Genomic DNA, 230,686 nt, shown 5'->3' with positions numbered 1-230,686 from the left:
GATCGGTTCGCGAGGGACCCGGCGAACGCGGTCTCGACGTTCTCCAGCGCGGTCAACGTCGGGATGAGGTTGAAGCTCTGGAAGACGAAGCCGATCTCGGTGGCGCGCAGGTTCGTCAGCGCCCCGTCCCCGAGCTTTGCGACGTCCTGGTCGCCGAGCAGCACGCTCCCGGCACTCGGTCGATCGAGCGCGCCGAGCATCTGCAGCAGCGTCGACTTGCCGCCGCCCGTCGGGCCCTGGACCGCCACGAGCTGCCCCTGCGGGATGGTCAGGTCGACGTTCGTCAACGCCGTGACGGTCCGGTTCTTCTGCTTGTACGTCTTGCTCACGTTCTTCAGGGCGTAGATGGGCCGGGAGGCGCGGCTCGCCTCCGCCGCGGAGGGCGCGGTGTCGATGCTGGTCACGGGTGCTCCTGTCGGTTCCGGTGTCGATGCGGTGCTGTCGGGGCCGGCGACGACGGGGGTCGTGCCGGTGGTCGGTCCGGGCATCAGGCCACGCTCCGCAGCGCCTCGGCGGGACGGAGCCGGCTCGCGCGCCAACCGCCGAGTGCGCCGGCGATGAGGCCGCCGAGGACGGCGAGGCCGATCGCGAGCAGGATCACCTCGACCGTGACCGGGGCGTGCAGGACGACGTCGGTCGTCGAGGCCGTGCTCGCGCCGCCGCCGAACCCACCGGCCGGGGCACCGCCGGTCGTGCCGCTGCCGGCCGCCGCGGTCGCCGCACCGCCGGGCATCCCACCGCCCATGCCGCCGCGGGTGGTCCCGGAGGAGGCGCTCGCCGAGATCGTCGGCGAGATGACGTTCACCACGAGGATGCCGATGAGGCCCACCGCCGCACCGATCACGCCGCCGATGACGCCCTGCACGAGCGACTCGCCCGCGACCTGTCGCGTGATGCGGCCGTTCGACCACCCGATCGCCTTGAGGGTGCCGAACTCCCGGGTGCGGCGGGTGACGCCGGAGATCGTGAAGAGGATCGCGATGAGGAACGCCGCCGCGAGGACGACGATCGAGAGCCAGGTGCCGAGGTTCGAGACGAGGCTCGACGCGGTGCTCAGCGACCCCGAGACGCTCGACGCGAGGTCGGACTCGGTCGACACCGTGGCGCTGGTGAGCTGCTTCTGCAGGGCGGTCTTGATCGTGCCGACGTCGGCGGACGACGTCGCCGAGACGTAGATCGAGGTGACCTTGCCGTCCAGGTCGGCCAGTGCCTGCGCGGTGTCCAGCGGGATGTACGTGTTCGAACCGGTGGTCGACGACGAGCCGGTGGACGACACGATGCCGATGACCGTGAAGTCCTTCCCGCCGATGGAGACGGTGTCGCCGACGGCCTTCGACTCGCTCTTCGCGTAGGTGGCGTCGAGCACGACGACGTCCTTGCCGGCGTCCTTCGCCGTGAACGTGCGGCCCGTCGTGAGCTCCGTGCTCGTGAGCGGCCCGACCGTGTCGCCCGACACCGGGATGCCGGTGACGGTGAACGAGTCGACGCTGAACGAGCCGCCGCCGAAGCCGCCGCCCTCGCCGCCGCTCGGCGGCCCCTGCTGTGCCCCGGTGCCGCTGCTGCTGTCGCTCGAGCTGCTGCTGCTCGAGCTGCTGTCCGACTGCTGCTGCACCTGGCCGGAGAACGTGCTGTTCTCGAGGGTCAGGACACCGGTCGCGGCCTTCACCCCGCTCGTGCTCGTGACGGTCTCGACGTCGGTGGCGCTCAGCGTGCTCGACCCGCGGGACACGGCGAGGCGGGACTGCGAGAGGTCGGTCGATCTGCTGCTGCTGCCGGAGCTGCCCTGGCTGCCGAAGTCGAAGCTCGGGCGGCCCGTGGCGGAGCCGGTCGGGGTCTCGGTCTTCGTCACGGTGATGTCCGTGCCGACGCCGTAGACCGACTGCAGCACGCTCGCCTGCGCGGCCTTCACGCCGCCCGCGATCGAGGACACGATGACCACGAGGGCGATGGCGAGCGCCATGCCGATCGCGATGATGACGGTCTGCTTCTTGCGGTTCGTGAGTTCGCGCCTGAGGTAGGTCAGGAACATGGTTCTCCTCGGTGTTGGGGTCGAGGAGACCGTAGGGAGGCAGTCGATGAGCGGCGCTGCCGGATCCGAAGAACTTCCGATGAAGCCTCAGCCGGCGTCACCGTAGGTGCGGCGCAGGTGCTCGGCGTAGCCGCCGGGCGTCCGGCCGTCGAACCGGCCGCTCGTCACCACGGGGAGCGCCGTCGTCGCCCGGACGTCGAAGCCGAGGGCACGCGCCCGTCCGACCAGCCGGACGTCCTCGTGCTCGGGCACCGGGTCGAAGCCGCCCAGCGTCAGGCAGACGTCGCCGCGGACCCCGAGGTTGGCGCCGTGCACGTGGCCGAGCGTCGACCCCGGCGGGTGCGCGTGCACCCACCGGGCGAGCACCACGGGGTCGAGGTCGACCGGGTCCGGGACGACCGCCCCCACCAGGACGTGCGCGCCGTCGTCGTGGGCGTCGACCTGCTGCACGAGCCACCCCGGGTCGACCCGGGAGTCCGCGTCCGTGTGCGCGGTCCACCGTTCAGCCGGCGGCGGACCGCTCGCGAGGGCCCTGCCGGTCCCGACCGCCCGGGCACGACCGACGCCGACGTGCGCGGTCTCCACGACGTCCAGGGGCACCACCTGCCAGAGCGGGTCCGCGGCGACGGTCGACCGGAGGACCGCCGCCGTGGTGTCCGAACAGCCGTCGAGCACCACGGTGACGGCGACGCCCACCCCGGGGTGCACCCGCCCGAGGACCCGGATCGCGTCGGCGAGGGCCAGGACGCACCCGGCGACCCCGTCCTCCTCGTCGTGGGCGGGGACGACGACGTCGATGCGTCCGGGCAGCGTCACGGCGTCAGGCCCTCGACCGCGGCGACGGAGCGCACCGCGGGTCCGGGGAGGACGCTCAGCACGAAGTCCTCCTCGACGTGCCGGACGAGCGCGGGACGCGGCCACCGCTCGGCGATGCGCGCGTCGACGGCGTCGCCCGAGGTGACCGCGTCGTCGTCCGGGTGCCGCCAGTGGCAGGCGACGAGGACCCCGTCGTCGTCGAGCGACCCGAGGACCCGGTCGATCGTCGCGTCGAGGTCCGCCGGCGACAGGTAGTAGCCGACCTCGGAGACCACGACGAGGTCCCACCGGCCGTCCGGCCACTCCGAGGGCAGCGCAGCCTGGACGAAGCGGGCCGCCGGGGCGCGCAGCCGTGCGCGCGTGAGGGGCGCAGCCGCGATGTCCGTCCCGAGGACGTCGTCCGCACGTTCGGTCAGCGCCGCGGTGAGCACCCCCGTCGCGCACCCGAGCTCGAGCGCCGACCCATAGCGCTCGCGGGGGAGCGCCGCCAGGGTCACGGCACGCTTCCGCCGCTCGTACCAGGAGCCGTCGAAGTCCCACCCCTCGGGCTTCCGGTCGTAGTGGGCGTCGAACGATGCGCGGGAGCGCGAGGCCGGAGCGTCGGTCACGGCGAAGAACCACTCGGTCGACCGGAGGTGGTGCGCGGCGTGCCGGGCGTCGACGACCGCTTCGTCACCCGGTGCCGGCGACAGCGGACGGGTCTGCGACGGGTACGCGTCGAGCGCCGCACGCTTCCGGTCGAGCACGGCCAGGGGGAGCACCAGCGCGCGGGCACGGTCCCACGGCGCCGCGGGGGCGGCCGGGTCGTCCCAGTGCCAAGCCCACACCGGGTACTCGAGCAGGCGTGCTCCGGGTGTTCCCGCGACGACGTCCGCCGCCACCTCGCCGGCGATCCGGTGGTCCCGGTGCCCGTCCCCGCGCCACGGTGCGACGACCAGCACGGGACCGTCGACCGCTGCGAGTCGCTCGGTGAGCGCCGCCCGGAGCACGTCCGGGTGCTCGCGCAGTCCCCCGTCGGGGACGCCCAGGACCGAGGCGCTCGCCGCGGGGTCGAGCAGCCGCACCGCCGCACGGAACTCGGCGTCCCGCACCGTGCGCAGTCGCTCGGGCGAGGTCGTCGAGGAGTGCGGGTGCGATCCCTCGCCCCGGGTCGCGAGGAGCACGTGCACGGGGATGCCGGCGTCCGCCGCGGAGGCGATGAGCCCGCCGGCACCGAGGGTCTCGTCGTCGGGGTGCGGTGCGACGACCACGATCGCGGCGAGGCCGTCGAGCCGGACGGGGAGCGGGTCGACCGACCGCAGGAACGTCGTCCAGTCCTCGGGGTCGGTGCCCGGTTCCCGGTGGTCGAACGTCACCACGCGACACCGCCGTCCTCGACCACGATCCGGCCGATGCGGGCGAGGTCCCGGTCGCCGTGGTCCTGCAGGACGTAGAGCTCGAGGTCGGCGACCCGTGCCGCGACCGACGCGTCCGCGGTCAGGGGAGCGGGGCCGAGGGTGCGGACGACCCGTTCCCGGACGGCGTCGACGGAGCGGCGGACGCGGGAGCGCACCACCTGGGCGAGCAGCACCCACTCGCGGTCCGTCGTGGCGTCGGGGCCGGGGGCGTCGATGCGGGCGGCGGCGGCTGCGAGGGCGTCCTCGGCGTCCGCGAGGTCCGCGACGGTCGCACCGAGGGCGGCCTGCAGGAGTTCGGACCCGTGGTGCTCGGCGGCGCGGTCGCGCAGGAGGCGGGCGAGCCCGACGGCACCGCCCCACCAGCACGCGGCGACGCCGATCCCGCCCCACGCGAACCCGGGGCGTGCGGTGTACCACCCGGGCTCGCCGACGGGTGTCGCACGCACCCCGGCGAAGTCGACCGGGCCACTCGGCACGTCCGGCATGCCCCGGGCGACCCAGGCCTCGTCGTGCACGGTGACGCCGTCCTGGCGGAGGTCGACGGCGAACAGCTGCCGGTCCTCGCCGACGTGCGCCGTGACGAGGGCGTGCGAGAGGACGGACGCGAGCGAGCACCACGGCTTCGTCCCGTCGAGCAGGACCGAGCCGGCGCCGACCGGGCCGGTGCCGCCCGCTCCGGCTCCCTCCGCGGTCGCCGTGAGCCGCAGCCCCGGCGCCTCGGCAGCGAAGACGCCCCACGTCGAGTCCTCCGGCGCGGTGGCACCGGCCTGCGCCAGGATCGCGAGGGCGTCGAGGTGCGGTTCCACGGCACGGGCGAGGGCGACGTCGGCCGCCGCGACCGCGGCGAGGGCTGCGAAGGACCCACCGGCCGTGCCCGCGGACAGCAGGGGCGCCGTCGCGGCGACCGTACGCACCGACGCGAGCCGGTCCGACGGGGCCGAGCCGCGCCTCCAGGACCCGGCCGCGACCCGTGCGGAGTCCTCGACCCCGTCGGCGTCGACGGAACGGGCGGAGGCCGGCCAGGCCGAGGATCGGAGCATGACGGCCACGGTACGGAGCGGCCGCCGAGTGCCTGCTCGGGAATCCACAGAGCGCCGAGGGCCGCTCCACAGACGGCTCATAGGAAACTCTCGATACTCGAAGACGTGACCATCTCCCAGCCTGCAGCAGCCCCGCGCCTCACGCGTGCCGACGGAACCCCGTTGCGCATCCTCGTCGTCGACGACGAGGCCAGCCTCACCGACCTGTTGTCCATGGCGCTCCGCTACGAGGGCTGGGACGTCAAGAGCGCCAACGGCGGCCAGGACGCGCTGAGCACGGCGCGCGAGTGGAAGCCGGACGCGATGGTGCTCGACGTGATGATGCCGGACCTCGACGGCCTGCAGGTCCTCAGCCGGCTGCGGCAGAACAACGACGACACCCCGGTGCTGTTCCTCACCGCGAAGGACTCCGTCGAGGACCGCGTCACCGGTCTCACCGCGGGCGGCGACGACTACGTCACGAAGCCGTTCTCGCTGGAGGAGGTCGTGGCACGGCTCCGCGGACTCATCCGCCGCTCGCAGATCTCGATCTCCGAGGCCGGCGACTCGCGCATCGTCGTGGGCGACCTGGTGCTCGACGAGGAGTCGTACGAGGTGTCCCGTGCCGGTCGGCCGATCGAGCTGACCGCCACCGAGTTCGAGCTCCTCCGCTTCCTCATGCGCAACCCCCGCCGCGTGCTGTCCAAGGCGCAGATCCTCGACCGCGTGTGGTCGTACGACTTCGGCGGCAAGTCCTCGGTCGTCGAGATCTACATCTCCTACCTGCGCAAGAAGATCGACGCGGGCGAGACCCCGATGATCCACACCGTGCGCGGCGTCGGGTACGTCATCAAGCCCACCGCGTGAGGTCGGCCGCGTGACGCTCCGTCGACGGCTGGTCCTCAGCATCGTCGCCCTCGTCGTGGCCGTCAGCGCGGTGATCGGCGCGGGCAGCATCATCGCGCTCGCGTCCATCCAGACGGGTGCGATCGACAGCCAGCTCTCGAAGGCGACCGATCGCGCGAGCACCAAGTTCGGCGAGGGGCAGCAGAACCCGAACGGGCAGCGCCCGAACGACGACGCCCTGCAGCCGCTCGGCCAAGCCGCCGGGACCCTCACTGCCTACTACTTCTCCGGGGGCGGTGCCGGCGGCATCGTCCTCACCGACAACAGCTCGCGGCTGCAGCTCTCCGCGACGCAGCTCGACCGCCTGGGCACCGTGAAGGTCGGCGTCGACCCCGCGACGATCGACCTCGGCGGGACCCTCGGGCGCTACCGGGTCGCCGCAGTGCAGGTCGACAACCCGGTGCTCGGCAACGCCGTCCTCGTCGTCGGGCTCCCGATGTCGCCGGTGTACGAGAGCGTCCGGTCGCTGCTCGTCGTCGTGATCATCGTCGTCGTGGCCGCCCTGGTCGCCGCGTCCGTCGTCGCCGCGGTCGTCGTCCGACGGTCCCTGCGGCCGCTCGAGCGGGTGGCGGAGACCGCGTCGACCGTGGCTCGGATGCCGCTCGAGCGGAGCGACGCACTGCAGGACGTCCGCGTCCCCGACACCGATCCACGCACCGAGGTCGGACGCGTCGGCAGCGCCTTCAACCGCATGCTCGGGCACATCGCCGGTGCCATGCAGGCCCGCGAACGCTCGGAGCAGAAGGTCCGGCAGTTCGTCGCCGACGCCTCGCACGAGCTGCGCACCCCGCTCGCCTCGGTGCGCGGGTACGCCGAGCTGACCCGCCGGATGGGCGGCGACCTGCCGAAGGACGTCGTCTACGCGATGGGTCGCATCGAGTCCGAGTCCGTCCGCATGACGAGCATGGTCGAGGACCTGCTGCTCCTCGCCCGGCTCGACGAGGGCCGCGAGATCCAGTTCGACGACGTCGACCTGACCGGGCTCGTGTTCGACGCGGTGAACGACGCGCATGCGGCCTCGCCGGACCACCCGATCGAGGTGGACGTCCCGTCGACCCCGGTGACGGTCGTCGGTGACGCGGCACGCCTGCACCAGGTGATCGTCAACCTCGTCACGAACGCCCGCACCCACACCCCCGACGGCACCCGCATCACGGTCGGGATCGCGCCGTCGACCACGGGCACCGGTGTCGACCTGACCGTGCGGGACACCGGGCAGGGCATCGACCCGGAGTTCCTGCCGAAGCTGTTCGAACGGTTCGCGCGTGCCGACAGCTCGCGGTCCCGCACCGCCGGCTCGACCGGGCTCGGGCTCGCCATCGTCGACGCGGTCGTGCAGGCGCACGGCGGGTCCGTTGACGTGACGAGCGAGCCGGGGGACACCGTCTTCACCGTGCACCTGCCGGCCGAGCGGCCCGCTGGCGCGGACTGGTCGACGACACCCGAGGTGGCGCCGGCGAGCAGCTGACGGACGGGAGGCGCGGGTCGGGCCGGCACCGCGCCTCCTGTCCGGTCCGGGCCGGGTCTCGGTTCCGGTGGTCGGTCCGGGCTGGCCGCCTGGTGCGGTGGTGGGGCCCCGGCGGGTGCGGCGGCCGGGTCCTCCGCCTGGTGCCGTGGTTGGTCGGGGGCGTCTCGCCGTGCTACAGTTCTCGAAGCCAAAGACCGCCGGTTGTCGTGCTGCTCGCAGCGTGACCGAAGGTCCTCACTCGTGAGGCAGCCCGCGCAGGTGTTCCGAACCTCTCCTTCCGTTCGCGGGGGAGCAGCTCCGAGCCTCTGCGCCGGAGCTTTTTTCATGTGGTGGGGCTGTGCTTGCCACAGCCACGGACCTGGGGCTAGCCGGCAAGAACCCCAAGGAGAACCATGGCGAACAAGGAAGCTGCGGTCGCCGAGCTCACGGAGTCCTTCCGTAGCTCGAACGCCGTTCTGCTCACCGAGTACCGCGGTCTCACGGTCGCGCAGCTCAAGGAGCTCCGCAACTCGATCCGTGAGCACGCCACGTACGCCGTGGTGAAGAACACGCTGACCAAGATCGCGGCGAACAACGCCGGCATCTCGTCGTTCGACGACGAACTCGCCGGTCCGTCCGCTCTCGCCTTCGTCCACGGTGACACCGTCGCCGTCGCGAAGTCGCTGCGTGCATTCGCCAAGGCGAACCCTCAGCTCGTGGTGAAGGGTGGTTACTTCGACGGTAACCCGCTCTCCGCGACCGAGGTGGACAAGCTCGCCGACCTCGAGTCCCGTGAAGTCCTGCTCGGCAAGCTCGCCGGCGCCTTCAAGGCCTCGCTGTTCGGTGCTGCGTACCTGTTCCAGGCACCCCTCTCGCAGGCCGTCCGCACCGTGGACGCCCTGCGCGAGAAGCAGGAGTCCGCGGCCTGATCCGGCACGCGTTCCACAACCACACGATCTAGCTAGTAGTAGGAGAAAATCATGGCGAAGCTTTCGCAGGACGAGCTCATCGAGGCCTTCAAGGAGCTCACGCTCATCGAGCTCTCGGACTTCGTGAAGAAGTTCGAAGAGGTCTTCGAGGTCACCGCGGCCGCCCCGGTCGCCGCTGCCGCTCCGGCCGCCGCTGGCGCCCCGGCCGAGGCCGCTGAGGAGAAGTCGGAGTTCGACGTCGTCCTCAAGTCCGCTGGTGACAAGAAGATCCAGGTCATCAAGGAGGTCCGTGGCCTGACGTCGCTCGGCCTCGGTGAGGCCAAGGCGCTCGTCGAGACCGCCGACGCCAAGATCCTCGAGGGTGTCAACAAGGAGACGGCCGACAAGGCGAAGGAGGCCCTCGAGGCCGCCGGCGCCACGATCGAGCTCGCGTAGTCTCGACCGTTCGGTCACGAAGGCCGCTGCCCCTCGGGGCGGCGGCCTTCGTCGCGTGCGGGGCCGGGCGGCGGCCGGTGCGGCTTGGCCGAGTCTCGGCTGGGCGGACAGTTTCGCGCCGGAGTGGCCGCGAAAGTGTCCGCGTGGACGAGTCTCGCGCGGTCACAGGAGCACCCCGTGTGCGCGGAAGAGCGCGCGGAAGCGGTCCGCCTCGAGCAGGTGCCACCACGTCACCCGGATGACCGTCATCACTCCGGGGTGCATGCGGATCCGATCCTCGCGGAGCTTCTCCTGCCACAACGCGTCGTGCGGTGAACGGTTCCCGAGCATCGCGGGATCGCCGTACTTCTGCTTGCCGTCGAACTCGACGACGACTCCGATGTCCGGGAGCCAGAAGTCCACACGGTCGACGCGCGCCCCGGTCCGGAACTCCTGCTGCGCTTCGATCGATCGGACGCCGAGCTGGACGAGCCGGATCGCGGTGAATGACTCGCCGACCGACTCGTGCCGGGGATCCAGCGCCGTCGAGACGAGTCTTGCCCGACGCGATCCGCGACTCGGGCCGTCCGGGAGCGCATCGGTGAACCGGACGACATCGAGCTGACCCGACCGGACTGCGGAGTCGATCGCCACTGCCGCCACGTGCGGCTCCAGCGTGGTCGCGAGGAGCACGGCGGTGGAGACCGCATCGGCGACCGGGACGCCGTCGAAGCGCTCGGGAGCTCGGTCGGGCACCCCAGCCCCGCTCTGTGCGCCGTGTCGAACGACGCCCGCCCGGTGTTCGACACCGTGGAGCGTCCCGTCGATGACGTGCACTCGATCCGTGATGCCACCGATGAGGGGCCAGCCGTGGATCAGCGCGGCGGTCTGGTGCGAGAAGGTGACCGATCCTGACAGCTCCGGAGCGATCGCCCAGGCACGGATGAGGTGGCGGTCTGCGGGCTCCGAAGCCGCCCAGACGTCCGTTGCGACGTAGACCGAAGCGCGAAGGCGCACGAGTTTGCCGGCGGCGTGGAGGCGTCTGAGCCGGCGGCCCTCTGACGGGTCGGCTGCGCGCGCACGGAGGAGTGGTGGGCGAGTTCGGCGGTAATGCATGCCGGGATGCTCGCGCGTTCCGAGAGCCCACCCGCGCGCATCTGCCCTCGCTGTGGACGGCCTGGCGTGTCCAGCGGGTTGTGCGGGAGTGCCGAGACTCGGGCGGGCGGACACTTTCGCGGCCCGCGGGCCGCGAAAGTGTCCGCGGAGCCGAGTCTCGGGCAGCGCCCGACCGCCGCGGGCGCGGGCGCAGCGCGGGCGCTGCGGCGCGCGCCGCGTCAGCGCAGGGTGCTGTGGCGGCGGCCGTAGGCCAGGTAGAGCACAGCACCGGCGATCATCCAGATGCCGAAGGCGATCCACGTACCGACGCCGAGGAACACCGCGAGCAGCACGCAGCAGAGCGCCCCGAGGATCGGCACGACGGGGAACAGCGGGACGCGGTACGACCGCTCGAGCGATGGCTGCGTGCGACGGAGCACGATGACCGACACGTTCACGAGGGCGAACGCCACGAGCGTGCCGATGCTCGTGGCGTCGGCGAGCTCGCCGAGCGGGACCAGCGCGGCGACCACCGTCACGACGAGCCCGATGATGAGCGTGTTCCAGACGGGGGTGCCGGTGCGGTGCGACACCCGGCCGAACACCTTCGGCACGAGTCCGTCGCGGGCCATCGTCAGCAGGATGCGGGTCTGCCCGTAGAGGACGGTGAGCACGACGCTCGCGATCGCGACGACGGCACCGATCGAGAACACGAGCGCGACCCACGGCTGCCCGGTGACGTCGACGACGATGCGGACGAGTGACGCCTCGGTCGACGAGAACGACGTCCACGAGCGGGCGCCGATGGCCGCGATCGCCACGAGGATGTAGAGCGCCGTGATGAGGGCGATCGACCCGATGATGGCGCGGGGGAGGTCGCGGCGGGGGTTCTTCGCCTCTTCCCCGGCGGTCGAGGCGGCGTCGAACCCGATGTACGAGAAGAACAGCCGGGACGCGGCGGCGGTGACCCCGGCCGCACCCATCGGCGCGAGGGGCTCGAAGTTCTGCGACCGGAACGCCGAGAACGCCACGACGACGAAGAACACGAGCAGCGCGATCTTCACGATGACCATGACCGTGTTCACCCAGGCGCTCTCGCGGGCTCCCGGCAGCAGGATCGCCGTGGCGAGCAGCACCAGGACGGCCGCCGGCAGGTTGACCACGCCGCCCTCGCCCGGAGGCGCCGACAGCGCCGCGGGCAGGTGCAGCCCGAACACCCGCAGGGTCTCGTCGACGTACTCGCTCGCACCGACCGCGACGGCGGCGACCGACACCGCGTACTCGAGCACGAGGCACCAGCCGCAGACCCAGGCGATGCCCTCGCCCATCGTCGCGTAGGTGTACGAGTAGCTCGACCCCGACGTCGGCACGGCCCCTGCCATCTCGGCGTAGGACAGCGCCGAGAGCAGCGCGGCGACACCGGCGACCACGAACGAGATCCACACGGCGGGGCCGGCGAGCGGCACCGCGGTCCCGAGGACGACCAGGATGCCCGTCCCGAGCGTCGCACCGACGCTGATCATCGTGAGGTGCCAGACCCCGAGCGACCGGCGGAGCGGCTCGCCGTCCACCCCCGCCGAGGCCTCGGCCTGCAGCTGCTCGATCGGCTTCCGACGTGCGAGCTCTGCGCGGAGGGACGTGGGGCGGGTGGGCGCGGACGTCATGGGACCTCGAGTGGTGCGGGGAAGGGGACGGGAAATGGTCGCATGCACCCTGAACGGGGTCAAATGAGCGACGGGGACGCGATGTCCGACCCCGGGGCTAGGTTTGCAGCATGGACCGAGGCGACGCACCGTGAGCATGCACGGCGGCATGCGCGGTGGCGGCGGACCGCGCGGCGGCGGGCGGATCTCGAGCGGCGACTTCGACGCGCAGAAGGCCGCCAACGCCGAGGCGCCGAAGATCCCGCACCTGCTGCAGCGCATCGCCGGGCTGTTCGTGCCGCACCGGAACGCGATCGTCCTGACCGTCGTGCTGGTGCTCGTCGGCGCCGCGATCTCGGTGATCCCGCCGCTGCTCACCCAGCGGGCGTTCGACGAGGGGCTGTTCCCGAAGGGCGGCGGCGGGCCGGACCTGCCCGTGCTGTACGTCCTCGTCGGTGGCATGGTGGCCCTGTGGATCGCGAGCGCCGGCCTCGGGGTCTGGCAGACCTACCTGACCGCGACGGTCGGCAACAAGGTCATGGGCTCGATGCGCATGCGACTGTTCGGGCACCTCCAGCGGATGGAGCTCGCGTTCTTCACCCGTACGAAGACCGGTGTGATCCAGTCGCGCCTGCAGAACGACGTCGGTGGCGTCGCGAGCGTGCTGAACAACACGATCTCGTCCGTGCTCGGGAACACCGTGACCGTCATCGCCGCGATCGTGGCGATGCTGCTGCTGAGCTGGCAGATGACCCTCGTCGCGGTGGTCCTGCTGCCGCTGCTCGTCATCGCGCAGCGCCGCGTCGGCCAGGTCCGCGCCAAGATCGCCGCGCAGACGCAGGAGTCGCTGTCGGACATGACCGCGATCACGCAGGAGGCGCTGAGCGTCTCGGGCATCCTGCTCGCGAAGAGCTTCAACCAGCAGCGTGCCGAGACGAAGCGCTACGGCGACGAGAACCGCAACCAGATCCGTCTGCAGGTCCGCCAGCAGATGTCCGGCCAGTGGTTCTTCGCGATCGTGTCGATCTTCCTGTCGATCATCCCCGCGATCATCTACGTGGTCGCCGCGTACCTCATCGTCGGCGACGTCCCGATCACGGCCGGCACGATCGTGGCCTTCACGACCGTGCAGTCGCGGTTGCTCTTCCCGACGGTCGGGCTCCTCCGCGTGGTCCTCGACCTCCAGACCAGCGGTGCGCTGTTCGCGCGCATCTTCGAGTACCTCGACCTCACACCGGCGATCACCGACTCGCCGACGGCGAAGCGGGTCGACGAGTCCCGGGTCGGTCACGTCGCGTTCGACGACGTGACCTTCACCTACCCCGACGGCGAAGCGGACAAGCCGACACTCCGCGGGGTCTCGTTCGAACTGCAACCCGGCCAGTTCGCGGCGTTCGTCGGGCCGTCCGGTGCCGGCAAGACGACCGTGTCCTACCTCGTCCCTCGCCTGTACGAGGCGACCGCGGGGTCCGTCCGGTTCGCCGGGCAGGACGTCCGCGACCTCGAGCACGAGGACCTCATGCGGCACGTCGGGATCGTCAGCCAGGAGACCTACCTCTTCCACGCCTCGATCGGCGACAACCTCCGCTACGCCAAGCCGGACGCGACCGACGACGAGATCGAGCGGGCGGCCCGGGCGGCGAACATCCACGAGACGATCGCCTCGTTCCCGGACGGCTACGAGACCATCGTCGGGGAGCGGGGCTACCGGCTGTCCGGCGGCGAGAAGCAGCGGATCGCAATCGCGCGGGTGCTGCTGAAGGACCCGCCGGTGCTGGTCCTCGACGAGGCGACGAGTGCGCTCGACTCGATCTCCGAGCGGGTGGTCCAGGCCGCGCTCGACAACGCCGCCGCCGGTCGCACGACGGTCTCGATCGCGCACCGGCTCTCGACCATCCGGGACGCCGACGTCATCTTCGTGCTCGACCACGGACAGATCGTCGAGCGGGGCACGCACGAGGAACTCCTCGAGCGGGACGGCACCTACGCGATGCTGCACCACCAGCAGAACGCCCCCGCGGACACGGTCGGCAGCTGACAGGTCGACGGCCCTGTCGCCCGGCGTCGCATCCCAGCGGACGACGGTGTCCGCCGCCTAGACTCGGCCGCGTGCGTTACGCGAACTCCGTGGTCGACCTGGTCGGCGACACCCCGCTCGTCAAGCTCAACCGTGTCACCGAGGGGGTACGCGCGACCGTCCTCGTGAAGGTCGAGTACCTGAACCCCGGCGGCTCCTCGAAGGACCGCATCGCCACGAGGATCCTCGACGCGGCCGAGGCCTCCGGCGAGCTGCAGCCCGGCGGCACCATCGTGGAACCCACCTCGGGCAACACCGGGGTGGGCCTCGCGCTCGTCGCCCAGCAGCGCGGGTACCGCTGCGTCTTCGTCCTGCCGGACAAGGTCGGCGAGGACAAGCGGAACGTGCTCACCGCCTACGGTGCCGAGATCGTCGTGACGCCGACGGCCGTCCCGCCGGAGCACCCGGAGTCCTACTACTCGGTGTCCGACCGGCTGGTCCGCGAGATCCCCGGCGCCTACAAGCCGAACCAGTACGCGAACCCGAACGGACCGCGCAGCCACTACGAGACCACCGGGCCGGAGATCTGGCGCGACACCGAGGGGCGCATCACCCACTTCGTGGCGGGTGTCGGCACCGGCGGCACCATCTCGGGCACCGGCCGGTTCCTCAAGGAGGCGTCCGACGGCGGCGTCCGCATCGTCGGCGCCGACCCGGAGGGCTCCGTGTACTCGGGCGGCACGGGGCGCCCGTACCTCGTCGAGGGCGTCGGCGAGGACTTCTGGCCGGCTGCCTACGACGCCGGCGTCCCGGACGAGATCATCGCCGTGTCGGACGCCGAGTCGTTCGCGATGACCCGCCGGCTCGCGCGCGAGGAGGGCCTGCTCGTCGGCGGCTCGAGCGGCATGGCGGTCGTCGCGGCGCTCCGCGCGGCACGCGACCTCACCGAGGACGACGTGGTCGTCGTGCTCCTGCCGGACGGCGGCCGCGGCTACCTCGGCAAGATCTTCAACGACCGGTGGATGCGGTCGTACGGCTTCGCCGAGACCGACGACGAGCGCACCGTCGGGTCGCTCATCGCGGGCAAGGACGGTCGTCTGCCGGACCTGGTGCACGCGCACCCGGCGGACACCGTGCGGGACGTCGTCGACATCATGTCCACGTACGGCGTCTCGCAGATGCCCGTGCTCACCGCCGAGCCGCCCGTCGTCATCGGCGAGGTCGTCGGCGCGGTCGAGGAGAAGGCGCTGCTCGAGCACGTCTTCACCGGGGCCGCGAAGATGTCGGACGCCCTGACCGACTTCGTGGGGGAGCCGCTCCCGCTGATCGGCGTCGGCGAGTCCGTCTCGTCGGCCCGTCGTGCGTTCGGGTCGGCCGACGCCCTGCTCGTCGTCGAGGACGGCAAGCCGGTGACCGTCCTCACGCGCCACGACCTGCTCAGCTACCTGTCCGAGTGACCCCGACGGTGCGCGCGACGTGACACGTGCACCGAGCGCGCCCGGCGCGCCGCGTCCGATCCGACCTGGAGACCAGACCCCATGACCGAGTTCAGCACCCGCGCGATCCACGCCGGCCAGGAGCCCGACGGCCCGACCGGCGCGGTGATCCCGCCGATCCACCTGACGTCCACGTACGTGCAGGACGGCGTCGGTGGCATGCGCAACGGCTACGAGTACTCCCGCTCCGGCAACCCGACGCGCGACGGACTGCAGACGCTGCTCGCCGACCTCGACGGCGGGGTCGCCGCGTACTCGTTCGCGTCCGGCCTGGCCGCCGAGGACGCCCTGCTCCGCGCCACGCTCGCACCCGGTGCCCGCGTGGTGATGGGCAACGACGTGTACGGCGGGACCCACCGCCTGGTCAGCCGACTGCACGTCCCGTGGGGCGTCGAGCTCGTCGTCGTCGACATGAGCGACACCGACCGGGTCCGTGCAGCGCTCGAGGGCGCTCCGGAGCGGACCCTCCTCTGGGTCGAGACCCCGACGAACCCGCTCATGAAGATCGCCGACATCGCGGCCCTCGCCGAGATCGGGCACGCGGCCGGTGCGGTCGTCGTCGTGGACAACACCTTCGCGTCGCCGTACCTGCAGCAGCCGCTGTCGCTCGGCGCCGACGTGGTCGTGTACTCCACCACGAAGTACCTCGGCGGGCACTCGGACGTCGTCGGCGGTGCCGTGGTGCTGGCCGACGAGCGACTCGCCGAGCAGGTGCAGTTCCTGCAGTTCGGCGCCGGGGCGATCTCGTCGCCGTTCGACGCGTTCCTGACCACCCGCGGCATCAAGACCCTCGCGGTCCGGATGGAACGGCACTCCGCCAACGCGCAGGCCGTCGCCGAGGCGCTCGTCGGCGCTCCCGGGGTCGAGCGCGTGTACTACCCGGGTCTCGCCGATCACCCCGGGCACGACGTGGCGGCGCGGCAGATGCGCGGCTTCGGCGGCATGCTCTCCGTCGCCCTCTCCGGTGGCCCCGAGGCGGCCCGGCGGTTCGCGGAGTCGACCGAGGTGTTCGCGCTCGCCGAGTCGCTCGGCGGGGTGGAGTCGCTCATCGGCTACCCCTCCGAGATGACGCACGCGTCGGTGAAGGGCACGGAGCTGGCGGTGCCGGAGAACGTCGTGCGGCTGTCCGTGGGCATCGAGGACGCCGGCGACCTGGTCGCGGACCTGCGGCAGGCGCTCGCGCGCTGACCCGACGGCGGACGGGAGGCGCGGTGCGGGCCCGCACCGCGCCTCCCGTCCGCCTCGTCCCGCCACGGACGTCGGTGGCCGGCCCTACGATGATCGGGTGAGCACCGCGGCGACGAGGACCAGTCTGTTCAGCGGCCCGTACGCCCTCGCCACCATCGGCATGGTCGCGATCGTCGGGGTCGCCGCGTTCCAGAACCTCGCTATGACGACGGTCATGCCGGAGATCAGCCGCGACCTCGACGGCGAGACCCTGTACGCGCTCGCGTTCGCCGCGCCCCTGGCCGCCGGTGTGCCGGGCATGGTCCTCGCCGGCAACTGGACCGACCGCGCGGGCGGACGCATCGTCGCGTGGGTGTCCGCCGCCCTGTTCGCGGTCGGGACCGCCGTGGTCATGCTCGCCCCGACGATGGAGGTGTTCCTCGTCGGCCGACTCGTCGAGGGCTTCGGCGCCGGCGCGATCGACGTGGTGCTCTACGTGCTCGTCGCCCGGATCTTCCCCGAGGAGCTGCACGGCCCGGTGTTCGCCGGGTTCGCCGCGGCGTGGGTGGTGCCGGCGCTCATCGGGCCGGCGCTCGCGGGCATCGTCACCGACGTCTGGAACTGGCACTGGGTCTTCGCCGGCGCGCTCGTCATCGCCCTCGGCGCCTTCTCGCTGCTCGTCCCCACCCTCGGCCGGCTGCACCCGCCGGCACCCGAGCTGCGACCCCCGTGGCAGCGCTCGCGGATCGGCTGGTCGGTCGGGGCCGCCGTGGCGATCCTGCTGCTCAACGTCGCACCGGACCTCGGCGCCTGGGCCCGGGTCGCCGCCGTGGTGATCGGCCTGGTCGGGACGTGGTTCGCCCTCCGCCCGCTGCTGCCCGCCGGGACCTTCCGTGCCGCGCCCGGGCTGCCGTCGGTGATCCTGTTGCGCGGCCTCGTCGCGGCCTCGTTCTTCGGCAGCGAGGCGTACGTGCCGTTCCTGCTGCAGGCGAAGGACGGCCTGTCCGCCTCGGCCGCGGGGCTCGCACTCACGGTCGCGGCGCTCAGCTGGGCCGGGTCGAGCTGGGTGCACGGGCGCCTGGGTGAGGACCGCGCCACCGCCACCAGGACCTTCGCCGTCGGCCTCGCGCTCGTCCTCGTCAGCCTGCTCACCGCGCTGACCGTCGCCACCTTCGGGTTGCCGTGGTGGCTGCTCGTCGTCGGCTGGTTCGTCGGCGGCGCGGGCATGGGGGCGATCTACCCGAGGACCTCGATGCTCACCCTGCGGTTCTCCGGCGAGGGCGACGACGGCTCCGCGAGCTCGGCCCTGACGATCGCGGACGCCTCGGGCAGCGTGATCGGACTCGCCGTCACCGGCCTGCTGTTCATCGGCACGGGCGGTGCGGACGGTGCGGTGTCGTTCCCCCTGGTGTTCGGCGGCATGACCGTCATCGCGGCGCTCGCGGTCGCAGCGGTGCGTCGGCTCGGGCCCGTCCCGGCACCGTCGGCCGTCCCGGTGGGCGGGTAGCGTGGCCCTCGTGCCCCTCCGCTTCGTCACCGCCGCCGTGGTCGTCGGCGTGACCATCGCCCTGGCCGGGTGCCAGGGCACGACGTCGGCGGCGCCCTCGCCGGTGCAGAGCACGGACCTGACGAGCTCCGACGGCGGGTTCGACCGGCACGCGGTCATCGGCGTCGTCCTCGAACCGGGGCAGGACACGCTCGGCGACGACCTCGAGCGCGCGTTGACGGACGCCGGCTTCAGCCCGGACGTCCGCGTCGCCCCCGCCCGTGGGGCCGCCGCCGCACAGCGCACCGCGGTGGACCGGCTGGTCCGGACCGGCGCGAAGGCGCTGCTCGTCCGCCCGGTCGACGCCTCGGCGCTGACCGGGGTCATCCAGACGGCGCACGACGCCGGGGTCGTCGTGGTCTCCCTCGGCGAGCCCCTGCCGACCAGCGGTACCGGCGGCGACGGGGTGTCCGCCGACTACCGGGTGCCGGCGGGCGACGACCAGGCGGACCTCGTCAGCGCGGCGGTCGACGTCGTCGGGTCACTGCAGCGCGGCGAGAAGCCCACGACCGACTGACGGGTCGGGCGGGTTCAGCGCCACCAGGACGGGAACGACAGCACGATGGTGTCGACGAGTGCCTTGCGGGACCGGCGCGGTCCGGCGAGCCACGCCTCGATCGCCCCGACGAACCCCTGGGCGACGAACCCCGCGGCGACGTCGTCGAGCAGCTCCGGTCGGTGCTCGTCGTCGAGCGACCGGATGTGCTGCTCGCTCGACACCGTGAAGTGCTCGACGAGCAGCCGGTGCAGCGAGGCGTCGTTCGGGTCCGGCAGCGCCTTGCCGTAGATGTCACGGTGCGCGACGACGTGCTCGACCACGGCGTTGATGCCGCGCCGGGTGATCATCGCGAGCTCGTCGAGGTCCGCGCCGCGGTTCGCGGCCACGCGCCGGGCGTCGGCGTCGTCCTGGCGGATGCGGTCGAGCTCCGGCGTCAGCACGTCCGCGAGCAGGGACCCGGGGGAGACCGCGTGCGAGTAGAAGGTCGCGCGGTTGATGCCGGCTGCACGGGTGACGTCGGCGACCGTGATCTCGGACACCGGTCGATCGGCGGCGAGGCGCAGGATCGCTTCGCGCAGGGCGGCGGTCGTGTGCAGGATGCGGGCGTCCACCATGACGCCACCCCCTTCTGATCCGGTTCCCCCCGCCGGTGTTCCGACGGAACGTGCGGGACGGCTCGGCCGCGCGGATGAGCGCTGACGAGCAGTCCGACGGTACCGCATGGGCCGCGTCGGAACCGGGCGGCGGCCGTGGCAACACGCGGGCGGACGCGCGGAACTGCTGCGGCAGGGCTCGGGAGGGCCGTAGGATGGTACCGCGGCCGAATCGATTCGATCGATGCCGCGATCACCTCCCACACCCCCTCACCGTCGAAGGACCCCTGCTCGTGACCGCGCCCGCAACCACCGGTTCGCTCCGTGTCGTCCTGCACCCCGGAGACGCGCTCTCCCGCAGCCAGCGACTCGTCTACGTCTTCGTCCTCGGTGCGCTCACCGCGCTCGGGCCGTTCACGATCGACCTCTACCTGCCGGCCTTCCCGTCGCTCAAGGACGAGTTCGGCATCAGCGACGGGGCGGTGCAGCTCACCCTGACGGCCACGACCCTCGGGTTCGCGGCCGGGCAGCTCCTCGTCGGCCCGTGGAGCGACAAGGTCGGTCGTCGCCTCCCGCTCATCATCGCGACGACCGTGCACGTGGGCGCCTCGATCGGGGCCGCGCTCGCGCCGAACGTCGAGGTGCTGGCGGTGTTCCGCGTCCTGCAGGGCATGGGCGCGTCGGCCGGCGGCGTCGTGGCGATGGCGACGGTGCGCGACCTGTTCGGTGGCAAGCCGCTCGTGCGGATGCTGTCCCGGCTGGCGATGGTGAACGGCCTCGCGCCGATCCTCGCCCCGCTCATCGGCTCGCAGATGCTCCGGTTCGTCAGCTGGCGCGGCGTGTTCGTCTTCCTCGCCTGCTACGGCGCCGCGGTGGTCATCGCGTCGATCCTCCTCATCGTCGAGACGCTCCCGCCGGCCCGTCGGCACGAGGCCGGCCACTCCACCATCGGACAGCGGTACCGCGCGCTCTTCTCGGACCGCGTCTTCGTGGGGGTCGCGCTCATCGGGGCGATGGTCTTCAGCGGACTGTTCTCGTACCTCAGCTCGTCGCCGTTCCTGTTCCAGGGGCTGTACGGGCTGGACGCGCAGCAGTACGGCCTGCTGTTCGCCGTGAACTCCGTCGGCGTCGTCGTCGGGGTGCAGGTGTCGGCACGGCTCGCCCAGCGCGTCGGGCCGCAGTGGATCCTCGCGTGCTCGACCGCGACGCTGCTCCTCGCCGCCGTCGCGATCATCGTGCTCGACCAGCTCGGCGCCGGGCTCGTCGGTGTGCTCGTGCCGCTGTGGTTCTTCATCGCCGCGTGCGGGTTCTCGTTCCCGCTCGTCCAGGTGATCGGCCTGGCCGCGCACGGCAAGGAGGCCGGCACCGCCGCGTCCCTCCTCGGCGCGCTGAACTTCGGCGTGGCCGGGATCATCTCGCCCGTGGTCGGGTGGATCGGCATCACCACCGCGACGCCGATGGCCGCCGTGATGGCGTGCACCTCGGCCGTCGCGGTCGTGCTGCTGTGGGCGGTCGTCCGACCGCGGACGGTCCCGGCGCTCACGCACTGAACCGGCCGGTCGGCACCCGGTCCGCGACGGGCCACGCGTCGGTCGACCGGTGCGTCGTCGCGGATGCGGTGGGGCCGGACAGGGGCGGTGCCGCGTCCATATGCTGTGGGCATGAGCGACGTGGTGGCGCAGGCACGGGCAGCGGCAGAGGCGGCGAAGCAGGCAGCCGACGAGGCCCGGCGCCTCGCGGACGAGGCGGTGCAGCGCGCGGAGGAGCTCGCCGCTCGCGTGACCGAGCAGCAACAGGCGGGCCAGGAGGCGCAGCCCGCCTCCGCCACGGAGCCCGCGGTGGTCGACTCCCCGGCCCCGACCCAGACCCCGGCGGTGGACGCGAGCGCCCCGGCGGTGGACGCGACCGCCCCGCACGCCGAGCCGGCGTCGCCGGCCCCAGCCGCGCCTCCCGAGCCGGCCACCGCCGACGGGCCGCTCGGAGCAGCCGCCGTGGACGCGATCCGCACCGGCTACGGGGTCGAGGGCAGCGCCCTGGAACTCGGCGCCCTGGTGAACGGTGCCCCGCAGCCGGACGTCCAGGTCCGGATCCCGCTCGGGATGCTGAACCGGCACGGCCTCGTCGCGGGGGCGACCGGAACGGGCAAGACGCGCACGCTGCAGGTCCTCGCGGAGCAGATCGCCGCGAACGGGGTGCCCGTCTTCGCGGCCGACATCAAGGGCGACCTGTCCGGGCTGGCGGTGGCCGGCACGCCGAACGACAAGCTGCTCGCGCGGACGGCCGGCATCGGGCAGGACTGGCGTGCCGCGGCGAGCGAGGCGGAGTTCTACTCCCTCGGCGGGCAGGGGACCGGCGTCCCGATCCGGGCGACCGTGTCCGGGTTCGGACCACTGCTGCTGTCGAAGGTCCTCGGCCTGAACGACACGCAGGAGTCGTCGCTGGGACTCGTGTTCCACTACGCGGAACAGGCCGGGCTGCCCCTCGTCGACCTGTCGGACCTCCGGAGCGTGCTGACGTTCCTGACGAGCGACGCGGGCAAGGGGGAGCTCGCCGAGCTCGGCGGGCTGTCGAAGCAGACCGTCGGCGTGATCCTCCGCGAGCTGATCACGTTCGCCGACCGGGGCGCCGACCAGTTCTTCGGCGAGACCGAGATCGACACGACCGTGTTCCTCCGCACCGCCGCCGACGGCCGGGGGATCGTCAGCCTGCTCGAGGTGCCCGGCGTGCAGGACCAGCCCGAGGTGTTCTCGACGTTCCTGATGTGGTTGCTCGCCGACCTCTTCAACGAGCTCCCCGAGGTGGGTGACCAGGACAAGCCGAAGCTCGTGTTCTTCTTCGACGAGGCCCACCTGCTGTTCAGCGGCGCGTCGAAGGACTTCCTCGACCAGATCGTCCGTACCGTCCGGCTCATCCGGTCGAAGGGCGTCGGCATCTTCTTCGTCACGCAGACCCCGAAGGACGTCCCGAACGAGGTGCTCGCCCAGCTCGGGTCACGGATCCAGCACCAGCTGCGGGCGCACACCCCGGACGACGCGAAGGCCCTGCGGGCGACGGTGTCGACCTACCCGTCGAGCGACTACGACCTCGGCGAGGTGCTGACCTCGCTCGCCACCGGCGAGGCGATCGTCACCGTGATGAACGAGAAGGGTGCACCGACACCCGTCGCGTGGACCCGACTGCGCGCCCCCGAGGGCTCGATGGACCCGATGCCCGCGCCCGAGATGACCGCGCGCGTGCAGGCGTCCCCGCTCCTGGCGACCTACGGCGCACGGCTCGACCCCGACTCGGCGTACGAGATGCTCGCCCGTCGTATGGAGGCCGCCGCGGCGGACGCGGCAGCTGCCGACGCCGAGAAGGCCGCGGCCACCGCCGCCGCCGAAGCGGAGAAGGAGGCCGCGCGGGCCGCTGCCGCCGCGGCGAAGGAGGCGGCGGCGAAGGACAGGGCCGAGGCACGGGAACGGGCCGCGGCGCAGCAGGAGTACGAGCGGGCGCAGCGCGAGTTCGAGCGGGCCGAGCGCGCGGCCGAGGCGCGTCGGTCGAAGCGGACCTCGTCGCGGACCACCACGTCACGGAAGGCGGAGGACCCGCTGTCGGACCTGCTCGGGTCCGGGCTGGGCAGGACGATCGCGAAGGAGGTCGTGCAGGGGATCTTCTCGACCCTGCGCCGTCGTCGCTGAGCGAGCGCGGCGTGCTCGTGCCGGGTCAGCCGACCAGGTTCGTCGTCTCGAGCACCAGCAGCGTCGCGACGGCGAGCACCGCGACGACGCCGACGACCACGTAGGCCCCTCGCCGCTCGTACCAGGAGCGGCTGGCCGGGTAACGCCGGACGAACGCGCGGATCGACATCGGGCGGGTCTCGTCGGTGACCTGGACGCCCAGGGCTTCCACGACGCTGTCGATGCCGGCGTCGCCCCAGGTGTCGGCACGCAGACGGAACAGGTGGGTGCCGTCGGCGTCGAGCGCGACGAGCTCACGGGTCGTCCGTTCCACCGCGCTGCCGTAGGTCGTGGCGAGGACCAGGCTGTGGACGCGCTCGCGGGGCACCCGACGGTTCGGGGTGAGGACGCCCCGCACCGTGACGGCCACCGGATCGAGACCGATGAACGCGGTGCCGAGACGCACGAAGACGACGGCCACGACGGCCGCGAGCAGGATGATCGCGGTCGCGACGACGGGCCAGAGCGGCATCGGCAGGGAGACCCAGACGAGGGCGACGGCGAGGGGGACGGCGGAGAACACGACGCTCAGGATCGTCGAGCGCACGAGGGACCGTCGCGGCCGGAGGATCACGTCGTACACGGTCGCGCTCCGCCGAGCAGCTGCCGGTGCCGTCAGGTCCCCCACGTGGACTCCTCGTCCCTCGGGTGCCCGGGCAGCGTGCGACGCCCGCCCGGAGAGCGACACCCCTGCCGCTCCGTGCACCGTGGTCGACCCGTCCCGGGGTCGTCCGTCCGAGCAGTCTAGGCGACCGACGGGTACCGAGGACAGCCCGTTCCACCCCTCGGCATCGTTTCGGGGCCAGACCATGGCGAACGGGGTGCAGGGTGGTCCGCCGGGTGGGGGACCGACCCGGCCGTGCAACGAACCGGGTGGGGGACCGACCCGGCCGTGCAACGAACCGGGTGGGGGACCGACCCGGCCCTGCAACGAACAGAGCGCGTGACCCGGGGGGCACGCGCTCTGTTCGGACTGGCGGAGAATGGGGGATTCGAACCCCCGAGGGCTTGCACCCAACACGCTTTCCAAGCGTGCGCCATAGGCCACTAGGCGAATTCTCCTGACGCTGTCTTCCGACGGCGACACCCAATGGTACAGGTTCCCGGGAGTGCTCACGACCGCGTGTCGAGCAGACCGGGATCCTCCCAGATGTCGTGCCGTGTGCGCCGACTACCCTGGACGCGTGTCGACCCGCATCTACATCACGTCAGCAGAAGGACACACGGGCAAGAGCACCGTCGCCCTCGGTGTCCTCGAGACCCTCGCACGCTCGGTGGGACGGGTCGGCGTGTTCCGGCCGGTCGCGCGCTCGGTCGACGTGCCCGACTACGTGCTCGAGCTCCTCCTGCAGCACACCGCGGTCGGCATCTCCTACGACGACGCGGTCGGCGTCACCTACGACGACGTGCACGCCGACCCGGAGGCCGCGCTCGCCACGATCGTCACCCGCTTCGCCCAGGTCGAGCGGCAGTGCGACGCGGTCGTGGTGCTCGGGTCGGACTACACCGACGTGGGGAGCCCCACCGAGCTGTCGTTCAACGCGAAGGTCGCCGCGAACCTCGGCGCCCCGGTGCTGCTCGTCCTCGGCGGCCGCGACGCCGCCGAGCGCGGTGCCCGCACCCCGGAGGACATGGCCCAGGTCGCCGACGTCACGACGAGCGAGCTCCGGGCCGCGCACGCGCAGCTGTTCGGCATCGTCGTCAACCGTGCCGACCCGGACGCGCTGGCCGCGGTCGTGTCGAGCGTCCAGCACGCGGTCGCGGACCACCACCCCGACCTGCCGGTGTGGGCGATCCCGGAGGACCGCGTCCTCGTCGCCCCGACCGTCCGTGCCCTGCTCGAGGCCACCGGCGCGACCCTGGTGCGCGGCGACGAGGCGCTGCTCGACCGCGAGGCGCTCGGCACCGTCGTCGCGGGCATGAGCATGGAGAACGTCCTGCCGCGCCTGATCGAGGGCGGCATCGTCGTCGTCCCCGGTGACCGCAACGACGTCCTCATCGCCACGCTCCTCGCGAACGAGTCCGAGACCTTCCCGAGCCTCGCCGGCGTGATCCTCAACGGCGGGTTCGAGACCGCGCCGCAGATCTCCCGCCTGCTCGAGGGCCTGTCGAGCTCGCTCCCGATCGCGCAGAACGACCTCGGCACCTATGACACCGCGCTCCGGATCACCCAGACCCGGGGCCGTCTCGCCGCCGACTCGCCGCGGAAGGCCGACCTGGCCCTCGCGCTGTTCGAGCAGCACGTCGACGCCGACGCCCTGCGGGACCGGCTGCAGCTCACCCCCTCCGGCGTCGTCACACCGCTCATGTTCGAGCACGGACTGCTCGACCGAGCCCGCGCGTACGGCAAGCGCATCGTCCTGCCGGAGGGCGAGGACGACCGGATCCTCCGCGCGGCCTCGACGCTGCTGCAGCGCCAGGTGTGCGACCTCACGATCCTCGGCGACCCCGCCGCGATCCGCACTCGCGCGACCGAGCTCGGCCTCGACCTCGACGCCGCGCAGCTGGTGTCCCCGTTCGACCCTGAGCTCCGCGAACGCTTCGCCGAGGAGTACACCCGGCTCCGCGCGCACAAGGGGATGTCGATCGAGCTCGCCCGCGACACCGTGACCGACGTCTCGTACTTCGGCACGATGATGGTGCAGCTCGGCCTCGCCGACGGCATGGTCTCCGGTGCGAAGCACACCACGGCGCACACCATCCGCCCGTCGTTCGAGATCATCAAGACCCGCCCGGACACCTCGATCGTGTCGAGCGTCTTCCTGATGGCCCTCGCCGACCGGGTCCTCGTCTACGGCGACTGCGCGGTCATCCCGGACCCCACGAGCGAGCAGCTCGCGGACATCGCGATCTCGTCGGCCGAGACCGCGACGCAGTTCGGCATCGACCCGCGCGTGGCGATGCTCAGCTACTCGACGGGCGACAGCGGCTCGGGAGCGGACGTCGATAAGGTCCGCGCCGGCACCGCGTTCGTCCGTGAGCGCCGACCCGACCTGCTCGTCGAGGGGCCGATCCAGTACGACGCCGCAGCCGACCCGACGGTCGCGTCGACGAAGATGCCCGACTCGCCCGTCGCCGGTCGCGCGACCGTGTTCATCTTCCCCGACCTCAACACGGGCAACAACACGTACAAGGCCGTGCAGCGCTCGGCCGGCGCCGTGGCCATCGGCCCGGTGCTGCAGGGCCTGCGCAAGCCGATCAACGACCTCTCCCGCGGTGCGCTCGTCGGCGACATCGTGAACACCGTCGCGATCACCGCGATCCAGGCCGGCACCGCGTCCGACGCGGCCTGACCCGTGGTGGCCGCACCGCGCCTCCAGTCCGACAAGAAAGTGACCCACCAGTGACCGCAGCGCTCGTCGTGAACTCGGGTTCGAGTTCGTTCAAGTACCAGCTCATCGAGCTCGAGGGGGAGCGGACGCTCGCCTCCGGACTCGTGGAGCGCATCGGCGAGACGACGGGGGCGTGGAAGCACACGAACGCCCTCACCGGCGAGTCGTCGTCCAGCGACTCGGCCGAGGTCCCCGACCACGCCGCCGGGTTCCAGGCCATGATCGACGCCTTCGCGAAGGTCGGGCCGTCGTTCGACGAGCACCCGCCGGCCGTCGTCGGCCACCGCGTCGTGCACGGCGGCACCACCTTCGACCGCGCCACCGTGGTCACCGACGACGTCGAACGACAGATCGAGGAGCTCTCGAGCCTCGCGCCGCTGCACAACCCGGCGAACCTCGAGGGGATCCGGGCCGCGAAGCAGGTCTTCGCCGACGTGCCCCAGGTCGCCGTGTTCGACACCGCGTTCCACCAGACGATGCCGCCGCACGCGTACACGTACGCGATCCCCGCCGACCTCGCGGCGAAGTACGGGATCCGTCGCTACGGCATGCACGGGACGAGCCACAAGTACGTGTCCGAGCAGGCCGCCGAGTTCCTCGGCCGTCCCCTCGCCGAGCTCAAGACGATCGTGCTGCACCTCGGCAACGGGGCGTCCGCCGCGGCGATCGACGGCGGCCGGTCGATCGAGACCTCCATGGGGCTCACCCCGCTCGAGGGCCTCGTGATGGGCACTCGGTCCGGCGACCTCGACCCGGCCGTGCTCATCCACCTCCACCGCGAGGCCGGGCTGTCCTTCGAGGACCTCGACACCATGCTCAACAAGCAGTCCGGACTGCTCGGGCTGACCGGCAACGGCGACATGCGCGACGTGCAGGACGCGGCGCTGCGGGGCGACGAGGAGGCCGAGGCGGCGCTCGCCGTGTACCGGCACCGGATCCGTCGCTACGTCGGGGCCTACACGGCGCAGCTCGGCGGGCTCGACGCGGTCGTGTTCACCGCGGGGGTGGGCGAGAACAACGCGCTGCTGCGTCGGCGCGTGCTGGCCGGGCTCGAGCACCTCGGCATCGAGATCGACGCGGATCGGAACGAGTTGGCCTCGCGCGAGGCGCGGCTCATCTCGACGGACGCGTCGCGGGTCGCGGTGCTCGTGGTGCCGACGAACGAGGAACTGGAGATCGCCCGGCAGTCGGCCGCGGTGGCGCTGTAGGGGGCCGGGCGGCGGCGGGGGCGCGGTCCGCGGGGGGTGTTCGGTCAGCGGGGCGTTGGCGCGGGTGCCGGCGTCCGCGGCTGGGTCCGCACGGTGCGGCTTTCGTCGGCTGGTGCGGGGTTGGTGGCTGGGTGCGCGCTTGCAGCGCGGCACGGTGCCGTCAAGCTCGCACGGGGTGACGAGGCGCGCACGGTGCGGCCGGGTAGGCCCGTCCACGTTCCTCGCACGGGTTGACGAGGTGCGCACGATGCGGACGGGAGGCGCGGGGCGGGCTGGCGCCGCGCCTCCCGTCCGGCGGGTGGTGCCGCGCACTGCACGGTGCGGTGTTCGTCGGCTGGTGGTGGGTTGGTGGCTGCGTGCGCGCTTGCAGCGCGCCACGGTGCGGTCAAAGTCGCACGGGGTGGCGAGGCGTGCACGGTGCGGCCGGGTAGGCCCGTCCGCTTTCCTCGCACGGGGTGGCGAGGGGCGCACGGTGCGGACGGGAGGCGCGGGGCGGGCTGGCGCCGCGCCTCCCGTCCGGCGGGTGGTGCCGCGCGCTGTACGGTGCGGTGTTCGTCGGCTGGTGCGGGGTTGGTGGCTGGGTGAGCGCATGTAGCGCGGCACAGTGCGGTCAAAGTCGCGCGGGGTGACGAGGCGCGCACGGTGCGGCCGGGTTTGGACAGTCCGCTTTCCTCGCACGGGGTGGCGAGGTGGGCACGGTGCGGACGGGAGGCGCGGGGCGGGCTGGCGCCGCGCCTCCCGGCCGCCGGGTGGTGCCGCGCGCTGCACGGTGCGGCTTCCGCCGGCTGGTGTGGGGCTGGTGGCTAGGTGCGCGCTTGCAGCGCGGCACGGTGCGGTCAAAGTCGCACGGAGTGGCGAGGGGCGCACGGTGCGGCCACGGGCCGGGACCCCGCCGCGGCGCTCAGCGGAGCGACGCGACCGCCGCGGGGATCGGGGTGTCGCCGCTCGTGACCTCGAACTGGACCCCGACCGCGGTGTCGTCGACCAGGGCGTGGAGCACGACCGCTGCGACGTCTGCGCGGGGGATCGATCCACGGGGGACCGTGCGGCCGACGTCGACCGTGCCCTGCGGCGGCGTGTCGAGCAGGCCTCCCGGTCGGACGATCGTCCAGCGGAGGCTCCGGGCACGGATGTTCGCGTCGGCCTCGGCCTTGGCGCGCAGGTAGACCTGGAAGACGTCGTCCTCCGATGCGGCCGGGACCACCGCGCGCTGCGGGTCGTACGCGTCCGCACCCATCGCCGAGATCATGACGTAGCGCCGGATCCCAGCCCGCTCGGCGGCATCGGCAAGCAGGATCGCCCCGTCCCGGTCGACCGTCAGCTTCCGCTCCGCCCCGCTGCCCGGGCCGGCGCCGGCGGCGAACACCACCGCGTCGACGCCGCGGAGCCGGAGCCCGAGGTCGTCGTCGTCCATCTGCTCGAGGTCCGCGACGATCGCCCGCGCGCCCTGCTGCTCCACGTCCGTGACGTGGGCGGGGTTGCGGACGATGGCGACGGCGTCGTGGCCGGCGTCGGTGATCTGGCGGGCGAGGAGGAGGGCGATCTGGCCGTGGCCCCCGGCGATGGCGATCTTCATGTGTCCGATCATGCCCGTCGCGTCCGGTAGACTTCTCGGCGGCTCCTCACGTGACGCCATCCAGGCCAACTCCCCCAGGGCGGAAACGCAGCAAGGGTAACCGGGCTCTGGCGGGTGCGTGAGGAGTCTTTTCTGTTTCCTGCCCGGGTGCGTGCGGTGTCGCTTCCGTTCCCGGGCCGGTCGGCCGGACAACGTCCGCACGCCGGGTGTCCGTTTCGTAACGGGCTGCGGACAGCACCCTGATCGTGTGCAAAGATCACCCTCAGGAACTCCCAACCAGGGTTCCTGACCCTCCACCGCCTCACCAGCGGAGGAGTTTTCCGGATCAGGTGGCGAGCATGCTCGCCAGGAAAAGAGACACGCATGCGCAGGCACGTGTCGCTGCGGGGTACCCGTGTACCCACGACGGCGGGCGACTGGACACGACGGATCTTCGGTGCTGGCGGCCGAGCTCGACGACGAGCATCGGACGATCGGCGTCTCCTCCTGCGCGGCGGCGTCGTCGCCACGGTGACGGCGCTCGTCGCCGCCACCGTGGCGATCCAACCCGCGGTGGCTGCACCGACCGACGTCTCCGAGGCCGAAGGGCTGCTCCTCAGCGGGTCCGGCATCGTGAACGTCGACGGCATCGCCCAGCTCGGTGGGGCCTACTCCGCGCGCGGTGCGACCACGGGCGGCGGCACCACGAACCAGCCACTCAACGTCGAGGCCCTGAACACCGTCGGCGTCGACCTCGGGAACGACATCGACCTGCTCGGGTCGAACGGCATCCTCACCCTCGGGGTGAACGGCCAGTACGCGACGACCTCGGCGAACGGCGCCACGGCGTCCTCGGGCCTCCTGACCAACGACGGTGGCATCGGCGTGGGCACCGGGATCGGGACCGGTGCGTCGACGCTGGACCTCGCGCCGCTGTTCAGCCGGGTCGGCGCCGACACATCGGTGCTGTCCAACGCGCGGCTCCGGGTCGGAGCGCTCGCCTCGACCCTGACCGCGACGCGTGGCACGACGGTGAGCACCACGAGCGACTACCGGATCGCCGGGGCCGACCTCACGCTGACGAGTCCGGCCGTGCAGGGACTGACGACGTCGCTCCGTGACCAGCTGCGCACCGTCTCCGGTCAGGTGAACGGGGTCTTCGGTACCGGGGGAGCCCTGCAGGGCACCACCGGGACGGTGACCACCCAGATCCAGACGCTGCTGCGCCAGGCGCTGCTCGGCACGGTGACCGTCAGCGGGACGACGATCACGTCGAACGTGAACCTCAACCTCGACGACACCCTCACCCAGGTCCTCCAGCAACCGCTGACGGACGGCGCCGTGACGATCGTCCCAGCGACCGGGACCATCACGGTCGACCTCGACGAGCTCACGGCGCTCAACGGCCAGCCGGCGAACACCCCGGTGCTGACGACCGCCGCGGTGGACTCGATCAACCAGAGCATCACCACGATCCTCGGTACCCAGCTGCCGACCACGCTGCAGACGGCGGTCGTGAACACGATCAACTCCACCGGCGTCCGGGTGGACATCGCGACGAACGCCACCGTGCTCGGACAGCCGTCCGCTGCGATCGGTCTCCGGATCGACACGACGCTCGGCGCGCTCGCCGGCACCGCGACCGCGACCCCCACGGTCACCACGTCGGGCAGTGTCGCCGGACTGCCGCTGCCCCTCGGCACCGTGCTCGCGCCGGTCGTCAGCGGAACCGTCGTCCCGGCGCTGCAGGGTGCGCTCCGGCCCGTCATCGGCGGGGCGGCCCTCGCACAGCTCGGCACCGCCCTGACGAACACGACCTCGGCCGTAGCGACACTGCTGTCCCCGGTCGTCCTGCTGATCCGTCAGGTGATCGACCTCACCGTCAACGCGCAGGACACCACGACCGGGTTCCGCGACGGCCGCGGCTCCGACCCGGGCGCCCGGAGCGTGCACGCCCTGCGGCTGTCGATCCTCCCCGGGGCGAACGTCGCCACCGTCGACCTCGCCACGTCCACCGTGCGGGCCGCGGCCTTCGTCGCGCCGACGATCACGACCCCGACCGCGAACCAGGTCTTCAGCGTGCCGACGGCGTCCTCCACCCGCACCGTCACCGTGAGCGGCACCGGCGAGCCCGGCGCCACGATCGCGGTGGACCTCGGGAGCGGCCGGACCGCCACCGCGACCGTCGCGGCCAACGGGGCGTGGACCACCTCGGTGGCCAACGTGCCGACCGGCTCCTGGACGGCCACCGCGACGCAGACGGTCGGTGGTGCGGCTGCAGGCTCGGCGACGCAGCAGTTCTCGGTCGTCGCGCAGCAGGCGCTCACGATCACCGCGCCGACGGCGGGGCAGACCTTCACGACCACGGGCACCACCGCGCCGGTGACCCTGACCGGCACCGCCACCGCCAACGCCCGCATCGACATCGACCTCGGCGGCGGCCTCAGCGCCACCGGGACCGCCGCCGCGAGTGGTGCCTGGAGCATCACGGTGCCGGACGTCCCGATCGGCGAGCCGACCGCGAGCGTCACGCAGACCGTCGGGGACAGCACCTCGGCACCGGTGACCCGTGCATTCCGGGTGGTCGCGGCTGCCGGACTGACGGTCGACACCCCGACCGCGGACCAGGACTTCCCGCTCGCCGGGGACGCCCGGGACGTGCCGTTCTCCGGTTCGGCGCAGCCCGGCGCCCGGGTCGACGTCGACCTCGGTGGCGGCCGCACGGCGACGACGACCGCGAACGCCGGTGGGACCTGGTCGACCGCGGTGGCGGACGTCCCGGCGGGGGAGTACTCCGCCCGGGTGACGCAGACCGTCGGTGCGTCCACGAGCACCCCGGTGACGCGTGACTTCACCGTCACGGCGGCGGCTCCGTTGCGCATCACCGCCCCCGAGGACGGCAGCACCATCACCGTCGCCGACCCGACCTCGACGACGCCCGTCACGGTCTCCGGCACCGCCGCGCCGAACGCACAGGTGTCCGTCGGCATCGGCGGGTCCTTCACCGCGACGGTGACCGCGGACGGCGACGGCGACTGGGAGACGACATTCCAGGGCGTCCCGGTCGGCGACCGCACGGCGACCGCTCGGCAGACCGTCGGCGGGACGACCTCGGGTCCGGTGACGTCCGACTTCACCGTGGCCGCCGGCGCTCCGATCGCGATCACCGCGCCGGTACCCGGCGCCACCGTGACCGTGCTCGACGCCGACAGCACCACCGACCTCGTCGTCACCGGCACCGCCCAGCCCGGAGCCGACGTGGCGATCTCGCTCGGCGGCGGGCTGACCGCCACCGCGTCCGCGGACGGCGCCGGGGACTGGACCGCCACGGTCCGGGACGTCCCGGTCGGCCGGTGGACGATCCAGGCGACCCAGACCGTGAACGGCACCACCTCGCCGACGGTCCGTCAGGTCGTGACGGTCGTCGCGGGGGCCGCGCTCGCCGTCACCTCGCCCGCCCAGGGCGGCACGACCGCCGTCGCGACCGAGAGCTCGACGATCGACGTGGCCGTGTCTGGGACCGCGCAGCCGGGAGCCGACGTCGCCGTCGTCCTCGACGGGACGGGCGACCCGGTCACGACCACGGCGGGCACCGACGGGTCGTGGTCGGTGACCCTGCAGGCGGTCGGCACGGGCGACCACACCGCGAGCGTCACGCAGACGGTCGGTGGACAGACGTCCGCGGCCGTCGACCGGGACTTCTCGGTCGCGGTCGGTGACGACCTGGTTATCGAGTCGCCGACGGACGCTCAGCAGGTCCCCGCGGGGACGGGCGGCCAGATCGGCGTCGTCGTGCGCGGCACGGCCGAACCGGGAGCGAGCGTGCGTGTCACGGTCGACGGGGGCGACCCCGTCGCCGTGGTCGCCGACGGCGCCGGCAACTGGTCGACCGACCCGACGGAGCTCGCCATGGGCGACCACACCGTCACCGCCGTGCAGACCGTGAACGGGACGACCGGCCCCACCGTCACCCGCGACTTCACGGTCGTGCCGGGGACCGCCGTCGCGATCGACTCGCCGGCGGTCGGCTCGCGCTTCGTCGTGGTCGACGGGGACGCCACGGCCACCGTGGCGATCTCCGGGACCTCGGAGCCGAACGCGGACATCACCGTCTCGCTCGGCCCGGACACCCGGTTCACCACCACGGCCGACGGCGCCGGGGCGTGGAGCGTCGACGCGACCGGTCTCGCACCCACCGGCACCTACACGGTGAACGCGAGCCAGAGCGTCGAGGGCGTGGTCACCGCTGCGATCCCGACCACCTTCCTGGTCGTCACGGCAGCGCCGCTCGCGATCACGGCGCCGACCACGACACCGATCACGGTCGCGGGCGACGCCGTCCGCCGTGACGTCACCGTGTCGGGTACCGGCCAGCCCGGAGCCACCGTGACCGCCGGTACCGACGGCGAGGACGACCAACAGACGACGGTCGCCCCGGACGGCACCTGGTCGGTGACCTTCGCCGACCTCGGCGTCGGCGAGCACCCGGTCTCGGTGACGCAGACCCTCGCCGGCACGGTCTCCTCCCCGGCGACCTCCGCACCGGTCACGCGCACGGTCACGATCGAGGCCGCCGACGCCGTGCGGGTGACGACGCCGGCCGACGGAGCCGTCCTGCTCGTGCCGGACGCCGGCGCGACGCGCGACGTCACCGTCACCGGGACGGCGGAGCCAAACGCTCTGGTCACCGTGCGACTCGGCGTCGACGCGGTCAGCACCACCGCGGACGGAGACGGCGCGTGGACCGTGACGTTCGGCGGGGTCGGTGTCGGTGACCCGACGCTCACCGCGACCCAGACCGTCGGCGGGACCAGCGCCTCCAGTCCCGCGCAGACCGTCTCCGTGCGCGCCGGGACCGCGCTCACCCTGACGACGCCCACGGACGGCACCGTCCTGACGGTCGCCGACGCGGCCGGTACGGCCGACGTGCTGGCGGCCGGACGGGCACAGGGCGGCGCCACCGTCACGGTGACCCTGTCGACCGGCGACTCCGACGAGGTGACCGCCGCTGCCGACGGCGCCTGGGAGACGACGTTCGCGGACGTCCCGGTCGGCGACCACACGGTCCGCGCGACGCAGGTCGTCGGCGGGCAGACGTCGGCACCCGTCACCGCGGCGGTGTCGGTCCGCGCCGGTGCGCCGCTCACGGTGACGACCCCGGCCGGGGCCGCCTCCGCGACGGTCGCCGACGACGACGCGACGACCGACGTGCGGTTCGCCGGCACCGGCCAGCCCGGAGCGACCGTCACGGTCGACCTCGGTGACGGCGGGACCGCGACGGCACGGGTCGACGACGACGGGGACTGGGCCATGACGGTCGAGGACGTGCCCACCGGTTCGTGGACGGCCGACGTCACGCAGGCCGTGAACGGGACGACGAGCGCGGCGGTCACCCGCCCGGTGTCCGTCGTCGCCGCGGCCGCCCTGACCATCCGCCAGCCCGGTGACGACCCGATCACCGTCGCGGACGCGGACGCCACCACCACGGTGACGATCGCCGGCGACGCCCAGCCGGGCGCCACCGTCACGATCACGGTCGACGACGGCGACCCGGTCGAGGTGACGGCGGGCGGGGACGGCTCGTGGAGCGTCGACGTGCCGGACCTCGGCGTCGGGACGCACGACGTGAGCGTCACGCAGACGGTCGACGGGTCCACGTCCACGACCCCCGTCGAGACGACGTTCGCGATCGTGGCCGGCGCTCCGGTCGGGATCGACGAGCCGACGGCCGGCCAGCAGTACACCGTCGCCGGCGAGGGCGCGACCACCACGGTCGACGTCAGCGGCACGGCGGAGCCCGGTGCGACCGTCGTGGTCGACCTCGGCGGCGGACGCAGCGAGGCCACCACCGCGGACGCGGACGGGAAGTGGAGCGTCTCGGTCCCGGACGTGCCCGCCGGGACCCCGGAGGTCAGCGTCACGCAGCGGATCGGCGACACCGTCTCCGCCCCGGTGGCCGTCGGGATCCGGGTGCTCGTCGCGGACCCCATCACGATCGCCACCCCGGCGGACGGGTCGACCGTCCGCGTCGCGCAGCAGGACTCGGTCGCGACGGTGACGGCGAACGGTGCCGCGGCGCCGCGGTCCACCGTGCGGGTCACGACCGACGGCGGCGACCCGCAGACCGTCACGGCGACCGCCGCCGGCACGTGGTCGCTCGACCTCGAGGGACTCGCCACCGGGCAGCACACGGTCCGGGCGACCCAGACGGTCGACGGGTCGACCTCGGCGCCGGTCGTGACGACCTTCACGATCGCTGCCGGCGCCGCGCTGACGGTCGACACCCCGGCCGACGGCGACACCGTCACCGTGCCGGCCGGCACCACGAGCGCGACCGTCCCGGTCAGCGGTCAGGGGCAGCCGGGCGGGACCGTGCGGATCGTCACCGACGACGGTGACCCCGTCGAGGTCCCGGTGGGCACGGACGGCCGGTGGTCGACCGAGTTGACGGGGTTCGACGCCGGAGACCACACGATCGTCGTCACGCAGGTCGTGAACGGCACCACGTCGTCGCCGGTCCAGCGTGACCTGACGGTCGAGGTCGCCGCGGTCGACGCGATCGTCGTGACCTCGCCGGCGAACGGGACCGCGTTCCGCGTGCTCGGCGGCACCACGGACGTCCGTGTCACCGGCGTCTCGGCGCCGAACGCGGCGGTCTCGGTCCGGATCGACGGCGGCACCCCGGTCACGACGACGGCGAACGGCGACGGCGAGTGGGCCGTGACCGTGCCGTCGGTCGGCACCGGGCCGCACTCGATCGCCGCCTCGCAGACCGTCGGCGGGACGACGACGGACGCGCCCGAGGTCGGGTTCTCCGTCGCCGCAGCGGCTCCGATCAGGGTCACGAGCCCGCAGGACGGCCAGGTCGTCCCGATCACCGGGGCGACGACGTCCATCGTGGTGAGCGGCACCGCGGAGCCGAGGGCCACGGTGACCGTCGGCATCGACGGCCGGACGGCGACGACCACCGCCGGTGGCGACGGCTCCTGGACCGTCACCGTCACCCGGGTCCCGCCGGGCACCCACACCGTGTCGGCCACCGAGACCGTCGGCGGTCGCACCTCCGACCCGGTGACCAGCACCGTGCGGGTCGTGGTCGCGCAGCCGACCGACGTCACCATCACCAGCCCGACACCCGGCCAGCTCCTCCCGGCGACGGGCACCGGCGACACCGCCGCCTTCACGGTGACGGGGCACGCCACGCCGGGCGCGCTCGTCACGGTGCGCCTGTCGAACGGACAGGTGCGCACGACGACCGCCGACGCAGACGGTGACTGGAGCGTCACCTTCGACCGCGTGCCCGAGGGCGCGTGGACCCTGGAGGCGTCGCAGACCGTGAACGGCACGACGACGGTCTCGCAGCCGGTGCCGATCGTGGTGGACGCCGTCGAGCCGCTCGCGGTCACGTCCCCCACGCCGGGTGCGCACCAGACGGCCTCGGCCGTCGGCTCCGTGGACTGGCGCGTCACCGGGACCGCCGAACCGGGGGCCACGGTGACCGTCGTCGCCGACGACGGCACGCCGGTGACGACCACGGCGGACGAGGACGGCGCCTGGTCGGTCGTGCTGCGCCTCGCGGTGGGACCGCACACCATCCGCGTGACCCAGACCGTCGCGGGTGCGACGTCGGCCGCGCAGTCGGTCGCGGTGGTGGTCGACGCGGCCGTGCCGGGCAATCCGGGGACGCCGGGGGACCCCGGGACGCCCGGGACGCCAGGTGTGCCCGGGACCCCCGGAGCCGGGGCGGTCGGGAACGGGAACGGGACCGCCGGTGGGTCCGGGTCCGGTGGGCTCGCGTTCACCGGTGCCGAGGTCGGGCCCCTCGCCGGGGCGGCCGGCGGCCTGGTGGTCCTCGGGTTCCTCCTGCTGGGGCTGTCCCGCCTCGCCCGCGGCATCCGCCGCCGACGCGTCTGACCCCACCCGCACCGTCCGCACCGCGCCTCGCGTTCCGTCGTCCTGACGGACGGGAGGCGCGGTGCGTCACGTGCGCCCTCCCCACTTCCCACAGGTGGTCCGGTCCGACCATCGGGTGTCGGCCGTCCCGGCTACCCTTGGGGCGTGGTCACCGCCCTGTATCGCCGTTACCGGCCCGAGAACTTCGCCGAGCTGATCGGACAGTCGCAGGTCACCGATCCCCTCCGGACGGCCCTGCGCACCAACCGGGTCAACCACGCCTACCTCTTCAGCGGGCCGCGCGGCTGCGGCAAGACGACGTCCGCCCGCATCCTCGCGCGCTGCCTGAACTGTGCAGAAGGTCCGACCGACACCCCGTGCGGCGTCTGCCCGAGCTGCGTCGAACTGGCGCGCGGCGGCGGGGGTTCGCTCGACGTGATCGAGATCGACGCCGCCAGCCACAACGGTGTCGACGACGCGCGGGACCTCCGTGACCGTGCCGTGTTCGCCCCGGCGCGCGACCGCTACAAGATCTTCATCCTCGACGAGGCGCACATGGTGACGCCGCAGGGCTTCAACGCGCTGCTCAAGCTGGTCGAGGAGCCGCCGGAGCACGTGAAGTTCATCTTCGCCACGACCGAGCCCGAGAAGGTCATCGGCACCATCCGGTCGCGCACCCACCACTACCCGTTCCGGCTCGTCCCGCCGGCCGCGATGCTCGAGTACGTCGAGCAGCTCTGCCAGCAGGAGTCGGTCTCGGTCGCACCGGGTGTCCTGCCGCTCGTCGTCCGCGCGGGCGGCGGCTCCGTCCGCGACACCCTGTCGTTGCTCGACCAGCTCATGGCCGGCAGCGAGGACGGGGCGATCGCGTACGAGCGAGCCGTCGCGCTCCTCGGCTACACCGACGCCGCACTGCTCGACGACGTCGTCGACGCGCTCGCCGTGGCCGACCCGGCGTCCGCCTTCGCCGCGATCGACCGCGTGGTCCAGACCGGTCAGGACCCCCGTCGCTTCGTCGAGGACCTGCTCGAGCGCCTCCGCGACCTCATCGTGGTGGCCGCGACCAACGAGAGCGCCGCTGCCGTCCTGCGTGGCGTCTCGCCGGAAGAGCTCGACACGATGACCCGGCAGGCCGGCGTCTTCGGTGCGACCGGGCTGTCGCGCGCGGCGGACATCGCGAACCGGGCGCTGACCGAGATGACCGGTGCGACCTCGCCGCGACTCCACCTCGAGCTGATGACCGCCAGGATGCTCGTGCCCGAGGCCGACGACACCCAGCGCGGTGCGCTCGCCCGGGTCGAGCGACTCGAACGACGCATCGGCGTCGGCGACGCCGGTGGGCACCAGGCCGGACCGGAGTCGCTCCCCGCGGCGGGTTCGACCTCCGCCCAGGCGCCCGGTGCTCCGGCCGCTGCACCCGCTCCCCGCGCGGCACAGGCTCCCGCGACACCCGCTGCGGCGCCCGTCCAGGCTCCGGCCGCGGCGATGCCTGCTCCGGTCGACGCCGGACCGGCCGCGGCTCCTGCCGCCGACCCCGGCGCCACCGCTCGGGACGCGACCGCCTCGTGGGCAGCCGCGGTGCCGAGTGCGCCCGAGGCGCCCGTGGACGAATCCGCACCCGCGCCGGCTGCCGGCGTGACCCCGACCCCCGCCGCAGGGACCGCGAACGCGTCCTCGACGGGTCAGGGCACCGTCGCCGGCGACGAACCGGCCGTGCGTCCCATCGGCGCCGTCGGGTTCCAGCAGCTCCGCGACTCCTGGCCGCAGATCGTCGAGCACGTCCAGCACCAGAAGCGTTCGGCATGGTCCGTCGTCGTCACGGCGCAGGTCACGGCGCTGCGGGACGACGTCCTCACCCTCACGTTCCCGAGTCACCAGGACGTCGCCTCGTTCAAGGAGATGTCCGACCCGAGCACCAGCGTCAGCGAGCTCCTCCGCGCCGCGATCGTCGACGTGCTCGGCCTGCGCGTGAAGTTCGTCGCACGCGGTCCGGGGGGCCCCGGCCAGCAGCGTCCGCCGCAGCAGCCCGGAGCCCAGCCGCCGCAGGGCATCGGGCAGCGGACGACGCCGACCGCCGGTCCGGTGTCCGACGCCGGAGCCACCGCGACCCCCGCGCCGACGTCGAGCCCTGCGCCGTCCAACCCTGCGCCGTCCAGCCCCGCGCCGGAATCCAGCACCGCGCCGACGTCCAGCGCTGCGCCGAGCGGTGACCCGGCACCGATCGCACCCGTCGCACGGTCCGGTGCCGATCGCCAGGACGCCGCGCCCGGCGGCCCGGACGCGACGCCCGCGCCGGCGCCGCACGACGCTGCGGAGGCCCGACCCGACGCAGCGCCGTCCCGGCAGGGCGACCGGTCGACCAGCCCGGAACCGACCTCGGCTCGTCCGGACGCAGCCACCGCGCGACCGGCGCAGGCCCAGGGTCAGACCCCGGCTCCCGTTGCGGCCGAGGCGCCGCGAGACGCCGATCCGCGCCCGACGCAGTCCCGTCCCGCCGCGTCCCCGGAGCCGTCCGGCGCGCCGGTCACCGAGTGGGCCGTCGCCACCATCCCCGCTGCCGACCCGACCGCGGGCGGCGAGCCCTCGTGGTCGGCGCCGTTCGGCACGACCGACACCGGCGAGCCGGTCGCCCCCGTGCAGACCGTGTCCGACCCGCGCGCGGACGCTGCCCTCGCGGCGCAGCTCCGCCCGGCGTCCGCGCTCGGTGCCGCCCCACAGCAGCGCGCCGCACAGCACGACGCCGCACAGCCGAATGCCCCACAGCAGGACGCCGCGACTCAGGACGCGGCACCCCAGGCGGCGGCGACGCCGGACGTGGCTGGGCAGGCTGCGGCGGCACCGGACACCGCGCCTCCCGCGGGCGGCCCGGTCGGCGCCCCGGACGTCCCCGTCGACGACTATCCGCTCGACGACGACCCGTACGGCGACGGCGAGCCCTACCCCGATGCGCCACCGGCCCCGCAGAACGCTCCGCAGCAGCATGCCCCGCAGCAGAGCGCGCCGCGCCAGTCGGCGCCCCAGCGCCCCGCCGCACCGGCACCCCAGGTCCGGCGGACGCCCGTCGCGGGTCGCTACGGCGAGGCCGTCGTCCGTGAGATCCTGAACGCTCAGTTCATCGAGGAGACCTCCCTCCACGAGGAAGGCGCCTGATGTACGACGGCATCGTGCAGGACCTCATCGACGAGTTCGGTCGCCTCCCCGGCATCGGACCGAAGTCGGCGCAGCGCATCGCGTTCCACATCCTCCAGACCGAGTCGTTCGACCCGAGCCGGCTCTCCGAGCTGCTGGCGGACGTCAAGGAGCGGGTCCGCTTCTGCGAGATCTGCGGCAACGTCACCGAGAACGTGCAGTGCAGCATCTGCCGCGACCCGCGTCGGTCCCCGGCCGTCATCTGCGTCGTGGAAGAGGCGAAGGACGTCGCCGCGATCGAGCGCACCCGCGAGTTCCGTGGGCTGTACCACGTGCTCGGCGGCGCCATCAGCCCGATCGACGGCATCGGCCCGGACGACCTGCGGATCCAGCAGCTCATGACGCGACTCGCGGACGGCACCGTCGACGAGGTCATCATCGCCACCGACCCCAACCTCGAGGGCGAGGCCACGGCGACGTACCTCAGCCGGTTGCTCGTGCCGATGGGCATCCGCACGACGCGGCTCGCGTCCGGTCTGCCGGTCGGCGGCGACCTCGAGTACGCCGACGAGGTCACCCTCGGGCGCGCGTTCGAGGGCCGTCGGGTCGTCGGCGGCTGACCGACCGGGCCGGACGGGCGCGCAGGATCGTTGCGTCTGCACCGGCTCCGACGCAACATCCTCGAAACACCGACTACCATCATGAGACCGCGTGACAGTCGCGGAACCGTCGTCCCCGGGAGTACCAACCAGTGGCCTTGATCGTGCAGAAGTTCGGTGGATCGTCCGTCGCGGACGCCGAGAGCATCAAGCGCGTGGCGAAGCGGATCGTCCAGACGAAGAAGGCCGGCAACGACGTCGTCGTGGCCGTCTCCGCGATGGGCGACACCACCGACGAGCTCGTCGACCTCGCGCACTCCGTGACGCCCATCCCCGCCGGCCGTGAGCTCGACATGCTCCTCACCGCGGGGGAGCGCATCTCGATGGCGCTCCTGGCGATGGCGATCAAGAGCCTCGGTGTCGAAGCGTCCTCGTACACGGGCAGCCAGGCGGGCATGCTCACGGACGCCCAGCACGGCAAGGCGCGCATCGTCGACGTCACCCCGAAGCGCGTGCGCGAGGCGCTCGACGCCGGGCACGTCGCGATCGTCGCGGGGTTCCAGGGCTTCAACCGCACGACGGGCGAGATCACGACGCTGGGCCGCGGCGGCTCCGACACGACGGCGGTCGCCCTCGCCGCGGCGCTCGAGGCCGACATCTGCGAGATCTACACCGACGTCGACGGCATCTTCACCGCCGACCCCCGCGTGGTGTCCAAGGCCAAGAAGGTCGACCGCATCACCAGCGAGGAGATGCTCGAGCTCGCGGCGTCCGGCGCCAAGGTCCTCTACATCCGTGCCGTCGAGTACGCCCGTCGGCACGGCGTCACCCTGCACGTCCGCTCCTCCTTCAGCAACGCCGAGGGAACCATCGTCTACAACCCTGCAGAGGGGGAAACCGTGGAAGAACCGATCATCACCGGCATCGCCGGAGACCTCTCCGAGGGCAAGATCACCGTGGTCGGCGTGCCCGACACCCCGGGCAAGGCCGCCGAGATCTTCACGATCGTCGCCCGTGCCGGCGCGAACATCGACATGATCGTGCAGAACGTGTCGGCGTCGAACGGCCGCACCGACATCTCGTTCACGCTCCCGAAGGACCAGGGACAGAGCGTCCTGACCGCCCTGGGCGTGGCGAAGTCCGACATCGGCTTCGAGGGCATCCAGTACGACGACCAGATCGGCAAGCTCGCCTTGGTCGGTGCGGGCATGCGCACGAACGCGGGCGTCTCGGCCGCGCTGTTCCGTGCCCTGCACGAGGCGTCGATCAACATCGAGATGATCTCCACCTCGGAGATCCGCATCTCGGTCGTGACCCGAGCCGACACCCTCAACGAGGCGATGCGCGTGGTGCACAACGCGTTCGGTCTCGACGCCGACTCCGAGGCCGTCGTCTACGCCGGCACCGGCCGCTGACCCGTCAGGAGCACCGCATGAGCACCCTCACCGTCGCCGTCGTCGGCGCCACCGGCCAGGTCGGCGCCGTGATGCGCCGTCTGCTCGAGGAGCGCGCGTTCCCGGCCGACCAGGTCCGGTTCTTCGCGAGCGCCCGGTCCGCCGGCACCACCCTGCCCTTCCGCGGGGGCGAGATCGTCGTCGAGGACTCCGAGACCGCCGACCCGTCGGGCATCGACATCGCGCTGTTCTCGGCCGGTGCGACCGCCTCGCGTGCCCTCGCGCCGAAGTTCGCCGCCGCGGGTGCGCTCGTCGTCGACAACTCCAGCGCCTGGCGCATGGACCCGGACGTCCCGCTCGTCGTGAGCGAGGTGAACCCGCACGCCATCGACGACGCGCCGAAGGGCATCATCGCGAACCCGAACTGCACGACGATGGCGATCATGCCGGTCCTCAAGGTGCTCGACACCGAGGCCGGTCTGCGCCGCCTCGTGGCCACTACCTACCAGGCGGTCTCGGGCTCCGGGCTCGCCGGCGTCGAGGAGCTGCTCGGTCAGGCGCGTGCGGCCCTCGAACAGGACACCGCCGCGCTCACGCACGACGGATCCGCCGTGACGTTCCCCGAGCCGGTCAAGTACGTCCGCCCGATCGCCTTCGACGTCGTCCCGCTCGCGGGCAGCATCGTCGACGACGGGCTGGGTGAGACCGACGAGGAGAAGAAGCTCCGCAACGAGAGCCGCAAGATCCTCGAGCTCCCGGACCTCCTCGTCGCGGGGACCTGCGTGCGCGTGCCGGTCTTCACCGGGCATTCCATCTCGGTCAACGCCGAGTTCGACCGGCCGCTGTCGCCGGAGCGCGCGACGGAGCTCCTCGCCGCCGCACCGGGTGTCGAGCTCGCCGAGGTGCCGACGCCGTTGCAGGCCGCCGGACAGGACCCGTCCTTCGTCGGTCGCATCCGTGCGGACCAGTCCGCCCCCGAGGGCCACGGGCTCGCGCTCTTCGTCAGCAACGACAACCTGCGCAAGGGCGCCGCGCTGAACGCGGTGCAGATCGCCGAGACGATCGTCGCGCGCCGCACGGTCGCCGCGTAACCCGACGCGATCCAGGAGGGACGGTGCCGGACCGGCACCGCGCCTCCCGGCGTTCTCGGCTCGGCTTGTCAGCCGACGCCGGTAGGATCGTCTGGTGGCAGTGAAGCAGGTGGACCCCATCGACGTCGTCCTGGTCGGGGGAGGGATCATGAGCGCCACCCTCGGCGCGATCATCCACCGGCTCGAACCCACCTGGCGGATCCGCGTCTACGAGCGCCTCGGCACCGTCGCGCAGGAGAGCTCGAACCCGTGGAACAACGCCGGGACGGGGCACTCCGCGCTCTGCGAGCTGAACTACACGCCCGAACTCGCCGACGGTCGCGTCGACATCAGCAAGGCCGTGACCGTCAACGAGCAGTTCCAGGTCTCGCGCCAGTTCTGGGCGCACCTCGTCGAGACCGGTGACCTGCCGGAACCGTCGAACTTCATCAACCCCACGCCGCACATCTCGTTCGTCTGGGGCGCCGACAACGTCGAGTACATGCGCAAGCGGTACGAGGCGATGAAGGACCACCCGCTCTTCGCCGGGCTCGAGTTCTCCGACGACCCGCAGCAGATCCGGCAGTGGGCACCGGCGCTCATCCCCGGTCGCAAGAAGGACCAGCCGATCGCGGCGACGTACTCGGCCGCCGGGTCCGACGTCGACTTCGGTTCGCTCACCCGCCAGCTCTTCGACCAGCTCGAGATCGACGGCGTCGAGTTCGAGCCCTCGCACCAGGTCACGAAGCTGACACGTTCGACGGTCAGCGAGGGCTGGGTGCTCGACGTCCGCAACGAGATCGGTCGTTCGACGCAACGGATCGCGGCGAAGTTCGTCTTCGTCGGAGCCGGTGGCGGCGCCCTGCACCTGCTGCAGAAGTCCGGCATCCCCGAGATCCGCGGCTACGGCGGGTTCCCGGTGTCCGGCGAGTTCCTCCGTACGGACGACCCCGAGGTCGTGCAGAAGCACGCGGCGAAGGTCTACGGCAAGGCCAGCGTCGGTGCCCCGCCGATGTCGGTGCCGCACCTCGACACCCGGATCGTGGACGGCAACTCCTCGCTCATGTTCGGGCCCTACGCCGGGTTCAGCCCGAAGTTCCTCAAGCAGGGCTCGCTGTTCGACCTGGTGAAGTCGATCCGTCCGCACAACCTGCGGCCGATGCTGAGCGTGGCCTTCTCGAACTTCGACCTCGTCCGGTACCTCGTCGGGCAGCTGCTCGCCTCGAAGCAGACGAAGTTCGACGCCCTCCGCGACTTCATGCCGAGCGCCGAGCCGGAGAACTGGCACCGGATCACCGCCGGGCAGCGCGTGCAGGTCATCAAGCCGGACAAGGACAAGGGCGGGGTGCTGCAGTTCGGTACCGAGGTGATCACCTCGGCCGACGGCTCGATCGCGGGGCTGCTCGGCGCGAGCCCAGGCGCCTCCACGGCCGTGCCGATCATGCTCGGCATGCTCCGGAAGTGCTTCCCCGACCGCTGGGACCGCTGGGAAGCCGCGGTGCGCGTGATGGTGCCGACCTACGGGCAGGACCTCGGATCCGACCCGGAGCTCGCGGACGCGACGCTCGAGCGCACGGCGAGGGTGCTCGGACTCCACCACTGACGTCCACCGGCTTGCGGGTCGTTCGAACATGTGTTCGAATGGCGACATGCGGTGGAGTGGTCAGGCGATCGATGCCACGCGGAGCGATGCGCTCCCCGGGCTCGAGTCGAACAGTGGGCTCGTCCGGAGTGTGACCACGCCGGAGTTCGCCGGTGTCACCTTCCACGAGGTGCTCGCCAAGAGCGCACTCAACCGCGTCCCCGCGGCGGACGGCAGCGGCACGTACGGCTGGACGATCAACCCCTACCGCGGGTGCAGCCACGCCTGCGTGTACTGCTTCGCCCGCCCGACGCACACCTACCTCGAGTTCGACGGGGGAGCGGACTTCGACCAGCAGATCGTCGTGAAGACGAACGTGGCCGACGTCCTCCGTCGTGAGCTGCGGAAGCCCAGCTGGGACCGCCACCCCGTCGCGCTCGGCACCAACACCGACCCGTACCAGCGCGCCGAGGGCAAGTACCGCCTGATGCCGGGCGTGATCCGCGCCCTCGCCGAGTCCGGCACACCCTTCAGCATCCTGACGAAGGGCACCCTGCTGCGGCGGGACATCCCGCTGCTGGTCGAGGCCGCACGCTCGGTGCCGGTCGACCTCGCGATGTCGATCGCGGTGTACGACGACGAACTCCAGCAGCAGGTCGAGCCCGGCACGCCGACGACGGCCGCGCGTCTGGCGACGGTCCGGGCGATCCGCGACGCCGGCCTGACGTGCTCGGTGTTCCTCATGCCGGTGCTGCCGTACATCACCGACACCCGTGCGCACCTCGACGACGCGATCGGTCGAGCAGCGGCGGCCGGCGCGTCGAGCGTCATGTACTCGGCGCTCCACCTGCGCCCAGGGGTGAAGCCGTGGTGGTCCGCGTGGCTGCAGCGCACCCGGCCGGACCTCGTGGAGCGCTACCGCTCCATGTACCTCGACAACACGTACGCGCCGAAGGACTACCGACGCTGGCTGGCCGACCGGGTGAGGCCGATCCTGCGGGCGCACGGCATGGGGCTCGGCACGGTCGACCCGACGACCGGCTCGATGGGGTTCTCGAACCGGCTGGTCAACGCTGGCGGAGCGCCCACGACACCGGCGGGCGCAGGCTCGGGGGCAGGGCTCGCGACCCCGGCGGGCGCACGTCCGGGGACAGCACCGGCGACGAGGGCGGGCGCGGTCTCCGGACCGTCGCCGTTCGAGGAGCAGTCCCGACCGACCACCTCACCGTTGAAGCGCGCGGACCCGGGCTTCGTCCAGCGCCTCGCACCACGGGTGGAACCGGCGCTGCCGACGCTCTTCTGACCGGGTCGGGTGGCGGGGGCGCGCTTCCGCGTTCGGGGGACACCGGGAACCTCCGTGTGCCGGTATCATCGAGCGGGTCGCCGATCGCTCCGACAATCGGGGTACACGATCGCGCCAACGGTGGTTGGATCGTGGGCGGCGTTCCCCTCGTCCGGAAGGACCCCCACCCGTGCTCGGCATCCCCACGCACCTCGCTCCGCGAGTCAACGCGTGGTCGACCGTGCGCGCCTTCCACGCCGCCGCCGTCGGCTCCCTCGCCGCCGCGGCGATCGCCCTGGTGCTCTACCGTCTGGCCGAGCCGGACGTCCGGGTGGTCAGCGCCGTCCTGGCCCTGGTCCCGATGCTCGGCATGATCGCCGTCCACGTGCAGTTCGGCACCTGGCGCTCGGCGATCGCCTTCCTCGCGGTCGGCGGGGTGTGCGCGTGGTGGTTCGCCGTCGTCGTGCAGCGGGAGGTCCCGACGGGGTGGGTCGCCTCGTACCTGCTGTCCCTGGCGATCATCCCGCTCGTGCTCGTCGGCGGTGCCGGCGCGGTCGCGGGTCGGGTGGCCCTGTGGTCGATCGCCGGGTTCGTCGTCGGTCGGGTCGCGACGTCGATCGCGGTCGCGCAGGCGGGCGGTCCGGCACACCCCCTCGTGCTTGCTTGGGTGACCCTCGCGTTCGTCATCGCCCTCGTGCTCGTCACGAGCCGGAACACCGGCCGGTCCCGACGCGTGCAGCCCGAGCTCCTCCGCTCCGCGCGCGAGGAGCACGTCTCGGCGTACCGCGCCGGGGTCGAGGCCGAGGCGTCGGCCATCCTGCACGACACGGTCCTCAACCACCTCGGCGCCATCGCCCTGGCGCCGGACGGTCCGATGGACCCGAACCTCGCCCGCACGGTCGAGGCGGACGTCGCGATGCTCACCGGCAAGGAGTGGCTCGCCCCGAGCGCACGCCCGGCCCGTCCGGAACCGGGCGCCGCGGTCCGGGCGTTCGAGCAGATGATCGACGAGCACCGTTCACTCGGACTCGACGTGACGGTGACCGGCGATCCGGCAGCGCTCGTGCGCCTCGAGCAGGCCGCGATGACCGCGGTGCTCCGTGCGGTCGGACAGTGCCTGGCGAACGTCCGGAAGCACGCCGGCACCGACGCGGCCGAGGTGAGCGTGTTCGACGACGGCGTCGCGTGCACGCTGATGGTCGTCGACGACGGGCGTGGCTTCGACGAGTCCGCCACCAGCCCGGACCGGATGGGTCTGCGGGGCTCCGTCCGCGAGCGCATCGGTCGTGTCGGTGGCGACGTGCAGGTGTGGTCGTCGCCGGGCTCGGGCACGAGCGTGATGATGTCGGTGCCCTACGGGGTCGTCACGGGGACGACCCCGGTGACGCCGAACGCCGGCACCGAGGTGACCCGATGACGCGCCCGGCACCGGTGCGGGACACCGCCCGCACCGCGCAGCAGCGGGACACCGCCCGCACCGCGCAGCAGTACGACCCGCTCGGCGCCATGGGGTCCCGTCCGCTGGCGATCGTCCTCGGCGCCTCGGGTGTGCTCTGGGCGCTGCTCGCCTCCGTCTTCGACCGTGACGTCGTCGGCAGTCCCACGCTGAGCGCCCTCACCGTGCTGCTGCTCGCGGCCTCCGGCACCGTGGTGTTCGTCGCGTCGAGTCCGTTCCGCGCACCCTTCCCACGGTGGGCGTTCGCGGTGCACGTGCTGCTCCTCGCGGCGGCGACGGTCACGAGCATCGCCGCGCAGTGGGGTCCGGACCGGAACGCCCTGAACGACTTCATGTCCCTGCTCTGCGCGACCGGGATCGTGATGACGGCCCCGTACCGGCCGTGGTCGGACCTGGCCGTCGGCGGGCTCGTCCTCGCGGTCGTGACCGGTGCCTCGTGGGGCGTCGCCGCGTCCGTGTTCCCCGCCGACGTGCCGACCGGCGTCGCCGCGTTCCTGGCTGCGGCGCCGACGCTCGTGCTCACCGCCGCCTCGGTCGCGTTCGCGTGGACGTTCGCGGGGCTCGCCGAGCGGGTGCAGATCCGCGCCGGCTCGTACTCGGTCGAGCGTGCGGAGCGCGACGGCATCGACGCCAGCGTGCAGCAGGACCGCACGACGATCCTCACTCGGGACGTCGCCCCCTTCTTCGCCGAGCTCCGCACGAAGGCGGTCATCACCGATGCCGACCGCGCCCAAGCCCGGGCGATCGCCGACGGCATCCGTCGTGCGATGGTCGCCGACGCGGACCGCACGTGGTTCGAGCAGGCCGTCCGGTCCGAGGGCGGCCCGGATGCCGTCGTCGACGACCCGGACGGACTCATCGCGACCCTCGACGCCGACCAGCGCACCGTCGTCCGGACGTTCCTCCGAGCCGCGCTGCGTGCGGCCACGGTCGACCCGGCGGGCTTCCGGGCGACGATCCGGCGCACGGGGTCGGACGACGCCGGTCCGGACGCTGCCGGGACCCGCGGCGAGGGCCCACCGACGGGCACCACGCACCCGCCGACGGCGGGCACCGTGTCCGTCGCCATCGACCTCGCCGTCGACGATTCGGACGTCGGCATCCACCGCACCTTCGACCCCTACTTCGCGGTCCTCCGCGTGACGTTCCCCGATCTGGACGTCGCGGTCCGACCCTCCGCCCTCGCACTAAGGTTCTCGTATGACCAGCACTGACCCGAGCCGGATCACGGAGGGCACGCCCGCCCTGCCGAACCCGGGGACACGACGCGTGCGGCTGGCGATCCTCGACGACCACGAGGTGCTGTTGGACAGCCTGTCGAGCTGGATCGCGGTGAACGCGTTCGACTTCGACCTCGCGCTGACGGCCCACACGTGGCTCGAGATGGTGCACAGCGAGAACTTCCCGACGGACCTGGTGTTCCTGGACTTCCAGCTCAAGGAGCCCGTTTCGATCGAGGCCCGCGTGCGCACCTGCCGTGCCGCCGGCGCGAAGGTCATCGTCCTGTCCAGCGTCGACAGCCGTGAGTCCCGCGACCGTGCGCTCGCCGCCGGCGCCGCGGCGTTCCTGTCGAAGTCGCTGCCGATGCGCGAGGTCATGGACGTCGCACGCGAGATCATGGGCGTCGCCCGCGACACCCCGCCGCAGCGCGACTGGCGTCCGCTGCCCACCGGTGCGAACGCGCACCAGCGGCCGAAGCTCAGCCACGGCGAAGAGGAAGCCCTGCGCCTGTACGTGTCGGGCTACTCGACGAACGAGGTCGCCGCGCAGATGAACGTGCAGTACGAGACCGCGAAGACGTACCTGCGTCGCGTGCGTGAGAAGTACAGCAAGGTCGGTCGGCCCGCGTCGAAGAAGTCCGACCTCATCCGTCGGGCGGCCGAGGACGGGTTCCTCGCGTAGTGGCGAAGCTCTACTTCCGGTACGGCGCCATGAACAGCGGCAAGAGCACGGGGCTCCTGCAGGCGGCGTACAACTACGAGGAACGCGGTCACCGGGTGCTGCTCGCGAAGCCGTCCGTCGACACCAAGGGCGATCGTGAGATCGTGTCGCGACTCGGGGTGACCCGGACGGTCGACATCGTGTTCTCGCCGGAGGCGGACGTCCGACGGGCCGTCACCGAGGCCGGTGCGACCGATCCCGAGTCCGCCCGGCTCGACGGCATGGTCCGGCCGGTCAGCTGCGTGCTCGTCGACGAGGCGCAGTTCCTCACGCCCCGCCAGGTCGACGACCTGCTGCGCATCGCCGTCCTCGACGAGGTGCCCGTCATCACCTACGGCATCCGCACCGACTTCCGCACCGAGGCGTTCCCCGGCAGCGCTCGCCTGCTCGAGGTGGCGCACTCCCTCGAGGAGCTGAAGACCATCTGCCGCTGCGGCCGCAAGGCGGTCTTCAACGCGCGCAAGGTCGACGGACGCTTCGTCTTCGACGGGTCGCAGGTCGCGATCGACGGCGTCGACGTCACCTACGAGTCCCTGTGCGCCAACTGCTACCTGACCGAGTCCGGTGGGCGCCTGGACGGCGCCTGACGGGTCCGTCCGCGCGGGCCGGTCGCGTGCCGTGGACCGGGCCGTCCGGCGGCCTGGAGGCGCGGTGCGGGCCCGCACCGCGCCTCCAGACCCGCACGTGGTGCGGAATGCGCGTCGCGCCGCCGACGTTGGCGACTGCATGAGCGACGCATCCGTGCACCTGTCCGTCCTCGACCTGGCGACCCGCGAGTACGGCCAGTCCAACACCGAAGCCCTGCAGGGCTCCATCGACATGGCGGTGCGCGCCGAGCAGCTCGGCTACGAGCGCTTCTGGGTCGCCGAGCACCACGGCATGCCGGGCATCACGTCGTCCGCGCCGGCGGTGCTGCTGAGCGCCGTGGGGGCCGCGACCTCCACGATCCGGATCGGCTCCGGCGGCGTGATGCTGCCGAACCACGCGCCCCTCGTCGTCGCCGAGCAGTTCGGCACGCTCCGGGCGCTGTACGGCGACCGGGTCGACCTCGGCCTCGGGCGTGCCCCGGGGACCGACGGCGCGACGGCGATGGCCCTGCGCCGCACCGACCGGCTCGACGTGGACGACTTCCCGGAGCGTCTGGCCGACCTCATCGGCTTCTTCACCGGCATGGACGAGTCGAACCCGCTGTCCCGCATCCGGGCGGTGCCGGGCTACGGCGACGTACCGGAGTTCTGGCTGCTCGGGTCCTCCGGGTACAGCGCGCAGGTCGCGGGGGCCCTGGGTGTCTCGTTCGCCTTCGCACACCACTTCGCGTCGGACAACACCGAGGCAGCGCTCGCGCTGTACCGGGATTCGTTCCGGCCGTCGCGCTTCCGCTCGGAGCCGAACGCCCTGATCGGCGTGCAGGTCGTCACCGACGAGGACCCGGCGGTGATCGAGGAGCAGAGTGCGCCGGGCATGATCTCGTTCATCCGCATGCGGCAGGGCGCGAAGCCCGAGCCGGTGTCGATGGAGGAGGCACGCGCGTACGAGTTCTCCGACCTCGAGCGCCGGTTCATCCAGGCGCGGACCGAGCGACAGGCGTACGGCTCCGCCGACGAGGTCGCGGCGAAGATCAACGCCCTCGTCGCCTCGACCGGGGCGAACGGCGTGATCGTCGCTCCGGGTGCCGCGCAGGCGCGGTACCGGCACCAGGCACTCGAGGTCGTGGCCCGGCTGCACGCGGAGGGGCGACTCGTGGCGGCGGGGGAGCCGGCGGTCACGTCGGCTTAGCGCCGTCGGCACCGCCACGCGTCGTCCCGCGAGGGCTCTGCGCCGGTCGGACGCTGCTCAGTCGACCAGGCCGAGGCGTCGCGCGGCCGTGATCGCGGCGACCCGGGAACCGACCTCGAGCTTCCGGAAGACGTTGTAGATGTGACGCTTGACCGTGCCGACGGCGATGCCGAGGTCCGCCGCGATCTCGGCGTTCGTGTGCGCGCGCATGACGAGCCGGAGGACCTCGAGCTCACGGTCGCTCAGCAGCGGGTCGGTGGGAGGGGTCGGCCGTGCCGAGGACCGTCCGGCCGCCGCGCGGACGATCCGATCGACCAGTTCGCCGCTCGGGGTCGTCTTGGTCACGAAGTCGGCGGCCCCGGCCGCGAGGAGCGTGCGGCGGAGGACCGCGTCACGGTGCATCGTCAGCACCACGATCGCGATGTCCGGACGCGTCCGGCGCAGCGAGGCGATCGTGGTGCGAGCGGGTGGGCCGTCGAGTTCGACGTCGAGCAGGAGCACGTCGACCGCGGCGGCCTCCACCGAGTCGAGGACGTCGGACGGTCGCGCGCCGTGCGTCACGACTCGGATCTGCGGGCGGGCGCCGAGGATCGCGGCGAGTCCCTCGCGGAAGAGGTGGTGGTCGTCGACGAGCGCGACATGCACCACGTCGGTCGCCGTCACAGGGCACCGATCGGGACGGAGAGCTCGACGGTGGTCCCCGCGCCGGGGCGGCTCGTGACGGTGCACCGGGCGCCGATGACCGCGGCGCGCTCGAGCATCGTCCGACGCCCGAGCCGTCCCCTGCGCTCCTCGGTGTCGTCGAAGCCCGGTCCGTCGTCCGAGACGGTGACCGTGAGGGTACGCGGCGACCAGGCGAACGTGACGGTGGCGGTCGAGTCCGGGGCGTGCTTGCGCCAGTTCGTCAGTGCCTCGAGCAGGATCGTCAGGGCCTCCTCGGACTTCCAGCTCGGAATCGGGACCGGCGTCCCTGTGGAGGTGATCGAGACCGCCGCGTCCTCCGGGAACAGGTCGGTCAGGTGGCGGGCCAGTGCGTCGTCGAGCCGGTCGTCGCCCACGCGGGCCCGCAGCGCCACGGCGAGGTCCTGCAGCTCGCCGAGGGCCCCGCGGAGGAGCTTCGCCGCGTCCTCCAGCTGGGCGTGCCGATCGGCCGTGCCGGCGTCCGCGCCGCCGCCGCGGGCTGCCGTGCCATGTGCTGCGCTGGCGTCTGCTGCGGTGGTGTCTGCCGCGGAGCCGGTGGCTGCGCTGGCGTCTGCTGCGGTGTCGGGTGCCGTCTCCGCGAGCAGGGCGAGGTCGACGCGCTGCACGCCGGCGAGGATCGAGTGCGCGATCCGGTCGTGAAGGTCCCGGGCGATCTGCGCCCGTGAGTCCATGTGCGCGCTGCTGGCGCGCTGACGGAGCGCCTCGGTGTACGCGATGGCCCCGGCGGGGAACCGGTTCCAGATCCCGGCGTGGAGCGCGCGGGCAGCGCGGAGGACATCGGGGGTCTCGACCGCCCCGACCTCGTCGACGAACACCGGCAGGTAGGCGTCGAAGAGCATCTCCGCCGCGAGCATCGCACCGGCGGGGTGCAGGGACTGCTCGGCGTGCAGGGCACCCGTGGCGAGGTGGTCGGGGTCGAGGAACGCGTCGCTCACGATGCCGGAACCAGCGCCGACGGCGTAGCGGGCGTGGGCCTCGCCGATCATCGACGTCACGTTGTCCGCGAGACTCTCGGCCATCACCGGGTCTTCGGCCAGCTCCGGGAACTGTGCTCCGAGCTGGTCGACCACGGCGGCGAGCTGGTCCGTCGAGTACTGCATGGCACGACCACGCTACCCGAACGAGGACCGGACACGACGTCGACGGGCATGCCTGGGTGGGACTGCAGCAGCAAAGCAGAAGGCCCTGGTTCCGGAGAACCAGGGCCTTCTTCGTACTGTCTCAACACAGTGTCGGGGTGACAGGATTTGAACCTGCGACCTCCTCGTCCCGAACGAGGCGCGCTACCAAGCTGCGCCACACCCCGTGGTGTGGTCACTCCGTACCGGAGCAACCCGAGAAGTCTATCCGATGATCGGGGGTGGTCGTGACCATCCGGCGAACTCCCGGGCGCGTCGTCCTCAGTCGGTGCGGGCGGTGAGGGTGACGACCACGGCTTCCGGACGGCACGCGAACCGGACGGGCGCGTAGATCGACGTCCCGATGCCGGCGGAGACCTCGAGCCACGACCAGTGCCCACGGTGCTGCCACTTGTGCAGTCCGCTGACGTACCGGCGGGGGAGGTCGGAGTTGGTGACGAGCGCGCCGATGCCCGGCACCTGCACCTGTCCGCCGTGGGTGTGGCCCGCGAAGATCACGTCGGCGCCCTGGGTGACGAACGCGTCCAGCACCCGGCGGTACGGCGCGTGGGTGATGCCGATGGCCACGGGGGAGGGGCCGTCCTCGTCCTCGGACCAGGGCACGTCCCCGCGCATCTCGTCGACGTTCGTCGGCAACAGGTCGAGCCGATCCCAGTCGCGGTGCGCGTCGGAGGTGCCGAACAGCTCGAACCGCGAACCACGCAGTTCGACGGCGTGCGCGTGGTCGTTCACGTCGAGCCACCCGAGCGACTCGAAGAACGCCGTCTGACGATCGATGTCGAGTTCGACCGGTCGGCTGCCGTGGTGGTGGGCGCTCGGCCCGGTGAAGTACTTGAACGGGTTGCGCGGCGTCGGTGCGTAGAAGTCGTTCGAGCCGTACGCGAACGCCCCGGGGACACCGCGGAAGGGCTCGAGCGCGTACTCCACCGCGGCGTTGGCCGTGGCGTGCCCGAGGTTGTCGCCGGTGTTCACGACGAAGTCCGGCTCGACGAGGCTCAGGTCGCGGAGCCACTGCTGCTTGTCGGCCTGCCAGGGCGCCATGTGGATGTCCGACAGGTGCAGGACCGTGACGTCGCGCGAGCCGGCCGGCAGCACCGGGACGGTCTCCCAGCGGATGCCGAACCGCCGTCGCTCGACGAGCGTGCCCCATGCCGCCGAGGCGGCACCGATGGCCGCGCCGGCTGCGGCGATGCCGAGCGCGGCGCGACCGCGGCTCACTTGCAGTCCTTGGGCGCCTTGCCGTTCTTGTCGCCGTACAGGGTCAGCGTCACCGCGGAGTCTTTACTGGCCGCGGCGTGCACACCCGGGTCGACCGTCGCGACACGGCACTCCTTGTCACCGCCGCCCTTGACGTACTCCTTCGAGATCGTCACGTTGGTGAACCCGAGCTGGTTGAGCTTCGACCGGGCCGTGTCGAGCGGTGCACCGGCGATCGCCGGCATCACGATCTGCGAGCCGTCGGACGTGTACACGGTGACGCTCGAGCCGTTCGAGAGCAGCGAGTTGGCCGAGGGCGACGTGGAGGAGACGGTGCCGGCCTTCGCGGAGCCGGGCTGCGCGCCACCGTCCACGTAGGTGAACCCGGCGCCCGTGATCGCGGCCTTGGCCTCGGCAGCGGTCTTGCCGGTCACGTCCGGGACGGCCTTCGCGTTGCCGCGCAGGGCGGACGACGACGGGTCCGTGAAGGGGCCTGCCGGGTACAGGGCGTTCATCGGGGTCTGCGCCTGTCGCCAGACGCCCGCACGGGCACTGGCGTAGGTGCCGTTGACACCGTTGCTGTAGTGACGGAGGTTGTTCTTGCCACCGTCGGTGTTGCCCTGCCAGTAGGCCGTGGCGACCCGCGAGCTCGAACCGACGAGCCAGATCTGGTCGGCGTCGTCGGTGGTGCCCGTCTTGCCGAACAGCTGGGTGCCGTCGTAGGTCTGGGCGCCGACCGCGGTACCGCCGGAGATCGTGCCCTTCATCGCGTAGACGGCCGTCTGTGCGACGGAGGGCTCGAGCACCTGCTTGCAGGTCTTCGGCTGGCCGCCCAGGCTCTTGCCCTCGGCGTTGGTGACGTTGTCGATCGCGATGGGCTCGCAGAAGGTGCCGTTGTTGGCGACGCCGGCGTACGCGGCGGCCATCGTCAGCGGCGCGATGTTGTTCGTGCCGAGGATCGACGACGGGTACGAGTTGAGCTCGGTCTTGTCGTCGCCCGAGTGCACGCCGAGGTCCTCGGCGGTCTGCTTGATGTCGCAGAGGTCGAGCTTGGCAGCCATCGACGCGAACGCCGCGTTCACGGACAGGGCGGTGGCGCGGGCGACCGTGTAGTTGCCGTTCTCGCCCGCCGAGTCGTTCTTCGGGGCCCAGTTGCCGTAGGTGGGCTCACCACAGTGCTGCCACACGGAGGTGTTGTGCGGGGTGCCGTTCACGGTCTCGTTCAGGCCGTGGCCCGCCTTCAACCACTCGAGGAGCGTGAAGAGCTTGTACGTCGAGCCGACCTGGAAGCCGATGCCGCCGCCGTACTTCTTGTCGACGCTGTAGTTGATCGACGTCGACGTCGGCGGGGACTGCAGCGACTGGTCGTAGTCCTTGTTCTGGGCCATCGTCAGGATGCGGCCGGTGTTCACCTCGACCGAGTCGAGTGCGGCGCCGAGCTTGAAGTTCGTCTCGGCCTTGTTGTCGTAGGTGTTGAGCACCTGCTTCTGCTGCGCGTTGGCGTCGATGTCGAGCGTCGTCTGGATCTTGTAGCCGCCGTTGCGCCACGCGGTGTCGCGTTCCTTCTGGGTGGCCCCCAGCTGCGACATCTCCTTGACGACCTGGACCGCGTAGTCGCAGAAGAACTGCGAGCCGTCGCCGACCGAGGCCTTGCAGCCCTGGGACGGCTGCGTCAGGTGGACGTAGTCCTTCGGGTTCGACTTGACGGCCTCGTCGTACTCGGCCTTCGTCAGGTGCTTCTGCGCGTACATCGACTTGAGGATGACGTTGCGGCGCGCGACGTTGGCGTCGTAGTACTTCGGGTTCGACAGGTTGCGCGTGTTCGGGGACTGCACGATCGCGAGGATCGAGGCGGCCTCGGCCGGGGTGAGGTCGGTCGCGCTCTTGTTGTAGTAGTGCTGCGCCGCGGCCTGCACGCCGTAGGTCTGGTCGCCGAAGTACGCGATGTTGAGGTACCCGGTGAGGATCTCCTTGTGGGTGTACTTCTTCGCGAGGCCGATCGCGAGCTTCATCTCCTCCAGCTTGCGGGGGATGGTCTGCTCGACGGCGTCGTTGTAGGCCTTCAGACGCTCTTCCGGCGTGGTGAGCTCGAGCGCCTGGTTCATCTTGATGTTGCGGACGAGCTGCATGGTCAGCGTCGACCCACCGCCCGACTCGCCGAGGCCGCCGGCGAGGGAGCCCACGCCCGCGCGGACGAGCGAGGTCATGTCGACGCCGCCGTGCTCGTAGAAGCGCTTGTCCTCGCCGTCGATGGCCGCGTTCTTCAGCTGGTCGCTGATCTGGTCGAACTGCAGCTCCTGACGGTTCTGGTCGTAGACCGTCGCGAAGTGCACGCTCTTGCCGCCCTGGTACGCGTACAGCTCGTTGCGCTGCGGGAGGTCACCGATCTCGATGTACTCCGGCAGGGACTCGAACACGCCGATCGTCGACGTCGTCGTGACACCGGCGACCGCGATGGCCGGGGTGACGCCGATCGTGACGAGCAGACCGGCGAGCACGCTGAAACCGACGAATCCGACGAAGGCGCCGACTGCTGAGACGGGCTTGGTCCGCGAGGCAGACGTCTTCTGGGCAGACATAGGATGCAGCCTAAACGACACCGCCGACTGAAAGGCTGGCAAGGATCTCCATGACTCGCTGGGAATACCTCACGACCCCGTTGATCATCCACAACACCACCGCCATCCTGAACAACTTCGGCGACGAGGGGTGGGAACTCGTCCAGGTCGTCACCGGCCCCGAAGGCGGCCTCGTCGCGTACCTGAAGCGCCCGAAGGCGGACGCGTGAGCGTCGCGGACCGGCTCGCCGAGCTCGGCCTGACGCTCCCCGCCGTCGCGGCGCCCGTGGCCGCCTACGTCCCCGCGGTCGTCAGCGGTGACCACGTCTACACCGCGGGGCAGCTGCCCTTCGTGGACGGCGCGCTGCCGGTGACCGGCAAGGTCGGTGCGACGGTGGACGCCGAGACCGCGACCGCCCAGGCGCGCGTCGCCGCGCTCAACGCCCTCGCCGCCGTCGAGTCGGTCGCCGGCTCGCTCGACCGGGTCGCCCGTGTCGTGAAGGTCACGGTGTTCGTCGCGTCCGATCCGTCCTTCACCGGGCAGCCGGGCGTCGCGAACGGCGCATCGACCCTCGTCGGCGACGTGTTCGGTGACGCCGGCGTGCACGCGCGGAGCGCGGTGGGCGTCGCGGTCCTCCCGCTGGACGCGCCGGTCGAGGTCGAACTGGTGGTGGAACTGACGTCCTGACGGACCGTCGGCACCACGACGGACGCGAGCCGCGCCTCCTGGCAGACCAGCCTGGAGGCGCGGCTCGCGTCGTTCCCGCTAGATGAGTTCCGCGATGGTCGCCATGATCGTCGGGTCGGCGAGGGTCGTCGTGTCGCCGATGCGGCGACCCTCGGCCGCGTCGCGCAGCAGGCGGCGCATGATCTTGCCGGACCGTGTCTTCGGCAGTTCGGGGACGATGACGACCTGACGCGGCTTCGCGATCGCACCGATCCGCTTGCCGACCCAGTCGCGGAGCTCCTTCGCGGCGGCGTCGCGGTCGACGTCGGCCGCTGCCTCGGCGGTGAGGATGACGTAGGCGACGACGGCCTGCCCGGTGGTCTCGTCGGCGGCACCGACGACGGCCGCCTCGGCGACGCCCTCGTGGCCGACCAGGGCGGACTCGATCTCGGCCGTGGACAGCCGGTGGCCGGAGACGTTCATCACGTCGTCGACGCGTCCCTGGATCCAGATGTCGCCCTGGCCGTCGAGCCGAGCGCCGTCGCCGGCGAAGTAGCGGCCGGGGAACCGCGACCAGTACGTCTCGACGAAGCGGTCCGGGTCGCCCCAGATGCCGCGCGCCATCGACGGCCACGGCTCGGTGATGGTGAGGTAGCCGCTCTCGCCCGGGTCGGCGCGGTGGCCGTCGTCGTCGACGATCTCGGCGATGATGCCGGGCAGCGGCGTCTGGGCGGCACCGGGCTTGAGCTTCGTGACGCCGGGTAGGGCGGAGATCATGATCGCCCCCGTCTCGGTCTGCCACCACGTGTCGACGATGGGCGTGCGGTCGTGGCCGATCACCTGGCGGTACCACTGCCACGCCTCGGGGTTGATCGGCTCGCCGACGCTGCCGAGCAGCCGGAGCGTCTCGAGGCTGCGGGCCTCGGGGACCTGGCGGCCGGCCTTCATCGCCGCGCGCACCGCCGTCGGCGCCGTGTAGAGGACCGTCACGCCGTAGGAGTCGACGAGGTCCCACCAGCGGCCGGGCTTCGGCTCGTCGGGCGTGCCCTCGTAGAGGACCTGCGTGACACCGTTCGCGAGGGGGCCGTAGACGACGTAGGAGTGCCCGGTGATCCATCCGATGTCGGCCGTGCACCAGTAGACGTCCTTCTCGGGGTGCATGTCGAACACGTTCTTGTGCGTGTACGCGGCCTGGGTGAGGTACCCGCCGGAGGTGTGCACGATGCCCTTCGGCTTCCCGGTCGTGCCCGAGGTGTACAGGATGAAGAGGGGCGTCTCGGCCGGGAACGCCTCGGCGGCGTGTTCCGGAGCGGCCTTCGCGACCTCGTCGTGCCACCACAGGTCACGGTCGTTCCAGGCGATCTGGTTTCCGCCGCGCTTGACGACGAGGACGTGCTCCACGCTGTCGGTGCCCTCGCCCTCGAGTGCTTCGTCGACGGCGGGCTTGAGCGGTGAGACCGCACCACGGCGCCAGCCGCCGTCCGCCGTGACGACGAGCTTCGCCCCGGCGTCCTCGATGCGGGCACGGAGGCTCTCGGCGCTGAACCCGCCGAACACCACGGAGTGGACCGCACCGATGCGGGCGACGGCGAGCATCGTGACGACGGCCTCGGGGATGAGCGGGAGGTAGACGACGACCCGGTCGCCCTGCCCGACGCCCAGGTCGGTGAGCATGTTGGCGGCGCGCTGCACCTCGGCGGTGAGCTCCGCGTAGGTGATCCGACGGGTGTCGCCGGGTGCGCCCTCGAAGTGGATGGCGACCCGGTCCCCGTGGCCGGCGCGGACGTGCCGGTCGAGGCAGTTCTCGGCGACGTTGAGCGTGCCGTCGGCGAACCACTTCGCGAACGGCGCGCCGGACCAGTCGAGGGTCTGCGTGAACGGCGTGCGCCAGTCGAGGAGCCCCCGTGCCTGGTCGGCCCAGAACGCTTCGCGGTCGGCTGCGGCTGTCTCGTGCAGGTCCTCGTGCGCGACGGCGTCGGCGACGAACTCCGGCGACGGGGGGAACGTGCCGAGGTCACCGGCGTCGGGGCCGTCGCCGTGGGCTCCGTCGTGGCGGGGGTCGGTCTGGGTCGGAGCGGACATCGAGGTCCTTTCGCGTCGTTGCGGCAGGGGTGCAGTCGGAGACTACCCCGCGTCCAGGGCCCCGGTGAGCGGTCCGTCCCGGCGCGGTTCCGCGGGGCAGAAGGGACGGGACGGGGTCCTCGTGCGTGGTCCCGTGGCCGGTCGTGTCGAGCCGGGCGGTGACGTGTTCGCTCACGGCGTGCAGGCGGCACGCCCGGAAGTCGTCCCGGGTATTGCTCCTGGCGGCCGATCATGGGGTACAGTAGACCCCGCTGGACTCGTTTCCGGCGGCAACGGTTCGGATTCCCCCCAATCCACCGATGTCCAGGCGGCACCTGTTCCCCCCAACCGGTGCCGCCTCTTCTCGTTTCCGGGCGAGTTCGTTCGCCGGACGCTTCGTCCGCCGGCACGCACTCAACGTCGATCCGCACGGGGACGCCGAAGAGTGGACAGACCTGTCCATGCTCTTGCATCGATCCGATCCGGCTCCGTGGGGCGGCCGCTCCGTCGCACCGGGCAGGCTGGGAGCGATCCCGGGCCGTTCGACGGTCGACGGTCCGTCGGGACGCCGACTGGGGTACGGGTTTGCGTACCGGGGGACAAATCGGTCCGTTGCTCGTCACCCGCGCAATCCTCCACAGCGGGGATGGTGGACGCGGACCCGACGGGTGCTGCTCCCTACTGTCTGGTCGCATGCACCGACACCGTGCCGACACCCCGTTCCTGCCCGGCACCACACGACCGCGTCGACGCCGCGACGTCTTCGCGGCCGAGTTCGAGGAGCTCGCCGCCCTCGTCGACGACGCCGGCGTCACCGACGTCCTCGTCGTCGGCGGTCGCGGGACCTGGGTCGACCGTGGCACCGGACTCGGACGGGCCGGACCGGTCCTGCCCGAGGCGCGCGTCCGGGAACTCGCGACCGAGCTCGTGGCACGCGGCGGACGGCACGTCGACGAGACCACGCCGTGCGTCGACGTCCGCCACGGCGACGGGATCCGGGTGCACGTCGTGCTCGCGCCCGTCTCGGTGACCGGCACCGCGATCTCGATCCGACTGCCCGCAGCCGACCGACCGACCCTCGCGTCGCTCGAGGCGCTCGGGGCCTTCCGACGGATCCCGCGGTCGGTCGTCGAGCGTGCGGTCGACGAGCGCCGCAACGTGCTCGTGACCGGGGCGACGGGGAGCGGCAAGACGACCCTGCTCGCGGCGATGCTCTCGGCCGTCCCGCCCGACGAGCGGATCGTCACCGTCGAGGACGTCGCCGAACTCCGGATCGACCACCCGCACGTCGTCGCGCTCGAGGCCAGACAGGCGAACGCCGAGGGGGCCGGCGCCCTCGGGCTCGACCGGCTCGTCCGCGAGGCACTGCGCATGCGTCCCGACCGGGTCGTCGTCGGGGAGTGCCGGGGTGCCGAGGTCCGCGAGCTCCTCGCCGCCCTGAACACCGGCCACGACGGGGGAGCGGGGACGGTGCACGCCAACGGGATCGCCGACGTCGCGGCACGGCTCGAGGCGCTCGGCACGCTGGCCGGGCTCGGGCCGGAAGCGCTCGCTCGGCAGGCGGTGAGCGCGCTCGACCTGGTGCTCCACGTCGAGCGCCACGGCGGGCAGCGTCGGCTGGCGGCCGTCGGAGCGGTCCGGATCGGTCCGGACGGGAGGCTCGATGTGCGTCCCGCGGACCGGTCACGGTGAGCCGCGGGCCGGTGACGGTCCGCCGGTGGGCCGCCGCGCGGTCGGGCAGCCGCGGCGAGCGAGCCGACGGCGCCGCCGCGGCCAGGACCCTCGACCGCGTCGCCACCCTCGTCGCCGCGGGGGTCCCGCCACCCCGCGCGTGGGCGCTGGTGGGCGGGTTCCCGGACGACGGCGGTCCCGGGTGGGAGGACGTGGCCGCCGTCCTCCGGGTCGCCGAACGGACCGGCGCTCCGTCGGCGGGCACCGTCCGCGCGCTCGCCGCGGCCCTCCGGCGCTCGGCGGCGTCCGACCGTGCCGTCCTCGTCGCCCTCGCCGGGCCGCGCGCGAGCGCCCGGGTCGTGCTGGCGCTGCCCCTGCTCGGCCTCGTCCTCGGATCGACGTGGGGGTCCGGCGCCGTCCGGGTGCTCGTCGCGTCCCCGATCGGGTGGACCTGCCTGCTCCTCGCCGCGGTGCTCGTCGCGCTCGGTCGGACCTGGAGCGCACGCCTGGTCCGCGCCGCTACCCCCGACGGACACCTGCCGGGCGTGCTGCTCGACGCGTGGGCGGTCGCCGTGTCCGGCGGCGGCTCGTGGGCGGAGGGCGGTGCGGCCGTCCGGGCCGCGTTCGTCGACCGACCGTGGCGGGCGTCGGACGGTGACCACCTCCGGGACGTCCTCGCGCTGGCCCAGCGCGCCGGGGTGCCCGCGGCGACGCTCCTCCGCGCCGCGGCCGAGGACGTCCGTGACGACGCCGCAGCCGCGGGGCTCGCCGCGGCCGAGCGTCTCGCGGTCCGGCTCGTCCTGCCGCTCGGCGTGTGCGTCCTGCCCGCCTTCGTCCTCGTCGGGGTCGTACCGGTGGTGGCGGGCGTCCTCTCCTCCACCGTCGTCGACGTGGGGTGATCCTCCACAGATCCGGTGGCCGGCCCGGTGTCGAGCCCCGGACGCAGCGAGGCTGACAGCACGGCAACAGGAAGGACGACCCCATGACCGACACACCGACCACCCAGCACCAGCACCAGCCCCGCGGCAGCCGGCTCCGGCGACGGCTCGACGACGATCGTGGGTCCGCCACGGCCGAGTACGCCGTCGTGATCCTCGCGGCGGTGGCGTTCGCCGGCGTGCTCGTCGCGGTGATGCGCTCCGGCGAGGTCCAGAGCCTCCTCACGGAACTCGTCCGTGGTGCGCTCTCCCTCTGACCGCCGTCGGCCGGACGGGGAACGCGGCTCGGTGAGCGTCGAGTTCGCGGTCGTGCTCCCCGTCGTCGCGCTCGTCCTGACCTCGCTCGTCGCGGCCGTGCTCGTCGTGGACGCCGTCGGTCGTCTCGAGGTCGCTGCGGCCACCGCGGCACGGGCGTACGGCCGCGGTGACGACGACGCCGGCCTGGCGGCGGTCGCGCAGCTCGCGCCCGGAGCCGACGTCACGGTGCACCGCGGCGACGGCGTGGTCTGCGTCCGGGCCGAACGGGGAGCGACGGGCCCGTTCGCAGCCGTCCCGCTCGGTGCCACCGGGTGCGCGGCCGAGGCCGGCCGGTGACCGAGCGCGGGTCCGCGACGGTGCTGGTGGCGGTGGTCGTCGGCGTGACGCTCCTCGTGGTGACCGCAGCGCTCGCCGCGGCGGGTCTCCGCGTCGCCGCCGTCCGCGCCCAGGCCGCCGCGGACGCCTCGGCGCTCGCGGCCGCGGCGGCCGTCGTCGGGCTCGTCCCCGGCGAACCGTGCGGGGTCGCAGCACGCGTCGCAGCGCGGAACGAGGCGACGCTCGACACCTGCGTGACCGCCGCTGCCGCCGCCCGCGTCCGCGTCCTGGTCGGCGGCGGACCGTTCGCCGTGGCCGCAGTCGCCGTCGCCGGTCCGGCGGACGACCAGCCCGAACACTATGTGTATGGTGTGCCTGTCGGCCCCCGGTCATCGGTGCCCCGGTCGACCCGGACGCGCTCGTCGTCCAGGGCCGACGCGCACCATCGATCAAGGAGACACGTGCCAGGCACGAAGAAGCTCGTCATCGTCGAGAGCCCCGCGAAGGCCAAGACGATCGCGCAATACCTCGGTGACGGATACGAGGTCCAGGCGTCCGTCGGACACATCCGGGACCTCGTCGAGCCCAAGAACCTCCCGGCCGAGCTCAAGAAGGGCTCGCTCGGCAAGTTCTCGGTGGACGTCGACAACGGCTTCGAGCCCTACTACGTCGTCTCGGACGCCAAGAAGAAGACGGTCTCCGAGCTGAAGCGTGCCCTCAAGGAAGCCGACGAGCTCTACCTCGCAACTGATGAGGACCGCGAGGGCGAGGCCATCGCGTGGCACCTGCTCCAGGTGCTGAAGCCCAAGGTGCCCGTCAAGCGCATGGTGTTCCACGAGATCACGAAGGAGGCGATCCAGCGCGCGCAGGAAGCCACCCGTGAGCTCGACACCGCCCTCGTCGACGCCCAGGAGACCCGTCGCATCCTCGACCGTCTCTACGGCTACGAGGTCTCGCCCGTGCTCTGGCGCAAGATCGGTCCGGGGCTCTCCGCGGGCCGGGTGCAGTCCGCCGCCACGCGTCTCGTCGTGGACCGCGAACGCGAGCGCCTCGCGTTCGTCTCCGCCAACTACTGGGACCTCAGTGCACGCTTCGAGAAGGAGGGCGACGCCGCCTTCACCGCTCGACTCGCCCGTGTCCAGGGGACCCGTGTCGCCTCCGGTCGTGACTTCGACGACCGCGGTGGGCTGAAGGGCGAGGCCGTCCGCCTCGACGAAGCCGCCGCCGCCGCGCTCACGACCGTCATCGAACGCGCCGGTGACGCCACCGTGCGTAGCGTCGAGTCGAAGCCCTACACCCGCCGTCCTGCCGCGCCGTTCACGACGTCGACCATGCAGCAGGAGGCGGCGCGCAAGCTCCGTCTGTCGCCGCGGCAGACCGCTCGTGCCGCGCAGACGCTGTACGAGAACGGGTACATCACCTACATCCGTACCGACTCGGTCAACCTGTCGAAGCAGGCGCTCGACGCCGCGCGCAAGCAGGCTGCCGACCTCTACGGCGCGGCGACCGTGCCGGACAAGCCGCGCGTCTACGCGAGCAAGAGCAAGAACGCGCAGGAAGCGCACGAGGCGATCCGTCCGGCGGGCGACACCTTCCGGACCCCGTCCCAGCTCGAGGGCACCCTGACCGGTGTCGAGTGGCGTCTCTACGACCTCATCTGGAAGCGCACGATCGCTTCGCAGATGGCGGACGCGAAGGGCTCCACGGCGTCGATCGTCCTCGGCATCTCCTCCACCGAGTCGGTCGAGGGCATCCCGTCGACGGCGAACGGCACCGACGCCGAGTTCACGGCGTCCGGCACCGTCATCACCTTCCGCGGGTTCCTCAACGCCTACGAGGAAGGCAAGGACGAGGACCGCCACGAGTCGTCGGACCGCTCGGGCAACGACGTCGCCCTGCCCGACGTCAAGGAAGGCGAGCACCTCACCGTCGACGACGTCCTCGCGAAGGGGCACGACACCACGCCGCCGCCCCGCTACACCGAGGCGAGCCTCATCAAGACCCTCGAGGACCTCGACATCGGTCGTCCGTCGACGTTCCCGACGATCAGCCCGACGATCATCGACCGCGGCTACGTGTCCCTCCGAGGGACCCAGCTCGTGCCGAACTGGATCGCGTTCAGCGTGGTCCGGCTGCTCGAGGACTACTTCGGTGACCTCGTGCAGTACCAGTTCACGGCCGACATGGAAGCCGACCTCGACCGGATCGCGAACGGCGACGCCGACCGCGTCGACTGGCTCAAGGAGTTCTACTTCGGCGGCGGCGACCACCGCGGCCTCCGGACGGTCATCGACAACCTCGGCGAGATCGACGCCCGCGAGATCAACTCGGTCGAGCTCGCACCGGGACTCACCCTGCGCATCGGTCGGTACGGCCCCTACATCGAGGTGCCGGGCGACGACCCCGAGAAGCCCCGTCGCGTCAACGTGCCCGAGGACCTCGCGCCCGACGAGCTCACCGCCGAGAAGGCACGCGAGCTCGTGGACGCGCCGGTGCTCGGCGACCGCGTGGTCGGCATCAACCCCGAGACCGGCAAGGAGGTCCTCGCGAAGGACGGCCGGTTCGGTCCGTACGTGACCGAGCGCACCCCGGAGCCCGAGGCCGCGGTCGACCCCGCGACCGGCGAGGTCCTCGACGCGCAGGCCGCACCGGCCGCCGCCGAGGCGGAGCCGGCGGCGAAGACCACTGCGAAGGGTGCCGCCGCGAAGAAGGCGCCGGCGAAGAAGACCACGAAGAAGGCCGCCGCCCCGAAGGAGCGCACCGCGTCGCTCTTCAAGTCGATGGACCCGCAGACGGTCGACCTCGAGACCGCGCTCAAGCTGCTCGACCTGCCCCGGGTCGTCGGCAAGGACCCGGAGTCCGGCGACGACATCACCGCGCAGAACGGCCGCTACGGCCCCTACCTCAAGAAGGGCACGGACACCCGGACGCTGCCCTCCGAGGACGCGATCTTCGACGTCGACCTCCCCGGCGCGCTCGAGCTCTTCGCACAGCCGAAGTACGGCGGCCGCCGTGCCGCGAGCGCCGCGCTCAAGGAGTTCGACGCCGACCCGGTGTCCGGCAAGCCGATCAAGATGAAGGACGGCCGGTTCGGTCCCTACGTCACCGACGGCGAGACCAACGCGACGATCCCGCGCGGCGAGGACGTCGAGGCGGTCGACCACGCGCGTGCCGTGCAGCTCATCGCCGACAAGCGCGCCAAGGGCCCGGTCAAGAAGAAGGCGCCGGCGCGGAAGCCGGCGGCCAAGAAGAAGTGACCGGCCGGTTCATCACGCTCGAGGGCGGCGACGGTGCGGGCAAGACGACGCAGGCGGAGCTGCTGACCGACTGGCTCGAGGAGCACGGTCGGACCGTGGTGCGAACGCGCGAGCCCGGCGGGACGGACCTCGGCACCCGGATCCGCGAGATCGTCCTGCACGAGCGGGGTCACGTCGCGCCCCGGGCCGAGGCGCTCCTCTACGCGGCCGACCGGGCGCACCACGTCGAGACGCTCGTGCGTCCCGCGATCGCGCGTGGCGACGTCGTGCTGCAGGACCGCTACATCGACTCGTCGGTGGCGTACCAGGGCGTGGCCCGCGGCCTCGGTGCCGAGCACATCCGCTCGGTGTCCGACTGGGCCGCCGGCGGGCTCGCGCCGGACCGCACGATCCTGCTCGACCTCGACGTCTCGCTCGGACGTGCGCGCGTCGCTGCGGCGCGTGGGGACACCTTCGACCGGCTCGAGTCCGAGGCCGAGGCGTTCCACGAGACGGTCCGCCGGGCCTTCCTCGACATGGCCGCCGCCGAGCCCGAGCGCTTCCTCGTCGTCGACGCCGCGCTGCCCGCGGCGGACGTCCAGCGTGCGATCCGAACAGCGGTCGCCCCGCTGGTCGGGATCGTCGAGGGATGACGGTGGCGACTGGCAGGATGATCCCGTGAGCGTGTGGGACGGCCTCACCGGGCAAGAGGAAGCGGTCGCGTCGCTCCGCAACGCGGCCGAGTCGCCCGACGGCACCGGCGGCATGACGCACTCGTGGCTCATCACCGGGCCACCCGGGTCCGGTCGGTCGAACGTGGCGTCCGCCTTCGCCGCCGCCCTGGTCGGCAACGGCCCGGACGACGACCACACCCTCCAGCAGATCACCGCGAAGACCCATCCCGACGTCTCGGTCCTGACCACGCAGCGGGTCATCATCACCATCGACGAGATCCGGCAGCTGGTGACCTCGTCGCACTACTCGCCCTCGGTCGGGCGGTACCGCGTGGTGATCATCGAGGACGCCGACCGCATGACGGAACGCACCTCGAACCTGCTGCTCAAGGCGCTCGAGGAACCGCCGGAGCGCACCGTGTGGATCCTCTGCGCCCCGAGCGAGGCCGACCTCCTGCCCACCATCCGGTCACGCGTGCGCTCGGTCCGCCTGCGCGTGCCGGGCATCGAGTCCGTCGCCGACCTCATCGTCGCCCGCACCGGTGTCGACCGTGCGCTCGCGATGGACGCCGCTCGCCAGGCGCAGAGCCACATCGGGATGGCGCAGCGTCTCGCCACGAGCGAGGACGCCCGCAACCGTCGGCGTCGGACCCTGACGACGGTGCTCGGCGTCCGGACGGTCGGTGACGCCGTGATGGCTGCCGCCGACCTGCTCGCCGTCGCCGACGAGGACGCCAAGGCGATCACACAGCAGCGCGACTCCGAGGAACGCGACGCCGCACTCCGGTCGCTCGGGATCGAGCCGGGCGGCACGATCCCGCCGGCCCTCCGCTCGCAGCTGCGGCTGCTGGAAGAGGACCAGAAGCGCCGTGCCACACGGAGCCTCCGGGACGGCCTGGACCGCATCCTCGTCGACGTCTCGTCGCTGTACCGAGACCTGCTCCTGCTCGGGCTCGGCGCACCCGCGGAACCGGTGAACCTCGCGATGCGGGAACACCTCGACCACGCACTGCAGTCGGTGACGCCGGCCGCTGCGCTCGAGGTGCTCGACGCGATCGCCCTCGCCCGGCAGCGGATCGCCGCGAACGTGGCGGCGTTGCTGGCGCTCGAGGCGCTGCTCGTCACGATCGCCCGCGCGAGCCGCTGACCCACGCCAGCACCTGACCCGCGCGAGCCGCGCGAGCCGCTGACCCACGCCAGTACCTGACCCGCGCCCACCGCGCCCGCCGCGCGAACCGTGCCAACCGCGCGCGCCGCGTCAGCGGGTCGAGCCGCTGAGCGGCGCCACCCGCGGCCCCGCGCCCGCCGCAGGAACCGCCGACCTGCGGGACCCGGCCACCCACCAGGGGCAGGCCGACGCGTGCAGCCGCACCGCGCCTCCAGTCCGTCTCGAACCGCACCCTGTGACGTTCCCCATCCGTCCGCACCTCCCCGCATGGGACAATCACGGCATGTCCGACGCAGAACCCGGTCTGCGCGAGCGGAAGCGCCGCGCCACCCGACTCGCGATCCAGCAGGCCGCGCTCCGCATCGCGATCGAGGACGGCCTCCCCGCGGTGACCGTCGACGAGATCTCGCGCCGCGCCGACGTCTCGCCGCGGACGTTCTTCAACTACTTCCCGAACAAGGAGGGCGCGCTCCTCGGCGACGATCCGACGCTGCCGGACGACGAGACCCTGGCGGACTTCGTGTCCGGCGGGCCGACGGGAGACCTGCTGGCCGACCTCGGCGCGCTGCTCGTGCACTCGACCCGCGAACTCATCGAGGAGCGCGGGCTGATCGAGGAGCGGCAGCAGGTGCTGCGGGCAGCTCCCGAGCTCTTCAGCAGGCGGATGGAGTCCATGAAGGAGTTCCAGGGGGCGATCGAAGGCGCGATCGCGGCGCGGTTCGCGGCGGCGGCAGGCGAGGCGCCTGGTGCCGCGGTGGACGCCGCGGGCACGCCCCCGGAGCGCCGCCGTCGGGCGCGCCTGGCATCCCTCGTGGCGTTGGCCACGCTCCGTCACGCGTGGTGGGAGTGGTCGGACGCTGGGTCGGAGACGCACCTCGTCGACGAGCTCGAACGGTCCTTCGCCGACCTCGACGCGCTCGTTTCGCGTTCGCTCGTCTGAACCTGTATAGTCGTGTCCCGTGCCGCTCCGGCAACGGAGCGTCCGCCGCCTTAGCTCAGTCGGCAGAGCGATTCACTCGTAATGAATAGGTCGTCGGTTCGATTCCGACAGGCGGCTCCGAGAAGCCCCGGTCAGACACTGTCTGACCGGGGCTTTCGGCATCACTGGGTGCGTGTCACGGCAGGTAGTACGTCGGGTTCGGCAGCTTCACGCTCCGGTCCGCCGACCCACCGAGCAGGTCGCTGTACTGGTCACCGAAGTTCGCCACGACGTCGTACCGGCCGCCCGACCGCGACTCGATGTGCGCACGCGTCTGCGACTTGTACTCGACGGTGGTGCACTTGGCCGCGGCGCAGGTGATGTAGGACGGCTGCTGCGAGGCGCCGACGCCGGTCCACTTCGTGTAGTACGTCTGCGTGCCGCGTTGCGTCGCCTGGAACTGCGGGTATCCGACCTTCTGCAGGTTCTCGATCGTGGCGGTCTTCTGGTCGTCGTTACGCCCGGTGAGCCCGATGATCGTGCAGCCGGAGCGCTGGGCGACGGACACGAGCGAGGTCATCGACGGGGTCGCGGGGAAGCGCTCGTCCTGCACCCACTCGTCCTGCAGTGCGGGGTCGAACACGAAGTGCATGTCGGCGACCTCCATGTCGTAGGTCCACAGCGTCGTGTCGTCGGCGTCGAGCACGATGGCCGGGTTGCGGTGGAGCTTCCGGCCGACGGCGCACTGTGCGGCGACGACGGGGGCCTGCTTCGCCACGATGGAGCGCATCTCGCGGATGTAGGGGGAGTCGGTGCGGTTCGCGAGTCCGGTGCCGGGGTCGCCGTAGTACGTCGCGATGGTCTTCTTGACGGAGTCGATGTTCGGGATGCCCTCACCGCTCTGGGTGGCGCCCGAGGAGCCGTCGGCGGCCATCGTGAAGTGCGTGCGGGGCGTCAGACGCGGCTCTGAGACGCCGGGCAGGTCGGCCGAGGGAAGGTAGTAGGTCGGGTTCGGCAGCTTCACGGAGCGGTCGGCGTACCCGCCCTGCAGGTCGCTCCACTGGTCGCCGATGTTCAGGGCGATGTCGTAGCCGAGGTCCTGCTCGATGTGCTTCCGGGTCAGTGCCTTGTACTCGACGGTGGTGCACTTGGCGGTGGCGCAGGTGATGTACGACGGCTGCTGGGACGCGCCGACCCCGGTCCACTTCGTGAAGAAGCGGTCGTTCGTGAAGGCGGTGTAGCCGACCTTCGAAAGGTTCTGGACGGTGGCGGCCTTCTGGTCGTCGTTCCGACCGGTCAGCCCGAAGATCGTGAAGCCGAGCGCCTGTGCCCGGTTCACGAACCCGACCATCGACGGCGTGGCGGGGAAGCGCTCGTCCTGCACCCACTCGTCCTGACGGGCCGGGTCGAACACGAAGTGCATGTCCGCAACCTCCATGTCGTAGGTCCACAGCGTCGTGTCGTCGGCGTCGAGGACGATCGCGGGCTTCTCGCCGCGTCGGACCGCGGCGTCGTGGATGCGCCGCAGCTGAGCGCTCTGGCGGTCCACGATCGAGCGCATCTCGCGGATGTACGGCGAGTCCGTGCGGTTCGCGATCCCGGTGCCGGGGTCGCCGTAGTAGGAGGCGATGGTCTTCTTGACGGAGTCGATGTTCGGGATGCCCTCGCCGCCCTGGGCCCTGCCGGAGGACCCGTCGGCCGCCATCGTGAACTGCGTGCGCGGCTGCAGTCCGGCGTCGGCCGAGTGCCCTGGTGGTGTCCACCCGTGTCCCGGCGACCCCCAGCCGTGTGCGGCTGCCGGCGTGACGCCGACGAGGGTTGAGGTGAGGACGATCGCCGCGCTCGTGGCGACGGCGGACAGGACGGATCGGCGCATGGCGGAGACCTGATCGCTTTCTGCTGGTGGGGCGGTCGTCGGACGCGACCGCTGCACCCCCGTTCGGGGGTGCAGCAGCACGCTAGCTGGCAATCGGCCGTGCGGTCCATACCAATGTGCTGCAGGTGGACAGCGGTGTGCCGACCGGACGCACTGGTAGACAGGTGGCATGACGGTTCGCTGGGGAGTCATCGGTACGGGCGGCATCGCACGGTCCTTCGTGGGCGACTGCACGGCGGCGGGGGTCGAGTTCGTCGCGGTCGGCAGTCGGACGGCCGCGGGTGCCGAGGCATTCGCGGCCGAGTTCGCGATCCCGCGGGCACACGGTTCCTACGAGGACCTCGTCGCGGACGACGAGGTGGACGCCGTCTACGTCGCGACCCCGCACTCGCGGCACGCGGCGGACGCCCTGCTCGCCATCGAGGCCGGCAAGCACGTCCTCGTCGAGAAGGCCTTCACGATCACGGCGGACGAGGCGAGGCGCGTCGTCGACGCCGCCCGGCGCGCCGACGTCGCCGTGATGGAGGCGATGTGGACGCGCTTCCTCCCGCAGATGGCGATGATCCGCGAGCTGGTCTCCGAGGGGCGGATCGGCCGGGTCCGACTCGTCGAGGCCACCCACCATCAGGCGCTGCCGACCGACCCGGCACACCGCCTGAACGACCCGGAGCTCGGCGGCGGGGCCCTGCTCGACCTCGGCATCTACCCGGTGTCGTTCGCCGTGGACGTCCTCGGTGTCCCGACATCGGTCGTCGCTGCCGGCACCCTCAGCGACCAGGGCGTCGACACCCAGATGGGCCTCGTCCTGACGCACGAGGGCGGTACGCAGTCGATGCTCCACTTCGGTCTCGACCTCGCGAGCCCGAACACGGCGTCGATCATCGGCGAGGACGGTCGCATCGACCTCGACTCGACGTGGTTCACCCCGACGACGTGGCGGCTCCGCGACCGCGACGGCCGTGTGGTCGAGGAGTTCGACGGCCGCGAGGAGCTCGCCGGCTACGCGCACGAGGCGCGCGCGTTCGAGTCCATGGTCGAGTCCGGCACCCACGAAGGCGGCCCGATGGACCCCGAGGAGACCATCGCGATCATGGCCCTCATGGACGAGGCGCGCCGCCAGGTCGGCGTCCGGTACCGGGCCGACGGCGCCCGCGCGAGGGCCCGCTGATCGCCGCGGTCCGAGAAGAGGGCCTGGAGGCTCCTGCCGCAGTTCCGTAGGATCGTTCGCGATGTCCGAGCAGCAGCCCTCACCGCGCGGCGTCGCGGATCGCCTCCGCGCCGCGCGCACCGCCGTCCGCGCCTCGTTCGCACGACGCCCGGTCCCGTGGATCGCGGGCGGCCTCGCGACCGTGCTCGTGCTCGGTTCCGGCGGCGCCGTGGCCGTGGCGGCGGCGACCATGCCGACGCCCGAGACCACGACGGCCGCGACGGCGACACCGTCGACGTCGAGCAGCGCCACGCCGACGACGACCGCACCCACCCCGACACCGACGCCGAGCGGCCGGACGGTGCCGGACGACGCCGCCGGTCCGTCCGCACTCCGGACCTGCACCATCACGTCCGCCGCCTCGGCGAGCGGCCTCGGCGCGTTCGAGGGGTACGTGATGAACGCGAAGACGGGCGAGGTGCTGTTCTCCCGGAACGGTGACAAGGCCGCGCAGACGGGCAGCGTCATGAAGACCCTGACCACGGCGACCGCCCTGGCCGTCCTCGGGGGCGACCACCGCATCCCGACCACCGTGACGAGGGAGTCCGGCGGCGCGATCGCCCTCGTCGGCCACGGCGACGCGACCCTGTCCGCCGGCGGTGCCACGGTCTACCCGGGGGCGCCGACGCTCGCGCAGCTCGCCCAGCAGGTCAAGGCGAAGCTCGGCAGCACCCCGGTCACGACGATCGTCGCGGACGGCACCTACTGGAGCGCCGCCGACGCCTGGGACCCGACGTGGCCCGTCAGCGAACGGACGATCGGGTACCAGCCCGAGGTCACCGCGCTCATGGTCGACGGGGACCGGGCGAACCCCGGGGCCCAGACCTCGCCGCGCTCCACGGACCCCATCGGCCGTGCCGGGGCGCTGTTCAAGACGGCCCTCGCGAACGCCGGGGTCGCCGGTGCCGCGAACGCGCAGGTCGTGCAGCGCGCGACGACCAGCTCGGACACGATCGCCACGGTCTCGTCGCAGCCGGTGTCGACGCTCATCGGTCAGATGATCCCGAACTCGGACAACACGCTGGCCGAGATGCTCGCGCGGATCTCGTCGAAGGAGTCCGGCGCGAACGGGTCCGCCGCGTCGCTGACGTCCGTGTACCAGGCGGCGCTGGGGACGTACGGCGTCGACCCGTCCGGCATCGTCATCAAGGACGGCTCGGGGGAGAGCGCCGCGAACGCCGTGTCGCCGAACTTCGTCGCCCACCTCATGGTGCAGGTGGGGGCCGGCGCGAAGGGACTGGGGACGCTCGCGAACGCCCTGCCCGTGTCGGGGCAGTCGGGCACGCTGGCGAGCCGCTTCACCGGCGCGAACGCCGTCGCCCGCGGCAAGGTGCACGCGAAGACCGGCTGGATCGACAGCGCGAACACGCTCGGCGGCTACATCGACGCCGCCGACGGCACCCGTCTGACCTTCGCGTTCTACGCCATCGGGTCGTCACGGGCGGCGGCGCTGCCGGCGCTCGACGCGGTGACCGCGGCGACGTACTCGTGCGGGAGCCGGCTCACCGGGTCCTGAGCCCGCGGGTGTTGGATGGGCACATGTCCAGGGCACTCCTCGTCGTCGACGTCCAGAACGACTTCACCGAGGGCGGTGCGCTCGGGGTGACCGGCGGGGACGACCTCGCGCGGCGCATCACCGCCTTCCTCGGCCGGCACGCCGACGAGTACGACCTCATCGTGGGGTCCCGTGACTGGCACCACGGCGACGACGACAACGGCGGGCACTTCGCCGGTCCCGAGGGCCCGGACTACGAGACGACCTGGCCGGTGCACTGCGTCGCCGGGACGCCGGGGGCCGAGTACCACCCACGGCTCGACACCACGGTGATCGACGTCCACGTCCTCAAGGGGGAGGGGACGCCGGACTACTCGGCGTTCCAGGCGCGCACCGAGGACGGTGTCGGGTTGCCCGAGGTCCTCGCCGAGCACCGGGTCGTCACCGTCGACGTCGTCGGCATCGCCACCGACCACTGCGTCCGGGCGACGGCGCTCGACGCCCGTGCTGCCGGGTTCGACGTCGCGGTGTACGACGACCTGGTCGTCGGTGTGGACGACGACCGGAGCGCCCGGGCGCTCGACGAGGTCCGGGAGGCCGGCGGGCACGTCGACCACAGCGACATGGACGAGGGGCTCGCGAACCCCGGGGGAGCGGTCCTCTGACCACCGGGACCGACCCGCACGCCGCCTGAGCCGCACGACCCCGGCCTCGGTCGCGGCCGCGGCCGCGGCCCAGGCCGCCGCGGACCGACTCAGACGAGCAGCTGGTGCTTGGCGAGGTCGCGGTAGAGCGGCGTGGACTCGACGAGCTCGGAGTGGGTGCCGACGCCGACGACCCGGCCGTGCTCGAGTACGACGATCACGTCGGAGTCGACGACCGTCGACAGCCGGTGCGCGATGACGAGCAGCGTGCGGTCCTCGGCGACGGCGTCGATCGCGAGGCGCATCTTCTGCTCGTTGACGCCGTCGAGCGACGAGGTCGACTCGTCGAGCAGCAGGATCGGGGGAGCGGCGAGGAGCGCCCGGGCGATCGCGAGTCGCTGCCGCTCGCCGCCGGAGAGCATCACGCCGTCCTCGCCGACCTGGGCGTCGAGGCCGCGGGGGTCGCGGTGCAGCACCTCGCCGAGGTTGACCGCCTCGAGCACCCGGACGCAGTCGTCCTCGGTGGCGTCCGGTGAGCCGAGCAGCAGGTTCGCGCGGATCGTGCCGGCGAGCACGGGCGCGTCCTGCTCGACGTACCCGATCTGTGCACGGAGCTCGGCGCGGTCGAGCCCGCGCACGTCGACGCCGCCGAGTCGGATCACGCCGTCGGTCGGGTCGTAGAACCGCTCGATGAGGGCGAGCGTGGTCGACTTTCCGGCGCCGGACGGCCCGACGAGCGCGACGCGCGACCCGCGCGGCACCCGGAAGGACACGTCGTGGAGCACCACGTCGTCGACGGGGCTGTCGTCGGCGGGGCGATCCGCGCCTCCGGGACCGACGGCGGGTGCGGCGCCGTCGGCGCCCGACGCCTGAGCGGCGCGCGCGTACCGGAACGACACGTGTTCGAAGGCGATCGCGTCGTCGCTCTCGACGGCGGCGGCGACGCGCACCGCCTGGTCGTCCTGCGCCTCGGTCGGCAGGTGCAGGATCTCCTCGATGCGACCGAGGGCGCCGAGTGCCTGCGCGACGGCGACGGCCGCGCCCATGGCCTGCCCGAGCGGCATGATCATCATGAACAGCAGCAGGATGAAGGTGATCAGGGTCGCGATCGTGATCGTGCCCGCGGCGACCTGTGCGCCGCCGACGCCGAGGACGGCGATGAACGCCACCTGCATGACGATGCTCGCGACCGGGACGACGAACGCGGACATCTTCGCGATGTCGAGGCCGCGACGGTAGGCCTCGGTCGCGTGGCCGTCGACCTCGTCGACCTCGCGCTCGGTGGCGCCGGCGGCACGGATGGTCCGGACGGCGCCGATGCCGCGCTCGACCGCCGCGGTGAGGTCGCCGACCTTCTCCTGCGCACGCTTCGACGCGATCCGGATGCGACGGCTCAGGCCACCGACGACGACGATCGCGACGAGCACGATGACCACCGTGATGCCGAGGAGCAGGGGGTCGATGATCGCCATCGCGATGATCGCGCCGAGGAACGTCAGCGCCCCGCCGATCGACTCGATGAGCCCCTGCGTGAGCACGGCGCGCAGCAGGGTCGTGTCGCTGCCGACCCGCGAGACGAGGTCGCCGGTCCGCCGGGTGTCGAACTCCGAGATGGGCAGGTTGAGGATGCGCGCGATGAGCTTGCGGCGGGTGGAGAGCACGACGCCCTCGCCCGCGCGCTGGAGCAGGAAGTGCTGCACGCCGTTGAGGAGCCCGGACACGACCACGAGCACGACCAGGAGCCACACGAGGGTGCTGAGCGTGTTGCCGCGCTGCACGGCGGTGACGACCTGGTTGACCAGGAGCGGCTGCGCGAGCGAGGCACCGGCACCGAGCACGCTCAGCACGATGATCACGACCATCGCGGGCTTGTTCTCGAACAGGTAGCTCAGCAGGCGGCCGAAGGTGGCGCGGGGACCGTCGGACTTCTTGGGTCGCGCGAAGGGGAGGCTCATCGTGTTCCTAGTTTCTGCCGTACTTCTTGTGCACTGCCTGTCGGCTGACGCCGAGCAGCGTCGCGATCTCCTGCCACGAGGCGCCGGCGTTCCGGGCTCGTCGGGCAGCGAGTTCCTCGGTCCGGTCGAGCTCACGGCGGAGCTCGCGCACACTGGCCAGGGCCGAGAACGGGTCGTCCCCGGCGGCGCCGGCGGCGAGGCTCGTGATTGTCGGTCGGTCCACGGACGTCAACCTACATTGACGCGCCGACCGTGTCAATCTGGGTTGACGCGCCGGTCGGTGGCGCGGGTCGATGGCGGGCCGACCCGGAACGACATCACCGACGTCGTGCGACGTCGGTGATGTCGTTCCACAGCGCGCACGAGCGTGCGCGTCCGCAACGTGCGACACCGTCGACGTCGTACGACAGCGACATCGTCGCTCCGAGTCCGCGCCCGCCGGGCCGGAGCACAGACGGACGGGAGGCGCGGTGCCAGCTGGCACCGCGCCTCCCGTCTGCGGAGGTGGTCGCGTCAGGCGCGCGCGTCGACCGGTGCCGCGTCCGGTTCGCCCGCGGCGTCCGCCGCGTCGAGCGCCGCGCTCTTCGTCTCACGCACGAACAGGAGGGCGACGAGCGTCACCACCGCGGCGATCGTGAGGTACAGGCCGACGAGGAAAATGTCCCCGTCCGGCTGCCAGAGTGCCAGGGCGATGGTCGGCGCGAGCGACGCGCCGAGGATCGACGCGACGTTGTAGGCGATCGCCGAGCCGGTGTACCGGACGTTCGTCGGGAAGAGCTCCGGCAGCAGGGCGCCCATCGGACCGAACGTCAGGCCCATCAGCGACAGCCCGACGATGAGGAACGTCACCACCGTGATCGGACCGGTGGACGCGGCGAACCAGAGCTGGAACGTCAGGCCGAACAGCGCGATGCCGATCGTCGTCGGGATGAGGGTGCGGCGACGGCCGAACCGGTCGGCGAGGAAGCCGGCGACCGGCGTGAAGATGCCGAAGAACACCACGCCGATCATGAGCAGGGTGAGGAACTCGCCGCGGGAGTAGCCCAGGCCGATCTTCGGGACGAGCGGCCCGGCCTCGGCGCCCGTGGTGCCGTAGGACAGGGTGAAGGTCGTCATGAAGTAGAAGAGGACGTAGGTCGCGACCATGCCGAAGGTGCCGACGATGACCGCGCGCCACGAGGTGCGGAAGACCCGGCCGAGCGGGATCTTCGCGACCGAACCGGACTCCTGGACGCCCCGGAACACCGTCGACTCGACGAGCTTGAACCGCACGTAGAGGCCCACGATGACGAGGACGGCGGAGAGCAGGAACGGGATCCGCCAGCCCCAGGCCTGGAACTCCGGGTTCGGGGTGCCGTCCGCGCCGGCCGGCATCGCCGCGTTGATCGCGATGAACAGGCCGTTGGCGAGCAGGAAGCCGATCGGCGCGCCGAGCTGCGGCATCGAGCCGAACACGCCGCGCTTGCCCTTCGGGGCGTTCTCGGTCGCGAGCAGTGCCGCGCCCGACCACTCGCCACCGAGGCCGACGCCCTGGGCGAAGCGCATCACGGCGAGCAGGACCGGTGCCCAGATGCCGATCGAGGCGAACGTCGGCAGGCAGCCGATCAGGAAGGTGGCGGTGCCCATCACCAGCAGGGAGGCCACGAGGGTCGCCTTGCGGCCGACGCGGTCACCGAAGTGGCCGAAGATGATCGAGCCGATCGGACGGGCGAAGAACGCGAGGGCGAACGTCACGAACGAGGACAGCTGCGAGGCCGTCGGGTCCTCGTTCGGGAAGAAGAGGGTCGGGAAGACGAGGACCGCGGCGGTGGCGTAGACGTAGAAGTCGTAGAACTCGATGGAGGTGCCGACGAGGCTGGCGATCACGACGCGGGAGCGCGGGTTGCCTGCGGTCTTCGGGGCTGCGGGTGCCGGTGCGGCGGACATGGGGTGAGTGGACTCCGAGGATGACGCTCGTGAGGAGCGCAGCGGTGTTCCGGACGGCGGACACCGGTCGGTTCGCGCAGGGTGGCGCGGACACCGATCGGGTGCGTTCGGTTCGAGGTGGTGGGACCGCTTGTGACGGAAGCCCCCATCGTACGACAGATGTCGTGCACCTGCGAATCCACCCAGGAGCACCCGAGTGCGGGCCGGACGCGCCTCAGGCGAGCGGGCTGCCCGCCTCGAGGTGCGCGGGGAGCTGGTGTCCCATGCGGTCGCGCTTCGTGTCGAGGTAGCCGGCGTTCTGCGCGGAGATGCCCACCACGAGCGGCACGAGTCCTTCCACGGTGATCCCGTGCTCCTCGAGCTGGCGGCGCTTCTCGGGGTTGTTCGACAGGAGCCGGACACTCGTGATGCCGAGGTCGGCGAGGATGCCGGCGGCACCGCCGTACGCCCGGGAGTCGGCGGGGAGGCCGAGCGCGAGGTTGGCGTCGAGCGTGTCGAGGCCGTCCTCCTGCAGGCGGTATGCCTTGAGCTTGTTGATGAGCCCGATGCCGCGCCCCTCCTGCCCGCGCAGGTAGATCACGACGCCACCCTCGGCGGCGATCGTGTCGAGTGCGGCGTCGAGCTGCGGGCCGCACTCGCACTTGAGCGAACCGAACGCCTCGCCCGTCAGGCACTCGGAGTGCACGCGCACGAGCGCGCCGTCGACCGGCTTCGCGCCTGCGGGGTCGGTGGCGATGATGGCGACGTGTTCCGCACTGGTCACGAGATCGCGGTAGGCGCGCATCTCGAACGTCCCGTGCGTTGTGGGCACGTTCGTCGAGACCTCGTACTGGACCGGGCTCCCGGGGGTGGGGGAGGTGAGTGCATCGGTCATGGGGTGCTCCGGTCGTTCTGGGGCCCCGCGATCCCGGGCTCGGCCGTCGCCGGGCGGGATGCGCGGTGGGGTCGGGCTCGGACCAGCAGGTCGGGGCCGAGGCTGGTGGTCGATAGTACGTCCAACCTGCGACGCTCGCCGATGCTTCCCACACCGACGTCGTCGAGGGCGACACGCGGGCCGCCGAGCAGCACGGGCGCGAGGTAGACGAGGTACTCGTCGACGAGGCCCGCCGCGATGAGCGCCGACGCGACGGTCGGACCGCCCTCGACGAACACCGAGTGGACCCCGTGCGCGCGGAGGGCGCCGAGCGAGGCGGCGAGGTCGTGGCCGGGCATCGTCACGAGTGCCCGCGGGTGGCGGCGGACGGCGGCATCCGGGGGGACCGGGCGGTCGCCGAACACGACCGGGACCGGCTGGTCGGCGAGCAGTTCGCCCGCGTCGCCCCGGGCGGTCAGGCTCGGGTCGTCGGCGAGGACGGTGCCGGTGCCGACGAGGATCGCGTCGTGCGCTGCCCGCTGTTCGTGGACGTGCTGGCGTGCGGCGGCCCCGGTGATCCAGCGGCTCGTACCGTCGGCCGCGGCGGCCCGGCCGTCGAGGCTCGACGCCCACTTGACGGTCACCCACGGGCGGCCGAGACGCACCGACAGGAGCCAGCGTTCGAGGAACTCCTCGACCTCGGCCGCGAGGACACCGGACAGGACGTCGACGCCGCCGGCACGGAGGCGGTCGGCGCCGCCGCGCGCTGCCGGACCGGGGTCGTCGACGGCGTACACGACGCGGCCGATCCCGGCCTCGAGCAGCGCGACGGCGCAGGGCCCGGTGCGACCGGTGTGGTTGCAGGGTTCGAGGGTCACGACGGCGGTCGCACCGACGAGGTGTGCCGGGTCGACCCTGGACAGTGCGTCCACCTCGGCGTGCGGGGTGCCGGCGCCCTTGTGCCACCCCTCGGCGAGGACGTCGCCCGCGGGCGAGAGGATGACGGCGCCGACGCGGACGTGGTCGCCGACCGCGGGGCCGAGTGCCGCGAGCTCGAGGGCTCGGCGCATGGCACGCACCTCGGCCGGGGACGCCGAGGAGTGCGCCGCCGGGGATGCCGACGGGTCCGGCGGAGCGGGTGTCGCGGTCACGTTCCGAGACTAGCGGCGATCGGTCGGTGACGCGTCATCACACTGTCCCCCGTCCGGGTCGATGGGCCAGGGGAGGTCGGACGCCGGCGTCCCGTCGGCGCGGCGCAGCCCCTTCCACGCCGCGGTCGGCGCGCCCTGGCGTCCGGGCACGAGCGCGTCGCCGGTGCCCGTGTACGAGAACCCCGCGGCGCGGGCGACGGCAGCCGAGGCGGTGTTGCCGACGTAGCACTCCCAGTAGACGTCCGGGGCGCCCTCGGCGAAGGCCCAGTCGACCACGAGGCCGACCGCGTCGTGCATGAGTCCGGTGCCGCGGGCCGACGGTGCGAGCCAGAAGCCGAGGTCGCGTCGGGCGGTGCGGTACCCGATGATCCCCTCGAGCCAGGTGGACCCGGTCCGGCGGATCGCCCACGTGTACTCCCGGTCGGACGCCCACCCCGGGCCGACGAGCGCGTCGACGAAGGTGGCGGCGTCCCGAGCGGTGTACGGCGTCGGGATCGTCGTCCAGCGCACGATGTCCGGGTCCTGACAGGCCTCGGTGATCGCCGCAGCGTCCGCCCGGGTGGGCACGTCGAGGTGCACCCGGGCGGACGACAGCGTGACGGGGCGCACGGTCAGCGCCGGGTGCGCGGCACGAAGCCGATGCGCTCGTAGACCCGCGCGAGGGTCTCGGACGCGATCGACTCAGCGCGGTCCGCCCCGATCGCGAGCAGTCGGTCGAGTTCGGCCGGGTCGTCGAGCAGCTCGAGCGTGCGGGCGCGCACCGGTTCGAGCTCGGCGACGACGGCGTCGGCGACCTCGCCCTTGAGGTCACCGTAGCCCTTGCCCTGGAACGACGTCTCGAGGTCGGCGACCGCGGTGCCGGTGAACGCCGACAGGATCGACAGCAGGTTCGTGACACCGGGCTTCGCCTGCCGGTCGGCCCGGATCTCGCGCTCGGTGTCGGTGACCGCCGAGCGGATCTTCTTCGCGGTGCGCTTCGGGTCGTCGAGCAGTCGGATGAGGCCGTTGTCGGACGCGGCCGACTTGCTCATCTTGCTCGTCGGGTCCTGCAGGTCGTAGATCCGCGCCGTTTCGGTGAGGATCCGGGCCTCCGGCACGACGAACGTGTCGCCGAACCGCGAGTTGAAGCGCCCCGCGAGGTCACGCGTGAGCTCGACGTGCTGTCGCTGGTCGTCGCCGACCGGCACGATCTTCGTGTCGTAGAGCAGGATGTCCGCCGCCATCAGGATCGGGTACGTGAAGAGGCCGACCGACGCGGCCTCGGCACCCTGCCGGGCGGACTTGTCCTTGAACTGGGTCATCCGGCTCGCCTCACCGAAGCCGGTCAGGGTGTTCAGGACCCAGGCGAGCTCGGCGTGCGCCGGCACGTGCGACTGCACGAACAGCGTCGCCTTCGTCGGGTCGATGCCCGAGGCGATGTACTGCGCGGCCGTCGCCCGCGTGTTCGCGCGGAGCTCGGCCGGGTCTTGCGGCGAGGTGATGGCGTGCATGTCGACGACGCAGTAGATCGCGTCGTGGTCGTCGAGCAGCGTCCGCCACTGCATGAGCGCGCCGATGTAGTTGCCGAGGTGGAGGGAGCCGGCCGAGGGCTGGATGCCCGAGAAGATGCGCGTCTTGGTCATGGTGCTGTCCTGTGCTGGAGCGTGTGGGGGAGCGGGTCAGAGTTCGTAGTCGACGACCACGGGGGCGTGGTCGGACCATCGCTGGTCGTACGCGGCAGCGCGGTCGACCGTGTACTGCGTGACCTTCGCGGCGAGCTCCGGGGTCGCCACCTGGTAGTCGATGCGCCAGCCCGTGTCGTTGTCGAAGGCCTGGCCGCGCCACGACCACCACGTGTACGGGCCCTCGACGTCGCCGGCCTGGGCGCGGCCCACGTCGACCCACCCGAGGCCCGGACCGGTCGAGCCGTCGGCACCCTCGACCTCGGCCCCCTGCTCGCCGAAGAACCGCGAGAAGTAGGCACGCTCACGGGGCAGGAAGCCGGCGCGCTTGACGTTGCCCTTCCAGTTCTTGATGTCCCGCTGGTCGTGCCCGACGTTGAGGTCGCCGACGACGACCGCGAGCGGGTTGTGTGCGCGGAGCTCCGGCAGCCGCTCGGTCATCGCGTCGAGGAACTTCCACTTCTCGTCCTGCTTCGGGGTGTCCACCTCGCCCGAGTGGACGTACGTCGACACGACCGTCACCGTGGTGCCGCCGATCTCGTAGTCCGCCTCGAGCCAGCGCCCGGCCGAGTCGAAGTCGTCGGCGCCGAGCGCGACGCGGTGCACGTGGGCGCTGTGGCGCGAGGCGATCGCGACGCCCGCGCGGCCCTTCGCCGTGGCGGGGTCGTGCACGATGTCCCACTCGTCGCCGAGGAGCCCGGCGAGGTCGTCGCTCGACGCACGGACCTCCTGCAGGGCGAGCACGTCGACGTCGCGGGTGGCGAGCCAGTCGCCCATCCCCTTCCGGAACGCGGCACGGATGCCGTTCACGTTGACGGATGCGAGGCGCAGGCGTGTCATGCACAACACCCTATCGGCGGGTGCCGACACGGACGCGCCGGTCGTAGGCTCGCGCCGTGACCGTCGTGATGACCGTGGGCGAGGTGCTCGCCGCGTTCCGACCCGTGGCCGAGCAGATGCTGCGTCCGGACGAGTTCCGCGGAGCCGAGTTCTGGGTCTACACCGACGGGCTCGAACGACTCCGCCGCGTGGTCGAGACAGACGTTGCCGACGAGGGCATGGTCCTCGCGTGGTCGATCGCCGGCGACGACGGCGATTCCTGGCTGTGGCTCCAGGAAGGCGAGCAGGAGATGCTCCTGAAGATCGCCGATGACCTGCAGGACTTCATCGCCGAGAGTGCCTTCGCCTGGGGCGAGCTGCGCCCGATCCCGACACTGGGGCAGTAGGGGCGACCGGACGACGGACGGGAGGCGCGGTGCCAGCCGGCACCGCGCCTCCCGTCCGTCTCGTGGTCGCGTCCGGGACGCGCCCCGCGCGATCAGGCCGCGTCGTGGTCCGTCTTCAGGAACTCGACCAGGCTGTCCGCGGTCGTCTCGGCGTCGTCGCCCGAGACCGTCAGGGTGACCTCGTCGCCGTTCTCGATGCCGAGGCCGAGGAGCGCGAGGATGCTGCCCGCGTTGCCGGACTTGTCGCCCTTCGCGATGGTGACCTGGTGGCCGGACGCGGTCACGGTCTGGACGAAGAGGGAGGCGGGGCGGGCGTGCAGCCCCGACGCGCTGGCGACGGTGACGGTGCGGGTGGCTTCGGACATCGATGTACTCCTGTCGATGGGTGGTTGGCTCATGGTAGCGAGCGCGGGGTGGGCGGTTCCGGTGCGCCTGACCGAGGTCAGTCGCGGCCCGGCCAGAAGACCTCGGTGCCGGCGGCCTCGACCTCGCGGACGAGGTCGGCGTTCACGCCGGGGTCGGTGATGATCGTGTCGATCGCGGCGAGCGGGGCGACACGACCGAACTCCTCGCGGCCGAACTTGGTGTGGTCGGCGAGCAGGATGCTCCGGCGGGCGGACTTGATCATCGCGGACTTCACGGCGGCCTCGGCCATGTTGTGCGTCGTCAGGCCGCGTTCCGGGGTGATGCCGTTGATGCTGATGAACGCGACGTCGACGCTCACCATCCCGATCAGCTGGTGCGTCCAGGTCCCGACGCCGGCGAGCGAGTCGCTCCGGATGTTGCCGCCGAGCAGGTGCAGGTCGATGCCCGGCCGGTTCGCGACGGCCATCGCCACCGGCAGGGAGTGGGTCACGACCGTGAGGCCGCGGTCGTTCGGGAGCAGCTCGGCGAGGCAGATGGTCGAGGTGCCGGCATCGATCATGATCGAGCCGTTCTCGGGCAGCTCCCCGATCGCAGCCTCGGCGATGACCATCTTCTCGGCCTGGTTGATGCCGCCGCGGTCGCCCACGCCCGGGTGCAGGGTGATGCGCTCGACGGGGATCGCGCCGCCGTGCGCGCGACGGACCAGCCCGCGCCGCTCGAGCGAGGTCAGATCGCGGCGGATCGTCTCCGGCGTGACCTCGAGCAGCTCGGCGAGGTCCTTCACGTCGACCCGACCCTGCGCCCGCGCCTGCTCGACGATGCGCTGGTGGCGCTCTGGTGCGTACATCGGGGCCTCGTCGTCTCGGAACGGTGGAGTCGGAACGGAACGGACACGACCGGGCACGTCCTCGGCGACCATGACCGGAACGGTTCAGCCACCAGACGCAAACGGGCATCTGTTTCTGCATTTTTATCCCCGGATGTGTTTGTTTGTCAACGTGGATCGGGGTATGGTGCTGCACAGCCGCACCGGCGGGGTCCCGTCTCCGGTCGTGCGCACCGAACGAACCACCCCACCGCAAGCGCGCGTGAGATGAAGGAGTCTCGAATGTCCGAACTGCTCGGCACCGGCGTCGGCCGCGGCGTCGCCCACGGCCCCGTGCTCCGCATGGCGGACCCGCTCGGCGAACCGTCGAAGGACGCGCTGACGGGTTCCGCGGACGACGCGAAGCAGGCGGTGGCCTCGGCGCTGGCAGCGGTGGCGGACGACCTCAACAAGCGCGGGCAGCTCGCCGGCGGCGACGCTCAGGCCGTGCTCGAGGCGCAGGCGCTCATGGCGCAGGACCCGACGCTCCTCGACGACGTCCACGCCCGCATCGACGGCGGCACCAACGCCGAGCGCGCCGTCTTCGAGGCGTTCGGCCAGTTCCGCGACCTGCTCGTGTCGATGGGCGGCTACATGGGGGAGCGCGCGGCCGACCTCGACGACGTCGCCCAGCGCATCGTCGCCAAGCTCCGCGGCGTCGCCGCACCGGGCGTGCCGGAGTCCGACACCCCCTTCGTGCTCGTCGCCCGCGACCTCGCGCCCGCCGACACCGCGCTCCTCGACCTCGAGAAGGTCCTCGCCCTCGTCACGCGCGACGGCGGCCCGACCTCGCACACCGCGATCCTCGCCCGCGCCAAGGGCATCACCGCCATCGTCGGCGTCACCGGTGCCGACGACCTGGCCGACGGGCTCGAGGTCGTCGTCGACGCCGCGGCCGGCACCGTGGTCACGGACCCCTCCGCCGAGCTCGTGGCCGACGTCGAACAGCGCATCGCCGACCGCCTCGCCGCGGCCGCAGCGCCCCTGACCGCCGGTGCGCTCGCCGACGGACACACCGTCCCGCTGCTCGCGAACCTCGGCAGCCCGGCCGACGCCGCGGGTGCCGTTGCTCTCGGTGCGGAGGGCGTGGGGCTCTTCCGCACCGAGTTCCTCTTCCTCGACTCGCCGAAGGCGCCGACCGTCGACGAGCAGAAGGGCTCCTACAAGCAGCTGCTCGAGGCGTTCCCGGGCAAGAAGGTCGTCGTCCGGGCGCTCGACGCGGGTGCCGACAAGCCGCTGCCGTTCCTCACCGACAAGGACGAGGAGAACCCGGCCCTCGGTCGTCGCGGACTCCGCGCGCTCCGGAACCACCCCGAGGTGCTCCGCGACCAGCTCACCGCCCTCGCCCAGGCCGACGCCGAGACCGAGGCCGACCTCTGGGTGATGGCGCCGATGGTCGCCGACGCCGAGGAGACCGAGTACTTCGTCGACCTGGCTCGCGAGCTCGGCATCCGGACCGCCGGCGTCATGGCCGAGGTCCCCTCGCTCGCGCTCATGGCCGACCAGGTGTTCACCTCCGCCGACTTCGTGTCGATCGGCACGAACGACCTGACCCAGTACACGATGGCCGCCGACCGCATGCTCGGCACCGTCGCGTCCTACCAGGACCCGTGGCACCCCGCCGTCCTCCGACTCGTCGCGCAGCTCGGCACCGCCGGACAGCACGCGGGCAAGGCCGTCGGGATCTGTGGCGAGGCGGCAGCCGACCCGCTGCTCGCCGTCGTGCTCGTCGGACTCGGCGCCACGACCCTCTCCATGACCCCCGCGGCCCTCGCCGACGTGCGTGCCGAACTCGGCAAGTACACCCTCGCCGAGGCCCGCGAGATGGCCCAGGCGGCACTCGCCGCGTCGACGGCGGCGGCTGCGAAGTCCGCCGCGGCCGCGGCGCACGCCGCCTGATCCGACCCCAGCACCACCTTCCCTCCACACGCAGCAGCAGCACCTCACAGAAAGTCACCGCACATGACAACGTCGTCCGTTGCAGCGCCCGACGCTCCCGCGAAGTCGCGGGGCGGCGCACGCGTCGCCGTTCAGAAGTTCGGCACGTTCCTCTCCGGCATGGTCATGCCCAACATCGCGATCTTCATCGCGTGGGGCATCATCACGGCCTTCTTCATCGAGACCGGCTGGACCCCCGTCGGGATCCTCGGTGGCTTCGGTGAGACGAACGGCGTCGCCAACCCCGGCGTCGTCGGCCCGATCCTGACGTACCTCATCCCGCTCGCGATCGCGATCCAGGGTGGCCGGATGGTCTACGAGACCCGCGGCGCCGTCGTCGGTTCGATCTTCGCGATGGGTGTCATCCTCGGCGCCAACGGCACCGTGATGATCCTCGGCGCGATGATCTGCGGCCCGCTCGGCGCGTACATCATCAAGCAGATCGACAAGATCTGGGACGGCAAGATCCGCCCGGGCTTCGAGATGCTCGTGAACAACTACGCGGCCGGCATCCTCGGCTTCGTGCTCGCCATGATCGGGTTCTTCTGGCTCGCGCCGGTCTTCAAGGCCATCGCGAACGGCCTCGGCGCGGCGGTGGAGTTCCTCATCAACCACTCGCTGCTCCCGCTCGCCAGCGTGATCATCGAGCCGGCGAAGGTGTTCTTCCTCAACAACGCCATCAACCACGGTGTGCTCGACCAGCTCGGTGCCGCCCAGGTGAAGGAGTCGGGCAAGAGCATCCTCTTCCTGCTCGAGGCGAACCCCGGCCCCGGTCTCGGCATCCTGCTCGCCTTCACCTTCTTCGGCGTCGGCATCGCCCGCTCGACCGCTCCCGGCGCGATCATCATCCAGTTCCTCGGCGGCATCCACGAGATCTACTTCCCGTACGTGCTGCAGAAGCCGGTGCTGTTCATCGCCGTCATCCTCGGTGGTGCGACCGGTGTCGCGACCAACGTGGCGTTCCACTCCGGCCTCGTCGCCCCGGCGTCCCCCGGGTCGATCTTCGCCGTGATCGGCTCGACCGCGAAGGACAGCTTCGTCGGCGTCATCCTGTCGGTGATCCTCTCGGCAGCGGTGTCCTTCGCCGTGGCCTCGTTCTTCCTGCTGGCCACCCGCAAGCGTGACCTCGCGAACGGCGGCGGCGACATGAGCGCCGCGATGGCGAAGCTCCAGGCCAACAAGGGCCGCGACGTCAACGCCGCGACCTCCGGCCTGCTCGGCAACAACGCCCCCGCCAACGACGAAGAGGCCGAGGCCTCGCTCGGCGGCGTCGGTTCCGCATCGACCGCGACGGCCACCCGCGTGCAGAACGTCGTGTTCGCCTGCGACGCCGGCATGGGCTCGAGCGCGATGGGCGCGAGCGTCCTCCGCAACAAGGTGAAGAAGGCCGGCATCGAGGGCGTCACGGTCGTCAACAAGGCGATCGCGAACCTCGACGGCACGGAGGACCTCATCATCACGCAGGAGGAGCTGACCGACCGCGCGAAGCAGAAGAACCCGGGGGCACAGCACGTGTCCGTCGGCAACTTCATGAACGCGCCGCAGTACGACCAGGTCGTCGACCAGCTCAAGAACCAGTAACGCAGTGCAGTATCGGAGGGGACGGGCCACGGCCCGTCCCCTCCACACGTCCACGACGCCACGTCACGAAGCAAGGAGAACCCCGATGCCCGTCCTGCAGGAGAGCCAGATCCGGATCCACACCGAGGACACCGCACCGACGAAGTCGGAGGCGATGAAGGAGGCGGCCGAGATCCTCGAGGCTGCAGGCGCGGTCACCGCGGACTACTACCCGGCCATGCTCGAGCGCGAGAAGAGCGTCTCGACGTACATGGGGAACTTCCTCGCCATCCCGCACGGCACGAACGACGCGAAGGACGCCATCAAGTCCTCGGCGCTGTCGTTCATCCGCTACGCGACGCCCATCGACTGGGACGGCAACCCCGTCCGCTTCGTCGTCGGCATCGCCGGCGTCAACAACGAGCACCTCGACATCCTGTCCAAGATCGCGATCGTGTTCAGCGACGAGGACGAGGTCCAGAAGCTGACCGACGCGCCGGACACCGCCGCGATCCTGTCGATCCTCGGCGAGGTCAACGAGTGAGCACCCCCACCGCGGTCCACTTCGGCGCGGGCAACATCGGCCGCGGCTTCGTCGGACTGCTGCTGCACGAGGCCGGGTACGAGGTCGTCTTCGCCGACGTCGCCGCGCCGCTCATCGACGCGCTCGCCGCTGCCGACTCGTACACCGTGCACGAGGTCGGCCACGACGCGCGTGACCACGAGGTCACGAACTTCCGCGCGCTGAACAGCGCCCAGGACGAAGCCGGCGTCGTCGCCGAGATCGCCGCCGCCGCGGTCGTCACGTGCGCCGTCGGCCCGAACGTGCTGAAGTTCATCGCCCCGGTCATCGCCCGGGCCCTCGAACAGCGCGACCCCGACGCCGCCCCGATCGCGGTGATGGCGTGCGAGAACGCCCTGAACGCCACCGACCGTCTGCGCGAGTTCATCGTCGAGGCGCTGCCGGCCGACGTGCGCGACCAGGCGCTCGCCAAGGCCGTCTTCGCGAACACCGCCGTCGACCGGATCGTCCCGGCGCAGCCCGACGGTGCCGGCCTCGACGTCACCGTCGAGACCTACTACGAGTGGGCCATCGACCGCACGCCGTTCGGCGGGGACGAGCCCGAGATCCCGGGTGCCCACTACGTGGACGGCCTCGCCGCCTCGATCGAGCGCAAGCTCTTCACCGTCAACACCGGGCACGCCACCGTCGCCTACCACGGCTTCCTCGCGGGGGCGGACAAGATCTCGGACGCGATCGCGATCCCCGCGGTCCGCTCCGAGCTCGAGTCGGTGCTCGCCGAGACGAGCGACCTGCTCGTCCGTCGTCACGAGCTCGACCCAGAGGTGCACCGCGCCTACGTGCAGGCGATCATCGGCCGCTTCGAGAACCCGCACCTGCCCGACACCGTGACCCGGGTCGGCCGGCAGCCGCTTCGGAAGCTCTCGCGGGACGAGCGGTTCGTGTCGCCCGCTGCCGCCCTCGCCGAGGACGGCACGGAGCCGACGGCACTGCTCGACGCGATGGGTGCCGCGCTGCGCTTCGACGTGCCGGACGACGAGCAGAGCGTCGAACTCCAGGCACTGCTGCGTTCGGACCGGAGCGACGCGGACGTCGTGACCGAGATCACCGGGCTCGACCCGCAGCACCCGCTGCACGCCGCGTTCGCGGACCGGGTGCGGTCCGCGCGCGCCTAGCGTCCTCGACGCCCCCGAGAGACGGACGGGAGGCGCGGTGCCGGCTGGCACCGCGCCTCCCGTCCGTCGTGCACCCGCGTCGGACCGCCGCGTCAGGCCGTCCGCAGCACGAGACCGCCGTGCTCGACGCGCAGGCTGGCGGCGGCCACCAGGCCGAACGGATCGCCGTCCAACTGCAGCTGCTCGGGCTCGTCGAGCACGAGGTCGAGTCGCCGCGCCGTCGTGTAGCCGAGGGTCCGCGACCGCGGCAGGAAGCGTGCGAGCAGGCGGCCGAAGCCCGTGCGGTGGAAGAAGCGGTTGAGCGAGAGGCCGTAGCCGATCTTGGTCCACCCGACACGTCCACGCGGTCGGAACGCCACGGCGTCGAGGAGTCCGTCGTCCGGTTCCGCAGCGGGCAGGAGCAGGAGGCCGGCGGTGAGGGTGCCGCAGTTGCCGACGATGACCGTGTGTGCGCGCATGCCGTGCTCCTCGCCGCCGTCGAGGCGGTACCGGAGGTCGATCTGACGGTTGCCCACGACGGACCGGAGGATCGGGTCGGAGTAGGCGAGCCACCCGAAGCGCTTCTTCAGCCCGGCGTTCGTCTCGGCCGCCATCCGGGCATCGAGACCGATGCCCGCCATCACGAGGAACGCGTGCTCGGCGGTGTCCCCGTCCGCTGAGGTCAGCGCGGCGAACGCGACGTCGACGGGACGGTCCGCGCCACGGAACGCCGACCGGACCGCAGCCGTCACGTCACCGATCGGGATACCGAGGTTCCGCGCGTAGAGGTTGCCGGTCCCCGTCGGGAGCAGGGCGATCGGGATCCGGGATCCGTGCAGGACCTCGGCTGCCACCCGGAGCGTGCCGTCGCCACCGACGACCAGCACGACGTCGGGCGCACCGGCTCGCGCCTCCTGCGCGGCGGCGCGGCCGTCGTCGCCGGCAGCGGTCTCGAACCACACCGTGTCGTCCCACCCGAGCGACCCCTGTTCGGTGGCGACCGCCGAACGGAGGGCGGCGAGGTCGACCGCCGAGGGGTTGACGACCACCGCGGCCCGCTGCCGCGCGCTCGGGCGTCGGTCGGGGTCGAGGGCTTCGTGGGGAGAGGGCACCAGACGACGCTACCGTCGGGCGCGGTGCCGGAACGGTCGGTACCGGGCGTGTCCGAACCGCGCGGATCCGGCGAACCTGGCAATCCGGGTCGGTCTGCGCAGGAACACGGGCCAGACTCGCAGCACGGCGAGTGCCGGGCGCCTTCGGCACCTGAGCGGTACCTCTCCTGAACAGGCAGGGGCCGTCATGGCCAGCACGCCCATCGTCCGCTCACTCACCCTCATCGGCACCGGGATCGGACTGGCGGCGGCGCTCGCGCTCGCGTCCTCCGCACCGGCATCGGCCGCGACCGTCATCGACGGTCCGATCAACCTCGGCACCGCAGCGACCTACGGGGTCCTCGGTGCCTCCACCGTCACGAACACCGGGCCGACGACCGTGCAGGGCGACCTCGGCGTCTCGCCGGGCACCTCGATCACCGGCTTCGGCGGCACCGGGAACGGCATCGTGAACGGCACGGTGCACCAGACCGATGCTGCGGCCACCCAGGCGCAGGCCGACACGACGACGGCGTACGGCGTGGCCGCGTCGCTCACCCCGACCCAGACCGGGATCACCGAGCTGAACGGTCTGAGCCTGTCGCCCGGCGTGTACACCGGCGACGCGCTGCGACTCGCCGACACCGGGACACTGACGCTTGCGGGCAGCGCGGACTCCGTCTGGGTGTTCCAGGCCGCGTCCACGCTGACGATCGGGTCGGGTACGCGCATCCTCATCACCGGCGGGGCCAGTTCCTGCAACGTCTTCTGGCAGGTCGGCAGCTCCGCCACCATCGGCAGCGCCGCACAGTTCCAGGGCACCGTCCTCGCGGACCAGTCCGTCACGGCCACCACGGGTGCGACGGTCGTCGGCCGACTCCTCGCACGGAACGCCGCGGTCACGCTCGACACGAACACCATCACGGCGCCGACCGGCTGCCCGGCCCCCGGGACGCCCTCCGAGACGGTCGCGCCGACCATCACCTCGGGCACGCCCACCGCAGCGACCGCCGGGACGCCGTACTCGTTCCCGGTGACCGCGACCGGCAGCCCCGCGCCGACGTACTCCGACGGTGGCACGCTCCCGCCGGGACTCACCATCAACCCCACCACCGGGGTCATCTCCGGCACCCCGACGACACCCGGCACCACGACCGTGACGATCACGGCGGACAACGGCACGGCTCCGGCCGACACCGAGACGTACGTCCTGACCGTCCGCGCACCCGCGGTGGTCCCGTCGCCGTCGGCCACCCCGACGGCTCCGACGTCGAGCGCCCCGGCGGTCCCGGTCGCGGCCGGCTCGGGCGGCGGTGGCTCGGGGACGTCCCCGGCCGAGCTGGCGTTCACCGGCAGCGACCCGACGATCCCGCTCACGATCGCCGGAGCGCTCCTCGTCGCCGGCTCCGCACTCCTCGTGCTGCGGTCCCGTACCCTGCGGACCCGAAGACGTCCGGCACCGCGCGCGTAGCGTCGGGGGCATGACGAAGCACTGGGTTGCACCGCGGTTCGGCGGCAGCGAAGTCCTCGAGTACGTCGACACCGAGGTGCCGGCACCCGGCCCGGGCGAGGTGACGATCGACGTCCGTGCCGCCGGGATGAACCCCGCGGACACCAAGCACACCCGGCAGGGCGACCCGTCGGACCTGCCCGTCCCCGTCGGCTACGAGGTCGCTGGGGTCCTCGTCGCCGTCGGACCGGACACCGAGATCGCCTCGGGTGGGGGAGCGGTCGGCGACGAGGTCCTCGCGTTCCGGGTCGCCGGCGGGTGGGCCGAACGGATCACGGTGCCCGCCGGGGACGTGTTCGCGAAGCCGGCGTCGCTCGGGTTCCCCGAAGCGGCGAACCTGCTGCTCGCCGGCACCACCGCGGCCGACATGCTCCGGGTCACCCGTGCGACCGGCAACGACACCGTCCTCGTGCACGGCGCCGCCGGCGCGGTCGGGGTCAGCCTGCTCCAGCAGCTCCGGCTCCTCGGCGCCCGCGTGATCGGGACGGCGTCCGAGCGGAACGCCGACACCGTCGCGGACTTCGGTGGCGAGTGGATCGCGTACGGGGACGGGCTCGAGGACCGCGTCCGGGCGCTCGTCGGCGACGGCACGGACGACCGTGTCGACGTCGCGCTCGACTGCGTCGGCACCGACGAGGCCGTCGACGTCTCCCTCGCGCTCGTCGCCGACCGCTCGCGCATCGTGACGATCGCCGCGTTCGGCCGGGCGGAGTCGGACGGCATCCGAGCGATCGGCGGTGCCCAGCCGGAGAGCAAGGCGTTCCGCGACTCGGTGCGCCAGCGGTTGATCGACCTCGCCGCCTCGGGGGAACTGGTCGTCCCGGTCGCGCGGACGTTCCCGCTCGCCGAAGCACGGCAGGCCGCCGAGGTGCTCGAGTCGCAGCACCCCGGCGGGAAGCTCGCACTCGTCCCCTGACCCTCTGGTGCCCACGTGCCGCGGGGCGCCGCGGTCCGTTGAGTCGTCCGCAGGGATGACGCGTCGGTGCCCCGGCTCTGCTTGACTCGAGGCGCATCGACACGGCTCTGCACGAGCAGGCCACCGGAAGGAACGAACCGTGAGCGACCAGTACCCGCCGCAGGACCCGTACGGCCGACCGTCCGGTGGGCCGAGCCCGTACGGCCAACAGCCGTCCGGCGGGCCGAGCCCGTACGGGCAGCAGCCGTCCGGTGGGCCGAGCCCGTACGGCCAGGACCCGTACGGGCAGCAGCCGTCCGGTGGGCAGAACCCCTACGGCTCGCCCACGCCGAACGGGCAGCGGCAGGGGCCGCCGCCGCTCTGGGCACCCTGGTACGGGATCCCGTTCCCGCAGGCGTTCCTGCGCTTCTGGAAGAAGTACGTCCGGTTCGACGGACGCGCCAGCAAGAGCGAGTTCTGGTTCTGGGCGCTCTGGTACGTGATCGGCAACGCGGCGATCGGCATCGTGGGCTCCGTCATCAACGCGCTGCCGTACATCTCGAACGCCGACGACCGCCTCGTCCAGCTCTGGGCGCTCGCCACCTTCATCGGGTTCATCGCGCTGACCGTCCGCCGCCTGCACGACGTGAACCTCAGCGGGTACTTCGCCCTGTTCTTCGTCATCCCGCCGATCGGCGTCCTGTTCGCGCTCATCGTGGGCCTGCTCGCCACGGTCCCGCAGGGGCAGCAGTACGACCGACCCGATCGCGGCTGAGCACCCGGAGTCGGCACGGTCCGGGCTCCGAGCGGCGGCGACGAGCGTGCGCGTCCCCTGATCGGGGGTCGTCACGCGGTAACCCGAGGCGCGCTCGATCGATATGGTCGGGAGCGCTGGGCACTGCGCCCGGCAGCGTCCAGCACGTCACACCACCGAGGGGATCCCACATGACCAACGCACAGCCCTACCAGTCCGCCCCCGCTCCGGCCTCCGACCGCTACAGCGTCCTCGCGATCGTCGGGTTCATCCTCGCGTTCGTCGTGAACATCGCGGGGCTCGTCGTCAGCATCATCGCGCTGACCCAGATCAAGAAGACGGGTGAGCGCGGCCGCGGCCTGGCGCTCGCCGGGGTCATCATCTCCGCACTGTCGATCGTCTTCGGCATCATCTCGATCATCGTGTTCGCCTCGGCCGCCGCGAACATGGGCACGACGACCGGGTACTGATCACCGCGCTCCAGCTCGACCCGAGGCGGCCCGCTCCCGAGGAGCGGGCCGCCTCGCCGTCCGACGGGGGCGGACGACGGGGACGGACGACGGGGCGTCGGTCTGGTTGACTCTCTTCCGTACTCGAGCCGACACACAGGGGGACCCATGAGTGACCAGTACCCACCGCAGAACCCGGACGGACACGAGCCGCAGGGCCAGCAGCCCTCCGGCCAGCCCGGCCAGCAGCCGTACGGCCAGCCCGGCCAGCAGCCGTACGCACAGCAGCCCTACCAGCAGCCGTACGCACAGCCCGGCCAGCAGCCGTACGCACAGCAGCCCTACCAGCCGCAGCAGCACGTCCCGGTCGGCCCCGACGGCGTCCCGCCGCTGTGGGCCCCCTGGTACGGCATCGGGTTCCTCGACGCGTTCAAGCGCTTCTTCGCGAAGTACGCCCGGTTCGACGGGCGGGCCAGCCGCAGCGAGTTCTGGTACTGGATCCTCGCCAACGCCATCGTCACGATCGTCCTGTTCGGCGGGTTCTACGCGGTGCTGATCGGCTCCCTCGTGAGCAGCACACGGGTCGACGCCTACGGCAACCCGTCGGGTGACGCCGCGCCGTCCCCGATCGCGTTCGTGTTCCTCGGCCTGTACGGCATCTGGTGGCTGGGCACCCTCGTCCCGAACATCGCGCTCGGCTGGCGCCGGGTCCACGACGCGAACCTCGCCGGCCCGTTCTGGCTGATCGGCATCTTCGTGAACATCGCGGCGATCGTCTTCGGCGTCCTCGAGTCGAACCCCGCGGGTGCGCGGTTCGACCGACCGGACCTCGGGTAGTCCATCCCGCACGACGAAGCGACCCGCACGACGAAGCGGCCCGCACCGGAGGGTGCGGGCCGCTTCGTCGTGCGGCATTCGTGCTGCGGGAGCGGCGCGGCAGTCGTGGATCAGGTGACGCGCATCAGACCACGCGGAGGCGTGAGAGCGAACCGTCCACGACGAGGTCGCGCACCGTCACCGACGGATCCGCCGTCTGGAAGCGCAGCGCGCCTCCGGGCTGGTCGAACCAGGGCTGGACGAACCGGACGGTCACGAGGAACGGCCGTTCGACCAGGTAGCGGTGCGTCTCGGGCGACCCGGCCACGTGCGGCGGGAGCGACCGCTGCGCCAGCGGCGTGTCGAGGGGGTGCAGGAGGTAGCCGTCCGGGCCGCCGATCCGGTCGACCGGCACGCCCGCCGGGATCTGGATGGTCAGCCCCTGCTCGCCCGCCTGCGCGACCTGCTGCGCGAGCTGCGGGTACGTGGACGCCGCCCGGTCGCGCAACCCGTCGAGCTCGTGGCGGGGGATGTCCTTCGGCGCCGGGAACGGACGGTTGAGGAACCGCCGGAGCATCTCGACGGCATCGGCTTCGCCGCGGGCGGTCGCGAGACGCCGGGCGGTGCCGTAGTCCACGACCTCGAGGGCGAAGTCACCGGCACCCTCGACCGGCACGACCCGCAGTGCTCCCTCGACCGGGGGCTCGTGCAGGGTCTCTCCGGGGAGCTGCACGTAGCGGATCGTGTAGCCGAGCTGGTCGAGGATGGGGCGGGTCTCCGCGAACGTCATGGCCGCGAGCCTACCGGGTGCGACCTATGCCTTCCCTCGCATGATCGCCTGCTTGACCTCGGAGATGGCCTTCGTGACCTGGATGCCGCGCGGGCAGGCGTCGGTGCAGTTGAAGGTGGTGCGGCAGCGCCAGACCCCCTCCTTGTCGTTGAGGATGTCGAGCCGGACGTCGGCAGCGTCGTCGCGCGAGTCGAAGATGAACCGGTGCGCGTTGACGATCGCCGCGGGGCCGAAGTACTGGCCGTCGGTCCAGAACACCGGGCAGGACGACGTGCACGCGGCGCAGAGGATGCACTTCGTGGTGTCGTCGAAGCGGGCACGGTCGGCGACGGACTGCACGCGCTCCTTGCCCTTCTCCGGTGCCGAGCTCGCCTGCAGGAAGGGCTGGACCTCGCGGAAGGACTTGAAGAAGGGCTCCATGTCGACGACGAGGTCCTTCTCGAGCGGCAGCCCCTTGATCGCCTCGACGTAGATCGGCTTCGACACGTCGAGGTCCTTGATGAGGGTCTTGCAGGCCAGCCGGTTGCGGCCGTTGATGCGCATCGCGTCGGAACCGCACACACCGTGGGCGCAGGAGCGACGGAAGGTCAGCGAGCCGTCCTGGTCCCACTTGATCTTGTGCAGCGCGTCGAGGATGCGGTCGGTCGGCAGCATCATGACGTCGAAGTCCTGCCAGCGCGGCTCGTCGTCGACGTCCGGGTCGAAGCGCCGGATGATCAGGGTGACCGAGAACGATCCGGGAGGGGCGTCCTGCACGGTGTCGGTGCGGGGTGCGTCGGAGACCAGGGTGTCGGTCATCTCAGTACTTCCTCTCCATCGGCTGGTACCGCGTCACGACGACTGGTTTCCAGTCGAGGGTGATGTGGTCGTCGGCGAGTGACGAGTGCGGATCGCCCGTCAGGTACGCCATGGTGTGCTGCATGTAGTTCTCGTCGTCGCGCTTCGGGTAGTCGTCGCGCATGTGGCCGCCGCGGGACTCCTTGCGGTTGCGGGCCGAGTAGACGACGACCTCGGCGAGGTCGAGCAGGAACCCGAGCTCGACCGCCTCGAGCAGGTCGGTGTTGAAACGCTTGCCCTTGTCCTGCACGGAGACCTGCATGAACCGGTTCCGGAGCGTGTGGATCGTCTCGGTGACGCGGGCCAGGGACTCGTCGGTGCGGAACACCTGCGCGTTCTTGTCCATCTCGTCCTGCAGTTCCTTGCGCAGCACGGCGATGCGCTCGGTGCCGGTCGACGCGCGGAGCTGGTCGAGCATGTCCTTGACGGCCTGCTCCGGGTGCTCGGGCAGCGGCAGGAAGTCGGCGGTCTTGACCCACTCGGCCGCGTTGTTGCCGGAGCGCTTGCCGAAGACGTTGATGTCGAGGAGCGAGTTCGTGCCGAGTCGGTTCGAGCCGTGGACCGAGACGCACGCGCACTCGCCGGCGGCGTAGAGCCCGGGGACGACGGTCGTGTTGTCGTACAGGACCTCGGCCTTGACGTTCGTCGGGATCCCGCCCATCGCGTAGTGCGCGGTCGGCATCACGGGCACCGGCTCGACGACCGGGTCCACACCGAGGTAGGTGCGGGCGAACTCGGTGATGTCCGGGAGCTTCGTCTCGAGCACCTCGGCGCCGAGGTGCGTGCAGTCGAGCAGCACGTAGTCCTTGTTCGGACCTGCGCCGCGGCCCTCTGCGACCTCTTGCACCATGCACCGGGCGACGATGTCGCGGGGTGCGAGGTCCTTGATCGTCGGGGCGTAGCGCTCCATGAACCGCTCACCCGAGGCGTTGCGGAGGATCGCGCCCTCGCCTCGGGCACCCTCGGTCAGGAGGATGCCGAGGCCCGCGAGCCCGGTCGGGTGGAACTGGAAGAACTCCATGTCCTCGAGCGGGAGACCGGTGCGCCACACGATGCCGACGCCGTCGCCGGTGAGGGTGTGCGCGTTCGAGGTCGTCTTGTACATCTTGCCGAAGCCGCCGGTGGCGAAGATCATCGCCTTGGCGTGGAAGACGTGCAGGTCGCCGGTCGCGAGCTCGAAGGCGACGACACCGGCGGGCTGCTTGCGGGTGACGCCGTCGTCGCCCGTGACGTCCACCATGATGAGGTCGAGCGCGTAGAACTCGTTGAAGAAGTTCACGCCGAGCTTCACGCAGTTCTGGAACAGCGTCTGCAGGATCATGTGACCAGTGCGGTCGGCCGCGTAGCAGGCGCGGCGGACGGGGGACTTGCCGTGGTCGCGCGTGTGCCCGCCGAAACGGCGCTGGTCGATCTTGCCCTCGGGCGTGCGGTTGAACGGCAGACCCATGTTCTCGAGGTCGATGACCGCGTCGATGGCCTCCTTCGCGAGGATCTCAGCGGCGTCCTGGTCGACCAGGTAGTCGCCGCCCTTGATCGTGTCGAAGGTGTGCCACTCCCACGAGTCCTCTTCGACGTTCGCGAGCGCCGCGGCCATCCCGCCCTGCGCTGCACCGGTGTGCGAGCGGGTCGGGTACAGCTTCGAGATGACGGCCGTCTTCGCCTTCGGGCCGGCCTCGATGGCGGCACGCATGCCGGCACCGCCCGCGCCGATGATGACGATGTCGAACTGGTGGTGGTGAACGGTGGTCTCGGTCACTGGGGCCTTTCCGGGGTGGTGGCCGCGCCGTCGGGGGAGTGGACGGCGGGCGAGTAGGGGGTCGCGGCTGCGGTCGGCGGGACTACTGCGCGGGGCAGAACGACGGCAGGTCCGCGGCGGCTGCACCGGCGGGGCACGGGTCGAACGTCCAGCAGACGAGCAGGCCGAGCACGATGAGCACGACGCAGGCGATGAGGATCGCGACGAGCAGGGTCTTGCGGATGCCCGGCTTCGACACGTAGTCGTTGACGATCGTGCGCATGCCGTTCGACCCGTGGATCAGCGCGAGGACGAGCATGAGCGAGTCCCACACCTGCCAGAACGGCGACGCCCACTTGCCGGCGACGAACGCGAAGTCGATCTGCTTGACGCCCTCCCCCGCCACCATGTTGACGAAGAGGTGCCCGAAGATCAGCACGACGAGCAGGACGCCCGAGCCGCGCATGTAGATCCAGCCCCACTTCTCCCAGTTGGTGGTGCGACGGGCTGCTGCTGCGGAGCGCGGGGGCTCGATGGTCTGCGTGGTCATCCGGATGCCCCCTAGTTGAAGTCCGCGACGAGGTTCATGAGCTGGCGCGGCAGGAAGCCGGCGATGGCGATCGCCCAGAGGACGAGCACGATCCAGAACATGGCGCGCTGGTACTTCGGGCCCTTCGACCAGAAGTCCACGAGGATGATCCGGAGCCCGTTGAACGCGTGGAAGACGATCGCCATCACGAGGGCGATCTCACCGAGGTTCATGATCGGCGTCTTGTACGTGCCGATGACCGCGTTGTACGCCTCGGGGGACAGCCGCACGAGGGCGGTGTCGAGGATGTGCACCAGCAGGAAGAAGTAGATCGCCACACCGGTGATGCGGTGCAGGACCCAGGACCACATACCGGTCGAGCCCCGGTAGAGGGTCCCTTGCGGTGTCCGAGAAGCGCGCGGCGCATCGATCGTCACCCGGGGTGCGGCGGTCGCCGTACCCCCTCCGGTCTGCTCGGCCATGAGCTCGTCCTCCCATAGGACGGGCTCGCCCGATCGGCGAGCCCTTGCCGTTCGTGTTCGTGTGGAACACGGCCATCCTATGCGCCTGCGCTGACCTTCTCGTGCCAACCGGTCCGGGCACCTCGCGTCGCGGCGGGCGGCGCGCCGATCGTGCGGGCCGTGTCGTGGTGGCCGAGCAGCTGGTCGCCGACCGCCTCCCACGTCGTGCCCTCGACCCGGAGCCGTCCGGCGGAGCCCATCCGTGCGGCCTGGGCGCGGTCGTGGTGCAGGGCGAGCACCGCGCGGCGGAGGGCCTGCGGCTCGTCCGGGTCGTACAGGTCGCCGTCGAGTCCGGGGGCGACCAGGTCGACCGGGCCGCCGGCCGCGGGTGCGATGACCGGCAGGCCGCTCGCGTGGGCCTCCTGCAGGGTCTGCCCGAACGTCTCCGCCGGACCGGTGTGCACGAACAGGTCCAGGGTGGCGTAGGCGTCCGCGAGCGCGTCGCCGCGCAGCGGCCCCGTGAAGGTGACGTCGAGGTGCCGGAGCCGCCGTTCGAGCATCGCCCGCGACGGACCGCCGCCGGCGACGACGATCCGGACCCCCGGGACGCCGCCGAGCTCGGCGAGCCGCTCGACCTCCTTCTCCGGTGCGAGCCGCCCGACGTACCCGACGATCGTCTCGCCGCGCGGTGCGATCCGCCGCCGGAGCGCCCGGACGTGCGCCGAGGAGCGCCGCGCAGGGTGGAACAGGTCGGTGTCGACGCCGCGACCCCAGCGGGCGACCCGCGGGACGCCGTCCTCGGCGAGCATCGCCGCGGTCGCGCTCGACGGCGCGAGCGTCAGCGACGCGCCGGCGTGGATGCGCCCGAGGATCTTCCGCACCAGCGGGACGGTCGCGGTCAGGCCGTTGCGGCGGGCGAACCCGGCCACGTCGGTCTGGAAGACGGCGACGGAGGGGATGCCGAGCCTCCCGGCCGCCGTGATGGCGCGTCCACCCAGCAGGAACGGACTGGCGGCGTGCAGCACGTCGGCGCCGGAGGCGGCGAGGATCGTGTCGAGCACCGGGTGGGGGAGTGCGACCGGGAACTGGCGGTACGCGACCGCCGGGACCCGGTGGACGTCGAACGAGCGGTAGCGCTCCACCTGCGTCCGCGAGCGGAACTGCGCGATGCCGGGGGTGTCCGGCGCGATGACGACCGCGCGGTGACCGCGGCGTTCCAGGTGGTCCAGCACCGCGAGGACGCTGGTGGTGACGCCGTTGAGGGTGGGCAGGAAGCTCTCGGTCACGACGGCGACGGTCCGTTGGGACGTGCCGCGCTCCACGCTGCGTGCGTTCATGGCGATGCCCATGCTCGGCCCCGGGTGTGTCCCGTCGGGGCCGCCGACGTGAACGCCCGGCACGCAGGCGATGAACAGCCGCGCCCGCGGGTGGACGGGAGGCGCGGCGCACGACCGGCGGGACGGCTGCGGCCGGCGCGTGCGGACTCCCGCACCGCGAGCGTGCGGGAAGGGTGCGGGAAGCACCCAGGTCGCGCACGGTGGCACCGGTACGGTGAGCACGTGGCAGACGCACTCGAGGACTTCTACGCGATCATCCCCGCCGGGGGCATCGGATCGCGACTGTGGCCGTTGTCGCGCGCCGACGCGCCCAAGTTCCTGCACGACCTGACCGGGTCCGGCACCTCGCTGCTCCGGCAGACGTGGGACCGCCTCGCGCCGCTCGCCGGCGAGCAGCGGATCATGGTCGTGACGGGCCGGGCGCACCGCGTCGCCGTCGAGTCCCAGCTCCCCGGCGTCGCGGACCACAACGTCGTGCTCGAGAGCGAGCCGAAGGACTCCACCGCCGCCATCGGCCTCGCCGCGGCGATCCTGCGGCGCCGCGAGCCGGACGTCGTCATCGGCTCCTTCGCCGCCGACCACGTCATCGGCGACGCCCGTGGGTTCCGCCGGTCGGTCCGCGAGGCGGTGGTCGCCGCGCGTGCCGGATACATCACCACGATCGGGATCACGCCGACCGAGCCCGCGATCGGCTTCGGCTACATCCACGCGCACGGCGACCCGATCGGCATCGACGGGGCCCCCACCGCCCACGCGGTCCGCTCCTTCGTCGAGAAGCCGGACCTCGACACCGCACGGTCCTACGTCGAGCAGGGCACCTACCTCTGGAACGCCGGCATGTTCATCGCCCGGGCCGACGTGCTGCTCGCCGAGATCGGCCGGACGAAGCCCGCGCTCCTCGCCGGCCTCGAGGAACTCGCCGACGCGTGGGACACCTCGGCACGCGGTGCCGTCGTCGACGCGGTGTGGCCCGAGCTCGAGAAGATCGCGATCGACTACACGGTGGCCGAGCCCGCGGCCGCTGCCGGACGCATGGCGGTCATCCCCGGCGACTTCGACTGGGACGACGTCGGCGACTTCGCCTCGCTCGCGAAGCTGCAGTCCGGCGGCCGCGCCAACAACCTCGCGGTGCTCGGTGACGGCGCCCGCATCCTCGCGGACTCGTCGAGCGGCATCGTCGTCTCGCATAGCCAGCGGCTCATCTCGCTCATCGGCGTCGAGGACATCGTCGTCGTGGACACCCCCGACGCCCTGCTCGTCACCACGAGTGCGAACGCGCAGCGGGTCAAGGGTGTGGTGGATGCACTGAAGATCAGCGGCCGCGGCGACGTCCTGTAGCGCTCCACCACGAAAAGCGTTTGACGTCCCCCGAACTGGGGGTCCCGCCGTGACACCGCGTTACGGGCGCGTTTCCGCGCGGTCGCGATCCCGTAACTGATCCCAGGAGTCCCTCAGGGGCGTTCTGTACCGGCCGGGCGGTCGTGTACTGTCGCCACGATCGCCCGGAACGCACGTGGTCCGGGCACGCTCCCCGGAGGAACCCACCCGTGACATCTCGTACCCGTCAGGTCCTGTTGAGCTCCCTCGCGCTGGCCGGCACCGTCGCCGTCCTCGCCGGCTGCTCGGCCGCCCCGTCCGACACCGCGACCGGCAACAAGACCAGCTTCCGCCCCTGCATGGTCTCCGACGCCGGTGGCTTCGACGACAAGTCGTTCAACCAGCTCGGCTTCGAAGGCATGAAGGACGCCGCCGCGGACCTCGGTGCCACCTACAAGTCGGCCGAGTCCAAGGACGCCACCGTCTACGACTCGAACATCGAGCAGCTCATCGGCCAGAACTGCAACCTCATCGTCACCGTCGGCTTCAACCTCGCCGACGCCACGAAGAAGCAGGCCGCCGCGAACCCCGACACCGACTTCGCGATCATCGACGACAACTCGATCGACGCCAAGAACGTCAAGCCGATCACGTTCGACACCTCGCAGGCGGCGTTCCTCGCCGGCTACGCGGCCGCCTCGTACTCGAAGAGCGGCGTCGTCGGCACCTTCGGCGGCATGCAGATCCCGACCGTCACGATCTTCATGGACGGCTTCGCGGACGGCGTGAAGTACTACAACGAGCAGAAGTCGAAGGACGTCAAGGTCGTCGGCTGGGACGTCGACAGCCAGAAGGGCTCGTTCACGGGCGGCTTCGAGGCCGGCACCCAGGCCAAGGCCGTCGCGCAGACCCTCATCGACCAGGACGCCGACGTGATCCTGCCCGTCGGTGGCCCGATCTACCAGTCCGCTGCCGAGGCGATCAAGGACGCGAACAACGGTTCCGTGCTGATCGGTGCGGACAGCGACCTGTACGAGGCCGATCCGCGCTACAAGGACATCGCGTTCACGTCCGTCGAGAAGGGCATGCGCCCCGCCGTCAAGGACGTCGTCGAGCAGGCTGCGGACAAGAAGTACTCCAACGAGCCGTACGTCGGCACGCTGAAGAACGACGGCGTCGGCATCGCGCCGTTCCACGACTACGCCGACAAGGTCGACAGCGGCCTCGAGAAGGAGCTCGACACCATCAAGTCGGGCATCATCGACGGGTCGATCAAGGTCGAGACCAAGGCGACCGTCAAGTAGTCCGGTGGACGCGGGCGGGGGACCCTCCCTCGCCCGCGTTTCCGTGCGCCGATCACAGAAACAGACTCTGAGAACATGAAGCTCGAACTCCGCGGCATCACGAAGCGGTTCGGCCCCCTCGTCGCCAACGACCACATCTCGCTCACCGTCGAGCCGGGTGAGGTCCACTGTCTCCTCGGGGAGAACGGCGCCGGCAAGTCGACCCTGATGAACGTCCTGTACGGCCTGTACCAGGCGGACGAGGGCGAGATCCTGCTGGACGACGTCGTCCAGGACTTCGACGGCCCCGGTGACGCCATGCGTTCCGGCATCGGCATGGTGCACCAGCACTTCATGCTCGTCCCCGTCTTCACCGTGGCGGAGAACGTCATCCTCGGCCAGGAGCAGACCGCGTTCGGCGGCCGGCTCGACCTCGCCGGCGCCCGCAAGCGCGTCCGCGAGATCTCGGAGCGGTTCGGGTTCGACGTCGACCCGGACGCCAAGGTCGAGGACCTGCCCGTCGGCGTGCAGCAGCGCGTCGAGATCATCAAGGCGCTGTCCCGCGACGCGAAGGTCCTGGTGTTCGACGAGCCGACGGCCGTCCTCACCCCGCAGGAGACCGACGAGCTGATGGGCATCATGCGGCAGCTCCGCGCCGCCGGCACCGCCATCGTCTTCATCACCCACAAGCTCCGCGAGGTCCGCGAGGTCGCCGACCGCATCACCGTGATCCGTCTCGGCAAGGTCGTCGGCGAGGCGTCGCCCACCGCGACCAACAACGAGCTCGCGGCGCTCATGGTCGGCCGCGCCGTCTCCCTCGTCGTCGACAAGGCGCCGGCCACCGAGGGCGAGGACGCGCTCGTCGTCGACGGGCTGACCGTCACCGACCCGTCCGGCATCGTGCTCGTCGACGACGTCTCGTTCACGGTCCGGCGCGGCGAGGTCCTCGCCATCGCCGGGGTCCAGGGCAACGGGCAGACCGAGCTGACCGAGGCGATCCTCGGCCTCGAGCCGGTGCACGCCGGGCACGTCACGCTCGACGGCCGCGAGCTCACCGGCCGCACCGTCAAGCAGATCCTCGACGCGGGCGTCGGCTTCGTTCCGGAGGACCGCAAGGAGGACGGGCTCGTCGGCGAGTTCACCATCGCCGAGAACCTCATGCTCGACCGTGCCGACCACGCCGAGTTCGTCCGCGCCGGCACGATCCGGTCGGCGGAGCGCGACGCGTTCGCCGACGAGAAGATCGCCGAGTTCGACATCCGCACCCCGAGCCGCGCGACCGCCGCCGGCCGGCTGTCCGGCGGCAACCAGCAGAAGATCGTCCTCGCCCGCGAGCTGAGCCGCGAGCTGCGGCTGTTCGTGGCGGCGCAGCCGACGCGCGGCATCGACGTCGGGTCGATCGAGTTCGTGCACAAGCGCATCGTCGCCACCCGCGACACCGGAGTCCCGGTCATCGTCGTCTCCACGGAGCTCGACGAGGTCGTGGCACTCGCCGACCGGATCGCCGTGATGTACCGCGGCGCGATCGTCGGCATCGTCCCCGCGGACACCCCGCGGGACGTCCTCGGCCTGATGATGGCCGGCGAACTCCCAGAAGGAACGGCGCAGGTCGCATGATGGCCGCAGAACTCCACAGCACCCACACGACCGGAACGGAGCTGGCAGCGTGAGCAACACGCCAGACAACACGCAGCCGGACGCTCAGCCGACGGCCGACACGCAGCCGGATGCCCAGCCGACGGCCGACACGCAGCCGGACGCACCGCTGACCGACGATCGCCTGCAGGACGTTGAGGCCACCCCGCACCTCATGACCGACTCCGCCGACGACACCGAGCGTCGCCAGGGCGGCGACCGCTGGCAGGCGGCGCTCCAGGGCATCGTGAACGGGTCCGCCCTCGTGACGGTCCTCGCCGTGGTGCTCGCCCTCGTCGCGTGCGGCATCCTCATCGCCATCACCGACGAGAACGTCCGCGCGGCGGCCGGGTACTTCTTCGCCCGACCGGCGGACACCTTCCGGGCGATCGGCACCGCGGTCGGCGGCGCGTACGCCTCGCTGTTCGAGGGCTCCGTCGTCAACTTCGGTGCGTCGACCTTCCAGCAGGCCATCGTCCCGATCACCCGCTCGGTCGACTACGCCGTCCCGCTCATCGCGGCCGGTCTCGGCATCGCGCTCTCGTTCCGCGCGGGCCTGTTCAACATCGGCGGCCAGGGACAGATCCTGATGGGCGCCGCGGCGGCCGGCTGGGTCGGCTTCTCGTTCGACGGCCCCGCCGCGATCCACATCCCGCTCACGATCGTCGCCGGCATCGTCGGCGGTGCGGTGTGGGCCGGCATCGTGGGCGTGCTCAAGGCGCGGACGGGCGCGAACGAGGTCGTCCTGACGATCATGCTCAACTACGTCGCGCTCTACCTCGTGAGCTACATGCTCCGCACGCCGGGCCTCCTGCAGGCACCGGGCAGCCCGAACCCGATCTCGCCCGCGACGAAGGACAGCGCGGTGCTGCCGCCGCTGTTCGGACCGCGGTACGGCGTGGACCTCGGCTTCGTGGTGGCGATCATCGCGGTCGTCGTCGTGTGGTGGCTCGTCAACAAGTCCTCGCTCGGCTTCCGGTTCCGCACCATCGGTGAGAACCCGCGCGCCGCCCGCGTGGCCGGCATGAGCGTGCCGTCCCTGACCATCTGGGTCCTCGTCATCTCCGGTGCCCTCGTCGGCATCGCGGGCGCGTACCAGGTGCAGGGCGCGGTCACGACGGGCTTCACCTCCGGGATCGACGCCGGCATCGGGTTCGACGCCATCACCGTGGCACTGCTCGGCCGGTCGAAGCCGTGGGGCGTGTTCTGGGCGGCGATCCTGTTCGGTGTGCTGAAGAACGGCGGCTACGCCATGCAGGCCGCGAACGGCATCCCGATCGACATCGTGGGCGTCATCCAGGCCCTCATCGTCCTCTTCATCGCGGCCCCGCCGCTCGTCCGCGCGATCTTCCGGATCCCGCAGCCTGGCGCCCGTCGCCGAACCCGCACCAAGCAGAGCAAGAAGGCGGTCGCCGCGTGAGCACCATGACCCCCACCGCGGTCCCCGCGCTCCCCGCGCAAGGCCGCGACCTCGAGACGACCCGCAGCTGGAAGGCCGCGATCGGGTACGGCGTCTTCACCGTGATCGCGCTGCTGCTCTTCGGCGTCGCACACCGACCGGGTACTGCCACGTTCCGCCTGTCCTCCAAGGGTGACTTCTTCGCCCTGCCGAACCTTCCACTACCGTCCACGGCCACGGGCGTCGTCGTCATCGTGCTCCTCGCACTCGCCACCGTCTACGCCGTCGTCGAGACACGCGCGTTCCGTCGCGTCCGCCTCTGGGTGACCGCGTTGTTCGCAATCGTGTTCGTCGTGGGCTTCCTCGCCTGGGCCGTCGCGGGTGACTCGATCACGATCCCGGGCATGCTCGTGGGTGCGCTCGGTCTGAGCGTCCCGCTCGTGTTCGGCGCACTCGGCGGCGTGATCTCGGAGCGCGTCGGTGTCGTGAACATCGCGATCGAGGGCCAGTTCCTCGCCGGCGCGTTCACCTCCGCGCTCGTCGCGTCGGTCACGGGCACACCGTGGGCCGGCCTCGTCGGTGCCGTCGTCGCCGGGGTCCTGGTGTCGTTCATCCTCGCGGCGTTCAGCATCAAGTACCTCGTCGACCAGGTGATCGTCGGTGTCGTCATCAACGCCTTCATCTCCGGGCTGACCGGGTTCCTGTACTCGCAGGTGCTCTCGCCGAACGCGTCGATGCTCAACAAGGGCCTGCGCTTCCCGAAGCTCGACATCCCGCTGCTGCACCAGATCCCGATCATCGGCCCGATCTTCTTCGAACAGACCATCGTGGTGTACCTGGCGTACGTGGCGGTGGCGGTGGTCACGTTCGGGCTCTTCAAGACCCGGTGGGGCCTGCGCCTCCGCTCCGTGGGCGAGCACCCGCAGGCCGCGGACACGGTCGGCATCAACGTGAACCGCACCAGGTTCTGGAACGTCTCGCTCGCGGGCGCCATCGCCGGTCTCGGCGGTGCGTACTTCACGCTCGACGCAGTCGGCGGCTTCACGAAGGACATGACCGCCGGCGCGGGCTACATCGCGCTCGCCGCCGTGATCTTCGGTCGCTGGGACCCGATCCGCGCGATGCTCGCGGCCCTGCTCTTCGGGTTCGCGTCGAACCTGCAGAACGCGCTCAGCGTCGTCCAGGGTTCGCCCGTCCCGAGCGAGTTCCTGCTCATGCTCCCGTACGTGGTGACGATCCTTGCGGTCGCAGGCCTGGTCGGGCAGGTGCGCGGTCCGGCCGCGGCCGGCAAGCCGTACATCAAGAGCTGACGGCCAGGAGGCACGGCACATGACCGACACGCACGCTGCGGGCGACGACCACGTCGCGTCCACCGACCAGACGGGCTGGGCGGACCCGGCCACGGCCCTGGACGGGCGCGGCGGCCGGACCGCCGCCGACGCGGCGGGGGCCGACCCGCGCCTCCCGTCCGACGTGGACTGGACCGCCCTGCGGACCGCCGCGACGGCCGCGATGGGGCACGCCTACGCGCCGTACTCGTCGTTCCCGGTGGGCGCCGCGGCGCTCACCGACGACGGCCGGATCGTCTCCGGGTGCAACGTCGAGAACGCGAGCTACGGGGTGACGCTCTGCGCGGAGTGCTCGCTCGTCTCGCAGCTGCACATGACGGGCGGCGGCAAGCTCGTGGCGTTCACGTGCGTCGACGGCGACGGGGCGACCCTGATGCCGTGTGGCCGGTGCCGCCAGCTGCTGTTCGAACACTCGGCCGAGGGCATGCTCCTCGAGACCGTCTCCGGCATCCGCACCATCGACGAGGTCCTGCCGGACGCCTTCGGGCCGCGGACCCTCGTCACCTACCAGCAGGAGCACTGATCCCATGGCCGTCGAGCCCTTCGACACCGTCGACCTCATCCGCACCAAGCGCTCCGGCGGCGCCCTCAGCACCGCCGAGGTGGACTGGCTCGTCGACGCCTACACCCGCGGCTACGTCGAGGACCCGCAGATGGCCGCGATGGCGATGGCGATCTTCCTGAACGGCATGGAGCGACGCGAGGTCAAGGACCTGACGCTCGCGATGATCGCGTCGGGGGAGCGGATGTCGTTCTCGTCGCTCGGCAAGACGACGGTCGACAAGCACTCCACGGGCGGGGTCGGCGACAAGATCACGCTGCCGCTGGCGCCGCTGGTGGCGTCGTTCGGCGTCGCGGTGCCGCAGCTGTCCGGCCGCGGGCTCGGCCACACCGGGGGCACGCTCGACAAGCTCGAGTCGATCCCGGGCTGGCAGGCGGCGCTGTCGAACGACCGGATGATGGAGATCCTTTCCGACGTCGGCGCGGTGATCTGCGCCGCGGGCTCCGGCCTGGCCCCCGCCGACAAGAAGCTCTACGCGCTCCGGGACATCACCGGTACCGTCGAGTGCATCCCGCTCATCGCCTCGAGCATCATGTCGAAGAAGATCGCCGAGGGCACCGGTGCGCTCGTGCTCGACGTGAAGTTCGGGTCCGGTGCGTTCATGCCGACGTACGAGGCGTCGCGGGAGCTCGCGCAGACGATGGTCGACCTGGGCAACGACGCCGGGGTGAAGACCTCGGCGCTGCTCACCGACATGGGGATCCCGCTCGGGCTGACGATCGGCAACGCGCTCGAGGTGCGCGAGTCGGTCGAGGTGCTCCAGGGCGGTGGGCCGGCCGACGTCGTGGAGCTGACCGTCGCACTCGCGTCGGAGATGCTCGCGCTGGCCGGACTGCCGGACGCCGACCCCGCCGCCGCGCTGGCCGACGGCCGCGCGATGGACACCTGGCGCCGGATGATCCAGGCGCAGGGCGGGGACCCCGCAGCCGCGTTGCCGATCGCCCGCGAACAGCACGTCGTCACCGCGCCGTCGTCGGGCGTGCTCGCGCAGCAGGACGCCCTGCCGTTCGGCGTCTCGGCCTGGCGCCTGGGTGCCGGTCGTGCCCGCGCGCAGGACCCGGTGCAGGCCGGGGCGGGCATCGAGCTGCACGTCAAGCCCGGTGACACCGTCGCCGCGGGGCAGCCGCTCTGGACGCTCCACACCGACGACGCGTCGCGGATCCCGCGGGCGCTCGAGTCGCTCGAGGGTGCGTGGTCCATCGGCACCGAGGCGCCCGCGCGGGGACCGATCGTGCGCGAGCGCATCACGGGCTGAACCCGGGCGGTGGGACCGGCCACCGGCCAGGCTGCGGCTGCCTGCCCGGCTGTGGAGAGCCTCCAGTGGGTCCCATCGTCTGTTGTGCACAGGTGCCTGCGCTCGGTCGGTGACCACCGATAGCCTGAGTGCATGAGCTCCGACGCCACCACCTACCGCCTGCCCGACGCCGGAGCGGTCATCAACGACCTGCCCAAGGTCTCGCTGCACGACCACCTCGACGGTGGCCTGCGTCCGGCGACGATCGTCGAGCTGGCTGCCGAGGCCGGCGTGGCGCTGCCGACCACCGACGCCGTGGCGCTCGGTGCGTGGTTCGCCGACCAGTCGAACTCGGGCTCGCTCGTCGAGTACCTCAAGACCTTCGACGTCACCACCTCGGTGATGCAGACGGCGCCCCAGCTGCACCGCATCGCGAAGGAGTTCGTCGAGGACCTCGTCGCCGACGGCGTGGTCTACGGCGAGGTCCGCTGGGCACCCGAGCAGCACCTGCGCGGCGGTCTGACGCTCGACGAGACGGTCGAGGCCGTGCAGGCCGGCATCGAGGAAGCCGTCGACGCCGCCGGTGGTCGCGTCCGCGTCGGGCAGCTCGTCACCGCGATGCGGCACGCCGACCGATCGCTCGAGATCGCCGAGCTCGCCGTCCGGCACCGCGACCACGGGGTCGTCGGCTTCGACATCGCCGGGGCCGAGGCCGGGTTCCCCGCCTCGAACCACCGCGCCGCCTTCGACCACCTGGCGTCCGAGCTGTTCCCCGTCACCGTGCACGCGGGTGAGGCCGACGGACTCGCCTCGATCCGGTCCGCGCTCGTCGACGGCCGCGCGCTGCGCCTCGGACACGGCGTCCGCATCTTCGAGGACGTCACCCTGTCCGACGCCGGTGACGGCTCGACGCTCGCCTCCCTCGGCGAGGTCGCCTCGTGGGTGCGCGACCGCGAGATCCCGCTCGAGGTCTCGCCGTCGTCGAACCTGCAGACCGGCGCGATCGCGGCGTGGGGCGACGACCTCGCCGACCACCCGTTCGACGTGCTCTACCAGCTCGGCTTCCGGGTGACCGTGAACACCGACAACCGCCTGATGAGCGACACGACGCTGTCGAAGGAGCTCGCGCTGCTCGCCGGCACGTTCGGCTACGACCTCGACGACCTCGCCGCGTTCCAGATCAACGCGGCGCTCGGCTCGTTCCTGCCGCTCGAGGACCGCGAGGACATCATCGCCACCATCACGGCCGGCCACCAGGAGGCCTGACGCATGCCACTGCCGCCGCTGCCGGACTCCGCCGTCGTGCTCGGGGCGACCGCGTCCTCGTGGCGTGACGCGCTCCGGGCGGCCGGTGGTGCCCTCGTGTCGTCCGGAGCGGCGACCGAGCCCTACACCGACGCGATGATCGCGCTCGTCGAGGAGCACGGGCCGTACATCGTCATCTCACCGGGGCTCGCGTTCGCGCACGCCCGGCCGGGCCCCGCGGTGCTCCGGGACGGGCTGTCCGTGGTGACGCTCGCCGAACCGGTGACGTTCGGGCACCCGCACAACGACCCCGTCCGGGTCGTGCTCGGGCTCGCGGTCGCCGGTGTCGGCACGCACCTCGAGTCGATCGGCGAGATCGCGAACCTGTTCAACGACGCCTCGGTGACCGGTCGGATCGCCGCGGCGACCACGGCGGACGAGGTCCGCGCGATCATGGGGGTGTCCGCGTGAAGATCGTGACCATCTGCGGCGCGGGCATCGGGGCCAGCGCGATCCTCAAGGTGAACGCCGAGAAGGCACTCGTGACCCTCGGGCTGACGGCTTCGGTGGTGGCGGCCGACGTGGCGTCCGTGCAGCGGGTGTCCGACGACGCGAACGTGATCCTCACGAGCGAGGAGTTCGTCGAGGCGATCGGGTCCACCTACGCCGAGGTCATCGTGATCCGGAACCACTTCGACCAGGCCGAGATCACGGCCGCGGTGGACCGGGCGCTCGGCGAACACTGACGCCGTTCCACGACCGCTCGGCGGGTTCGGTGCCCTCTAGAGTTGGGGCATGAGCACGGAGAACCCGCTGAACGACCCCGCCGCAGACCCGTTCGAGGTCGCGCGTGACGCCGCCGAGGTCATCGCCTCGAAGTCCGGCATCGACCGCCACGACATCGCCCTGACCCTCGGCTCCGGCTGGGGCAAGGCCGCAGACCTCATCGGGGAGACGGTGTCCGAGATCCCGGCGTCCGAGGTCCCCGGCTTCAGCGCCTCCGCCGTGCCCGGACACTCCGGTACGGTCCGTTCGATCCGGCTGGCCGACGGTCGCCACGCACTCGTGATCGGTGCGCGCACGCACTACTACGAGGGGCACGGGGTGCGTCGCGTCGTGCACAGCGTCCGGACCGCTGCGGCGACCGGGGCGTCGATCATGGTCCTCACGAACGGTGCCGGTGGCATCAAGGAGCACTGGACGCCCGGGACCCCGGTCCTCATCAGCGACCACATCAACCTCACCGCTGACAGCCCGCTCGAGGGCGCCACGTTCGTCGACCTCACCGACCTGTACTCGTCGCGGCTCCGAGCGGTCGCCCGCGGCGTGGACCCCTCGCTGGACGAGGGCGTCTACACGCAGTTCCGTGGTCCGCACTACGAGACCCCGGCCGAGGTCCAGATGGCGAAGACCATCGGCGGGCACATCGTCGGCATGTCCACCGCGCTCGAGGCCATCGCCGCGCGGCAGGCCGGCATGGAGGTCCTCGGCTTCTCGCTCATCACGAACCTGGCCGCCGGCATCCAGAAGACGCCGCTGTCGCACGCCGAGGTGCTCGAGGCCGGCCGCGAGGCCGAGCCGGTGATCGCCGACCTGCTCGCCCGGGTCGTGACGGCGCTCGGGGACGACCGGTGAAGCTCGACGTCGACGGGGTCGTCGCTGCCGCACGGGACTGGCTCGCGCAGGACCCGGACCCGGTGACCCGTTCCTCGCTCGACGCGGCGATCGACCAGGCGGCGACCGGCGACGGTCCCGCCGTGCAGGACCTCGCCGCGCGGTTCGCCGGGCGCCTGGCGTTCGGCACCGCCGGCCTCCGCGCCGAGCTCGGGTACGGACCGCTCCGGATGAACCGGGTGGTCGTCACGCAGGCCGCGGCCGGACTCGCCCGGTTCCTCATCGACACCGGCCGGCGGCAGAGCGTGGTCATCGGCTACGACGGTCGGGTGAACTCGGACGTCTTCGCGCGCGACTCGGCTGAGGTCATGCGCGGCCTCGGACTCGAGGTCACCCTGCTGCCGTCGGCGCTCCCCACGCCCGTGCTGGCGTTCGCCGTGCGGCACCTCGACGTCGGTGCCGGGGTGATGGTGACGGCGAGCCACAACCCGCCGCGGGACAACGGGTACAAGGTCTACCTCGGCGAGGACGACGAGGGGTCGCAGATCGTGCCGCCCGTCGACGCCGACATCGCGGCCGCGATCGACGCCGTCGCCGCAGGCTCGATCGCCGACCTGCACCGCGCCACCGACTACACCGTCGCCACGTCCGAGCTGCTCGACGCCTACGTGTCCGCGACCGCGGCGACGGTGGCTGCGCCCGGGCTCGCACCGGACGCGCAGCCGAAGGTCGTCTACACGGCCATGCACGGCGTCGGGTGGGAGACCGCCCGCGCGGTGTTCGAGGCGGCCGGGTTCGCCGAGCCGGTGACCGTGCCCGAGCAGATCGAGCCGGACGGGGCGTTCCCGACGGTGTCGTTCCCGAACCCCGAGGAGCCGGGGGCGATGGACCTGTCGATCGCGCGCGGCGTCGCCGTCGGGGCCGACCTCGTCATCGCGAACGACCCGGACGCCGATCGTCTGGCGCTCGCGATCCCGGACGGCAGCGGGTCCTTCCGTCGACTCTCCGGCAACGAGGTCGGGTGGCTGCTCGGGTGGCGTGCTGCCGCCCAGGCGTCCGCTGCCGGGGTGGGCGGGACGCTCGCGGCGTCGATCGTGTCGTCGCCGGCGCTCGCCCGGGTCGCCGCGCGGCACGGGCTGGAGTACCGCGACACCCTCACCGGCTTCAAGTGGGTCTCGCGTGTGCCGGGGCTGCTGTTCGGCTACGAGGAGGCGCTCGGCTACCTCGTCGACCCCGACGTGGTCCGCGACAAGGACGGCATCTCGGCGGCGCTGTCGCTGCTGTCGCTCGCGTCGGAGCTCGCCGCCTCGGGTTCGTCAATCGCCGGGCAGCTCGACGCCTTCGCCGCCGAGTTCGGGGCGTTCGCGTCCGGACAGGTGGCGACCCGGGTGGACGACCTTGCCCGCATCGGGCAGGTCATGGCGTCGCTGCGATCGACGCCGCCGACGACGCTCGGCGGGCTGACGGTGCTGTCGGTGACGGACTACGCCGACGGTGTCGAGGGCTTCCCGCCGTCGGACATCCTGCGCTACGACCTCACGGGCGACGCACGGGTGATCGTCCGCCCGAGCGGCACCGAGCCGAAGGTGAAGGTCTACATCGACACCGTCGCCGCGACCCCGGCCGAGGCGCAGGCGCTCGTCGACGCCCTCGCCGCCGACGTCCGCCCCCTGGTGTCGTAGGCCGGGGCCGCGGCGCTCTGCGGTGCCGGCGTCCGCGCCCGGCGCCTCGCACAACGAAAGTCACGTCGAACCGTGGTCTTCCCCGGCTCGACGTGACCTTCGTTGTGCGGCGGCGAATCGCGTCCTCCTCCACACACCCACCCGAAGGGCGCGCCGTCCACGGAAGCGGCCGCGATGTGCGCTGGTGGGGCAATCCCGGACAACGCTCGTGCGATGGCACGACTCACGATCATCCACGGTGGCACCGCCGATCCGTCCGGCCGCAGGGGGCGAGCCCTCCAGCGCGCGGCGGATGCCGGAGACCTCGTACGCCTCGTCCCCGGTCGCTTCGTCGACGCAGCTGAATGGCGACGAGCCACGCCCGGAGAGCGACACATTGCGCGGATCAAGGCGGTGCACGACCGTCTCGCCTCTCGTCTCGTGGTCTCGCACGCGTCGGCGGCCGCACTGCACGGCCTGCCCTGGACCGGTGAGTTCCCCGACACCGTCGACGTGCTCGATCCTCGACGGACGACGTCGCAGGGACTGGCGCACGTCCGCAAACGGCCAGGCGCCCAACGGACGATCCGGACACAGGCCATGGTGTCGAACGGCCGCCGGCTCACCGACCTCGTGAGCACTGCCGCCGACCTCGCGATCTCGTACGACCTCCGCATGTCCGTGCCGGCACTTGACTCGGCGCTCCGACGCGGACTGGCCCGAGACGACATCCGTGCCGAAGTCGTCGCCCGGAACGCCGTCCACGGGCGGCAGCGAGCGATCACTGCGATCGAGCTCGCCGACGCCGCGAGCGGATCGCCGGGGGAATCCATCGGACGAGTCGCGCTCGACGAGGCCGGCGCCCCTCGTCCCGTACTCCAGCGCGAGTTCTGGGATGCGGACGGCTTCATCGCACGGGTGGACTTCTGGTTCCCCGACGAGGGTGTGGTTCTGGAGTTCGACGGGAAGGCGAAGTACGTCGACCCGGCGCTCCGCGCAGCCGGGACGACCGTTGCCGACGTCGTGGTGTCGGAGAAGCGACGAGAAGACAGGCTGCGCAGGCATCCGGAGGTTCAGGCAGTGGGACGGTTCGGATGGCCGGAAGCACATGATGCCGAGGTGCTCCGGGCGCTCCTTCGAGGACTGGGCGTCCCGACGAGCCGGCGTTCGTTCGCCCGACTGCGCTGATGGCGACTGGCGCTCGAGGTGCTCGCGCACAACCAAAGTCCCTCCGAACCGCGCGATGCCGTGGTTCGAAGGGACTTTGGTTGTGCGAAGCGCGGCGCGCGGCGGCGCGCGCGCCGCCTACGCGAGCTCGAGCAGCACGTGGCCGGACGAGATCGTCTGGCCGACGGGGGCGTTCAGCCCCGTGACGACGCCGTCGCGCGGGGCAGCGACGGGCTGCTCCATCTTCATGGCCTCGAGCACGACGAGCAGGTCGCCCTTCACCACGGTGTCACCCTCGGCGACCGCGAGCTTCACCACGGTGGCCTGCATCGGGGACGTCACCGACCCGGACGAGGCGAGCCCGCCGCGCACGCCGGACGACCGACGCTTCGGGGGAGCCGAGGGCCCGGCCGGACGACGACCCGCAGCGCCACCGACGCCGACGATCGACGGCATGGTGACCTCGATGCGCTTGCCCTGCACCTCGACGACGACGCTCTCGCGGTCGGCCGGCGCGGGGAGCTCCTCGGGGGAGCCGCTCCACGCGGGGATGTCGTTCTGGAAGTCGGTCTCGATCCACTGCGTGTAGACGGAGAACGGCTCGTCGTCCGACGTCGCGAACGCGGGGTCCGACACGACGGCTCGGTGGAAGGGGAGCACGGTCGGCAGGCCGGTGACCTCGAACTCGGCGAGGGCACGGCGCGAGCGCTCCAACGCCTCGGCGCGCGTGGCGCCGGTGACGACGAGCTTCGCGAGCATCGAGTCGAACGAGCCGGACACGACGTCGCCGGACACGACGCCCGAGTCGACGCGGACACCGGGGCCGGACGGCGCGTGGAACGCGTGCACGGGGCCCGGCGCGGGGAAGAAGTTCCGACCGGGGTCCTCGCCGTTGATGCGGAACTCGAACGAGTGGCCGCGTGCCACGGGGTCGGAGTAGTCGAGCACGCCGCCCTCGGCGATGCGGAACTGCTCGCGGACGAGGTCGATGCCGGTGACCTCCTCCGAGACGCAGTGCTCGACCTGCAGGCGCGTGTTGACCTCGAGGAAGGACACGGTGCCGTCGGCGCCGATGAGGAACTCGCACGTGCCGGCACCGACGTAGCCGACCTCACGGAGGATCGCCTTCGACGACTCGTACAGGCGCTCCGTCTGTGCGGCGGTGAGGTACGGCGCGGGCGCTTCCTCGACGAGCTTCTGGTGGCGACGCTGCAGCGAGCAGTCGCGGGTGGAGACGACGACGACGTTGCCGTGCTCGTCGGCGAGGCACTGGGTCTCGACGTGGCGCGGCTTGTCGAGGTACTTCTCGACGAAGCACTCGCCCCGACCGAACGCCGCGATCGCCTCACGCGTCGCCGACTCGAACTGCGACTCGACCTCGTCGCGGGTTCGGGCGACCTTCAGGCCGCGGCCGCCGCCGCCGAACGCCGCCTTGATGGCGACCGGCAGGCCGACCTCGTCCGCGAACGCGATGACCTCGGAGGCGTCCTTGACGGGCTCGATGGTGCCCGGTGCGAGCGGCGCGCCGACCTTCTCGGCCACGTGACGCGCGGACACCTTGTCACCGAGCTGCTCGATGGACGCGGGCGACGGCCCGATCCACGTCAGCCCGGCGTCGATGACGGCACGGGCGAAGTCGGCGTTCTCGGCCAGGAACCCGTAGCCCGGGTGCACGGCGTCGGCGCCGGACCGTCGGGCGACCGAGATGATCTTGTCGATGACGAGGTAGGTGTCGGCGCTCGTGGTGCCGTTCAGCGCGTAGGCCTCGTCGGCGAGGCGTGCGTGGAGGGCGTCACGGTCCTGGTCGGCGTAGACCGCGACCGATGCCTTGCCTGCGTCGCGGGCCGCGCGGATGATGCGGACGGCGATCTCGCCGCGGTTCGCGATGAGGACCTTGCTGATACGGGGCATGGTAAGTCAGCGTATTCGTGCGGGAGGGCCACGAATTGACTGGCACCCACAAAGAACGAGCGCGAAGAAGTGTGGATGTCTACAGTGCCCACAGGTCGTGCCAGGCGATGCCGAAGCCGCGGAGCAGCATCGACCGCAGCACCGGGAGCGACAGCCCGACCACGGCCGACGGTGCGCCGTCGATCCGGGTGATGTAGGCCGCGGCCCGTCCGTCGATCGTGAAGGCGCCGGCCACCTCGAGTGGTTCGCCGGTCGCGACGTACGCGTCGATCTCCTCGGGGGACACGTCGTCGGCGAAGGTGAGGACGGCGCTGTCGACCGCCACCACGTGGTCACCGGCGGCGACCACCGCCGACCCGCCGGGCGCGACGCCCGCGACGAACGCGGCGGCGCCCAGCGGCCCACCGCCCGACGCGTCCACGGTGCGGACGGGAGGCACGGTGCCGGCCCGACCCGCGCCTCCAGGCCCCTGGGCGGGTGCGTCCAGTGCGTCGGGTGCGTCCACGGCCAGGCGCCGGTCCAGGACGCAGTGCCCGCTCCAGAGCGTGCCGCCGCCGGCGGCGAGCATCTGCCGCCACCGCTCCCGGGCGACCTCGGGGTCGTGGGGCTTGCCGTACAGCACGCCGTCGACCTCGAACGCGGAGTCCCCGCCGAACACGAAGCCGTCGACCGGGGAACCGTCGACCGGGGCGTCCGCGACGGCCGAGGCCTTGGCGACCGCGAGCATCGCCACCAGCTCCGGCCCGGTCAGGTCGCGGCCGAGCGACGTGGCGGCCGCGGCGACCGCGGCGTCCTCGTCGACACCCGGCGCGACGAGCACCGGCTCGATCCCGGTCTGGGCGAGCAGGGCACGGCGGGCGGGGGAGGTACTCGCGAGGTACAGACGCATGGGAACATCGAACCATGGGTGAATCCGTCGGAACGCTGCTCGACCTCGACGTCACCGGGATCGCCCACGGCGGCATCTCGGTGGCACGGCACGAGGGGCGGGTGGTGTTCGTGTCGGACGCGATCCCGGGCGAGCGCGTCCGTGCCCGGGTGACCGAGGACCGGAAGAAGTCGTTCTGGCGCGCCGACACCGTGTCGGTCGAGACGCCGAGCGAGCACCGCGTCGACCACGTCTGGCCCGAGGCCGCCCTCGACCGCGACCCCGCGGTCCGTGCCGGCGGCGCCGAGTTCGGGCACATCGCCCTCGGCCACCAGCGCACGCTGAAGCACGACGTCCTGGTCGACTCCTTCGCCCGGTTCGCCCGCACCGACCTCGCCGAGGTCCTCGGGCACGACGTCGTCGTCGAGGCCGCGCCCGGCGACGACGAGACCGGCGGCACCGGGTGGCGCACCCGGGTCCGTCTGCACGTGGACGAGGACGGGACCGCCGGACCCTTCGCCGCTCGGTCGCACACCGTGGTCCCGGTCACGTCCCTGCCGCTCGCGAGCCGCACCGTGCAGGAGAGCGCACCGCTCGGCCGCGGCGCGATGCCCGGTGCCTCGGTCGTCGACGTCCTCGCACCGAGCGGCTCCGAGGGCGCGCGCTTCGTGATCGACGAGCAGAAGCCGACCGTCGTCACCGAGACCGTCGGGGACCGCTCGTTCCAGGTGGACGACAACGGCTTCTGGCAGGTGCACCGCCAGGCGCCCGCCGTGCTGACCGCCGCGGTGCAGGACCTCGTCGACCGCGACCGGCTCGACACCGAGGGGCAGCACCTCGACCTCTACGGCGGTGTCGGGCTGCTCGGCGCCGCACTCGGTGACCTCGTCGGGCCCCGCGCGAAGCTGACGAGCGTCGAGAGCTCCGAGCGCGCCACCGAGCACGCGCAGGAGAACCTCGCCGAGTGGATCGGCGTGCGCGCCGAGACCGCCCGCGTCGACCGCTGGCTGCAGCGGACCGTGTCGTCGCTGACGGCGACCGAGCGGCAGCGCCACCGCGCCGGCACCGTCGTGCTCGACCCGCCGCGCTCCGGCGCCGGTCGCGAGGTCGTCGTGCAGATCGCGGCGCTCCAGCCGGCGCAGGTCGTCTACGTCGCCTGCGACCCGGTGGCCCTCGCGCGCGACGTCGCGACGTTCGCCGACCTCGGGTACCGCCTGGAGGCGCTGCGTGCGTTCGACCTCTTCCCGCACACCCACCACCTCGAGGCCGTGGCGCGGCTGGTGCCCGTCGCCTGACGTCGATCACGGGCCGGGCCGGGCGCGGCGGGCTCGACGCGCCCGGGACGGCTCGGCCCGATGCGGCGACTGCGCGGTGACCCACGGGGCTGGCCGTTCCGCGCGACGCGTGTCGCCCGCGGACACGTCGGCGCGGCGCGATCGCATCGCGCTGCTGCCTGAGTCCGACCTGGGTATCCTTGGGCGGTGATGGCGAACCGGTTTCAGGGGCCGGCGAGCACATCGACGAGAGAGGCCACCGTGGCAACAGACACGACCACCACCGGAACGACCGGACTGGCGACCAAGCCCGTCCGTGTCGCGATCGTCGACGACCACGAGTCCGTGCGGCTCGGGATCCAGGCAGCGTGCCAGAACGAGGGGTTCGAGGTGGTGCTCACCGCCGCGAGCGTGCCCGAGTACATCGAGAACCTCGGTGGGCGCGAGGTCGACGTCGTCGTCCTCGACCTGTCCCTCGGCGACGGCTCGACCGTGACCGCGAACGTGAAGGGTGTGCAGGGCACCGGTTCCGCCGTGCTCGTGCACTCGATCGCCGACCGCGTCGCGAACGTCCGTGAGGCACTGGCCGCAGGGGCGGCCGGCGTCATCCCGAAGTCCTCGGCGACGAAGACCGTGATGGCCGCAGTCGCCACCGTCGCGCGCGGGGACGTGCTGAACAACCTCGAGTGGGCCAGTGCGATCGACGCCGACCGAGACTTCGCGAAGGCGCAGCTCGGACGCCGCGAGCGCGAGATCCTGCACCTGTACGCCTCGGGCCTCCCGCTGAAGCTGGCCGCGCAGCAGCTCGGCATCGGCTACTCCACCGCCCGCGAGTACCTCGACCGCATCCGTGTCAAGTACGTCGAGGTCGGTCGACCCGCCCCGACGAAGGTCGACCTGCTCCGTCGCGCGGTCGAGGACGGCATCCTGCCGGGGCTCGACTCGGGCATCGACCCCGACGGCGACGGCCGCTGAACAGCATGACGGCGGCGGACGCTGCACCCGGCAACGGCGCCGGGGCCGGTCCCGGCACGACGGCCGGTGCCGGAGCCGCGCCCGCCGCAGGGGCCGGGGCCGCCAGGACGGCCGTCGGGGCGATCGAGCCCGCGCCGTTCGGCGCCGATCCCGCACGCAGTGTCCGCGCGTCAATCACCCAGGCGTCGGTCGAGCGTGCCTTCGCGATCCTCATCGCCGTGGCCGCGCTCGGCTTCGGTGCCACGACGGTGCCCGCGGTGCTGTCCCAGCTGCCGTACCTCGACCCGGTGTGGGGGCCGGTGGCCGCCTGCGCGCTCGCCGCGTCGTTCCTGTTCGTGGGGGCGTCGGTGTTCGTGCGGCGCCTGGCCCAGATCGCGCAGATCGTCTGCGCCCTCGTGTTCCTCGTCGTGCTCGTCACCTGGCCGCTGACGGCCCGCGAGCCGATCCCGTCCGACCAGGCACCGTGGCCGTGGTGGCTCTGCACCGTCGGGTCGACGGCCGCCGCCATGGGGTTCGCGCCGTGGCGGGCGTCGGTCTACACCGCACTCGTCCCGGCCGTCTACGTGGCGATCCGGTTCACCCCGGCCGGCGGCGACGCGGGCGCCGGCGCGGTCCTCAACGGCTTCTACACGGCGATCCTCAGCGGTGCCGCCCTCATCATCGTGATCGTGCTGCGCCGTGCCGCTGCGGCGGTCGACGCTGCCCAGGCGACGGCGGTCCGTCGGTACTCGCACGCCATCCGCGAGCACGCGACCGAGGTCGAACGGGTCCAGGTCGACGCGATCGTCCACGACAGCGTCCTGACGACACTGCTCTCCGCCGCGCGCGCGGACACCCGTGACGCCCAGGTGCTCGCCGCGCGCATGGCCCGGAACGCGATCGACCACCTCGAGGCGGCCGCGTCGGACGGTCCGGGGGACGCACCGCCGGTCCCGCTCGTCGACCTGCGGGAGCGGATCGCCGACGCCGTCGGGGCCCTCGCGGCGCCGGTGCGCGTCGACCGCGGGCACCTCGGGACGGCCCGTGTCCCCGCGATCGTGGCGGACGCCGTGGCCTCCGCGGCCGTCCAGGCCGCGGTGAACAGCGTGCAGCACGCCGGCCCGGCCGACGTCGAACGCTGGATCGTCGTCGAGCAGCGCGGTGCCGGCGTGAACGTCGAGGTCGGTGACCGCGGGACGGGCTTCGACACCGCGACGATCCCCGCCGAACGACTCGGCGTCCGCCGCTCGATCCTGGAACGCGTCGTCGCGGTCGGCGGCACCGCCGAGATCGTCACCGCGCCCGGAGCGGGCACGCGGGTGCTCCTCGACTGGCGCCCGACGACGGGGGAGCAGCGGTGAAGGCCTCACTGCCCGCCGGCGTCGCGATCGGGCTCGCCACGCTCTTCTCGGTGTACCACCTGGTCCTCGCCGCCACGACGCTCCCGGGGGAGGCCGAGATCGGCCCGGTCCTCGCGTGCATGGTGCTCTACGCGGCCGCGACCGGGGTCGCGGTGTTCGTGCACGGGCGTTCGCTGCCGGTCTGGGCCGCGTGCTTCGCGCTCGCGACCGCCGTCGTGCTGCCGATCGTCGCGTCGCCGACCGTCGACCTGGCAGCGGGGCCGGGGAACGGCACGTGGTGGATCGCCGCCGTCGGCACGCTCATGGTCGTGCTCGTGGTGCGCGGTCGCGGACCGTTCGCCTGGGTCGGGGTCGGCTTCCTCGCGGTGCACGCCGTCGCCTGGGCCGGGCTCGGAGCACTCGGATCGCTCGGGGTGCTCGGCAGCGTGTCGTGGGTCGCGATCGCCACCGGTCTCGCCGCGGCGACGAGTCGGGCCACGCGCGTCACCCGTGACTTCGTCCGCGCCGAGCAGGAGACGGCGGACTGGCAGGCGGCGCAGGATGCCCACGTCTTCGAGCGCCAGTTCCGCCTGAGCCAGACGACGCGGATGGCGCTGCCGATGCTGCAGCGGATCATCGAGACCGGCGGTGACCTGGACGACGCCGAGCGTGCCGAGTGCCTGCACCTCGAGCAGGCCATCCGTGACGAGATCCGCGGTCGGTCGCTGCTGTCGGACGACGTCCGCGACGAGGTGATGCGGCTCCGCCGTCGCGGCGCCACCGTCCAGCTGCACGACGACGGTGGGCTCGACGACCTCGAGATGCCCGACCTGCGCCGCGTGCACGCCCGGATCGCCGATGCGCTGCGGCAGGCCCGTGAGGCCGACAACGTGATCATCCGGACGGTCCCCGAGGGCTCGGCGTCCGCCGTGACCGTCGTGGGGCTGCGGCTCGACCTCGCTGCGAGCGAGTCGGCTGCCCTCGGCGCGGGCATGGACGACGAGGACGGCGACGAGGACGACTCGGTCGTGGTGTGGCTGGAGATCCCGCGGCACGAGGTCGTCTGACCACAGCCGGCGGACGGCCCCGTCGCACCGGGGTCGCTGGCGGCGGACGCGTCTCGACCTGCCCGGAAACGGGGAACGGGCCGGTCGGAAACCGACCGGCCCGTTCACGACCCGAGTCTGAGCGACAACCCGAATATCGCCCTGACTCGTAGCTGGTGGTGGCGTCGTACCCTAGTCGGCCACCGACCTGCGATGTTCTTCGTTGAAGGACACCGAACACTGACTACTATGCCTGCCGCTGAACGCTCTGTCAGTCGTCATTATGGGGGACAAAATCGCCCATTTCCGACCGCATCGCACCGAGCTGTCCCCCGTCTGAGGGGAGACGAACCGGGAACTCCGCCCACGAGGGGCACGGAGTGCGTCGGGACCCAGGGGTACATGCTCGCTCGCACCGAGCGGTGCGCGCAAGCCCCGGGGCGTCCTAGCGGAGCGAACGGCTCCAGGCGCCGGCCCCGTGCTCGAGCGGTCGACGGAGCCCCCGAGCGGACGCGTCCCACCCGGACCGCGGCGACACGGTGACCTCGGGTCGGCCGAGCGAGGCGGCCTCGTCGGCCTGCCGCTGCAGGACGGCGATGACGGCGGCGAGCTCCTCGGGTGTGGGCTCGCCGGACACGACGCGCACGTCGGCGGCGGCGGAGGCCGCACGCTCGGCGGGGACGGCGGGGACGGCAGCGGCGTGGCGGCCCATCAGCGTGCGCCCGTCACAGCGGGATGTTCCCGTGCTTCTTGGGCGGCAGCGTCGCACGCTTCCCGCGGAGGGCCCGCAGCGCCTTGATGACCGAGACGCGCGTCGCGTGCGGCTGGATGATCCCGTCGAGCTCGCCGCGCTCGGCCGCGAGGTACGGGGAGGCCACGTTGTACGTGTACTCGTTCGCCAGCTTCGCGCGGACGGCGGCGACGTCCTCGCCGGACTCCTCGGCACGCTTGATCTCGGCGCGGTACAGGATGTTGACGGCGCCCTGACCGCCCATGACGGCGATCTCGGCGGTCGGCCACGCGAGGTTGATGTCGGCGCCGAGCTGCTTCGAGCCCATGACGATGTACGCGCCGCCGTAGGCCTTGCGGGTGATCACGGTGACGAGCGGCACAGTGGCCTCGGCGTAGGCGTACAGGAGCTTCGCGCCACGGCGGATGACGCCGGTCCACTCCTGGTCGGTGCCGGGCAGGTAGCCGGGCACGTCGACGAGGGTGAGGATCGGGATGCCGAAGGCGTCGCAGAACCGGACGAAGCGCGCGGCCTTCTCGCCGGCGTCGATGTTCAGCGTGCCGGCCATGGCCTGCGGCTGGTTCGCGATGATGCCGACCGTGCGGCCCTCGACCCGACCGAAGCCGATCAGGATGTTCGGCGCGAAGAGCGGCTGCACCTCGAGGAACTCACCGTCGTCGACGACGTGCTCGATGATCGTGGTGACGTCGTAGGGCTGGTTCGTCGAGTCCGGGATGACGACGTCGAGCTCGCGGTCGGCGTCCGTGGTCTCGAGTTCCGGGGCCACGTCGTACGCCGGCGCGTCGGACAGGTTGTTGTCCGGCAGGAAGCCGATGAGCGAGCGGGCGTAGTCGAGCGCGTCGGTCTCGTCCTCGGCGAGGTAGTGCGCGACGCCGGAGACGGCGTTGTGCGTCTGCGCGCCGCCGAGCTCCTCGAAGCCGACGTCCTCGCCGGTGACCGTCTTGATGACGTCCGGGCCGGTGACGAACATGTGGCTGGTCTTGTCGACCATGATCACGAAGTCGGTGAGGGCGGGGGAGTAGACCGCGCCGCCGGCCGCCGGGCCCATCACGATCGAGATCTGCGGGATGACACCGGACGCCTGCGTGTTGAGGCGGAAGATCTCGCCGTACTTGCCGAGCGCGACCACGCCCTCCTGGATGCGGGCGCCGCCCGAGTCCAGGATGCCGATGATCGGCACGCCGGTCTTCAGCGCGTGCTCCATCACCTTGATGATCTTCTCGCCGGCGACCTCGCCGAGCGAGCCGCCGAAGACGGTGAAGTCCTGCGCGTAGACGGCGACGTTCCGGCCGTGGATCGTCCCGACGCCGGTGACGACCGCGTCACCGTAGGGGCGCTTGGACTCCATGCCGAAGGCGTGGGTGCGGTGCCGGACGAACTCGTCGAACTCGACGAACGAGTTCTCGTCCAGCAGCTGCTCGATGCGTTCGCGCGCGGTGCCCTTGCCCTTGGCGTGCTGCTTGGCGATGGCGGCCTCGCCCGCGGCGGTCACGGCTTCGTGGTACCGCTCGCGGAGGTCGGCGAGCCGTCCGGCCGTCGTCGAGAGATCGGGGGTGTCTCCTGAAGTCACCCGCTCACCCTACCGGCGGTGACGGCGGGGCCGGTTGGAGGTCCCCCACGGTTCCTGCCCGTAGATTTGCTGCATGTCCACACCCGTGCCGTCGACGTTCCCGCTGACCCGAGCCGTCGTCGAGGCCGCCGGCGCCGTCCTCACCGAGCCCGCGACGACCGGGTCCACGAACGCCGACCTGCTCGCCGTCGCGTCGACCGAGCCGCACGGCAGCGTGGTGGCGACGCTCGACCAGACGGCCGGACGCGGCCGGCTCGACCGGAGCTGGACGGCCCCGGCCGGCGAGACACTCGCGGCGAGCCTGCTCGTCCGCGCCGACCTCGACGACCGTGACCGCGGGTGGTTGCCGCTCGTCGCCGGGGCCGCGATGCGCGACGCGATCGCCGCGGAGCTGGGCGTCCCCACCGAGCCGGGCCGCGCCTCCGGGCCCGCACCCCGTGTCGCGGTGAAGTGGCCGAACGACGTCCAGGTCGACGGCCGCAAGGTCTGCGGCATCCTCTGCCAGGTCGCGGACGACGGCAGCGTCGTCGTCGGCGCCGGGGTGAACCTCACCATCCCCGCCGACCGGCTGCCGACCCCGACCGCGACCTCACTCGCGCTCCAGGGGGCGCCAGGCTCCGCACCGGAGCTCGCCGACCGCGTGCTGGCCGCGTTCCTCCGCGCGGTCCAGGAGGCCGTGGTCGCCCTGGTCGCGGGCGGTGACGACGCGGAACGGGTCCGGTCCCACGTCCGGTCGGCCTGCGGCACGATCGGGCAGCGCGTCCGCCTCGAGCTGCCGGACGGCACGACCTCCGAGGGCGACGCGACCGGGATCGACGACGAGGGTCGGATCACGATCCGGGATCGAGCGGGCGTCTCCAGGGGCGTCGCCGTGGGGGACGTCACCCACCTGCGGTATGCATGACGGCATGACCGACGAGCCGTCGCCCGAACGCGTGGTCGCGCGGCTGCGGCCGCACGCGCGCCGGCTGGTGCGACCGGCGGTCTTCGTGGTGCTCGTCATGCTCGCCGGCGGGTTCGGCTTCGGTGTGTTCCGTGCCCAGCTCGCGTGGCTGAACGCGGTGGTGGCCGGCCTCGTCGTACTCCTGGTGTTCCTCGGCGGGGCGATGCCGCTCTTCCGCTGGATGTCCGAGCGCTACGTCGTGACCACCCGGCGTCTGGTCGTCGTGCACGGCCTCGGGACGCGCACCCGGCGGGAGCTCCTGCACTCGCGGGGCTACGACGTGACGGTGCGGCGCCGCGGCCTGCAGGGGGTGTTCCGGTCCGGGGACGTCCTCGTGTTCCCCGGGGACGAACCGGCACTGGTGCTCGGTGACGTCCCGCACGCGGACCTCGTCGTCGCGGTCCTGCACGACCTCGTCGAGGCGCACGAGGCACGGCGCCGGCACCGCGAACCCGACTGGGACGAGATCGTCGGCGGCGCCGACCGCCCCCGCTGGGGCGACGTCCGCCCCTGACGGTTCCCCGGCGACGGGCGCTGTGCACCCGAAGTCCACCGAGACTCCGGTACCGTCTTCGTCGTGCGTATCTCTGTCATCGGCTGCGGTTACCTCGGTGCCGTGCACGCCGCCTCCATGGCCAAGCTCGGGCACGACGTCGTCGCGGTGGACGTCGACCCGTCCAAGATCGAACGGCTCGCCGCGGGCGAGGCCCCGTTCTTCGAGCCCGGTCTGCCGGAGATCCTGCGCGAGGCGCTCGCGTCCGGTCGCATCCGCTTCACGACCGACATGGCCGAGGTCGCCGGTGCGCGCGTGCACTTCCTCGCCGTCGGCACCCCGCAGGGGCCGACCGGTGCCGCGGACCTGACGTACGTCGACGCCGCGGTCGCGGCGCTGACGCCGCACCTGTCCGCGGGCGAGTTCGTCGTCGGCAAGTCCACGGTCCCGGTGGGCACCGCGGCGCGCCTGGCCGCCGAGGTGTCCGACGCGGTCCCCGGTGCGACGCTGGTGTGGAACCCGGAGTTCCTCCGCGAGGGCTTCGCGGTGCAGGACACCATCAGCCCGGACCGCTTCGTCTACGGCGTGCCGGACGGCGCCGCCGGGCAGGCTGCCGTGGACGTCCTCGACGAGGTCTACGCCGAGGCCCTGGCCGCCGGCACGCCGCGGCTCGTGGTCAACCTGCCCACGGCCGAGCTGGTGAAGATCAGCGCGAACGCGTTCCTCGCGACCAAGATCTCGTTCATCAACTCGATGGCGGAGATCGCCGAGGTCGCCGGGGCCGACGTCACGGCCCTCGCCGACGCGATCGGGCACGACGCCCGCATCGGCCGGAAGTTCCTCAACGCCGGCCTCGGGTTCGGTGGCGGTTGCCTGCCGAAGGACATCCGGGCGTTCCAGGCGCGGGCGGACGAGCTCGGGGTCGGGGAGTCGCTGGCGTTCCTGGCCGACGTCGACGCGACGAACCTGCGTCGTCGTGCGCACGTGGTCGAGCTCGCGCAGGAGATGCTCGGCGGGGACGTCACCGGCAAGCGCGTCGCGGTGCTCGGGTTGGCGTTCAAGCCGAACTCCGACGACGTCCGCGACTCACCGGCGCTCGACATCGCCGGACGGCTGCAGGCCCTCGGGGCGACGGTGGCCGCGTACGACCCGGAGGCCGTGGTCACGGCGCGCCGGGTGCGTCCGGAGCTGGAGTACGCCGAGCGCGCCACCGACGCGCTGCGGGACGCGGACCTCGTGCTGGTCCTGACCGAGTGGACCGAGTTCCGCGAGCTCGACGCGGCCGCGGTCGCCGCGCTCGTGGCGGACCCGATCGTGGTCGACGGCCGCAACTGCCTCGACCGCGACGCCTGGACGGCAGCCGGCTTCACCTACCGCGGCATGGGCCGCTGACCACCGCGCGGGGGCGGGGGATGACGATCGACGACGCGCTGACCGACGACCGTCCCGCCGCGGTCCCCTCGGGTCCCGCCGCTCCGCACCGACGACGCTTCGGGGCGTTCCACGAGGGGCGTCGTCCCTCGCGGGCGTCGCTCCTCGCGAACGGCGCGCTCCTCGCCGTCGCCGCGCTGCTCGTGGCGTTCGTCGCGTACCGGACGCGGCTCGAGGTGACGAACATCGACGGCATCTCGTACATGTCGATCGCCAAGCAGTACGCCGAGTGGCACTGGGCGGACGCCGTGAACGGGTACTGGTCGCCGATGGTGTCCTGGCTGATGGCGCCGCTCATCGCGATCGGCGTCGGGCAGACCACCGCCTTCGCCGTCGTGAACACGCTGTCCAGCGTCGCCGTGCTGGCGATGGGGGCGTGGCTGCTGCTCCGGACGACGGGCAACGGCTGGACGGCGGGGTGGTCGATCGCCGCGACCACGCCGCTCATGATGGCGAACGTCAGCCTGCAGACCCCGGACACCCTCGTGCTCGTCTGGTGCCTCGGGTTCCTCTGGGCACTGCTCGCGGCGGACCGCGCCTGGCACGGGTCGATCCGGCGGATCGTCCTCACCGGGGTGCTGCTCGGGGCGGTGTGCGCGCTGGGGTACTGCACGAAGGCGTTCCTCGTCCCCGTCTTCCTCGTCGTGGTGCCGGTGTGGGCCGTCGTCCGCTGGTTCCAGGACCGTCCCGGGGCCCGGGAACGCCGTTCCGTCCTGCTGCCCGTCGTCGCCCTCGTCGCGGTGGTCCTCGTGTCCGCACCGTGGGTCGTCGCCCTGTCCGTGAAGTTCGGCGGGGTCGAGGTCGGTTCGTCGCTGACCGTGAACGTGTCCGGCAAGTTCAGCGACTCGTCCGGCAAGGACGCCGACGAGTACCGGATCCCCACGCCACCGAACGCGCGGGCCGTCTCGCCGAACGAGGACCGGACGCCGTCGATCTACGACGCCGGGCTCCTCACCGCCGAGCGGACCGTGCCGGCGGAGTCCGTCGCGGGGTCGGCGACGGAGTCGTCCCGGAGCCAGACCACCACGCTCGTCGGCAAGGTGCGGTACTACGTCGAGCAGCGACTCGAGGCGCTGCCGTTCTACTTCCTCCGCATCGGCTCGTTCGCGCCGTTCGCGCTCGCCATCGGCGTGGTGTTCGTCGGCGCGGTCGTCGCCGGGGTGGTGCACTACCGGCGGTTCGTGTTCGCGAGCATCGTCGGCATCTTCTCCGGCGTGTACCTGCTCGGGTACGCCGGGATCGCGACGGTGGACACCCAGGGCGGGAACGCCCGCTACTACCTGCCGCTGTTCACCGGGTCCGTGCTGATCGCCGCCGCCCTGCTGCCGACGATCTGGCGCGCGGCCAGGCGGGGTCGCCGGGTCCGGAAGGTCGCGGCCGTCGTCGCGTGCGCCGTGCTCGTCGTCGCGGCGTACAGCCAGAACGTGAACGGGGTGGGTGCGCCGTTCTCGGTCATGACCACGAAGCCGTCCGGCATCCCCGCCGGACAGGTGCTCGGCGGCGTCGTCACGCCGGACGAGCCGCTCCCGGACCTGCTCGTCGCGAACCACACGCTCCCCGCCGGCAGCCGGATCCTCGGGACGAACACCCGCGACACCGTGCTCGTCGCCTTCCGCACCGGCACCCAGATGTACGGCGAGAACGGGCAGCAGTACGACTACGAGGACCCGGCCTTCGTCGACCTGCTCAAGCGGTCCGGGGTGCAGTACTTCCTGAACTACTCGAACGCGCTCATCCCGAAGGACCGGGACTACTCGGCGATCGGCACCCTCGAGGAGAGCTTCACCGTCGACCAGACCTGCCAGGACATCAAGTCGGCGCCGGTCCAGCCGTGCCTCGTCGACGTCGTCAAGGTGTCCGGGAGCTGACGCCGCTCGGCGCCCAGAGCCGCACGACCACCGTGGCCCACCCGACGACGACGAGCACCCCCACGACGGCGACGAGGGCGAACGGCACCGGACCGGAGGCCTCGTAGCGGTCGACGCTCGCGGCCGAGATCGGCCCGCTCGCGGTGTTCCAGAACCACCCGGCGGCGACCGCGATCCCCCAGGTCCCGATCGCCGGGAAGGCCACGGACAGCACCAGGGGGAGCGCTGCTCGGCCCCGCCCAGGGAGGGGGAGGCGCCGCCACGCCACGGCGCTGAGCACGACGAGGCACAGCAGGGCCGGGAACAGGTAGCGGCCCTGCGTCCCCGCGACCTGGGTCGTGTCGAGGTAGGCCCGGGCACTGCTCGCGGTCTGCACGAGCAGCAGGAGGGCGGGGAAGACCGCCAGGCACCACGCCGCACGGCGGGTTCGGCCGCGACGGAACGCCCACCCGACCAGGACGACGAGCACCACCAGCGTCAGGACCGCGGTGAGGAGGTCGCCGATGCTGACCTGCGCTCGCTGCCCCGGTGACCCCCAGAAGGTCCGTGTGAGGGTGCCCCAGCTGACGTCGAGGAAGTGCCACACCGAGGGACCCTGGCCGTCCGGGAACGGCCGGGCCGGGCGGAGCGCGGCGTACCCGTCCGGCTGCAGGGTGTGGAAGCGCACGAGGTTGCGCAGCCACCACCACGCCCCGATCGCCGCGGTCACCCCGAGGACCGCCACGGTGCGCAGCAGCCGGCGTGGGAACGTGAGGACGCCCGCTCCGGCGGCGAGCGTCACGGCGGCGATGAACGGCACTGCGGGGAGTCCCGTGCCCTTGGTCCAGACGAGCAGGCCGAGCGCGACGCCCGTCGTCAGGAGCGTCCGGCGCCTCAGGTCCCCGGTGAGCAGGCGGGTCGCCAGCCAGACCACCACGCCGCCGAGCAGGAGGGTCGGGGCGTCGTTCGTCACCGAGGCCCCGATCGAGGCCAGTTGCGGCACGGCGAACAGGGCGAGGGCACCGAGCAGGGCGGCGCGCGGCGACCGCGTGACACGGCGGACCGACGCCCACGCGAGGAGCGCCAGCGGGGTCACGAGGACGGCGTCGACGAGCCGGAGCGCGACGAGCGCGTGGTCCCACCGCAGGGAGCCGTAGTGCAGCGCGCGGAGCACGACGGCGTCGACCACGTACGCCGTCGGCGGGTGCTGCGACATCTGGTTGACGGTCGTGGAGTCACCCGGGTGTGCCGTGAGCAGCCCGCTCACGGTCGACCACGTCGAGGAATCGCCGTCGGCCTGCTCCTGCAGGGCGGCGCGGACGGCGTTCGTGACGTGCATCGTGCCGGGAGCCGGCCACCCGGACCCGGTCGCGACGTGGACCGCGGCGTCGAGGTGCGCCGCTTCGTCCGGTGCCTGGAAGGCCGGGACGACGAGTGCCCAGAGCACGAGCCAGAGCCCGAACACCGCCGTGGTGACGCCGACCCACAGCCGCTCGCGCCGCGGGACGGCGGGGTGCGGTTCGGACTGCATCGAGCGGACTCCCGGGGTCGGCGACGCCACCTCGGTCGGCGGCGCCTCGAGCCTACTGGCCCCGTGCCCACCGGGCGGGACCTACTGGCCGGCGACCTCGGAACCGGCGACCGACGACTGGGAGACCGTCGACCCGGTGCTCGTCGACGCGGCGCCCGTCGATCCGTCGGTCTCGGCAGCTCGTGCCGCCCGGGCGCGACCGCGCTCGGGGTGGTACACCCACACCTTGTAGAGCCAGAAGCGGAACACGGTGCCGAGCACGAGTCCGATGACGTTGCCGGAGATGTTGTCCGCCAGGGCCGAGGTCAGGCCGAGCACGTAGTGGGAGATCCCCAGGCAGCCCAGCGAGATGACCATGCCGCCGAGCGAGACGATCACGAACTCGACGCCCTCGCGCGTCGCCACCGCCCGCCGCTGTTCGCGGAAGGTCCAGTAGCGGTTCCCCATCCAGTTGACGAAGATGGCGACGACGGTCGAGACGACCTTCGCCCAGAACGGTCCCGAGTGGACCTCGTCCGGGCTGAGCACGGTCGCCCGCAACAGGTTGAAGATGCCCGTGTCGACCACGAACCCCACCGCACCGACGACGCCGAAGCGTGCCAGTTGGGCCACCAGTCGCCGCACGGTCTCTCCCGGGTCCGTAGAGTTGTCCCTGGTCGTGCGCTGCACGGCCGACCAGGCGGTCGCACACGACGGCGACCCGAACATCGATTCTAGACAGCGCGTTCTCGCCGGACGGTGTGAACGACGGAAGGAACACACAGCATGGCGTTGCGCGTCGGGGTCATCGGTGGAGGACAGCTGGCTCGGATGATGGTGCCGGCCGCGGTCGAGCTCGGGCTCGACATCCGGGTACTGGCCGAGGGGCCGGGCATGTCGGCCGCCATCGCGGCCACCGCCGAGGGGGACTACCACGACGTCGCGACGGTGCTCGCGTTCGCGCGGGACGTCGACGTCGTCACCTTCGACCACGAGCACGTGCCGCAGGACGTCCTGGCTGCCCTCGTCGACGCCGGCGTCGCGGTGCACCCCGGTCCGGCGCCGCTCGCCGTCGCGCAGGACAAGATCACCATGCGCACGCGCCTCACCGAGCTCGGACTGCCGGTACCGGACTGGGCCGCCGTGCACGATCCCGACGAGCTGCAGGCGTTCCTCGACGACCACGGTGGCCGCGCCGTCGTGAAGACCGCACGTGGCGGGTACGACGGCAAGGGTGTCCGCGTGGTCACCGACCCGGCCGACGTCGCCGACTGGTTCATCGCCGTCGCCGAGGCCGGCGGCGGGCAGGCGCTCCTGGTCGAGGAGCTCGTGGTCTTCACCCGCGAACTCGCGCAGTCCGTCGCACGGCGGCCCTCGGGCGAGGTCGTCGCCTGGCCGCTCGTCGAGACCGTGCAGCGCGACGGCGTGTGCGCCGAGGTGTTCGCCCCCGCCCCCGACAGCGCGGGGCGCATCGCGGACATGGCCGAGGACATCGCCGTCCGCATCGCGACGGAGCTCGGGGTGACCGGCGTCCTCGCGGTCGAGCTGTTCCAGACCGACGACGAACGCATCCTCATCAACGAACTCGCGATGCGTCCGCACAACACCGGCCACTGGACCATCGACGGCGCCACGACGAGCCAGTTCGAGCAGCACCTGCGCGCCGTGCTCGACCTGCCCCTCGGCGCGACCGGTTCCTTCGCGCCTGCTGCGGTGATGGTGAACGTCCTCGGCGGGCCGGCCGACGGCGACCTCGCCGGACGGTACCCGGGCGCGCTCGAGGCGTTCCCCGAGGCGAAGTACCACTTCTACGGCAAGGCACCGAGGCCCGGCCGCAAGGTCGGCCACGTCACCGTCATCGGCGACGACCTCGACGACGTCACCTACCGCGCACGGGCCGCGGCGGCGCACTTCGACGACTGAGGCTGCGGTCCATACGCTGACGACGAACGACGGGAGGCACGGTGCGGGCCCGCACCGCGCCTCCCGTCGGTCGTCCGGTCGGGCCTGACGTCCGCACGCACGGTCCGCAGAAGAGCGGACACCCCATCGGGTGGCACCCGATCTGGCGTGTGTACCCACGCTCCGGCGCGTGCTCCCATGGACTCGTCAGGGGTCGTCGAGTCTGCAGGGAGTCCGTCATGCGCCGCGCCGGTGTGTTCGCCACCACAGGAGCGGTGGCCGCGTTCGTCGCGCTCGCCGCGGGGACGCTGACGCCCACCGCCGCCGACGCGGCCACGAGTGCCGCGTCGATCCGCGCGGCGAGCGCGACGTCCCTGTACGCCGCGGGGCCGTACCGCTCCGACACGAGCGAGGCGGCGAAGCAGGCGGCTGCCCTGGCGACGAGCGACCCGCGCGGCGCGGCGGCGGCGCGGACCATCGCCGGGTACCCCGTCGCCATCTGGCTCGGCGACTGGACCCGCGGCGCGACGCTGACGAAGACCATCGACGCGGCGATCGCGGGGGCCGAGCGGACGGGCACCACCGCGGTCTTCGTCACCTACGCCATCCCGCAGCGCGACTGCGGCGGGTACTCCGCCGGTGGCTTCGACGAGGCCACGTACGACGCCTGGGTGGACCAGATCGTGGCCCGTGTCGCCGGGCACCGGGCCGCCGTGATCGTCGAACCGGACTCCCTGGCGATGCTCAGCAACACCGCGTGCAGTGACACGCTCGACGCCCAGCGCTACCGCATCCTCGCGCGGGAGGTCGCCGCGTTCACGGCCGCGGGTGTGCCCGCCTACCTCGACGCCGGGAACTCGAACTGGGTCCCGCCGGCGGTGATGGCGTCACGGCTCGAGAGCGCCGGCGTGCGGCGCGCCCGGGGCTTCTTCACGAACGTCGCGAACTACTACCCGACGGCGCAGGAGCAGGCGTACGCCGAGCGCGTCTCGGCGCTCACGGGTGGGTCCCACTACGTCATCGACACGTCACGGAACGGCCAGGGCTGGCGCGGCACGTGGTGCAACGGGCCGGGCTCCGGACTCGGGACGTCGCCGCGGGTCGTCTCCGACGGCTCGGCCCTCGACGCACTGCTCTGGGTGAAGACCCCGGGCGCGAGCGACGGCACGTGCAACGGTGGTCCGGTGGCCGGGACGTGGTGGTCGCCCTTCGCCGAGGCGCTCGTCGCGAACGCGCGGACCGGGACGACGGTCGCCGCAGCCGCGCCCGCCCGGACGGCCCCGGCCGTCGCGCCGACCGCGCACCGGGAGTCCGTGTCGTCCGGGTCGAAGCGCCGCGTCACGGTGTCGGGGTGGACGTTCGACCGCGACGACCTGACGAAGCCCGTCACCGTGCGGGTGACCGTCGGCGGCAAGGTCGTCGGGACGGCGACGGCGGACGTGTCGCGGCCCGACGTCGACCGGGTGCACCGGGTCGGCCGGAACCACGGGTTCCGGACGACGGTGCCGGTGTCGAGCGGGAAGCGCAGCGTGTGCCTCACGGCGGTCGGCATCGGCCGTGGCGGCGACACGTCGATGGGGTGCGTGACCCTGTCCGTGCGCTGAGGAACGCGACCCTGCGCCGGTCCGTGCCCGTCCGTCCGTGCGTGGACGTGCCCCCGGCGTACGTCGACGCCCGCCGTCGTGCGGGAGGATGGCCGCATGCCGCGTGATCTCGTCCGTCGTGCCGTCCGCCGACTCCGTCGCACCCTGACCGGCGGCCAGCCGGTCGCCCCGACGGCATCGACGCGGCCGCCGGTCCTCGGGTACGTCGTGGCCGGCGGTGGTGGCGCGCACCCCGCCTCGGCGCACGTCCGGGTCGTCCGCCGCACCGAGCACCTCGCGCGCTCCGGTGCCGCCGAGGTCCGTCAGGTCGACCCCGCCGCGTTCCTCGACGGCACCGACACGACCGACTACCGGGCCGTCCTCGTCCAGCGGGACATCCTGCGCCGCGAGGACGTGGCGCCGTTCCTGGCCGCCGCCGCGGCGCGGGGGATCCGGGTCGCCGCCGAGGTCGACGACGACTTCTTCACCGACTCCGGCCGCGATCGTCTGGCCCGGGCCGAGTACGACCCGGACCGACTGGCCTCGATCGACGCCCTCGTCCGCGGCGCCGACCTCGTCGTCGTCAGCACCGAGGAGCTCGCGGCGCTCGTCCGGCCGCTCGCACACCGCGTGGTGGTCGTCCGGAACGCCCTGGACCCGACGCTCTGGACCCCGGGGGAGCCCGTCGCCGACGACGACCGCCCGGCCGACGAGCACCGGGTGCTCTACATGGGGACGCTCACGCACGGCGCCGACCTCGCACTGCTCCAGGGCGTCTTCACCGACCTGACGGCCGCCGACGGCACCGCGATCCGGCTCGAGGTCATCGGGGTGACCGAGGACGCCGACGAACCCGACTGGTACCGCCGCGTCGAGGTGCCGGACGGGCACTACCCGGCGTTCGCCCGGTGGCTCGTCGACCACCGGCAGCGGTGGCGGGCCGGGGTCGCACCGCTGCGTGACGAGGAGTTCAACCGCGCGAAGAGCGACCTCAAGGCGATCGAGTACACCGCGCTCGGGCTCCCGGCCGTCGTGTCCGACCGCCCGTCCTACCGCGACGCCCGCGGGCACGGCGTCGCCGCCGTGCCCGACGACGTCGACGCCTGGCGCGCGGCCCTGCGGAGCGCCGTCGCCGCTGGCACCGCCGATGCCGTGGCCGCCCGCTGGGTGCGTGACGAGCGGACGATCGGCCACGACGGCGACACCTGGCGGTCCGCCCTGCTCGACTAGGCTCGTGGCGTGACCGACACCGCAGCCCCCGTCCAGCCGCTCGTCTCGATCATCATGGGGTCGGACTCCGACTGGCCGACGATGCGCGCCGCGGCGGACCTGCTGACCGAGCTGGGGATCCCGTTCGAGGCCGATGTCGTGTCGGCGCACCGCACGCCCGACAAGATGACCCGGTTCGCCCGCGGCGCCGCCGCACGCGGCATCCGGGTCGTCATCGCCGGGGCCGGTGGCGCGGCGCACCTGCCGGGGATGGTCGCCTCGATGACGACCCTGCCGGTGATCGGCGTCCCGGTGCAGCTGTCGCGCCTCGACGGGCTCGACTCGCTGCTGTCGATCGTGCAGATGCCCGCCGGCATCCCGGTGGCGACGATGGCGATCAACGGTGCGGCGAACGCCGGGCTCCTCGCCGCGCGGATCATCGGCTCGTCCGACCCGGCCGTCGCGGCGCGTCTGGGCGAGTACGCCGACGGGCTCGAGCAGCTCGTCGAGGAGAAGGCCCAGCGCCTGCGCGACTCGCTGTAGTCCGAGCCGACGGGCGACCCGTTGCAGGACGGGCGACCCGCTACAGGTCGGCGTGCAGCTGCCAGGTCTCGGCAGCCGAGTCCTTCCAGTCGTACATGCGGGCACGGTCCGGTCCCGCGACGGCCAGCTGCCCGGCGAGCAGCGGGTCGTTGACCACCTGGTAGACGGCCTGCGCCAGCCGTTCCGGGTAGGAGTCTCGGGGATCGCGGGCCACCGTGACACCGGCGTCCGACGCGACCTCGCGCACGGCGTCGTCGTCCGAGTGCACGACGGGCGTCCCGAAGCTCATCGCCTCGATCACGGGGAGCCCGAAGCCCTCGGCCAGGCTCGGGAACACGAACACCGTCGCGCGGTCGTACGCCACGGCGAGGTCCTGGTCGTCGATCCGGCCGAGCACCTTCACGCGTTCGCGGGAGAGCCCCGCGCGTTCCGCGGTGCCGTACACGTCGACGTCGCCCCAGCCGTCCGGCCCGGCGATCACGAGCGGGACGTCCGCGGGGGCGTCCGGGTGCGCCATCGCCTCGATGAGGTACCGCAGGCCCTTCCGGGGCTCGAGCGTGCCGACCGCGAGCACGTAGCGCTCCGGCAGGCCGAGCCGCTCGGCGCGGAGGTCCGCGTCGACCGGGGTCCGCAGTCGCCCGCTCGGGGCGCCGCCGATCACCCGGAGGCGCTCGTCGAAGCGGTGGATGCCGTTCAGGGCGCTCGCGACCGCGTGCGTCGGAACGACGACGGCGTCGGCGTGCTTCCACGCGCGCTTCACCATCGCGCGGTGGAAGTGGACGCCGCGGGGCGTGAGGGTCTCGGGGTGCGTCCACGGCACGGTGTCGTGCACGGTGACGACCGTCTGTCGGCCGGGGTCGCTGAAGCGGTCGTGCTTGACGAGCGGCGCGAGCACGCTCGGCGAGTGCACCATGCCGCGTCCGACGTTCCCGACGAGTCCGCCCTGCCAGGCGACCGAGAGCTCGCGACGGGGGAGCGCCAGGCGGTCGAGGTCACCGAGTCCGGGGAGCAGCATCCGGATGTGCGCGAGCTCGTCCTTGCCGACGGCGGACACGATGCCGGCGACGTCGCAGCCGTCCGGTGCGTTCTCGATGAGGTGCCGCGTGAGCTCTTCCGCGTACCGACCGATGCCGCCGGGGACGGGGGCGACGATCTGGTCCACGACGACGTGGAGTGTTGTCATGGGGTGCGCCTCCTCGTGGTGCTGTGGTGCGCACTGCGCGGTCGGAAAGCGACCATATCAGTCTGCGCGGGGAGGAACCGGGGCGCTCGATCGGGGTGTGGCGAGGGCGCTGCGTCGGCGGTGCCGGGCGGCGAGCGCGGCCCCGACACCGGCGAGCACGACGTCGCCGATGGTCATGAACACCCGGCTGATGACGGCCAGCGCGAAGGGTGCGGACCCGCCCGCCACGCTCCCGAGCAGCAGCACGAGGATGCCCTCGCGTGGGCCGAGGCCAGCGGGTGCGATGACCACGACGAAGCCGACGAGCCACGCGACCGCGTACGCGCCGACGGCCACCGGGAACAGGGTCGGCGAGTCGGCGCCGAAGGCCCGGAGCACGACGGTTGCCTGCACGCCGTAGGCCACCCACATGGCGAGCGACCAGACGAGCGACATGACCGTGCCGGACCAGGTCAGGGTGGTGTCCTGCGGCGGGCGACGCAGGACGCGGAACGCGAGGGCGATGAGCCGGCCGAGGACGGGCGGGGTGAGGCACACCAGGCCGACGACGATCACCGGGATGAGCCACCAGAACGTCTGGAACCCGGTCGACGACGACAGCAGCACGGCGATGATCCCGACGATCGCGGCCGTGACCATGCTGACGAGCATCGAGGCGAGGGCGGCGACCGCGCTGCCGGTGCGCTGCAGGCCGTGCGCCCGACCGAGCTCGGCCTGGGCCGCGATCGACCACACGCCACCGGGGATGTACTTGCCGAGCTGCCCGACGAAGAAGATCGACGACGCCGCGGCCACCCGGACCCGGTACCCGCTCGCGGCCATCATCGCGCGCCAGGACAGCATGTTCGCGACCAGGGCGACGATCGTGAAGACGACGCCGACGGTGACCGTCGTCGCGTCGAGGCGGGCGAAGTCGTGGACGATCTCGTCCCACTGCTTCGCGATGCTCCAGACGAGGAACGCGACGGCCACGACGGCGGCCACCCACTTCACCGCGGTCAGCACGCGAGCGCGTCGACCGGCCGTCGGCACCGCGCCCGTGGCGACGTCGGAGGAGGTGTCGAGCGGGTCGGGTGACCCTGCGGCCGAACCCGTAGGCTGTTGTGCGTCCATCGACCGACAACTCTAAGGGAGCGCGCTGGATGCGACCCGATCCGGATCTCCGTCCGACCCTCCTCGTCGCCGCGTCGACCTTCCCGGCCGAGGCCGGCGACGGGACGCCCGGCTTCGTGCTCGACCTCGCGACGGCCCTGTCCGACGAGTACCGCGTGGTCGTCGTCGCGCCGATGACCCGTGGCGCCGCCGCCGAGCAGCGCATCGGTGACGTCGAGGTGCGTCGGTACGCGTACTTCCCGTCCCGGTGGCGCGACCTCGCCGACGGTGCGATCGTCGACAACCTCCGGGCGAAGAAGTCCCGCTGGCTGCAGGTCCCGTTCTTCTTCGTCGCGATGGCCGCCGCGCTCCGCCGCGAACGCCGCCGCTCCCGGCCCGACGTCGCGCTGCTGCACTGGATCATCCCGCAGGGCGCCGTCGGCCAGCTCGTGCTCGGTGACCTGCCGCGCGTCGTGACCACGCTGGGCGGCGACCTGTACGCCCTGCGCAACCCGCTCCTCCAGGCCGTCAAGCGCTCCGTGATCCGCAGCGCCGCCTCGGTGACCTGCATGAGCACCGACATGGCGCGGGAGCTCGGCAAGCTCGGTGCCCGCGCCGACCAGGTGCACGTCGTCCCCATGGGCGTCGACCTCGAGCCGATCACCCGTGCGGTCGCCCGCGAGACCCGCGTGCCCGGCCGGGTGCTCTTCGTCGGCCGACTCGTCGAGAAGAAGGGCGCGATCGTCCTGCTCGACGCGCTCGACCGGACGGCCGAGCAGCCGACGGAGGTCGCGGTCGTCGGCGACGGCCCGCTCCGTCCCCAGCTCGAGGCCCGTGCCGGATCTGCCGTCACGTTCCTCGGTGCCCGCGGCAAGGAGGACCTCGCGTCCGAGTACGCCCGGGCACAGATCGCGCTCTACCCGTCCGTCCCCGCGGCGAACGGTGACCGCGACGGGCTGCCCGTCGCGCTCCTCGAAGCGATGTCCGCCGGGTGCGCGATCGTCGCGTCGGCCGTGCCCGGCATCGTCGACGTCATCGAGGACGGCGTGAACGGCCTGCTCGTCGAGCCGGGTGACCCCGCGGCGCTCGCTGCGGCGGTGGATCGCCTGCTCGCCGACCCTGAGCTGGCCGAGCGACTCGGCCGTGCCGCGGCCGAGACCGCGGCAGCCCACACCGTGGACGCTGTCGGCGACCGGTACCGCGAACTGCTGGCCGCCGCGCGCCGCTGACGCGCGTGCCGGCGGGTCAGGAGGCGCGGTGCGGGCTGGCACCGCGCCTCCTGGACCGCGTCAGGTCACCGCGAGAACGACGCGAGCTCCTGCTTGAGCTGCTGGTCGATGTACGGCTCGAGCGACTTCGCCCACGTCCCCGTGATGTGGCTCGTGTCGCGGTAGACGAGCACACCGCCGATGACGGCCGGGCAGGTGGTGTCCGTGCAGTAGTACTTCGTCAGGTCGACGACACCGCCCGTGCCGCCCGCCGCGGTGAACTCCGCCATCGCCTCGGCCGACGAGTCCGTCTGGGCGAGCGCCACCGACCGCGGGTTGTCGCACGAGCCGTCCGTGGGGCCGGTCATCCGGCTCACGCAGGCCACCACGTCGCGTCGGGGGACCGGGTTGTCGCGCACCGCGATCACGGGGAGTTCGTCACCCGCGGCCCGCTGCCATGCGTCGAGCAGGCCGGCGCGTGTCGCGTCGTCGCGCTGCGCACCCTCGGGGGCGTCGACCGGCATCTGGGTCGTCGAGTGCGCGACCACCAGGGCATCGGCATCGCGGTGCTCGGCGACGAACGCGATCGCCTGCCGCTTCCATCGGTCGCAGCCGCGGCCCGATGCGGGGCTCAGGGCCTGCTGGTGCGCGGTCGTCAGGTAGCACCCGCCGATGCCGGCGAGGTCGATGCGCCACCCGTTCCGCTCGGCGATGTCCCGGTACGCGCCGAGCAGGGTGTTGCTGTGCGAGTCGCCGATGACGAGCAGGTGCTTCGAGTACCCCGACGCCTTGCCGAGCACGCACGGGTCGAACCGGCCGCTCCAGCACTTGCGGAAGTTGGGGTCCGGCTCGTCGGGCGAGGGGTTCGGGTCGTCCTCCTTCGCGGCGGACGGAGCGGGTACGCGGACGTCGGCGAGGCGCGGGTCCACGCAGGGCTTCGCGGCGCTGATCTCCGCCGCCGCACCGAAGCACGGCGCGTCGCCGTCCTCGAGCTGCCTCGTGAAGGTCGCCGCCTGCACCTCCTGCACGTGCACCGCGGTCAGCGTCGACACACCGAGCGCGGCGACGACGACCGTGCACACGACGCCGAGGACCGCCACACGACGCGGGCGCAGCGACCGGACCCACCCGGAGAACCGGAGCGGCTCCTCGAACCAGACGGTCGTGACGGCCGCGAGGACGAGGGAGAGCGCGAGGACCGCGACCTTGCTCTTCCAGCCGAGCGGGTGGTCGAGCCAGATCGGCACGATGACGACGAGCGGCCAGTGCCACAGGTACAGCGAGTACGAGATGCGGCCGACGAAGGCGATCGGGCGGATCGCACCGAGCGTCTCGAGGAGCGTGCCCGCACCGAAGGTCACCACGAGCGCCGCACCGACGACCGGCAGGGCCGCGGCGATGCCGGGGAACGGCGTCGCCGGGGTGATCACCACGAGGGCGGCGAGGAGGGCGAGGGCGCCGAGGACCGCGGCGACCGACCGGACACGCCGGGCCACGGCCGTGCGCGGCGTCGGCAGCACGACGGTCGCGGCGAGCCCACCGAGGGCGAACTCCCACGCACGCGTGGCGGTCGAGAAGTACGCGACGCCCGGGTTGGTGGCCGTCTGGACGATGCACCACACCAGCGAGGCCGCCACGACCGTGCCGAGCAGGACGCGTGCCGTCGTGACTGGGGAGACCCGCTTCCGGACGACGAGGGCGAGCAGGAGCAGCAGCAGCGGCAGCGCGATGTAGAACTGCTCCTCGACCGAGAGCGACCAGAAGTGCTGGAAGGGCGAGGCCTGGTTGTCGGCGTCGAGGTAGTCGACCGAACTCGCCGCGAGTTCCCAGTTCTGGGCGTAGACCGTCGAGGCGATCAACTCGCGACCGTACTGCGACCACAGTGCGCTCGGGACGACCAGCAGCACCGCGGCGCCGGTCGCGAGGATCGTCAGGAACGCACCGGGCAGCAGGCGCTTCGCCCGGCGGGACCAGAACTGCCCGAGCCGGATCCGACCGGTGGAGCGCTGCTCGCGCAGGAGGTGGCCGGTGATCAGGTAGCCGGAGATGACGAAGAAGACGTCGACGCCGACGAACCCGCCGTGCAGCCGGTTCGGCCAGAGGTGGTAGACGACGACGGCGAGGACGGCGAAGGCGCGGAGACCCTGGATGTCCCAGCGTGTGGTGTCCCGGGCACGGTGTGCGGGACCGCGGAGATCCTCGGTTGCAGTGCTCACTGACGGCATCCTACGAGTTCCCGTGGGATCCTCGGAATCCGACGCGGCTTCTCGAACGCTCAGGCCCGGGCCGCGCGGAGGGCGTCGACCGTGTTGCGGACGCCCTGGCCGAAGTCGGTGAACTCCCGCGCGTCGACGCTCGGCAGGACACGCGAGGCGAACCGGAGGTCGAGCCCCTGGAACGTCGCGGACGGGTCGGCACCGTGCCGGACGTCGAGGGGCTCGCCGAACGCGTCCTCGACCGCGGCGACGACCTCGGAGATCGTGGCGCTGCGACCGGAGGCGAAGATCTTCGTGACGGTGGTGCTGGCGGTGTCACGCGCGCCGTCGGTGTCGCTCGCGCCGTCGGTGCGGCCGGTGGCAGCGTGGTCGGTGCCGCGCGCGCCGTCGGTGGCCGCGTGGTCGGGCGTCTCGACCGCGTCGATCGCGTCGAGCACCATCGCGGCGGCGTCGTCGATGTAGAGGTAGTCGCGCGTGGTCTCCGTCGGGACGTAGATCGACGACGGTCGGCCCTCGAGGTGCGCGAGCGCGAGCTGGGACACCAGCCCCTGCGCCTTGCCGAGGTTCGCCCCTGGCCCGTAGAGGTTCGAGAACCGTCCGACCACCAGTCGCGCCCCCGTCGACGCGGCCCAGGTCCGGAACCGTGCCTCTGCCGCGAGCTTCGCCCGGCCGTACGGTGCGAGCGGGGCCGTCTCGGAGTCCTCGTCGAACGGTGCCGGCGACGAACCGGCGTAGACCGCCCCGGCCGAGGACGCGAAGAAGAGCGTCCCGGGAGCGGCGTCGTCGCCCTCGACGGTCTCGAGGACCCGGGCGATGAGCTGCTGCTCGGCCTCGAAGACCTCGGCACCCGTCGCGACCACGCCCGTCCCGGCGCACCAGACGACCCGCCACCCGGCGTCCGGGGTGCGGACATCGCGGATCGCCTCGACGAGCGCCTCGACCGCGGCGTCCTGGTCGTCCCAGGGGACCGACGCCGCACGGACGTCCGCCCCCGGCGTGGCAGCGGCGGCACGACGGACCGCGCGGCCGAGGAACCCGCCGGAACCGACGACGAGCGTCGCGGGGGTCGACGAGACCGTCACGCTGTGAAGACCCCGGCGGCGGTCGCAGCGTGCAGCGCCTCGCGCCAGTCGCGCATCGGTGCCAGGCCAGCACGGGACCAGCCGTCGTGGCCGAGCACGCTGTAGGCCGGACGCGGCGCGGGCCGGACGAACGCGGCGCTGTCGGTCGGCAGGACCCGCTCCGGGTCGAGCCCGTTCTCGGCGAAGATCGCCTTCGTGAAGTCGTACCAGGAGCCCTGGCCCGAGTTCGTGCCGTGGTAGATCCCGGCCGGGGCGTCGGTGTCGACGAGCTCGACGATGCGTCGGGCGAGGTCACCGGTCCACGTCGGCTGCCCGACCTGGTCGGTCACGACGGACACCGTGTCGTGCGTCTGGGCGAGCCGGAGCATCGTCGCGGCGAAGTTCGGCCCGTGGGCACCGTAGATCCACGCGGTCCGCACGACGTACGACGAGTCCGGGGCGATCCGGAGCACGTGCGCCTCGCCCTCGGCCTTGGTGCGGCCGTACGCGTTCAGCGGGTCGGTCGGGGCGTCCTCGGCGTAGGGCGCGGTGCCGTTGCCGTCGAAGACGTAGTCGGTCGAGACCGTCACGAGCTTCGCGCCGTGCCGGACGGCCGCCTCGGCGAGGAGCGCCGGCCCCGTGGCGTTCACCGCGCGGGCGTCGGACTCGTGCGTCTCGGCGTCGTCGACCTTGGTGTACGCCGCGGAGTTGATGACGACGTCGTGGCCGGCGACGGCGGCGTCGACCGCGTCGGGGTCCGTGATGTCGAGGTCGGCGCGGCCGAGCGCGGTGACGTCACGACCCTGCAGCGCGAGCTGCAGGTCGCGACCGAGCATGCCGGCGGCGCCGGTGATGAGGGTGCGGGTCATCGTGACGTCCGGGCTCAGGCGAGCGCCGCGCGCTCCTTGAGGGGCTCCCACCAGGCGCGGTTGTCCCGGTACCACTGCACGACGTCGGCGAGGCCCTGCTCGAACGGCACCTGCGGCTCGTAGCCGAGCTCGGCCTGGATCTTCGAGATGTCGACCGAGTAGCGGAGGTCGTGGCCGAGGCGGTCGGCGACGCGGTCCACGTACGACCAGTCCTTGCCGGTGGCGTCGAGCAGCAGCTGGGTGAGCTCCTTGTTCGTGAGCTCGGTGCCGCCACCGATGTTGTAGATCTCGCCCGCGCGGCCCTTGGTGAGCACGAGGGCGATGCCACGGGTGTGGTCGTCGACGTGCAGCCAGTCGCGGATGTTGTTGCCCTCGCCGTAGAGCGGGACGTGCTCGTCGTCGATGAGGTTCGTGACGAACAGCGGGATGACCTTCTCGGGGAAGTGGTACGGCCCGTAGTTGTTCGAGCAGCGCGTGATCGAGAGGTTCAGCCCGTGCGTGCGGTGGTAGCTCCGCGCGAGCAGGTCGCTGCCGGCCTTCGAGGCGGAGTACGGCGAGTTCGGCTCGAGCGGACGTTCCTCGTCCCACGAGCCCTCGCTGATGGAGCCGTAGACCTCGTCGGTGGAGACGTGCACGAAGCGCTCGGTGCCGTGCCGGAGCGCGGCGTCGAGCAGGCGCTGGGTGCCCACGACGTTGGTCTCGACGAAGATGCCGGAGTCGCGGACCGAGCGGTCGACGTGGGACTCGGCTGCGAAGTGCACGATGGCGTCGATGCCGGGGACGACCTCGTCGAGCTTCGCGGCGTCGCGGATGTCGCCCTGCACGAAGGTGTAGCGCGGCGAGTCGGCGACCGGCGCGAGGTTGTCGAGGTTGCCCGAGTAGGTCAGGGCGTCGTAGACGACGACCTCGGCGCCCTCGAGTCCGGGGTACGCGTCCTGCAGGGTGCGACGGACGAAGTTCGAGCCGATGAAGCCGGCTCCGCCGGTGACGAGGATCTTCACGAGGTCAGGTTCCTTTTCGGAGTCGGTGACGGTGGATCGATGGACGAGTGTAGCGGGGCGGACCCGGACGCCGTGGTCCGCCGGGCCTCGACGAGCGCCCAGACGGCGGCGGCCACGGCCAGCAGCAGGACCACGGCGAAGCCGTAGCGGCCGGCCGAGGTGAGGTTGACGAGTCGGCCGAGCCCGGCGACGGTGACCTGCAGGTGCGTGTTCTCGTAGAAGCCGCGGTAGGCGACCGTCAGCCCGTAGAGCCCCACGATCGGGAACGTCCAGGTCAGGATGCGAGCGAGACGGGCCCGCTCCGGAGCGCTCGTGACGAGGTTCCGCCACGCCACCGCGCTCACCACGACGAGCGGCACCAGCCCGATGAACAGGTAGCGTCCCTGCGCTCCGGCGATGAGCTGCGTGTCGTCGTACGAGGCGAAGTTGTTCTGCAGCTGGATCACCAGGGTGATCGCGGGCAGCACGAGCATCACGATCGCGGTGGTCCGGTTCGCGGTGCGTCGGAACGCCCAGCCCACGATCACGGCCAGGGCGACGACGGTGAGCGAGTCGGTCAGGATCTGGCTCATCGGGTAGCGCAGCGCGCCGAACTGGCCCCAGAACGACGAGGTGAGGCGGTCCCACTCGACGTTCATGAACTCGCCGAAGTTCGCGCTGGTCTCACGACCCCACGGCTTGTCCTGCCGGACGGCGCTGACACCGTCGGGCTGCAGCGTGCCGAACAGGACGAGGTTGCGGATCCACCACCAGGACCCCAGCGCGGCGACGATCGCCCCCGCGACGGCGGTCCGGCCGATGCGTGCACCCCAGGACAGCGTGCCGTGGCCCGCGACCAGCAGGGCGACGGCGACGAAGGGCACCGTCGGCAGGCCGGTGCCCTTGACCGAGCAGACCGCCGCGACGGCGACACCGAGCCAGACGGCGATCCGCCACCGGTGGTCGCCCGTGAGCGCCCGGGCGGCGAGCCACGAGATCACGGCACCGAGCAGGATGACCGGTGCGTCGTTCGTGACGGAGGACCCGATCTGCGCCAGCTGCGGGACGGCGAACAGCGCGAGGGCGCCGACGACCGCGGTCCGGGGCGAGCGGGTGACGCGCCGCACTGTGGCCCAGGTGAGGGCGGGCAGGGGGAGCAGCAGCACGACGTCTATGAGGCGCAGGGCCATCACGCCGACGTCCCACCGCAGGTGGAAGAACCCGATGCCCTTGAGCACGAGCGCGCCGACGGCGTAGTAGGTCGGCGGGTGCTGGGTCATCTGGTTGACGAAGTCGTGGTTGCCCGGGTTCTCGGCGGTGAGCTGGGCGACCGTGTCGCGGTTCGCGGCGGCGACCGTCGTCGACTGCCCCTGTTCGACGTACGTCGTCGCGAGCAGGTCCATGTCGCCGGGTGCGGGCCACCCCTTGCCCAGTGCGAGCTGCTCGGCGGCGTCGAAGTGCGCCGCCTCGTCCGGGGCCGCGAACATCGGCGTCAGGAAGGCCCAGAGCGTGAGCAGCAGCGCGAACGCCGCGGTCAGTGCGACGACGGTGCGTCGTTCCCCCCGGGACACCGGCAGTGCGGCGGTGCCCTCAGTCGCCATAGCGCTGCAGCTTCTGCAGGTCGAGCTGTTCCTCGGCCAGCGTGCGGTTGAGCCTCGTGAGGTCGGCGACGACGCCGATCACGACGCTGAGGACCGCGGTGATGAGCAGGACCACCCCGAGGATGATCGACTGCAGGTGGTTGCCGCCGGTCTGCATCGCGAGGAGCACGAGGTAGCGCACGAGCGGCCAGAGGCCGAGCGCGCCGAGGATCGCCGCGACCCAGAGGAACAGTGCCATCGGGCGGTACATCAGGTACACGCGGGCGATCGCGGACCCGGACTGGAACATGTGCTGCCAGATGTTCTTGAACAGGCGGGACTCGCGGGTCTTCGGGTTCGTCGTGATCGGGATCGACGCGATCGCGAGGCGCTTGTACCCGGCCTGCACGATCGTCTCCATGCAGTAGCTGAAGCGGGTGACGATGTTGAGGCGGATGAGCGAGTACTTCGAGTACGCGCGGAACCCGCTCGCGGCGTCCGGCAGGTCGAGCCCGGCGGCGCGGGAGGCCACCCACGAGCCGAAGCGCTGCATGAGCTTCTTGAATCCCGAGAAGTGCTCGATGGTCCGGGTCTGCCGGTCGCCGATCACGATCTCGGCCTGCTTGCGGAGGATCGGCTGGACCAGCTCCGCGATGTGTGCCTGCGGGTACTGGTTGTCGCCGTCGGTGTTCACGACGATGTCGGCACCGTGGAGCAGCGCGTAGTCGACGCCGTCACGGAACGACCGGGCGAGGCCCATGTTCGTGGTGTGGTGCACGAAGTGCCGTACGCCGTGTTCCTTGGCGACCTCGACCGTGCGATCGGTGCTGCCGTCGTTGATGACCAGGATCTCGATCTCGTCGATGCCGTCGATCTGCTTCGGGATCGAGTCGATGACGCTGGCGAGGGTGTTCTCCTCGTTGAGGCAGGGGATCTGGACGAATAGCTTCACGGGCTCGCTGGGTCTCTTTTCGGGAGTCGGCAGTGCGCAGAACCATGACAGCCTATGCGAACTCGCGCCTTGCTAGGCTTCCCCGGTGCAGATCCGCGAACTGAAGATCCCCGGCGCGTGGGAGTTCACGCCCGTCCAGCACGGCGACGCACGAGGAGCGTTCCTCGAGTCGTACCGTGCCGACGTCCTCGAGGAGACGGTCGGTCACCCGCTCGACCTGCGGCAGGTGAACATGTCGATCTCGTCGGCGGGCGTCGCGCGGGGCATCCACTACGCCCTCGTCGCCCCGAGCCAGGCGAAGTACGTCACCGCGGTCCGCGGGGCGTTCATCGACTACATCGTCGACATCCGGGTCGGCTCGCCGACCTTCGGCCAGTGGGACTCGGTCCGCATCGACGACGTCGACCGCCGGGCCGTGTACCTGTCCGAGGGGCTCGGGCACGCGATCGTCGCGCTCGAGGACCGCTCCACGGTGAACTACCTCGTCAGCGCGCACTACGACCCCCAGCGCGAGAAGGGGATCACGATCCTCGACCCGACCGTGGGCCTCACCCTGCCGGACGGCATCGGCGAGCCGGTCCTCTCCGAGAAGGACACCAACGCGCCGACGCTCGAGCAGGCGGCCGAACAGGGCCTCCTGCCGACGTACGAGGAGTGCGTGGCCTACACCGAGTCCCTCCGAACGACGAAGTAACGAACGAAGGAAGACGATCCCGATGAAGGGCATCATCCTCGCCGGGGGTTCCGGCACCCGCCTCTGGCCGATCACGAAGGGCATCAGCAAGCAGCTGATGCCGATCTACGACAAGCCGATGGTCTACTACCCGCTGTCGACGCTGATGATGGCGGGCATCCGCGAGGTCCTCGTCATCACGACGCCGGAGTACAACGACCAGTTCCGGGCGCTGCTCGGCGACGGCTCGGCGCTCGGCATGGACATCCAGTACGCCGTGCAGCCGAGCCCGGACGGCCTCGCGCAGGCGTTCGTCATCGGCGAGGACTTCATCGGCGACGACAGCGTCGCGCTGGTCCTCGGCGACAACATCTTCCACGGCACGGGCCTCGGCACGAACCTCCGCAAGAACACCGAGGTCGAGGGTGCGACGATCTTCGCGTACCACGTCGCCGACCCGAAGGCGTACGGCGTCGTCGAGTTCGACGACAACTTCACCGCCGTCTCCATCGAGGAGAAGCCGACCGAGCCGAAGTCGAACTACGCCGTCCCCGGTCTGTACTTCTACGACAACAAGGTCATCGAGATCGCGAAGACGATCGAGCCGAGCGCCCGCGGGGAGCTCGAGATCTCGACCGTCAACGAGCGCTACCTCGAGGCCGGCGAGCTCGGTGTCCAGGTCCTCGACCGCGGCACCGCCTGGCTCGACACCGGCACGTTCGAGTCGATGATGCAGGCGTCCGAGTACGTCAAGGTCATCGAGGACCGCCAGGGCTTCAAGATCGGCTGCATCGAGGAGATCGCCTGGCGCAACGGCTGGATCGACGACGCGCAGCTCGCCGAGCTCGCCGCCCCGCTCGTCAAGGGCGGCTACGGCGTCTACCTCCAGCGGCTCCTCTCCGCCTGATCGCCCCGTGGCGATCTTCGGCCGGCGCCGCCGTCGGGAAGCGACGCCCTCCGGTCCCGATGCGGTCCAGGAGGCGCGACACGCGTCCGTGACGGCGGCCTCGCCCGTCCGCGTGGCCGGCTCCGACGTCCCGCTGCCGCAGCTGGACGTGCCGGTGACGGTGGTCGTCACGACCCGCTCGGACCGGCACGCCGATGTCGCACGACTCGTCGACGTCGCCCGTGCCGCGTTCGGGCGGACGGTCGACGTCCGGGCCGTCAGCTACGTGGCCGACGCCTCGCCCGAGAACGCGTTCGACGGGGCGCTGCCGTGGGTCCGGACGGACGCCGTCGACGGGATCGGCTCGGCGGTCAACGCCGGGGTCGCCGCCGGCGTCGGCCGGGTGCTCGTGGTCGTGGACACCTCGGTCGTGATCGACGCCGACGCGCTGAGACTGCTCGCGCACGACGTGGGGCGTCCCACCCAGGCCGTCGTCCGGACGGTCGACGGCGAGGCGCGCACCGGAGCCCGGCTCGTGCGCCCCGGAGCGCTGCCGTGGTCGGACGACCGTCCCGCGCCCGAGGACGACCTGGTGTTCGGGGCGGACCAACCGGTGATCGCGATGCCGCAGTGGGCCGTGGTGGCCGCACCGTGCCTCCCGGACGAACGCACCGCCCTCACGGCGTGGACCGCCGACGCGGCCGCGGCTGCCCACACGGCCGTGCGTGTCCGCGACGTCGGTCCGGTGGTCCGGACGGTCGAGCCGGGCCGCACCGTCGACGCCGGCGTGGTGGACGTCGTCGCATCCTGGCGTGACCGATCGCGGACGCCGGTCGGGGGTCTCGGTGCCGGTGTCGTCGCCGGCCCGCCGCTGCCGCCGTGGGGTGCCCGGCCCGTGACGCCCGCCCGCCGCTCCAGCCGGCCCGCTGCCGATCCGCTCGCCTGGTCGATCAAGATCGCCGCACCGGCAGGACCCGACGGTGACGGCTGGGGCGACGTGCACTTCGCCGCCGAGCTGGCCGCCGCCCTCGAGCGACTCGGGCAGCACGTGCGGGTCGACCGCCGCGACGCGCACGTGCGGGACGACGACGGAACGGACGACGTCACCCTCGTCGTGCGGGGACTCGACCGGGTGCCGCCGAACCCGGCGTCGGTGAGCCTCCTGTGGGTGATCAGCCACCCGGACGACGTCGCGGACACCGAGCTGCGGTCGTTCGACCGGTCGTTCGCCGCCGGTCCGGCGTGGGCCGCCGACGCTGCCGCGCGCTCGGGCGTGCCGGTCGAGACCCTGCTCCAGGCGACCGACCCGGCGGTCTTCCGTCCGGACGTGTCCGCCGGGCTCGATGCCGGCCGGGTCGTCTTCGTCGGGTCGACCCGCGGTACCGCGCGCCCGGTCGTCCGGGACGCGGTCGACCTCGGCGCCGATCTGCGCGTGCACGGCCCCGGGTGGGAGGGCGTCGTCCCGCCGGAGCTCCGCGGCGAGCCGGCGCTGTCCCGGTCCGAGGTCGCGGGTGCCTACGCGTCCGCCCGTGTCGTGCTGAACGACCACTGGCCGGACATGGCGGCCGGCGGGTTCGTGTCGAACCGGGTGTTCGACGTACTGGCGTCCGGGGGAGTCGTCGTGACGGACCCGGTGGTCGGGCTCGGTGACGTGCTCGACGTCCCGACGCTGGCGGTGGCGCGGTCGCGGGAGGACCTGGCGGACCTGCTCGACCCGGCGCACCCGTGGCCGTCGGCCGCCGAGCGCGCCGAGGTCGCCGCGCACGTCGCCGCTGAGCACTCGTTCGACGCCCGTGCCCGCGTGCTGCTCGCCGCCGCGCGCGCGGAGCGCACCCGCTTCCGCCGCTGAGCGCGTCGCGCCCGCACTGCACCCGCCGCGGCGTCGAACCACCTTTGCGACGTCGAACCAGGCCGCGTGCCCGGTTCCACGTCGGAACCCTGGTTCGACGCGGGCACGGCTGCGCCGCCGCACAACCAAAGCCGCGCCGAACCGCGGGGATGCGCGGCGCGAAGTGGTTTTGGTTGTGCGCCGCGCCGCGCCGCGTCGCGCCGCGCCGCCTGCGCGCGCGTGGAGCTGCGCGGGCGCTACTTGCGCGTGACCCAGCGAGCTCGGACCGACAGCCCGGCGCGCAGCACGAGCCGCAGCGGCCACAGCCACCACGCCCGGTACTTGCGGGACAGGAACCGGTAGGCGCTCCGGTGGTGCTCGACCTCCATGCGGCGCCGGTTCGACGACGTCGAGTGGGCCCCGGTGTGCGTCACCACGGCGGTCGGCACGTACACGTTCGCCCGACCGGCGAGCCCCACGCGCTGCCCGAGGTCGACGTCCTCGAAGTACATGAAGTACGACTCGTCGAAGCCGCCGAGCTCGCGGAACAGCGACGTCCGGATGAGGAAGCAGGCGCCGGAGAGCCAGCCGGCTTCGCGCTCGACGACCTCGGTGGTCGACCAGTAGCGCTGGCTCCACGGGTTCGCCGGCCAGAACCGCGAGAACGCCGCGTGACCGAGTCCGGTGCGGAGCGAGGGCAGCTGCCGTGCCGAGGGGTAGGTGTCACCGTGCTCGTCGAGGATCCGCGGACCGAACGACCCGCCGGTCGGGAGCCGGTCGGCCGCGGCCACGAGTTCATCGATGGAACCGGGTGCGAGGACCACGTCGGGGTTCGTGACGAGCAGGAACTCCGGCCGGACGTCCGGCAGGACGTCGTCGAGGGCGCCGAGCGCGGCGTCGATCCCACCGCCGTAGCCGCGGTTCCCGCCGGAGGACACCACGACGGCGCCGTACGACTCGCCGATCGCCCGGAGCGCCTCGAGGTCCGTCGAGCCGTTGTCGGCGATGACGACCGCGACCGGGGACGTCGACGCCGCCTCGATGCTCGCGAGGAACGGCCGGATCGTCTCACCCGTGTTGTACGTGACGGTGAGCACCGCGACCCGGGTCATCGCACACCCCCGGCGACGGCCCGGTAGGCGTCGGTGTGCACGGCCGCGGTGGCGTCCCAGGTGAAGTCCTCGGCCCGCCGGAGCGCAGCGGCACGGTGCGACGCGACGCGCGCCGGATCGTCGAGCAGCTCGGCGATGGCGGCCGCCAGCGCCGGGGCGTCGGGTTCGCTGTACACGGCGGCGTCGCCCCCGACCTCGGGCAGCGACAGGCGTCTGGTCGTGAGCACGCACGCGCCCGTGGCCATCGCCTCGACGACCGGCAGACCGAAGCCCTCGCCGAGAGACGGGTAGACGACGAACTCCGCGCCGCCGAGGAAGCCCGAGAGGTCCTCGAGGGGCAGGTACCCGGCCTCGACCACGTGGTCGGCGTCCTGCAGCGCGTCGAGGCGTTCGATCGCGGCCTCGTCCCAGCCGCGGGCGCCGGAGAGCACCAGCCAGGGCGTGTCCGATCCGGTGACCGCCCGGGCGTCGCGGACCGAGGCGTACGCGTCGAGCAGGGCGGTGACGTTCTTGCGCGGCTCGATCGTGCCGAGGAAGGCGATCCAGGCGGCGTCGTCGGGGAGCGTCGCGGCGATCCGGGCGTCCTCGACCGCGGCGGTGGACGGTTCGTGGAAGACGGTGCGGTCCACACCGAGCGGGGCGACCCGGACGTCCGCACGGATGCCCGGGACGACGCGTCGTGCCTCGGTCGCGGTGGCGGCACTCGGCACGACGACGACCGGACGGGTCCGGAGCGAGCGGCGGCTCCACCAGGTGAAGAACGTGCGCTTCAGACGGGAGTGCCACTCGGGGTTCGAGAAGAACGTGGCGTCGTGCAGCGTGACGACGGAGCCCCGCCGCCAGGCGAACGGGAACGTGTAGTGCGGGGAGTGCAGCACCGTGGCGCCGATCCGCCGACCGAGTGCCGGCAGCCCGGTCTGCTCCCAGAGGAACCGCAGCGGCACGGACTCGGTCCACGCCGGCGCGGTGTGCAGGGTCGCGTGCGGTGCGACGGCGCGGAAGTGGGCGGCGTGCACGGGCCGGACGACGAGGTGCACGTCGAGTGTCGGGTCGGTCAGGTGCGACACGACCCCTTCGACGTAGCGTCCGACACCGCCGAGGTTGCGCGGTACCGCGGTCCCGTCGATGAGGACGGTGAGCTGCGGCACGCGTGGTTCCTTCCGGCCGGGGACGCCGCGGCCGGGACCGTCGACGGGGGAGCCTCCAGGATAGCCCGCCCCGCTCATGCGGTCGGGTCCACGGCGCTCCGCGGGACGGACGCGACCCGCGTCTCGCGGCGGCGGCGCGCGAGGTGCGCGGGGAGGTGCCCGACCACGTCGGCCAGCGCTGCCAGGACGAGCCGCGCCTCCCGTCTGCTGCGGCTGGACCGCAGACCCACCAGCCCGCGCGCTGCGGTCCGGACCGCAGCGCGCACCACGGTCGGCCACGGCGCGTGCCACAGGGCGACGACGAGGCGGTTGCGGGCGTTGCGGAACACGAACAGGTCGCTCTGCACGCCGGACGACGCCGAGTGGTCGTGCTCGACGACGGCGTCGGCCGCGTACTCCACGCGCCACCCGCGGCGTCGGAGCCGCCAGGCGAGCTCGGTGTCCTCGTAGTACATGAAGAGCGACTCGTCGAGGAGGCCCACGTCCTCGAGGGCCGCGACGCGCAGGGCGGCGGCACCGCCCGAGAAGCCGAACACGTCGCGCTCGGCCGGGTGGTCGGCGGGCGCGAACCAGTCGCGGTCGGCTCCGTTGCCGTCGCGGTCGACCCGGACGCCGGTCGAGTTGAGGCGGACCTCGCCGTCCGGGTCGGGGACCCAGGTGCGGCCGTCGTGGTCGCGGAGCGCGCGTCCGGCGGGTGGTGCGGCGTGGGCCGGGAGGCGCGACCAGCGCCCGGCGAGCACGATGCGGCCCGTCACGGCCGCCACGGCCGCAGGGGCGGCGTCGAGGTGGTCGCGGAGGGCCGCGACGAAGCCGGGAGCGGGGTCGGCGTCGTTGTTGAGCAGCACGACGACGTCGGCGTCCGCATGCCGGATGCCCGCGTTCGCCCCGGCGGCGAACCCGCCGTTGGTGGCACGGACGATCACCGTCGCCTCCGGCAGGTCGCGGCGGAGCACGGCGACGGAGTCGTCCGTCGACCCGTTGTCGACCACGACGACCTGGTCGGCCGCGCCGTCGTCGAGCACGGCGCGGACGGCGCGGGTCGTGAGGTCGGCACGGTTCCAGTTGACGACGACGACCGCGGTGCGGGAGGCGCCGTCGTGCAGGGTCAGTCGAGCTCCTCGATGGAGGGCTTGGCGTAGACGCTGCCGACGGCGTCGCCGAACGACGGGACCTCGAACGAGTCGCACTCCGGCAGGTCGTGCAGGTGCCGGCCGGCGGAGTCCATCATCGACACGTTGATGAAGTACTTGCCGGTGCCGAAGTTCGTGTCCGTGATCCGGAGGCGGAGCTTCCGGCGCCCGTGCAGCGGTTCGAGGTGCACGCCCATGATGCCGGTGGTCGTGCCGTAGACGACCTGTCCGGCGGTGTTGTTGATCTGGACGGCGGCCTCCCAGTCGGTGACGCCGTCGAGGTGCTCGAACTCCATGTCCACGACCAGGTCGTCGCCCGGCGTGACGGGGGCGCGGTGCTGCTTGCCGTCGGCGTGCACGGTCGCGCCGAGCACGGTGCCGCGGCCCACGGCGACGTCGGCGCTGAGCTCGCCGGAGCGGCGCTCCTCGAGCACGTCGCGGAACTTGCTGACCGCCTGGACGGCGTCCCCGTCGTGCAGGACCTTGCCCTTGTTGAGCAGCACGACCCGGTCGCACATCTCCTGCACCTGGCTGAGCGAGTGCGTGACGATGATGATCGTCTTGCCCTGCTCCTGGAACGACCGGATGCGGTCGAGGCACTTGCGCTGGAACGCCTCGTCGCCCACCGCCAGGACCTCGTCGACGAGCAGGACGTCGGGGTCGGTGTGCACGGCGACCGCGAAGGCGAGTCGCACGTACATGCCGGAGCTGTAGAACTTCACCTGGGTGTCGATGAAGTCGCCGATGCCGGAGAAGGCGAGGATGTCGTCGAACCGTTCCTCGGTCTCCTTGCGGCTCAGGCCGAGCAGCGCCGCGTTGAGGTAGACGTTCTCGCGACCGGACAGGTCCGGGTGGAACCCGGCGCCGAGTTCGAGCAGGGCCGCCAGGCGCCCGCGGCGCGAGACGGTGCCGGACGTCGGCTGGATGATCCCGCCGATCGCCTTGAGCAGCGTCGACTTGCCCGAGCCGTTCTGGCCGATGAGCCCGACGGTCGTGCCCGCCTGGATCGAGACGGTGACGTCGTCGAGCGCCCAGAAGTCCTGGCGGTGCTTCCGGCCGGCGCGGCCGAGCGTGACGATCCGCTCGCGGATGGTGTTGTCCTTGCGGACGGTGAAGCGCTTGCGGACGTGGTCGATGACGATGACGTCGGGGCGCTCGTCGCCGTCCTGCTGCGTGGTGGGCGCGACGGGGGTGCTGATGGCCATGGTCTAGAGCTCCTGCGCGAAGTTGCCCTGCAGGCGGGAGAAGACCCGCTGCGCGCCGATGAGGCAGAACAGGCCGATGACGAACGCGATGCCGAGTCGGAGCATGAGGTGGTCCGGGTAGACGACCTTCGCGGGGTCGTGCAGCCAGATGGCGTTCTGCATGCCGAGCACGGACAGGGTCAGCGGGTTGTTCGTGTAGACGGTCAGGATCCACTGGACCTGCAGCTCCTTGAGGACCATCGAGTACGAGTACACGATGGGCGATCCCCAGAGGAGCACCATCAGGCCGACGTCGATGACGAACTGCACGTCCCGCAGGTACACGTTGAGCGCCGACAGGACGAGCCCGATGGCGGCGCCGTAGACGACGATGACGGCGAGCGACGGCACCAGGTAGACCAGGCCCTCGTGCAACGGGAACGCGCCGAGCACGAGCGTCGCCACGATCAGGATGACGAACTGGATGGCGTAGTTGACCAGGGCGGCGCCGACGCTCGCGAGCGGGAAGACCTCGCGCGGGACGTAGACCTTCTTGATGAGGCCGCTGTTGCCGACGATCGAGCCGGTCGACCCGGCGACGATCTCGCTGAAGAGCGTGTACGCCCCGAGGCCGGTGAAGACGTAGATCGCGAAGTTGTCGATGCCGTGCGCGGCGCCGAGCACCTTGCCGATCACGAAGTAGTAGATGAGGAGCTGGGTCAGCGGCCGGACGAGCGTCCAGACGAACCCGAGCGCCGAGTCCTTGTACCGCGCCTTGAGGTCGCGGCGCACGAGCATGCCGAGCATCTCGCGCTGCCGGAACACGTCACGCAGTTCGCGCCAGGTTCCTCGGATGGCACTCGTCGGAGCGCCGACCACGACCAGGGGCTCCTTCGCGAGCGCGGCCATGCGGGCTTGATCGACCATGTGTCTCTTCGTTCGTGGGGGCAGGACCGGAACAGCATACTCACCGCATCACCCAGGACGCCGGTGCGTCCGGCGGATCGAACGACACCTGTCGTCCGCCCCCGTGCGGGGGTGAAAGTGCGCGGATTTAACCCTCAACCTTCACTTTCGGGTTACCGTTGACGCAACCCGGACCCTTGTCAACATCCACAGGACGGCCCGTCAGCATGCACTTCGCATCACGGCCGATCGCTGCGATCGCGGTGCTCGGTGCTCTCAGTCTCCTCTCGGCGGGTTGTTCCGCCGGGAGCGACGACGATCCGACCGCGTCTCCCACGCGCTCGGCGAGTGCCACCGCCACCGCCACGGCGACCGACTCACCCACCGCCTCGTCGACCCCGTCGCCGAGCACTCCCGACGACACGGACGACAGCCCGTCGGCGTTCCCCGGCACCGGCCAGACCACGGAGCCCGACGACGACCCGTCCGAGTTCCCCGCCACGGCGCTCGTCACGTACGCCGGCTGGGACACCGGCAGCCGGACGCTCCAGGCGGGCGGCCTCGTCTCGGGCACGACGAACACGTCCGGCACGTGCACGTTCACCGCGACCAAGGGCGGTGTCAGCCGGACCCTGACGAGCACCGCAGAGGCCAGTGCGTCCTCCGTCAACTGCGCGCAGGTGTCCTTCCCCGCGGCCCAGGTGTCGAGCGGCACCTGGTCGATCACCCTCGACTACCGGGTCGGCTCGCAGTCGACCACGTCCGACCCGATGACGGCGGAGGTGCCGTGATGCGATCCATCCGAACCGACGGGCGACGACGCCCGCTGCGGTCGTCCCTCGCCCTCGTGGCCGCGCTCGCCGTGGCGGTGAGCGGGTTGACGTTCGGCACGGTGCTGTCCGAGCAGACCACGACGGAGTCCGCCTCGGCCGCGACCGCCGCGTCGTTCGACCCGGGCAACATCATCAGCGACGTGAACTTCTACAACGGGTCCGCGATGAGCGCGTCGTCCGTGCAGTCGTTCCTCAACAGCGTCGCGCCGAACTGCCGGCAGGCGTCCGGCGGTCCGAAGTGTCTCAAGGACTTCACCCAGAACGTCAGTGCCATCAAGGCCGTCTCTGGCCGGTGCTCGGCGATCAGCGGCGGCGTGAAGTCGGCGGCGACGATCATCGCGCAGGTCGGTGCCGCGTGCGGCATCAGCCAGAAGGCGCTGCTCGTGCTCCTGCAGAAGGAGCAGGGCATCGTGGCCGCGAACACTCCGACGAACTGGATGTACCAGCACGCCACGGGCTTCGCCTGCCCGGACACCGCACCGTGCGACCCCGCGTACCGGGGTTTCGCTCAGCAGGTGTACGCCGCCGGACTCCAGTTCAAGCGGTACCAGGCGTCGCCGACGTCGTGGGCCTACCAGGCCGGCCGCAACAACAACATCTTGTACAACCCGGACCCCAAGCTGAAGTGCGGAAGCAAGACGGTCTACATCAAGAACCAGGCGACCGCCGGGCTGTACATCTACACGCCGTACACCCCGAACGCGGCCGCGATGGCGAACCTCTACGGCACCGGTGACCGCTGCTCGGCCTACGGCAACCGGAACTTCTGGCGGATGTACACCGACTGGTTCGGCTCGCCCACCGGCAACTCCTCACCCGCCGGCAGCGTCGACTCCGTGACGACCGGCTACCGCCAGGTCACCGTTAGCGGCTGGGCGTACGACCCCGACGTCGCCACGAAGCCGATCCGCGTCGCGTTCTACGTCGACGGCGTCGGCAAGCGGACGATCGACGCGAACGCGAACCGCTCGGACCTCGCCAGCCGGCTCGGCGCGGGGAACACCGCGCACGGGTACTCGACTACCCTCACCGGCATCGGCGGCGGCAGCCACAACGTCTGCGTGTTCGGCATCAACCAGGGCCAGGGCGCGAACGCGCTGCTCGGGTGCCAGCAGGTGACCGTCCGGACGGGCGCGCCGTTCGGCAAGCTCGACCAGGCCACGCTCGCCGCGGACAAGCTCTCGGTGCGCGGCTGGGCGATCGACCCGGACACGACGTCCTCGGTCGCCGTGCAGCTCCGCGTGGACAACGTCGTGAAGAAGTCCTGGACGGCCAGCGCCTCGCGCACCGACGTTGAGAAGACCTACCCCGGCTGGGGCTCGGCGCACGGCTACTCCGCGACGATCGGCGGCATCGGCGCCGGGAAGCACACGATCAGCACGTGGGCGAAGGACTCGGCGACGGGCAAGTGGACCCAGCTCGGGTCGAAGTCCGTGACGAAGGCCAGCGGTTCGCCGTGGATCATCATCGACGAGGCGTCGTCCACGGTGCCGGGCAAGCTGAAGATCCGCGGCTGGACGGCCGACCCGGACACGATCGCGCCGCTGCGCGTCCACCTGTACCTGGACGGCAAGCCGCTGACCTCGTTCACGGCCGACCAGACCAAGGCCGGACTCGACAAGGCGCTCCCCGGCTACGGTGACGACCACGCGATCCTGTTCACCCGCAGCAGCGTCCCGGCGGGCAAGCACCAGCTCTGCATCATCGCGATCAACGTCGGCCCCGGCGGCAACAGCAACGTCTGCACGACGTTCCAGACGCCGACCGGTCCGCCGAAGGTGAGGATCGAGTCCGGTTCGTCGCCGACCCTCGGCTCGCTGCGCGTCAGCGGGTACGCCGTCGACCCCGACACCGTCCAGCCGATCGGCGTGACGTACACGGTGGACGGCAAGAAGGTCCAGACGGGCACGGCCGACCAGGTGCGCGACACCGCGGCGAAGGCGTTCCCGGGGTACTACTCGAAGCACGGCTTCCAGGCGACGCTGACCGGCATCGGCCCGGGCAAGCACACCGTCTGCGTCGTCGGGACCAACGTCGGCGGCGGCTCGAACGCGAACGCGTGCAGCACCGTGGCGATGACCTCGGGCAACCCGGTCCTGCTGCTCGACGAGGTCTCGTCGCCCGGCACCGGCCAGGTCAAGGTGCGCGGCTGGGCCATCGACCCGGACACCGCGTCGCCGATCCAGGTGCACGTGTACCTGAACGGGCGCGGCGCTCAGTCGATCACCGCGAACCAGGCGAAGGCCTCGCTCGCGACCGTCTACGGCGGGTACGGGGCGAACCACGCGTTCTCGACGACGCTGACGGGACGAGCATCCGGTAGCACGCAGGTGTGCGTCTACGCCCGGAACACCGGCGCCGGGTCGGACACGACGCTCTGCCGGACGCTCACCGTCAAGTAGGCGGGCTGGCGGTCGGGAAGACCGCGACGCGGAAGACGGGAGGCGCCCCACCAGCTGGTGGGGCGCCTCCCGTCTCGTGCGTGGCCGGGTCCGGTGCGCGCGCTGCACAGCCGTGCACGGTGCTCAGCCGCGCGTCGCGCTGGCGTGGGCGGTGCTCAGCCGCGCGTCGCGCTGGCGTGGGCGGTGCTCAGCCGGGCATCGCGGAGGCGTGGGCGCTGCTCAGCCGCGCCTCGCGGGGGTGTCCGTCGTGCTCAGCCGTGGTCGCGTCCGCGCACGACGCGCGCGAGGCCGCCGAAGCGGTGCAGCAGGCGGTACTCCGCCGACCGGGTGAGCGCGTCGTACTCGCGCGCGATCGCGTCGCGCTCCGCTTCGGCCCGTCGACGGGCGGCGTCGAACGACGCGACGGCCTCCTCGGCGACGACGAGCCGCTCGTTGATGTCGCGGACGCCCTGCAGGTGCACGTCGCGCTCCTGCTCGGCGACCCGAAGGACCTCGCGCTCGTTCGTCGCCCACCGCAGGAAGGGCGACCGGCTGCCGGTCCGGGAGCGGGCGTGCGCGATCGCGGCCTCGAGGACCGGGCGCACCTGCTCCGCACGGGCCGTGAACGAGTGGCGCGCCAGGACGACACGACGCAGCCGCTCGACGAGCGCCGTCCGCTCGTCGTCCGGCATCGCGAGCGCCCGCTCGAGCGATGCGGCGTCGTCGAAGACCGGCACGTCGGCGAGACCGAGCTCCTCGAGCCCGAGCGCGCAGTCCGTGACGGGCAGGGCGCCGGCCGCGAGCGACTCGTACAGGCGGGAGTTCAGCGTGCCGTACTCGGCCGCCGGCGCGATGACGTCGTCGACGACGAAGGCCGCCGACCGGTACACCTCGGGGAGGGCGAAGTAGGGGACCATCGGCCGCAGCTCGACGCCGGGCGAGGGCTCGACGTGCTCGGCGTTCGCGGCGAACCAGACGATCGGCTCGGCCGGACGGACCTCGTCGAGGACGTCCTGCACGTGGCGTCGGACACCCCAGAAGTTGACGGTCGCCACCGCACGGTCGCTCCGCGGGGCGTCGGGGTCGGTCGTGAAGAGGTCGGTGTCGACACCGATCGGCACGACCTCGACCGGGCCGTCGTACTGCTCGGCGATCGCGTCGCGGGCGGCGGACGACGAGGTCCAGACCGCCTCGAACTCGTCGAGGTACGGCAACGCCGCCCACTTCGCCGTCCAGTTGCGCACCCACGCCACGAGGGCGGTGGTCGGCGGCACCCGGCCGGGCACGAAGGACTCGATCATGACGACCACGACGGCGGTGTCCTCCGGCACGGGGTCCGCCCAGCGGGTCATCGGCCACATCGAGACGCCCCACCCGGCGTCCCGGAGTGCCCGGGCGAGCCCGAGCGCGACGTAGAGGTCGCCCTTGCCCTCGGTCGTGTCGTCCGTCGAGACCGCGAACCGCACGGTCCCGCGAGGTCCCTCGGCGTGCTGACCGGCGGCGATCGCCGCGTAGTCCTCCGCCAGGGGGGAGGACGTGGGAGCGGTCGGGATGCTGGTCGCGGTCACCGAGCCATTCTGCACGAATCGGCAGTGATCACAGGGGAGCGCGGGCGCGCGCCTTGTAGGGTGTCATCGGCCGACGGCACCCCGCGGCCGACCCGTCGATCCGCGCCTGGCGCGCGGCAGCTGCTGGAGGAACCGCGTGACAGAGCGCAAGCCGGGAGTCGTGTCCGTCATCCTCGTGAACTACAAGGGCACGGACGACACCCTGACGAGCATCGCGGAGCTCCGCAAGCAGGACTGGCCGCAGGACCGCCTCGAGGTCATCGTCGTCGAGAACGGCTCCGGTCCGGCACACCTCGGCCGGCTCAAGGCGTCCGAGCTCGACTTCACGCTGGTCGACGCGGGGGCGAACCTCGGCTTCACCGGTGGCTGCAACCTCGGCGTCGAGAAGTCCTCCGGCGAGATCGTGGCGTTCCTCAACAACGACGCACGTCCCGACACGGGCTGGGTGCGCGAGGCGATGGCGACGTTCGCCTCCGGCGCGGACATCGGCGCCGTGGCGTCGAAGGTCCTCGACTGGGAAGGCGTCAACGTCGACTTCACCGAGGCCGCGATGACCTGGTACGGCATGGGCTACAAGCCGTTCGCGGGCTCGCCGGACACCGGGCGCTGGGAGTCCGAGACGGACGTGCTGTTCGGCACCGGCGCGGCGATGTTCATCCGCGCGGAGCTCTTCGAGCAGCTCGACGGCTTCGACGACCGCTACTTCATGTTCTACGAGGACGTCGACCTCGGCTGGCGGCTCAACCTGCTCGGCTGGCGCTTCCGCTACCAGCCGAAGTCCGTCGCGTTCCACAAGCACCACGCGTCGATGAACAAGTTCGGCGACTTCCGCGAGACGTACCTGCTCGAGCGGAACGCCCTCTTCACGCTCTACAAGAACCTCGGCGACGAGCAGCTCGCAGCGGCCCTGCCGGGGTCGCTCGCGCTCGTCGTCCGCCGCGCCGTCGGTCGGGGCGAACTCGACTCGACCGAGCTCGACCTCCGCAACCCCGGCGACGACAGCGTCCCGACGATCCCGGTGCCGAAGACCGCGATGGCGGGGATCTACGGCGTCGACCAGTTCGTCGAGCAGCTGCCGTCGATGACCGAGTCGCGCCGCGCGATCCAGGCGACCCGCGTCCGCAGCGACCGCGAGCTGCTGCGCCTGTTCGGCAACCGCGACGAGCCGGCGTACCCGATCGAGAACTACCTCGCCGGCTACGACAAGATCGTGCACTCCCTCGGTGTGCTGGACGTCGGCACCCGCCGCCGTGTGCTCATCATCACCGGTGACTCCATCGGCGAGAAGATGGCCGGTCCGGCGATCCGCGCGACGCAGATGGCGAAGCAGCTCGCCGGCGAGCACGACGTCCGCGTCATCAGCCTCACGCGCTCGTCGCAGATCGACCCCTCGTACGAGGTCGTCACGGTGCCGCACCGGCACCCGCGGCAGATGGTCGAGCACGAGGCCTGGGCCGACGTCATCATCGTGCAGGGCCACGCGCTCCGCCTGTTCCCGGTGCTCGAGTCGACGAGCAAGATCCTCGTGGTCGACGTCTACGACCCGCTGCACCTCGAGCAGCTCGAACAGGGCCGCAGCGACGACGTCGACCAGTGGAACCGTCAGATCCTCGACGCCTCGGACACCCTGAACCACCAGCTCGAACTCGGCGACTACTTCATCTGCGCCTCCGAGCGCCAGCGCATGTTCTGGCTCGGGCAGCTCGCCGGCTCCGGCCGTGTGAACGCCCGCACCTACTCGCGCGACCCCGACCTGCGCTCGCTCATCGGCGTCGTGCCGTTCGGGCTGTCGTCGACCCCGCCGGTCCACGATCAGCAGCGGGTCAAGGGCGTCGTCCCCGGCATCGGCAAGAACGACAAGCTCGTCGTCTGGGGCGGCGGCATCTACGACTGGTTCGACCCGATCACGCTCGTCCGCGCGATCGGCCGGCTCGCCGCGAAGAAGCCGAGCGTGAAGCTCTTCTTCATGGGCGTGCAGCACCCGAACCCCGACGTGCCCGAGATGGACATCGTCGCCAAGGTCCGCGCCGAGGCCGACGCGCTCGGCCTGACCGGCAAGAACGTGTTCTTCAACGACGCGTGGATCCCGTACGAGGAGCGCGGCGCGTACCTGCTCGAGGCCGACGCCGGCGTCTCGACGCACTACGAGCACCTCGAGACCACGTTCTCGTTCCGCACGCGCATCCTCGACTACCTCTGGGCGCGCCTGCCGATCGTGACGACCGCCGGTGACTCCTTCGGTGACCTCGTCGCCGAGGAGAAGCTCGGCATCGCTGTGCACGAGCAGGACATCGACGGCCTCGCCGCCGCGCTCGAGACGGCGCTCTTCGACAAGAAGGCCCGTGCCGAGTTCATCGGCAACGTCGACCGCGTGCGCGAGCAGTTCACGTGGGAGAACGTCCTCGCGCCGCTCGTCGAGTTCTGCCGCAACCCGATCCGCGCTGCCGACAAGAGCGTCCGCGACACGTCATCAACGATCCAGCCGCACGCCATGCGCGTGCGTGTGCCGGACCGCAAGAAGCTCTACGGTGTCCGTCACGACCTCGGTCGCGCCGTGCACTACTTCCGCACCGAGGGTCCGCGGAGCGTCGCGGGCAAGATCAAGCGTCGGCTGCAGAACCGGTGACCGCGGGCGCCACGGCGCTCGTGATCGTGCCGACCTACAACGAGGCCGAGAACGTCGGCACGATCGCCACGGCCGTCCTCGGAGCGCTGCCGGACGCGCACCTGCTCGTCGTCGACGACGCGAGTCCCGACGGCACGGGTGCCCTCGTGCGGCGGCTCGCGGCCGAGGACGACCGGGTGCACCTGCTCGAGCGCTCCGGCAAGCTCGGCCTCGGGACCGCGTACGTCGCCGGCTTCCGCTGGGGGCTCGAGCGCGGCTACCCGCTGCTCGTCGAGATGGATGCGGACGGTTCGCACCCCGCCGACCGGCTCCCGGCCCTCGTGGCCGCGGTCGACGAGGCCGACGACGTGATGCTGGCGATCGGATCGCGGTGGATCCCCGGGGGATCGGTCGTCGACTGGCCGCTCCACCGCGAGGTCCTCAGCAGGAGCGCCAACACCTACGCCCGTCTCGTCCTCGGGATCGGGGTGCGGGACGTCACCGCCGGCTTCCGGGTGTACCGCGCCGACGCCGTCCGTCGGATGGACCTCGCCGGGATCGACTCGAAGGGGTACTGCTTCCAGGTGGACATGACCCTGCGCGTCGACGACCTCGGTGGGCGGATCGTCGAGGTGCCCATCCGTTTCCGTGACCGCGTGCACGGGGTGTCGAAGATGAGCCGTTCGATCGTGGTCGAGGCGATGCTGCGGGTCACCCAGTGGGGCGTCCAGCGCCGCTTCGGCCGTCGTCGCGCCGCACGTCGCTGACGCGGGCTCCCGCGCGCGCTGCCTGGTGCTGCGTGGTGCTTCCGCGCGCTCGGTGCTTGGTGCTTGGTGCCTGGTGCCTGGTGCCCGGTGCTTCCGGGCGTACCTGGTGCGATCGGGCGTACCTGGCGAGAAGTTCCGACCAGGTACGCCCGTTTCCACAAGCCATTGGGCTCGTTCTGGGAAGAACCGACCCGGCGGGCCGGCGGCAGGGTCGGGCATCCCCGCTGCTTCCGCGTGTGCCGCGTGCCCCCTTGGGTGCCGAGGACTCTCGCGCGTACCTGGTGCTTTCGGGCGTACCTGGCGAGAAGTTCCGACCAGGTACGCCCGTTTCCGCAACCCATCGCGCCCGTTCTGGGAAGAACCGCCCCGCGGACCGACCCTGCCGGACCGACCCCCCCCGGACCGACCCCCCCGGACCGACCCCCCCGGACCGACCCCCCCGGACTGACCCCCCGGACCGACCCCCCGGACCGACCCGCTGACCGGGGTCGCCGGAAGGACCGGACCACAGACGGACGGGAGGTGCGGTGCCAGCTGGCACCGCGCCTCCCGTCTGTGAGGTCGACGCGTCTCAGACGCAGCTGACGTCGAAGTCCCGGCTGCCGACGACGTACTGCGTCATCCGCACCTGGCTGCCGGCGGTGAGGCCCCCGGCCGAGCACGCCGCCTGTGCCGCCGCGACGCCGTCGTTGCCGACCGCGATCCAGCTCGGCAGGCCACGGAGTGTCGAGGTCGAGGGGACCGTCCCGACGATCTGCCCGAACTGGTACTTCGTCGAGTAGAGGCCGATCGTGGAGATCTTCGCCGCCTTGAGCGCGGCGACCATGCCCTCGACGTCGGCGCGGTTCTGGGTCTGGTAGTCCTTGGCATCCGTCGCGCTGAGCCACGACAGGCCCGTCTCGACGTCGATCCACCAGCGGTAGGACGACGGGCTCGGGACCCCGCGGGTGTTCGCGGCCTCGTAGGCGCGGGTGTACCCGTACATGTACGAGCAGGCGCTCGTGTAGCTACCGGCCGTGCACGTGCCGTACGGGTTCGCGACCGTCGCGCCCGACGGGTCCCGGTTCGAGGACGGCCACACCGAGGCGGCCTTGCCGGGGTTCGCGGCGAGGACGTAGAGCTGGCCCTTCGGCTGCGAGGTACCGCCGGTCGACCCGGCGGCCCACGCGAGCTGCTGGGAGAGGTACTGGTTGGTCTGGTTCGGCAGCGAGCCGTTCACGCCCACCACACCGAAGGCCTGGTTCGACGGGTAGTTCGACGACGACCCGCCCTGCGGCCACGAGACGTCGGCGCCGAAGCCGGAGCCGCTCGACCCGTCGAGGAAGTACCCCGCGACGTCGAGGTGCAGCACCGCCGAACCCGTCGACGCCTTGACCTGCACGCGCCGGTCGACGCTCGACCCGGTGACCTTCGACATGACCAGGTTGGCCACCGACCGCCCCGGCGTGAACAGCTGGGTCGCGACCTGCGCATCTGCGCCGGCGGGAGTGACCCGCAGGTAGGCCGCACTCGTCGGGCCGGTCACCTCGGCGTTGGCCACGACGGCCGTGGAGGTGCCGGGGACGCCCGCGGTCCCGGTGAGCCGCACGGTGCGGGTGGTGCTCGTGATGGTGCCACCGTAGGCGCGCGTGGTGTCGATCGGGACGAACACGGAACCGGTCGTCGACGCGGAGTAGTAGCCCGCGACGTCGAGGTACACCGTCGCGCTGCCCTTCGACAGCTTCACCTGGACGGCACCGTTCACGAGCTTGACGATCGCGAGGTTCGACAGCGACTGCCCGGCGCCGAACAGCTGGGTCACCACGCCCGGGTCCTGGCCCGCGGGGGTGACCCGGACGTACCCGGCGGCGGACGGGCCGGAGACCTGGGTGTTCACCACGACTGCCGTGGCGTTGCTCGGGACGCCGCCCTTGCCCGCGAGCGACACCTTCGTCGGCGAGGTGCCGACCGTCCCGCCGAACACCCGGGAGGCGTTCAGCGGCGTGTAGGTGGCCCCGGAGCCGTCCGCGTAGTAGCCGGCGACGTCGAAGTAGCCGTTCGCACTGCCACGCGACAGCTTCGCCTGGATCTTCCCGCCCGCGAGCCGGACGGTGACGAGGTTGGCGATGGTCTGCCCGGCAGCGAAGTCCTGCGTGGCGACGGTGGCGTCGCGGCCGGCCGGGGTGACGCGCAGGTACCCGGCCGCGGTGGGCGACTTGACCTCGACGTTGACGACGACGGCGGTCGCGTTCGCGGGGACCCCGGCGAGACCGGCGATCGGGACGACCTTCGGCGTGGTGGTCAGGCTGCCCGACCACACCCGGGTGGTGGTGATGGGCGTGTACCGCCCGGTGGTGGGAGCCGCCGCCTGGGCGGTCGTCACGGGTGCGACGACGGCTGCGGCGGTGGCGACGAGCGTCGCGGTCAGGACGAGTGCGAGGCGACGGTGCAAGCGCATGTGGTGTTCCCCAGGTCACGAAGGACCGCCCCCTGACGGTCCCCGGCAGTCTAGGTGCACGATGCAACGAGCGTGGGGGATCGGACCGGACCTGTGCACTCCGACACATCCCGACCTCCTGTGGAGGGGCGTGGGCAGCCGCGTGGCCGACGCGCCCCCAACGACCGCCCGATCAGCCGCGTGGCGGAGGCACCCCCACGACCCTCCGCTCAGCCGCGTGGCCGACGCGCCGCCACGACGACCCGCTCAGCCTCGCGGCAGGTGCCGCCGCCACGACCGACGCCGCGCGGCGATGACGAGCACCGCGACGAAGACCATCAGCCCCGCACCGTGCAGCAGGTAGCTCTCCGCAGCACTCGTCACGCCGAGCAGCACGAGCACGGCCGCGGGCCACACGTACGCGACGCCGGGGAAGGTCGTCGCGGTCACCCACGCCCGCGCGAACGCGAGCAGCGCCGTCACCGCGAGGATGATCGTGCCGGCGAGCCCGATCTGCAGCCACGCGTCGACGAAGGCGTTGAGGCCGGACGTGAACCGCTGCCCCGCGGGGTCGATGAACGTGACGTACGGCACCACGGCCTCGTGCGGCCACGTGCCGACCCACCCCCAGCCCTGGATCGGGAACTGGCTCACGAACACGCGGATCTGCGTCCACAGGTCGAGCCGCGTCGCCGTGCCCCCGGCGGCTCCGATCTCGGCGAGGACGCGGTGCCGCGCGAGGATGCCGAGGGCGATCATCAGCAGGACCGCTGCGCCGAGGACGCCGTTCACCACCGGCCTGGTGGTCGGTCGGGCGTGTCGGAGTGACCAGAGCGCCAGGGCGGTCACGGCGAGGGCGATCATCGCGAGCCCGGTGATGGGGGACTGCACGAGCATCAGCGCGATGACCGCGAGGGCGGTGGAGCCGATCGCGCGCCACATCGTCACCGAGCGGGTGAGGAACTCGACGACGAACGTCACCAGCGCCATCGCCGCGATGAACCCCATGAAGTTGCGGGTGCCGCCGATGCCCTGGATCGGTCCGCCGTAGGCGATGTTCCCCTGGATGCCGAACGCCGGGATCGGGGTGTCGATGACGAGTCCGGACAGGACCTCGAGGCCGAGCGCGGCGACGAGCAGGATCCGGAAGGCGTCGCCGGACGCCCGGATCACCTGCACCAGGTCGCGACCCAGCGCGAGGTACAGCCCGAGCCCGATGAAGCCGAGCGTGCCGACGAGTCCCCGGAGGGCCACCCACGAGTACTCGCTCCACACCACGCTCAGCGCGCAGTACCCGACGAACGCCAGGAGCGACAGGGGGAGCACCCCGTGCCACTCGATCCGGTAGCGCTGCCCGAGCAGGCTCAGGCCCGCGAGGACGAACAGCGTGACGAGCACGGCCCACACGCCGGCCCGCCCGACGAGCGCGGTCACGGTGGGCTGCCCGAACGCGAACAGCACGATCACGGTCGCGAGCGCCTGGCTGAACCGCCCGCCCGCCGAGAACCCGATCCACGCCGACAGGTACCGTCGCGCGAGCACGCGTCTGGTCACCCGGCCGTCCGTCACCTCACCATCTTGGCGCATCCGGCCTTGCCGACCGGTGAGCCGACCGGTGGACGGCCCGACACCGCGCACCGGTGCCGTCGCCGGTCGGGCACCCCGGAGGGCGCTCGACCCGTCCTGGCATATCGACGATCAGCGATGTCGGCGTACGATCAGCGCACCATGGCGCGCGGCTCGCGGCGGTTCGGCGCACCGACGGTCGCTGCGGTCGTCGGCGGATCCGCCACGGCCCTGGCCTGGTGGCGGCTCGGCCCGACCACCCGCGGCACGGTGTGGGCCGAGGACGGCGGCGTGTTCCTCCGCGACCGGCTCGCGCTCGGCCCCGGCGCGGTCCTCGAGCCGTACGCCGGGTACCGCCACCTCGTCCCGCGGATCGTCGTCGACCTCGCGTGGCTCCTGCCTGTCGAGCGGTACGCCGTCGCCGTCTCGGGTCTCGCCTGCCTGGTCGTCGGTGTCGTGTGCGCGCTCGTGTTCCTGCTGTCCGGCGACGTCGTCCGACCGTGGCCCCTCCGGGTGCTGCTCGCCGCCGTCCCCGTCACGCTGCCCCTCGCGCCCGTCGAGATCAGCGGGACGGCCGCGAACCTGCACTGGTACGTGCTCGTCCTGGTGCCCTGGACGGCCACCCACCGTGCCCGGACGTGGTGGGGTGCGGCGGCGCTCGCCGTCGTGACCCTGGCCGGCGCGCTCACCGAGCCGCTGGCGACGCTGTTCCTCCCGCTGCTCCTCGTGGCCTGGCTGCCGCCGGCGCGGACCGCGAGCGGGCGCGTGGACCTCCGCCAGCTGCCCGTCACCCTCGCCGCCGTGCTCGGCAGCGCGGTCCAGGTCCAGACGGCCCTGACCGACGAGCGTGCCTCGCGCCCGGGAGACCTCCACGGGGCCGACGTCCTCGCCGGGTACCTGCTGCAGCCGGTCGGTGGTGGGTGGGACCGCCGGTTCGGTGTCGTCGCCGAGGCGGTGCGGACGCACGGGTGGGGCGTCGTGGTCGTGCCGGTCGTGCTGCTCGGTGTGGTGCTCGTCGCGGCGGTCGTGCTCGGTCGGGGCCGTGCCCGATGGGTCGTCGTCGCCCTCGGCGCCGGTTCGTTCGTGGTGTGGTGGGCGGCGCTCGCGGTGAACGGGTCGCCGGTCCAGGACTGGGCCGGCCTCGGCCCGGCAGCGGTGGGGGCGCCGCCGTCCCGCTACGCGGCGGCGTCCGGACTGCTGCTCGTGTCGGCGGCGGTCGCCGGGGCGTCGGTGGTCATCGGGTCGGTCGGGCGGACGGGAGGCGCGGCTCGGCTGGGCGCGGCGGCCCTCGCCTGGTGCGTGGTCGCCGCCGTCGTGATCGCCGCCGTCACGAACGCCCCGCCGGGAGCGACCAGACGGAGCGCCGGTCCGGTGTGGGCTGCCGAGGTCCCGGCGGCCGCCGCGGCCTGTCGGGCAGACCCCGCGATCGGGTCGGCGGAACTCCGGACGGCACCGTGGCGGGCCGCGGTGCCCTGCGACCGGCTCGTCGTCCGACGATGACCCGGCGGACGGGGAGCGTCCCGCGGACGAGGTGCCGGGGTCGGCGGCCCGGCATCGGCGTCGCCGGGTCGACCACGCGGGGTCAGCGGCGCGCGGGCGTCCGGAACTCGCGGCGTGCCGGGGGTGTGCGCGGTCCGTCGCCGGCCGACACGGGCTCCTCGCCGACCAGCACGATGCGGGTCTTGATCGCGATGAGCGCGAACAGCACCCAGTTCCCCTGGTAGAGCAGTCGTGACTCGGTCACCGACTGCACGAGGAGCGCCACGACGACGAGCAGCGGCAGGAGCGACACCGGGTCGAAGGGCCGCGGGGACAGCGTCCGGTCGTAGCCGATCCGGGTGGCCGAGGCCCAGGACCGGCCGAGGGTGGTGACGACGTACACCAGGAAGACGAGCAGCCCGATGATCCCGGTCTGCATCCAGACGTCGAGGTAGGCGTCGTGCGCCTGCAGGTACGTGACGCCCTTGCGGTGGGCGAGGTCGGCGAGCGTCGGGATGCCCGGCCACCAGTAGCCGATCCAGCCCCAGCCGACGACGGCGTGCTCCTGGGCGAGCCCGACGACCCGCTCCCAGATCACGCCGCGGCCGGTCGCGTCCGAGCCCTTGCCGAGCAGCTCGGACACCTGACCGCGAGCGAGGAACGCGGCGACGCCGACCACGACCGCCCCCGCGGCGACGGCCAGGTACCGCGGGGTCCGACGTTCGGTCGGCACCCGGCGGATCCAGAGCGCGACCGCGAGCGCGACGAGGACGACGACCCCGGCGGCCAGCACGGTCGAGGACCGGGTGAGCACGAGGACCACGAGCGCCACGACGGTCCAGCCGATCGCCCGGTTGCGGCGGAGCCGACCCTCGGCGTACTGCACGGCGACCGCGATGACGGCGAGGAGCGCGACCATCGCGAGCAGGTTCGCGTTGCCGGGCAGGCCCTGGATGCGCCCGCCGGTGAAGAGCTCGGCGCGCGAGAAGTAGAACGCGTCCGGGATCTTCCGGTCGCCGTAGTCGGTCCACACCGGGGCGATGGGGTGCCGGAGGACGACGGCCACGAAGGCCTCGAAGAGGAGCGAGCCCATCAGCACCCAGCGGAGCGCCAGGCTGATGGCGTCGGTGATCCGGCGCCAGGTCAGGGTGGAGGCGATCGCGAACGCGGCACCGGCACAGATCACCTGCACCGCGAGGCTCGAGATCGTGGCGAAGCGCCAGTGCGACCACGCGACGGACACGAGGCACCAGGCGAGGAAGAGCCAGAGCGCACGGGGCGTGCGCGTGATCGGTGGACGGGCCCGCACGATGATCGTCGTGGCCCAGACCGCCGCGGCCGCCCAGAGCAGACCGGCGCCGACCCAGGTGAGGGTGTTCGGCACGGCGTCGCCGGCGAAGAGCACGAACAGGATCGTCGCGCCGAATGCGAACGCCTCGCGTTCGGGCACGGAACCGCGCGCCAACGGCCAGGTGTTCGTCACGACGCCAGGGTACCCGGGGAGCGCACGTCCACCGCCGATAGGCTCGTGCGCATGTTCCTCGGCATCACGAACACGCCCCGCGACTACGCGTGGGGATCCGTCACGGCCATCCCCGAGCTCCTCGGCCGGACGGTCACCGGCGCCCCCCAGGCCGAACTCTGGCTCGGCGCCCACCCCGGCAGCCCGAGCGTCGTCGTGAACCCGGCGATGGTCGGCGGCGCCGACACCGTCCTCGACTGGATCGCCGCGGAGCCGCAGGATGCGCTCGGTCCGGACCGCACCGGCCTGCCCTTCCTGCTCAAGGTCCTCGCGGCCGCCGCGCCGCTCTCGCTGCAGGCGCACCCGACGCCGGAGCAGGCTCGCGAGGGCTACGAGCGCGAGGAGGCCGCCGGTGTCCCGATCGACGACCCGGCGCGCAACTACAAGGACCCGTTCCCGAAGCCCGAGCTCGTCGTGGCGCTCAGCGAGCGGTTCGAGGCGCTGAGCGGGTTCCGCCCCGTGACCGAGACCCTCGCCGACGTCGAGGCGCTGGACGCCGGCTCCGGACGCCTCGGCCCCCTGACGGTGCACCTGCAGCACGGACTCGAGGACACGGTCCGATGGCTCGAGACGGCGGACTCGTCGGCCGCCGCCGTCGTGCAGGCCGTGAGCGACCTCGCCACCGCGCTCGCCGAGGACGCTCACACGCCGAACACCCGGACGGCCAGCGACCTCGCGTCGAGCTACCCCGGTGACCCCGGCATCGTGGTCTCGCTGCTCATGCACCGCGTCACGCTCGCCGCCGGCGAGGCCATGTACCTGCCGGCCGGGAACATCCACGCGTACCTCGACGGCCTCGGCATCGAGCTGATGGCCCCGTCCGACAACGTCCTGCGCGGCGGACTCACGCCGAAGCACGTCGACGTCCCGGAGCTGCTCCGCGTCCTCGACTTCACGGCGTACCCGGCACCGCTCCTCGCGCCCGAGCGGGTCGACGGCGGCGTCGAGCGCTTCGCACCGGACGGCGTCGGGTTCGCCCTGCTCCGCGTATCCGGCGACGGACGTCCGGTCGGTCTGTCCACCGGCGGTGTCGCCCCGCTGCACGGCCCCTCGATCGCGATCTGCACGGCCGGTGCCGTCACGCTCGTCGGTGCGCGGTCGGCCACGCTGCTGCGGCAGGGGGAGTCCTGCTACATCACCCCCGACGAGGGCGACGTCACGGTCGAGGCCGACGGCGGGAACGGTCTGGCGTCCACGGTCTTCATCGCCACGGGTGCGTGAAGCCGCAGGGCGTGGCGGTCTGACGCCGCGCCGGTTCCGCTAGCGTGGCCAGCATGAGTTGGCTGGTCACCGGCGGCGCCGGGTACATCGGGTCCCACGTCGTCCGAGCACTGCGTGCGGCGGGCATCGACACCGTCGCGTTCGACGACCTCTCGAGCGGGTTCCGGGCCTTCGTGCCCAAGGACGTCCCGTTCGTCGAGGGCACGATCCTCGACGGCGACCTGGTCGCCCGGACGCTCGAGGAGCACGCCGTCACCGGCGTCGTGCACGTCGCTGGCTTCAAGTACGCGGGGGTGTCGGTCGAGCGGCCGCTGCACACCTACGAGCAGAACGTCACCGGCATGGCGACCCTGCTGCGGGCCATGGCGGAGAGCGGTGTCACGAAGGCGGTGTTCTCGTCGAGCGCCGCCGTCTACGGCACCCCGGACGTCGACACCGTGGTCGAGGACACCCCGAAGGCGCCGGAGTCGCCCTACGGCGAGTCCAAGCTCATCGGGGAGTGGCTCCTGCGCGACATGGAGGTCGCCGCCGGCTTCACCACCACGTCGCTCCGCTACTTCAACGTCGTCGGGTCGGGGGAGCCGGACCTGTACGACGCGAGCCCGCACAACCTCTTCCCGCTCGTCTTCGACGCCCTGCTCGCCGGTCGCACCCCGCGGATCAACGGCGACGACTACGCGACGCCCGACGGCACCTGCGTGCGGGACTACATCCACGTCGCCGACCTCGCGCACTCGCACGCGGTCGCCGCGCAGAAGCTCGAGGCGGGCGAGACCCTCGAGCGCGCCTACAACCTCGGCAGCGGCGACGGTGTGAGCGTCCGGCAGATCATGGACGCCATGGCGAAGGGCACGGGCATCGCGTTCGAGCCGGAGATCGCCCCGCGACGCGCCGGTGACCCCGCCCGGATCGTCGCGACCGGCGAAGCTGCAGCGCGTGACCTCGACTGGGCGATGCGCCACACCCTCGACGAGATGGTCACCAGCGCGTGGGAGGCCCGGCGCCGCATCGGCTGACGGCGGATCGCGGCCGGCTGACGGGCACGGCGTTTGTCCCCCGAAACCCCGACAGACCGGCCGCGACACGCCCGTACGGGGGACATGACACGCCGGAACGGTCAGTGCCTTCTATGATCCGCGACTTGACTCAGGCGAATGACACCGCTGTAATTACAGGCAACGACAGCGATCGTTGTGGTCCCGTTATCGAGACGTCAGGGGTGATCAGGGTGAACGGTTCCGACTTCCACGCCGGAGTACCGGAGGACTGGCACGTCGACCCTGTGTCGCTCGGCGTCCCGGGTGTGCGCCGTCCGGAGTCCGACGACGAGGAGAACCCGCTCGCCTGGCAGGTCGACTCGCTCTGCGCGCAGACCGACCCCGAGGCGTTCTTCCCGGAGAAGGGCGGCTCGACGCGTGAGGCCAAGAAGATCTGCACCTCGTGCGAGGTCCGCTCGCAGTGCCTCGAGTACGCGCTCGAGAACGACGAGCGGTTCGGCATCTGGGGCGGCCTCTCCGAGCGCGAGCGCCGCAAGCTGCGCAAACGGGCGTAGTCCGCAACTGCCCCGTCCAGGAGGCGCGGTGCGCGTCCGACGCGCACCGCACGTTGATGGCCTCCACAGGTTCACGGCGCGCCGCCCCGCGGGGCCGAGCCGCGCCTCCTGGCCCGTAGAGTGACGCCCGTCATGCAGCCCAGAGTCACCGCGATCCTCGTCGCCGCCAACGGAGCGGACCACCTCGACCGGACCCTGGACGCGCTCGCGGCCCAGACCCGGCACCCCGAGAACCTCGTCGTCGTCGACCTCGGGTCCACCGACGGTTCGACCGCCGACCTCGCGTTCGGCGGGTCCGCGGAACTCCTGCGCCTGCCCGCCGGACGCCCCTTCGGCGAGGCGGTCGCGCGTGGGGAGCGCGAGGCGCCGCCCGCGGTCGCCGACGAACCCGTCGACGAGTGGCTCTGGCTGCTCGGCCACGACAACGCTCCGGCTCCGACCGCGCTCGCCGACCTCCTCTCCGCCGTCGAGATCGCCCCCAGCGTCGTCGTCGCCGGTCCGAAGCTCATCGACGTCGACGACCCCTCCCGGATCCGCGCGTTCGGCGAGAGCATGACCCGGTTCGGTCGGTCGCTCGGCCTCGTGCAGGACGAGCTCGACCAGGGGCAGCACGACCGGCACACCGACGTCATGGCGGTCGCCGCCGGCGGCATGCTCGTCCGCCGCTCCGTCTGGAACGAGCTCGGCGGGTTCGACCCCGCCCTGCCGAACGTCGACGCCGCGCTCGACTTCTGCGTGCGGGTGCGCCTCGCCGGACACCGCGTCGCCCTCGTCCCGGAGGCCCGGGTGACGAGTGCCGGGCCCATCGAGGAGTTCGGCCGCAAGCGGGTCTCCGAGGGACGCCGCGTCCGGATGCACCGGCAGGCGCAGCTGCACCGCCGGATGACCTACGCACCCATCGGGGTCCTCTGGCTGCACTGGCTCACGCTCGTGCCCTTCGCGATCGGCCGTGCCGTCGGGCACCTCGTCGCGAAGCACCCGGCAGCGGTCGGCGCGGAGCTCGCCGCGGCGTTCTCGGTCGCCTTCGGCGGCGGGACCGGACGGTCGCGCCGCGTCCTCGCGCGCGGGAAGAAGCTCGGGTGGGCGGCCGTCGAGCCGCTCCGGGTCAGTTGGCGCCGAGTGCACGAGCGGCGCACCACCTCGCGCGACGTCGAGCTCGCTCGGGTCGAGGACGCCCCGATCGCCCGGGCGTCCTTCCTCGGCGACGGCGGGATCTGGGTCGTGCTCGCCGCGGCGGTCCTCAGCGTCGTGACCCTCTACCCCCTGCTCGGCTCGCCGGCGCTGACCGGTGGCGGGCTCCTGCCGCTCAGCACCGACGTCTCCCGGCTCTGGCAGAACGTCGGCTACGGCTGGCACTCGATCGGCACCGGGTTCACCGGCCCGAGCGACCCCTTCGCCTCGGTCGTCGCGGTGCTCGGATCCATCACGTTCTGGTCGCCGTCCACCTCGGTGGTGCTCGTGATGCTCGTCGCGTTCCCGCTCGCCGCGCTCGGCGCCTGGTTCGCGGTCCGGAAGCTGACCACCCGCACCTGGGTGCCGGTCATCGGCGCGGCGCTGTACACGATCGCGCCGACGCTCGTCGGTGCCGTGACGAGCGGGCACCTCGGTGCCGTGATCGCGCACGTGCTCCTGCCATGGCTGTTCCTCGCCGTGCTCGAGGCGCACCGGTCGTGGGCGTGGGCGTCCGGCGCGTCCCTGCTCTTCGCCGTCGTCGCGGCCTCCGCGCCGTCGCTGCTGCCGGTCCTGCTGCTCGGCTGGCTGGTGTCGCTCGCCGTCGGCTGGCGACGCGCGCACCGCCGGGTCTTCATCCCGGTGCCGGCCGCGGTGCTCTTCCTGCCGCTCGTGCTCGCGCAGGTCGCCCGCGGCAACGTGCTCGCCGTGTTCGCGGACCCGGGCGTCCCGTCGGCCACCCGTGCGCCGTCGGCGTTCCAGCTCGCCATCGGTCAGCCCGTCCCGGACTGGAGCGGCTGGCTGCCGACCACCTCGGGCCTGGCACTCGCCGCGTGGATCCTGCCCGTGGCGATGGCGGTGCTCGCGCTGCCGATCGCCGTCGCTGCCATCGGCGCGATGCTCGGCCACCGCTGGGCCGTCACCGGCGCCGTGCTCCTCATCGCCCTGGCCGGCTTCGCCACCGCCTTCGCCGCCACCCACGTCGCGGTGACCGGTGTCGGGTCGACCACCACGATCATCTGGCCCGGCAGCGGGTTGTCCGTCTACTGGTTCGGCATCGTCGCCGCGGCGAGCATCGGGATCGACGTCCTGCCGCGCACCGCGCCGGTCGCCGGGCTCGTGACCACCGTCGTGGCCGCGGTCACGGTGGCGCCGGCGTTCGGGGCGTTCTACCTCGGCAACGCGGTGATCCAGCCCACGTCCGGCCGGGTGCTCAGCGCCTACGTGAACGCCGAGGCCCTGGCGAACCCCGACGTCGGCACGCTCGTCGTCGACCCGCAGGACGACGGCTCGCTCGCGGTGTCGCTGGAACGCGGGCAGGGGTCGACGCTCGACGACCAGACCACCCTGGACTCGACCGCCCTCACGCTCAGCCGGTCCGGGGCGCAGCTCGCGACCCTCGCCGGCAACCTGGCGAGCCGGAGCGGCTACGACCCGGAGCCCGCGCTGCGGCAGCTCGGCGTCAGCTTCGTCCTGCTCGACGACGCCCCGTCGGGTTCCTCGGCGCAGGCGGTCCACGACCGTGCGGCGGGTGCGATCGGGCAGAACGCGCTGTTCACGAGCATCGGCGAGACCACGAGTGGGCAGCTCTTCCACTACGAGGGCGACGTCGACCGTCCGTCCACCGGATCGGCCGGCGCCCGGGCCACGCACGTCCTCTACCTCGTGGTCCTCGGCGTCGTGTTCGGCGCGGCGGCGCTCCTCGCGGTGCCCACGGCACCCCGCCGACGCCGTGCCACCTCGAACGTCATCGAGGCCGAGGAACCCGCCACCACCTTCGACGAGGAGCGCGACGAATGAGCCGTACCCCCGCCTCCGTCCGCCGCTGGGTCGTCCGCGGCACGGCGACCGCGATCGCCGTCGTGGTCGCCGCCGGCGCCGTCACGGCCGCGCACGCCATCGGCACCGAGACCGCACCGGGGCGCCCCGCGGGCAAGACCGTGACGCCCGTCCCGGCGGACGCCGAGCGCGTCTGCGCCGGCAACGCCCTCCGACTCTCCGACGACGCCGGCAACGACGCGACGAAGGCGAGCACGGTCGGGACCGCCACCGTCGCCACCGCGACCACCGGGTCGAGCGTCGAGCGCTCCGGGCTCGACGACTCCTCGACGGGCGGGAGCAAGCCGCGCCTCCTGACCGCACCCGCGGGGGACACGACCCCGCAGGTCGCCGGCAGCAGCTACCAGAGCGTCGCGAGTGGTGACCTCGTCGGGGTCGGCGCTGCGTCGTGCGACGACCCGAGCCAGTCCACCTGGCTCGTCGGCGGGTCCACCGAGACCGGCCGCACGTCCCTCGTCACCCTGTCGAACCCGACCGACGTGAACGCGACCGTCGACCTGTCGATCTACGACGGCTCCGGGACGGTCAGCGCCCCCGGCACGACGGGCATCGTCGTCGCGCCGAACACGCAGAAGGTTGTCCCGCTCTCCGGGTTCGTGTCCGACCAGGGATCGACCGTCGTGCACGTCGAGTCGTCCGGCGGCCAGATCGTCGCGCACATGCAGGAGTCGATCGTCCGGACGCTCACCCCCGGCGGCTTCGACATCATCTCCGGCGGCGCCGCACCCGCGACGTCGCAGATCATCCCCGGCGTCGTCCTCGACGGCGCCCAGGAGGCCCAGCGCGGCGACGACACCGCCGACGCCGCACCGATCGTCCGCCTCTTCGTCCCCGGCACCGAGGCGGCCCGCGTGACGCTCGGCATCACCACCGCCGACGGGGGCGGCTCCACCGTGAACGCCACCGCCGAGCCCGGCGTCGTCACCGACGTCGCCCTCGACGACTTCCCGGACGGCCGCTACGCGTTCACCGTGACGTCGACCGAGCCGCTCGTCGCCGGCGCCCGCACGACGACGCCGACCGACGACGGCCGCACGGACGTCGGGTGGTTCGCCTCGGCGGACCCGCTCGGCTCGTCCACGATCACCGCGGTCGCACCCGGCGAGAACCAGCGCCTGACGCTCGTCAACCCGACCCGGTCCGACGCCGACGTCACGATCCGCTCCGGCGACGAGACGCAGGACGTCCAGGTCGTCGCCGGCGGTGTCCGCACCGTGATCGTCCCGGTCGCGAAGCAGCTCGAGCTGCAGGGGACCGAGGGGCTCGTCGCGGGCGTGACGTACATGGGCGAGGACGGCATCGCCGGGTTCCCGGTCCGCGCCGCCACCGAGGTGTCCACGCCGGTGCGGGTCTACCCCTGAGCCGTGGCGCCCTGCGTCACCAGTGGCGGTAGCGGTCCGGCGCCAGGTCCCACGGGTCCTTGTCGATCAGCTCGCCGACCGCACGGAACACCGCGGTCTCGATGATGATGCGCTTGTCGGTGTCGTCCTTCTCGGGGCTGCGGGTGACCCGCTCGACGGGGACGCGGAACACGGTCACGCGACGTCGCTCGCGGTCCACCCGCCACCGGGGCATGTGGTCCGGCAGGGACTGGTCGGTCGGCATGTCGGCGACCTGGAAGACGACGCCCTCGAGTTCGGCGGGCCAGAGGCCGAGCAGGTAGTGCGCGGTGTCGCCGACGATGCGGTCGAACGTCTCGGCGCGCGTGATGATCGGCGCGAGGTCCGGTCCGGTGACGCTCGAGCGACCGCCGCGCCCGTGTCGGGAGCGGCCGCGACCACGGTCGACCGGCGTGACGAGAGGGGTCCTGCGACGCATCACCACATCGTACGCGGCGGCGGACGCCCTGCCGCGCTCCGGTAGGGTCGGTGGCGGTATGGACGTGAGGATCTGCAGCAAGGTCGCCTGTGGCGCGAGCGCGGCGGCGACCCTCACCTACGACTACGGGGACTCCATGGTCGTCGTCGGTCCGCTCTCGACGCGCGTCGAGCCGCACGGCTACGACCTCTGCGCACGCCACGCGGCGCAGCTGCGCGTGCCGCGCGGTTGGCAGGTGGTGCGGCGCGAGCCGCTCCGTCGCGACGCGGACTGATGCGGTCGGGCACAGTCCTCCACAGGCGGCTTCGCGGAGGCGCGGTGCACGGCACCGACGTCGTCTGACGACCCGCGCCTCCCGGCGTGGAAGACTGGGCCCATGCGCACCGAAGCCCGTACCGCAGCACCGTTCCGTGTCGCCGACCTCGCCCTCGCCGAGGCGGGGCGACACCAGATCCGCCTCGCCGAGAACGAGATGCCGGGGCTGATGTCCCTGCGCGAGGAGTTCGGCGCGTCGCAGCCGCTCGCCGGTGCGCGCATCGCCGGGTCGCTGCACATGACGGTGCAGACGGCCGTCCTCATCGAGACCCTCGTCGCGCTCGGCGCCCAGGTCCGCTGGGCGAGCTGCAACATCTTCTCGACGCAGGACGAAGCCGCCGCGGCCGTCGCCGTCGGCTCGACCGGGACCCCCTCGTCGCCGGCCGGCGTCCCGGTGTTCGCGTGGAAGGGCGAGACGCTCGAGGAGTACTGGTGGTGCACCAGCCGGATCTTCGACTGGTCGGCCGAGGCAGCCGCCGCCGGTGCCGACTGGACCGGCCCGAACCTCATCCTCGACGACGGCGGTGACGCGACCATGCTCGTGCACACCGGTGCCGATGCCGAGGCCGCCGGGCGTGTGCCCGAGGCGGGTGCCGACGCGAGCACCGAGTGGAAGATCGTCCTCGACACGGTCGCCGCGTCGCTGCAGGAGTCGTCCGACCGCTGGACCCGCATCGCGGCCGACATCGAGGGCGTCACCGAGGAGACCACCACGGGCGTGCACCGCCTGTACGAGCTCTTCCGCAACGGTGAGCTGAAGTTCCCGGCGATCAACGTCAACGACTCCGTCACGAAGTCGAAGTTCGACAACAAGTACGGCATCCGGCACTCGCTGCCCGATGGCCTGAACCGTGCGACCGACGTCCTGATCGGCGGCAAGGTCGCCTTCGTCGTCGGCTACGGCGACGTCGGCAAGGGGGCGGCCGAGGCGCTGCGCGGGCAGGGTGCCCGCGTCATCGTGTCCGAGGTCGACCCGATCTGCGCGCTCCAGGCCGCGATGGACGGCTACCAGGTGGCACGCCTGGCGGACGTCGCCGACCAGGTCGACATGGTCGTCACCTGCACGGGCAACCTCGGGGTCGTCGGCGTGGACGAGATGCTCGCGCTGAAGCACCTCGCGATCGTCGCGAACGTCGGACACTTCGACAACGAGATCGACATGGCCGGGCTCGAGGCACTGCCGGGCGTCGAGAAGGTCGAGATCAAGCCGCAGGTGCACGAGTGGCGCCTGCCGACGGGCCGTTCGATCCTCGTGCTCTCCGAGGGGCGCCTGATGAACCTCGGCAACGCCACCGGTCACCCGTCCTTCGTGATGAGCAACTCGTTCACGAACCAGGTGCTCGCACAGATCGAGCTGCACACTCGGCGCGACGAGTACCCGACGGGGGTGTACGTGCTGCCGAAGCACCTCGACGAGAAGGTGGCGCGCCTGCACCTCGACGCGCTGGGGGTCGCGCTGACCGAACTCCGGCCGGAGCAGGCGGCGTACATCGGCGTCCCGGTCGAAGGCCCCTACAAGCCCGAGCACTACCGGTACTGACGCAGCGCGGCGCCGCGCGCCCGCGCGCGCCCGGTGCGCCCGCGCGAGCCCAGCGCGCTGCGCGTGCGCGCTGCACGACGACGGCCACCCGGAACCGCGCGCGGTTCCGGGTGCTTTCGGTCGTGCGCCGGGCCGCCGCCGGCGGCCGTCGGTCGCGCGGCTCCGCGCCGGTCGCCCCGGTTCGCGCCGCTCCCGCCGGAGAGCGCTGCGGTCCGCGCCCCCGGTCGAACACTGCGCCCCGATGGAACGGGGCGCAGTGTTCGTTCCGGGGCGCGGACCTGCGCGCGGCCGCGCGCGGCGCCGCGCTTGCGCGTCCTCGCCGCGCTGCCTGCGCGCGGCACAACCAAAGTCGCCTGGAACCGCGCATCCGCGCGGTTCCAGGCGCTTTTGGTTGTGCGCTGCCCGCGGACGGTGCGCGCGGCGCGCTCGTGCGCTCCGCGCCCGCGCCTGCGGCGCGCCGGCGCCTGTCCGCCGCCCGCGGGTCGTGCGCGCCCGCGCCGCGTGCCGGCGCCGCGCCCCGCGCCCGGCGCCCCCGCGTCAGCGCGGGAAGCCGGGCGGCCGCGCCGTCGCCACCGCCGACGCGCGGTCGAGCACCGCCGCCCGCCCCCGCAGTGCCCGCAGGTCCCGCTCCCGCCGCAGCACGACGACCCCGGCGAGGAACGCCTCGGGTCGGACCGGCGGCACGGGGTGCGCGTACCCGGCGACCGCGGCGGCCAGCTCACGCGCCGCCGCCTCGCGCAGCTCGGGCCGGAGGTCGGCGGCACCGCGGAAGAACGCCCCGAGCCGGTTCTCGAGCCGTTGCGGCAGCGCCGACACGTCCGCGACCCCGGCCCAGGCCACGAGCTCCGCTGGCATGAGGACCTCGGGATCGCGCTGCTTCGCCGTGCGCTCGTGCTGCACGAAGGTGCCCGCGAGCAGGTCTCCGAGCCGCCGTGGCCGGGAGCCGAACAACGCGACGAGGAACGCCACCGACCCGACGGTCATCCACAGCTCGAACAGTCCGACGAGCGCTCGGGTGAACGCGTGCCGGAACCCGATCGCCCCGCCGTCGAGCCGCACGACCCGGGTGCCGGTGGCGTAGCGGCCGACGCTCTTGCCGCGGGTCGCGGTCTCGAGCGCCGCCGGCACGAGCACGAGCACGGCGACGAGAGCCCCGATGCTGAGCGCCGCAGTCCACGCGTCGTCGAGGCCGCTCGGCCAGACGCGGGACAGGCCGAACACGAGCATGAGGTAGAGCGCGAGCAGGCAGACGCCGTCGAGGAGCGCCGCCGCCAACCGCAGCGCGATGCCGGCGGGTTGCACGTCGAGGGCGACGGCCTCGCCGACGACGAGCTCGTCGTGGGTGTCCTCGAGCGCTCGGACGAACCGACCGTCGGCGAGGTCACGCGGCACGCGGGTCTTCGGCATGGGATCATTCTGTCGGAGACACCCGGCGTCCGCGCGGGGACCGTCCGGACGGGCCGTGCGCACGACCGACACGAGCGGCACCGGAGCGCGGACGCAACGACAGCGGACGCAACGACTGCGGACGCGACGACTGCGGACGCGACGAGTGGGGGAGACGCTGTGGACCTGGACGCCTACACCGAGGTGCACCGCGACCGGTGGCAGGAACTCGACCGACTCGCCCGCGCCCGTCACGCCTCCGGCGCCGACGTCGACCGCCTCGTCTCCGGCTACCAGGAGGCCGCGACCGACCTCGCCCGGATCCGTGGCGCCGCGCCGCGCTCCGCCGTGGGCGACCGCCTCTCGCTGACCCTCTTCCGCGCTCGGCTCCGGTTCACCGGCACCCCGGTCGACCCGTTGGCCGCCGTGACGACGTTCTTCGTCCTGCAGCTCCCCGCGGCCCTCCACCGGATCCGCTGGGTCACGATCTGGGTCGCGGCGGCCACCGCGGCGGTCGCGGCGATCACGGCGGTCTGGATCACGACGACGCCGGGCGCCGTCGACACCTTCGGCACGCCCGAGGCGCTGCGACAGTACGCGACCCAGGACTTCCAGGCGTACTACTCCGACCACGGCCTCGGCGCGTTCACGGCACAGGTGTGGACGAACAACGCCTACATCGCCGCCACGATGGTCGCGTTCGGCATCACCGGCCTCTTCGTGCCGTTCTCGATCGGCCAGAACGCGATGAGCCTCGGCGTCTCGGCGGCGATCATGCACGACCAGGGCCGGCTCGGCGACTTCTTCCTGTACATCGCCCCGCACGGCCAGCTCGAGCTGTACTCGATCTTCCTCGCGGCGGCCGCGGGCCTGATGATCTTCTGGTCGTGGGTCGCGCCGGGTGCCCGCACCCGCGGCCAGGCCCTCGCCGAGGACGGCCGAGCGCTCATCACGATCGCCGTCGGCCTCGCCCTGACGCTCCTGCTGTCCGGACTCGTCGAGGGCACCGTGACCCGTCAGGACTGGCCGTGGCCGGTGAAGATCGGGATCGGCACCGTCGCTCTCGCGGCCGTGCTCTGGTACCAGTGGGTCCTCGGCGGGCGCGCGCACCGCGCGGGGCAGCGCGGCGACCTCGAGGAGTTCGAGCGCGGCACGTCCGCCCTCGTCGCCGACTGACGGCTAGAGCCGCCCCGAGCCCTTCGCACGGATGTAGGCGTCGGCGACGAGCGGTGGCACCTGCTCGGGCGCAGCGCGGACGACCTCGGCTCCGGCACGTCGTGCGACGTCGGCCACGCCGTCGGCGTCGAGGAGCGTGCGTTCGGCGGCGGCGCGCCGGTGGACGTCGCGCTCGGCGCGGGCCGGGAGGGACGGCGCCCGCCCGCCGCGTCGCCGCGGCTCCGGGGCGGTCGGCTCCACGGCCCCGCTCGCCATCCGCTCGACCGTCGGGTCCGTCACGCTGGTGACGACGACCGCGTGCCGCCGGGTGAGCCGGGGGAGCACGGCGAGCAGGTCGCCCGACGCCCCCACGGAGTCCAGGCTCGACACGAGCACGACGAGCGCCCGCGAGGTGGTGATCGAGTCGACGAGCCCCGGGACCGCCGCCCAGTCCGTCGCTGCGAGCCCGGCCTCGGTGAGCGCGAGGGTCTCGCCGAAGCGCTGGACGACGTCGCTGCGGGTGGCACCGTGCACCCGCGAGCGGACGGTGTCGTCGAGCACGGCGAGGTCGACCCGGTCGCCAGCAGCTGCGGCCAGGGCACCGAGGAGCAGGGCGGACTCGATGAACGTGTCGAGGCGCGGTTCGTCGTCGACGCGGCCGGCACCGGCACGCCCGGCGTCGACGACCACGATCACCCGACGGTCCCGCTCCGGACGCCAGGTGCGCACCACGAGGTCCTGGCGCCGCGCGGTCGCGCGCCAGTCGATCGACCGGACGTCGTCGCCGCGCACGTAGTCCCGCAGCGAGTCGAACTCGGTGCCGTGACCGCGGAGCTGGAGCGTGGTCTCGCCGTCGAGCTCCCGCAGACGTGCGAGCCGCGAGGGCAGGTGCCGACGGGACCGGAACGGCGGGGTGACGACCAGCTCCGCCGGCGCCGGGACGACCCGTTGCCGGGCCGCGAGTCCGAGCGGGCCGAACGCGCGCACGGCGACGCCGGCGGACGCCCGACGGCCGCGCCGGAACGGGGCGAAGCGCATGCGTGCCGTCCGGCGTTCGCCGGCGGGGACCTGCAGCCGCATCCGCCGGGGGGCGTGTCCGGCGGACGGCTCCCACATGTCACGGACCACGCCGCGGAGCGTGCGGCTCCCGTCGTTGGCGAGGACGAGCGTGCCGTCGGCGGTGGTGTCGCGCCGCGCGAGCCTCGGCATCCGCCGCTCGACGCGCACGGCGGTGAGGTCGGCCGCGAGCAGCACGTCGAGCACGGCGGCCAGCACGACCACCCCGGCCCAGGCGAGACCGGCCCATCCCGTGCCGAGGAGCACGGTGGGCACGATCGCGACCGCGAGGAGCGCGACGAAGCGGCCGGAGATCGCCACTAGATCGGCACCCGGACCTGCTCGACGACCTGCTGCAGCACCCCGTCGGCGCCGACGCCCTCGAGCTCGGCGTCCGCGGCGACGCGCAGCCGGTGTCGCCACACGGGCAGGAGCATCGCCTGCACGTGGTCCGGTGTGATGGCGTCGTAGCCGGTGAGCCACGCCCACGCCTTCGCCGCGGCGAGCAGGGCGGTCGCGCCGCGGGGGCTGACACCGACCCGCACGGAGGGCGCCTGCCGGGTCGCGCGGGCGAGGTCGACGATGTACGCGAGGACGTCGTCCCGTGCCCCGACCTCGCGGACCGCACGCTGGGCGGCCAGGACCTCGTCGACGCCGAGGACCGGGGCGATGCCGGCGGAGCGGACGTCACGCGGCACGAAGCCGTCGGCGTGCCGCCGGAGCACCTGCCACTCGACGTCGCGCGGCGGGACGTCGAGCGTGAGCTTCATGAGGAAGCGATCGAGCTGGGCCTCCGGCAACGTGTACGTGCCCTCGAACTCGATCGGGTTCATGGTCGCCGCCACGAAGAACGGGTCGGGCAGCGCGCGGGCGTCACCGTCGACGCTGACCTGGCGCTCCTCCATGGCCTCGAGGAGCGCGGACTGCGTCTTCGGCGGCGTCCGGTTCACCTCGTCGGCGAGGAGCACGTTCGTGAACACCGGCCCCTCGCGGAACGGGAAGGTACCGGTCGAGGCGTCGTACACCAGCGAGCCGGTGACGTCGCCGGGCATCAGGTCCGGCGTGAACTGGATCCGCTTGGTGTCGAGGGACATCGCGGCCGCGAGGCTCCGGACGAGCAGCGTCTTCGCGACGCCGGGGACGCCCTCGAGCAGCACGTGCCCCTGCGCGAGGATGCCGACGATCATCCCGGACACCGCGCCCTCCTGCCCGACGACGGCCTTGCCGACCTCGGCGCGGAGCCGTCCGAAGGCGTCGCGGAGCGGATCGGCCGGACGGGTCGCCTGCGGGCTCTGGGTGGTGGACGGGTCGGTCACGGGCGTGCTCCTCGGTGGTCTCGGTCGGTCTGGCGGGCGCCGGTGGTCGCGGCGAGGACGGCGCGTTCGAGCTCGTCGAGTGCTGCCGCTCCGGCGGTGAGGCTGCGGTCGTCGGTGGTCGGCCCACCGACGAGGACGGCCCCGACGCGGCGGTCGGGGATCCCGGTGGCGCGGGCCGCGGCACGGACGACCTCGTCGACGTGGGCCGACCGGGGGAGTCCGAGCCGACGAGCCGTGCGCCGGATGGCCGCGATCCGGAGCGTGTCGAGGGCGTGGGTGCGATCGCGCGTGCGGGCGGCGAGTCGGGCGCGGCCCTCGGTGGTCTCGGCGGCGCGTACCACGACGGGCATCCGCTCGACGACGAGCGGCCCGAGGCGACGGCCGCGCCAGAACGCGGCGGCGACCGCGACGAGGCCGAGCAGCGCGAGTGCGCTCGGGACCCACGGCGGTGCCAGCGAACCGAGGGTCGGCGCGGCGTCCGAGGCGCCCGGGACCGGCGTGTACCAGGTGAGCGTCGCCTCGTCGCCGAGCAGCCCGAGGGCGAGTGCGGCGTTGCCGGCGGTGGTGATCGTGTCGTTCCGGAACGCCGCGGTGGTGCCGACGAGGGTGACGTCCCCGGCGGCAGTGTCGGTCCGGACGAGTCCGTACACGCGGTCGCCGCCCGAGCCGAACGGCGCGCAGAGGTCGGTCCCCGCGGGCGCCCGTCGACCGTCGGGTACGGCGTACCCGGTCCCCGTCGCCGTGATCCGCTCGGCCACGGCGGCGGCAGAGATCGCGCAGGAGGTCGTGCGGACGGTGTCGTCCCCGTCGACCGGCGCGGCCGGTTCGACGTCGAGACCGAACGCGTCGAGCACCCGGGGGTCCGAGCTCACGAGGACGACGTGCTCGACCTCGCGCGCGAGCCGCCGCGCGACGGCCGGGTCGAGGACACCGCGCTCGTCGTCCACGAACACGGTGCCGTCGGCGATCCGGTCCGCACGGTCCACCACACGGACGTCGGTGCCGCGCTGTTCGAGGACGCGCACCAGCGCCTTCGCGCCGCTCGCCGATGCGGACGCCGGGTCGAGCGGAACCCGGTCGGTGGCGGGCCGCCCGACGACCGCGGTGAGCACGGCGAGGAGCGCGCCGACGAGCACGACGGCGACCCACGCACCGACACGGCGGCCGCGACCTCCCCGGTCGCGCTCCGGCTGTCCGGACCCGGCGGACTGCGGCGGAGTGGACACCGTGGCGGTCACGCGGGCACCGCCGGGGTCGTCGCATGGGCAGGACGTGCCGTCCGGACGGCGTGCTCGGTGTCGAGGACCTCGCGGGCTGCCGTCTCGGTGGCGGCGACGTCCAGGTAGCGGACCTCGTCGAAGGTGACGGCCGCGTGTTCGATCCGGGTGGCCTCGACCGGGAAGACCCGTGCCGCGCGGCCGGCGATGGCCCGCGCGGTGGCTCCCGGGACGTCCGGCACGAGGTCGCGCTCACCGAGTCCCCTGGCGATCGCGCGGTAGCCGTCGAGGACTGCACGCGACCAGTCGCCGGCACGGAGGGCAGCGCGGGCGTCCTCGGCGATCGCGCTGGCCGGACGGAGGTCGTCGTCGTCGAACACGCCGCCGGTCTCCCCGTCGGCGAGTCGCGCCCGTCGGCGGGGGAGTCCGCGGGCGACGACCACGAGCACGACGACCGCCACGAGCACGACCACGGCCGTCCAGAGCAGGGTCTGCGCGACCGCCGGGGACCCGAGACCGTCGGCGCGGAGCGACCCGATCCATTCGAGGACGGCACGCGAGGCGCGGTCCCACCACGTCACGTGCGCACCGTCGTACTCCGACCGCTCGAGCTCGCGCTCGAGGAGCCGACGTGCCTCGTCGGGACCGATCGTCATGCCCGGCCGTCCGGCGGGTAGCGACCAGGTGCGCCGCCCCATTGCGGCGGCGCGGTCGGCCCACCGGCGGCATCGGGGCCGGGCTGTCCGGGCCACGGCTGCCCGGGCACGGTGCCCGGCTGTCCGGGCCACGGCTGCTGCGGCGCAGCGCCCGGCCACCCCTGTCCGGGCCAGACCGGCCGGTCGACCCGCGGCGACGGCGCGAACGGGTCGGTCGGCGTTCCGGTCTCGAGGTGCGACGCGATCCGCTGGTCGAGTGCCTCGGTCCGGATGCGACGGTCGATCGCCAGGAAGGTCACGACGGACGCCGACAGCACGTCCGTGACGCACTGCACCGCGATGCCGAGCAGGCTCCCCACGACGATCGCGATCACCCCGCCCGTCCCGGCACCCGAGGCCGCGTCGGTCTGGCCGAGCGGGTCGAACGTGCCGCCCAGGAGCACCGCGCCGATCGTGAGCGGGATCGTCGCGATGGACACCGCGACGCCGAACACGGCCTGCACGAGCAGGATGATGCCGAAGGTGCGCCAGAAGGCTCCACGGGTGAGCCGCCACGACTGCGCCGCGGCCTGGAAGACGGGGCGTCCCTCGAGCGCGATGGTCGGCACGGTGAACGCGAACTTCGTCCCGAGCCACACGAGCACGACCGCGAACCCGAGGCCGAGCAGGAAGAAGCCGAGCAGGAAGGCGCCCAGGCCGGAGCCGGAGCCGCTCCCGGAGGCCGCGGCGACGAGCCCGATCATGACGCCCACGAACACGATGCCGATCACGACGCCGGCCGCGAGCTGCAGCAGGATCCAGGCGACCACCGACCAACGGCGCCCGGCGAGCAGGGCCCAGAGCCCACGGAAGGTCGCGCGTCGGCCGAGGACGCGTGCGCCGGTGTCCGCGGCGACCGGCGCGACGAGGAAGCCACGCCCGAGGTAGGCCAGGAACGGCAGCGCGACGGACAGGACGAGCCACAGGGTGAACGAGCCGGCGAGGATCGAGTCCGAGCCGGTCGCGCCGCCGTCGACCGCTGACAGCATGCGCGACTGGAGCGCCTGCTGACCGAACACGCTCACGAGCGTCGAGAGGAGCCCGAGGACGCCGCTGAGGAGCAGGCTCCAGAGCAGGAGCACCCGCGCGTTGCGGCGGAACACGGTGAACGCGCCGGCGAGGACGTCGCCGAGCCCGAGCGGCCGCAGCGGGATGACCGGTCGCGACCCGACCGGCGGGGGACCGGACGGACCCCCGGGGCCACCGACCCACGCACCGGGCTGACCTGGCCACGCGCCGGACGGGCCGAACTGGGTGGGCTGACCCGGCCACGCGCCGGACGGCTGCCGCGCCGGGGGCCGAGCCGCGCCTCCTGGACGCTCGTCCCGACCGTCCTCGGACCCGCCGGGCGCACCCGGTACCTGCCAGTCGGACATCGCCGCCCCCTCGTGCTCCCGACCACGCACGCGGAAGACGCGGTCGACACCCATCCTGTCGGAAAACGCCGTCGCACGGGGCCTCGGCTATCGTGAGGGGTCAGGTGCCGACCGGGCACTGCCGCACGTCACACGGAGTCCCCATCACATGACACCGCGCATCCTCGTCGTCGACGACGACCAGGCCCTCGCCGAGATGATCGGCATCGTCCTCCGCTCCGAGGGCTACGAACCCGAGTTCAGCGCCGACGGCAACGACGCCATCGACGCGTTCCACGGGACGAAGCCCGACCTGGTGCTCCTCGACGTCATGCTCCCGGGCATCGACGGCATCGAGGTGTGCAAGCGCATCCGTGCCGAGAGCGGCACGCCGATCATCATGCTCACGGCGAAGGGCGACACCTCCGACGTGGTCGCCGGCCTCGAGAACGGCGCCGACGACTACGTCGTGAAGCCCTTCAACCCGAAGGAGCTCGTCGCCCGCATCCGCACCCGGCTCCGGCCGACCGCCGCGGACGCCACCGTGCTCCACGTCGGCGACCTCACCGTCGACGTCGCCGGGCACGAGGTCCGACGCGGCGACGCCGTGATCGCGCTCACCCCGCTGGAGTTCGACCTGCTGCGGGCCCTGTCCGAGAAGCCCAACCAGGTCTTCACCCGCGAGATGCTGCTCGAGCAGGTGTGGGGCTACCACTACAAGGCCGACACCCGGCTGGTGAACGTCCACGTGCAGCGCCTCCGCGCGAAGATCGAGCACGACCCCGACAACCCGAAGATCGTCACCACGGTGCGCGGCGTCGGGTACCGGGCCGGAGGGTCCTGAGCACCGTGCCGTCCACACCGTCGACCGGCGGCGTCGCCGTGCGGGGCAGACTCGCCCGCGCCGGCCGCCGTGTCCGACGGTGGGTCCGGCGCGGCTGGCGGGGTGTCGCGTACCTCTGGCGCCGCTCCCTGATGTTCCGGTCGGTCGCGATCACGGTGATGACCACCGGCCTCGCGATCGCGATCATCGGCACCGCCGTCATGATCAGCATCTCGAACAACGTCTACGCGCAGCGCCGCGACCAGATCGAGTCCGAGTCCGCCCGCGCCACGATCGTCGCGCAGGGCATCTTCGACGCGGCGACCGCCGGCGAGGACAACAACCAGAGCGAGCTCGAGACCCTGCAGAGCGAGGCGCAGCAGGCGATCCTGTCGAACACGACGAGCCCCGGCGGCACCAGCATCGCCATCGAGCGGACCCCGAACCAGCCCGGCCCGCAGACGGTGCAGAACGTCGCCAGCCAGGGCTTCCCGGACGCCGTGATCACCGACGCGCTGCGCAAGGAGGTCGGCAAGGACACCGGTCGGCTCAGCCTGCAGCCGGTGCGGCTCGAGGACGACGGGCGCCGCCAGCCCGGGCTCGCGGTCGGGTCGACGCTGCAGATCCCGAGCGCCGGGCAGTACGAGCTGTACCTCGTGTACGACCTCTCCGACGCCCAGCAGACCCTCGACTTCGTCTCGCAGACGCTCTCCATCGGCGGTGTCGCGCTGATGGTGCTCATCGCCCTCGTCACCTCGCTCGTCGTCCGGCTGGTCGTCGTCCCGATCCGCGGTGCCGCCGAGACGAGCCGGAAGATCGCCTCGGGCCGGCTCGACGAACGCATCCCGGTGCGCGGCAACGACGACATCGCCACCCTCGCCCGGAGCTTCAACGGCATGGCCGACGCGGTGAGCCGGCAGATCACCCAGCTGGCCGAGCTCTCCCGGGTGCAGCAGCGGTTCGTCTCCGACGTCTCCCACGAACTCCGCACCCCGCTCACGACCATCCGGCTGGCGGGCGACATGCTCTACGACTCCCGGCACGCGTTCGAGCCGTCGGTCGGCCGGTCCGCCGAGCTCCTGCACGCCCAGGTGGAACGCTTCGAGCTGCTGCTCGCCGACCTCCTCGAGATCTCCCGCTTCGACGCCCAGGCCGTGCACCTCGACCCCGAACCCGTCGTCCCCGCGGCCCTCGCCACCGACATCGTCGACGAGTTCCGCCCGCTCGCCGAACGCGCCGGCATCGACCTGCAGCTCCTGACGCCCGGCGGCCACACCACCATGCAGCTCGACGCGAAGCGCATCCGCCGCGTCCTGCGCAACCTCGTCGGCAACGCCATCGAGCACGGCGACGCGAAGCCCGTGCAGGTCGTCGTCGACAGCGACGCCCGCTCCGTCGCGATCGCCGTCCGCGACCAGGGCATCGGCATGCCGCCCGAGGACGCCGCCCGCGTGTTCGACCGGTTCTGGCGTGCCGACCCGAGTCGCAAGCGCACCATCGGCGGCACCGGACTCGGCCTCGCCATCTCGCTCGGCGACGCGAACCTGCACGGCGGCAGCATCGACGTCTGGTCGCGCCCCGGCGAGGGATCCGCCTTCGTGCTGACCCTGCCGCGCAACGACCGCGTCGCCGTCACCACCTCGGCGATCCCGCTCCCGGACCTCGACGAACCGTACGACGGCCCCCGCGCCGTCCGAGAGGACGACTGATGCGTACCCGACTCCGCACCCTCGTCGCCGTGGCGCTCGCCGCGGTGACGGTCGTCGCCGTGTCCGCCTGCGCCGCGATCCCCACCGACGGCGCGGTCCGGTCCGGCGGGGTGATCAAGGACCAGTCGGTCTCCGGCGTCGACTACCGCCCCGGCAAGCCCGTGCCCGGAGCCGACCAGACGACGATCCTGCGCGGCTTCATCGCCGCCGGCACCGGCGCGGCGGACGACTACGAGGTCGCCCGCGAGTTCCTCGCCTCGGACTTCTCGACGAAGTGGAACCCCCGGCGCCAGGTGACGATCCAGTCCGGCAACCCGGCCGTCGAGCGCGTCGGCGAACGGGAGCTGACCTACACCCTGACGGCGAGCGCCACCGTCGACGCGGACGGCGAGTACACCCAGGCGGTCCGCCCCACCTCGTCCACGCTCACGTTCCAGTTCACCCGCGAGGACGGCGAGTGGCGCATCGCCTACGCCCCCGACGGCATCATCCTGTCGCCGGTGAGCTTCGAGTCGGTGTTCCAGCAGCACGCCCTGTACTTCTACGACCCGACCTACCGGTTCCTCGTCCCCGACGAGCGGTGGTTCCTCGCGCGGTCGTCGACGAGCACCCGGATCGCGAGCGCCCTGCTCGCCGGCCCGGCCGACTGGCTCAAGGGGGCCGTGGTCTCCGCGTTCCCCGAGGGCACGCAGCTGTCCCTCAACGCCGTCACCGTCGAGAGCGGGACGGCCCTCGTCGACCTGTCCAGCGACGCCCTCGGCGCCAGCAGCGAGGCGAAGGCCCGGATGCGCGAGCAGCTGACCAAGTCGCTCGCCTCGGTCGCCGCGGTGTCGTCCGTCGACATCACGGTCGAGGGCGGACCGTTCTCCATCCCCGACACCGGCGGCGTCGACGCGCAGCAGAACCCCGACGTCGACGCCCGCCCGCTCGTCGACGAGGACGGCACCGTCGGCTACTCGGCGCTCGGCGGCGGCAAGATCGCCCAGCTCGGCGGCGGGATGGGCGCCGAGATCGGCGACCTCCGACCGTCCTCGTTTGCCCTGTCGGCCTCCGGCACCGCGGCCGTGGTCGGGAACGGCGACGGGGTGACGGTCGTCCGCGGCCGCACCCACCTGCGTGTCGACGCGACCGACGGTCTGGTGCCGCCGTCCATCGACGACCTCGGCTTCGTCTGGGTCGCGTCCGAGGACGACACCCGCCGCGTGACCGCCTACGGCCTCGGCGGCGACCCGCACGAGGTCTCCACGACGCTCCCGGCCGGCGACCTCGTGTCCTTCCAGGTGTCCCGCGACTCCACGAGGGCGCTCGCCCTCATCGAGACGAACGACGGCCCGAGCCTCTACGTGATGGCCATCGTCCGCGGCGCGGACCGCACGCCGACCTCGCTCGGATCGCCGGTGCGCGTGCAGGCCGCCACCGGGAACGCCGTCGGCGCGGCCTGGATCAGCGACTCCGACGTCGCCTCGGTCGGGCAGACGACCTCGGGCCCGGACGTCGTCCGCTCGACCATCGGTGGGCAGTCGAGCACCCTGCCGAAGCCCGACGGCCGGGCGACCCAGATCGTCGGGGGGAGCGGCGGCTCCATGCTCCTGCGGCTGTCCGACGGCTCCGTCCTGCAGTCGACCGGCGGCGGCTGGGAGACGACGGGGATCACTGCGGACGTCCTCGGCGTCCAGCGCTGACGTCGGTCCTCCACAGGGCGGCGGTCCGGGAGGCGCGTCCCCAGCCCGACAGACCGGTGCCCGCCCGGCGGTGGGTCGGGTCAGGATCGGGGGCATGACGAACACCGATCGTGCCGGCCCGGAGCAGGGCGCCGCCGGCGCTGCGGCTACGGCTGGTGTCGCGGGTGCGGCTGGCGCTGCGGCTGCGGCTGGCGCTTGGGGTGCGGCTGGTGCCGCGGGTACGGACGGCGCCGTCGGCGTCGCGCGGCCCTGGCGGGACGCGCTGCTCGCGGTCGTCGGGCTCTTCCTGCCGGTGGCGTGCGCCGGGTGCGGCCGGCCCGACCGAGCCCTCTGCATGCCCTGTCGGCAGGTCCTCGACGCGATGCCCGGCCGGGTGCGCCTCGTCGCGGGGGTGCGGCTGGACGCGGCCTTCGAGTACACCGGGCTCGTCCGGACGATGCTCCTCGAGCTGAAGCTCCGCGGGCGCGTCGACCTCGCCGGGCCCTTCGGCACCCGGTTCGGCGGGCTCGTGCGGACGGCGCTCTCCGAGGCCGGGCCGGGCGCCGTGCTGCTCCGTGTCCCGCCCTCACCCCGCGGGGCCCGGCGCCGGGGATTCGACCCGGTCGTGCTCCTGGCGGCGCGCGGGGGCGTCCGGCGTCCGCGGGCGCTGTCGCGGGTGCGGTCCCGTGCGTCGTGGGGGCTCGGTGCCGGGGACGCGCCCGGGGGAGCCGTGGGCGCGGGTGGTCGGGCCGGCGCCGGGCAGAAGGAGCGCAGCGCGGTGGAACGGGTCGCGGCGACGGTCGGCACCCTTGCGGCCGAGGGCGTCGCCGGTCGGCCGGTCGTCGTGGTCGACGACGTCGTCACGACGGGCGTCACGATGGCCGAGGCCGTGCGGGCCGTCCGCGCCGCGGGTGGTCGGGTCGTGCGGTGCGTCGCCGTCGCCAGCGTCGACGACTGACGGGCGACGGTCCGGCACCAACGAGCCCCGTGTCCGGTCCCGTGTCCAATCCCGTGTCCGTGTCCGTGCCCGGGTCCAGGTCGCTCGCCGGCGGCGCGTCCACATCGGTGAACGCTCGGTGGCCACTGTGTGTCCGGTGGGTGTCCACGCGACTCACCGACTTCGCGTGACGCCCGGGGGTCACCGGGTCTAGCCTCGCGTCAAGGCGTTCAGGATCGCCGGATGGAGGCGACGCGCTGAGTCTGGATGGGAGCCGCCACATGGACGTGACGATCACGGGCCGGAACATCGGGGTCACCGACCGATTCCGCACCTACGTCGAACAGAAGTCCGAGAAGATCGACGTGCTCGCCGACCGCGCCCTCGCGTTCGAGGTGCGCATCAGCCGCCACAACGAGAAGTCGGGCGGGCAGGGTGAGGACCGCGTCGAACTGACCCTCATCGGCCCCGGGCCCCTCGTGCGGGCGGAGTCCGCCGCATCGGACAAGTACGCCGCCTTCGACCTGGCCTTCGCCCGCATCATGGAGCGACTCCGCCGGGCACGCGACCGCCGCAAGGTGCACCGTGGGCGCCACCGCCCGACCTCGGTCTCCGAGGCCTCCGGGACCGCCTTCGAGCGGATGGGTGTCGTCCCCGCCGACGGCAAGCTCATCGAGACCGTCGCGACGGGTGCCGTGCCGGTCGTGGACGCCACGGCCGAGGACGACGAGAACGAGGTCTACAGCCCCGTCGTGATCCGGCACAAGGTCTTCGAGGCCGGTCCGATGACGGTCGACGACGCGCTGTACTTCATGGAGCTCGTCGGACACGACTTCTACCTGTTCGTCGACGCCGAGACGCACCGACCGAGCGTGGTCTACCGCCGCAAGGGCTGGGACTACGGCGTGATCGGCATCGACGACCCGTCCACCGAAACGGCGCCGGCAGCGGCGTCCGGATCGGAACCGGCGGTCGCGATCGCCTGACGATCGCTCAGCACCACCGACGGCACCCGGGTGTGCGCGGTCCGTTCGCGGGCCGCGCACACCCGCTCCGTTCACAGCGGCCGGAGTCGCCGGGTTGCTAGCATGACTGGCTGTTCGCATCGCGCAGGTCGCGCGTGACGATCTCGTAAGGAGCTCACGTGGCAAACGTGCTGGAGAAGGTCCTCCGCATCGGCGAAGGACGCACCCTCCGTCGGCTGAAGGCGTACGCCTCGGCCATCAACGACCTCGAGGACGACTTCGCGAGCCTCACCGACGAGGAACTCCAGGACGAGACCAAGGAGCTCCGCGAGCGCTACGCGAACGGCGAGACCCTCGACGACCTGCTGCCCGAGGCGTTCGCCGCCGTGCGGGAAGCAGCGAAGCGCACCCTCGGCATGCGGCACTTCGACGTCCAGCTCATGGGCGGTGCCGCGCTGCACCTCGGCAACATCGCCGAGATGAAGACCGGTGAGGGCAAGACCCTCGTCGCCACGACGGCCGCGTACCTCAACGCGATCCCGTCCCGCGGCGTGCACGTCATCACGGTCAACGACTTCCTCGCCTCGTACCAGTCCGAGCTCATGGGCCGCGTGTTCCGCGCCCTCGGCATGACGACCGGCTGCATCATCGCGAACCAGACCCCGGCCGAGCGTCGCGAGCAGTACGCGGCCGACATCACGTACGGCACGAACAACGAGTTCGGCTTCGACTACCTGCGCGACAACATGGCGTGGCAGGCATCCGACATGGTGCAGCGCGGGCACTTCTTCGCGATCGTGGACGAGGTCGACTCGATCCTCATCGACGAGGCCCGCACGCCGCTCATCATCTCGGGCCCCTCCTCCGGCGAGGCCAACCGCTGGTTCACCGAGTTCGCGTCGATCGCGACCCGCCTCACCCCGGGCGAGGACTACGAGGTCGACGAGAAGAAGCGCACCGTCGGCGTGCTCGAGCCCGGCATCGAGAAGGTCGAGGACTACCTCGGCATCGACAACCTGTACGAGTCGGCGAACACCCCGCTCATCTCGTTCCTGAACAACTCGATCAAGGCCGTCGCCCTGTTCAAGCGCGACAAGGACTACGTCGTGATGAACGGCGAGGTGCTCATCGTCGACGAGCACACCGGCCGCATCCTGATGGGCCGTCGCTACAACGAGGGCATCCACCAGGCGATCGAGGCGAAGGAGAAGGTCGAGGTCAAGGCCGAGAACCAGACCCTCGCCACGGTCACGCTGCAGAACTACTTCCGCCTCTACCAGAAGCTGTCCGGCATGACCGGTACGGCCGAGACCGAGGCCGCCGAGTTCATGTCGACCTACAAGCTCGGCGTCGTCCCCATCCCGACGAACAAGCCGATGCAGCGCATCGACCAGACCGACCTCGTCTACAAGAACGAGAAGGCCAAGTTCGAGCAGGTCGCCGAGGACATCGCCGAACGCCACGAGAAGGGCCAGCCGGTCCTCGTCGGCACCACGAGCGTCGAGAAGTCCGAGTACCTGTCGAAGCTCCTCGCGAAGAAGGGCGTCAAGCACGAGGTCCTCAACGCGAAGAACCACGCGCGTGAAGCCGCGATCGTCGCGCAGGCCGGTCGCCTGGGCGCCGTGACGGTCGCCACGAACATGGCCGGTCGCGGCACCGACATCATGCTCGGTGGCAACTCGGAGTTCCTCGCCGTGCAGGAGATGCACGCCAAGGGCCTGTCCCCGACGGAGACCCCGGAAGAGTACGAGGCCGCCTGGGACGAGGTGTTCGACCGCGTCAAGGCCGAGATCAAGGACGAGGCCGACAAGGTCCGCGAAGCCGGCGGGCTCTACGTCCTCGGTACCGAGCGTCACGAGTCCCGCCGCATCGACAACCAGCTGCGTGGTCGTTCCGGCCGTCAGGGTGACCCGGGCGAGAGCCGTTTCTACCTGTCGCTCACCGACGACCTCATGCGGCTGTTCAACTCCGGCGCGGCCGAGAGCCTCATGGGCCGCTCGAACGTCCCGGACGACCTCGCGATCGAGAACAAGCTCGTCGGCCGTGCGATCCGCTCGGCCCAGGCGCAGGTCGAGGGCCGCAACGCCGAGATCCGCAAGAACGTCCTGAAGTACGACGACGTCCTCAACCGCCAGCGTGAGGCGATCTACAGCGACCGCCGTCACATCCTCGAGGGCGACGACATCCACGACCGTGCGCAGTCGTTCCTGAAGAGCGTCGTCGACGACGTGCTCGACTCCCACACCGCCGAGGGCAACGCGGACGACTGGGACCTCGACGCCATGTGGACCGAGCTCGGCACGCTCTACCCGATCTCGATCTCGATCGACGAGGTCATCACCGAGGCCGGGTCGAAGGGCAAGGCGTCGCGCGAGTTCCTCGGCCGCGAGATCCTCTCCGACGCCAAGCTCGCCTACCAGCAGCGCGAGGAACTCCTCGGCGACGAGGCCATGCGCGAGCTCGAGCGCCGCGTGGTCCTCTCGGTGATCGACCGCCGCTGGCGCGACCACCTCTACGAGATGGACTACCTCAAGGACGGCATCGGCCTCCGCGCGATGGCGCAGCGCGACCCGCTGGTCGAGTACCAGCGCGAGGGCTACGCGCTCTTCCAGAGCATGATGGGCCAGATCCGCGAAGAGTCGGTCGGCTACCTCTTCAACCTCGAGGTGCAGGTCCAGTCCGACGGGGAGAACGCCGTCATCGAGGCCAAGGGGCTCGGCGAGGACGAGGTCTCCGGTCTCGAGTACTCCGCTCCGTCGATCGACGGCGAGGTCGAGGTCCGCGACGAGCGCGGTCGCCTCGAGCAGGCCGCCACGGCTCGGGCGCAGAAGGCGCAGGCCGAGGCCGAGGCAGCTGCCGGCCCGGAGCAGGGCTCCGCGTTCGGCAACGCCGCGACGGCCTCCGGCCAGGCCGCTGCGGGCAACCGCGCGGAGCGTCGTCAGGCCGCCAAGAAGGGCTGACGCAGGACCAGACGGACAGGAGGGACGGTGCCAGCTGGCACCGTCCCTCCTGTCCGTCTCCCGGTCACCCCACAGGCGTCACAGGACCCCGACGGCCGTCGCGCGCCAGCGGCCCTGCCGCTCCTCCAACCGCATCGCGACGGCACGGGCGTGACTGCGCGTGTGCACCACGATGGTCGCCTCGGCGACCCCGTCGGCGGGTCGGCACACGATCACGCTCCCGACCCGCAGCAGTGCCCGCCCCCGTGAGCGTCCGCCGAGCTGCCGGGCGCGCGCGGCGACGGCGGCACGCTGCTGCAGGTGCCGGTGGACCTCGTCGGTGATCCACCGGGCGATGCTGTCGACCTCGCGCGACCCGGTCAGGATCTCGGCGACGCAGAGACCGAGTGCGCGCGCGGTGTCCTCGACGTCCGTCGGCGGCGGCACCACGCTGAGCCGCAGGACGTCCCCCGTCGGCTCTGCCTCATCGATCCGGTGTGCTTCCTCGGCCACCCCTGCCCCTTTCGTCGGGGCTGAGCGTAGGGCGCGTACAACATGAGAAATATGAGTCCGCCCCAGGCTGTGGAGAGCGCGAAGTTGTCCACAGAAGCGCGCACCTAGACTGGGCGGGTGTCGACCCTCAGTGACCTCGTCCTCGCACAAGGCCGTTCCTCCGAAGCCGACGTGGAGTGGCTCCACCTGCTCGTCGGCGACTGGCAGCTGCTCGCCGACCTGTCCTTCGCGGACATGGTCCTCTGGGTGCCGACGTCCGAGGACGGCTCGTTCGTGGCGGTCGCGCACGCGCGCCCCAGCTCCGCGGCGACGCTCTTCTACCGCGACATCGTCGGGCAGGAGATCCGCGAGGAGTGGCGCGAGCAGGTCACCGAGTGCTTCGCCGGCGCGCGGGTCGTCGACTCGGCCGAGCCGGACTGGTACGAGGACACCCCGACCCGCGTCCGAGCGATCCCGGTCCTCCGCCGCCTGAGCGCGAACAGCGCCGAGACGACCGAGCGCCCGATCGCGGTCGTGACGCGGCACTCCAACCAGGACGAGATGCGCACCCCGAGCCGCCAGGAGCTCAACTTCACCGCGAGCGCGAACGACCTCTTCGGCATGATCGCCACCGGCGACTTCCCGGACATCGGTGCGCCGGCCGGACCGCGTCGTGGCGCCCCGCGCGCGAGTGACGGCCTGCTCCGCCTCGACACGAACGGTGTCGTCACGTTCGCCAGCCCGAACGGCCTGAGCGCTTTCAACCGGATGGGCTTCGAGGGTGAGCTCGAGCGGAAGTCCCTCGCCGAGGTCACCACCGAACTCATCGGCGCGCAGCTCGACGTGGACGAGTCGCTGCCCCTCGTCGTCACCGGGCGTGCCCCGTGGCGCGCGGACGTCGAGTCCAAGGGCGTGACCGTCTCGCTGCGGTCGATCCCGCTGCGCGACCACGGTGAGCGGATCGGCGCGATCGTGCTCTGCCGCGACGTCACCGAGCTGCGCCACCAGGAGCGCGAGCTCATCACGAAGGACGCCACGATCCGTGAGATCCACCACCGGGTCAAGAACAACCTGCAGACGGTTGCCTCGCTCCTGCGCATCCAGGCCCGTCGGACCCACTCGGACGAAGCACGGACGTCGCTGCAGAACGCGATGCGCCGCGTGGCCGCGATCGCCGTGGTGCACGACACCCTGTCGACGGGCCTCAGCCAGAACGTCGACTTCGACGAGGTGTTCGACTCGGTGCTGAAGCTGGTGACCGAGGTCGCCGCGTCCCACAACACCACCGTGCGTCCGAAGAAGACGGGCGAGTTCGGGGTGCTCCCGTCCGAGGCGGCGACCCCGCTCGCGCTCGGGCTCACCGAGCTCGTCACGAACGCCGTCGAGCACGGGCTGGACGGCCGTGACGGCGAGGTGGAGATCGTGGCCGAGCGCTTCGACGACCACCTCGACATCCAGGTGCGCGACAACGGCCGGGGCCTGCCGGAGGGCAAGGTCGGATCGGGCCTCGGGACGCAGATCGTCCGGACGCTGATCCAGGGCGAACTCGGCGGCACGATCGACTGGCACACGCTGACCGGCAGCGGCACCGAGGTCACCATCACGATCCCGTTCCGCTGGCTGACGGCGACGCCGGGCGCCGCGTAGCCCGCGCGCGGGTCGTCGGGTGCTTCGTGCTCCCGCCCGGCCCGCGTCGAACCACGTTCCCGACGTCGAACCGCCGTCCGGCCCTGGTTCGACGTCGGGAACGTGGTTCGTGAGGTGGCGCGCGCCGGCGCGCGCCGGCGCGCTCGCCGTGCGGGCAGCCGGAGCGGCCGGCCGCACAACGAACGTGTGTCCGAACCACGCGATGCCGCGGCGTCGCGTGGTTTTCGTTGTGCGCAGGCTTGCGCTGTTCCTGGAGGCGCGGTGCGCGCCCGTCAGGGCCGCATCGAACCACGTTCCCGACGTCGAACCGCCGTCCGGCCGTGGTTCGACGTCGGTTCCGTGGTTCGCCGCGTGGCGCGCGGCATGAGGGGTGCGCGCGGCGCGCGCGCGGCGCGCGGCGCGCGGCGCGCGGCGCAACCGCGCCGCCGCGCCCGCCCCGCGCACGACGACGCCCGCCGGCCCCGGAGGGACGGCGGGCGTCAGGCGCGCAGGAGGCGCCGGGTCAGGAGGCGCGGCGGGCGCGAGCAGCGCGGCGCTTCAGGGCGCGACGCTCGTCCTCGCTCAGGCCACCCCAGACCCCGGAGTCCTGGTTGTTCTCGAGGGCGTACTGCAGGCACATCTCGGTGACCGTGCAGCGAGCGCAGACCGACTTGGCCTTCTCGATCTGGTCGACGGCCGGTCCGGTGTTCCCGACGGGGAAGAAGAGCTCGGGGTCCGCGGTGAGGCAGGCTGCCTGGTCACGCCAGTCCATGTGTGGTGCTCCTTGAAATCGATGCTCGAACGGCAGGCCGGGGCCGTGGTTCGGGGATCGGAACGCTGAGCATGCGCGAGGCACGAGGGGACACCCGTGGGGGAGGAGTCCGCTGGAAGCGAGTCTGACGCCCGCAGAACGCTCGGGGGAGGAGCGTCGAACCACGGGAGACGCACACCACATCGTGCCGTCCAAACGACCTCGAATATCGTTCCATACTGGTAGGGCCAAATCAAGGGTTCCGACGCTGGAGGAATGCTGTGCCCGACACCACCCCGACCGAGTCCGACCCCGTCGAACGGCGGTCGCCGGCGCTCCTGGTGCTCCTCGTCGTCGTCGGACTCGAGTTCGCCGCCCTCGTCGTCGTGACGATCGTCCTCGTCGTCGAGCTGATCGTCGCGCCCGCCACGAGCATCGCGTCCGGGATCGCGCTGACGGTCCTCGCGGCCATCGCGGCGCTCTGGCTCGGCTCCCTGTTCATCGGACTCCGCAACCGTCGTCCGTGGGTGCGGTCCGGGATCATCGTCTGGCAGGTGCTGCAGGGTGCGCTCGCGATCGGGGCGTTCCAGGGCGTCTTCCGCGTGCCCGCCGTCGGCTGGTTCCTGCTCATCCCCGCGCTGCTGGGGATCACGCTGGTGCTGTCGCGACCGGTGACGGACGCGCTCGCCCGTCCGGTCGAGTAGACGGCAGAGACGGGAGGCGCGGTGCCAGCTGGCACCGCGCCTCCCGTCCGTCGATCAGTCGGGTCTCAGACCAGGCCGAGCTTCTTCCGCAGGCTCGCGACGTGTCCCGTCGCCTTGACGTTGTACAGCGGGAGCTGCACGGCGCCGTCCTCGTCGAGCACGATCGTCGAGCGGATCGTCCCGGTGACGATCTTCCCGTAGTTGTTCTTCTCGCCCCACGCGCCGTAGGCCTTGTGCACGGCCAGGTCGGGGTCGCTCAGCAGCGGGAACGTGAGGGCCTGCTCGTGCTGGAACTTCTTGAGGGCCGGGAGCTCGTCCTTCGAGACGCCGAGGACCTCGTACCCGGCAGCCTGCAGCGACGACATGTTGTCGCGGAAGTCGCACGCCTCGGTGGTGCAGCCCGGGGTCGACGCCGCCGGGTAGAAGTACACGATGACCTTCTTCCCACGCAGGGCCGAGAGGGCGTGCTCGGTGCCGTCCTGGTCCGGCAGGGTGAAGTCGGGTGCGGTGTCGCCGGCGGCGAGACGGTCGGTCATGAGGCTCCTGTTCGTGTTCGGTGCCCCGAGTGGTCAAGGGCACGCGAAACCCATGCTATTGTTGTTTCCCGTTGCAGCACGGAAGTGCAGCAGCGCCACACAACTGCACACCATGCGCCTCTAGCTCAATTGGCAGAGCAACTGACTCTTAATCAGTGGGTTCTCGGTTCAAGTCCGAGGGGGCGCACCAGCAAGGCCCCGGCTCCCAGAGCCGGGGCCTTCGTCGTTCCCGGGCCCGTGGGGCCTCCGGGGCGGGACACGCCCGGCGTGCGATCCGGCACCGAAATCGTGCGCCTCACTCAGCGGCGACGTCGACCACGCGTTCCTCGCCGACGACCGGCGCGAGGGCGCCCGCCGATCCCGCGGCCAGGTCGGCCCGCAGCGGCTCGACCGCGGCACCGGGCACCCACAGCTCGAACGTCGCCGTGCTGCCGTACGCGGGCTCGCCGAGCGTCGCGTCGTGGCGCCGGACCCAGTCGCGCAGCACGTTGTCGATCCGGCCGGCTTCGGCGTGCGGGACGTCGACGGTCACCCGGGTGAGCGGGCGTCGGTGCACGAGCGCCGCGCGGTCGAGGGTCTCGGAGACCGAGGTCGAGTAGGCGCGGACGAGTCCGCCGGCGCCGAGCTTCACCCCGCCGAAGTACCGCGTGACGACCGCGACGACGTCGGTCAGCCCGCGGCGCCGGAGCACCTCGAGCATCGGCACGCCGGCGGTACCGGACGGTTCGCCGTCGTCGCTCGACCGGGCCTGGTCACCGAGCACCCCGGTGACCATCGCGGTGCAGTTGTGCCGGGCGTCCCACCGACGGCGACGGACCTCGGCGATGACGCGGTCGGCGTCCTCGACGGAGGAGACCGGCGCCACGGTCGTGATGAACCGCGACTTCGTGACGACGATCTCGTGCTCGACCGGTGCCGCGATCGTGGACGGGTACGAGGTGCTCACCCGTCCGAGGCTAGCGAGGTCGGTGTCGGGGTCCCGCGCTACCATGTGCTGCACGACGTGCGGCTGGGGAGGAGTCCGATCGACATGGCGACAGCAGACCCGAGGGGTGGCGCGCTCGACGCTGCGGAACTCGCGCGCCGACTCAACCTCCTCCTCGACTTCGAGGAAGCGCAGCGCGGTGCGCCGGTGCCGTTCGCCGCGGTCGAGGAGTACGTCGCCGCCCAGGGTGGCTCGCTCTCCCGGGCGAAGTGGACGTACATGCTCTCCGGCGACGGCCGTCGGAACCGCGACACCGGGCTCCTCCGCCTGCTCGCGGGGTTCTTCGAGGTCGACGAGCGCTTCCTGCTCGAGGACAGCGACGTCCCCGAGCGCATCGGCGCCCAGCTCGCGCTCGTCCGGTCCCTGCGGTCGGCGCGCGTGAGCGGGTTCGCCGCCCGGACCTTCCCCGGTGAGCTCTCGCCCGAAGCCCTCCGTCGCATCGCCGAGGTGCTCGAGGAGGAGTCCGCTCGGGGGAGCGTCGCATGAGCGCGCCGACGGACCTCGTCGAGGCGTTCTGGGCGCGTGGTGCGGCCGAGGGGTGGTCCGACGTCGACCAGGCCGTCGCCGCCGCAGCCGAGGTGGTCCGCAAGCCGATCGTCGTCCGTGAAGAGGCGTTCCTCGCGGCGGAGCCCGTGTGCGGCTTCGTGGCGACGCTCGAACGGCAGCACCTCGTGATGATCTCCCCGACGGCGTCGCGCACCTTCCGGTCGTTCGTCATCGGTCACGAACTCGGCCACATCCTGCACCGTCACCAGGACCACGCACCGCAGGCGGCCTACATCCGCGACGTCATCCCGGACCTGCCGGAGTACAAGGTCGAGCGGGCTCTCGCCCGCGGGCTGTTCTCGAACGAGTACGAGCACGAGGCCGAGGTCTTCGCCGACCGGCTCGCCGGGCTCATCCGCGGACACCGCGATCGTCCGAGTGCGTTCCGCGGGGTGTTCGGGTGATCATCTCCGTCGTCCAGGCGCTGCTCCTGATCGCCGGGACGATCACGCTCTTCGTGCTCCAGCGCGGCCAGGACCGGACGCTCGCGGTCACGTTCCTGCTGTTCGCGGCGACCATCGTCACGAACGTCGACCCGCTGTACCTGTGGCTCGATCCGCTGTTCGGCGGCTTCAACGTCGTCACCGTGGTCAGCGACTGCCTCATGGTCGCGGGGACGAGCACCCTGCTGTGGGGCGTGGCGAAGGCCGTCGGTGCCGCGCGGCCCTGGCTCCGGAACGCGATCGTCGTCACGTGCGCGGTCGTCGTCGTGGTGGTGATCGTGGCGTTCACCGTGCTCGACAAGCCCGCGACGACGACGACCTTCATGCTCGATGCGGGGTCGCACCCGGCAGCCACGGTGTACTCGATCGCGCAGACGGTGTACCTCGGCGTCGCGCTCGGTGCGACCGGGCTGATCTCGATCGTGCACCTCGGCGAGGCCCGCACGACGACGGACCTCGTCGGACTCTGGGTCCTCGTGCTCGGTGGGCTCCTCGGGGTCGTCCGCATGGTCGTCGTCGTGGTGATGGACCTCGCGCACGTCCTGGGGGACCTCGGCGTGACCCGGTCCCTCGCCCTGCCGTACGACGTCACGACCCCGGGCGCGGTGATCTGCGTGTCGTCGGGGATGCTCCTGCTCGTCATCGGCCACCAGGTCTCCCGCCGTCGCCGCTGGCGTCGGGTCGAGTCGGCGCTCCGCACCCTGACGCCGTTGCACGCCCGGATCGGGACCGACAACGCCTACCCGGACTCCGGGGACCCGGCGACGCGCCTCAGCCGGCTCATCGTCGAGATCAACGACGGTGCGCGTCGGGCACGCCAGCAGCTGAGCGAGACGGAACGACGGGCGCTGGCCGACGCCGAGGCCGCCCTCGAGACCGCCTAGCGCGAGTCGTTACCAGAACGGGACATCGGCCCCACTGGGCAGGTCGATTCCTCCAGCAGCGCCGTGTAGGGTTTGTAGCAGTTGCTACAGGCAATGTGGCAGCACGGGGTGGGACTCGGCCGCGTTGGGGGCGGCCGAGCACCACCGGCCCCGATCCGCCGCCGGACGGCCGTTCCGCGGTGTCTAGGATCGTCGGGTGACCGTCTTCGCAGCCCTCGTCCTGTTCATCGGTGCCGTCTTCAACGTCGTCACGTGGCCGCGCTTCTTCCAGCGCGTCGCGAAGGACTCGCGGGCGCGCGATGCCGCCGGCAAGCCGACGACGTTCTACACGGTGCACCTCGTGCTGCTGGTCATCGCGCTGGCGATCGCCGTCGCTGCGGTGGTCGCGGGGATCCTGCTGCTCGTCTGAGCGCGCCCGGCGTGGCGACGTGCTCTGCCGGTGACGTGACGGCCTGGAGGCGTCGTGCCGGCTCGCCACGGGCTTCTGGTCCGCACGGTGCGGCTGTCGTCGGCTGGTGCGGCGTTGGCGGCTGGGTGCGGCGTTACAAGCTGCCACGGTGCTCGGAACCGCGCACGGGGTGAGGAGGTGCGCACGGTGCGGACCGGAGGCGCGGTGCCAGCCCCCTACGGACCTCCCGTCCGCACGGTGCGGCCGTCGCCGACCGGTGCGGCGTTGGCGGCTGGGTGCGGCGTTACAAGCCACGGTGCGCGGGACCGCGCACGGGGTGAGCACTCACGCACGGTGCGGACTGGAGGCGCGGTGCCGACCCGCCACGTTCCTCCCGTCCGCACGGTGCGGCGGTCGCCGGCCGGTGCAGTGTTGGTGGCTGGGTGGTGCGTTACAAGCTGCCACGGTGCGCGGGACCGCGCACGGGGTGAGTACTCACGCACGGTGCGGACTGGAGGCGCGGTGCCGACCCGCCACGTTCCTCCCGTCCGCACGGTGCGTCCGTCGCCGGCTGGTGCGGTGTTGGTGGTTGGGTGCGGCGCTAGAAGCTGGCACGGTGCGCGGAACCGCGCACGGGCTGAGTGCGCGCGCACGGTGCGGAGGGGAGGCGCGGTGCCGGCCCGCCACGTTCCTCCCGTCCGCACAGTGCGGCGGACGCCAGCTGGTGCCGCGTTGGCGGCTGGGTGCGGCGTTACAAGCTGCCACGGTGCGCGGAACCGCGCACAGGGTGAGCACGCACGCACGGTGCGCGTGCCGCCGGCCGGTGCGGTGCCGGCCCGCCACACGCTTCCGGTCCCGCAGGCGATCGCGCCCGGCGGGCGCCCAGGACAGCGGAGCTCAGACCGGCGGGCGGCGCACCGGTGTCAGGACTCCGACGGCAGCGGCGCGCCGAGCGCCCGGCGCAGCGCGAGGCCGGCGACCCGCTCGTCGGTCGTGTCGAGCAGCACCCGGTAGGTCTCCCCGGGCGTGACGAACTCGACGCACACCGCGTCGAAGTCGCACGGCTCGATCCGCCAGCCGCGCACGGCGTCCATGGGCACGGCGGTCAGGGCGTCCCGCTCGTAGCTGGTCTCGGCGGCGACACGGTCGTGGAAGACCCGGACACGGCCGAAGGTGCCGCGCCAGGTCAGCTGCAGGTCGAGCGTGGGGGAGACAGAAGGGTCCGGCACCCGCCGATCGTACCGACGGGTGCCGGACCCTCTCACACGCGTGCGGCGTGCGGTTTCGCTATCCGGACACTCGGGTCCGTGCGTGGTCCGCCGCGATCAGCGCCGACGGTCGGTGTCCGACCCGGCGTCGCCGGCCGAGGACGATCCCGACGCGTCGGCCGAGGACGACCCTGACGCGTCGTCCGCCGGAGCCGACGCTCCGGCACCGCGGCGCACCTGGTTCGCCGGGTCCCGGCCGGTCACCGGGTACGGACCGGTGATGCCCGAACGGAGCGAGGCGATGCGGAGGATGCGGTCGCGCTGCAGGAACCAGCCGAGGATGAGCAGCGGGATCACGATGATGAGGGACGCGATCGTGTACGTGCCGATCGGGTAGTCGATCGCCATCAGCACGATGACGGTCGCGAGGAACACCAGCGTCAGCCAGGACGTGTACGGCGCGCCCGGCAGCTTGAACGACGGCTCCTTCGCGAGCCCCTGCTTCGCCCACGAGCGGAGCTTCATCTGGCAGAGGATGATCGTGCCCCAGGCGGTGATGATGCCGAGGCTCGCGATGTTCAGCGCGATCTCGAACGCCTGCTTCGGCACGAAGAGGTTCAGGAAGACTCCGACCAGCGTGAACGCCGAGGTCAGCAGGATGCCCGCGAACGGCACGCCGCCCTTGGTCATCTTCGTGGTCCACTTCGGCGCCGAGCCGTTCATGCCCATGGAGTGCAGCGCGCGACCGGTGGAGTAGAGCCCGGCGTTCAGCGAGGACAGCGCTGCCGTGAGCACGACGAAGTTCATGATCGACCCGACGACCTGGCCGACCTGCGGGTTGCCGATCGACGAGAAGAAGGTCACGAACGGGCTGACGCCGTCCTTGTACGACGTGTACGGCAGGAGCAGCGAGAGGAGGACGACCGACCCGACGTAGAACACGGCGATGCGGAAGACGACCGAGTTGATCGCGCGGGGGATGACCTTCTCGGTGTCCTGCGTCTCGCCGGAGGCGGTGCCGACCAGCTCGATGGCGGCGTAGGCGAAGACGACACCCTGCACGACGAGGACCGCCGGCAGGAGTCCGGTCGGGAAGAGTCCGCCGTTGTCGGACCAGATGCTGAACCCGGTGCGGACCGTCTCGCCGCCCGTCTCGACCGGGAACGCGAACACGAGCCAGACGAGGGCCACGATGAGGAAGGCCACCAGGGCGGCGACCTTGATGATCGCGAACCAGAACTCGAGCTCACCGAAGACCTTCACGGCGACGAGGTTGGCCGCCAGCACGACGAGGAGCGCCGCGAGGGCGAGGGCCCACTGCGGCACCGCGCGCGGCCCGGCCCAGTAGTGCAGGTACAGCGCGACGGCGGTGGTGTCCACGATCGAGGTCATCGCCCAGTTGAGGAAGTACATCCACCCGGCGGCGTACGCGAACTTCTCACCGAAGAACTCGCGCGCGTAGGAGATGAACGACCCGGACGAGGGACGGTGCAGCACGAGCTCGCCGAGGGCCCGCAGGATGAAGAACGCGAAGACGCCCGCGATGAGGTAGACGACCGCCAGGGCCGGTCCCGCCGTGTGCAGTCGGCCACCCGCGCCGAGGAAGAGCCCGGTGCCGATCGCACCGCCGATGGCGATCATCTGCAGTTGCCGGGGCTTCAGACCGTGCTGGTAGCCCTCCTGCTCGTGCGAGAAGTCGTTCGCGGGCGCGCGGTCCACGCCGGTGTCGTTCTGCGCTGTCATGCGCGACACGCTACAGGTGCCCCGAACCGGGGTGGCACACAACCATGCGAGTCTCCTGGAATACAAGGGACCGGTCACGATCCCGATCGTTGTCAGGGCGCGCGACACGCCGTGAACGGGGTACGCCGGTGCCGGGATTCCGGCGGACCCGGATTCGCGTCGGGGGACAACCGCCGATAGCCTTGAACGTCCCTTCAGGGACACCGACGATCAGGACGCGTCCACCGCAGCAGCACAGCGGGGGCCGTACGGTCGGCCGGACCGGGGCCGTCCCGAGTACGTCCCCCGCGTGCGTGATCGCTCGCCCTGCGCCGTTGCGCGGGCTCGATGCGATGCCGCCGAACACGGTGCCGGGCGACCCGTCCGCAACCACCGGTACCGCCGTGCGCCCACCGCGCCGCGGTCCCGCGAGGAGCACCGTTGACCATCGCACCACCCCAGGACCGGCGTGCCACCACGCCGGACGAACCCATCGGCGTGCCGGCTGTGCGCGTGCACGGCGCCTACAAGGTGTTCGGCCGCCGTCCAGGCGAGACGGTCCGCCGGCTCGCAGCCGGCGCCACCCGTGACGAGGTCCGCGACCTCGGCTCCGCGGCCGTGATCGACGCGTCCTTCGACGTGCGTCCCGGCGAGATCTTCGTCGTCATGGGTCTGTCCGGCTCGGGCAAGTCGACGCTCATCCGCATGCTGAACGGCCTGCTCGAACCGACGGCGGGGAACGTCGAGATCGGCGGTCGCACCGTCACGGGGGCCACCCCGCGCCAGGTCCGCGACATCCGTCGGTCGAGCGTGTCGATGGTCTTCCAGCACTTCGCGCTGCTGCCGCACCGCACCGTGCTCGAGAACGTCGCGTTCGGCCTCGAGGTGAACGGCGTCGACAAGGCCACCCGGCTCGCCAAGGCCCGCGAGGTGATCGGCCTCGTCGGACTCGACGTCTGGGCGGACGCGAAGCCCGACGAGCTCTCCGGCGGCATGCAGCAGCGTGTCGGCATCGCCCGCGCCCTCGCCGCCGAGACCGACGTCCTGCTCATGGACGAGGCGTTCAGCGCACTCGACCCGCTGATCCGCCGCGAGATGCAGGAGCAGCTCGTCGACCTGCAGCAGCGACTCGGCAAGACGATCGTCTTCATCACCCACGACCTCAACGAGGCGATGTTCCTCGGCGACCGCATCGCCGTGATGCGCGACGGACGGATCGTGCAGATCGGATCGCCGGAGGAGATCCTCACCGACCCGGCGAACGACTACGTCGCCCAGTTCGTGCAGGACGTCGACCGCGCCCGGGTGCTCACCGCGTCGAGCGTCATGGAGCCCGCGCGCGCCGCGGTCCCGCTGACGGTCGGCCCCCGTAGCGCCCTCCGCACGATGCGCGACCTGCAGACGGCGGCGGTCTTCGTCACCGGACGCGGCCGGAAGCTCGAGGGCTGGGTCCGCGACCGGCACGTGATGCGCCAGGTCAAGGCCGGCGACACCGACCTCGACGCCATCGTGAACACCGAGTTCGCGCGCGTCGCGCCGGACACCGCGCTCACCGACCTGTTCGAACTCGCCGTCGAGTCACCGCTGCCGATCGCGGTCGTCGACGACGAGGGGCGCCTGCTCGGGGTCGTCCCGCGTGTGACGCTGCTCGCCGCCCTCGGCAACGTGCCGACCGCGACGATGCCCATCCCGGTGCTCGAACCGGTCACCCGGATCAGCGACTCCGACATGGACTCGACCCTCGCCGACGCCGGCGAGACGCCGCCCGCTGCCGCGACGCCCACCACCGAAGGAGACCACGCATGATCACCCCCGGTACCAACTCCTTCGGCGACTTCCACCTGCCCCTCGGCACCTGGGTCGCAGCGATCGTCGACTGGATCACCACCTACCTCTCCGGCTTCTTCGACGTCGTCCGCTACGTCTTCACCTGGATGGACGCGTGGATGGAGTACTTCCTCGCCACGCCGCCGTTCTGGGTCGTCGTCGCGGTCCTCGTCGTCCTCGCGTTCGTCGCCAAGGGCTGGAAGCTCGCGCTCGGCGCCGCCGTCGGCCTGCTCTTCATCGTCAGCGTCGGCCAGTGGACGAACGCGATGGACACCCTCGCGCTCGTGATCGTCGCCGCGGGCCTCGCGGTGGTGTTCAGCATCCCGCTCGGCATCTGGGCAGCCCGCTCCGACGCCGCGAGCCGGGTCATCCGGCCGGTGCTGGACTTCATGCAGACGACGCCCGCGTTCGTCTACCTCATCCCGGCGCTGCTGCTCTTCCGCGTCGGTGTCGTCCCCGGCATCGTCGCGACGATCGTGTTCGCGATGGCCCCCGGCGTCCGGCTCACCGAGCTCGGCATCCGTGGGGTCCCGAGCGAGGTCGTCGAGGCCGGCGCCGCGTTCGGCTCGAGCCCGTGGCGCATCCTCCGGCAGATCCAGCTGCCGCTCGCGAAGGCCAGCATCATGGCGGGGATCAACCAGGTCATCATGCTGTCGCTCTCGATGGTCGTCATCGCCGGCATGGTCGGCGCCGGCGGTCTGGGGGAGCAGATCGTCGCCTCGCTGAACCGCATCGACGTCGGTCTCGGAGCCGAGGCCGGCCTGTCGGTCGTGGTCCTGGCGATCCTGCTGGACCGTCTGACCGCAGCGCTGGGCGGCGACTCGGGCCGCGCCTCCAGGCTCTTCGGACGCCGGAAGCGCGCGACCGCGACCCCGAACGCGGCGACCGCGACCCCGAACGCGGCGAGCGCGACCGCGACCCCGAACGCGGCGACCGCCCAGACCGCCGCCACCACCGAAGCGGTCACCGACCGCCCGACCGTCGACGCGTGAGGAAGGACCACACCATGAAGCGCACCAGCACCCCGCGCACCAGCACCCCGCGCACCAGCACCCCGCGCAACCGCACCCCGCGCACCCGCACCCCGCGCACCCGCCGCGTCCTCGCCGCGGCCGCCCTCGCCGCCACCACCGCCCTCGGCCTGTCCGCCTGCATGCCGCCCGGCTACTACGGGGCATCGGGCACGGTCGACAACGGCGACCAGAAGTCGATGCACGTCGTCGTCTTCAACGGCTGGGACGAGGACACCGCCGCCAGCTACCTCTGGAAGCACGTCCTCGAGCAGCAGGGCTACGACGTCCAGCTCACCAACTCCGACGTCGCGCCGGCCTACACGGGCCTCGCGTCCGGCGACTACGACGTCGTGTTCGACACCTGGCTGCCGAACACGCACAAGGAGTACATGGACACGTACGGCAAGGACCTGACGGACCTCGGCGCGTGGAACGAGCAGGCGTCCCTCGAACTCGCCGTGCCGGAGTACTCCGACATCGACTCGATCGACGAGCTGAAGGCGAAGGCGTCGGACTTCGGCAACAGGATCGTCGGCATCGAGCCCGCAGCCGGCGAGACGAAGGTGGTGCAGGACCAGGTGATCCCGCAGTACGGCCTCGACGGCATGGACTTCGTCACGAGCTCGACGCCGGCGATGCTCGCCGACCTCAAGGCCGCCATCGCGAAGCATCAGGACGTCGTCGTGACGCTGTGGCGTCCGCACTGGGCGTACGACGCCTTCCCGATCAAGGACCTCGAGGACCCGAAGGGCGCTCTCGGCAAGAACGAGGAGATCCACACGATCGCCAAGAAGGACTTCGGCGACGACTTCCCGCAGGCGTCGAAGTGGATGGAGGACTTCGAGATGGACTCCGACACGCTCTACTCCCTCGAGAACGCGCTCGTGAACAGCGGCGCGAAGACGAGCGAGTACCCCGCGATCACCGCGAAGTGGGCGTCCGAGCACCAGGACTACGTGGACTCGCTCACGTCGACGAAGTAGCAGCAGCCCCGTCCAGGAGGCGCGGTGCCGGTCCGGCACCGCGCCTCCCGTCGTCGGGGCGGTCGCGTTCCTGGGCGAGGCCCGCCGGGGGTTGCTTCGATGGAGGGATGGACATCCTCCTCCGGCTCCTCGTCGCGGTCGGGTTCGCGCTGCTCATCACCGCCGTCGCGGCACTCGTCACCCACCTCGTCTTCCGATCACTCGCCAGACGGGAACGCTGGGCGTCCGTCCTCTCCCGCCGCGTGAAGCACCCCTTCCGGACGGTGCTGCTCATCGCCATGACCTGGACCGCGTTCGCGACGAGCATCCCGGACACCAGCGCGTACCCGTGGCGCGACGAGGTCTCGCACGTGTTCCTCATCGCCGTCATCGGCACCGGCTGCTGGTTGGCGTGCGAGGTCGCGATCTTCCTCGAGAGCCTCGGGCTGCACCGCTACCGCACCGACGTCCCCGACAACCGCGTCGCCCGACGCGTGAAGACCCAGGTGCTGGTGCTCCGACGGCTGACGGTCGCCGTGCTCGTCATCATCGCGGTCGGGGCCATCCTGCTCACGTTCCCCGGGGTCGAGGCCGCGGGTGCGAGCGTCCTGGCCTCCGCCGGACTCATCTCGGTCATCGCCGGACTCGCGGCGCAGTCGACGCTCGGCAACGTGTTCGCCGGCATGCAGCTCGCGTTCTCCGGGTCGATCCGGGTCGACGACGTGGTCGTGGTCGAGCAGCAGTGGGGGCGGATCGAGGAGATCACGCTGACCTACGTCGTCGTGCACCTCTGGGACGACCGACGCTTCGTGCTCCCGTCGACCTACTTCACGAGCACCCCGTTCGAGAACTGGACGCGGACGAACAGCGAACTGCTCGGCGCCGTGGAGTTCGACCTCGACTGGCGGGTCCGCCCGGGTGACATGCGTGCCGAGCTCGAGCGGATCCTCGAGCGCACCGAGCTGTGGGACCGCCGGGTGCAGGTGCTCCAGGTCACCGACGCCGTCCAGGGCTTCGTGCACGTGCGGGTGCTCGTCACCGCACACGACGCACCGGCGCTCTTCGACCTGCGGTGCTACGTCCGCGAGGAACTCGTCGCCTGGATCCAGCGCACCCACCCGGACGCCCAGCCGGTGCAGCGGGTGCTCATGGTCGAGGACGTCGGCCAGCCCCGGCGACGGAGCGCGTCGACCGCGGCGTCCTCCGCGCTCTTCGCCGGGGACCACGACGACCGCGCCGCGATGTTCACCGGGCCGATCAGCACGTCCGACGTCCGCCCCGCCGACCTGCCGTAGCCGCACCCCACGAACGGACGGGAGGCACGTGGCGGACCCGCCACGTGCCTCCCGTCCGTCCCCCGGTCGCCTCGCGAGCCGGCCCCAGGGTTGCCGCACCGGCCCTAGGGCTGCCGCGCCTTCACGGCACGGTCGTCCTCGACGACGGTACCGATCGCCACGAGCGTCGTCGCGATCCACGCCACCCACGTGAGCGCCAGGCGCCAGTCACGCGGGCCCTGCCGGGTGGTCTGCAGCACGCTGTAGCCGCTGATGATCGAGCTCCACACGGCACCGCTGAACATGAACTTCCGCACGGGTTCCTCCTCTGGTCGTCCCGTCAACGCTACCGGCCGCTACATTGGAGCGCCGCCGGTCACCCTGCCGGTGCGCAGTTCGAGGAGTCACCGTGCGCCAGGCCGTCATCGGCGGAGTCCTGCTCGTGGTCGGCGCGGTGTGCGTCGCCCTCGGGCTGCTGCCCCTGTCCGACCTCGCCGAGCTCGCCGACCGGGTCGTCCCGGTCCTGGCGTTCGTGCTCGGCCTCACCGTCGTCGCCGAGCTCGCCGCGGACGCCGGCGTCTTCGACCGGCTCGCCGACCTCGCCGCCCGGGTGGGTGGCGGTCGCACCATCGGGCTGTGGGGCGCCGTCGTCGTGCTCGCCGTCCTGTGCACCGTCTTCCTGTCGATCGACACCACGGCGGTGCTCCTCACGCCGATCGTCATCACGCTCGCGCGCCGCGTCGGCCTGCCGCCCATGCCGTTCGCGCTGACGACCGTCTGGCTCGCGAACACGGCGTCGCTGCTCCTGCCCGTGTCGAACCTGACGAACCTGCTCGCCGTCGACCGGATCGGGCTCGACGGACCGATCCCGTTCGCCGGGCTCATGGTGTGGGCGGCGCTCGCCGGGGTCGTCATCCCGTGCGCCGTGCTCCTCGTGGTGTTCCGCGGCAAGCTCTTCGGCCGGTACACGCCGGTCGCGGTGCGCGGTGCCGCCGACCCGGTGTTCTTCTGGTCGGCCTCTGCGGTGCTCGTCGCGCTCGTCGTCGCACTGACCGCGGGCGTGACCGTCTGGATCGCCGCCGTGGTCGCTGCGGTGGTGCTCGTCGTCGTCGCCGCCTTCCGCGCGCCGTCGGAGCTCCGGATCTCCCGCGTGCCGTGGTCCACCCTGCTGTTCGCCGCGGGGCTGTTCGTCGTCGTCGAGACCCTGCACACCACCGGGCTCACGGACCCGATCGTGGACGCGCTGCCCGGTGGCACCGGGACGGGTCCACTCCTGGCACTCGGCGGTGCCGGCGCGGTGGCGGCGAACGCGATCGACAACCTGCCCGCGTACCTCGTGCTCGAGCCCGCAGCCGGGCACGAGGCCCTGCGGTACGCGGCACTCCTCGTCGGCGTGAACGCCGGCTGCCTCATCACGCCGTGGGCATCGCTCGCGACGCTGCTCTGGCACGCCCGGCTGTCGTCCGAGGGCGTCCACCTGTCGTGGGGGCGCTACATGGCGCTCGGGTGCATCGTGGCACCGCTCACGGTCGCGGCCGGGGTGCTCGCGCTGCGGCTCTGATCCGCCCGGGGCGCTACAGCCAGTCCTTCGTCTTGAACACGCGGTACAGCGTCAGCGACGAGGCGATGATGAGCCCGAGGGAGAAGTAGAGGCCGCTCCACTGGCCCATCCCCGGGAACTTCAGGTTCTGGCCGAAGAAACCCGTGATGGCCGTCGGGATCGCGATGATCGCCGCCCAGCTCGTCACCTTCTTCATGACCGTGTTCTGCCGGTTCGACGCCAGGTTGAGGTTCGTGTCGAGGACGCTCGACACCGCGTCGCGGAGCTGGTCGACGGAGTCCGTGATCGACACGAGGTGGTCCTCGACGTCGCGGAAGTAGGGGCGGATGCCGTTCGAGATCGTCTCGGCGTCGCCGTGCAGCAGCGACGCGACGCTGTCCCGGGTCGGGACCACCTGGCGCCGCAGGACGCCGAGGGCCTTCCGGAGCCGGAACGACCGCCGCTGGATCTGCTGCTCGCGGGGCGTGCCGTGCTCGAAGAGGTCCTCCTCGAGCTCGTCGATCCGCCGCTCGATGTCCTCGACCGCACTCGTGGCGTGGTCGGTCACCGCGTCGAGCAGTCCCCACACCAACCACGGGACGCCGTGGTCGGCGAGGTCCGTGGTCGCCTCGAGCCGGCGTTCGACGGACCCGGTGTCGACGTCGGCGCCGTGGATCGTGACGAGGGCGTGAGCGGTGACGAACGCCTTCACCTCGTGGACGGTGAGGTCCCCGGCGTGGTCGAGACCGTCCACGTCGTAGACGACCAGGAAGAGGCTGTCGCGGTAGCGGTCGAGCTTCGGTCGCTGGCCGCGTTCGACGGCGTCCTCGACCGCGAGCGCGTGGATGCCGAGCTCGGCCTCGACGTGCTCGAGGTCGGTCGGGTCCGGGTCGGTGTAGTCGACCCAGACGAACGTGCCGTCCTCGGCGATGAGGTCGGAGATGCGGTCGACCGGGAAGTCGCGTTCCGCCGCCGTGCCGTTCCGCCACGCCCGTGTCATGACCATGCCCCCGAGCCTACTGAGCCACGCCCTCCGGAATCCCGGGGCCGGCCGTGCGCTGCCCGTCCCCGGTGCACGCAGCGCGTCGGAATCCGCCGATCCGCCGTGAATCCGCTGTCGGCACGCTGGTAGCTTCGGCACCGAACCCGGCGATCGTGCCGGGCGGAACGGAGATCCCAGCACCCCATGGCAGCACCCCGCACCGACCAGACCCGCTACGCGTTCGTCGTCGCCTCGAACCGCCTGCCGGTGGACCGCGTCGTCGACGAGGACGGCAACGAGGGCTGGCGGCACTCACCCGGCGGTCTCGTCACGGCGCTCGAGCCGGTGATGCGCGCGAACGACGGTGCCTGGGTCGGCTGGGTGGGTCAGCCGGACGTCGAGGTCGCCCCGTTCGACAACGAGGGCATCCACATCGTGCCCGTCCCCCTGAGCAACGACGACGTCGAGGAGTACTACGAGGGGTTCAGCAACGACACCCTCTGGCCGCTCTACCACGACGTCATCGAGCACCCGAGCTACCACCGCGACTGGTGGAACGCCTACAAGCGCGTGAACCAGCGGTTCGCCGAGCAGATCGCCGAGATCGTGGAGCAGGACGGCATCGTCTGGGTGCAGGACTACCAGCTGCAGCTCGTCCCGGCGCTCCTCCGTGCGATGCGACCCGACCTGACGATCGGGTTCTTCAACCACATCCCGTTCCCGCCGGTCGGCATCTACGCCCAGCTCCCGTGGCGCGCGCAGATCCTCGACGGACTGCTCGGTGCGGACGTCATCGGGTTCCAGCGGCACGACGACGCGAGCGACTTCCTCCGCGCGGTCCGGCACATCAAGGGCTACACGACCAAGGGGCAGACGATCGACGTCCCGGTCGACGACCCGGACGCCCCGCGCAGCCGCAAGGGCATCACCGTGCGGCACGTCGAGGCCCGGCACTTCCCGATCTCGATCGACGCCGCCGGCTTCGAGGAGATCGCGCACCGCCCCGAGGTCCAGGAGCGCGCCCGCGAGATCCGCGCGAGCCTCGGCAACCCGAAGACGGTCCTGCTCGGCGTCGACCGGCTGGACTACACGAAGGGCATCCGGCACCGCATCAAGGCCTTCGGTGAACTCGTCGAGGACGGCCGGATCCGGGTCGAGGACGCGACGCTCGTGCAGGTCGCCAGCCCGAGCCGCGAGCGCGTCGACACGTACGCGACGCTCCGCGACGAGATCGAGCTCACGGTCGGCCGGATCAACGGCGACCTCGGCGTCATCGGACACCAGCCGATCGCGTACCTGCACCACGGCTACCCGCGCGAGGAGATGGTGGCGCTCTACCTCGCCGCCGACATCATGCTCGTGACGGCCCTCCGGGACGGCATGAACCTCGTCGCGAAGGAGTACGTCGCGGCCCGGTTCGACAACGACGGCGTCCTCATCCTGTCCGAGTTCGCCGGTGCCGCCGACGAGCTGAAGCAGGCCGTCATCGTCAACCCGCACGACATCGGTGCGCTGAAGGACTCGATCCAGCGCGCCATCGAGATGCCGAGACGTGAGCGGTCCACCCGCATGCGCGCGCTCCGGAAGCGCGTCCGCGACAACGACGTGGCGCGCTGGTCGCGCTCGTTCCTCGAGGCCCTGGACCGGCACGCGCCGAAGAACGCCCAGATCGACCCCTCCGCGGCGGACCCGAAGGACCAGCACCGCGAGGCGCAGACGGACAACATGTCGATCTTCGACCAGGACGCGCAGACCGCGCGTGCGGCCGAGGACACCCGGGAGGCGCGGGATGCCTGAGACGACGACCGACCAGACCGCGATCGACCGGGCCCTCGAGACGCTCGCGGCTGCGCCGCGACTCATCGTCGCCCTCGACTTCGACGGCACGCTCGCGCCGTTCGCCGACGACCCGTCCCAGGTCGGCGCGCTGCCGGGCTCGTGGGCCGCGGTCCTCACCCTGCACCGGGCGAAGGACACCGAGGTCGTCCTCGTCTCGGGCCGCCCGCTCGGCAGCCTCGCCGCGGTCACGCACGCACCCGAGGACATGGCACTCGTCGGCTCGCACGGCGTCGAGTGGCGCGTGGACGGGCACGACGAGGCCGCGCTGACGGCCGACGAGCAGGCCCGCGTCGCTCGGATCGGTGCCGCGCTCGACGCCGTCGGGGAGCGGTTCCCGGGCGTCGTCATCGAACACAAGCCCGCCGGTCACGGTGTGCACACACGCCGGGTCAGCGCCGAGGTCGCCGCCGAGGCGGACCAGGCCGCGAGCGCAGCGGCGCACGACACCGACCCCGAGGTCCTCGAGCGCGGGGGCAAGGACATCCTCGAGTTCGCCGTCCGACACGTCACGAAGGGCGACGCGATCGCCCGCCTGCGCGATCTGCACGGCGCCGACGCGGTGTTCTTCGCCGGCGACGACGTCACCGACGAGGACGCCTTCCGCGTGCTCGGTGACGGCGACGTGGGCGTCAAGGTGGGGGAGGGCGACACGCTCGCCGGCTACCGCGTGGCCGACCCGACCGCCCTGACCGCCGTCCTGAAGCAGCTCGCCCGGGCGCGCGCGACGCGACCGGCCTGACGGACCCGACCCGCGCCTCCCGGCCCGCCATGGCCCGACCGCATGCGAACGCATGTTGTTGTCCGCCTGGTATCCCAACTGCGCCTAGACTCACCCCATGCCTGACATCGACGTGAAGCCCCGCAGCCGGGTCGTCACCGACGGGATCGAAGCAACCACCTCGCGTGGCATGCTGCGGGCCGTCGGCATGGGCGACGAGGACTGGGAGAAGCCGCAGATCGGGATCGCGTCCTCCTGGAACGAGATCACCCCCTGCAACCTCTCCCTCGACCGCCTCGCGCAGGGCGCCAAGGAAGGCGTCCACTCCGGCGGCGGGTACCCGCTCCAGTTCGGGACCATCTCCGTCTCCGACGGGATCTCGATGGGCCACGAGGGCATGCACTTCTCCCTCGTCTCGCGCGAGGTCATCGCCGACAGCGTCGAGACGGTCGTCAACGCCGAGCGCCTGGACGGCACCGTCCTGCTCGCCGGCTGCGACAAGTCCCTGCCCGGGATGCTCATGGCCGCGGCGCGACTCGACCTCGCGAGCGTCTTCCTCTACGCCGGCTCGGTCATGCCCGGGTACGTCAAGCAGGCCGACGGCACGATGAAGGAAGTCACGATCATCGACTCCTTCGAGGGTGTCGGCGCCTGCAAGGCGGGCACGATGAGCGAAGAGGAGCTCAAGAAGATCGAGTGCGCCATCGTCCCGGGCGAGGGCGCCTGCGGTGGCATGTACACCGCGAACACCATGGCGTCGGTCGCCGAGGCCCTCGGCATGTCGCTGCCCGGTTCGGCGGCGCCGCCCAGCGCGGACCGTCGTCGTGACTACTACGCGCACCGCTCCGGCGAAGCCGTGGTGAACATGCTCCGGCACGGCATCACCGCGCGCCAGATCCTGACGAAGGAGGCGTTCGAGAACGCCATCGCCGTCGCCATGGCGCTCGGAGGCTCCACGAACGTCGTCCTCCACCTCCTGGCGATCGCGCACGAGGCCGAGGTCGAGCTGTCCCTCGACGACTTCAACCGCATCGGCTCGAAGGTCCCGCACCTGGCGGACATGAAGCCGTTCGGCAAGTACGTCATGGTCGACGTGGACCGCAACGGCGGCATCCCGGTGATCATGAAGGCACTGCTCGACGCGGGTCTGCTGCACGGCGACGTCATGACCGTCACGGGCAAGACCCTCGCCGAGAACCTCGCCGAGATCGATCCGCCGGCACTCGACGGCGAGGTCTTCCGCACGCTCGACAACCCGATCCACGCCACCGGCGGCCTGACGATCCTGCAGGGCTCGTTCGCCCCCGAGGGCGCGGTCGTGAAGACGGCCGGGTTCGACGCCGAGGTCTTCGAGGGCCCGGCACGGGTGTTCGACCGCGAGCGCGCCGCCATGGACGCCCTCACCGAGGGGCAGATCCAGAAGGGCGACGTCGTCGTCATCCGGTACGAGGGCCCCAAGGGCGGACCCGGCATGCGCGAGATGCTCGCCATCACCGCGGCCATCAAGGGCGCTGGACTCGGCAAGGATGTACTACTGTTGACGGACGGACGATTCTCAGGCGGCACAACCGGCCTGTGCATCGGCCACATCGCACCGGAAGCGGTGGACGCAGGTCCAGTCGCATTCGTGCGCGATGGCGACCGCATCCGTGTCGACATCGCGGCTCGCTCGCTCGACCTACTGGTCGACGACGCCGAGCTGGAAGCCCGCCGAGCAGGCTGGGCCCCGCTGCCCCCGCGCTACACCCGCGGAGTCCTCGCGAAGTTCGCGAAGCTCGTCCAGTCCGCCGCCAAGGGCGCGGTCACGGGCTAGCGTCGACACACGCACCATCGCCACCTCTCCAGGCAAGGAACACCTCATGCCCACGGAAGCCACTCCGCTGTCCGCGGCCGCCGGTGCACGCCGGACGCCGGAGATCCTGACCGGCTCGGGAGCCGTCCTCCGGACGCTCGAGCACCTCGGGATCACCGACGTCTTCGGCCTGCCGGGCGGTGCCATCATCCCGTTCTACGACGAGCTGATGGCGTCCACGACGATCCGCCACGTCCTCGTCCGGCACGAACAGGGCGCCGGCCACGCCGCCGAGGGCTACGCCTCGGCGTCCGGCAAGGTCGGGGTCGCCATCGCGACCTCGGGCCCCGGCGCGACGAACCTCGTCACCGCGATCGCCGACGCCTACATGGACTCGGTGCCGTTCATCGCGATCACCGGCCAGGTGTTCTCGACGCTCATGGGCACCGACGCCTTCCAGGAAGCCGACATCGTCGGCATCACGATGCCGATCACGAAGCACTCGTTCCTCGTGACCGACCCGGCCGACGTGCCGGCGACCCTCGCCGCGGCGCACCTCATCGCGACGACCGGGCGCCCCGGCCCCGTCCTCGTCGACATCACGAAGGACGCCCAGCAGAAGTCGGCACCGTACGTCTGGCCGCCCAAGATCGACCTGCCCGGCTACCGTCCGGTGACCAAGGCGCACGGCAAGCAGATCGCGGCGGCCGCCCAGCTCCTGGCCGAGGCCGAGCGCCCGGTGCTGTACGTCGGCGGCGGGGTCGTCCGCTCCGGCGCGACGGCCGAGCTGCTCCGCTTCGCCGAGGCCACCGGTGCGCCGGTCGTCACGACGCTGATGGCCCGTGGTGCGTTCCCGGACTCGCACCCGCAGCACCTCGGCATGCCCGGCATGCACGGCACCGTCCCCGCGGTGCTCGGGCTGCAGGACAGCGACCTGATCATCGCGCTCGGCGCCCGGTTCGACGACCGCGTGACCGGCAAGGCCGACGAGTTCGCGCCGAACGCCAAGGTCGTGCACGTCGACATCGACCCGGCGGAGATCTCGAAGATCCGCTTCGCCGACGTCCCGATCGTGGGCGATGCGCGCGAGGTCCTGGTCGACCTGCTCGACGCCTGGAACGGCGTGCCGGCGGACGAGCGTGCCTCCACCGCCGACTGGTGGACGAAGCTCGACCAGCTGCGCACCGACTTCCCGCTCGGCTATGCGGAACCGACCGACGGGCTCCTCGCACCGCAGGCGATCATCCGCCGCATCGGCGAGCTCTCCGGCCCCGAGGCCGTGTACGCCTCCGGTGTCGGTCAGCACCAGATGTGGTCGGCGCAGTTCATCAAGTACGAGCGGCCGAACGCCTGGCTGAACTCCGGCGGCGCCGGCACGATGGGCTACTCCGTCCCCGCGGCGATGGGCGCGAAGGTCGCCCAGCCCGACCGCGTGGTCTGGGCGATCGACGGCGACGGATGCTTCCAGATGACGAACCAGGAGCTCGCGACCTGCGTCATCAACGACATCCCGATCAAGGTCGCGGTGATCAACAACTCGTCGCTCGGCATGGTGCGGCAGTGGCAGACGCTGTTCTACGACGGACGGCACTCGTTCACCGACCTGCAGACCGGACACGGCACCCGCCGGGTCCCGGACTTCGTGAAGCTCGCCGACGCCTACGGTGCCCTCGGCATCCGCGTCGAGAAGCCGGAGGAGGTCGACGCCGCCATCCAGCTCGCGCTCGAGACGAACGACCGCCCCGTGGTGATCGACTTCGTCGTGAGCCGCGACTCGATGGTCTGGCCGATGGTCCCGCAGGGTGTCAGCAACTCGTCCATCGAGTACGCCCAGGCCCTCGCCCCCACGTGGGACGACGAGGACGCCGACATGACGGGGGAAACCGCATGAGCCACGTCCTCTCCCTCCTCGTCGAGGACAAGCCGGGTCTGCTCACGCGCGTCGCCGGCCTCTTCGCCCGACGCGGGTTCAACATCGAGTCGCTCGCCGTGGGCAACACCGAGGTCGACGGCCTCAGCCGCATCACGGTCGTCGTCGACGTCGAGGACCTCCCGCTCGAGCAGGTGACGAAGCAGCTCAACAAGCTGGTCAACGTCATCAAGATCGTCGAGCTGGACTTCTCGCAGTCCGTCCAGCGCGAGCACATGCTCGTGAAGGTGCGGGTGGACAACCAGACGCGGTCGGCCGTGCTCGAGGCAGTGAACCTGTTCCGTGCACAGGTCGTCGACGTCGCGAACGACTCGCTCATCGTCGAGGTGACCGGCGACCCCGGCAAGATCCAGGCGATCCTCCGCGTGCTCGAGCCCTACGGCATCAAGGAGCTCGCCCGCGCGGGCCTCCTCGGCATGGGCCGTGGGCCCAAGAGCATCACCGACCGGGTGCGCTGACCGCGACCCGTGGCGGACTGGAGGCGCGGGTCGCCACCCGCACCGCGCCTCCAGGCCGCCTCCTCCCGACTCCACGCAACGAACGCTTCCCGAACCGACCACAGGAGAACCACCACCGTGACTGACATCGTGTACGACGCCGACGCCGACCTGACGCTCATCCAGGGCAAGAAGGTCGCCGTCATCGGGTACGGCTCGCAGGGCCACGCCCACGCCCTCAACCTCCGCGACAGCGGCGTCGAGGTCAAGATCGGCCTGCAGGAGGGCTCGAAGAGCCGCCAGAAGGCGGAGGAGGCCGGGTTCGAGGTCCACACCCCCGCCGACGCCACGGCGTGGGCCGACGTCGTCGTCATCCTCGCGCCGGACCAGGTCCAGCGCATCGTCTACGCCGAGGACATCAAGCCCAACCTCAAGCCGGGCGCGACGCTCGTCTTCGGGCACGGCTTCAACATCCGCTTCGGCTACATCGAGGCCCCCGAGGGCGTCGACGTCTCGCTCGTCGCGCCGAAGGGCCCGGGGCACACCGTGCGCCGCGAGTACGAGGCCGGCCGCGGCGTCCCGGTGATCGTCGCCGTCGAGGTCGACGCGTCGGGTTCCGCGTGGGACCTCGCGTGGAGCTACTCGAAGGCCATCGGCGGGCTCCGCTCCGGCGGCATCAAGACGACCTTCACCGAGGAGACCGAGACCGACCTGTTCGGCGAGCAGGCCGTCCTCTGCGGTGGCACGTCGCAGCTCATCCAGTACGGCTTCGAGACCCTGGTCGAGGCGGGCTACCAGCCGCAGATCGCCTACTTCGAGGTCCTGCACGAGCTCAAGCTCATCGTCGACCTCATCTGGGAGGGCGGCCTCACCAAGCAGCGCTGGTCGATCTCCGACACGGCCGAGTTCGGTGACTACGTCTCCGGCCCGCGCGTGATCTCGCCCGAGGTCAAGGAGAACATGAAGGCCGTCCTCGCGGACATCCAGAACGGTGCCTTCGCGAAGCGCTTCATCGACGACCAGGACGCCGGTGCGCCGGAGTTCAAGGCGCTCCGCGCCAAGGGTGAGAACCACCCGATCGAGGCGACCGGACGCGAGCTGCGCGCCCTGTTCGCGTGGAAGTCGAACGACGCCGACTACGTGGACGGTTCGGCCGCGCGGTAGTCTTCGCACCACACTCGACGTCGAGGCGGCGGTGCACCCGCACCGCCGCCTCGCGATGTGACCCGAACGTTATGCAGCTCTTCACGACCACCCCCGACGCCGCACACCGGCGTGTCCTCGGCGTTCCCGGGGACGTTTCGCGACGGCCGTCGTCCCTCGCGGACGTGTGCGGTCCTCATGTCGTCGTCCAGCATGGGAGGATCGTCGGATGGCGGTGACGAAGCGAGCGGTCCACATCGGCGCCGGCAAGATCGGACGCGGGTTCGTGGGTCAGTTCCTGGTCGCGAGCGGCTACGAGCTCACCTTCGTGGACGTCGACGACCGCGTCGTCACGGCCCTCAACGAGGCCGGCCGGTTCGTGGTGCACGAGGTCGGCGAGATGCCGGTCGAGCACCTCGTCTACGGCTTCCGCGCCCTGAGCAGCAAGACCGAGCGCGAGCAGGTCGTCCGGGCCATCGCCGAGGCCGACGTCGTCACGACCGCGGTCGGCGCCCGCACCCTGCCGCTCGTCGCCCCCGTCATCGCCGAGGGGCTCGCCGCCCGGCCGCTCGATCGTGGCGACGTCACGATCGTGGCGTGCGAGAACGCCTTCAACGCGACGGACTCGCTGCACGCGAGCATCCGCCGTGCCCCGATCCTCGAGGACCGCGACATCGCGGCGGTCTTCGCGAACTGCGCGATCGACCGCATCGTCCCCGACCAGTCCGGCGTGCTCGGACAGTCCGGCGGCCTCGACGTCGTGCTCGAGCCCTTCTACGAGTGGGTCATCGAGCGCACGCCCTTCGCCGACTCGGACGCCGAACCGCCCGCGATCGACGGCGTGACCTGGGTCGACGACCTGCAGCCGTTCGTCGAGCGGAAGCTCTACACGGTGAACACCGCCCACGCGACCGCCGCCTACCACGGCTACGTGCGCGGCATCCGTCTCATCCGCGAGGCGCTCGAGGACCACGACGTCCGCGCCGAGGTCGACGGCGTCCTGGCCGAGACCACCGCGCTCCTCGTCGCCAAGCACGGCTTCGACCCCGAGGAGCACGCGCGCTACGTCGCCGCGAACCTCGCCCGGATCGCCAACCCGCACCTGCCGGACACCACCGTCCGGGTCGGACGCAACCCGCTGCGGAAGCTCGGTCGACGCGAACGCTTCGTCGGCCCCGCCGCACAGCTCGCCGAGCGCGGGCTCCCCGTCGACCACCTGCTCGGCGCCGTCCGGGTCGCGCTCGACTTCGACGACGAGAACGACCCCGAGTCGATCGAGCTGCACGCGCTGCTCCGCTCGGGTGCGACGGCCCACGCGCTCACCGAGATCCTCACCGGGCTGATGGAGAGCCACCCACTGTTCCCCGCGGTGCGCGAGGTCGTCGCCGAGGTCCTCGAGACCCAGCCCGCCGACGTCTGAGGACCGGGCGCACAGCTCGTCCATGGTCGAGCGCGAGCGGCTCGCCTCGTAGGATCGAGGCATGACCACGGCAGCATCCCCGCCCGACGGCTCGGTCGACCACGACGACGACGCCCTCAGCTGGGGCGACGCCGACGACGCGACCCACGTCGACGCGGCACACAACCCGGTCACCGTGAAGGCGCGAGCCGGACGCGACCCCGAGGCCCCCGAGACCTCGGGCGCGCTCATCGGCTTCGGCGTCTTCGGTGGCCTGTACCTGCTCTACACGGTCGCCTGGCTGCTCACCGCCTCGACCTCGTACGTCTCGAACGTCGACACCGTGCTGACCGTCTTCGTCGAGGTCCTCCGGTTCCTCTCGATCGTCGCTCCGGCACTCTGGTTCACCGTCGTCCTCTGGGCCGGTCGCGGACAGCGCACCCGCAGCCGTCTGCTCTGGATGCTGCTCGGCGCCCTCGTGCTCTTCCCCTGGCCGTTCCTCATGACCAGGAGCTTCGGGTGACCGCCGCGACCCCGACCGTCCGCCGTCCCTCGGGGGCGTTCGTCGGCAAGCTCGTCGTCTGGGTGGTGTTCGCGCTGCTCTTCGCCTACATGACCGTGCAGAGCATCGGCAACCTGGTGACCGTCTCGCAGTCCGTCCGGGCGTTCAACGCGTTCCTCGGGACCACCTCCGGCGGCGACTCGCTCGCGCGGAGCACCCCGTGGGCGTGGCTCGTCCTCGACATCGCGATCGCGCCCGTGGCCTTCGCCGTGGCGCTGTGGGTGAGTCGCCGCGCGCGGCTCGCCGTCACGGTCGGCGTCTTCGTCCTCGCCTTCGCCGCGGCCGGTGCGCTGTGGCTCGACCTGCAGCTGTTCGTCCCGCGACTGCTGGACTTCTGACGCATCCACTGACGGACAGGAGGCGCGGTGCCGGCTGGCACCGCGCCTCCTGTCCGTCAGGTGGTCGCCCACCGGGCCGACCCTGCGGTCGTAACCACGTCCACACGTCGATACGATGGTGGGATACCGCCCGTCTCGTGTGAGGAAACTGCAGCTGTGCCGAAGCCGGTCGTCCTGATCGCCGAAGAACTCTCGCCCGCCACAGTCGACGCCCTCGGGCCCGACTTCGAGATCCGGAACGTGGACGGTACCGACCGCCCCGCGCTCCTGGCCTCCCTCGCCGACGCGCACGCCATCCTGGTGCGCTCCGCCACCAAGGTCGACGCCGAGGCGATCGCCGCGGCCCCGAACCTCAAGGTCGTCGCCCGTGCCGGCGTCGGCCTCGACAACGTCGACATCAAGGCGGCCACCACCGCCGGCGTCATGGTCGTGAACGCGCCGACGTCGAACATCATCTCGGCCGCCGAACTCACGGTCGGCCACATCCTGTCGCTCGCGCGCCACATCCCCGCCGCGCACGCGTCGCTCGCGGCCGGCACCTGGAAGCGTTCCGCGTACACGGGTGTCGAGCTCTACGAGAAGACCGTCGGGATCATCGGCCTCGGCCGGATCGGCGCGCTCATCACGCAGCGGCTGCAGGCGTTCGGCGTGCAGGTGATCGCGTACGACCCGTACGTCACCACGGCCCGTGCCCAGCAGCTCGGGGTCGAGCTCGTCTCGCTCGAGGACCTGCTGCGGCGGGCGGACTTCACCACCATCCACATGCCGAAGACGCCGGAGACCGTCGGCATGATCTCGGACGACCAGTTCGCGCTCATGAAGCCGACCGCCTTCGTCGTGAACGTCGCCCGCGGCGGGCTCATCGACGAGGACGCACTGCACCGTGCGCTGACGTCGAACACCATCGCCGGCGCCGGACTCGACGTCTTCGTCTCCGAGCCCCCCAAGGACTCGCCGCTCGTCGCGCTCCCGAACGTCGTCGTCACGCCGCACCTCGGCGCCTCGACGGACGAGGCCCAGGAGAAGGCGGGCGTCTCCGTCGCCAAGTCGGTGCGCCTCGCCCTCGGCGGCGAGCTCGTGCCCGACGCGGTCAACGTCGCCGGCGGTGTCATCGACCCGTACGTGCGCCCGGGCATCCCGCTCGTCGAGAAGCTCGGCCAGGTCTTCACCGGCCTCGCCACGTCGCCCGTGACGAGCATCGACGTCGAGGTGCACGGCGAGCTCGCCGAGTACGACGTCAGCGTGCTGAAGCTCGCGGCGCTCAAGGGCGTGTTCACCGACGTCGTCAGCGACCAGGTGTCGTACGTCAACGCACCGCTGATCGCCGAGCAGCGCGGGGTCACCGTGCGGCTCATCACCGACTCGGACAGCCCCGAGTACCGCAACGTGCTCACGATCCGCGGCGCCCAGTCCGACGGCCCGGCGATCAGCGTGTCCGGCACGCTCACCGGCCCGAAGCAGGTCGCGAAGCTCGTCGAGATCAACGGCCACGACGTCGAGGTCGCCCTCGCCGAGCACCACGTGGTCATGGAGTACACCGACCGGCCCGGCATCGTCGCGGTCTACGGCAAGGAGTTCGGCGACGCCGGCATCAACATCGCCGCGATGCAGATCTCGCGCGAGGCCGCCGGTGGCCAGGCGCTCAGCGTCCTGACCGTCGACTCGCCCGTCCCGGCCGAGATCCTCGAGCACGTCCGGTCCACGATCGAAGCGGTGTCGCTCCGCGAGATCGACATCACGCTGTAGGGGAGTGGCGGACATGACGAAGACGGTGAAGCTCGCGGTCATCCGCGGGGACGGCATCGGCCCCGAGGTCGTCGACGAGGCGCTCAAGGTGCTGCACGCGGTGCTGCCCGACGACCTCGTCGTCGAGGAGACCCCGTTCTCCCTGGGCGCCACCCGGTACCTCGAGACCGGGGACATCCTCACCGAGGACGACATGTCCGCCATCGCCGCGCACGACGCGATCCTGCTCGGTGCCGTCGGCGGGGACCCGCGTGACTCGCGGCTCGCCGGCGGGATCATCGAGCGTGGGCTGCTGCTCAAGCTCCGGTTCGCGTTCGACCACTACGTCAACCTCCGGCCCACGGCGGTCTACCCATCCGTGACGACCCCGCTGACGTCGCCCGGCGACGTCGACTTCGTGGTCGTGCGCGAGGGGACCGAAGGACCGTACGTCGGCAACGGCGGTGCGATCCGCGTCGGCACCCCGCACGAGATCGCGACCGAGGTCTCGTTGAACACCGCGTACGGGGTCGAGCGCGTCGTCCGGTACGCCTTCGCCCTCGCGGACCGCCGCCCCCGGAAGCACCTGACGCTCGTGCACAAGAGCAACGTGCTCGTGCACGCCGGAGCCCTGTGGCAGCGCACCGTCGCGGCCGTCGCCGCGGAGTACCCGGACGTCACCGTGGACTACCAGCACGTCGACGCCGTCACCATCCACATGGTGCGCGAACCTGCTAGGTTCGACGTCATCGTCACGGACAACCTCTTCGGCGACATCATCACCGACCTGGCCGGCGCGATCAGCGGCGGCATCGGTCTGGCGGCCTCGGGCAACATCAACCCGGACGGCACCTTCCCCAGCATGTTCGAGCCGGTCCACGGCTCCGCGCCGGACATCGCGGGTCAGCAGAAGGCCGATCCCACGGCCGCCATCCTGTCCGTCGCACTGCTGCTCGACCACATCGGTCGCAGCGACCTCGCGTCGGCGGTCACGCGGGCGGTCGAGGCCGACCTCGCCGACCGGGGCACCTCCGAGCGTCGCACGGCCGAGATCGGCGACGCCATCGCCGCCGCGGCAACGGCGCGCACCACCACCGCCTGACAGGAGCCTCCCCAGATGAGCACCGACACCGACTTCGGACTCGCGTTCGCCACCACCCCGTCGGCCGAGCGCCGCGCCGCAGCCGAGCGCGAGGAGATCCTCGCCGACCCCGGCTTCGGCAAGCACTTCACCGACCACATGGCGACCGTGCAGTGGACCCTGGACGCCGGGTGGCACGACGCATCGGTCCACCCGTACGGCCCGATCAGCCTCGACCCGAGCGCGAGCGTCCTGCACTACGCGCAGGAGATCTTCGAGGGGTTGAAGGCCTACCGGCACGAGGACGGTTCGGTGTGGACGTTCCGGCCGGACGCCAACGCCCGGCGGTTCCAGCGGTCCGCCCGTCGCCTCGCGCTCCCGGAGCTGCCGGTCGAGACCTTCGTCGACTCCATCCGCGAGCTGGTCCGGACCGACGTCGACTGGGTGCCCTCGGCGCCCGAGACGAGCCTGTACCTGCGGCCGTTCATGATCGCGACCGAGTCGTTCCTGGGGGTCCGCGCGGCGCAGGCGGTGGCGTACCACTGCATCGCGAGCCCGGCGGGGGCGTACTTCACGTCCGGGCCGAAGCCCGTGTCGATCTGGCTGTCGACGAACTACGCCCGAGCGGGCAAGGGCGGCACCGGGGCGGCGAAGACCGGCGGCAACTACGCGTCGTCGCTCCTGCCCCAGCAGGAGGCCTACGAGCACGGCTGCCAGCAGGTCATGTTCCTCGACTCGGTCGAGGGCAGGTACCTCGAGGAGCTCGGCGGCATGAACGTGGTCCTGGTGAAGGCGGACGGCACGCTCGTCACGCCCGACTCCGACTCCATCCTCGAGGGCATCACGCGCGACTCGATCCTGCAGCTGGCGGAAGACCGCGGCCTGCGCGTCGAACGCCGACGGGTGACACTCGACGAGTGGCGCGACGGTGTCGCGGACGGCTCGATCACCGAGGCCTTCGCGTGCGGGACCGCCGCCGTCGTCACCCCGATCGCGGAACTCCGCGGCGACGGCTTCACGATCGGTTCGCCGACCGTGGGCGCCGGCGAACTGACGATGTCCCTGCGCGACGAGCTCACGGACATCCAGTACGGCCGCCGTCCCGACCCCCACGGGTGGATGACGCGCCTGACCGACCCGGTCTGAACGCACACCTCACGTCGATAGGCTCCAACGGTGAAGATCGCACGGTTCAGCAGCAAGGGCGAAGACCCCCGGTACGGCATCCTCGACGAGCGCGACCTGGTCGTGCTGGCCGGTGACCCGATGTACCAGGGGTTCGAGACCACGGGGGAGCGGGTGCCGCTGGCGGACGCCAAGCTCCTCGCCCCCGTCATCCCGCGGTCGAAGGTGATCGGCGTGGGGCTCAACTACGCCGAGCACGCGTCCGAGATGGACGAGCGCTCCGGGGACGACCCCGTGGTGTTCCTGAAGCCCAACACGTCGGTGATCGGTCCCGAGGACCCGATCCGCCTGCCCGCCGGTGTCGGACGCGTCGACCACGAGGGTGAGCTCGCCATCGTGATCGGGTCCCTCGCGAAGAACGTCACGCGCGAGGACTTCGCGAGCGTGATCCTCGGTTACACGATCGCCAACGACGTCACCGCGCGAGACCTGCAGGCCCGCGACGGCCAGTGGACCCGGTCGAAGGGCTTCGACACCTTCTGCCCACTGGGCCCGGCGATCGAGACCGAGATCGACCCGTCGGACATCCGCATCGAGACCCGCGTCGACGGCGACCTGCGCCAGGTGGGGTCGACGAGCGAGATGGTGCACGACATCCCGTCGCTCATCGAGTTCGTCTCGTCGATCTGGACGCTCCTGCCCGGCGACGTCATCCTGACCGGCACCCCGGCCGGCGTCGGCGAGATCCGCGACGGCGAGGTCGTCGAGGTGACGATCGAGGGGCTCGGCACCCTGAAGAACCCGGTCATCGCCAAGCTCTGACCCGCACCACCGAACGGCCCGCTCCCCGCACGGGGGCGGGCCGTTCGCCGTTGATCCGCGTCGTTCCGGGGATCCGCCCATGCGACACGCCCGGGCGGCAGGCTGGTTGGCGGGGCCCCCGGGGCGTGTGTAGAGTAATCACTCGTTGCCGCTGAGGCGGAGAACGGAACGGCCGAGACGGTCACCAGGGCGAACGCCCCGGGGATGCAGTCCGGACGGGGTCCCGCTCAGGCAACGAATCCCGATGACGATCCACTCTCGAAGTGGTTTGTTCGGGGTGAGACGAAATGCCTCTCTGGCGGAACCTCTTTCGAGGTCGAGTGGGGAGTGCGTCTGGTCCTTGAGAACTCAACAGCGTGCACATTGTCAATGCCAATTTATTGA

The 230,686-nt window shown here is 72.0% G+C and carries 190 protein-coding genes, 4 tRNA genes, 1 other RNA gene and 1 pseudogene (1 of these 196 cut by a window edge); 123 read left to right on the top strand and 73 right to left on the bottom strand.

Features of this window, described 5'->3' with window-relative positions:
• The 5 genes from ACIQUC_RS15005 to ACIQUC_RS14985 all read right to left on the bottom strand — a co-directional run.
• On the bottom strand, positions 1 to 404 hold the 5' portion of the coding sequence (locus ACIQUC_RS15005; protein ID WP_402268434.1) for an ABC transporter ATP-binding protein. The gene continues 328 nt to the left of window position 1, outside the view; the window shows 404 of its 732 coding nt (coding positions 1-404); it begins with the start codon at positions 402 to 404; the stop codon falls past the left edge of the window.
• Between the two features lie 83 nt (positions 405 to 487).
• A complete protein-coding gene (locus tag ACIQUC_RS15000; protein ID WP_402268431.1) occupies positions 488 to 2,029 on the bottom strand; it encodes an ABC transporter permease in 1,542 nt (513 codons plus the stop codon).
• Positions 2,030 to 2,116: 87 nt separating this feature from the next.
• Entirely contained in the window at positions 2,117 to 2,845 is a 729-nt protein-coding gene (locus ACIQUC_RS14995) for a glycosyltransferase (protein WP_402268428.1), read from the bottom strand.
• Positions 2,842 to 4,200: a PIG-L family deacetylase gene (locus tag ACIQUC_RS14990; protein ID WP_402268426.1), complete on the bottom strand. Its 1,359-nt coding sequence runs from the start codon at positions 4,198 to 4,200 to the stop codon at positions 2,842 to 2,844. The genes ACIQUC_RS14995 and ACIQUC_RS14990 overlap by 4 nt, the downstream gene beginning before the upstream one ends.
• The gene (locus tag ACIQUC_RS14985; RefSeq protein WP_402268424.1) at positions 4,197 to 5,282 is read right to left on the bottom strand and encodes an acyl-CoA dehydrogenase; all 1,086 of its coding nucleotides are present in this window, start codon (positions 5,280 to 5,282) and stop codon (positions 4,197 to 4,199) included. The genes ACIQUC_RS14990 and ACIQUC_RS14985 overlap by 4 nt, the downstream gene beginning before the upstream one ends.
• Before the next feature lie 105 nt (positions 5,283 to 5,387).
• On the opposite strand from ACIQUC_RS14985, the gene ACIQUC_RS14980 reads away from it, so the two are divergent.
• The 4 genes from ACIQUC_RS14980 to rplL all read left to right on the top strand — a co-directional run bounded on the left by ACIQUC_RS14980 (position 5,388) and on the right by rplL (position 8,978).
• The gene (locus tag ACIQUC_RS14980) at positions 5,388 to 6,128 is read left to right on the top strand and encodes a response regulator transcription factor (protein ID WP_031262639.1); all 741 of its coding nucleotides are present in this window, start codon (positions 5,388 to 5,390) and stop codon (positions 6,126 to 6,128) included.
• Between the two features lie 10 nt (positions 6,129 to 6,138).
• A complete protein-coding gene (locus ACIQUC_RS14975) occupies positions 6,139 to 7,635 on the top strand; it encodes a sensor histidine kinase (RefSeq protein ID WP_402268421.1) in 1,497 nt (498 codons plus the stop codon).
• A gap of 392 nt (positions 7,636 to 8,027) precedes the next feature.
• Complete coding sequence (gene rplJ, locus ACIQUC_RS14970) at positions 8,028 to 8,543, top strand: 50S ribosomal protein L10 (protein ID WP_022907352.1); 516 nt, start codon at positions 8,028 to 8,030, stop codon at positions 8,541 to 8,543.
• Positions 8,544 to 8,594: 51 nt separating this feature from the next.
• Entirely contained in the window at positions 8,595 to 8,978 is a 384-nt protein-coding gene (gene rplL / locus ACIQUC_RS14965; protein ID WP_022907351.1) for a 50S ribosomal protein L7/L12, read from the top strand.
• Between the two features lie 162 nt (positions 8,979 to 9,140).
• On the opposite strand, the gene ACIQUC_RS14960 is transcribed toward rplL, so the two are convergent.
• Positions 9,141 to 9,974 (bottom strand): hypothetical protein, encoded by an 834-nt coding sequence (locus tag ACIQUC_RS14960; RefSeq protein ID WP_402268417.1) that lies wholly within the window; start codon positions 9,972 to 9,974, stop codon positions 9,141 to 9,143.
• A 317-nt stretch (positions 9,975 to 10,291) separates the two neighbouring features.
• Positions 10,292 to 11,716 carry an amino acid permease gene (locus ACIQUC_RS14955; RefSeq protein WP_402268414.1) on the bottom strand — a complete coding sequence of 475 codons (1,425 nt, stop codon included), beginning with the start codon at positions 11,714 to 11,716 and terminating at the stop codon, positions 10,292 to 10,294.
• 136 nt (positions 11,717 to 11,852) lie between these two features.
• On the opposite strand from ACIQUC_RS14955, the gene ACIQUC_RS14950 reads away from it, so the two are divergent.
• The 5 genes from ACIQUC_RS14950 (at position 11,853) to ACIQUC_RS14930 (ending at position 18,438) form a co-directional block, all read left to right on the top strand.
• Positions 11,853 to 13,733, top strand: coding sequence for an ABC transporter ATP-binding protein (locus ACIQUC_RS14950; protein ID WP_402268452.1), 1,881 nt, complete (start codon positions 11,853 to 11,855; stop codon positions 13,731 to 13,733).
• Positions 13,734 to 13,804: 71 nt separating this feature from the next.
• On the top strand, positions 13,805 to 15,169 hold the full coding sequence (locus ACIQUC_RS14945; protein WP_402268411.1) for a cystathionine beta-synthase: 1,365 nt from the start codon (positions 13,805 to 13,807) through the stop codon (positions 15,167 to 15,169).
• Between the two features lie 81 nt (positions 15,170 to 15,250).
• Positions 15,251 to 16,396: a cystathionine gamma-synthase gene (locus ACIQUC_RS14940; RefSeq protein ID WP_402268408.1), complete on the top strand. Its 1,146-nt coding sequence runs from the start codon at positions 15,251 to 15,253 to the stop codon at positions 16,394 to 16,396.
• A 97-nt stretch (positions 16,397 to 16,493) separates the two neighbouring features.
• A complete protein-coding gene (locus tag ACIQUC_RS14935) occupies positions 16,494 to 17,882 on the top strand; it encodes an MFS transporter (RefSeq protein ID WP_402268405.1) in 1,389 nt (462 codons plus the stop codon).
• 10 nt (positions 17,883 to 17,892) lie between these two features.
• Complete coding sequence (locus ACIQUC_RS14930) at positions 17,893 to 18,438, top strand: substrate-binding domain-containing protein (RefSeq protein ID WP_402268402.1); 546 nt, start codon at positions 17,893 to 17,895, stop codon at positions 18,436 to 18,438.
• A 14-nt stretch (positions 18,439 to 18,452) separates the two neighbouring features.
• On the opposite strand, the gene ACIQUC_RS14925 is transcribed toward ACIQUC_RS14930, so the two are convergent.
• A complete protein-coding gene (locus ACIQUC_RS14925) occupies positions 18,453 to 19,034 on the bottom strand; it encodes a TetR/AcrR family transcriptional regulator (protein WP_402268399.1) in 582 nt (193 codons plus the stop codon).
• Between the two features lie 272 nt (positions 19,035 to 19,306).
• On the opposite strand from ACIQUC_RS14925, the gene ACIQUC_RS14920 reads away from it, so the two are divergent.
• Together ACIQUC_RS14920 and ACIQUC_RS14915 are read left to right on the top strand one after the other, a co-directional pair.
• Positions 19,307 to 20,563 (top strand): multidrug effflux MFS transporter, encoded by a 1,257-nt coding sequence (locus tag ACIQUC_RS14920; protein WP_402268396.1) that lies wholly within the window; start codon positions 19,307 to 19,309, stop codon positions 20,561 to 20,563.
• A 111-nt stretch (positions 20,564 to 20,674) separates the two neighbouring features.
• Entirely contained in the window at positions 20,675 to 22,690 is a 2,016-nt protein-coding gene (locus ACIQUC_RS14915; protein WP_402268393.1) for a helicase HerA-like domain-containing protein, read from the top strand.
• A gap of 25 nt (positions 22,691 to 22,715) precedes the next feature.
• Here the strand turns inward: ACIQUC_RS14915 and ACIQUC_RS14910 are convergent, their stop codons facing one another.
• Positions 22,716 to 23,357 (bottom strand): hypothetical protein, encoded by a 642-nt coding sequence (locus ACIQUC_RS14910; protein ID WP_402268390.1) that lies wholly within the window; start codon positions 23,355 to 23,357, stop codon positions 22,716 to 22,718.
• Between the two features lie 346 nt (positions 23,358 to 23,703).
• Positions 23,704 to 23,791, bottom strand: a tRNA-Ser gene (locus tag ACIQUC_RS14905).
• Positions 23,792 to 23,913: 122 nt separating this feature from the next.
• Here ACIQUC_RS14905 and pta point away from each other — a divergent pair.
• Together pta and ACIQUC_RS14895 are read left to right on the top strand one after the other, a co-directional pair.
• Positions 23,914 to 26,022 carry a phosphate acetyltransferase gene (gene pta / locus ACIQUC_RS14900; RefSeq protein WP_022906305.1) on the top strand — a complete coding sequence of 703 codons (2,109 nt, stop codon included), beginning with the start codon at positions 23,914 to 23,916 and terminating at the stop codon, positions 26,020 to 26,022.
• A 50-nt stretch (positions 26,023 to 26,072) separates the two neighbouring features.
• The gene (locus tag ACIQUC_RS14895; protein ID WP_022906304.1) at positions 26,073 to 27,269 is read left to right on the top strand and encodes an acetate/propionate family kinase; all 1,197 of its coding nucleotides are present in this window, start codon (positions 26,073 to 26,075) and stop codon (positions 27,267 to 27,269) included.
• 901 nt (positions 27,270 to 28,170) lie between these two features.
• On the opposite strand, the gene ACIQUC_RS14890 is transcribed toward ACIQUC_RS14895, so the two are convergent.
• Positions 28,171 to 28,845 (bottom strand): SDR family oxidoreductase, encoded by a 675-nt coding sequence (locus ACIQUC_RS14890; RefSeq protein WP_031261751.1) that lies wholly within the window; start codon positions 28,843 to 28,845, stop codon positions 28,171 to 28,173.
• A gap of 37 nt (positions 28,846 to 28,882) precedes the next feature.
• On the opposite strand from ACIQUC_RS14890, the gene ffs reads away from it, so the two are divergent.
• The 13 genes from ffs to ACIQUC_RS14825 all read left to right on the top strand — a co-directional run bounded on the left by ffs (position 28,883) and on the right by ACIQUC_RS14825 (position 50,946).
• Positions 28,883 to 28,979: signal recognition particle sRNA small type (gene ffs, locus ACIQUC_RS14885), an RNA gene on the top strand.
• Positions 28,980 to 29,208: 229 nt separating this feature from the next.
• Positions 29,209 to 36,738, top strand: coding sequence for a choice-of-anchor G family protein (locus ACIQUC_RS14880; protein ID WP_402268386.1), 7,530 nt, complete (start codon positions 29,209 to 29,211; stop codon positions 36,736 to 36,738).
• Positions 36,739 to 36,882: 144 nt separating this feature from the next.
• Positions 36,883 to 39,867: a DNA polymerase III subunit gamma and tau gene (locus ACIQUC_RS14875; RefSeq protein ID WP_402268383.1), complete on the top strand. Its 2,985-nt coding sequence runs from the start codon at positions 36,883 to 36,885 to the stop codon at positions 39,865 to 39,867.
• Positions 39,867 to 40,466, top strand: coding sequence for a recombination mediator RecR (recR, locus tag ACIQUC_RS14870; protein WP_022908014.1), 600 nt, complete (start codon positions 39,867 to 39,869; stop codon positions 40,464 to 40,466). Before ACIQUC_RS14875 ends, recR begins: the two co-directional genes overlap by 1 nt.
• Before the next feature lie 131 nt (positions 40,467 to 40,597).
• Complete coding sequence (locus ACIQUC_RS14865) at positions 40,598 to 41,860, top strand: aspartate kinase (protein WP_022908015.1); 1,263 nt, start codon at positions 40,598 to 40,600, stop codon at positions 41,858 to 41,860.
• Positions 41,861 to 41,877: 17 nt separating this feature from the next.
• Entirely contained in the window at positions 41,878 to 42,930 is a 1,053-nt protein-coding gene (locus ACIQUC_RS14860) for an aspartate-semialdehyde dehydrogenase (protein ID WP_022908016.1), read from the top strand.
• A 94-nt stretch (positions 42,931 to 43,024) separates the two neighbouring features.
• Positions 43,025 to 44,512 carry a malate:quinone oxidoreductase gene (locus ACIQUC_RS14855; protein ID WP_031263020.1) on the top strand — a complete coding sequence of 496 codons (1,488 nt, stop codon included), beginning with the start codon at positions 43,025 to 43,027 and terminating at the stop codon, positions 44,510 to 44,512.
• A 46-nt stretch (positions 44,513 to 44,558) separates the two neighbouring features.
• Positions 44,559 to 45,794: an Rv2578c family radical SAM protein gene (locus ACIQUC_RS14850; RefSeq protein WP_402268378.1), complete on the top strand. Its 1,236-nt coding sequence runs from the start codon at positions 44,559 to 44,561 to the stop codon at positions 45,792 to 45,794.
• Between the two features lie 169 nt (positions 45,795 to 45,963).
• Positions 45,964 to 47,190, top strand: a complete 1,227-nt coding sequence (locus tag ACIQUC_RS14845; protein ID WP_402268375.1) for a sensor histidine kinase — start codon at positions 45,964 to 45,966, stop codon at positions 47,188 to 47,190.
• Positions 47,187 to 48,443 (top strand): hypothetical protein, encoded by a 1,257-nt coding sequence (locus ACIQUC_RS14840; protein ID WP_402268372.1) that lies wholly within the window; start codon positions 47,187 to 47,189, stop codon positions 48,441 to 48,443. The genes ACIQUC_RS14845 and ACIQUC_RS14840 overlap by 4 nt, the downstream gene beginning before the upstream one ends.
• Entirely contained in the window at positions 48,430 to 49,131 is a 702-nt protein-coding gene (locus ACIQUC_RS14835; RefSeq protein ID WP_022908021.1) for a response regulator transcription factor, read from the top strand. The genes ACIQUC_RS14840 and ACIQUC_RS14835 overlap by 14 nt, the downstream gene beginning before the upstream one ends.
• Positions 49,131 to 49,757: a thymidine kinase gene (locus ACIQUC_RS14830; protein ID WP_402268369.1), complete on the top strand. Its 627-nt coding sequence runs from the start codon at positions 49,131 to 49,133 to the stop codon at positions 49,755 to 49,757. Before ACIQUC_RS14835 ends, ACIQUC_RS14830 begins: the two co-directional genes overlap by 1 nt.
• A gap of 139 nt (positions 49,758 to 49,896) precedes the next feature.
• On the top strand, positions 49,897 to 50,946 hold the full coding sequence (locus ACIQUC_RS14825) for an LLM class flavin-dependent oxidoreductase (protein ID WP_402268366.1): 1,050 nt from the start codon (positions 49,897 to 49,899) through the stop codon (positions 50,944 to 50,946).
• 57 nt (positions 50,947 to 51,003) lie between these two features.
• On the opposite strand, the gene ACIQUC_RS14820 is transcribed toward ACIQUC_RS14825, so the two are convergent.
• The 5 genes from ACIQUC_RS14820 to ACIQUC_RS14800 form a co-directional block, all read right to left on the bottom strand.
• Positions 51,004 to 51,609 (bottom strand): response regulator, encoded by a 606-nt coding sequence (locus ACIQUC_RS14820; RefSeq protein WP_402268365.1) that lies wholly within the window; start codon positions 51,607 to 51,609, stop codon positions 51,004 to 51,006.
• On the bottom strand, positions 51,606 to 52,748 hold the full coding sequence (locus tag ACIQUC_RS14815) for a sensor histidine kinase (RefSeq protein WP_402268362.1): 1,143 nt from the start codon (positions 52,746 to 52,748) through the stop codon (positions 51,606 to 51,608). The genes ACIQUC_RS14820 and ACIQUC_RS14815 overlap by 4 nt, the downstream gene beginning before the upstream one ends.
• 132 nt (positions 52,749 to 52,880) lie before the next feature.
• A tRNA-Pro gene (locus ACIQUC_RS14810) sits at positions 52,881 to 52,954 on the bottom strand.
• A 94-nt stretch (positions 52,955 to 53,048) separates the two neighbouring features.
• Complete coding sequence (locus tag ACIQUC_RS14805) at positions 53,049 to 54,005, bottom strand: metallophosphoesterase (protein ID WP_402268359.1); 957 nt, start codon at positions 54,003 to 54,005, stop codon at positions 53,049 to 53,051.
• Entirely contained in the window at positions 54,002 to 56,563 is a 2,562-nt protein-coding gene (locus tag ACIQUC_RS14800; RefSeq protein ID WP_402268356.1) for a transglycosylase domain-containing protein, read from the bottom strand. Before ACIQUC_RS14800 ends, ACIQUC_RS14805 begins: the two co-directional genes overlap by 4 nt.
• Before the next feature lie 50 nt (positions 56,564 to 56,613).
• On the opposite strand from ACIQUC_RS14800, the gene ACIQUC_RS14795 reads away from it, so the two are divergent.
• Together ACIQUC_RS14795 and ACIQUC_RS14790 are read left to right on the top strand one after the other, a co-directional pair.
• Positions 56,614 to 56,772, top strand: a complete 159-nt coding sequence (locus tag ACIQUC_RS14795; RefSeq protein WP_022907077.1) for a hypothetical protein — start codon at positions 56,614 to 56,616, stop codon at positions 56,770 to 56,772.
• Entirely contained in the window at positions 56,769 to 57,230 is a 462-nt protein-coding gene (locus ACIQUC_RS14790) for a RidA family protein (protein ID WP_022907078.1), read from the top strand. Before ACIQUC_RS14795 ends, ACIQUC_RS14790 begins: the two co-directional genes overlap by 4 nt.
• A gap of 78 nt (positions 57,231 to 57,308) precedes the next feature.
• Here the strand turns inward: ACIQUC_RS14790 and acs are convergent, their stop codons facing one another.
• Positions 57,309 to 59,291: an acetate--CoA ligase gene (gene acs / locus ACIQUC_RS14785; protein WP_402268353.1), complete on the bottom strand. Its 1,983-nt coding sequence runs from the start codon at positions 59,289 to 59,291 to the stop codon at positions 57,309 to 57,311.
• Positions 59,292 to 59,963: 672 nt separating this feature from the next.
• Between acs and ACIQUC_RS14780 the strand changes: the two genes are divergently transcribed.
• From ACIQUC_RS14780 to ACIQUC_RS14740, 9 genes are all read left to right on the top strand, one after another.
• Positions 59,964 to 60,962: a CpaF family protein gene (locus ACIQUC_RS14780; RefSeq protein WP_402268350.1), complete on the top strand. Its 999-nt coding sequence runs from the start codon at positions 59,964 to 59,966 to the stop codon at positions 60,960 to 60,962.
• A gap of 11 nt (positions 60,963 to 60,973) precedes the next feature.
• On the top strand, positions 60,974 to 61,840 hold the full coding sequence (locus ACIQUC_RS14775) for a type II secretion system F family protein (protein ID WP_402268347.1): 867 nt from the start codon (positions 60,974 to 60,976) through the stop codon (positions 61,838 to 61,840).
• A gap of 83 nt (positions 61,841 to 61,923) precedes the next feature.
• Positions 61,924 to 62,136: a DUF4244 domain-containing protein gene (locus tag ACIQUC_RS14770; RefSeq protein WP_402268344.1), complete on the top strand. Its 213-nt coding sequence runs from the start codon at positions 61,924 to 61,926 to the stop codon at positions 62,134 to 62,136.
• Between the two features lie 31 nt (positions 62,137 to 62,167).
• Positions 62,168 to 62,473, top strand: a complete 306-nt coding sequence (locus ACIQUC_RS14765) for a hypothetical protein (RefSeq protein ID WP_049973497.1) — start codon at positions 62,168 to 62,170, stop codon at positions 62,471 to 62,473.
• Positions 62,474 to 62,913: 440 nt separating this feature from the next.
• Positions 62,914 to 65,709 carry a type I DNA topoisomerase gene (gene topA / locus ACIQUC_RS14760; RefSeq protein ID WP_402268449.1) on the top strand — a complete coding sequence of 932 codons (2,796 nt, stop codon included), beginning with the start codon at positions 62,914 to 62,916 and terminating at the stop codon, positions 65,707 to 65,709.
• Positions 65,706 to 66,341, top strand: a complete 636-nt coding sequence (gene tmk / locus ACIQUC_RS14755) for a dTMP kinase (RefSeq protein ID WP_402268341.1) — start codon at positions 65,706 to 65,708, stop codon at positions 66,339 to 66,341. Before topA ends, tmk begins: the two co-directional genes overlap by 4 nt.
• Positions 66,342 to 66,366: 25 nt before the next feature.
• Positions 66,367 to 67,509, top strand: coding sequence for a DNA polymerase III subunit delta' (locus ACIQUC_RS14750; RefSeq protein WP_402268339.1), 1,143 nt, complete (start codon positions 66,367 to 66,369; stop codon positions 67,507 to 67,509).
• A 304-nt stretch (positions 67,510 to 67,813) separates the two neighbouring features.
• Entirely contained in the window at positions 67,814 to 68,470 is a 657-nt protein-coding gene (locus ACIQUC_RS14745; protein ID WP_402268336.1) for a TetR/AcrR family transcriptional regulator, read from the top strand.
• A 44-nt stretch (positions 68,471 to 68,514) separates the two neighbouring features.
• A tRNA-Thr gene (locus tag ACIQUC_RS14740) sits at positions 68,515 to 68,587 on the top strand.
• A gap of 58 nt (positions 68,588 to 68,645) precedes the next feature.
• Here the strand turns inward: ACIQUC_RS14740 and ACIQUC_RS14735 are convergent.
• Positions 68,646 to 70,325, bottom strand: a complete 1,680-nt coding sequence (locus ACIQUC_RS14735) for an HAD family acid phosphatase (protein WP_402268333.1) — start codon at positions 70,323 to 70,325, stop codon at positions 68,646 to 68,648.
• 169 nt (positions 70,326 to 70,494) lie between these two features.
• Here ACIQUC_RS14735 and ACIQUC_RS14730 point away from each other — a divergent pair, with 169 nt between their 5' ends.
• The 3 genes from ACIQUC_RS14730 to ACIQUC_RS14720 all read left to right on the top strand — a co-directional run bounded on the left by ACIQUC_RS14730 (position 70,495) and on the right by ACIQUC_RS14720 (position 73,692).
• Complete coding sequence (locus ACIQUC_RS14730) at positions 70,495 to 71,493, top strand: Gfo/Idh/MocA family protein (RefSeq protein ID WP_402268330.1); 999 nt, start codon at positions 70,495 to 70,497, stop codon at positions 71,491 to 71,493.
• 61 nt (positions 71,494 to 71,554) lie between these two features.
• The gene (gene dacB, locus ACIQUC_RS14725; protein WP_402268327.1) at positions 71,555 to 73,048 is read left to right on the top strand and encodes a D-alanyl-D-alanine carboxypeptidase/D-alanyl-D-alanine-endopeptidase; all 1,494 of its coding nucleotides are present in this window, start codon (positions 71,555 to 71,557) and stop codon (positions 73,046 to 73,048) included.
• Positions 73,049 to 73,071: 23 nt separating this feature from the next.
• The gene (locus tag ACIQUC_RS14720; RefSeq protein WP_402268324.1) at positions 73,072 to 73,692 is read left to right on the top strand and encodes an isochorismatase family protein; all 621 of its coding nucleotides are present in this window, start codon (positions 73,072 to 73,074) and stop codon (positions 73,690 to 73,692) included.
• 89 nt (positions 73,693 to 73,781) lie between these two features.
• Here the strand turns inward: ACIQUC_RS14720 and ACIQUC_RS14715 are convergent, their stop codons facing one another.
• The 8 genes and pseudogenes from ACIQUC_RS14715 to ACIQUC_RS14680 form a co-directional block, all read right to left on the bottom strand.
• The gene (locus ACIQUC_RS14715) at positions 73,782 to 75,626 is read right to left on the bottom strand and encodes an ABC transporter ATP-binding protein (protein WP_402268321.1); all 1,845 of its coding nucleotides are present in this window, start codon (positions 75,624 to 75,626) and stop codon (positions 73,782 to 73,784) included.
• A gap of 7 nt (positions 75,627 to 75,633) precedes the next feature.
• A complete protein-coding gene (locus ACIQUC_RS14710; RefSeq protein ID WP_022907338.1) occupies positions 75,634 to 75,849 on the bottom strand; it encodes a hypothetical protein in 216 nt (71 codons plus the stop codon).
• 290 nt (positions 75,850 to 76,139) lie between these two features.
• The gene (locus tag ACIQUC_RS14705; RefSeq protein ID WP_402268317.1) at positions 76,140 to 77,552 is read right to left on the bottom strand and encodes an MFS transporter; all 1,413 of its coding nucleotides are present in this window, start codon (positions 77,550 to 77,552) and stop codon (positions 76,140 to 76,142) included.
• 214 nt (positions 77,553 to 77,766) lie between these two features.
• A pseudogene (gene ribA, locus ACIQUC_RS14700) lies at positions 77,767 to 78,411 on the bottom strand (GTP cyclohydrolase II); the annotation flags it as partial.
• 11 nt (positions 78,412 to 78,422) lie between these two features.
• Positions 78,423 to 79,475 carry a bifunctional diaminohydroxyphosphoribosylaminopyrimidine deaminase/5-amino-6-(5-phosphoribosylamino)uracil reductase RibD gene (gene ribD, locus ACIQUC_RS14695; RefSeq protein ID WP_022907342.1) on the bottom strand — a complete coding sequence of 351 codons (1,053 nt, stop codon included), beginning with the start codon at positions 79,473 to 79,475 and terminating at the stop codon, positions 78,423 to 78,425.
• 90 nt (positions 79,476 to 79,565) lie between these two features.
• The gene (locus tag ACIQUC_RS14690) at positions 79,566 to 80,165 is read right to left on the bottom strand and encodes a GNAT family N-acetyltransferase (RefSeq protein ID WP_402268314.1); all 600 of its coding nucleotides are present in this window, start codon (positions 80,163 to 80,165) and stop codon (positions 79,566 to 79,568) included.
• Positions 80,166 to 80,167: 2 nt separating this feature from the next.
• Entirely contained in the window at positions 80,168 to 81,178 is a 1,011-nt protein-coding gene (gene trpS / locus ACIQUC_RS14685; protein ID WP_402268311.1) for a tryptophan--tRNA ligase, read from the bottom strand.
• Between the two features lie 36 nt (positions 81,179 to 81,214).
• Entirely contained in the window at positions 81,215 to 82,057 is an 843-nt protein-coding gene (locus ACIQUC_RS14680; protein WP_022905914.1) for an exodeoxyribonuclease III, read from the bottom strand.
• 56 nt (positions 82,058 to 82,113) lie between these two features.
• Here ACIQUC_RS14680 and ACIQUC_RS14675 point away from each other — a divergent pair, with 56 nt between their 5' ends.
• Positions 82,114 to 82,443 (top strand): hypothetical protein, encoded by a 330-nt coding sequence (locus ACIQUC_RS14675; protein WP_402268308.1) that lies wholly within the window; start codon positions 82,114 to 82,116, stop codon positions 82,441 to 82,443.
• A 92-nt stretch (positions 82,444 to 82,535) separates the two neighbouring features.
• Here the strand turns inward: ACIQUC_RS14675 and ACIQUC_RS14670 are convergent, their stop codons facing one another.
• Together ACIQUC_RS14670 and ACIQUC_RS14665 are read right to left on the bottom strand one after the other, a co-directional pair.
• A complete protein-coding gene (locus ACIQUC_RS14670; protein ID WP_022905912.1) occupies positions 82,536 to 82,808 on the bottom strand; it encodes an HPr family phosphocarrier protein in 273 nt (90 codons plus the stop codon).
• A 77-nt stretch (positions 82,809 to 82,885) separates the two neighbouring features.
• The gene (locus ACIQUC_RS14665) at positions 82,886 to 83,656 is read right to left on the bottom strand and encodes a DeoR/GlpR family DNA-binding transcription regulator (protein WP_402268305.1); all 771 of its coding nucleotides are present in this window, start codon (positions 83,654 to 83,656) and stop codon (positions 82,886 to 82,888) included.
• A gap of 261 nt (positions 83,657 to 83,917) precedes the next feature.
• On the opposite strand from ACIQUC_RS14665, the gene ptsP reads away from it, so the two are divergent.
• From ptsP to ACIQUC_RS14645, 4 genes are all read left to right on the top strand, one after another.
• Positions 83,918 to 85,573, top strand: a complete 1,656-nt coding sequence (ptsP, locus tag ACIQUC_RS14660) for a phosphoenolpyruvate--protein phosphotransferase (RefSeq protein ID WP_402268302.1) — start codon at positions 83,918 to 83,920, stop codon at positions 85,571 to 85,573.
• Between the two features lie 63 nt (positions 85,574 to 85,636).
• The gene (locus tag ACIQUC_RS14655) at positions 85,637 to 87,193 is read left to right on the top strand and encodes a PTS mannitol transporter subunit IICB (protein WP_402268299.1); all 1,557 of its coding nucleotides are present in this window, start codon (positions 85,637 to 85,639) and stop codon (positions 87,191 to 87,193) included.
• An 85-nt stretch (positions 87,194 to 87,278) separates the two neighbouring features.
• Positions 87,279 to 87,716, top strand: a complete 438-nt coding sequence (locus ACIQUC_RS14650; protein WP_022907882.1) for a PTS sugar transporter subunit IIA — start codon at positions 87,279 to 87,281, stop codon at positions 87,714 to 87,716.
• Entirely contained in the window at positions 87,713 to 88,870 is a 1,158-nt protein-coding gene (locus ACIQUC_RS14645; RefSeq protein WP_402268296.1) for a mannitol-1-phosphate 5-dehydrogenase, read from the top strand. The genes ACIQUC_RS14650 and ACIQUC_RS14645 overlap by 4 nt, the downstream gene beginning before the upstream one ends.
• Before the next feature lie 92 nt (positions 88,871 to 88,962).
• Here ACIQUC_RS14645 and ACIQUC_RS14640 read toward each other — a convergent pair whose 3' ends face one another.
• Positions 88,963 to 89,961 (bottom strand): diacylglycerol/lipid kinase family protein, encoded by a 999-nt coding sequence (locus tag ACIQUC_RS14640; protein WP_402268293.1) that lies wholly within the window; start codon positions 89,959 to 89,961, stop codon positions 88,963 to 88,965.
• Positions 89,962 to 90,148: 187 nt separating this feature from the next.
• Here ACIQUC_RS14640 and ACIQUC_RS14635 point away from each other — a divergent pair, with 187 nt between their 5' ends.
• From ACIQUC_RS14635 to ACIQUC_RS14615, 5 genes are all read left to right on the top strand, one after another.
• A complete protein-coding gene (locus ACIQUC_RS14635; RefSeq protein ID WP_402268290.1) occupies positions 90,149 to 91,411 on the top strand; it encodes an ice-binding family protein in 1,263 nt (420 codons plus the stop codon).
• Between the two features lie 10 nt (positions 91,412 to 91,421).
• A complete protein-coding gene (locus ACIQUC_RS14630; RefSeq protein WP_402268288.1) occupies positions 91,422 to 92,366 on the top strand; it encodes a zinc-binding alcohol dehydrogenase family protein in 945 nt (314 codons plus the stop codon).
• Positions 92,367 to 92,505: 139 nt separating this feature from the next.
• Positions 92,506 to 93,120: a DUF805 domain-containing protein gene (locus ACIQUC_RS14625; protein ID WP_402268285.1), complete on the top strand. Its 615-nt coding sequence runs from the start codon at positions 92,506 to 92,508 to the stop codon at positions 93,118 to 93,120.
• A gap of 170 nt (positions 93,121 to 93,290) precedes the next feature.
• Positions 93,291 to 93,569, top strand: a complete 279-nt coding sequence (locus ACIQUC_RS14620; protein WP_022907489.1) for a DUF4190 domain-containing protein — start codon at positions 93,291 to 93,293, stop codon at positions 93,567 to 93,569.
• 147 nt (positions 93,570 to 93,716) lie between these two features.
• Positions 93,717 to 94,385 (top strand): DUF805 domain-containing protein, encoded by a 669-nt coding sequence (locus ACIQUC_RS14615; protein WP_402268282.1) that lies wholly within the window; start codon positions 93,717 to 93,719, stop codon positions 94,383 to 94,385.
• A gap of 124 nt (positions 94,386 to 94,509) precedes the next feature.
• Here the strand turns inward: ACIQUC_RS14615 and ACIQUC_RS14610 are convergent, their stop codons facing one another.
• The 6 genes from ACIQUC_RS14610 to ACIQUC_RS14585 form a co-directional block, all read right to left on the bottom strand.
• On the bottom strand, positions 94,510 to 95,154 hold the full coding sequence (locus ACIQUC_RS14610; protein WP_402268279.1) for a TNT domain-containing protein: 645 nt from the start codon (positions 95,152 to 95,154) through the stop codon (positions 94,510 to 94,512).
• Between the two features lie 24 nt (positions 95,155 to 95,178).
• Complete coding sequence (locus ACIQUC_RS14605) at positions 95,179 to 95,952, bottom strand: succinate dehydrogenase iron-sulfur subunit (protein ID WP_022907492.1); 774 nt, start codon at positions 95,950 to 95,952, stop codon at positions 95,179 to 95,181.
• A 1-nt stretch (position 95,953) separates the two neighbouring features.
• A complete protein-coding gene (sdhA, locus tag ACIQUC_RS14600; RefSeq protein ID WP_022907493.1) occupies positions 95,954 to 97,747 on the bottom strand; it encodes a succinate dehydrogenase flavoprotein subunit in 1,794 nt (597 codons plus the stop codon).
• Positions 97,748 to 97,829: 82 nt separating this feature from the next.
• Positions 97,830 to 98,276 (bottom strand): succinate dehydrogenase, hydrophobic membrane anchor protein, encoded by a 447-nt coding sequence (gene sdhD / locus ACIQUC_RS14595; RefSeq protein WP_079236494.1) that lies wholly within the window; start codon positions 98,274 to 98,276, stop codon positions 97,830 to 97,832.
• 11 nt (positions 98,277 to 98,287) lie between these two features.
• Positions 98,288 to 98,737 (bottom strand): succinate dehydrogenase, cytochrome b556 subunit, encoded by a 450-nt coding sequence (gene sdhC / locus ACIQUC_RS14590; protein ID WP_083857977.1) that lies wholly within the window; start codon positions 98,735 to 98,737, stop codon positions 98,288 to 98,290.
• Positions 98,738 to 98,814: 77 nt separating this feature from the next.
• Complete coding sequence (locus ACIQUC_RS14585) at positions 98,815 to 100,053, bottom strand: glycosyltransferase family 4 protein (protein WP_402268274.1); 1,239 nt, start codon at positions 100,051 to 100,053, stop codon at positions 98,815 to 98,817.
• Positions 100,054 to 100,275: 222 nt separating this feature from the next.
• On the opposite strand from ACIQUC_RS14585, the gene ACIQUC_RS14580 reads away from it, so the two are divergent.
• From ACIQUC_RS14580 to ACIQUC_RS14520, 13 genes are all read left to right on the top strand, one after another.
• Positions 100,276 to 101,391, top strand: coding sequence for a mannose-1-phosphate guanylyltransferase (locus ACIQUC_RS14580; protein ID WP_402268271.1), 1,116 nt, complete (start codon positions 100,276 to 100,278; stop codon positions 101,389 to 101,391).
• A gap of 209 nt (positions 101,392 to 101,600) precedes the next feature.
• Positions 101,601 to 102,674: a BMP family protein gene (locus tag ACIQUC_RS14575; RefSeq protein ID WP_402268268.1), complete on the top strand. Its 1,074-nt coding sequence runs from the start codon at positions 101,601 to 101,603 to the stop codon at positions 102,672 to 102,674.
• A 75-nt stretch (positions 102,675 to 102,749) separates the two neighbouring features.
• Positions 102,750 to 104,270: an ABC transporter ATP-binding protein gene (locus tag ACIQUC_RS14570; protein ID WP_402268265.1), complete on the top strand. Its 1,521-nt coding sequence runs from the start codon at positions 102,750 to 102,752 to the stop codon at positions 104,268 to 104,270.
• Positions 104,271 to 104,319: 49 nt separating this feature from the next.
• Entirely contained in the window at positions 104,320 to 105,708 is a 1,389-nt protein-coding gene (locus ACIQUC_RS14565; protein WP_402268262.1) for an ABC transporter permease, read from the top strand.
• The gene (locus tag ACIQUC_RS14560; RefSeq protein WP_402268259.1) at positions 105,705 to 106,997 is read left to right on the top strand and encodes an ABC transporter permease; all 1,293 of its coding nucleotides are present in this window, start codon (positions 105,705 to 105,707) and stop codon (positions 106,995 to 106,997) included. Before ACIQUC_RS14565 ends, ACIQUC_RS14560 begins: the two co-directional genes overlap by 4 nt.
• Positions 106,998 to 107,160: 163 nt before the next feature.
• Positions 107,161 to 107,559 carry a cytidine deaminase gene (locus ACIQUC_RS14555; protein WP_402268446.1) on the top strand — a complete coding sequence of 133 codons (399 nt, stop codon included), beginning with the start codon at positions 107,161 to 107,163 and terminating at the stop codon, positions 107,557 to 107,559.
• A gap of 4 nt (positions 107,560 to 107,563) precedes the next feature.
• On the top strand, positions 107,564 to 108,853 hold the full coding sequence (locus ACIQUC_RS14550; RefSeq protein WP_402268256.1) for a thymidine phosphorylase: 1,290 nt from the start codon (positions 107,564 to 107,566) through the stop codon (positions 108,851 to 108,853).
• 132 nt (positions 108,854 to 108,985) lie between these two features.
• Positions 108,986 to 110,098, top strand: a complete 1,113-nt coding sequence (locus ACIQUC_RS14545) for an adenosine deaminase (RefSeq protein WP_402268253.1) — start codon at positions 108,986 to 108,988, stop codon at positions 110,096 to 110,098.
• 3 nt (positions 110,099 to 110,101) lie between these two features.
• Positions 110,102 to 110,548, top strand: a complete 447-nt coding sequence (locus ACIQUC_RS14540) for a PTS sugar transporter subunit IIA (protein WP_402268250.1) — start codon at positions 110,102 to 110,104, stop codon at positions 110,546 to 110,548.
• Positions 110,545 to 110,823: a PTS sugar transporter subunit IIB gene (locus ACIQUC_RS14535; protein WP_022908139.1), complete on the top strand. Its 279-nt coding sequence runs from the start codon at positions 110,545 to 110,547 to the stop codon at positions 110,821 to 110,823. The genes ACIQUC_RS14540 and ACIQUC_RS14535 overlap by 4 nt, the downstream gene beginning before the upstream one ends.
• 49 nt (positions 110,824 to 110,872) lie before the next feature.
• Positions 110,873 to 111,712: a purine-nucleoside phosphorylase gene (locus ACIQUC_RS14530; RefSeq protein WP_402268247.1), complete on the top strand. Its 840-nt coding sequence runs from the start codon at positions 110,873 to 110,875 to the stop codon at positions 111,710 to 111,712.
• The gene (locus ACIQUC_RS14525; RefSeq protein WP_402268244.1) at positions 111,709 to 113,373 is read left to right on the top strand and encodes a phospho-sugar mutase; all 1,665 of its coding nucleotides are present in this window, start codon (positions 111,709 to 111,711) and stop codon (positions 113,371 to 113,373) included. Before ACIQUC_RS14530 ends, ACIQUC_RS14525 begins: the two co-directional genes overlap by 4 nt.
• Positions 113,374 to 113,985: 612 nt before the next feature.
• On the top strand, positions 113,986 to 114,540 hold the full coding sequence (locus ACIQUC_RS14520; RefSeq protein WP_402268241.1) for a hypothetical protein: 555 nt from the start codon (positions 113,986 to 113,988) through the stop codon (positions 114,538 to 114,540).
• A gap of 117 nt (positions 114,541 to 114,657) precedes the next feature.
• Here the strand turns inward: ACIQUC_RS14520 and ACIQUC_RS14515 are convergent, their stop codons facing one another.
• Both ACIQUC_RS14515 and ACIQUC_RS14510 read right to left on the bottom strand, forming a co-directional pair.
• On the bottom strand, positions 114,658 to 116,430 hold the full coding sequence (locus ACIQUC_RS14515) for a biotin carboxylase N-terminal domain-containing protein (RefSeq protein ID WP_022908143.1): 1,773 nt from the start codon (positions 116,428 to 116,430) through the stop codon (positions 114,658 to 114,660).
• Positions 116,431 to 116,509: 79 nt separating this feature from the next.
• The gene (locus ACIQUC_RS14510) at positions 116,510 to 117,319 is read right to left on the bottom strand and encodes a Maf family protein (RefSeq protein WP_402268238.1); all 810 of its coding nucleotides are present in this window, start codon (positions 117,317 to 117,319) and stop codon (positions 116,510 to 116,512) included.
• Positions 117,320 to 117,333: 14 nt separating this feature from the next.
• On the opposite strand from ACIQUC_RS14510, the gene ACIQUC_RS14505 reads away from it, so the two are divergent.
• The 4 genes from ACIQUC_RS14505 to ACIQUC_RS14490 all read left to right on the top strand — a co-directional run bounded on the left by ACIQUC_RS14505 (position 117,334) and on the right by ACIQUC_RS14490 (position 121,933).
• The gene (locus tag ACIQUC_RS14505; protein ID WP_402268235.1) at positions 117,334 to 118,593 is read left to right on the top strand and encodes a class I SAM-dependent RNA methyltransferase; all 1,260 of its coding nucleotides are present in this window, start codon (positions 117,334 to 117,336) and stop codon (positions 118,591 to 118,593) included.
• 189 nt (positions 118,594 to 118,782) lie between these two features.
• The gene (locus ACIQUC_RS14500; RefSeq protein WP_402268232.1) at positions 118,783 to 119,547 is read left to right on the top strand and encodes a response regulator; all 765 of its coding nucleotides are present in this window, start codon (positions 118,783 to 118,785) and stop codon (positions 119,545 to 119,547) included.
• Between the two features lie 5 nt (positions 119,548 to 119,552).
• Positions 119,553 to 120,887 carry a sensor histidine kinase gene (locus tag ACIQUC_RS14495; RefSeq protein ID WP_022908147.1) on the top strand — a complete coding sequence of 445 codons (1,335 nt, stop codon included), beginning with the start codon at positions 119,553 to 119,555 and terminating at the stop codon, positions 120,885 to 120,887.
• Positions 120,884 to 121,933 carry a hypothetical protein gene (locus ACIQUC_RS14490; protein ID WP_022908148.1) on the top strand — a complete coding sequence of 350 codons (1,050 nt, stop codon included), beginning with the start codon at positions 120,884 to 120,886 and terminating at the stop codon, positions 121,931 to 121,933. The genes ACIQUC_RS14495 and ACIQUC_RS14490 overlap by 4 nt, the downstream gene beginning before the upstream one ends.
• Positions 121,934 to 122,357: 424 nt before the next feature.
• Here the strand turns inward: ACIQUC_RS14490 and ACIQUC_RS14485 are convergent, their stop codons facing one another.
• Both ACIQUC_RS14485 and ACIQUC_RS14480 read right to left on the bottom strand, forming a co-directional pair.
• On the bottom strand, positions 122,358 to 122,624 hold the full coding sequence (locus ACIQUC_RS14485) for an acyl-CoA carboxylase subunit epsilon (RefSeq protein WP_022908149.1): 267 nt from the start codon (positions 122,622 to 122,624) through the stop codon (positions 122,358 to 122,360).
• Positions 122,625 to 122,637: 13 nt separating this feature from the next.
• Positions 122,638 to 124,233 carry an acyl-CoA carboxylase subunit beta gene (locus ACIQUC_RS14480; RefSeq protein ID WP_022908150.1) on the bottom strand — a complete coding sequence of 532 codons (1,596 nt, stop codon included), beginning with the start codon at positions 124,231 to 124,233 and terminating at the stop codon, positions 122,638 to 122,640.
• A 73-nt stretch (positions 124,234 to 124,306) separates the two neighbouring features.
• Between ACIQUC_RS14480 and ACIQUC_RS14475 the strand changes: the two genes are divergently transcribed.
• The 4 genes from ACIQUC_RS14475 (at position 124,307) to ACIQUC_RS14460 (ending at position 128,968) form a co-directional block, all read left to right on the top strand.
• The gene (locus tag ACIQUC_RS14475) at positions 124,307 to 125,137 is read left to right on the top strand and encodes a biotin--[acetyl-CoA-carboxylase] ligase (RefSeq protein ID WP_031263082.1); all 831 of its coding nucleotides are present in this window, start codon (positions 124,307 to 124,309) and stop codon (positions 125,135 to 125,137) included.
• A 4-nt stretch (positions 125,138 to 125,141) separates the two neighbouring features.
• Positions 125,142 to 125,690: a PH domain-containing protein gene (locus tag ACIQUC_RS14470; RefSeq protein ID WP_022908152.1), complete on the top strand. Its 549-nt coding sequence runs from the start codon at positions 125,142 to 125,144 to the stop codon at positions 125,688 to 125,690.
• A gap of 63 nt (positions 125,691 to 125,753) precedes the next feature.
• Entirely contained in the window at positions 125,754 to 127,061 is a 1,308-nt protein-coding gene (locus tag ACIQUC_RS14465; RefSeq protein ID WP_402268226.1) for a UDP-glucose dehydrogenase family protein, read from the top strand.
• 20 nt (positions 127,062 to 127,081) lie between these two features.
• Positions 127,082 to 128,968, top strand: a complete 1,887-nt coding sequence (locus ACIQUC_RS14460; protein ID WP_402268223.1) for a hypothetical protein — start codon at positions 127,082 to 127,084, stop codon at positions 128,966 to 128,968.
• Here the strand turns inward: ACIQUC_RS14460 and ACIQUC_RS14455 are convergent.
• Both ACIQUC_RS14455 and ACIQUC_RS14450 read right to left on the bottom strand, forming a co-directional pair.
• Complete coding sequence (locus ACIQUC_RS14455; RefSeq protein ID WP_402268220.1) at positions 128,949 to 130,478, bottom strand: DUF2142 domain-containing protein; 1,530 nt, start codon at positions 130,476 to 130,478, stop codon at positions 128,949 to 128,951. The genes ACIQUC_RS14460 and ACIQUC_RS14455 overlap by 20 nt on opposite strands.
• Before the next feature lie 81 nt (positions 130,479 to 130,559).
• A complete protein-coding gene (locus ACIQUC_RS14450) occupies positions 130,560 to 131,090 on the bottom strand; it encodes a GtrA family protein (protein WP_402268217.1) in 531 nt (176 codons plus the stop codon).
• 153 nt (positions 131,091 to 131,243) lie between these two features.
• Here ACIQUC_RS14450 and ACIQUC_RS14445 point away from each other — a divergent pair, with 153 nt between their 5' ends.
• From ACIQUC_RS14445 to purE, 4 genes are all read left to right on the top strand, one after another.
• Positions 131,244 to 132,380 carry a 5-(carboxyamino)imidazole ribonucleotide synthase gene (locus tag ACIQUC_RS14445; RefSeq protein ID WP_402268215.1) on the top strand — a complete coding sequence of 379 codons (1,137 nt, stop codon included), beginning with the start codon at positions 131,244 to 131,246 and terminating at the stop codon, positions 132,378 to 132,380.
• 218 nt (positions 132,381 to 132,598) lie between these two features.
• The gene (locus ACIQUC_RS14440) at positions 132,599 to 133,963 is read left to right on the top strand and encodes a glycoside hydrolase family 6 protein (protein WP_402268212.1); all 1,365 of its coding nucleotides are present in this window, start codon (positions 132,599 to 132,601) and stop codon (positions 133,961 to 133,963) included.
• Between the two features lie 96 nt (positions 133,964 to 134,059).
• The gene (locus ACIQUC_RS14435) at positions 134,060 to 135,172 is read left to right on the top strand and encodes a hypothetical protein (protein ID WP_402268209.1); all 1,113 of its coding nucleotides are present in this window, start codon (positions 134,060 to 134,062) and stop codon (positions 135,170 to 135,172) included.
• 9 nt (positions 135,173 to 135,181) lie between these two features.
• Positions 135,182 to 135,694, top strand: coding sequence for a 5-(carboxyamino)imidazole ribonucleotide mutase (gene purE, locus ACIQUC_RS14430; protein ID WP_402268206.1), 513 nt, complete (start codon positions 135,182 to 135,184; stop codon positions 135,692 to 135,694).
• A 40-nt stretch (positions 135,695 to 135,734) separates the two neighbouring features.
• Here the strand turns inward: purE and ACIQUC_RS14425 are convergent, their stop codons facing one another.
• Both ACIQUC_RS14425 and ACIQUC_RS14420 read right to left on the bottom strand, forming a co-directional pair.
• Positions 135,735 to 136,877 carry a glycosyltransferase family 1 protein gene (locus ACIQUC_RS14425; protein WP_022906188.1) on the bottom strand — a complete coding sequence of 381 codons (1,143 nt, stop codon included), beginning with the start codon at positions 136,875 to 136,877 and terminating at the stop codon, positions 135,735 to 135,737.
• Between the two features lie 57 nt (positions 136,878 to 136,934).
• Positions 136,935 to 137,990 carry a YbhN family protein gene (locus ACIQUC_RS14420; protein ID WP_402268202.1) on the bottom strand — a complete coding sequence of 352 codons (1,056 nt, stop codon included), beginning with the start codon at positions 137,988 to 137,990 and terminating at the stop codon, positions 136,935 to 136,937.
• A 29-nt stretch (positions 137,991 to 138,019) separates the two neighbouring features.
• On the opposite strand from ACIQUC_RS14420, the gene ACIQUC_RS14415 reads away from it, so the two are divergent.
• Positions 138,020 to 139,198: a glycosyltransferase family 4 protein gene (locus ACIQUC_RS14415; RefSeq protein ID WP_402268199.1), complete on the top strand. Its 1,179-nt coding sequence runs from the start codon at positions 138,020 to 138,022 to the stop codon at positions 139,196 to 139,198.
• Positions 139,199 to 139,263: 65 nt separating this feature from the next.
• Here ACIQUC_RS14415 and ACIQUC_RS14410 read toward each other — a convergent pair whose 3' ends face one another.
• Genes ACIQUC_RS14410 through ACIQUC_RS14385 form a run of 6 tightly spaced genes read right to left on the bottom strand, consistent with a single transcriptional unit; the run spans position 139,264 to position 146,835 of the window.
• Positions 139,264 to 141,393 carry an acyltransferase family protein gene (locus ACIQUC_RS14410; RefSeq protein WP_402268196.1) on the bottom strand — a complete coding sequence of 710 codons (2,130 nt, stop codon included), beginning with the start codon at positions 141,391 to 141,393 and terminating at the stop codon, positions 139,264 to 139,266.
• A gap of 59 nt (positions 141,394 to 141,452) precedes the next feature.
• Positions 141,453 to 142,475, bottom strand: coding sequence for an NAD-dependent epimerase/dehydratase family protein (locus tag ACIQUC_RS14405; RefSeq protein WP_402268193.1), 1,023 nt, complete (start codon positions 142,473 to 142,475; stop codon positions 141,453 to 141,455).
• The gene (gene rfbD, locus ACIQUC_RS14400) at positions 142,472 to 143,323 is read right to left on the bottom strand and encodes a dTDP-4-dehydrorhamnose reductase (protein WP_402268190.1); all 852 of its coding nucleotides are present in this window, start codon (positions 143,321 to 143,323) and stop codon (positions 142,472 to 142,474) included. Before rfbD ends, ACIQUC_RS14405 begins: the two co-directional genes overlap by 4 nt.
• A 14-nt stretch (positions 143,324 to 143,337) precedes the next feature.
• A complete protein-coding gene (gene rfbB, locus ACIQUC_RS14395; RefSeq protein ID WP_402268188.1) occupies positions 143,338 to 144,324 on the bottom strand; it encodes a dTDP-glucose 4,6-dehydratase in 987 nt (328 codons plus the stop codon).
• The gene (locus tag ACIQUC_RS14390) at positions 144,321 to 145,904 is read right to left on the bottom strand and encodes a DUF2142 domain-containing protein (protein ID WP_402268185.1); all 1,584 of its coding nucleotides are present in this window, start codon (positions 145,902 to 145,904) and stop codon (positions 144,321 to 144,323) included. Before ACIQUC_RS14390 ends, rfbB begins: the two co-directional genes overlap by 4 nt.
• Entirely contained in the window at positions 145,894 to 146,835 is a 942-nt protein-coding gene (locus ACIQUC_RS14385) for a glycosyltransferase family 2 protein (RefSeq protein ID WP_402268182.1), read from the bottom strand. The genes ACIQUC_RS14390 and ACIQUC_RS14385 overlap by 11 nt, the downstream gene beginning before the upstream one ends.
• 85 nt (positions 146,836 to 146,920) lie before the next feature.
• On the opposite strand from ACIQUC_RS14385, the gene ACIQUC_RS14380 reads away from it, so the two are divergent.
• Genes ACIQUC_RS14380 through ACIQUC_RS14370 form a run of 3 tightly spaced genes read left to right on the top strand, consistent with a single transcriptional unit; the run spans position 146,921 to position 150,243 of the window.
• Positions 146,921 to 147,529, top strand: coding sequence for a dTDP-4-dehydrorhamnose 3,5-epimerase family protein (locus ACIQUC_RS14380; RefSeq protein ID WP_022906295.1), 609 nt, complete (start codon positions 146,921 to 146,923; stop codon positions 147,527 to 147,529).
• A 22-nt stretch (positions 147,530 to 147,551) separates the two neighbouring features.
• A complete protein-coding gene (gene rfbA / locus ACIQUC_RS14375) occupies positions 147,552 to 148,415 on the top strand; it encodes a glucose-1-phosphate thymidylyltransferase RfbA (protein ID WP_402268178.1) in 864 nt (287 codons plus the stop codon).
• Between the two features lie 7 nt (positions 148,416 to 148,422).
• Positions 148,423 to 150,243 carry a glycosyltransferase gene (locus ACIQUC_RS14370; RefSeq protein ID WP_402268175.1) on the top strand — a complete coding sequence of 607 codons (1,821 nt, stop codon included), beginning with the start codon at positions 148,423 to 148,425 and terminating at the stop codon, positions 150,241 to 150,243.
• A 236-nt stretch (positions 150,244 to 150,479) separates the two neighbouring features.
• Here ACIQUC_RS14370 and ACIQUC_RS14365 read toward each other — a convergent pair whose 3' ends face one another.
• The 5 genes from ACIQUC_RS14365 to ACIQUC_RS14345 form a co-directional block, all read right to left on the bottom strand.
• Entirely contained in the window at positions 150,480 to 151,334 is an 855-nt protein-coding gene (locus tag ACIQUC_RS14365) for a glycosyltransferase family 2 protein (RefSeq protein ID WP_402268172.1), read from the bottom strand.
• On the bottom strand, positions 151,331 to 152,482 hold the full coding sequence (locus ACIQUC_RS14360) for a glycosyltransferase family 4 protein (protein WP_402268169.1): 1,152 nt from the start codon (positions 152,480 to 152,482) through the stop codon (positions 151,331 to 151,333). The genes ACIQUC_RS14365 and ACIQUC_RS14360 overlap by 4 nt, the downstream gene beginning before the upstream one ends.
• 74 nt (positions 152,483 to 152,556) lie before the next feature.
• On the bottom strand, positions 152,557 to 153,669 hold the full coding sequence (locus ACIQUC_RS14355; protein ID WP_402268167.1) for a glycosyltransferase family 2 protein: 1,113 nt from the start codon (positions 153,667 to 153,669) through the stop codon (positions 152,557 to 152,559).
• Positions 153,588 to 154,817 carry an ABC transporter ATP-binding protein gene (locus ACIQUC_RS14350; RefSeq protein ID WP_022905591.1) on the bottom strand — a complete coding sequence of 410 codons (1,230 nt, stop codon included), beginning with the start codon at positions 154,815 to 154,817 and terminating at the stop codon, positions 153,588 to 153,590. The genes ACIQUC_RS14355 and ACIQUC_RS14350 overlap by 82 nt, the downstream gene beginning before the upstream one ends.
• A gap of 3 nt (positions 154,818 to 154,820) precedes the next feature.
• Complete coding sequence (locus ACIQUC_RS14345; RefSeq protein WP_402268164.1) at positions 154,821 to 155,723, bottom strand: ABC transporter permease; 903 nt, start codon at positions 155,721 to 155,723, stop codon at positions 154,821 to 154,823.
• Positions 155,724 to 155,929: 206 nt separating this feature from the next.
• Between ACIQUC_RS14345 and ACIQUC_RS14340 the strand changes: the two genes are divergently transcribed.
• The gene (locus ACIQUC_RS14340) at positions 155,930 to 156,493 is read left to right on the top strand and encodes a hypothetical protein (protein WP_402268161.1); all 564 of its coding nucleotides are present in this window, start codon (positions 155,930 to 155,932) and stop codon (positions 156,491 to 156,493) included.
• Entirely contained in the window at positions 156,493 to 158,937 is a 2,445-nt protein-coding gene (locus tag ACIQUC_RS14335) for a hypothetical protein (RefSeq protein ID WP_402268158.1), read from the top strand. Before ACIQUC_RS14340 ends, ACIQUC_RS14335 begins: the two co-directional genes overlap by 1 nt.
• Before the next feature lie 251 nt (positions 158,938 to 159,188).
• Here ACIQUC_RS14335 and ACIQUC_RS14330 read toward each other — a convergent pair whose 3' ends face one another.
• On the bottom strand, positions 159,189 to 160,484 hold the full coding sequence (locus tag ACIQUC_RS14330; protein ID WP_402268156.1) for a glycosyltransferase: 1,296 nt from the start codon (positions 160,482 to 160,484) through the stop codon (positions 159,189 to 159,191).
• 136 nt (positions 160,485 to 160,620) lie between these two features.
• Between ACIQUC_RS14330 and ACIQUC_RS14325 the strand changes: the two genes are divergently transcribed.
• A complete protein-coding gene (locus tag ACIQUC_RS14325) occupies positions 160,621 to 163,110 on the top strand; it encodes a glycosyltransferase (protein WP_402268153.1) in 2,490 nt (829 codons plus the stop codon).
• On the top strand, positions 163,107 to 163,856 hold the full coding sequence (locus ACIQUC_RS14320; RefSeq protein ID WP_022907772.1) for a polyprenol monophosphomannose synthase: 750 nt from the start codon (positions 163,107 to 163,109) through the stop codon (positions 163,854 to 163,856). The genes ACIQUC_RS14325 and ACIQUC_RS14320 overlap by 4 nt, the downstream gene beginning before the upstream one ends.
• Before the next feature lie 571 nt (positions 163,857 to 164,427).
• Here ACIQUC_RS14320 and ACIQUC_RS14315 read toward each other — a convergent pair.
• Together ACIQUC_RS14315 and ACIQUC_RS14310 are read right to left on the bottom strand one after the other, a co-directional pair.
• Positions 164,428 to 166,293 (bottom strand): hypothetical protein, encoded by a 1,866-nt coding sequence (locus ACIQUC_RS14315; protein WP_402268150.1) that lies wholly within the window; start codon positions 166,291 to 166,293, stop codon positions 164,428 to 164,430.
• 246 nt (positions 166,294 to 166,539) lie between these two features.
• The gene (locus tag ACIQUC_RS14310) at positions 166,540 to 167,826 is read right to left on the bottom strand and encodes an O-antigen ligase family protein (RefSeq protein WP_402268148.1); all 1,287 of its coding nucleotides are present in this window, start codon (positions 167,824 to 167,826) and stop codon (positions 166,540 to 166,542) included.
• 150 nt (positions 167,827 to 167,976) lie between these two features.
• Here ACIQUC_RS14310 and ACIQUC_RS14305 point away from each other — a divergent pair, with 150 nt between their 5' ends.
• Entirely contained in the window at positions 167,977 to 169,338 is a 1,362-nt protein-coding gene (locus tag ACIQUC_RS14305) for a hypothetical protein (protein ID WP_402268145.1), read from the top strand.
• An 82-nt stretch (positions 169,339 to 169,420) separates the two neighbouring features.
• Here the strand turns inward: ACIQUC_RS14305 and ACIQUC_RS14300 are convergent, their stop codons facing one another.
• The gene (locus ACIQUC_RS14300) at positions 169,421 to 170,800 is read right to left on the bottom strand and encodes an O-antigen ligase family protein (protein ID WP_402268142.1); all 1,380 of its coding nucleotides are present in this window, start codon (positions 170,798 to 170,800) and stop codon (positions 169,421 to 169,423) included.
• Positions 170,801 to 170,851: 51 nt separating this feature from the next.
• Here ACIQUC_RS14300 and manA point away from each other — a divergent pair, with 51 nt between their 5' ends.
• From manA to ACIQUC_RS14275, 5 genes are all read left to right on the top strand, one after another.
• Positions 170,852 to 172,060 carry a mannose-6-phosphate isomerase, class I gene (manA, locus tag ACIQUC_RS14295; RefSeq protein WP_402268140.1) on the top strand — a complete coding sequence of 403 codons (1,209 nt, stop codon included), beginning with the start codon at positions 170,852 to 170,854 and terminating at the stop codon, positions 172,058 to 172,060.
• Positions 172,061 to 172,113: 53 nt separating this feature from the next.
• Positions 172,114 to 173,076, top strand: coding sequence for a UDP-glucose 4-epimerase GalE (galE, locus tag ACIQUC_RS14290; protein ID WP_402268137.1), 963 nt, complete (start codon positions 172,114 to 172,116; stop codon positions 173,074 to 173,076).
• Positions 173,077 to 173,279: 203 nt separating this feature from the next.
• Positions 173,280 to 173,612, top strand: coding sequence for a WhiB family transcriptional regulator (locus ACIQUC_RS14285; RefSeq protein WP_022907674.1), 333 nt, complete (start codon positions 173,280 to 173,282; stop codon positions 173,610 to 173,612).
• 132 nt (positions 173,613 to 173,744) lie between these two features.
• On the top strand, positions 173,745 to 176,582 hold the full coding sequence (locus ACIQUC_RS14280) for a glycosyltransferase (protein ID WP_402268134.1): 2,838 nt from the start codon (positions 173,745 to 173,747) through the stop codon (positions 176,580 to 176,582).
• A complete protein-coding gene (locus ACIQUC_RS14275; protein ID WP_402268131.1) occupies positions 176,579 to 177,982 on the top strand; it encodes a DUF5719 family protein in 1,404 nt (467 codons plus the stop codon). The genes ACIQUC_RS14280 and ACIQUC_RS14275 overlap by 4 nt, the downstream gene beginning before the upstream one ends.
• A 16-nt stretch (positions 177,983 to 177,998) precedes the next feature.
• Here the strand turns inward: ACIQUC_RS14275 and ACIQUC_RS14270 are convergent, their stop codons facing one another.
• Entirely contained in the window at positions 177,999 to 178,439 is a 441-nt protein-coding gene (locus tag ACIQUC_RS14270) for a hypothetical protein (protein ID WP_402268129.1), read from the bottom strand.
• A 58-nt stretch (positions 178,440 to 178,497) separates the two neighbouring features.
• On the opposite strand from ACIQUC_RS14270, the gene ACIQUC_RS14265 reads away from it, so the two are divergent.
• Together ACIQUC_RS14265 and ahcY are read left to right on the top strand one after the other, a co-directional pair.
• Entirely contained in the window at positions 178,498 to 178,713 is a 216-nt protein-coding gene (locus ACIQUC_RS14265; protein WP_031261169.1) for a DUF3499 family protein, read from the top strand.
• Between the two features lie 102 nt (positions 178,714 to 178,815).
• Positions 178,816 to 180,294 carry an adenosylhomocysteinase gene (ahcY, locus tag ACIQUC_RS14260; protein ID WP_402268126.1) on the top strand — a complete coding sequence of 493 codons (1,479 nt, stop codon included), beginning with the start codon at positions 178,816 to 178,818 and terminating at the stop codon, positions 180,292 to 180,294.
• Between the two features lie 537 nt (positions 180,295 to 180,831).
• On the opposite strand, the gene ACIQUC_RS14255 is transcribed toward ahcY, so the two are convergent.
• Positions 180,832 to 181,701, bottom strand: a complete 870-nt coding sequence (locus ACIQUC_RS14255; RefSeq protein ID WP_402268123.1) for an RDD family protein — start codon at positions 181,699 to 181,701, stop codon at positions 180,832 to 180,834.
• A gap of 159 nt (positions 181,702 to 181,860) precedes the next feature.
• Here ACIQUC_RS14255 and ACIQUC_RS14250 point away from each other — a divergent pair, with 159 nt between their 5' ends.
• Positions 181,861 to 182,856: a stage II sporulation protein M gene (locus ACIQUC_RS14250; protein ID WP_402268120.1), complete on the top strand. Its 996-nt coding sequence runs from the start codon at positions 181,861 to 181,863 to the stop codon at positions 182,854 to 182,856.
• 3 nt (positions 182,857 to 182,859) lie between these two features.
• On the opposite strand, the gene ACIQUC_RS14245 is transcribed toward ACIQUC_RS14250, so the two are convergent.
• Genes ACIQUC_RS14245 through ACIQUC_RS14225 form a run of 5 tightly spaced genes read right to left on the bottom strand, consistent with a single transcriptional unit; the run spans position 182,860 to position 188,495 of the window.
• Complete coding sequence (locus tag ACIQUC_RS14245; RefSeq protein WP_402268117.1) at positions 182,860 to 184,212, bottom strand: DUF58 domain-containing protein; 1,353 nt, start codon at positions 184,210 to 184,212, stop codon at positions 182,860 to 182,862.
• On the bottom strand, positions 184,212 to 185,207 hold the full coding sequence (locus tag ACIQUC_RS14240; protein ID WP_402268114.1) for an AAA family ATPase: 996 nt from the start codon (positions 185,205 to 185,207) through the stop codon (positions 184,212 to 184,214). Before ACIQUC_RS14240 ends, ACIQUC_RS14245 begins: the two co-directional genes overlap by 1 nt.
• Complete coding sequence (locus tag ACIQUC_RS14235) at positions 185,204 to 186,445, bottom strand: DUF4350 domain-containing protein (protein WP_402268111.1); 1,242 nt, start codon at positions 186,443 to 186,445, stop codon at positions 185,204 to 185,206. Before ACIQUC_RS14235 ends, ACIQUC_RS14240 begins: the two co-directional genes overlap by 4 nt.
• Positions 186,442 to 187,080, bottom strand: coding sequence for a DUF4129 domain-containing protein (locus ACIQUC_RS14230; protein WP_402268108.1), 639 nt, complete (start codon positions 187,078 to 187,080; stop codon positions 186,442 to 186,444). The genes ACIQUC_RS14235 and ACIQUC_RS14230 overlap by 4 nt, the downstream gene beginning before the upstream one ends.
• Positions 187,077 to 188,495: a glycerophosphoryl diester phosphodiesterase membrane domain-containing protein gene (locus tag ACIQUC_RS14225; RefSeq protein ID WP_402268105.1), complete on the bottom strand. Its 1,419-nt coding sequence runs from the start codon at positions 188,493 to 188,495 to the stop codon at positions 187,077 to 187,079. Before ACIQUC_RS14225 ends, ACIQUC_RS14230 begins: the two co-directional genes overlap by 4 nt.
• Before the next feature lie 148 nt (positions 188,496 to 188,643).
• On the opposite strand from ACIQUC_RS14225, the gene mtrA reads away from it, so the two are divergent.
• The 6 genes from mtrA to secA all read left to right on the top strand — a co-directional run bounded on the left by mtrA (position 188,644) and on the right by secA (position 197,529).
• Positions 188,644 to 189,318 (top strand): MtrAB system response regulator MtrA, encoded by a 675-nt coding sequence (gene mtrA / locus ACIQUC_RS14220; protein WP_022905943.1) that lies wholly within the window; start codon positions 188,644 to 188,646, stop codon positions 189,316 to 189,318.
• Between the two features lie 5 nt (positions 189,319 to 189,323).
• On the top strand, positions 189,324 to 191,006 hold the full coding sequence (gene mtrB, locus ACIQUC_RS14215; protein ID WP_402268102.1) for an MtrAB system histidine kinase MtrB: 1,683 nt from the start codon (positions 189,324 to 189,326) through the stop codon (positions 191,004 to 191,006).
• Positions 191,006 to 192,688: a GerMN domain-containing protein gene (locus ACIQUC_RS14210; RefSeq protein ID WP_402268099.1), complete on the top strand. Its 1,683-nt coding sequence runs from the start codon at positions 191,006 to 191,008 to the stop codon at positions 192,686 to 192,688. Before mtrB ends, ACIQUC_RS14210 begins: the two co-directional genes overlap by 1 nt.
• A 94-nt stretch (positions 192,689 to 192,782) precedes the next feature.
• Positions 192,783 to 193,625, top strand: a complete 843-nt coding sequence (locus tag ACIQUC_RS14205) for a ComF family protein (protein WP_402268096.1) — start codon at positions 192,783 to 192,785, stop codon at positions 193,623 to 193,625.
• Between the two features lie 260 nt (positions 193,626 to 193,885).
• Positions 193,886 to 194,590 carry a ribosome hibernation-promoting factor, HPF/YfiA family gene (hpf, locus tag ACIQUC_RS14200; protein ID WP_402268093.1) on the top strand — a complete coding sequence of 235 codons (705 nt, stop codon included), beginning with the start codon at positions 193,886 to 193,888 and terminating at the stop codon, positions 194,588 to 194,590.
• A gap of 158 nt (positions 194,591 to 194,748) precedes the next feature.
• Entirely contained in the window at positions 194,749 to 197,529 is a 2,781-nt protein-coding gene (gene secA / locus ACIQUC_RS14195) for a preprotein translocase subunit SecA (RefSeq protein ID WP_402268090.1), read from the top strand.
• Between the two features lie 78 nt (positions 197,530 to 197,607).
• On the opposite strand, the gene ACIQUC_RS14190 is transcribed toward secA, so the two are convergent.
• Complete coding sequence (locus tag ACIQUC_RS14190) at positions 197,608 to 198,021, bottom strand: Rv3235 family protein (protein ID WP_402268087.1); 414 nt, start codon at positions 198,019 to 198,021, stop codon at positions 197,608 to 197,610.
• 117 nt (positions 198,022 to 198,138) lie between these two features.
• On the opposite strand from ACIQUC_RS14190, the gene ACIQUC_RS14185 reads away from it, so the two are divergent.
• Positions 198,139 to 199,647: a sensor histidine kinase gene (locus tag ACIQUC_RS14185; RefSeq protein WP_022905936.1), complete on the top strand. Its 1,509-nt coding sequence runs from the start codon at positions 198,139 to 198,141 to the stop codon at positions 199,645 to 199,647.
• A 502-nt stretch (positions 199,648 to 200,149) separates the two neighbouring features.
• On the opposite strand, the gene ACIQUC_RS14180 is transcribed toward ACIQUC_RS14185, so the two are convergent.
• A complete protein-coding gene (locus ACIQUC_RS14180; protein WP_022904217.1) occupies positions 200,150 to 200,398 on the bottom strand; it encodes a WhiB family transcriptional regulator in 249 nt (82 codons plus the stop codon).
• Positions 200,399 to 200,658: 260 nt separating this feature from the next.
• Here ACIQUC_RS14180 and ACIQUC_RS14175 point away from each other — a divergent pair, with 260 nt between their 5' ends.
• Entirely contained in the window at positions 200,659 to 201,081 is a 423-nt protein-coding gene (locus ACIQUC_RS14175; RefSeq protein ID WP_402268083.1) for a hypothetical protein, read from the top strand.
• Positions 201,082 to 201,146: 65 nt separating this feature from the next.
• On the opposite strand, the gene bcp is transcribed toward ACIQUC_RS14175, so the two are convergent.
• A complete protein-coding gene (gene bcp / locus ACIQUC_RS14170) occupies positions 201,147 to 201,617 on the bottom strand; it encodes a thioredoxin-dependent thiol peroxidase (protein ID WP_402268080.1) in 471 nt (156 codons plus the stop codon).
• A gap of 114 nt (positions 201,618 to 201,731) precedes the next feature.
• Between bcp and ACIQUC_RS14165 the strand changes: the two genes are divergently transcribed.
• Positions 201,732 to 201,807, top strand: a tRNA-Lys gene (locus ACIQUC_RS14165).
• 105 nt (positions 201,808 to 201,912) lie between these two features.
• Here ACIQUC_RS14165 and ACIQUC_RS14160 read toward each other — a convergent pair.
• Complete coding sequence (locus ACIQUC_RS14160; RefSeq protein ID WP_402268443.1) at positions 201,913 to 202,608, bottom strand: IMPACT family protein; 696 nt, start codon at positions 202,606 to 202,608, stop codon at positions 201,913 to 201,915.
• Between the two features lie 39 nt (positions 202,609 to 202,647).
• Between ACIQUC_RS14160 and ACIQUC_RS14155 the strand changes: the two genes are divergently transcribed.
• From ACIQUC_RS14155 to ACIQUC_RS14140, 4 genes are all read left to right on the top strand, one after another.
• Positions 202,648 to 203,088, top strand: coding sequence for a hypothetical protein (locus ACIQUC_RS14155; protein ID WP_022905933.1), 441 nt, complete (start codon positions 202,648 to 202,650; stop codon positions 203,086 to 203,088).
• Positions 203,085 to 203,552 carry an ImmA/IrrE family metallo-endopeptidase gene (locus ACIQUC_RS14150; protein ID WP_402268077.1) on the top strand — a complete coding sequence of 156 codons (468 nt, stop codon included), beginning with the start codon at positions 203,085 to 203,087 and terminating at the stop codon, positions 203,550 to 203,552. Before ACIQUC_RS14155 ends, ACIQUC_RS14150 begins: the two co-directional genes overlap by 4 nt.
• Positions 203,549 to 204,475, top strand: coding sequence for a hypothetical protein (locus ACIQUC_RS14145; RefSeq protein WP_402268074.1), 927 nt, complete (start codon positions 203,549 to 203,551; stop codon positions 204,473 to 204,475). Before ACIQUC_RS14150 ends, ACIQUC_RS14145 begins: the two co-directional genes overlap by 4 nt.
• 196 nt (positions 204,476 to 204,671) lie before the next feature.
• Positions 204,672 to 204,884 carry an SCO4848 family membrane protein gene (locus tag ACIQUC_RS14140; RefSeq protein ID WP_402268071.1) on the top strand — a complete coding sequence of 71 codons (213 nt, stop codon included), beginning with the start codon at positions 204,672 to 204,674 and terminating at the stop codon, positions 204,882 to 204,884.
• Positions 204,885 to 205,786: 902 nt separating this feature from the next.
• Here ACIQUC_RS14140 and ACIQUC_RS14135 read toward each other — a convergent pair.
• On the bottom strand, positions 205,787 to 206,092 hold the full coding sequence (locus ACIQUC_RS14135; RefSeq protein ID WP_022905206.1) for a hypothetical protein: 306 nt from the start codon (positions 206,090 to 206,092) through the stop codon (positions 205,787 to 205,789).
• 96 nt (positions 206,093 to 206,188) lie between these two features.
• Positions 206,189 to 207,814 carry an amino acid permease gene (locus tag ACIQUC_RS14130; protein ID WP_022905205.1) on the bottom strand — a complete coding sequence of 542 codons (1,626 nt, stop codon included), beginning with the start codon at positions 207,812 to 207,814 and terminating at the stop codon, positions 206,189 to 206,191.
• Between the two features lie 426 nt (positions 207,815 to 208,240).
• Here ACIQUC_RS14130 and ACIQUC_RS14125 point away from each other — a divergent pair, with 426 nt between their 5' ends.
• The 4 genes from ACIQUC_RS14125 to ACIQUC_RS14110 all read left to right on the top strand — a co-directional run bounded on the left by ACIQUC_RS14125 (position 208,241) and on the right by ACIQUC_RS14110 (position 212,890).
• On the top strand, positions 208,241 to 209,599 hold the full coding sequence (locus ACIQUC_RS14125; protein ID WP_402268440.1) for a glycine betaine/L-proline ABC transporter ATP-binding protein: 1,359 nt from the start codon (positions 208,241 to 208,243) through the stop codon (positions 209,597 to 209,599).
• Positions 209,596 to 210,612 carry an ABC transporter permease gene (locus ACIQUC_RS14120; protein WP_402268067.1) on the top strand — a complete coding sequence of 339 codons (1,017 nt, stop codon included), beginning with the start codon at positions 209,596 to 209,598 and terminating at the stop codon, positions 210,610 to 210,612. The genes ACIQUC_RS14125 and ACIQUC_RS14120 overlap by 4 nt, the downstream gene beginning before the upstream one ends.
• Before the next feature lie 14 nt (positions 210,613 to 210,626).
• A complete protein-coding gene (locus ACIQUC_RS14115) occupies positions 210,627 to 211,616 on the top strand; it encodes a glycine betaine ABC transporter substrate-binding protein (protein WP_402268064.1) in 990 nt (329 codons plus the stop codon).
• Positions 211,617 to 211,723: 107 nt separating this feature from the next.
• Positions 211,724 to 212,890 (top strand): mechanosensitive ion channel family protein, encoded by a 1,167-nt coding sequence (locus ACIQUC_RS14110; protein ID WP_402268061.1) that lies wholly within the window; start codon positions 211,724 to 211,726, stop codon positions 212,888 to 212,890.
• Between the two features lie 104 nt (positions 212,891 to 212,994).
• Here the strand turns inward: ACIQUC_RS14110 and ACIQUC_RS14105 are convergent, their stop codons facing one another.
• A complete protein-coding gene (locus tag ACIQUC_RS14105; RefSeq protein WP_402268058.1) occupies positions 212,995 to 213,186 on the bottom strand; it encodes a hypothetical protein in 192 nt (63 codons plus the stop codon).
• Between the two features lie 92 nt (positions 213,187 to 213,278).
• On the opposite strand from ACIQUC_RS14105, the gene ACIQUC_RS14100 reads away from it, so the two are divergent.
• The gene (locus tag ACIQUC_RS14100) at positions 213,279 to 214,430 is read left to right on the top strand and encodes an SLC13 family permease (protein WP_402268055.1); all 1,152 of its coding nucleotides are present in this window, start codon (positions 213,279 to 213,281) and stop codon (positions 214,428 to 214,430) included.
• A 13-nt stretch (positions 214,431 to 214,443) separates the two neighbouring features.
• Here the strand turns inward: ACIQUC_RS14100 and ACIQUC_RS14095 are convergent, their stop codons facing one another.
• Positions 214,444 to 215,415 carry a magnesium transporter CorA family protein gene (locus ACIQUC_RS14095; RefSeq protein WP_022907768.1) on the bottom strand — a complete coding sequence of 324 codons (972 nt, stop codon included), beginning with the start codon at positions 215,413 to 215,415 and terminating at the stop codon, positions 214,444 to 214,446.
• Positions 215,416 to 215,595: 180 nt separating this feature from the next.
• Between ACIQUC_RS14095 and otsA the strand changes: the two genes are divergently transcribed.
• The 13 genes from otsA (at position 215,596) to ACIQUC_RS14030 (ending at position 230,302) form a co-directional block, all read left to right on the top strand.
• A complete protein-coding gene (otsA, locus tag ACIQUC_RS14090; RefSeq protein WP_022907767.1) occupies positions 215,596 to 217,188 on the top strand; it encodes an alpha,alpha-trehalose-phosphate synthase (UDP-forming) in 1,593 nt (530 codons plus the stop codon).
• Positions 217,181 to 217,969, top strand: a complete 789-nt coding sequence (otsB, locus tag ACIQUC_RS14085; RefSeq protein ID WP_402268051.1) for a trehalose-phosphatase — start codon at positions 217,181 to 217,183, stop codon at positions 217,967 to 217,969. The genes otsA and otsB overlap by 8 nt, the downstream gene beginning before the upstream one ends.
• Before the next feature lie 97 nt (positions 217,970 to 218,066).
• Positions 218,067 to 219,761 (top strand): dihydroxy-acid dehydratase, encoded by a 1,695-nt coding sequence (gene ilvD, locus ACIQUC_RS14080; RefSeq protein WP_402268048.1) that lies wholly within the window; start codon positions 218,067 to 218,069, stop codon positions 219,759 to 219,761.
• 46 nt (positions 219,762 to 219,807) lie between these two features.
• The gene (locus ACIQUC_RS14075) at positions 219,808 to 221,631 is read left to right on the top strand and encodes an acetolactate synthase large subunit (RefSeq protein WP_022907764.1); all 1,824 of its coding nucleotides are present in this window, start codon (positions 219,808 to 219,810) and stop codon (positions 221,629 to 221,631) included.
• Complete coding sequence (ilvN, locus tag ACIQUC_RS14070; RefSeq protein ID WP_022907763.1) at positions 221,628 to 222,128, top strand: acetolactate synthase small subunit; 501 nt, start codon at positions 221,628 to 221,630, stop codon at positions 222,126 to 222,128. The genes ACIQUC_RS14075 and ilvN overlap by 4 nt, the downstream gene beginning before the upstream one ends.
• A 117-nt stretch (positions 222,129 to 222,245) precedes the next feature.
• Entirely contained in the window at positions 222,246 to 223,271 is a 1,026-nt protein-coding gene (gene ilvC, locus ACIQUC_RS14065) for a ketol-acid reductoisomerase (RefSeq protein ID WP_022907762.1), read from the top strand.
• A gap of 208 nt (positions 223,272 to 223,479) precedes the next feature.
• A complete protein-coding gene (locus tag ACIQUC_RS14060) occupies positions 223,480 to 224,670 on the top strand; it encodes a mannitol-1-phosphate 5-dehydrogenase (RefSeq protein ID WP_402268043.1) in 1,191 nt (396 codons plus the stop codon).
• Positions 224,671 to 224,731: 61 nt separating this feature from the next.
• On the top strand, positions 224,732 to 225,172 hold the full coding sequence (locus ACIQUC_RS14055) for a hypothetical protein (protein WP_022907760.1): 441 nt from the start codon (positions 224,732 to 224,734) through the stop codon (positions 225,170 to 225,172).
• Positions 225,169 to 225,549, top strand: coding sequence for a hypothetical protein (locus ACIQUC_RS14050; protein ID WP_402268040.1), 381 nt, complete (start codon positions 225,169 to 225,171; stop codon positions 225,547 to 225,549). Before ACIQUC_RS14055 ends, ACIQUC_RS14050 begins: the two co-directional genes overlap by 4 nt.
• A gap of 156 nt (positions 225,550 to 225,705) precedes the next feature.
• Positions 225,706 to 227,295 carry a phosphoglycerate dehydrogenase gene (serA, locus tag ACIQUC_RS14045; protein ID WP_402268037.1) on the top strand — a complete coding sequence of 530 codons (1,590 nt, stop codon included), beginning with the start codon at positions 225,706 to 225,708 and terminating at the stop codon, positions 227,293 to 227,295.
• 13 nt (positions 227,296 to 227,308) lie between these two features.
• Positions 227,309 to 228,376, top strand: coding sequence for a 3-isopropylmalate dehydrogenase (locus tag ACIQUC_RS14040; RefSeq protein ID WP_402268034.1), 1,068 nt, complete (start codon positions 227,309 to 227,311; stop codon positions 228,374 to 228,376).
• A gap of 15 nt (positions 228,377 to 228,391) precedes the next feature.
• The gene (locus ACIQUC_RS14035) at positions 228,392 to 229,501 is read left to right on the top strand and encodes a branched-chain amino acid aminotransferase (RefSeq protein WP_402268031.1); all 1,110 of its coding nucleotides are present in this window, start codon (positions 228,392 to 228,394) and stop codon (positions 229,499 to 229,501) included.
• Positions 229,502 to 229,531: 30 nt separating this feature from the next.
• Entirely contained in the window at positions 229,532 to 230,302 is a 771-nt protein-coding gene (locus tag ACIQUC_RS14030; protein ID WP_022908502.1) for a fumarylacetoacetate hydrolase family protein, read from the top strand.
• Positions 230,303 to 230,686: the final 384 nt, after the last annotated feature.

Source organism: Curtobacterium sp. NPDC098951 (genome assembly GCF_044759965.1).
In the GTDB taxonomy this organism is placed as follows: Bacteria; Actinomycetota; Actinomycetes; order Actinomycetales; family Microbacteriaceae; genus Curtobacterium.
The sequence above is the reverse complement of the archived record's forward strand: the minus strand, read 5'-3'. Positions and strand labels throughout refer to the sequence as shown.

Coding starts and splice junctions, on each gene's coding strand:
- ACIQUC_RS14890 (WP_031261751.1), bottom strand. CDS start 28,845: ATGAAGATCGCCATCGCCGGGGGCCACGGCCAGATCGCCCTCCTCCTC.
- sdhC (WP_083857977.1), bottom strand. CDS start 98,737: ATGGCCGAGCAGACCGGAGGGGGTACGGCGACCGCCGCACCCCGGGTG.
- ACIQUC_RS14530 (WP_402268247.1), top strand. CDS start 110,873: ATGAGCACGGAGAACCCGCTGAACGACCCCGCCGCAGACCCGTTCGAG.
- ACIQUC_RS14630 (WP_402268288.1), top strand. CDS start 91,422: ATGACGAAGCACTGGGTTGCACCGCGGTTCGGCGGCAGCGAAGTCCTC.
- ACIQUC_RS14835 (WP_022908021.1), top strand. CDS start 48,430: ATGACCAGCACTGACCCGAGCCGGATCACGGAGGGCACGCCCGCCCTG.
- ACIQUC_RS14110 (WP_402268061.1), top strand. CDS start 211,724: ATGGACATCCTCCTCCGGCTCCTCGTCGCGGTCGGGTTCGCGCTGCTC.
- ACIQUC_RS14915 (WP_402268393.1), top strand. CDS start 20,675: ATGAGCGACGTGGTGGCGCAGGCACGGGCAGCGGCAGAGGCGGCGAAG.
- ACIQUC_RS14415 (WP_402268199.1), top strand. CDS start 138,020: ATGCGACCCGATCCGGATCTCCGTCCGACCCTCCTCGTCGCCGCGTCG.
- ACIQUC_RS14350 (WP_022905591.1), bottom strand. CDS start 154,817: ATGGCCATCAGCACCCCCGTCGCGCCCACCACGCAGCAGGACGGCGAC.
- ACIQUC_RS14545 (WP_402268253.1), top strand. CDS start 108,986: ATGAGCTCCGACGCCACCACCTACCGCCTGCCCGACGCCGGAGCGGTC.
- ribD (WP_022907342.1), bottom strand. CDS start 79,475: ATGCGCCGAGCCCTCGAGCTCGCGGCACTCGGCCCCGCGGTCGGCGAC.
- otsB (WP_402268051.1), top strand. CDS start 217,181: ATGCCTGAGACGACGACCGACCAGACCGCGATCGACCGGGCCCTCGAG.
- ACIQUC_RS14205 (WP_402268096.1), top strand. CDS start 192,783: ATGACGAACACCGATCGTGCCGGCCCGGAGCAGGGCGCCGCCGGCGCT.
- ACIQUC_RS14620 (WP_022907489.1), top strand. CDS start 93,291: ATGACCAACGCACAGCCCTACCAGTCCGCCCCCGCTCCGGCCTCCGAC.
- ACIQUC_RS14720 (WP_402268324.1), top strand. CDS start 73,072: ATGTCCAGGGCACTCCTCGTCGTCGACGTCCAGAACGACTTCACCGAG.
- sdhD (WP_079236494.1), bottom strand. CDS start 98,276: ATGACCACGCAGACCATCGAGCCCCCGCGCTCCGCAGCAGCAGCCCGT.
- ACIQUC_RS14510 (WP_402268238.1), bottom strand. CDS start 117,319: ATGCGTCTGTACCTCGCGAGTACCTCCCCCGCCCGCCGTGCCCTGCTC.
- dacB (WP_402268327.1), top strand. CDS start 71,555: ATGTCCGAGCAGCAGCCCTCACCGCGCGGCGTCGCGGATCGCCTCCGC.
- ACIQUC_RS14730 (WP_402268330.1), top strand. CDS start 70,495: ATGACGGTTCGCTGGGGAGTCATCGGTACGGGCGGCATCGCACGGTCC.
- ACIQUC_RS14210 (WP_402268099.1), top strand. CDS start 191,006: ATGCGTACCCGACTCCGCACCCTCGTCGCCGTGGCGCTCGCCGCGGTG.
- manA (WP_402268140.1), top strand. CDS start 170,852: ATGTTCCTCGGCATCACGAACACGCCCCGCGACTACGCGTGGGGATCC.
- ACIQUC_RS14455 (WP_402268220.1), bottom strand. CDS start 130,478: ATGCAGTCCGAACCGCACCCCGCCGTCCCGCGGCGCGAGCGGCTGTGG.
- ACIQUC_RS14495 (WP_022908147.1), top strand. CDS start 119,553: ATGACGGCGGCGGACGCTGCACCCGGCAACGGCGCCGGGGCCGGTCCC.
- ACIQUC_RS14500 (WP_402268232.1), top strand. CDS start 118,783: ATGGCGAACCGGTTTCAGGGGCCGGCGAGCACATCGACGAGAGAGGCC.
- ACIQUC_RS14335 (WP_402268158.1), top strand. CDS start 156,493: ATGCGATCCATCCGAACCGACGGGCGACGACGCCCGCTGCGGTCGTCC.
- ACIQUC_RS14860 (WP_022908016.1), top strand. CDS start 41,878: ATGAGCACCCTCACCGTCGCCGTCGTCGGCGCCACCGGCCAGGTCGGC.
- ACIQUC_RS14270 (WP_402268129.1), bottom strand. CDS start 178,439: ATGCGTCGCAGGACCCCTCTCGTCACGCCGGTCGACCGTGGTCGCGGC.
- ACIQUC_RS14635 (WP_402268290.1), top strand. CDS start 90,149: ATGGCCAGCACGCCCATCGTCCGCTCACTCACCCTCATCGGCACCGGG.
- ACIQUC_RS14345 (WP_402268164.1), bottom strand. CDS start 155,723: ATGGTCGATCAAGCCCGCATGGCCGCGCTCGCGAAGGAGCCCCTGGTC.
- ACIQUC_RS14735 (WP_402268333.1), bottom strand. CDS start 70,325: ATGCGCCGATCCGTCCTGTCCGCCGTCGCCACGAGCGCGGCGATCGTC.
- hpf (WP_402268093.1), top strand. CDS start 193,886: ATGGACGTGACGATCACGGGCCGGAACATCGGGGTCACCGACCGATTC.
- ACIQUC_RS14340 (WP_402268161.1), top strand. CDS start 155,930: ATGCACTTCGCATCACGGCCGATCGCTGCGATCGCGGTGCTCGGTGCT.
- ACIQUC_RS14035 (WP_402268031.1), top strand. CDS start 228,392: ATGAGCACCGACACCGACTTCGGACTCGCGTTCGCCACCACCCCGTCG.
- ACIQUC_RS14095 (WP_022907768.1), bottom strand. CDS start 215,415: ATGGTCATGACACGGGCGTGGCGGAACGGCACGGCGGCGGAACGCGAC.
- ACIQUC_RS14615 (WP_402268282.1), top strand. CDS start 93,717: ATGAGTGACCAGTACCCACCGCAGAACCCGGACGGACACGAGCCGCAG.
- ACIQUC_RS14470 (WP_022908152.1), top strand. CDS start 125,142: ATGACCGACGAGCCGTCGCCCGAACGCGTGGTCGCGCGGCTGCGGCCG.
- ilvN (WP_022907763.1), top strand. CDS start 221,628: ATGAGCCACGTCCTCTCCCTCCTCGTCGAGGACAAGCCGGGTCTGCTC.
- ACIQUC_RS14055 (WP_022907760.1), top strand. CDS start 224,732: ATGACCACGGCAGCATCCCCGCCCGACGGCTCGGTCGACCACGACGAC.
- ptsP (WP_402268302.1), top strand. CDS start 83,918: ATGTCCGAACTGCTCGGCACCGGCGTCGGCCGCGGCGTCGCCCACGGC.
- ACIQUC_RS14950 (WP_402268452.1), top strand. CDS start 11,853: ATGCACGGCGGCATGCGCGGTGGCGGCGGACCGCGCGGCGGCGGGCGG.
- ACIQUC_RS14280 (WP_402268134.1), top strand. CDS start 173,745: ATGCAGCCCAGAGTCACCGCGATCCTCGTCGCCGCCAACGGAGCGGAC.
- ACIQUC_RS14800 (WP_402268356.1), bottom strand. CDS start 56,563: ATGTCTGCCCAGAAGACGTCTGCCTCGCGGACCAAGCCCGTCTCAGCA.
- ACIQUC_RS14075 (WP_022907764.1), top strand. CDS start 219,808: ATGCCCACGGAAGCCACTCCGCTGTCCGCGGCCGCCGGTGCACGCCGG.
- otsA (WP_022907767.1), top strand. CDS start 215,596: ATGGCAGCACCCCGCACCGACCAGACCCGCTACGCGTTCGTCGTCGCC.
- rplL (WP_022907351.1), top strand. CDS start 8,595: ATGGCGAAGCTTTCGCAGGACGAGCTCATCGAGGCCTTCAAGGAGCTC.
- galE (WP_402268137.1), top strand. CDS start 172,114: ATGAGTTGGCTGGTCACCGGCGGCGCCGGGTACATCGGGTCCCACGTC.
- ACIQUC_RS14665 (WP_402268305.1), bottom strand. CDS start 83,656: ATGTACGCACCAGAGCGCCACCAGCGCATCGTCGAGCAGGCGCGGGCG.
- ACIQUC_RS14115 (WP_402268064.1), top strand. CDS start 210,627: ATGAAGCGCACCAGCACCCCGCGCACCAGCACCCCGCGCACCAGCACC.
- rfbD (WP_402268190.1), bottom strand. CDS start 143,323: ATGACCCGCACCCTCATCACCGGCGCCGCCGGCATGCTCGGTCGCGAC.
- ACIQUC_RS14880 (WP_402268386.1), top strand. CDS start 29,209: ATGCGCAGGCACGTGTCGCTGCGGGGTACCCGTGTACCCACGACGGCG.
- ACIQUC_RS14940 (WP_402268408.1), top strand. CDS start 15,251: ATGACCGAGTTCAGCACCCGCGCGATCCACGCCGGCCAGGAGCCCGAC.
- rfbA (WP_402268178.1), top strand. CDS start 147,552: ATGAAGGGCATCATCCTCGCCGGGGGTTCCGGCACCCGCCTCTGGCCG.
- ACIQUC_RS14825 (WP_402268366.1), top strand. CDS start 49,897: ATGAGCGACGCATCCGTGCACCTGTCCGTCCTCGACCTGGCGACCCGC.
- ACIQUC_RS14440 (WP_402268212.1), top strand. CDS start 132,599: ATGCGCCGCGCCGGTGTGTTCGCCACCACAGGAGCGGTGGCCGCGTTC.
- ACIQUC_RS14435 (WP_402268209.1), top strand. CDS start 134,060: ATGCCGCGTGATCTCGTCCGTCGTGCCGTCCGCCGACTCCGTCGCACC.
- ACIQUC_RS14955 (WP_402268414.1), bottom strand. CDS start 11,716: ATGACGTCCGCGCCCACCCGCCCCACGTCCCTCCGCGCAGAGCTCGCA.
- ACIQUC_RS14715 (WP_402268321.1), bottom strand. CDS start 75,626: ATGAGCCTCCCCTTCGCGCGACCCAAGAAGTCCGACGGTCCCCGCGCC.
- ACIQUC_RS14745 (WP_402268336.1), top strand. CDS start 67,814: ATGTCCGACGCAGAACCCGGTCTGCGCGAGCGGAAGCGCCGCGCCACC.
- ACIQUC_RS14225 (WP_402268105.1), bottom strand. CDS start 188,495: ATGTCCGACTGGCAGGTACCGGGTGCGCCCGGCGGGTCCGAGGACGGT.
- ACIQUC_RS14305 (WP_402268145.1), top strand. CDS start 167,977: ATGTCGGCGTACGATCAGCGCACCATGGCGCGCGGCTCGCGGCGGTTC.
- ACIQUC_RS14515 (WP_022908143.1), bottom strand. CDS start 116,430: ATGCCCCGTATCAGCAAGGTCCTCATCGCGAACCGCGGCGAGATCGCC.
- ACIQUC_RS14390 (WP_402268185.1), bottom strand. CDS start 145,904: ATGGCGACTGAGGGCACCGCCGCACTGCCGGTGTCCCGGGGGGAACGA.
- bcp (WP_402268080.1), bottom strand. CDS start 201,617: ATGACCGACCGTCTCGCCGCCGGCGACACCGCACCCGACTTCACCCTG.
- ACIQUC_RS14420 (WP_402268202.1), bottom strand. CDS start 137,990: ATGGACGCACAACAGCCTACGGGTTCGGCCGCAGGGTCACCCGACCCG.
- ACIQUC_RS14770 (WP_402268344.1), top strand. CDS start 61,924: ATGACCGACACACCGACCACCCAGCACCAGCACCAGCCCCGCGGCAGC.
- ACIQUC_RS14460 (WP_402268223.1), top strand. CDS start 127,082: ATGACGATCGACGACGCGCTGACCGACGACCGTCCCGCCGCGGTCCCC.
- ACIQUC_RS14425 (WP_022906188.1), bottom strand. CDS start 136,877: ATGACAACACTCCACGTCGTCGTGGACCAGATCGTCGCCCCCGTCCCC.
- recR (WP_022908014.1), top strand. CDS start 39,867: ATGTACGACGGCATCGTGCAGGACCTCATCGACGAGTTCGGTCGCCTC.
- ACIQUC_RS14365 (WP_402268172.1), bottom strand. CDS start 151,334: ATGACCCGGGTCGCGGTGCTCACCGTCACGTACAACACGGGTGAGACG.
- ACIQUC_RS14255 (WP_402268123.1), bottom strand. CDS start 181,701: ATGCCGAAGACCCGCGTGCCGCGTGACCTCGCCGACGGTCGGTTCGTC.
- ACIQUC_RS14550 (WP_402268256.1), top strand. CDS start 107,564: ATGGCCGTCGAGCCCTTCGACACCGTCGACCTCATCCGCACCAAGCGC.
- ACIQUC_RS14815 (WP_402268362.1), bottom strand. CDS start 52,748: ATGCAGTACTCGACGGACCAGCTCGCCGCCGTGGTCGACCAGCTCGGA.
- ACIQUC_RS14485 (WP_022908149.1), bottom strand. CDS start 122,624: ATGGGCCGCCACGCCGCTGCCGTCCCCGCCGTCCCCGCCGAGCGTGCG.
- ACIQUC_RS14540 (WP_402268250.1), top strand. CDS start 110,102: ATGCCACTGCCGCCGCTGCCGGACTCCGCCGTCGTGCTCGGGGCGACC.
- ACIQUC_RS14795 (WP_022907077.1), top strand. CDS start 56,614: ATGACTCGCTGGGAATACCTCACGACCCCGTTGATCATCCACAACACC.
- ACIQUC_RS14610 (WP_402268279.1), bottom strand. CDS start 95,154: ATGACGTTCGCGGAGACCCGCCCCATCCTCGACCAGCTCGGCTACACG.
- ACIQUC_RS14850 (WP_402268378.1), top strand. CDS start 44,559: ATGCGGTGGAGTGGTCAGGCGATCGATGCCACGCGGAGCGATGCGCTC.
- ACIQUC_RS14925 (WP_402268399.1), bottom strand. CDS start 19,034: ATGGTGGACGCCCGCATCCTGCACACGACCGCCGCCCTGCGCGAAGCG.
- ACIQUC_RS14150 (WP_402268077.1), top strand. CDS start 203,085: ATGAGCGCGCCGACGGACCTCGTCGAGGCGTTCTGGGCGCGTGGTGCG.
- ACIQUC_RS14475 (WP_031263082.1), top strand. CDS start 124,307: ATGTCCACACCCGTGCCGTCGACGTTCCCGCTGACCCGAGCCGTCGTC.
- ACIQUC_RS14265 (WP_031261169.1), top strand. CDS start 178,498: ATGGACGTGAGGATCTGCAGCAAGGTCGCCTGTGGCGCGAGCGCGGCG.
- ACIQUC_RS14505 (WP_402268235.1), top strand. CDS start 117,334: ATGGGTGAATCCGTCGGAACGCTGCTCGACCTCGACGTCACCGGGATC.
- ACIQUC_RS15000 (WP_402268431.1), bottom strand. CDS start 2,029: ATGTTCCTGACCTACCTCAGGCGCGAACTCACGAACCGCAAGAAGCAG.
- ACIQUC_RS14230 (WP_402268108.1), bottom strand. CDS start 187,080: ATGACGATCGGTCCCGACGAGGCACGTCGGCTCCTCGAGCGCGAGCTC.
- ACIQUC_RS14780 (WP_402268350.1), top strand. CDS start 59,964: ATGCACCGACACCGTGCCGACACCCCGTTCCTGCCCGGCACCACACGA.
- ACIQUC_RS14275 (WP_402268131.1), top strand. CDS start 176,579: ATGAGCCGTACCCCCGCCTCCGTCCGCCGCTGGGTCGTCCGCGGCACG.
- rplJ (WP_022907352.1), top strand. CDS start 8,028: ATGGCGAACAAGGAAGCTGCGGTCGCCGAGCTCACGGAGTCCTTCCGT.
- ACIQUC_RS14680 (WP_022905914.1), bottom strand. CDS start 82,057: ATGACACGCCTGCGCCTCGCATCCGTCAACGTGAACGGCATCCGTGCC.
- acs (WP_402268353.1), bottom strand. CDS start 59,291: ATGTCCGCTCCGACCCAGACCGACCCCCGCCACGACGGAGCCCACGGC.
- ACIQUC_RS14705 (WP_402268317.1), bottom strand. CDS start 77,552: ATGTCCGCCGCACCGGCACCCGCAGCCCCGAAGACCGCAGGCAACCCG.
- ACIQUC_RS14985 (WP_402268424.1), bottom strand. CDS start 5,282: ATGCTCCGATCCTCGGCCTGGCCGGCCTCCGCCCGTTCCGTCGACGCC.
- ACIQUC_RS14155 (WP_022905933.1), top strand. CDS start 202,648: ATGGCGACAGCAGACCCGAGGGGTGGCGCGCTCGACGCTGCGGAACTC.
- ACIQUC_RS14840 (WP_402268372.1), top strand. CDS start 47,187: ATGACGCGCCCGGCACCGGTGCGGGACACCGCCCGCACCGCGCAGCAG.
- ACIQUC_RS14585 (WP_402268274.1), bottom strand. CDS start 100,053: ATGAACGCACGCAGCGTGGAGCGCGGCACGTCCCAACGGACCGTCGCC.
- ACIQUC_RS14160 (WP_402268443.1), bottom strand. CDS start 202,608: ATGGTAGCGCGGGACCCCGACACCGACCTCGCTAGCCTCGGACGGGTG.
- ACIQUC_RS14445 (WP_402268215.1), top strand. CDS start 131,244: ATGGCGTTGCGCGTCGGGGTCATCGGTGGAGGACAGCTGGCTCGGATG.
- ACIQUC_RS14130 (WP_022905205.1), bottom strand. CDS start 207,814: ATGACAGCGCAGAACGACACCGGCGTGGACCGCGCGCCCGCGAACGAC.
- ahcY (WP_402268126.1), top strand. CDS start 178,816: ATGCGCACCGAAGCCCGTACCGCAGCACCGTTCCGTGTCGCCGACCTC.
- ACIQUC_RS14315 (WP_402268150.1), bottom strand. CDS start 166,293: ATGCGCTTGCACCGTCGCCTCGCACTCGTCCTGACCGCGACGCTCGTC.
- ilvD (WP_402268048.1), top strand. CDS start 218,067: ATGCCTGACATCGACGTGAAGCCCCGCAGCCGGGTCGTCACCGACGGG.
- ACIQUC_RS14180 (WP_022904217.1), bottom strand. CDS start 200,398: ATGGACTGGCGTGACCAGGCAGCCTGCCTCACCGCGGACCCCGAGCTC.
- ACIQUC_RS14060 (WP_402268043.1), top strand. CDS start 223,480: ATGGCGGTGACGAAGCGAGCGGTCCACATCGGCGCCGGCAAGATCGGA.
- trpS (WP_402268311.1), bottom strand. CDS start 81,178: ATGACCAAGACGCGCATCTTCTCGGGCATCCAGCCCTCGGCCGGCTCC.
- ACIQUC_RS14120 (WP_402268067.1), top strand. CDS start 209,596: ATGATCACCCCCGGTACCAACTCCTTCGGCGACTTCCACCTGCCCCTC.
- mtrA (WP_022905943.1), top strand. CDS start 188,644: ATGACACCGCGCATCCTCGTCGTCGACGACGACCAGGCCCTCGCCGAG.
- ACIQUC_RS14040 (WP_402268034.1), top strand. CDS start 227,309: ATGACGAAGACGGTGAAGCTCGCGGTCATCCGCGGGGACGGCATCGGC.
- ACIQUC_RS14570 (WP_402268265.1), top strand. CDS start 102,750: ATGAAGCTCGAACTCCGCGGCATCACGAAGCGGTTCGGCCCCCTCGTC.
- ACIQUC_RS14650 (WP_022907882.1), top strand. CDS start 87,279: ATGCCCGTCCTGCAGGAGAGCCAGATCCGGATCCACACCGAGGACACC.
- ACIQUC_RS14655 (WP_402268299.1), top strand. CDS start 85,637: ATGACAACGTCGTCCGTTGCAGCGCCCGACGCTCCCGCGAAGTCGCGG.
- ACIQUC_RS14670 (WP_022905912.1), bottom strand. CDS start 82,808: ATGTCCGAAGCCACCCGCACCGTCACCGTCGCCAGCGCGTCGGGGCTG.
- ACIQUC_RS14605 (WP_022907492.1), bottom strand. CDS start 95,952: ATGACCGACACCCTGGTCTCCGACGCACCCCGCACCGACACCGTGCAG.